The organism is Spirosoma aerolatum (assembly GCF_002056795.1).
In the GTDB taxonomy this organism is placed as follows: Bacteria; Bacteroidota; Bacteroidia; order Cytophagales; family Spirosomataceae; genus Spirosoma; species Spirosoma aerolatum.
In genome coordinates this window covers 5,840,274-6,070,959 of the sequence record NZ_CP020104.1, presented here as the reverse complement: position 1 = coordinate 6,070,959, position 230,686 = coordinate 5,840,274, and the positions used below count along the sequence as shown (strand labels likewise).

Below are 230,686 nucleotides of genomic sequence, written 5' to 3'. Positions count from 1 at the left end.
ATTATCCTGAACCCGGTCCCTAATGTGCTTATTCGCTGTGTGCTGCCTGGCTGTACGATGGCGATGTATAATGAAACCATTTAATTTTTTCGCGCAATGGCTAAAGTTCCTATTTCCGAATTGAAATCCCGCTTTGTGACGGGTCACGTAATTACCCAACAGGATTGGATTGATCTGTTTGATTCATTTGTCCATTTGGATGCCCAGACACAGGTAGATTCCGCTGTCGTTAATACGGCTATATCCAATTACGATGCCTCGATCAACACGCAGAACAACAATGGGCAGGTGGATAGCCTGGGTGATCTGTCGTTTGTGTTTCGCGGGTTTGATGATCGTATCAGTGTCAGTCCTTCAAACCTATTGAAGTATGATAGTGATCGGTCGGCGGCATTAGACACGGCTACGTCCTGGGCACCTGCTACAACCCAGACCAAATGGGCGGTTCAGGATTTATTGGCTGCTCAGATGACGGCTGCTGGGTTGACGCTGAATGCTGAAACGGTCGTCAAGGATATTCAGATCGTACGGACGAAATACACCATTTCGGGGACGACCTTCTACGCTGATGTAATCCAGAATGTTCGGGTTATGGTCAGGCCACAAATCAAAATGCAGGTTTAAGTCAGGCTTAAACGGTGTTTAAGACTATCCTTTCGGTGTAGGTCAACCGAATCCATACCATGCAGAATCCCGCTGTAAAGCCAACCATCGGACGAATTGTCCATTATGTGCCTTTTGAGAAATCTATCGAGGCTAATAATTATGTAAAAGAGGTTCCCGCTATCGTAACCAATGTATTTGGTGAAGGCGCTCTGGTGAATATGAAAGTGTTCACAGACGGAATTTACGATACCTGGCGAACCTCGGTACATTATAGCGAAGGCAAAGAGCCAGGCACTTGGCATTGGCCAGAAAGAGAGTAGTTGTTTTACTGGAGTGTAATGGTAAGAAAAGGCGTCTTGATTCAGGACGCTTTTTTTATTGATTGTTTAGGAAGGGATATTGTATGTAGATGGCCTGGTTGACTCGTTCTTTTAGTCTAGTGTAGGCTTCTGCAATTCCAACCTTACCGGATAGGCGATCTAGTTCTCTTTCGTAACAGGTTAGTTTGTGTCTTAAATAGTTAGTAGTGATTCGATTTAAAAACGGTTTGTCACTTTCAGGTGTGGCCTCGTTCCAGTCACTATATTCACCCCGTTCAAATTCTCGTTGAGCTTGTCTGGCATTGTAATGAGAGCACGCTTTTTTTGTCAGCTCTTGCTGCTCAAAAATGGGAACTTCAATTTTAACAGATTCTACATAATTCATCAACTTAGCCCTTTTGGTATCAGTGGCTTTGCTAGCTATTCCTTTTTTCTTATTTATAAGCATAGCTTGCTGCTGCCAATCAGGCTGCTGTTCAATCGTTTCTATACGGGAAAGTAAATACAGTTTAGATGGTGCCGCTGATCGGTAATATGGATTGACAGCTAAATGGTCAGGCTGTGGGAGGTAGTGATTTATTGTTTTTTGAGACCAACCATTGCGATTCTTTAAAGCGGCTTGGGATATATACTTTGGCTTGTCTTCCATGTTTATTAGTGAAATGATGATGAGATTTTTGGCCAAATTTTAGACCACATTTGGACCTTTCCAATTGATGAGGTTAGGGCCAGCCATAGTAGCTAAGTTAGGATGGTTTTCCCTGGACAGAAGTAAGGGTTCTTTAAGTGAGTAGTCGCTTTCCCATGTCCAGCCCATTTCTCCAAAGCATAAAATAGCATATTTTGACATGGCTTGGTAGACAGCATTGGCATCATAGCCAGGTACGGCAAATCGAGAGCAGTTGTAAGCTAAGTCCATAAGTCTAAATCTGGTTTAAGTGCAATTTAAGGGGTTTGTAAATTTTTACATTTGGAAATGTGAATTTTTACATTTGGTTTTGTGATCTATAAAACTGAGTAAGCCCCAAAACAAAACAGGCTGGGAAGTCGAACCTCCCAGCCTGTTTCTATGATCAAAAATCAACGGTTAACGGGCAACTTCAATGTTTACCCGGCGTCCTTTGATGGTATTACCTTCCATAGCATCCACAACCCGGTTGGCTACATCTTTCGGTACGTCGACATACGTAAATTTATCGAAGATGTCGATGCTGCCGATGCTGTTGCCCGGAATATTGGCTTCGCCTGCGATAGCTCCGACGATGTCGCCCGGACGTACATAATCCCGACGGCCGATGGTTACCATCAGGCGGGTCATATTGGCTTCCCGCTCACGTGGCTGGCGTTTGTCGTCTTTATCAAAATATCCGTTGCGACCTCCGCTATCGCGACCACCATCACGTGGGCCAGACGAACGATCCCGATCGCCAAAGCGTGGACGATCTCCGAAACCACCCCGATCCGATCCATCACCCCGGCGGTCCCTGTCGCCAAAGCGCGAGTTGCCCCGCTCTTCACGGTCGCCGAAGCGGCCCCGGCCCCGGTCATCACGATCGCCAAAACGGCCACCACGACGGTCGTCCCGGTCAAAACGACCACCCTTATCACGATCGCCGAAGCGATCCCGACGACGGTCATCCTCAAGGCCCAGGTTTTGGTCGGCAAATTCGTTTTTCTCGATACCCATGCTGCGTTTTACCAGAGCACCCACGATTTGCTCGGTTGTGAAACCAGCGTGGTGTAATTGAGTCAGCAGGTCATCGTATAGATTGAGGTCGTTGCTTTCGGCAATAGTCTGCTGAAGCTGCTCGATGAAACGGGCTTTCCGAATGCCCACAATATCTTCAAAAGATGGGATAACCCCTTTTTCGACCCGAACTTTGGTATAGTTCTGGATTTCGCGGAACCGGAATTTTTCGTCGCGGCCGACCAGCGAAAACGCCCGGCCCGATTTGCCTGCCCGACCCGTCCGGCCAATCCGGTGTACGTAATATTCTTCATCGAGCGGAATATCGAAGTTGATCACCGCATCCACATCGTCGACGTCGATACCGCGAGCCGCTACGTCGGTAGCCACCAGAATGCTGGTTGTACCCGCCCGGAATTTACTCATAACGTTGTTCCGTTGTGCCTGCCGCAGATCGCCGTGAAGCCCTTCAGCCTGATAGCCACGGATTTGCAGGTCTTCAACGATTTCGTCCACTTTGCGTTTGGTGTTACAGAATACCAGCAGCAGTTTCAGGTCGTACGTGTCAATCAGGCGACACATCACTTCTACTTTTGCTTTGGGCTTCACCTCGAAATAAACCTGTTCAATGTTGGTGTTGGTCAACTCTTTCTTGACCACTTTCACCAGAACGGGGTCCTGCAAAAATTTCTGGGTGATCTGCATAATAGGTTTCGACATGGTAGCCGAGAACAGAATCGTTTGCCGTTCTTCGGGCATGTCGTCCAGAATGCTTTCAATATCTTCACGGAAGCCCATGTCCAGCATTTCGTCGGCCTCGTCGAGAATCATCATCTTGACGTTGTCGAGCTTCAGCGTGTTGCGCTCCATGTGGTCCATCACCCGGCCGGGTGTACCAATTACGATATGGACACCACTCTTGAGGGAGCGAATCTGGCGTTCGATGGAATCACCTCCATAGATGGCTTCTATACGGACACCTCGCTTGTATTTGGCCAGTTTCCGAATTTCGTCGGCTACCTGTAGAGCCAGTTCGCGGGTGGGGCAGAGGATCAACGTTTGAACCGAACGGTCCTGAACATCAATTAGTTCGAGGGCTGGGATACCGAACGCGGCTGTTTTACCTGTCCCTGTCTGCGCCTGACCAATCACATCACGGCCAGCCAGAATCGGCGGAATAGCTTCGGCCTGAATGGGCGATGGACTCACAAAGCCCATGTCGGTAACGGCCTGAAGAATTTCCTCAGAAATGTCTAAACTAGAGAATAAAATCTGGTTAGGATCAGCTTTAGGCGTAGTTTCAGCAGTTGCTTTTGGGGCTTCGGTGGCAGGCGTAGTGGGTTCGTCAGCTACAATGATTACTTTGTCGGCCACTCCTTCCGCTACGGTTTCGATGGCGGTATCAAGGATCAACTCGTCTTCTGGAGTTACTTTCTTTTTGGTAGACTTTACTTTTTTGGGTTCGGCCTGTGCTGCCAGTTCGGTAGCAATTTTTTCAATGTCCAGCAGATCGGCCTGATCAGCGGATTTAGATGTTTTCGTTTTCATTAACCTGGAATATAAGAGTTAAAACTCTCCAAGCGAAGACGAGTGTATGCCGGTGAACGACGCGATACTGCGAGAATTGCCCAACGAAGCTGCCCAACGACCCAACAAAGGCCCCCAACTATCCCCTAACCTCTTCAAAGGGGAGATGACAACAAACCAGTGTGCCGACGCACGACGTACTGATTATGACCGATTCAACGATTAGCCCACGCGCAAAAACTTCACTCAATGAAGCGTCCACCCAGAAACCCATCCTGTACATCCGTACATAAGCTCTGTCAGACCTAACTCAGCGTGTTAAAAAGGAGAGAAACAGAGACGCGACGGATGTCGCTTTAGAAAATCTGGTGCAAAAGTAAGAAAGATTTATTAGAAAAGCAAGTATGAGTTGGTAAATATTGTATTTATCATAGAGGAGGTCGCTTTTCAGACGCTAATGTGCATGCGATTATTGCACATTATTGGGTTATTATACGAATTCACCCATAAAATGGGCCTTATGAGAGGTTGTGGGCGTTAGTGGAGGCAACCTCTAAGGTACTGCCTATTCAGCTCTTACCTTTATTCATTCGGCATTTATCACTACAATATTTAACGTCGTCCCAGACTTTTTCCCACTTTTTACGCCAGGAAAACGGTCGGTTGCAGACAATACAGACTTTGTACGGTAAGTTGTCTTTCTTTGTATTTTTCATGATGGCGACGGCTATTCATGAATGATCTGTTTGTAAAAAGAGCCTATACTTCCAGTAACATAGGCAATTGCCCCTCCAGCTTTTTCCAATAACCAAAGAACGACGGGAAATACCCACGAACAACGGGTGATAACCAGTCCCGCTCATGCTGGATACCTTTGTAATGTCGTGTTGTTGGGTGCTCTTTGTAATGGATTGGTGTTGACCGATTTGCAAATAGTTCATCAAATTCAGCCACTACGATTTGTATAACATCGATGTTTTTCGATAAGTCTGTGAGAAAACTTATTGTCTTATCACAGACAGGATATTTTTTAAAGAAGCTGGGTTCGAGTAGTAAAATTCGATTGGCTTTTACATGTGCATCCCAGGCGGGATCTAAATTGTAAAAGTTATAAACATAAATCGGTAATGTATCATCGATAACAGGTGGTTCGGTAATAGGTAAATTAGTCTGTAGAGCAAATGATTCAGTTGTTGTTAATTCAGCTGGTATGTTGTCTAATGGGAATTCTTCATACCGTTTACTTAAAAACGTTTTTTCCTGATTCGTATAGCAGTAGCGGTTGATATTTTCCTGGTTGGCAAAATATTTTTTATTGCTGTTGCTGCCAGCTACCCATTGCCAGCTAAGCGCGTTGCTTGCCCAGTCGGCATCCAGTAAATAGTAATACATCCATTGGGCCGGATTTTTCCAATGACTTCGGGCGATGTTGCAGGCAATACTGGCCACATACATTCGGCAATGGTTGTGCATATAGCCCGTATCATACAAGTCCCTGATGCCTGTATCAATGGCTTCTATAGTCGTATTGGCCTTGAGAATGGCAGAGGGTATCTGGTGGTGTTCTACGTTTTCCTGTGGCTGCTTAAGGTCATGATCAATGGCATCAATCTGGGCGATCCAGACCTGCTGAAAATAGTCTCTCCAGGCCAGTTCTTTTAAAAATGGGCTTATTTGATCAGGTGTAAACCCTTTGTTAAGAACGCGTTGGGCGATCTGTCGGGTACTGATTACTCCTCTGGAAACATAGGGCGATAGCTTCGTGACAGCGCCATCCACATAGTTCCGTGTCTGGCCATATCGTATGGGGTCTATCTGGTCAATCGAATCTAAAATCTCACGGTATACAGTCGTAAACATCCCCGAATTGAAAAAATGGCGTTATCGAACACTGCTTATTCCACCATCAACAGAAAAAATCTGCCCGGTAATCCAGGTGTTTTCATCGCTCAATAAATAGGCTGCCATAGAGGCAATATCTTCAGGCGTGCCTATTTTTTTCAGAGGGTGTCTTTGGGCATTGGCGTCGATTTTTTCCTGGGTATTTAAAAGGCTGCCTGCCAAAGGTGTATTGGTGATGGATGGCGCAATGCAATTGACTTTTATGGCTGGGGCGAGTTCGGCTGCCAGTGCTCTGGTTAATCCTTCAATAGCGCCTTTGCTCGTACTCACAAGGCTGTGAAAATTAAAGCCCATTTTTACAGCTACGGTACTGAACAATACGATACTGCTGCTTTCAGCTTTTTTCAAGGCTGGCAAACAGTGCTGAATGACTTTAATGGCTCCTGACACCTGTAATTTGAAATCAGCAATAAAGTCATCTTCTTTTAGCCGTGCAAAAGGTTTCAACTGGATGGCCCCAGGGCAATAGGCTAATCCATCCAATGTCTCGGGCAGAAAGCTAAAGTCTAACTGGTCGTCCATTACGTTTAAGTAATGAGAAGAGACGTTTTGAGAAGATAAAACCTCGTTTTTGTAATACGTGCCTATTACCTGGTTGCTTTCGGCCAATTTTTTAGAAAGAGCTTTCCCTATGCCAGAGCTATGGCCAACAACTAAATAGTTTTTCATTAAACGGCTTACTGTTTTTATTGATCCTGGTGGTTAATTCATTTGCCTGTAATGTCGCACACGTTGCCTGTGTAGTGGACGAACGTGCAAAGAACAGTTCGATTTGGCGGATTTTGAAACGGTTCAACAGCTTGTTTAAGCGAAGTGTTTGCCGGTTTTAACGCTCAATCGCTTATTTTCTGATTTGCCGTTTATGTCTCTCCAATTCGGGTTTTCATCCAAGAGCTTAGTAAATCGGAAGGGCTGAGCAAAGGCCGTAGCGAAAAACGGGTCTTGATAGTAGGTTGTCAATGTGTTAAAATTGACAACCTACTATCAAGACCCGTTTAGGGAGGCAGTAACCGGGCTCTGATTAGGCGTTTATGCCCTTTCCGATCAGTGCAGCGCTATCTTCATCTATGTATAACTTGGCGTTAGGATGCGTGCGTAGTGAGGTGGATGGGTATTTTTCGGTAATGGCTTCCACTAGGGTATGTTTAACAGCAGCGGCTTTGTTCGCTCCGGGTACCATGCAGAAAATATACCGCGCCCGAAGCAGAGCGGGTATGGTGAGTGTATAGGCTATGGGCGGCACTTCGCTAACGGATGGGAAACAGCCGTCGTTGACCTGCTGCTGTTTACACGGTTCGTCGAGGTCGATAATTTTGACCAGATACGGGTCGTTGAAGTTCGCTACATGTGGGTCGTTGAAGGCCAGGTGTGTGTTTTCACCAATACCCATACAGGTGATATCCGTCCTGTGGGCTTCCAGCAGAGCACTGTATCGGGCGCATTCGTCCTGATCGTCGGTACTGTTTTCGTTCAGATAAAATACCTGTTTGAACGGAACCCTGCCGAATATCTTTTCATGGAGAAAATTGCCGAACCGTTGCGGGTGATCTTTGGGCAGACCCGTGTATTCGTCCATATGAAATGCATTGATTCGGGTCCAGTCGATCTGAGGAGCCGCCACGAGAGCCGTCAGAAATTCGTTCTGGGAGGCCGCAGCCGCAAAGATGATGTTTACTTCATCCTGCTCTGTAAGCAGTTGACGGATGCAGGCACTGGCATCGTTGGCGGCTGCCTGGCCCATTTGCTGGCGAGTAGGATAAACAGCGACCGTAAGCTGGTCTACAGTAAATTGGTCCATTATAAAAAACGAAAAGAAAAGGGCCGGGCTGTTTGACTATCCGGCCCCCAGGTTGTTAAAAGCGATATTTGAGTCCGGCCCGACCGGTATAATCGTAGAATTGCTTGGTGTATAGACGAGAGCGGATGCCCAGGTAGTCTGTTTGTGGAGCATTCAGCAGGTTGGTCCCTTCGGCATAAATCGTAAGGTTTTTAGTAATCCGGTAGGAGGCATTGGCGTCCAGCTGAACCCGTTCGGCCCGGATCACATCGTTGGCGTCGTTAACCCCGAGCAAGACGGTATAGGCACCATTGTAGTTGACGTTGCCCTGTATAGTAAATCCTTTGTAGGTGTACGACAGGGAGCCGTTGGCGGTATGGTCGGCCTGACCCGGCAACCGAAGTCCTTTGCGCAACTGCGCATCAGCTTTCGAGTACACGTACGTGTAGTTGGCATACAGCGAAAACCCTTTCAGAAAGCCCGGCAGGAACGTCAGGTTCGTCTGGGCGTTTACTTCGAGCCCATATACCGTAGCTACATCACCGTTATAGGTTTTGAAGTACTGGTAGTTGAGGTAATTGTCAGCCCCCGGAAACTCCGTACCTGTTAGGGTAACCACGCTATTGTACTGGAAATTGGTGATATGCTTGTAAAAGCCGCCTACCGAAAGGATACCGAGGTTCTTGAGGTAATGTTCAATAGAAACGTCGTAGTTCGTAGTTCCGGCTGGTTTCAGGTCCGGGTTGCCGTCGGTGAGGGTAGCGTTCAAAATACTCACTACACGGCTCGGAACCAGTTCGTTGAAGTTTGGACGGGAATAGCCGAATGATAGGGCTGCCCGCGCGATGGTGTTGGGTGCCAGATCGAATTTAGTCTGTACGTTGGGTAGGAACTTCGTATAGCTGTAGACGGCATTGGTCGGCACCGATGAGGTCAGATTGCCATTGGCATCCTGATTCACCAGTCGGGCATTGTAGTCTACCCCGGTTCGTTCGACCCGTAGCCCGGCCAGCAGCATGACCTTTCTGAACTGAATCCGGTTCATAACATAACCCGACGTAACGTTCTCTTCAGCATCGTAAAAATAGGTGTCGACGGCTACCTGGTTGCCCAGCGCATTGGCCGGGAAATAGGTAGGATTGTTGTTCAGGAAAGCAATGGTCGCATCGCCATTGACGGCCCGGCCAAAGGTCAGGTTGCCATCCAGCAATTGATCATCCAGTTCGGCTTCGCCCAGGAAGTTGGTCAGATTACCCGCAGCCGCCGGGCCATTGTAGGTAGCCGTACTATAGCTGGGGCGATACCGTTTGTTGTGCATTCGTTTCAGCTTGAAACCCGCCTTAACATACGCATCGTTCGCACCGATCTTGTAGTTGTACGTGCCGTTCAGGCGGGCTACGAAGTTGGTGCCTTCGCTGTTGTAGTTGTTCGCTTCGTAGGTGTTATAGGTGTAGAGCGAGGCATTGTTTTTGGCATCCGTCGACCCTGTCGCCTGAATATAATCCCCGGCTATTTGCGAAATCGTCAGCGGTACGTTTCCGGTGATGTAGTTGTACGAGTTGGCCGTTTGTTCGAGCAACGACTTCGTATAGAACAGGCCCCCGTCCAGTTTGAGTCGGCTAAACTGCTTTTCACCTTCCAGACTCATGTTGACGTTACCGTTGTCGATGCTTCGGTTCAGGTACTCGTTGTAGCCACGACCCCGTGTTGTTGTGTAGACACCATCGGCTGTCCGGGTGGTATTGGCTGTCTGCATCCGCGTTCGTTTCCGATAGCGGTCCGCGTCGTTATCCAGATTGGTATAGGTCGCGTTGAAAACAAGCGAAGCCGTTGGATTGAAGCTGTAGTCGATCGTTGCGGTGAGGCCTTTGCGGGTTCGGAGGTTGTTCAGATGAACAATACGGATGTCGGTCGGGAACAGAATCGAGCCCTGCCCGTCATTGAAATCCTTGGCCTGCCATACCTGTGCATTGATCTCATCGTAGCCGTTGTTGGTGCGGTAGTAGCTCCCGTACAGAGCCAGCCCCAGTTTGCCGTTCGGGCTTTTGTCGGTCTGGAAAAAACGCTGGTTGTAGCTCAGGTTTGCGATACCATTCGCTTTGTCGCGTAACTTGTTATAGCCAGCCGCCAGGTCGATCGAAATCCGGGGTTTCAGGCTAACGGCCGTTGGGGTTTTCATGTTGATTGCTCCAGCAATGGCATCCCCATCCAGGTCGGGCGTCAGGGTCTTCACCACTTCCATCGACGACAGTACGTTGGCCGGAATCAGGTCCAGCTGGGCATTTCGCTGCCCCTGTTCCTGAGTGCCCATAATCTGTTCGCCGTTCATGTTGATGTTTGTGTAGTTGCCTGGTGTACCGCGTAGCTGTACCGTCGACCCTTCGTTCTGCTCCCGGCCAATGGTTACGCCGGGGAGTCGCTGCAGGGATTCGGCCACGTTCAGGTCGGGGAAACGGCCCATCAGGTCGGCCGACACGATCTGCTTGAAGTTGTCGGCATTCCGTTGCTGATTCAGCGCCTTTTGCTGGCCTTCCATAATGCCCGTAACGGTCACCCCTTTCAGCATCGTTGTGGTGCTGGCCAGCGTAATGTTATGCACGGTTGTTTCGCCCGTAGTGACCGAAACGGGTTGGTCGTACGGTTGAAACCCCATGTAAAATACTTCCAGATTGATGGTGCCGGGGGTAATGTCGCTAAGGGTATAATCGCCGGTCAGGTTAGTGACGGTACCTTGTGTAGTGCCTTTGATGCGTACGGATGCGCCCGGTAATGCGCCCCCCAGCTCATCCACAATTTTACCCCGGATAACCCCTTTGGTTTGAGCCTGGGCAGATACTAAACACAGGGCTAGCAGCAGAGCGACCAGGCAGGTGGATCGAAGAAAATGAACAGTACAGCGTTCCATAGTAGATACGATTGGTATAAAGTGGGAAAAGATGTGTAGGGAAAGTTGGCTAGTTGAGCCCCTTAAAATTTAGATAGTCGACCAGGAAGCGGATGGCAAAGCTGGTGCCTATATCCCGATTGACGAGCCAGATTTTGTCCTTCCGGCTACGCATCCGGGTTTCCAGAATGGCACCGCGCAGGTTTTTGTCAGGATGATCCATGCCAAACCGATTCTGAACAACCCAGGTCGCCGATTTATCGATGTAGGGTAGAAATTCCGTATAGCCTGCCTTGGCCAGCTCGATCCAGACGATGCCCGCCATAGCTACCGCCGAGCCTGTAACCGAACTCCGGTCGGGAGCCCGGCCGTCGATGTAGTTCACGTAAAAGATGGTGCCGTCTTTTTGCTGGGCTTTAGCGTAAGTACGACCCGTAGCCGCAGCCGCTTCCAGGTATTTCTTGTCGCCGGTTTTTTTCCAGGTATGGATCAGCGATTCGGCATACCAGAGATTGAAGCGGGGGTGAAAGGATTTTTCTTCGTTGGAGTTCGGCGTAAACTGCATCCACAACCCCTTCTCTTCCAGCTCGACCACCTTGTTCGACAGGTTGATGTGGGCGTCCAGCAGGGCTTTGTTTTTATTGAATTCGTAAGCGTCCAGAAAGAGCCAGCCTTCGGTGTTGGGCCGGGAAACGTCGTAGAGCGATTGCTCTTTTTTGCTCTTCCAGAACTCGCTATGTTCTTTCTCGACCACACCCGTGCCCAGATCGACGGCATCGTAGCAAACGCCTTTTTCGGCGTAGTACATGTTCTTCAGCATCCATTCGGCCGCTGTGGTGGCTACCTGAGCGTACTTTTTGTCGCCTGTCACGCGGGTTAACTCGTAAATGCCCGGTGTGCCGTCAGAAATTGTAGCAAACACGATGGTCGAATCGCCGATGGCGTCGCCATGCACGGCCCCCAGCATACCTTTGAGTTTGGGATGATCGTTGATTTGCAGACTGATCCAGTAGTCGCCTGCTTTTCGGGCCGTGGCTAGCCAGTTGGGGTTCCTGGTTTGCTTATAAGCCGCCAGCATGGCATACACCGCCTGACCTGTATGCCAGGGCACTTCATAAGGATACCACTTGCCTTCGGTCAGGTTGTAATCGCAGCGCGATTTACCCTGTTCGTCGAGCATGGTAGTCGATATGTAGGTTGCCATATCGTTGATGGCCTTTACGGCAACCTCTTTTTTTACCTGTGCATGGGTACCTGGCAGCGATCCCAGGATCATCCAGGCGGCTATGATTAACAATCGGTTAGTCGGCTTCATGAACGGACGTTTTGGCATTTAGGGAATACTTGTGTTTATGATTGGTAATGGGTTTCCGGGTGTCCAGCCGAAAGGCAAAATTCCAGGAAGCCGAGGTCGGTAATTTGAGTAGGATGTGGTTTACCCCTTTGGCCAGGTTGATGGCAAAGGGTGTTTCGTCCTGATCGACGGCGTTGCCGGGCTGTACCTGAGTCCCGTTGACAAACAGCTCTACTGCCTGGGTGCTTATTTGTGCCGTAACAGCCTGAGCACTATCGGCCGTGATCGAACAGTAGGCATAAGCCACGGCTCCGGAAGCGTTTTTGTAGTAGTCGCTTAGGTCGACAATACCGCCTTCCTGCGAGATGTATTTCTGCCAGCGATAGCTCTTGCCCTGAAATTGGGCCATATCGCCGGGCTTGGGCGGGACGTTGTAGGCAGGATCTTCGGAGTATAGAAAACGGGGTGGTGTCGGCGTTTTAAACGGCCCTGTCAGGAGCCAGTTCTGGAAGTAGAAGGCATTACTGGCTTTGATATCCAGCCCGATGGCTGCAATGGCGGGTAGTGGGGCGGATGATGCAATGAGGTTTTGCAGCCGGGTTGTAAGCTGCTGCAACTGGGTAATCTTGGCGTCGAACCCGTTTAGGTTGATGGCCAGGTAGTAGGGTTGATTTTCGGCTTCCCACAGGCTGCGGTATGTTTCTTTCAAGGACTGATACCGGGCCTGCAGGCCCACAATGGCCTGTATTGTGGCCTGTAAAGCTGCGGTATTGTGCTGGCTTTGGGCAGTTCGGTATGTATCGGCAGCCTGGGCGAGCAGCAGCCGGGAGTCCATCAGCAACTGATACTGTTGCAGGGTAAATTGCAGAAACTGTCCATCCGTATGATTTAATTGCGGCTCAGCGGCCCTGACGTAGGTTAGGCCCGTGTTGACGATAGCCTGAATTTTCGGTACATCCTGATTATTGATAATGAGCTTCTTTCCGCTGTCGGGCAGGAGCTTTTGCAGCCAGATCTGCTCGGCCAGGTTATACGTCAGCGGAATGCCGCGAAGCTCCATCAGTGTGAACAGCGCTTTTACGTAGTTTCCATTACCTGTGTTGTAAGCCGTACGCTCGAACCGTTCGTTGAAAGAGCCTGTCTCGCCCTGACTGATGTTCCAGCTTTTTTCGGCGGCTGTATACACGCCATACCAGTCGCTGTGGAAGAAGCACATAGGCCCTTCATCCCAAATGGTTGTCAAAACCCCCGCTGTACCTGCCTGCTTACCCGCTTTAAGAAAACCATTTATGTTGCCTCGGGCCATGACCATATCGGGGAAGAGCCGATTCGAGTTGACGATGCCTGGGCAGACGATGAAGGTGAGCCCCCGTTTCACGAAGGGCTGTATCCAGGTGTCGTAGGATTTTTGATCGCCATACTCCCAGGTGAGGTAGATAATGTCTTTCGGCAGCAGGTCCAGAATCTCTTCGTGTTGCAGGGCAATGTCGCCCCACATCATGAGCTGTTTGTGCTGCTTTTTAAGCACGTCGTACAGAAATTTGATGTGGTCAGCGTAATATTTCGCCACGCCCACACGATCGACGTACGCTTTGGATTTGCCTTTGCCCAGATCAAACGTTTCGTCGCAGTTAACGTTGAAATAGGGTGAGTTGAACGCTCCGCACAACTCCGTGATGACACTCGCCAGAAACGCCCTGGCTTTCGGATCGAGTGGCGAAATCATCGTGGAGGTTTCACCCATCGGCTGATATTTGGGGTGCGACAGAATATTAGCGAAATGGCCGAACGACTGAAAGCTGCCCACCAGTTGCATATGAAATTGAGCCGCATAGGCCGAAAGCTCCCGAATGTCGTCCATCGTCAGCTTGCCATCGGCAGGGGCAAAGTCGGGGTAGGACCGGGGTTGTACCACATGCTCGATGTAAAACGAGAGGGAGTTGATTTTCAACTCCGCCATCCGTTCGATCTGCTTTTTGATTGTGCTGACCTTAGGTGTAGGCCCCCGGCTGATGTCGTCGTAAATCCCCCGATTGGCAAACGAAGGCCAGTCTGTAATCGTTATCTCCTGATTCCAACCTGCGCGGACAAGTTGTTTCAGCGATTGAAGACCGTAGAAAAGGCCGGTTTCGGTATTGGCGGCAATGAATTTGTGTCTGGTATTTAGGACAAGAACGTAGCCTTCGGCCCCCACTTTGCCAGACCAGCCAGCCGTGTAGCCGTCGACCAGGGCATTGGCTTTAGCCGATTTGCCGGATACAATCAACGTGACGGTCTGCTGAGAGGCTTGTGCTGACTGGTTTAGGCCAGCCAGTTGCCAGTTTGCCGCAAGTCGTTTGGTCACGCCCGATTCGAGACCGGAGCCTGTAAAGGCAACAGCCGTACCGATTGGCGGTAATGGCTTGCCTACAATAACCTGCTGCGGATAGGGTAATACCGGAACAGGCGTAGCTGCGGCTGGATTCAGTCCAGAACCGATCAGTACACCCAGCAAAATTGCCTTGATTCGTTTCATTGAACACTCGTTTCGGTGATGCGTATCTGTGGGTGGTCGTTTTCAACCAGTTTTACCTGGGTGTTGGCTCCTGATTTTGCGACAAAGCTTTTGGCAGAGCCGGTAGCTGTACTATGACGGATCAATCCCCGGCTATCGCCTGTCACATACACGACTGCTCCGGCTGTTGCGGTAGTAGGCATGGTTATCCGATCCAGCGCGAAATCGCGAACGTCGTCCAGCGCCAGAGCAGGCCGGTTATCCGGTGCAAGGCAGGTGAAGCGTACGTTGCTGAGCTGGATATTTTCGATGTGGGCCAGGTAAAAACCATAAGCTGGCAGTGTACCGAACATGGTTCCTTCGGGATACTGATCGTCCAGCCTGGGAACCGATTTCATCATGTCGCTGGCAGCGCCCCCGCCCAAAACGTCGATGGAAATGTCGTTCAGGCTGATCTCGTGGAGTTTAGCCGTTTCGATCCCTGTAATGGAGCAGCCCGTCTGGCCACTGCCCGTAGCCGTTATCCCCGACAGCCGGATATTGCGGACGCGCCCGGTACCCGGCGTAGACGCCTGTTCGTCATACTTGCGCGCCCGGTTGCCTAGACGAATGAAAATCGGTACTTCAGGACCCTCCACCACGATATTGCTGATGGATATATTTTCCATAACGCCCCCGTCTACCATTTCGAGGGCAATTCCGCTGATGCCTGCTGGTTTGCCGTAAATGGTGGTTTTCTGGGCTGATGGTCTGATGACGCAGTTGGTAATAGCCACATTCCGAAAGCCCCCCGTCGATTCGGTACCCAGCTTCAGGGCGTTGCAGTGGCTGCTCAGGACGCAATTCATCACCGTAACGTTTTCTGTGATCAGGGGAGAGGTACTTTTCAGGGTCAGCCCATCGTCGTCTGAGTCGCCTTTGACATTCTGGATGGTTACGTTTCGCGAGCCATCGATGTCAATCATGTCGTTGTTTTTGTTGGAGTGGTTCCAGATGCTGATGCCGTTGATGCTCACATCCTCGCAGCCCAGATAGTGCTGCATCCAGAAAGCCGAATTGCGCAAGGTGATCCCGCTGACCCTGACTTTTTTGCACTCGATGAACCAGAGCAGGTAAGGTCGATTTCGGTAACGGTCGGGTTTCTTCAAGGTCGTCGTGACAAAGCTGGCCCCTTGCCCGTCGATGGTTCCATACCCTTCAATGCCTACATCGTCGACCTTATGGGCATAGATTAAGCTCTGCCTGGCCCATTCGGCCCCGTAAAACCTGAACCCATGCTGCTGGTAGGGGTATTTAGCCAGTACGGTTGTGCCCGTAAGCTGACAACCTGCCGACAGGTGAAGCACAACATGGCTTTTGAGCTGGATGGTGCCGGATAGAAAATTACCGGCAGGAAAAACCACCAGGCCCCCTCCCGATGCCGCGCAGGCGTCAACGGTTTTTTGAATGGCTGTGGTGTTGTCGGTTTTGCCATCCCCTTTGGCTCCGAACGTCAACACGTTGAAATCCGTAGCACTGGCTACTGTAGATAGGGCGATGAAGGTACTAACGAGTAACGTTTTCATAAGTTGGCCGGGTTAGAAAAGCGGTAATTCGCCGGCGTCGTACGATGAATTGGTAAATGATCTATAGGCAACTGCGTACTGGCTGTAGATGCGTCTGGCTCTTTAGGGACGTGTTTAGCAGCCCGCTATCGATTAGCGGTAAAATTTACCTGCAAATCCACGATTAACCTGTTGATCACAGATTCCGCCAGCGCTCAGTTGGCGCGTCCAAAGCGGTTAATCCAGAGCGTATAATTCAGTTTTTCGGATGAAATTCACGGTTGAGTGGGGTTAGAGGTTAGGAATAGTTCAGAGGTTTACCGGTTCCATTTTCGGAGTAAGCCAGTGGATGATGAGCCAGGCGATCAGGAACGAACTGCCGCACACCAGGAAGATGATGTTGTAGCCCACAACGATGTTGCCCGATGCTTTGAATATATCCAGAATGTATCCGATGAGGCTTTCGAACAATACCCCACCGACAGCCCCGGCCATACCGCCCAATCCAACCACCGAACTCACGGCTTTTTTGGGAAACATATCGGACACAATGGTGAAAATGTTGGCACTCCAGGCCTGGTTGGCGGCTACAGACAAACTGATCAGCGATACGACCAGCCACATATCGTTTGTATAGCGTGTGATCAGGATAGGGACGACAGCAATAGCTGATACGAGCAGCGCTATTTTACGGGCTTTATAAACGGGCCACCCTTTTTGAATCAGCCACGATGACAGATAACCACCCCCGATGCTGCCAATCATCGTACCCGTATACACGATAACCAGGGGCAGGCTAGGCTTTTTCAGGTCGAGGTGGAACGACGCGTTGAAATAGGCGGGGAGCCAGAACAGGAAAAAATACCAGATGGGGTCGGTAAAAAACTTGCCGACAATAAACGTCCAGGTTTGTCGAAGACCCAGCAGCTTACCCCACGATAGACCTCCTGCCGAAGGCGTTTCAACGTCGTTGTCGCTATGGATGTAGTCGTACTCAGCACGGCTCAGCTTTTTTTGCCGGGCCGGGACTTCATAAACGAAAAGCCAGACCAACAGCCAGATAAAGCCCAGCGAACCAGTAATGATAAACGCTATCTGCCAGCCGTACAGCGCCAGTATGAAAGGAACCAGAATGGGGCCCACGCAAGCGCCAATGTTGGAACCCGAATCAAAAATGCCGACTGCCAGCGCCCGTTCTCTTTTGGGAAACCACTCCGCCACCGTTTTTACCCCGCCCGGATAATTACCCGATTCGCCTATGCCCAGCAATGCCCGTACCAGGCCAAAGCCGACGGTGGTACGGATGAACGCGTGCATAACGGCAGCGATGCTCCAGATACTCACCGAAATAATATAGCCCAGCCGGGTTCCAATGTGGTCGATTACGCGTCCATACAGTAATTGCCCTAGCGCATAGGTTGCTGTAAAGGCCATTACGATATAGCTGTAATCGGATTCCGTCCAACTGAAAATCTTCTCCAGGGTAGGTTTTAACAAGCCCAGAATTTGCCGGTCCAGGTAATTGATGGTGGTAGCGGCAAACAGCATGGCACAGATAAACCAGCGGTAATTTCCAATTCGGCCCTTTGACTGGGTAGTCTGAATCATTCGTGTCAAGTTAAACGGTGTATCGTTTCCTAAGCGAGTTAAAACAGCTGGACAGGGAATCCGGTATTGATTAGGTTAAGTCATTTCGTCGTACTTCTTCGTCTTGTTTGTTCGGGAGGGATCATAGGCTCACATTTCAGTTATTGTAAAAAATAGCGAACCAATCGGCCGACCAATGCAGAAGCATGTAAAGAAATCTTTCAAAAGGTAGAGTCCAGTTTGATAGAAAACCAAAAAAAAAGCCGAAAATAGATGTATTTTTCTACGCAAAGGTTCTCGGGAACCTTTGCGTAAACTTGGTTTTCAGGGGCCTGTTCGGGGCTTTTCAGTAAGCAAAATCAGATTTAGGCAGTGACCGCTTCGTGTAATGACTTTGGGTTGTTTGTTAATAAAATAGGATTATTTTTATAAGTGCTCGTAATGAAACAAGTGACGATTAAAGACATTGCTAAAGAGTTGAACCTGTCAATTTCCACTGTTTCCAGAGCCTTGAGGGATAGTTGGGAGATTAGCGAACCCACTAAGCAACGGGTAATCGAACTGGCGAAACGACTTGAGTACAACCCGAACCCGGCTGCCTTGCATTTGCTGAGCAGTCATAGCAAAGAAATCGGAGTGATTGTTCCCGAAATAGCCAACCCTTTTTTCGCCGTCGTCATTGCGGGTATTGAAGATATTGCCTTTGCGCACGGATACCAGGTGGTTATTTACCAGAGTCATGATAGCTACGAGCGGGAGGTTCTGAATGTAAAGCATATCCTCCAGCAACGGAAAGATGGGTTACTGGTATCAATTGCAACAGGAACCAAAGACGTGGCGCATTTCCAGGCGATGCGTGAACGTGGTTTCCCAATCGTTTTTTTCGACCGGGTTTGTGAAGACATCGATACGCCTAGCGTGTCTGTCGATGATTTTGAAGGTGCGTATATGGCCACGGAACATTTGATTGACCAGGGCTGTCAGCAGATTGCCCTCCTGTCGGGGCCTGAACACCTACTCACGAGTCGACGACGGATTGATGGGTACCGGGTTGCCCTGCAGCGTCATCACCGTCCGGTTGTAGATGAGTGGATTATTCCCTTACCGTTTAGCCCCGAACAATCGTTAGCCGTTACCCGGGAACTGCTAAGTGGGCCCAATCGGCCCGATGGTATTTTTGCCGCCAGCGATGCCATTGCGTTGGGAAGTCATGCTGCCATTAACGAATTAGGTCTGTCTATGCCGCAGGAGATCGCCCTGATTGGGTTCGCCGATTTACCGATTGCCTCCCTGTTAAACCCTCCTTTAAGCTCCGTAGCCGAACCTACCTTTGAGATGGGGCAAACGGCAGCAAATCTGTTAATTAATATGATCAGGAACCCTGGTGGTCAAATGCCCTCGGCAGGCAACGTCTTAAAAACCAAACTCATGGTCAGAAGGTCTTCACAACGGCTTCCATTAAGTTAGGCTTATGACTACGCCCTGTTTATTCGCTGGATGGACTTTATCTTTGAATGAGTAATGATTGATTAAACGTGAGCCTGACGTATGAATCCTACTGTTGGTAAATACATTATTCTAATCGGAGCGGCTATTGTACTGGTGGGCGTAGTGGTTTACCTGTTTGGCGATAAGCTCTACTGGCTGGGTCGTTTGCCGGGCGATATTCGGATAGAAGGGAAAAATGGGGGTGGATTTTATTTTCCCATCGTGACCTGTATTGTGGTCAGCGTAATCCTGAACCTGATTATCGTTCTGATCCGTCGTTTTTTCGGGCCTTAGCGCTGGTCGATTTGGCAGGCTGGGCTGCGTTGTCTTCCGTGTAAGTCAGTTTGTTCAGGTAGAAAACTTCGCGCTGGCTGCCCGATGTTTTGGAAGGGGCTATTTTCTGGAAACCGCAGGCCAGAAAATGCCGGTCATACCAAGCCATCAGGTTATCCTGGGCCGAAAAGGTAACCTTCTCATTTTCGGTAGCCGTTTTCAGTTTAAACTTTTCGGTTTCTTTCAGGACCTTGCTCTCCTGAATCACTTCGGTTGTGATTTCGCCATCGTTCGGGTAAGCCAGTACCATCCGGTCGCCCTGATGCGAGACCTGAACCATTTCCGTTAAGTCCTTACTAAGGAGTTCTTTGATCGGGAAGCAGTTGTCCCACAGGAGGTTACCTTGTTTGTCGAAACCGCAGATAAACGCATGGGTGTACCGATATCCCTCGTAGCGGTCGGAACCCCGAACAATCCCACCATAGGCCAGTGTGCTGCCCCGGTATTGCGGATAATATACCTCGGCCACCAGGGTCAGGCCTGTTGGCGTGGGTTGCAGGTCGTGGACCAGCAGCCGGTAATGAAACTTGTAATCCTTACCTTCCTCCTTCTTTTTATTGGCTTTGGCCAGTAACTTTTGTTGTCGTTGTGGTTTCAGGTAATCGAAAAAATGCTGCAATTGTGAAAACTCAATGTACTGAATCGATTTGCTGGCTTCGTCAGCGTGTTCGCCATGATGGATGCGGGTCACGTAGATGCCCTGTGAGTAGGGCGTACAGTCGGTGGAATAATTACCTACCAAGAGCGATTCGTGTTCATTGACGGGCAGCAGCTTGCCCGAAACCAGACTTTTTTCAGCCCCATCAAAATCGAGCGTGCGAACTAGTTTACAATCGTAATTATAGGTTCGGATCGAGAACTGGCAGTGCCGTTTCAGCGAGTGCACCAGTACGTTAACCTCCCGGCGGGATTCGTCAATTTCCAGCCCACTAAGCTCCATCCGATTCACATACATACCCGGAAGGACTTTAGCCGACTGGTCGAAGAAGGAGAACGCCATCACCACCGGGCGGCCGTGTCGGTATCCACCCACGTAGGCCTGGCTGCCCAATACCTTAAAATACTGGACATCGAACTGATCGATCAGATTTCCTTCGAAGGTTTCAATAACGCCATCGTCGAGGTGGAGCCGGAGAAACTGGAATTTGCCCCGGTCATAATCGCGGAATAGATGATACACGTACTGATCTGTATTACAGTCTAATACAGGGGTGAAATCGTAGCTCTGTTTGAATTGTGCTTTCCAGAGGGGCTTCAGGTTGACGTCATATTTCTGGAAATTCAGGTTGGCAGGCGTATTGTCGTAAAAGGCACCCGTTCGGATGGTTACCAGAAGGCCTTTGTCGTTTAGTGGCGTTACATCGAATGCTTCGGCTTCGTTAGGGTCCGAGGGAATTTCGAGCCGTAGCGACTGGGCCAACTGTGCAAGCACAGGTGTACAGGCAACGGCAAAAAATAGGCAGACTATGTAGAGCGTTCGAAGCATATAATCAAATGTACAAATTATGACGTATAGTTTCTGGTTTTCATATAGGACAAACTATAGCGAAGCCTTCTGGTTTTAACCGCAAGGACGCAATAGGCGCAAAGCGGGTCAAACCAATCGGGTCTTTGCGCCTATTGCGTCCTTGCGGTATAGATTTTTTATTGATGCAACTGCTTGCCCAGAATCGAATACCGAAATCTATCTAGCAATAATCATACTGTTCTAGCGAAATTACTGACTCATTATACCTGCCAACGCTTTTTGAGGAAATCTTTCATGAAGACATTGATGTCCCACTGACTAGCGACAGGCAGGTTGCTATAGGGCAGTGTAGGCAGATAACCCGGTGCTGGGCCAAATTCGCAGGTAACGGTGAGTTGTGAGGCATTGGCCCGCTGGAGTCGATCACGAATGGCATCCCACCATTTGGCGTGTGTTTCGAGCGCATCTTTCCATTCAGGTGCCCTGGGGTCGGTGACTTGTGGGGCTTCGGGCTGGCCCACCCGGCAGTGAATATGATCGCTGACGGCAATGGCGCGCGTTACATTATCCGCCTGATCGGCCAGATACGACTCTGCCACGTTGACCCAGTGCGAATAGTCTGCAGTAAGTCGCAGATCGGGTAGTTTAAGCAGGTAGTACTGAATGGCGGGTGCACTGTACGAAAAACGGCCCCGATGCGTTTCATGCAGAATCCGAACGCCAGTCTGTTTCTGGACATCGGTGGCTGTCTGAATCAATTCAACGTTTTGCTCGAAGGTAAAGTAATCATGGCCCGTATGAGCGTTGATGAACAGCGGTTTATACGCAGCAATGTCGAGCAGGTCGTCGTGGTATTTTTTCTTGTGCTCGGCAAAATTACTCCCTCCACCGAAGCCCATCAAAATCGGTTCGAGACCGTTATCGCGCATGACCTGTGTGGCTTCTTTTCGTTTGCCGGGGCCAGCTGCAATTTCCATGCCGTCGTATCCTGCGGCTTTCACGCGTTTGGCGGCTTCTGAATACGTTAGATTTTCCATGCCCCACATCGGGCAGAAGAAGAGTGTTTTCAAGGAGGCAAAGGCTTAGTTTATCTGCCCAAAGTTGGTGGAAAAAATGAGGTTTACCAGTTCTTTTTTTGGTACGGTTCAGATTGCTCTATTCTGTCTGGCGCTAGTCAATTCTTTATAATCCAAGCGGCACATTTCCACAAATCAACCGTTGCTACTGACATACCGCTGTCAGTGAGAGGGATTTTCTTTGTAGCATACAATTAAAAACCTATCGCTAATGAATTTTTCTTCTGCCCGGATCATTACCGCCGATCTCAACCGTCTTGTTTCGTTTTATGAGCAGGTTACGGGTATGCCCATGACACGGTACACCGATGATTTTGCTGAGTTACGCACACCGTTGGCTACGCTGGCTATCGGAAGCACACGCACAGTACAGCTATTCGGTGGAGACGATGTGGCTAGAGCGGCTACCAATCGGTCAGTTATTATTGAATTGCGAGTTGAGGATGTAGATAATGAATACGAAAAACTGGCGGATTTTTTAGGGGATGCCATCGTTCAGAAGCCTACAACCATGCCCTGGGGCAACCGTTCGCTGTTGTTCCGCGACCCCGACGGAAATCTGATCAACTTTTTTGCGCCAGTTACATCAGCAGCACAGCAACGGTTAGATGGATAACATAAAGGCTATCCGATTCCCAAATGTTCTGGGCAGGTATTTATATCCAGAGTTTCAGAACGTTGAGATTAAAATTTACAACGATTTGAGTAATAAATAGGTCATATGTGTATTTCCACCTTGACCTAATCCGCTGGCTCTATACACTGAAGAGGGCTGCGGATCTGTTTGACTCATCCGTTGTGCACGCCTATGAAATTATGGAATGACTTCTGTCTACGTGTTCGGGCTTTTCTTTTTAATAGCTTCCTGGGTAGTATCCTATTGGTGAATGGCCTTTGGATCGGTTCTGTGAGAGGGCAGGTCCCTGCAAATGCTCGCAACTGGTATTTTGGGAATGGGGCAGGGATTACGTTTAATGGAGGGGCTCTCCAGGCCGTAACGAATGGGCAACTCCGTTCGATGGAAGGGTGCGCTAGCCAGTCAGATGCCAATGGGCAATTGCTGTTTTACACCGATGGCAGCACCATCTGGAATCGAAACCATGAGGTTATGCCTGGAGCCGTTAATCTGGGAGGGGGGAGCCGAAGCACACAGTCGGCCCTGATTGTTCCCTATCAGAATAGTAGCGATCAGTTTTATGTGTTTTCCGTTGCCAGTTCCGATCAACCAGCTGGTATCCAGTATTCGATAGTCAGCATGAATCTGAATAGCGGCTTAGGTGGGCTGACCGTCAGGAATAAACCGCTACTGTCGCCATCGTCGGAAAAAATTACAACCATTTATCATTGCAACAACCTGAATCACTGGATCATTACGCATGAACTGACCACAAATGCTTTTCGGGTGTACTTGCTCAATGATAATGGGCTTATTCTTACGCCTAAAGTGTACAACGTGGGGTCGGTACATCAGTCGCTGTATCGGGCAGGTAGTCCGCACCGGGAGAGCAAGGGATATATGAAACCGTCGCATGATGGGAAATTACTGGCTGTTGCCGTTTCCGATAGTGTAGAGGGCGGTTTTCTGGAATTATTCGATTTCGACAATCAGGCCGGGGCTATCTCAAATGCCCGAAAGCTGGAAGTCCCGGCAACAGTTGGGGCTTATGGACTTGAGTTTTCGCCCGATAATTCACTGATTTATTTGTCAACTTTGTCGAGTAAAAAAATCTATCAGATACGGGTTAGCGATCTGGCTATTACAGCAACCCTGACTGTGCAGGCGCAACGAAACGCGTCGCCCGGTGTAGGGGCATTGCAAATTGGGCCCGATGGTAAACTGTATGGTTCGCAGCCGGGCGAAGACTATCTGATGGCGATTAACCAGCCCAATCAGGTAGGCGCAGGCTGCGACCTCGTTTCACAAGCTATCTATCTTGGAGGTAGAAAAGCCCTGGCCGGGTTACCTTTCAATGTCGATACCATTCCCCGGCTTTTGCCAAAAGTGAATATCGAACTGGCTAAGCTTGGCGGTTGTAACAATTTTCTGCTTTCGTCCAAAACCCAGAATCTGGATGTAAATTACCTGAGTTATCAATGGTATTTGAATGGAACAGCGGTTACGGGAGCAACCTCATCAACCCTGAAGCCCGAAAAATCAGGTACGTATCTGTTGAAAGTTCGAGAAGGTAAATGTGCTGACATTCACATGACGTCTACCGAAGAACTGGCGGTTGTGCTGGTCGAGGTGAACCCAACAGTGACCAGCATACCGGATTCCTGTGGGCAGGTTCGGCTCAATGCACAGGCAACGGGTGGAACGCCCCAATGGACTGGCCCTGGGATTAATGTAGCTAACGAACGACTGGACTCACTGATCGTATCGAACGTGAACGGCGTCCAAACGTATCGGGTGCGGGTTACCAGTGCCGAAGATGCCTCCTGTTTTGCTGAAAAAGACGTAACGGCAAGTTTTACCCGGCCCTCCCCATTTCGGTTTGTTACCTCGACCCAAACCGTTTGCGGAGATACCCTTACCCTCCGGGCCACTCCCAATTCGGATTGGGATGCTTTTAGCTGGCAATTGCCGGATGGCCGTTCACTAGCGGGCGCTACGCTTCTGGCCCGGCAAAATGGGCAATATACCGTTACAGCCCGTAGCACGAAAACGGGTTGTATGAGCCGCGACTCGCAGATGGTGACGCTGAACCCATATCCGAAACTGCAACTGACTATCCATCAGATCGACACCTGTTTTGCCAATGCCAACCCGATTAGTCTGGATGCTGGCGTACTCCCTGATGTTGTGTATAGCTGGTTAAAAGCGGGCCGAATCATCGGTACCGAGCAGGTACTCCGCGTAAACGATTACGGCTGGTATACCATCAACGTACGTTCGTCGGCTGGGTGTCAGGCAAGCGATTCGGTTCGTGTGAGTGCCAACTGCCCGCCAACTCCGCCCGTAGCGTATGTGCCGGATATTTTTACTCCCAATCGGGATGGAACGAACGAAACCCTGATGGTGTATAGTACCGGGGCAGAAAGCATGACGTTGACTATTTTCAATCGCTGGGGAGAGCCTGTTTACGAAGGCATTAGCGAAACAGCCGTTTCGGCAGGCTGGTCGACCTGGGATGGGACCTTTAAAGGGCAACCCGTTGGAACGGGATTATATGTGTATCGGCTCGCCATGAAAAATTCCTTCTACCCGGCTGGATTTACCCGAAAAGGTGTTATCGAAGTAATTCGCTGACAACCATTTGGCTATCCTCAAAATGAATGAATAGTAGCAAAATTCGGCTAATATCCCCAACTTTACCTTTGAAAACCAAATAGGTTAACCGGTCGCACTTTCGGTAAACTATTTCTTGAACGAATCCAAATTTAGACCTAATTATGAGCGAAGTAGCCGCCCGTTTTGCCCCCGGCGTTGTGACCGGCGAAGGTGTCACTGAAATTTTTCGTCATGCGAATGAGAACGACTATGCCTTGCCGGCTGTCAATGTCGTTGGTACTAACTCTGTGAATGCTGTTCTGGAAACAGCCAAAGCTGTTAACTCGCCGGTTATCGTCCAGTTTTCGAACGGTGGTGGAATTTTTTATGGTGGCAAAAGCCTGCCCAACGATAAGCAACAGGCAGCCATTGCAGGCTCCATTTCGGGTGCCCTGCACATTCACCATGTCGCCGAACTGTATGGCGTTCCGGTGATCCTGCATACCGACCACTGCGCCAAGAAACTGCTGCCCTGGATCGACGGGTTGCTGGCGGCTGGTGAAAAACACTTTGACCAAACCGGCAAGCCCCTGTATTCGTCGCACATGCTTGACCTGTCGGAAGAGCCGATTGAAGAAAATATCGAAATCTGCGCCAAATACTTCGAGCGGATGGCCAAAATCGGCATGACGCTGGAGATCGAACTCGGCGTAACGGGTGGTGAAGAAGATGGTGTCGATAACTCCGACGTCGACGATTCCAAACTGTATACTCAGCCTTCGGAAGTGGCTTTTGCCTACGAAGAACTGAGCAAAATCTCACCAAACTTCACCATTGCCGCTGCGTTCGGTAACGTGCATGGCGTGTATAAGCCTGGTAATGTAAAACTGTCGCCGATCATCCTGCACAACTCGCAACAATACATTCAGGAGAAATATGGCACGGGTCCGCTGCCGGTGAATTTCGTATTCCACGGTGGTTCGGGTTCCAGCCGCGAAGAAATCCGCGAAGCTATCCGTTACGGTGCAGTGAAAATGAACATTGATACCGATATGCAATGGTCGATGTGGGAAGGTGTTCTGAACTATTACAAAGCGAAAGAAGGGTACCTTCAGTCGCAGTTAGGCAACCCCGAAGGTCCCGATTCGCCAAACAAGAAGTACTACGATCCTCGTGTATGGCTGCGTAAAGGCGAAGAAAGCATGGTGCAACGCCTGAAAGTAGCATTCGAAGATCTGAACTGCATTAACCGACTGGCCTAATCGTCGGGTAAACGATACAGTAGAGGCAACTGCCGAACTCTCATGAGTTCGGCATTTTTTTTTGCCCGAAAATTAAAAATTTTTAATGTGAGGGGTACCTGCTTCCGGGGTGTCGATTGTCTTATGCGTACTTAACAAAAACCTTATGGATGAGCAAACGATGATGGCAACGCTACTGGAACGGTATCTCGCTAATGAGGCAACGGATGAGGAACTGGAGGTATTTCTGGAACTACTTAGGGAAGGAAAGCTGGACGAACTGGCCAGAACCTATATGGACCGGGAAGCCGACCTCATCCAGAAAACAACCACTGAATCGACATCGGGTACTGGGTTTCGGTCCTGGGGTCAGTGGTTGAAGATAGCCGCTTCCATCACCCTGATACTCTGGTAGATTGTACGGTAACGATCTGTCATTTCTCTATTGCCATGCCTGGATCAAGGGCGTGGTAAACCAAGCTTTTGTCAATTCATACAACCAATAAACTAGAAAAAAAGCAATGGGATTATCACTACAAAGGAGGATACGAACCTTAGGGTGTTTGATGGTCTCCGCTTCGCTGATTACCACAGCGGGTGCCCATACCCGACCAGCGGAAAAAGGAGAGAATGCAGACCAGATCAGGCAGGCAAAACGGATGGATGCGTCAAAAGCAATGCATCGGGCTAACTCAGCCGACCAGGTGGCTATTGTGGTCAAAGGGAAGGTGACAGCTCAGGAAGACCGGATTGCTCTGCCGGGTGTCAATATCGCCATTAAAGGTTCCACGGTCGGCACGACAACCGATGCCGATGGTAATTATTCCATCAGCGTACCTTCGCCCGAGAGCGTGCTGATTTTCTCCTTTCTAGGGTATGTATCGCAGGAGGTTAAGGTAGGTAGTCAGACATCGATCAACGTAGCACTGGCCCCTGATTCCAAAATCCTGAACGAAGTGGTTGTTACGGCACTGGGCTTCAAGGAGGAAAAAGATCGGCTGGGCTCTACTTTATCGGCCGTTAAACCGGAAGACATTAAGCGATCTGGCGAAACGGGTGTTATCAATGGTCTGGCGGGTAAGGCGGCTGGTGTACTGATTTCGCGCTCAACGGGCGATCCGGGCGCGGGTTCGTATATCCAGATTCGGGGCCAGAACACCATTACGGGGTCAAACCAGCCGCTGATCATTATCGACGGCGTACCGATGAGCAACAGCACGACGGGCGATTCGCGGGGTGGCGTTGCGCAACAATCCCGGCTAAACGACATTAACCCAGAAGACATTGCCAGTATGCAAATTCTGAAGGGCGCTTCGGCGGCTGGTTTGTGGGGGTCGCGGGCGGCCAACGGGGTTATTGTTATCACAACCAAGCGGGGCGCTACTGATAATAAGCTGAATGTCAGCTTTAGTTCGACCGTTTCCTTTGATAAAGTCAATGTACTGCATCCACTTCAGGAAGCCTACGGACAGGGAACGGCTGGCGTTTACAACCCAACTACACAGTATTCCTGGGGCGACAAAATTGCCAATCGGGCAGGGGGAGAGGATGCTGTTAATATGAACGGGGCTCGCTTTGAATCGTATCAGGGCAAAACGTTTTACCCCATTATCACGAAAAACTCCAAAGAAACCTTCAACGAAGCGCGTCGGGATGCGGTTTTCCGGACAGGAACCTACCTGGACAACAACATTAGCTTAAGTGGAGGGAACGACAAGGGTAATTTTTACCTAAGTCTGGGTAATCTGGCGCAGAAAGGAATTTTTTCCGGGCAAAGCGACTATAAACGCAACTCAGTTCGGTTCAATGCACTGCGTCAGTTCAACGACATTGTCCGGGCGTCGGCCAATGCCAACTACATTCGGACAACCTCCAATCGGATTCAGAAAGGCGATAACACCAGTGCACTGTATTTGGGGATGCTGCGGTCTGCCCCCGATTTTGACAGTCGCTACTGGAAAGGAACCTATTATGCGTCGCCAACGGCAGCTGGCATTCGGAATCGGCAACGAGCCTATCGCAATTACCTGGGTGCTTCGGCCAACCCAAGCTATAACGATCCGCTCTGGACAATCAACGAGCTGACGAACTTTTCGGAAGTGGATCGCCTGATTATGAACTCCGAAATGGTCATTACACCCAAAGACTGGTTTAGCATCACGGCGCGGGGGGCATCGATATGTTCAGCGACCGTCGGGTAACGAACAACCCGGTGAACTCAGTCGAAAATTCGGGGGCTGGCACCTACGATCAGCGCATCATCTCCGAAAAAGAACTGAACCTGGACGTGATTGGTCGGGCGAGTAAAGATTTTGGGGAACACATCACGAGCACGTTGATTGTAGGTTTCAACATCAACGACCGCACATCCAACCTGTTGGGCGGCACGATGAACAACTTTATTCTGGAAGAAGCTCCCGCCAACTTTGCCAACTCAATTGCCGCCAACAACTATCCGTTCAATACCGAATCGCATCGTCGGACTGCCCGGTTGTATTCCACACTGAATCTGGGCTTCTTTAACCAGTTGTTCGTCAATGGGTCGTTGGCCAGCGAATCGGGGTCAACGTTTGGTAGTGCGTCAAAATCGACCTTTTACTATCCATCGGCGGATGTGGCCTGGCAGTTTAGTCAATTGCCCGTTTTCCGGGGTACACCCGTATCGTTTGGTAAGCTGCGGGCATCGTATGGTATCGTAGGTATCCAGCCCGAACCGTATCGGAACACCACGCCATATATTGCGGCCTCGTTTACCGATTGGGGCACTACACTGACCAGCTCGGGCTATGGGGGTGCTTATGTCGAAAGTGCTACTCAGGGCGACCCGAACCTGTTGCCGGAACGCAAAACGGAATGGGAAATCGGGGCCGACCTTCGGCTTTTCAAAAACAAACTGACCATCGGCTATACGTATTACCAGAATCAGATTCGTGACCTTTTATTGCAGGTTTCGGCAGCCGGTTCAACGGGTTTCAGCCAGAAATACACGAATGCCGGAAGTATGGAAAACAAAGGGATGGAAGTTGATTTCAACCTGAACGTACTCCAGAAGAATGACTTCCAGTGGAATGTGTTTGCGAACTGGAGCCGTAACAAAAACCGTGTAACCAGCCTCGGCGGTACCGAAATTATCACCTTCACGGGTGGGGCACTGAGTACGGTGGCACACGTAGGCGACGCACTGTCGTCTTTCTATGGCGGTGTCTATCAGCGCAATGAAGATGGCTCTATGAATCTGACCGCCAATGGATTTCCGAAACTGGGTACCACGCTGGGCATTGTAGGCGATCCCAACCCCGACTGGCGTGGTGGATTTGGTACGAACCTCTCTTATAAAAAACTGTCGCTGAATGTATTGTTCGAGACCTTCCAGGGTGGCGATTTCTACGAAGGAACCCGTGGCGTATTGGTCAATTTTGGCACCTATGCCGATGTGGGCAATGAAGTGACGCTATCGAAAGACATGTACAACTACGCTGGGACGCTGTTCAAAGCGGGGACAACCCTTCGCGGTAACGTAAAAGATTACGGCGGAGGGCCGGTGCTGCTGGACCAGTCTTTCTACACCTCTATTGGTGGCCACTCGGGGCAGTTGACAGAACAGTTTGTACGCGATGGAAGCTGGACCCGCATTCGGGAAATTACGCTGGGCTATCAACTCAACTCAGCCGGGTTCCGCAAGAAAACCAAACTCGAATCGGTCAGTTTCGCCGTTACGGCCCGGAATCCAGTGCTCTGGACAAAGGTGGTGGGTATTGATCCGGAAACCAACGTATCGGGTGTAGGCAATGCCCGTGGGGTCGATTATTTCAATAATCCCAGTACTAAATCGCTGGTCGTTAGTCTGAAAATCAACTATTAATGGTAACGCGGGTGGAAACCCGCGATAGTTTACTTTATAATCGCGGGTTTCCACCCGCGTTACCTATTACTTCCATGAAACTACGATATAAAGCCATTTTTGCCGTATTGATTGGGCTGACGTCTTCTGCCTGTGAGTCGCTGGTGTCGGATATGAACCAGGACCCCAACAACCCTACCGACGCTTCGGCCGAATATATTTTTACTGGTACACAAGTTGCACACATCGCTTCGCAGGAAGGGATGGCCAGCCGACTCACTATTGTCTGGACAGGCTATGGGTTTGGCGCGTTCCAGCAGTTTGGTACCTGGGGGCAGTATCAGATTACCGCTGCCAATTTCGACGACGACTGGAACCTGTTCTTCACTGGAACCAACAAAAATGCGGTGCGGGCACTGGACAAGGCGAATCAGTTAGGCAACCGGGTCATGGCGGGTATCACTAAAATCATTCAGGCCCATAACATCAGCACGGCTACCGAACTCTGGGGGGATGTGCCCTTTACCGAAACCGCCAATACCACGAAATACCCAAACCCCAGATTTGAGACTCAGGCTGAGCTGATTCCAAAGCTGATTGCTCAGTTGAACGATGGCATCACAGATCTCGAATCAGGTATCGGGACTGTTGGTACAAAGGACCTGTTTTTTGCTGGCGATCTCACAAAGTGGAAACAAGTTGCCAATACCCTGAAAGCTCGGTTATACACCGATCTTAAACAATACAACGAAGCGTATACAGCGGCTCTGGCAGGGGTAAGCACGTATACCAACTCGATGTATTCGACACACGGGACAACGGCCAGCGCCAACGAGAATCAGAATTACAGTTTCCTGACCAACATTCGGGCGGGGAGCATCACGGCCGAAGGGTCCTACAATGCCGAACTGCTCAACCCGGCCAAAACGGCGACGTACCGGGGAAATGCTAAAACCAACGAAACCGCCCGGTTCAAGTTCTATTACCTGGAAAATGGCGTGAATGCACCGGGGGTAATCGAACCCAATACCCTAACGACCACAACAAACCGAGGCTTTTTTGCCCGTGATGCCAGCTTCCCGCTTGTGACCTATCAGGAAAATATCTTGACCCTGGCCGAAATGGCTTTGCGGTCGGGCAAAGGTTTCGATGCGGCACTGGCGCATCTGAATACCTACCGGAGCTTTCTGAATAGTGGGGGCTATCTGCATGCAACGTATAAAGTAGCCGGTACCTACAAATACGACCCCTACGTAGCTGCCGATTTTGCGGCCGGTGGTATCGAGAACAAGGATGGGATTGCTGCCGATAAGGCACTGTTGCGTGAGATTCTGGAAGAGCGGTATGTAACGTTCTACGGCCAGCACATGGGCTGGAACGACGAGCGTCGTACACGCGCTGAAGGCTTGGGTGTCAAGCTGAAACCCAATAACGGTAGTCAGTTGCCTGGTCGGTTCATCTATTCGCAGAATGAACTCAACTCAAATCCAAACAGCCCGCGTTCTGCGCCAAGCCTGTTTGAATCGGTTACCATTTTCAAGTGATTTTTCGACAGGATTTACAGGATTCACAAGAAAGATCAGAAACCAATCTTGTGAATCCTGTAAATCCTGTCGAAAGTTTCTATCAATCATGCGAATAACCAATATCGATCCGTATGCATTCTAAACTATACATAGTTCTTACCACTGTTTGCCTGGGGATTGGTTCTGCCTTGGCTCAGACTCCCTTTTCGGCACAGGAAGTAAAGGCATTGCAAAAGCAGGCGAAGGGCATTGAGATTGTCAAAGATACCTACGGCGTTCCGCACGTATACGCCAAAACCGATGCCGATGCGGTATTTGGCGAAATGTACATTCAGTGCGAGGAGTTTTTCGATAAGGTCGAAACGTCGTTGATTGGGCGGCTGGGCCGGTCGGCTGAACTGGAAGGCGAAGGGGCTATCTACCGGGATCTGTGGACCCGGATGTTTATCGACTCAGTACAGGCCGTTCAGTTGTATCAGAAAACACCCGACTGGCTCAAAAAACTGTGTGATGCCTACGCCGGAGGGATCAATTATTACCTCATCACCCATCCGGCCGTGAAGCCTAAACTGCTTAGTCGTGTTGCTCCGTGGATGATTTTGATGAACAACGTGCCGGCAATGGGGGGCAGTAATGTTACCGAAGCTGATTTTAAAGCATTCTACCTGAAAGATGCCAATCAGCCCGCAACGGGTAGCCGAAGCTTTACCGCCGAACCACCTAAAAACGATGGTTCCAACGGATTCGCTCTGGCACCTTCCCGTACGCAGAGCAAAAAAGCGATGCTCTTCATCAATCCGCACGCAGAATACTACGGCCGTATTGAAATTCATCTGGTTAGCGACGAAGGGCTTAATTCGTATGGGGCACCGTTTCTGGGGCAATTCAACATCTTTCAGGGATTCAACGAATTTTTGGGCTGGATGCACCCGGTTTCGCTATCCGACGCCAAAGATTTATACGCTGAGGATGTGGAATGGAAAAAAGGAAAATGGATGTATCGCTACAACGGGGCCTGGAAGCCAGTCGACAGTACAGCCATTGAACTCCGTTACAAGAAAGGGGATAGCTGGGCAACCAGAAAGTTCGTGACTTACCGCACGCACCATGGCCCGGTTGTGTATGCGACCGCCACCCGCTGGGTTGCGCTCAAAACTTACGAACCGAATATCGAACTGCTGGGGATGCACTGGCTGAAAATGAAGGCCCGGAACATGAAGGAGTTCACCAGTGCCATCAATGCACGGGCAATGGTTGGAAGCAACATCGTCTATGCCGATAAGGAAGGCAACATCGCGTACTGGCACGGCAATTTCGTGCCAAAGAAAAACCCCTTGCTCGACTGGCGTCGTCCCGTCGATGGCACGACTTCGGCTACCGAATGGCAGGGTACTCATGAACTAACCGAGCTTCCGCACTACATCAATCCGGCCAACGGCTGGCTACAGAACTGTAACTCAACGCCTTTGTACGGTGCCGGTGAGCTAAATACAGACATGCTGAACAAGCTACCATCCTACATGCTGCCTGATGGACATACACCCCGCGCTGTTCATGCGGTAAAGGTGTTGACACCACTGAAAAATGCAACGATGGACGATGTGATCAAGGCGTCGTACGATACCTACCTGCCTAGTGGTGAACGCTTCATCCCCGCTCTGATAGCAGCTTACGCGACAGTGGGCGATTCGCTTAAGGCTAAACTGGCTCAACCCATCGAAACGCTGAAAGCCTGGAATTTTCGGACCGATACCAACTCAGTGGCTACTACACTTACGGTGCATTGGCTGGAAAAAATTATTCAACTCGATATGGCGCGACTGGCAAAGCCTGCCACCACCGAAGAACAGTATTCGCTAGCCAACGGGGCCGCCATCACGACCGAATTTCTTTCTCCGAAGGAGCAGGTTACCGCGTTGGCGCAGGTGGTGACTGAACTCGAAAAAGAGTTTGGCACCTGGCAGGTGTCCTGGGGTATGGACAATCGGTTTCAGCGAGTAGCGGATGCCGAACCCAGCGATGATAAACTCAGTTGGGGTGTTCCGGCTACACCGGGTTTTATGGGTTCGCTGAATGCCTATGTGAGCCGGAAAACGGCCAAAACACACAAACGGTACGGCATTACGGGCAATACGTTTGTAGCCGCCGTCGAGTTCGGCGATAAACTTCGGGCCAAAACCATCCTGACGGGTGGAGCTAGTTCTGATCCGGCTTCGCCCCACTACCTCGATCAGGTGAGAGGATACATCGACGGCACCTACAAAGAGATTTATTTCTACAAAGACGACGTGTATAAGCACGCCGAAAAAATCTATCATCCAGGCGATAAGTAATCGTATGAAAAGACGCGAGTTTGTCAAATTATCGGGCATGGGGTTTGGGGCAACCATGCTGCCTGCCGGGTTGATGGCTGGAAACCGAATTTCGGCGGAGGAATTGCTGAATCCAGGTCCAGACGTAGCGTTCAAAAAACGAATGGCCGATGTCGCACTCAACGCTTCGAAAAGCAAGGGAGCTACCTACGCCGATGTACGTATTGGCCGATACTTGCGTCAGTACCTGTTCACGCGCGAAAACAAAGTGCAGAACATCGTCAATTCGGAGTCATACGGGATTGGGATACGCGTCATTGCCAACGGAACCTGGGGGTTTGCATCGACCAACACCATGTCGCCCGAAAGCATTGCCGAATGTGCTGCCATGGCGGTCGATATGGCGAAAGCCAACGCCGAAATTCAGCGGGAGCCCGTCGTGCTGGCTCCGCAGAAAGGGGTAGGGGAAAAGACCTGGAAAACGCCTATAAAGAAGAATGCATTCGAAATTCCGGTTAAGGAAAAGATCGACCTGCTGATGGAGGTGAATGGAGCCGCCCTCAAAAATGGCGCTTCGTTCGTGACATCGAATCTCTTCTTCGTCAATGAACAGAAGTATTTTGCGTCGACCGATGGCTCGTATATCGATCAGGATGTGCATCGGATGTGGCCAACTTTTACCGTATCGGCCGTAAATCGACAGACGGGCCGGTTCAAATCGCGGGATGCGTTGAGTGCTCCAATCGGGATGGGCTATGAGTATTTGTCCGATAATCCAGCCGAAAAAATCGTGATCCCGAACGGGCCAACCGTTTATCGGTATGCCTACAACATGATCGAGGACGCGACGGCAGCGGCTTTGCAGGCCAAGGAGAAACTCTCGGCCAAATCGGTCCCGGCTGGTAAGTACGACATGCTTCTGGACCCGTCCAATCTGGGGCTGACGATTCACGAATCTGTCGGTCATCCACTGGAACTGGATCGGGTGCTGGGTTACGAAGCCAATCTGGCCGGAACCAGCTTTGCGACCATGGAAAAACTGCAATCGAAAAACTTCCAGTATGGCAGCAAAATCGTCAATCTGGTCGCGGATAAAATTCAGCCCAACACCATGGGACTGGTTGGTTACGACGATGAGGGTGTTCCCTGCAAAAAGTGGGATTTAGTGCGGAATGGTATTCTGGTCAATTTTCAGGCTACCCGCGATCAGGTGCATCTGTTGGGTGAAACCGAATCGCAGGGGTGCAGCTTCGCCGAAAGTTGGGATAGTGTTCAGTTTCAGCGTATGCCGAACGTATCTCTCCAGCCATCGGAAGGCAAATACAGCATTCACGATATGATTAAGGATACCGAGAAGGGTATTTATATCCTGGGCCGTGGATCGTCGTCCATCGATCAGCAGCGGTACAATTTTCAGTTCAGCGGTCAGCTTTTCTACGAAATCAAGGACGGTAAGCTAGTGGGTATGCTCGATGATGTAGCGTATCAGTCCAACACGCAGGAGTTCTGGAATTCCTGCGCCCGCATCTGCGATAAGGACGACTACCGCTTATTCGGCACTTTCTTCGACGGGAAAGGACAGCCGGGGCAGGCCAGCGCCGTCTCGCATGGCTGTCCTACCACCCGTTTTAATGGCGTAAACGTAATCAACACCGGACGGAAAATTTAAAACAGTAGTATTAGAGCGAGTAGTGATGCGCGAGAATGCCGACGCCTACTCTCTGGCTTGCGCCAGCATTCTCGCGCATCACTACTCGCTCCTAATACTCCATAAAAATCATGGCTATTTTATCGCAGGAAGAAGCCAAGCGGCTCATTGATAAAGTGTTGAGCTATTCCAGGGCCGACGAGATGAAGGTAGAGCTGAACGGGGGGCGGACCGGAAATATCCGGTTTGCCCGGAACTCTGTTTCTACCGCCGGAGCGACTAACAATCTGACAGTATCGGTAACGGCTGTGTTGGGCAAACGGATCGGAACGTCGGATATCAATGAGTTCGATGAGTCCTCGCTCGAAAAGGCAGTCCGTCGGGCGGAAGAGATGGCCCGGCTGGCACCCGAAAACCCGGAATATATGCCCATGCCGGGCCCACAAACCTACACCAGTCCAAAGGCATTTGTCGAAACAACAGCTAGCATGAAAGCGCCCGATCGGGCTAAGCTGGCCGGGGCCAGTATCAAATCCATTATGGCGAGTCAGTTGAGTGGCGCGGGATTTCTGGAGGACTCGGCTACGTTCAACGCCATCGGCAACAGCAAAGGCTTGTTCGGCTACCATAAAAGTACCAATGCTAATTTCTCGCTGACGATTCGTACGCCCGATGGGACGGGGTCTGGTTATGCTGCAGGGGATTTCAACGACGTTGCTAAACTCAAGACGGGTGCGTTAACCGATATTGCCATTCAGAAAGCCCGCGCTTCACAGAAGGCCGTTGCCCTGGAACCGGGTAAGTATACCGTTATTCTGGAGCCGCTGGCGGCTGGCGAACTGATTCAGTTTATGGTGCGGGCGATGGATGCCCGTACTGCCGACGAAGGCCGAAGTTTCCTGAGCAAGAAAGGGGGAGGGACGCGCCTGGGCGAAAAGCTACTGGACGAACGGGTGACGATCTATTCCGACCCCGCCGATTCGCAGGTCCCTAGTTCACCGTTTTCGGGCGATGGCTATCCGTACGAAAAAGTGATCTGGTTCGACAAAGGGGTGGTTAAAAATATGTCGTACTCGCCCTATTGGGCGAAGCAGAAAGGCGTTAAACCCTTGCCCGAACCGTCTGGCTTTGTCATGGAAGGCGGAACGCAGTCGCTGGCCGATATGATCAAAGGCACCGAGAAAGGAATTCTGGTCACTCGATTCTGGTATACGCGCTGGCTGGACCCGCAAACCCTGCTCTACACCGGCCTTACCCGCGACGGAACATTCTACATTGATAACGGGCAGATTAAGCACCCGATCAAAAATTTCCGCTTCAACGAAAGCCCGGTTATCATGCTCAACAACCTCGAAGCCATCGGTATTCCTGAACGCACGCGGGGCTGCCTGGTGCCACCCTTACGCATTCGCGATTTTACGTTCAGCAGCCTTTCGGATGCCGTATAACTTACTTTTATCTCTTACCTGTTTTTACAACCAATGAAAAAAGTTACCAGAATCGTTCTCTCTCTTTTTGTGGGAATACTGCTTTATGGGCAGGCAAAGGCTCAAAATTCAGAAGGTAATCAGAACCAGGTGGCCGCGCTGCAACGGCAGTTAGCCAGTATGCAACACCAGTTTGATGCCCTGGATAAAACCATCGACGATCTGACCTGGTCGCAGCGGCTGGGCGATGCCGTACTGGTTGATAAGATTATTATTACGGGGCCACCCCCGGCTGTTATCAAAAATCCAACGGGTCAGGGTGCGAAAAATCCCGTTCGTTTTTCGGCCTATGTGTTTATCCCCACCAAAATTGACCCGTCGAAAAAATACCCGTTACTGGTGTTGCCACATGGGGGTGTACATAGTAATTTTAACACAGCCTACGCCCACATCATCAAGGAGCTAACTGCGCAGGAATATGTTGTTATTGCCCCCGATTATCGGGGGAGCACGGGCTATGGGCAGGGCTTTTACCAGCTTATCGATTACGGCGGACTGGAAGTGGAAGACACCAAAGCCTGCCGGGATTACATGCTTGAGAACTACGATTTCATCGACAAAAAACGGGTCGGGATTCTGGGCTGGAGCCATGGCGGCATGATTACGCTGCTCAACCTGTTCAACCATCCTTCTGATTATGCAGTCGGGTATGCGGGTGTTCCTGTAAGCGATCTGATTGCCCGGATGGGCTACAAAAGCCAGAGCTACCGGGATGCGTATTCGGCTGATTATCACCTGGGGAAAACAGCCGACCAGAATGTGGAGGAATACCGCAAACGCTCTCCGGCCTGGCAAGCCCACAAGCTACAGACTCCGCTTCTGATTCATACCAACACCAACGACGAAGATGTAAACGTGCTGGAGGTCGAGCATTTGATCAAATCACTCAAAGCTGAAGGCAAGAAGTTTGAGTACGAAATCTACAAAGAAGCTCCCGGTGGACATACCTTCAACCGGATTGACTCGTACGGGGCGAAGGAAAGCCGGATGAAAATCTACGATTTCCTGGCCCAGTATCTGAAGCCCAATAAGAAATTCAAAGACGTAAAAGAGCTGATCGAAGCGAGCTATTTTCCAAAATCGGGCAAATAGAATCAGTTATTAATTTGTTAATAGACAGCGAGTAGGGGATATGTATGGCCCCGTCAGGGGGATAAATAGCACCGCAAGGACGCGAAGGCGCAAGGAATAGTTCTTAGCGCCTTCGCGTCCTTGCGGTGCTAGTGACCTTTCAGGTATTCTTACTATTGTGACTCTTCGGCAGGTGGAGGAGCGCCAAAGCGTTTATGTGAGCCTTTCAACTCACCGTGCGAATGAATAAGCACACTCGTAAGTAGCGCGAAAAAGACAAGGACAATCCCAAAATTGATCGCCCATTGTTTAGGGGCTAAACGGCTGGGTGTGAAAACGGGATAGGCTTTTCCAATCAGGAAGGCGACCAACAGCCAATTGACGATATACAAGTATTGCTCAATGCGATAGCCGCTCATAAATGCCCCCGTGATGAACAGACTAAACAAAATATACAGGCCCCATAAGCTTAAAAAGAGGACAAAAACTTCATTTTCTGAGTACGAGGCCGGGTTGGCTTTGTTCTGGTAAAATCGAAGCCAGCACCAGCCGGTCATACCGAGAACCATACCCAGCGAAACCAATTGAACCGTACCAATAACCGGACTGTCGGGCGATACGTCGATCTTGCTAAAAATGTCCTGAAGGCGTTCTAGTTCAAACGATTGCTGCCATACAATGTACGGAATCACCAGCATGACCATCAACAACGGAAACCAGATCTGGCGTTTAGGTTGAGTCGGTTCGTTCGACTCCCATTCAGAAGTTAGGGTGCCATAGGCCATACCCAGGCCACCGAAAAAGCCCAGCGAATACTCCATGACATTCCAGAAATTGAATTTGATATCGGTCAGATTGCCGAGTACCTGTAGGAAATTACCGAAAGCAAAACCGAAGCCCCCGCCTAAACCCGCGAACACAGCAACCCGTAAAGCCGAATCGTATCGGTGACGCACCAGATACCAGGTCAGGGCTACAGCAGCCCCAAAGCAAACGGCCCACATTTCGGAACGAGGGGGTGTCATTCGCCAGTCGAATTCTTCGATCAGGAAGAAGTAGAACAACGCCCCGCCAACCACCATTTCGACAATCACCTCGTGCCATTTTACCGGCTTGGTGGGCGAGTCGGTCAGGGCGAGGCCAAACAGGCCACCGCCTATAAATCCATACAAGCCACCAATCACAAATAGCATGCTTAGCCCGTAGAACACATTAATGAATTCGGTATCGCGGCCATAGCCTACCACAATACCATAGCTCGCCAGCCCACCAATCCCCCAGCCAATAGCGCCCGCCAGCGTGACCGCAAAAAAACGGGCGTACCAATCAGTCCGTTTCGCCACCAGCAGAACACTCAGAGAACCAATAGCGCCCGCCCAGGCGGCACCGTATTCATGCCCAAATTGCCCGCGAATGGCCCAGGCGGTTCCGAGCGACAGACCCACCACGAGCATAGCAAAAGAAATAGATTTGTTTCCCATGCGGAGACACAGCTAAGTAAGGATATAGGAATAGTTTCCTGATATACCAGACTTCGCTGCGAACAGGCTATTGCCGGGAACTCTACGGCTGAAGTAATCCCTTAACTTCTACCCTGCTTCGCCGATATGAGGCAACGGCTTAGGCCTCAAGCACAGGCAGCCAATCGCCCGATTGCGCCAGTAGTTGCATAAAAACACTGAAGGCGATACCCATATCTTTTTCAACCGCGAACCTAAGCACTTTCATCGACCGCACCATGTGCTTTTTGATAGCACTACTCGATATGCCTAAAATCTGTGCAGCTTCGTCATAACTCTTTTCCTGTTGCCGGCACAGCTTGAAAACTTCCCGACTCTGCGGGGGCAACGTATCCAGTACCCGCTGCAAAAACTGCTGGTATTCCCTGGCTTGCAGACTTTCTTCCGTATCGTTTTTTGAGACAGTGTAATTCCGTAAAACTTCACCCTTGATCCGATCTTCAACAGCCGCGCGTTTCAGCATGTTGAATGTGTGATTTTTAGTGACTGTAAATAGATACGATTTAAACGAGCTAACTTCCTGTATGGCCCATCTGTCTTCCCAGATTTTCATGAATACTTCCTGGCAGATGTCGTTCGACAGCTCATTGGATTTGATGAACTTAAACACGAAGCGATACAGATCGGGCCGGTAAAAATCGTACAGTTTACGGAATGCTTTTTCATCACCTGTCGACATGCGGTTTAGTAAAAAGTTCTCATTGGGAAACGTCATTACAGTGAGCGAGTTAGTTGTTGGTAAAAACGGTTAGCGCAAGTGTATAGGGAGGTGCAGACCAGCATAAGTCGGGAAGAATGCCAGCAAAAAAAAGCGTCTTGTAGAAGTCCAATAAAATCACCGATGTTTTAAAAATTATATTATGTGATTTAGTCAAATATAGAAATATTATTTGTTTATAGTCTTTTCTGGTAGAATATAAATTTACAGTCAAGGGTATTTTGCAATGGTTTATCGTATAGTGCGAACTGGATTGGTAATTAACCGGGAAGCAACAGACTTTTTAGAAGACCTTTAATATGGAAGCTGTTTAAACTTTTCTGCTCGGGCCAGAAATTGGGGCTTTTTTGTCATGCTAACGAAGGAAGCATCTTCGATAGCTACAAGAATGCTTCTACCGAAGATGCTACCTTCGTCAGCATGACAAAAACACCCAATTTTGATTTTCTTTAAACATTTAAACAGCTTCTTGATGATGATTTTGTCGTTCCTCAAGAGGACAAAAACACAGTTATTGTAGGGAAATTTGTAAACGTTTAAACAGGATTTAAGCCTCTTCGCTAAACATAAAATAAGGCAAGGAGTGTAGGTGTTTTTACTTATGTAGATGCTGTAATTCAGTCTCTTGTGTTCGACATTGTTTTGCAAATGGTTAAAAATGGCGACGTGTCAGATGATTAAATTTCACCCCCAAATTCACTACCTTTAAGAGTACTATTCTTTGTATGGGATAGATCGTGGAAAAAATTGACTTTTAGTCAAATCAGGCAGCAATCGGTTCGTTAGTAAAGTCCAGAATGGTGGATGAAACGAGATGGTGTCTGTATTTAAGAATATTTTAATAGACTATGGATTTAATTCGCGCTGCGTTACGGAAACCGATCTCCATTCTGGTGATTGTTGCCAGTCTGTTTTACTTTGGTATTGGGGCCGTACGTACGATCAAGATTGATATTTTCCCCAATCTGAACCTGCCCGTTATTTACATTTCTCAACCCTTTGGCGGCTACACACCCGACCAGATGGAGTCGTTTTTCGGCAAACAGTACGTCAACCTGCTACTCTATGTATCGGGCGTAAAAAGTATCGAAACCAAAAACATTCAGGGGATTACACTGCTGAAACTGTCCTTCTACGAAGGAACCAACATGGCTCAGGCGGCTGCCGAGGTATCGGCCTATTCGAACCGGGCCCAGTCGAGTTTTCCACCGGGGTCACAACCGCCTTTTATCCTCCGGTTCGATGCCTCTACGCTACCCGTAGGGCAGTTGGTATTAAGTAGCCCCAAACGAACCAACAACGAACTCCAGGATTTGGCCAACGTGTATATCCGGTCGGGGTTTACATCGGTGCCGGGGCTGGTATCGCCTGCGCCCTTTGGCGGAAATGCCCGCTCGATTGTCATCAAAGCCGATCCCGAACTGCTGCGGGCGCATAACCTTACACCCGATCAGTTGGTAGCGGCCCTACGCATCAACAACACGGCTACTCCGGCGGGAAACGTTCGGATTGGCGATTACAACTACTTCACACCAGCTAACACCACGGTTCGGAACATCGAGGATTTTGGTAATATTCCGCTCTATACGGGCACCGTACAAAACCTGTACCTGAAAGACGTAGCCACGATCGAAGATGGGGCCGACATCACGCAGGGCTATGTGCTGGTCAATGGCAAGCGATCGGTTTATCTGCCTATTACCAAATCGGCTGATGCCTCAACCTGGGAAGTGGTTCAGAATCTGAAAGCGGCCCTGCCCCGTTTCCAGGCCTTGCTACCCGAAGATGTGAAATTGACCTATACATTCGATCAGTCAGTCTATGTCATCAACGCGGTCGAGAGTCTTATGACTGAAGGAGCTATTGGGGCTATTCTGACGGGCCTGATGGTACTCCTGTTCCTAGGCGATGTACGGGGGGCGTTAATCGTTATTATCACCATTCCGACCTGTATCATTTCCGGGGTATTGTTCCTGTCGCTATTTGGGCAAACGATCAACATCATGACCCTGAGTGGTCTGTCGCTGGCCATCGGGATTCTGGTCGATGAAAGTACGGTAACCATCGAGAATATTCACCAGCATATGGACATGGGCAAACCGAAAGCCCTGGCGATCTGGGATGCCTGTAAAGAAATTGCCTTCTCGAAACTCCTGATTCTGTTCTGTATTCTGGCCGTATTTGCCCCGGCCTTTACCATGACGGGCATACCCGGCGCGTTGTTCCTACCGTTGGCATTGGCCATTGGTTTTTCAATGATCACATCGTACCTGATGGCCCAAACGCTGGTGCCTGTTCTGGCCAACTGGATGATGAAGGAGCACACGCACGTCAGCAATGGCAAAGCTCCGAAACGAAAAGGCCGGAAACTATTCAAATTTAAACACGCAGTTGTTGCAACAAACGGGAATGGGCACTACGAAAAAGAAGCGCTGTTGCGATCGAAAGAGGCACTGGCCGAACGGGAAGATTTGAATAACGATGGTAAGATCAGCTATTTTGAACGATTACGCAGCCGATTCACCCGATTCATTCGCCGAATTCTACCGTATCGGAAAGTGATTGTAAGCACGTATGTGTTGGGTTCTATGGCCATTGTGGTGCTGCTCATCACGAACATCGGGCGGGATGTATTGCCCAAAGTAGCCGGGCATCAGTTTCAGGTTCGATTGCGGAATCCGGATGGTACGCGGCTCGAAAAAACCGAAGCAACCATGCTGAAAACCATCGATGTATTGAAGAGGATGGTTGGCAAAGACAATATTGAAATCACCTCGGCGATGGTCGGTATGCACGGCGCTCAGTTCTCGACCAGCCCGATTTACCTGTTTATGGCGGGGCCGCAGGAAGGCGTTTTGCAGGTGAGTCTGAACGAAGACTATGATGTCGATCTGGACGAGCTGAAAGATAAATTCCGGGCGAGCATGAAGCAGGCTTTGCCCGATGTCAAGCTGTCGTTCGAGCCAATTGAGTTGACGGATAAGATTCTGAGCCAGGGGTCGCCTACGCCCATCGAGGTCAAGCTGTCGGGCAAAAACAAAAAACAGAATGAAGAGTATGCTAATAAGGTCATTGCGAAGCTGAATAAAATCCGCTACCTCCGGGATGTTCAGATTGGGCAGGCCACCAAATACCCGACTATTAACGTGAATATCGACCGAACACGGGCCGCTCAGCTAGGCACCGATATTTCGGCCATTTCGCGGTCGTTGATTGCCGCTACGTCGTCGTCGCGTTATACCGAGAAAAGTGTCTGGATCGACCCCAAATCCAGCCAGACGTATACTGTACAGGTTCAGGTGCCCGAAAACCGAATGACGAGTGTGAATGACCTGGGCGAAATTCCGGTATTACCGAATGCCAACCGGCCGGTGCTGAGCGATGTAGCTACCTTACAGAAAGGCACTTCGTATGGTGAAAACGATAATATTGGCGCGATTCCGGTGCTGTCGGTCACAGCCAATCTGAATGATATTGACTTAGGAACAGCCGCTCGCGACGTGCAAAAAGCCATCGATTCGCTGGGCGAATTACCGCGTGGCTTAACCATAAAAATGCAGGGGCTGACACAGGTGCTGATCGATACACTCGACAGTCTGCAAACGGGTCTGCTGACAGCCATTGTCGTTATCTTCCTGATGCTGGCGGCCAACTTCCAATCGTTCAAGGTCTCGCTGGTGGTGTTATGTACGGTGCCTGCCGTACTGGTTGGCTCGCTGATTTTGCTGATGCTGACCGGCTCAACGCTCAACCTGCAATCGTACATGGGCATGATTATGTCGGTGGGGGTATCCATTTCCAACGCCGTTCTGATGGTCACCAATGCCGAAGAACTTCGGATGCGGAACGGCAATGCGCTGCTATCGGCGCGGGAAGCAGCTTCGATTCGGATTAGGCCCATTCTGATGACCAGCGTGGCGATGGTGGTCGGTATGATTCCGATGGCGTCCGGCTTAGGCGAGGGTGGTTCACAAGCCGCTCCGCTGGGTCGTGCGGTGATCGGTGGACTGATTGCCTCGACCTTTGCCGCCCTGTTTATTCTGCCGCTGGCCTTTGCCTGGGTACAGGAAAAAACATCCACCGAATCGGTCTCGCTCGATCCAGAAGATAAAGAGAGTAAGTACTATACGAATGCGGATTTACTGAATTAAACCCTTTCGTTCATTCTATCGAAACGGTTTCCCGTTTTGTAACAATTAATTGACATGCACCGTCGAATCTCAGTCCGTAATTTGGTTGCCTTAGCCAGTGGTTTGCTGCTGGTCAGTTTATTCACTCAATGCCATTCGTCCGAAAACAAAGCTGAAAAAGAAGAAGCCGAAGCCGATTCGGTAACCGCTCCGGCGCCCACTGAAGTATTTTCGTTAACCAAAGGCAAACTGGCTTCCTCGCTAAACATTCCGGGCGAACTGATCGCGTATCGGGATGTGGATATCTACGCTAAAGTGAGTGGGTTTATCAAAACGCTTAATGCCGATGTGGGCTCTGAAGTGCGCGAAGGGCAGTTGCTGGCACAGGCCGAAGCGCCTGAACTGAGTGCCCAACTGGCCTCTGCCGACTCGAAACTCAAAGCCCAGGAAGCTCTTTCGATTGCCAGCAAAGCCAATTACGAACGGGTATTGGAAGCTAGTAAGTTTTCAGGCGCCGTCTCGAAAAACGATGTTGATCAGGCACTTGCTAAACGGAATGCCGACCTGGCGCAACTGGAGGCCGCTAAATCTGCCTATCGGGAAGTGGCGACTCTCAAAAACTACCTGGCTATCCGGGCTCCGTTCGATGGCATCATCAGCGCACGTAATGCCAGTACGGGGGCTTACATTGGCCCCGCCGGTAAAGGGTCGGAATTCCCGCTATTTGTACTGACCGAGCAGAAACGCCTTCGTCTGGTCGTGGCTGTGCCCGAGGCCTACACGGGTTATGTGCATGCGGGAAGCGAGGTGAGCTTTACGGTCAAAACGTTTCCGAACCGCACATTTACGGGGAAAATCAAACGGCTATCGGGCGCGTTGGACAAGCGGTTGCGTTCGGAGCGGGTAGAGGTCGATGTGATCAACAACGACAAAAAGCTCTTGCCTGGTATGGTGGCCGAAGTGACGCTTCCCCTACCTACGCAGAGCAATACATTTATTGTTCCGAAAGCCGCGCTGGTCAACTCCACAACGGGTGTCTTTGTGATTCGGGTAAAGGAAGGAAAATCGGAGTGGGTTCCGGTTAAAAAAGGACTTGAGGCCGATAATAAAATCGAAATCTTCGGCGATCTGAACGAAGGCGATCAACTCGTAACGACTGCCAGCGAAGAAATCCGCGATGGCGCACCAGTGAATGTGAAGTAGTACAAGTGTTCAATATAGAGTAGTTTAGATTATTTGGATTCGATTTTTTGTTATCCCGACGCAGGAGGGATCTCGAATTTTCCGACACTTGAGATCCCTCCTGCGTCGGGATGACAAAAATCAACCTAATCTATTTTCAATGATTTGCTTAGCTTCTATCAATCATTAATTGCCTGATAGACCAACGGCTTGAAGGCTTTGTCGGTGTTTGACACGTATGGCCCCCACATTTGTCGGTAGATCAACACCAGCATATCTTCTTTGGGATCGACCCAGTACGATGTTGAAAACACACCACCCCAGGAATACGTACCTACCTGGCTGGGGGTAAACTTGCTTCCATTTTCAGAAATGACCAGAAAACCGAAACCGAATGTATTGTCGCGGGCATGGTCGCCAATGTTGGGGTTTAGGTCACCGATTTGATTCATGGTCATCAGGCGTACCGTATTTCGGGCCAGCAGGCGCACCCCATTGTACTCGCCACCATTCAGCAGCATTTGCAGGAAAATGGCATAATCGTAAACAGTGGACGACAAACCGCCACCTCCCGAAAAGTAATCCGTTTTCTGTAACGGATAATTCATGTCGAGTGCTCCGCCAAAGACCGATGCCTGCTTTTGGATCGTTCCGGTGGAGTCGCCGAGGAAAAAGTTGACCAGTCGCGGGCCTTTTTCGGGCGGTAAATTGAAATAGGTATCTTTCATACCCAGTGGCTGGCAGATTCGTTTCTGGAAAAACGCTTCCAGCGACATACCCGACCACAACTCGACCAGGTAACCTAATACATCCATATTCAGGCCGTATCGCCATTGTTCGCCAGGTTGGAAAAAGAGCGGCAGACTACCCAGACGAGTCATGGCGTCGGAAAGCTTCTGGTCTTTTACGCCCACCCCTCCCGTCATATTACTTTTGGCATAAATGGCATTTTCGGCCGGTGTGCCGATGGCTGGGTAGCCTAAACCCGATGTATGCGTTAGCAGATCACGAATAGTAACGGGCCGTTTCGCTGGCACAGTGGTGTAAGTAGTATCTTTTGGATTGAAGGTCGCCAGCACTTTAGCATTGGCGAAGGACGGAATGAATTTGGAAACCGGATCGTCCAGCGAAAATTTACCTTCTTCCCAAAGCATCATGACCGACACGCAGGTAAGCGCTTTGGTCTGAGAGGCAACCCGGAAAATGCCATTCTTGTCGAGCGGTACTTTTTTAGTTAGATCATTATACCCGTGTGCTTTGTAGAATACGATTTTGCCGTGCCGGGCGATCAGCACCACCGAACCGTTCACCCATTTCTGTTTTACCCAATCGTCCATTCCTGCATCCAGACGGGCCAGTCGATCGGCAGAAAAGCCACCCGCTGTAGGAGCAGCTTCGGTCAAAACGGTAGTTTTGGGCTGGCCCTTCGCCGTGTAGGTATACGAAAGAAGGCAGGATAGCAGCCAGGTAATGGAGATGTAACGCTTCATAGTCAGTTGGTTAAGGAAGAAAGTTCTGGCAGCTTATCGGGATAAATCAGTTGTCAGCTTTTTAGCTGCAATCAAAAAGAGCGTTACTGAGCCAAAGCTTATTAGGATCGTAATCGACATGGCCCAGCGCAGCGATTCGGCACCTAACGACGGAGCCAGCCCATCGCTAAGCATACCGACAACCAGCGGGCCAAACCCCAATCCAATGAAGTTGAGGGCAAAAAACAGAATAGCGGAAGTCAGCGACCGCATCGATGCCGGAACGAGGCTGTGCGAAACAGCTACCGAAGGGCCTAGATAGGTACTCTGAAGCGATGCGGTCAAACCCAGGCAAACAATCGTCGATGCCGTATTTTGTAGAAAAATAGTACCAGCCGCGCACGGAATCGAAAGCATAATGGCATAGGCCGGAATGCTCAGATACCGCCGTTTATCCGTCTTGCCAAAACGATCTGTCAGAAGCCCTCCCGCGAACGAACCAAATGCTCCGCCAAGACCAAAGATGGGACCCAGTAGGGCACCTATTTCTGCGTTTTTCATGCCGTGAAGCCTTGCCAGAAACGACGGTGCCCAATTCGTCAGACCATAGATGCAAAAGACGTGCAAGCCTGTGGCCAACGCCAGGTAAACGAAGGTTTTGGTAGCATACAACTGCTTTAAAACCTCGCGTAACGAAGGCGATTCTTGGGTCTTGGCTGTAACCAAATCCGTAGCCCCGCGTCGAGGCTCTTTCACGGTCACATAAAACAGCAACGAGAAGATAACCCCCGGTATCCCCACCACATAAAATGCGGTGCGCCAGCCAAGATGCTGATTGAGATAGCCGCCCATTAAAAAACCGACCAGTATGCCGAAATAGATGCCGGTTGAGTAAATCGAGAGTGCTGTGGAGCGTTTTTCGGGAGGGAAGTAATCAGAAATCATGGCATGGGCTGGAGGGCTCCCCCCAGCCTCGCCAATGCCCACGCCAATACGAGCTAGCAGTAATTGGATGAAGTTCCGCACCAGACCCGAACAGGCCGTCATGACACTCCATATCGCCAGCGACGCGGCTACCGTGTTTCGACGGTTTGTTTTATCGGCAAAACGAGCGATGGGAATACCCAGGGTAACATAAAACAGCGCAAATGTAAACCCGGAGAGTAGCCCAAGCTGTGTATCGGACAGGTGCAGGTCCCGTTTGATGGATTCCTGAAGAATCACAAGGAGTTGCCGGTCCACAAAGTTGAAGACATAGACCAGTGTCAGCATTACCAGAACATAGTTCCGGTACAGGCTGCTGACTGCCTCAGTATGAACGGCTTCCTTCGTTTGCATAAAGGCGGGCGATGGGAGAGATTATGCAGCCTGAAAAGCTAGTAGAGAGGAAGAATTACTCTTGGTTATTCTTGGTCCTGTAAGAAGCCACTAACGACTTACGTATTGGCGATGGTGGGCATTGCAGTTAGAGTATCACCGGGTATTCATAGTTACCAGCTAAAAGTTATAACCGAAATGTAGCCCTGGTTCAGGCGTGTATTTGGGCCACTTGTCATCTTTTACGGTAAAACCGTCAGGCATTTTAGTGTGGTAAGGACGGCCAGCAATACCAAGTGATGGTTGTATAAACAATCGATCCTTGAAGAGTTTTATGTGATAACCAACTCGATACGAGTTGAAAATATGAAAACCATTATCCACCTTAGCACCGTTGTTATTCAAAAAGGTTTGCCACATAGGCATTACGTGGACTGCTGCGTAAAGACCTTTCCAAAAAAAACGTTGATAAGCAAGACCAATACCATAGTCTCTTATATACCCAGGGAATTTCTCTTCTGGCTTTCCGTATGATTGGTTGAAAAATGGGTTAATGCCAAGTGGCCAGGCATATTTCCAGGTTATTAGTTCAACAGAAAGTACATCCTTTCCTGTAATCCGGTATCCTACATTGAGTTGCGCGAAGTCGGGAGTGTTTGTAGTAGCCAGATTGCCCAATAAAAACAGCGTGCTCCCAACGAACCACCGTTTGTACGTACTGTCTTCTTTGGCATATTGTGCATGCACCCGTAAACTGCCTGCCAACACGAAGGCTAAGCCAATCCATAAAATATACTTTTGCATGTCTGTTTTAATTATAGTAAACGTTCATGCAAAAGTAGATTGACAATAGGCCTAAAATCGTTCACTTAAGTTAAGAAAGGAAGCTGCTGGCAAAGGCAGTTATTTTGACAAGAATTTGGCTATTTTTTGGTATTGCTTTATGGACTTCCTGAAGATGTATTGTTTCAGAAAGTCCATAAGAAGTGAGAAAATAACTGCTTTCAGTAAACGAGTTCATTACTAAAAATTATACCCAATATGAAGCCCTGGCTCCCAGGGGAAGTAGTTAGGCCATTTATTTTCTACGGCTTTAAAGGATTGGGGTACATTGGTTCTTATGGGCCAATAACTTAATCCAATAGATGGCTCAAAAAAGAAACGGTTTTTAAGTAGTTTAATCTGGTAGCCCAAACGAAAGGTCAGATATAGGGTGTATCCATTTCCGATCTTTTTATTAGTCTCATCCAGATATTTTTCAAAAGCATTCAATGCATGGACGGATGTATAGGCTCCTTTCCACCAAAAACGCTGGTAGGCTACTGTAGGGGCAAGTATGCGGGCATGTCCGGAATAGTTTAGCCCTGGTGCATCAAATGAGGGGCCCCAGGGGATACCTAGTGGCCAGGAATAAATGGACCGTTTAAATTCAAAGGAAACGACATCGCGAGGTGTTATCCGATAGCCAACATTTACTTGTATAAACTCAGGGCTGTTTACTTTATCAAAATTACCAAACATCAGGAGCGTACTCCCAACGAACCACCGTTTGTACGTACTGTCTTGTCGGGTATTTTGCGCTTTAACGTGTAAACAGCCTGCTATTAATAAGGTCAACGTGAACGATAAAATTTTCTTTTGCATATCAATTTGTTGTTAAATGATAATGCAAAGGAAGATTGGTGACGTACCATCAGTCGTTCACTTAAGTTAAGAAATGAACTCTATCCCTTACTTTTCTCTACAATTCTGGCTCTCAGCCTGCTCAACGATTGGGGCTTGATACCTAAGTAGCTCGCTAATTGATGCTGTGGAATACGTTGGATAAGGTCTGGTCTGTTTTGTAGTAAGTTCAGGTAGCGTTGTTCAGGGGAAGACGTTTTAAACTCGTCAAAATCAATTCGTTGCTTCGCTAACAGTTCTTCCGACAGGATTCTGCACATGGTATCAAACTTTGGAAATTTGCTGTTCACCTCTGCTTCCATATCCGTATTTGAAATTAGAAGTATGCTGTCTTCTACACAACTTATATAATAGTCGGACGGAGTTTTGCTAATGACACAAGGCGGTGTTAAGGCCTCCATCTCTGTGTAGAAAGCAGTTGTTTTTTCGTCGCCATCCAGTACATAATAGGTTCGAATACAACCTTTCAGGGCAAAGTAGCTATCTTTCGATTTTTGTCCTTCTTTGAGTAAAGTCGTCCCTTTCTTTACCGAGTGAAATAGGTCCAAAGAAAGGATTGCATTCTTCTCCTCTTCTGTTACAGTAATGTATTTTGAAATAAAGTCAAATAATGTGTCTTGCATTGTTTCTATATGTTATTGTCTCTGTTACACTTGCCACCAGCTTGGCGATGTGGCTTGCTGATTCCTGGCTTTTAAGCCTGTTTGTCGCCTTTTATTTCCGTCTTCCAGCCAAGCTTAATTATATTGGATTTTTTAGCGTTATACTTTAGCCGTCTTTGTTCCTTACGGGACCAAACCAGTAAACGTAAGCTATACCATATTGTCTTCCACCAGTGCCCCGTATTCCCCATATTGGCTTATTTTATATATTTAATGTTCTAGCTAATCCACCGGTAGAGTTCTAGCCAAGCCACCCAGGTATCATTCTGTTTCTTGAAAATGACTAATTTCCCCTCTCCACATCGAGAACTACACGTATAACCGGAATAAAAAATGCACAATGAATGGTTGCGAATGAAGATAGGATTTGAAAAGCTGTAGATTCTAAAGCCGGCCTGCAAACTATCGCTACTAGCTTGAGTAATCCTTTTACCATGTTCAAAGAGTTGACTAGACCAAGTTACTTTAGATTGTGATGCTAATTCCTGTTGGATATAGTTACGCTCTGGCCTAGTCAGTACTAAACGATTATTGGGGTCCTTTAAGTTAGTTACAAAAACATCGTATAGAGTATCCTTTGACAAGGCTTTCTCCATACGCTTAACTTCGTATTCACCTAATTTATCCGTGTAGATAAGTTTCGCAGATTGGCCAAAGAGATTTTGAATAAATGCTATTTCCTCAGAGGATTGGCCAAAAACACTTGCTCCCATAAGGCACATAACGAGAAGATTCACAACAAATCTCATAATAAAGGTTAGGGGTATTAGTTATTTTGTTGTATGCACTAATAAGTATAATCAAATTGATTGTTAGTTAATAATGTGTCGTTAAACGATGTATTTCCAACAAACACTCTCTGTTCGACTCGACCAACCTTCTCTACCTCACTTCACATAGCCTAATTTCCTGGGGATGGTATAGATTTCGGTTTGGCGGCCGTCGATGTAACGGAAGGTTTTTCCGTCGAAAAAGCCGTCTTCTTCGAGCATGATGCGTACCACTTTTTTCCATTCAGGAATTTCGACGGCTGCGTTCAGTTCGATGGAATAAGCGGTATTGGCCAATAAGGGATAATCACCGGGGCCAGGAACGCCTTTCTGCTGGTCCCAGAGGCCAATGGTCGGGCCTGCCGCGTGTCCATGAACGCCAATCGGGTGCGTATAGATGGTGCCGTTGATGCCTTCTTTCTTCGATTGCTCCAGCGCTGCCAGTAGCATCTGGTTGCCGGTTTTACCCAGCTTAAACTGCTCAGTCAAAATATCCTGTAGTCGGTTGCCCTGTTTGAATGCGGTTTTGATGGACTCGGGGACGTCGGTTTCGCCGGGGCGTAGTACGTAGGCATGCTGTTGCTGGTCGGTGTTCAGGCGCAGGTAAGTGATGCCAAAATCAACATGAATCAGGTCGCCGGGCATGATTACCTGCTTATCAGGGCGTTTCGAGAAGGTGCGGAGGTGATTGAAGTCCTCAGCATCGGCGCGTTGAATATCGACTGTTGGGTGGAACCACGTATCCAGGCCAAGGTTGGTAATGCGCTGCCGAAACCACCAGACCACGTCTTCGGTAGTGGTTACACCCGGCTGAATCACCTGCTCCGAAAAGCCCTCCTGAATAATCTGGTGCGATAACCGGCAAATGAGCGGATAGATCGCCATTTCTTTTTCGGTACGGGTTTCGAGCCAGCCAACAGCCAGTTTCTCCGCTGATACAACGCGTTTCTGGTAATCGGCGGGAAGCTTTTTCAGAAATTCATCGTGTTCAGTAAATGAAAGACCATCAGCATGAGCGTAGTTGGGCGACATGTTCAAGCCGATCTTTTTGGGTTTCCGTTCTTCAATCACTTTAACCAGCGCTTCCCACTGGTTAGGCCGAACATCAATGTCCCATGCACCTTTGAGCAGGTTTCCTACGTCGTAGCGGGCAATGGCCAGTTTTTCAATCGCATCGGCGGGCCGTTCCTTCCCATTGTCAAAGAAAACCATAATCGTTCGCCGACGGGCCGAGAGCCAGGTGCTGGGTAGCATGGTGCGTAATACCGGGTCTTCGTTGTATTCGCGGGAGATAATGATCCACATATCGATCCCTTCGCGACGCATCAGTTGAGGGAGCAGATTGGCGAAGCGATCGTCCAGAATTTCGTCGACAACCCGCGCCCGTTCGCGTTCGGGCAAAACGGTGGAAGGCTGGGCAATAGCAACCGAGGTAATGAACGTTAGATTAAAGCAGAGTAAGTTGAAGAGGAAGCGTACTGGTTTTGACATATCGTTCAGGTTGATAGCAGTTTACGGGCAAGATACATAAAGAGTTAAAGTTTTTTAACAATCGGATCAGGCAACCCATCGATTTATATCTGCATCTTCAGCATACGATGACAGCCGGTGGACCTGCCAACTTACCTGACTAAAGTTCCCATTCACTAGTTTTAGTATATTCGTTATAGAATACAGCCTTACTTTATGAAATCAGTCATACTCAGTTTACTTTTTCTTATCTATTCGATAGTCGTGCTGGCGCAAGGTAGTACGGGTCTACGGGGGATCGTCAAAAACAAACAGGGTGAAGTTCTTCCCTTTGCGGCTGTGATCGTGAAAGGAACGCCAAACGGGACCATTACGAATGCCGAAGGACGGTACGAAATAGGACTGGCACCGGGTAAGTACGACATCGTATTTCAGTATCTGGGTTTCCAGACTATTCAGAAATCGGTAGAGATAACCACAGGTTTTATTACGCTGGATGCGACTCTCGAAGAACAGGCGTTACGGTTGGCGGAGGTGCAAACCAAAGCGGGTAATGAAGATCCTGCTTATACTATTATGCGTCGGGCCATTGCCAAAAGTCGTTTTCATCAGCTTCAGGTACAGCGATTTAAGGCAAGAGTATACACCAAATCGTCGATCACCGTCACGGATTTGCCGAATCTGGCCGAAATGGCGTTTAAGAAGCAACTGAAGGAAGCCGAACGCGAAGCCAATTTTAAAGTAGGCGTACCCTTACTGAATGAAACGGTTTCGGAAGTGATCTTTACCCAGCCCAATACCTATCGGCAACGCATCATCGCCAATCGAAATTCACAGGGCGATTTCCTGAACCCGAGCCGGTTCTTTAACGCCAGTTTTTACGATCCGGTTATTGCTGAAACGGTATCACCTTTATCGCCCAAAGCCTTTGCCTATTACAAGTTCGAGTACAAGGGCACATTTCGTGAAGTTGGTGCCGGGGGCGTTCCGGTCGAAGTGAGTAAAATTCAGGTCATTCCGCGTCAGTATGGCGAGGGCGTATTTCGGGGGACTATCTATATCCTGGAAAATACCTGGGCCATTCATAGTTTGCAGTTGGAAACGGTCAATAACATTGGCATCTCGTTTACCATTCGGCATATATGCAGCCCCGTACAGGGCGTCTGGATGCCTGTCAATCAACGGTATAGTGGCAAAGGGTCCTATCTGGGCGTAAAGGCTGAAGGGTACTACATCCGAAACCTGACCTTCAGCGAATTTGTGGTGAATCCAGCCTTTGTGGAGGATATTGAAGTGGCCGATGAGAAGAAAGCCCCACCCGCCCAAACGTTGTCGAAAGGAGAAATCAAAGGCGCTCAGTTAGATGATCTGGTGAAAAAGCAGAAGGAATTTTCGACCAAAAACCTGCGGCAAATGGTAAAGGAGTATGAAAAGCAGGAAAAAGAGGCCCGAAAAAAACGTAAAGAAGATGTAGCCGTTGTCCGAAATGATTCGATGGTGGTGGATTCAATGGCGCGTCGTCGTTCCAATACGTTCTGGGATTCGCTTCGGTCGGTTCCACTAACGACGGCCGAAATCAAAAGCTATAACAAAGCCGATAGTCTGGGCCTGATTCGTCAGATCAAAACCAAAGTTGAGCTAAAAGCCGATAGTGCCCGACAGGACAGCCTCAACAAGAAAAAGAAAAAGTTTGGTGTCGACCATTTGCTGTTTGGGCATACCTGGCGTTTGGCGAAACGAACGTCGTTGGCCTATACCAGTCCCATTGAACGGATTGAATACAATACCGTGGAAGGATACACACTCGAAGGAGCGTTGACTCTTCGGTATAGTCCTAAAGTGGATTCCGTGAATCGGTTTGTAAAGATTCCCCTTGGTGAATGGACGGTTGGGGGCACAGGGCGTTACCAATTTGGCCGGAAACAGTTCGTTGGATACGGCCAACTGGGGTATCAGTATAGGAATACGAAACTAGGGATTTCAGGCGGCAGGTATCTGAATCAGTTCAATCCTGATAATCCGATCAGCCCCTTTCTGAACTCGTTGACAACGTTGTTGTTCGAACAGAATTTTATCAAGCTGTATCAGAAAGATTACCTGAATCTGACGGTCAATGCCTCGCCGTTTCACGACCGACTGAAGGTAACGGGAAGTCTGGAATATGCCCGACGTACCGAACTGGCCAACTATCGGGAAGATCTCAAACCGTGGATTGATTGGCGCAACCGGACGTTTACCCCGAATCGGCCCGACAATGCCGAAGTAGCCAGCACAGCCTTCCCAACACATAACGCACTGGTATTTAATTTGTCGGCTTCGGCCCGTTTAGGCTCAACGGAATACATCATTCGGAATGGCCGACGCATTGCCCGTCGCGCCAACGATGCACCTGTATTAACGCTGAATTACCGGAAAGGCATGGCCGACGCTGACTATGATTTCCTACAAGCTACGATTAGCCACTCGTTCGAGACGGGGATTCGGAGTCGGCTGAATTATCAGTTGAGTGCGGGGGCCTTTGTCAACGATCGGCAGGTGTACTTCCCGGATTTCAAGCACTTTGCTGGTAATGAGTTTTTCTTTCAGCAGGGCGATGCTGTTTCTACCTATCGGCTACTGCCTTACTATCAATATAGCACCGGCAAACGGTTTGCCGAAGCCCATGTACTGGCTGAATTCAGAAAGTTCTTCATTACGCAGTTGACCCTGGTGCGACTCATTGGACTGAAAGAGAACCTGTTTGTGCATTACCTCTATACCCCCGCGTCGAAGAATTATACCGAAATAGGGTATGGTCTGGACGGACTGATTCCTCAGGTATTTCCGTTTTTCCGGGTAGAAGTTATCTCACAGTGGCAGGATGCCAAATACCAGGGGTTGGGTTTCCGAATCGGAACGACATTGAAATTTGGTCGGTAATTCGGACCGGGATTTAACGGATTACTGGATTGCCTGGATTTTGCTTCCAGGCAATTTAAGCCCTTGAAAAATTGCAAGAAATAAAACAGATTATGTTTCTGAGCTGTTTTCTGATTAGCGCTTTACAAAATCCCTTTAATCCTTAAATTAGCTAAATCCCGGTGCAGACTATCAAAGACTTACTCAACACCTTTCCCCGTCCGGGACGGTTAGAATGGATTGGCCTTCGACCCGAGCGGGATGCGTTTATGAATGTGGTTGATGCCGTCGAGGTATCCGAAAAAAAAGGCCTGGTGGGCGATCATTACAGCGGTCGCAGTGGCAATCGGCATGTGACCCTTATTCAGGCGGAGTACTTGCCCGTTGTAGCCTCGCTAACGGGGCATGAGCAGGTCGATCCGGCACTTCTGCGTCGAAATCTGGTTATTTCGGGCCTGAATCTGACGGCCCTTAAAGACCATCAGATTCAGATTGGCGATGTTGTCCTGGAGATTACCGGGCAGTGCCATCCTTGTTCGAAAATGGAAACGGCTCTGGGACCTGGGGGCTACAATGCCATGCGCGGTCACGGTGGACTAACCGCCCGCGTGCTGAAAGGCGGAAGCATTCAGATAGGCGATGTTGTAACGGTTTTGACTATGGACGAGGCTTTGGCGCCGACTGATTAGGATCGGGGGCCAGTCGGCTGGGGCGCGTCATTCCCTGGCGGTAACGGCTCCGAAGTTGCTGAATGGTATTGATCAAATCGTAGTCTTCAGATTTGAGCAGGAAATCTTCGTCCAGGTCGCAGAAATCGAAGAAGCGGTCGATCTCGTCGGCTTTCAGGTTGGTCGATTGTTCAACCAATAGCCGGAAGCGTTCGAGGGCTAGTTCATGACGGCGGTCCTGTTGCATGATATAATATGCTTTTCTGTCCGACTTTGGGCGTTTGCCGAACACTTCGTAGAGAAGGGTGACACCTGCACCGTCAGCAATGCGATCGAATGCCTGTTCGCCACTCACTTTCTTGGTGGCCACAGGCTCGTCGAGTAATTCTTTGATTTCCCGCTTTACTTCTTCATAGCGTTTCCCGGTTACCGTTACTTCGTCTAGATCGACCACACGGTAGGGCATAGGAGGGAGGGCTTTGGCAACGATAGTTGGGTTATCGGAACCATCATACCGAATACCGACTCTGTTGTAAAGCTGGCTGGTAAGAATCAGTGAATCACCGGGTTGTACTGTCAAAAAGAATCGTCCTGATGCGTTGGTACGAGCCCGTTGCCGCGTGCGTTGATTCACGACAAAAACCTTGTCGACTGTTTTTTGGGTCGTTTGATCAATGACCGTTCCAATTACGTATTTCCCTTGAGCCCATACGGTGTCTGATTTACTGATCAATACAACCAGACAAAGACAAAAAAGGAGTTGTTTGAGCATCGCGAACCGAATAATACGTGTTTGGTTTTGACTAGGCTAATCAAGTAAGGTTTAATGGTCTGTCTTTCGGGTTACGACTAATTATGGCCACAAATGACAACCCATTTTCTGATGTGGGAATCAGCAAAAATACTGATTCCTCCTGTTCAATGCTGTTAAAAAACTTTAAGTTGTAGTTTCATCCTAGATTGAAACTGTCAGAAGCTTACAGCTTTAATTGAAAGCCGAGATAGATGAATTCGAAAATGCTAAGTAAAATACATATCAGCCATATCAAAATGGGTTTCTTAAATGCCTGCTTTAACGTGAATTATGAGATCTAGGTCTCTATACTTTATTCCACAGAGGTTCGTTCTGCCAATCAGGTTTTAAGCCTAAAGCATTAGGGTCAACGTTTGGGTATTCTACCAGTAGCCCTGCCAATCTTTCCTTAAATTGGTTCTCAGGGTCTATAACATTTAATAGATATTTCATGCAGCATAAATGCACATACAGCATAGGGAATTCATTTTCCTTAGGTATATCCTTAATCCATCGATTGGGAGGATTTGGCAGTAGCTTAGGTTTACCTGGTAGATTTCGGTTCCATAGTCTGCTATGGTGAGCGCAGAAATTCCTTATTTGAGCAATAGACTGGAGCCAGCTAGGTAAAAAAGTATGATTAACTGTACCAAGTTCTTTAGCTATTGTGTCTTTAGCCTTGATGTTATTTTTAAGGTTACCATATAATCTTGATAAACTGCCGAAGCTTGTTAGCTCAAGAGTTTTCCATGCAGGAGGGAATCGTAAGTCATCTTTATGTTTTCTCTTGTGCTCTTTAATAAATATGTCTTTTGAGCGTTCGATCTCTTCGTCTAGTATAAAAAGAGATTTAACCAACTCACTGGTATTTTGAAATAAGCTTGTATTTTGGAACCACCAAGGGTCTTCGTCATTTGATAGATGGTATATTAATTTTGTCCTTAAGCTTATTTCTATCTTTTCGATAATATCGAATAGTAGTATTCTTAATTTCCTATCGAAGTCGTACAGTGCAATTACATCCGAAAAGCGGCTATTAGGCTTAAACGTATGAGTTACTTTATCTTCCTGCATTGGCCACCAGTAGCCAGCTAATCTATAATAACTAATTTGACTAAGGAAATGAGATGCGTTATCCTGTTCAGTGATCTTTAATCCACGCTCTTTTAATTGGTTGATTTGTTGTTCTATTGTAAGAGCCCCTTTATTATACATGTATATAGCTCATAAAATATACTTGAAAAGCAGTGGAGATTGCTTATAAAAGCAAAAGACACGCCCTGGGACGCTGTTCTTATGGGTAGCGTGGCGTGTACTGTTGATACAAATATAATAGACGCTACAGATTTTTCAAAGTTTTTATCGGATATAGCTCTACTAGTAAACCAGATGGAGTTGAAAAACAACTATATCTTTAGAAAACTTATTATGATAATTAAAGTCCTCCTTTTCTAAAAAACTTTAACTAGCCGCTGGATGCGGTCAAGGTTTAATTCGGTAAAATCATGGGCCGTGTCGTCTACGAATGGGCGTAACTCGTCGGGCGTTTGGGTGGTAGCCATGCCAACTACGGTTGCTCCCGACGCCTTAGCCGCCTGAATGCCCGTCATCGAATCCTCAAAAATGACACTTTCGGCAGGTTCAACGCCAAGCATAGCCATGGCTTTCTGGTAAATTTCCGGATCGGGTTTGGGATGGCTGACCATGCTTTCGTTGAGTAAGGCGTCGAAATAGGGCCGAATATTCAGCGTGTCGACGACAAAATCTAAATTTTCAGCAGGGGCCGAGGTCGCTACCGCCATCCGAATACCGGCGGATTGAAGGGCTTGTAAGAATGGGATTAAACCAGCGACGGGTGTAATCACCGGGCTATATAGCTCCCGAAACAGGGCTTCCTTCTCGTTACTCAGCCGGAGGATTTCTTCATGAGTAAGTGGTTGATTGGCAAACAAATGAGCGACTATATCTTTGTTGTGTTTCCCAGAAACATACTGAACAAAGTCGTCATCACTCAGGCTTTTCCCATTTCGTTGATAATATTCGCCCCAGGCAATCCGGTGGTGTGGGTTGGTATCGACCAGCACGCCATCCATATCAAAAATTACAGCTTTCATCGTTTAGGTGCAAGGTTTACGGTATTTGGTATACGGTGGGCTGACGTAAGAGAAAGTCAATTTTAAACCATGAACCAAATACCGTGATCGGTAAATTATTTCATTTTCACAATAGTAACGCCTGCACCACCTCGGTCGGCGTGTTCATCTTCCATTCGGGCTACCTGTTTATAGCCGCGCAGATGATTTCGAACGAGGGTTCGCAGGATACCGTCGCCTTTACCATGTACTATGCGTAATTCGGGGTAGCCGAGCATTAGCGCGTCGTCGAAAAAACGATCGACCTCTCCCAACGCTTCTTCGCCACGTTTGCCCCGAATGTCGAGGTTAAAGCTAAAGTTCTGCATTTTCTCGTTCATATCGACGCCCTGGCTTCGAGGCCGGTCATCACGGACTTCTGTAGCGTCTTTAAACGTTTTTCGGCTGACTTTTTCAAGACGGTTAAGCTTTATAGTCGATTTCAGGTCACCAATGCGAATTTCAGCATCTTTTCCCCGAAGTGATATGACTTCACCAATGGCATTTTGTCCGGTAATCCGAACGTAACTTCCTACGGCGATGGCACCGTTATCTTTCTCGAACTCTTCCTCGAGGGGTTTTGGGGCTTCAGCAAGGATAGGTTCTGGCTTGAGTTCTTTTTGCTCAAAACGCTCTAATTCCTGCCGAACCTGTTTAGTAGCTATGCGTTCAGCCTTGTTCTCTTTGATCTCCCGAATGGTGTTTTCGATGCGCTGATTCGCTTCCTGAACGAGGGTTTTCGCCTTTTGCTTAGCCTCGTTAACGATCTTCTTCTGTTCATTGTCCAGACGGGTTTTCAGGGCTGTGTATTCAGCTAATTGCTGAGCAAGTTTCCGCTGATTAATACTGATTTCCAGGTTCTTTTCGGAGAACACCCGCTTTTCAATATCCAGTTCTTTCAGTAATTTCTCAAAGTTAACCTGCTGAGTCCCCAGTTTTTCTTTCGCCCGGTCAATTACACCTTTCGGTAATCCGATTTTCTGGGCAATCTCAAACGCAAATGATGAGCCTGGACGACCAATTTCTAATTGATAGAGTGGTTCGAGATGTTCACCATCAAATCGCATGGCTCCATTGACCAACCCCGGCGTTTTGTCGGCCATAACTTTCAGGTTGGTGTAGTGCGTATTGATAACGCCGTAGGCCCCTGATTTGGCCAGATCTTCCAGAATAGATTCGGCAATAGCTCCACCCAGGCCAGGTTCGGTACCCGTACCAAATTCGTCGATCAGAAATAAGGTACGTTTATTGGCTCCAATCAGGAACTGCTTCATGGAGGTCAGGTGTGATGAATAGGTACTCAGGTCGTTTTCCAGGGATTGCTCATCGCCAATGTCGATAAATAAATTCTGAAAAACGCCCATTTCCGAGTAATCTTCCATAGGGACTAAGAGCCCACACTGGAGCATATACTGCAGTAGGCCAATCGTTTTGAGAGCAACTGACTTACCTCCAGCGTTCGGCCCGGAAATAATGAGGATTCGGGCCTTTTCATCCAGTCGAACCTGTAGTGGGACTACTGTTTTTCCCTGTTTCATGAACGACAGGTAGAGTAGAGGGTGCCGGGCATTTGTCCAGTTCACAAGGGGCCGCTCCAGTAATTTGGGCATGGAAGCCTCCAACTGAACTGCTAATTTGGCCTTTGCCCGAATGAAATCAATCTGGGCCAGGAAATTAACCGCTTTGCGTAAGTCATCCAGATGTGGGCGGATTTGATCAGTAAGAGCCAATAAAATCCGGTAAATCTCACGTCGCTCTTCGTATTCAAGCTCACGGATTTCGTTGTTGGCATCGAAAACTTCGGCAGGCTCTAGAAAGACAGTCTGACCAGTCTGTGATTCATCATGGACAAACCCTTTAATCTTACGTTTGTGTTCGGCAGCAATTGGAATGACTAAACGTCCACCACGTACGGTTAGGGAAAGGTCGTCGGGTATCCAGCCGTTTTGCCTGGCCTGCCGTAGAATGCTATCAAGTCGTTTTCGAAGATTGGCTTGCTCACCAATTATTCGCCGACGGATACTGGCTAGTTCTGGCGAAGCTGAGTCCCGAACATTACCTCGGTCGTCGATTACCCGCTCAAGTGAATCAGTCAGTTTTTTGTCAAGGCTAACGGGGCCTGCTAATTCTCGTAAAAACGGGAAATTACTGACTTCGTCACGCTTTGAATCACTTTGGTGGGTATCTGCATGCCGGGTTAAAAAGCGTAAACAATCCTGAACCGTTCGAAGAGCTAATTTAAGATCAAAGAATTCGGCTTCTGTTAGGGCGAGTCCTTCTACACGCGCACGGCTTAGATGGGGGCGAACATCAATATAATTACTAGTTGGAAAATCAGGTTCGTACTGAACAATCTGTTTGAATTCAGTAGTCTGACGGAGTAATTTATCAATTAGTTGGGTATTATCCGTGAATCGGATTTTTTCGACATAATCCTGTCCCAGTGGACTCACGCAGGCTTCTTTAAGCCGTTCACGGATAGAATCAAAACCTAGTTTAACCTCTAAGGTATTTGGGTAAAGCATTTAATCAGTTTGTTCAGCAGTAAAAGTGCTATAAGCTTTCGTGTATTACCATATTTACTAAATAGATAACAGAAGAGAATATAAGTGGGTTCAAGGAAGGGGAATGCTGAATGATTTTTGTAGAATCATTCAGCATTCGGCATTACTTACGGCTTCCGTTACGGTTGCCGCTATGACCTGAGTGACCATGGCCACCCCGTTCATCGGCAAGCTCGGCTTTGCTCATCTCCTGATGCATGTGTTCGTTTTCTGGCCCCTGCTTGCTTTTGTTGGCATTTGTCATCGTTTGCTCGGCGTTGGGTCGTTGACCACTTGTGTCGTGTGCCTGTTGGTTGCGTGTTCGTTCCCGATTAGGCTGCATATCATTGGAGCCTGGTTGGTCTGTGGTTTTATGATTAGCCATAACGTTAGTATGTTTTGATGTATAAAAATAACCGGTGCTTCCTAATAATGTTTATATACAAAAAAGCCACCCGGGATTGGGTGGCTTTTTTGTAAAAACTAGTCTTGATTAGCTTAGTAGCCGGGGTTTTGTGCCAGCACATCCTTACCCTGATAGTCGATCTGGGTTTGCGGAATGGGCTGATACTCATCACGTCCTGCCGTGAACTTGCCACCCGAATAAGCCGTCGGCAACAGCTTGCTCTCATAAGCCAGGAAGGCGTTCAGTACCGTGGCCGCTGTGCCCCAACGAACCAGATCATAGAACCGGTGACCTTCTCCCGATAGCTCCAGCTTCCGCTCGAACTGAACAGCGGCACGAGCCGTGGCTTTATCGGCAAACGTTGGATAATTGCTGATCACATAGTTAGCCGCTGGCTTGCCATTCTGGGTTACAAAACCGGCAGGGTTAGCTGCTCGTGTGCGCACCATGTTGACATAGTTGGTGGCGGTTGCTAAACTGCCTACTTCGACTTCACATTCTGCCGCCATCAGCAGCACATCGGCAAACCGGATGATGTTGTAGTTGATGGCCGAGTAACCATCCGTCCACGAGCTACCATCGGTCAGCACCTTATCCTGTGACTTGTAGAAGACGAACTTCTTGGGGGAGTAAGGACCCGCAAAGCTCTGGTCACGAATCCAGTCCAGACCAGGGTGAGGCTGCCAGTCCAGGTATTGGATGCCCCGACGGCCAATTGACCAATCCAGACGAGGATCGACCGGACCCGCATCGGGGGTGAAAGCCGCACTAGAGGCAATCCCCTGGTCGGTTTTCAGCTGATTAGCGCCCGTGTTATAGGAACCATCCAGCAGCGGTAAGCCTTTGGCGTCGACCCGGAACGAGTTAGCTAATTCGAAGCTGGGAGCGAAGAATCCGCAGCACCCAGCCGGACCATTCGAACCCGTGTTGTAAGGGAAGTTCAGCACCAGATCGGGGTTAGCGTTATCCGAGCTACCGGCATTGGCAGCGGCCTGGATGGCAAACACGGACTCCGAACCGTTGTCTTTAGCGGCATTGAAGTTGTCCGAATAGTTATCCAGCAATTTATACTTCAGGCCATTGCTGGTAACCCCACTGGTGATGACCTGATCGAAGAGGGCCTTGGCCTCCGTGTACTTCTTCTCGTAGAGGTAGGTCTTCGCCAGATAGGCCATCGCGGCCCACTTGTTGGCCCGACCCACGGACGACTGGGTAGCGGGCAGGTTATCCTGCGCGAACTTGAAGTCGGCTTCGATCTTGGGCCAGATGTCGGCATTGTTGGCTACTTTCTCGATGCCGGTGCCGTAATCGACGGTTTCGTCGATGAAGGGCACCATGTTGAAGTTCCGTTTCAGTTCGAAATAGTAGTGACCTCGCAGAAAGCGGGCTTCAGCCTGAAGTCCCGTTTTTTGAGCGGCCGTCACATCCGATCCGGCAGAGCCGAGTGAACGGAGTACGGAGTTACAGCGAGCCACCCCTTCATACATGGCATTCCATTTGGCGTTGACTTCACCACTGGAGGGCAGGAGCTGGTAGGTTTCGTAGGGAGTCAGGGCGTTAAAGTCGCCGGAGTTGGAGCCTTTGTTGGCTTCGCCCCCAGATACGCTACCCCGCACCCAGTTGAAAGAGCTGGCTGACTGGGAGAAGCCCCGGGCGTTGAGCTGGGCGTAGGCCCCCATCAGCAGACCATCCAGACCCGCTTTAGTCGTAAGCTGGGCACCGGATAGCTGTCCGGTGGCGGGCACTTCCAGGAATTTGTCGGTACAGGCAAAAGAGACGGCCATCAGCAGAGTGGCGGTCAGCGTGCCTTTGGTAATCAGTGTTTTCATTGTGCTTTTGAGCCTTAAAAAGATATCAAGGTGATTCTTTGAAAGGTTAGTCAGATTATGCAAACAGACTAACCTTTCTTACATAGCCTATTAGAACCCGAAGCTTAAGCCAACGTTGTAGCCACGCTGAACGGGGTAGTTACCCACATCGATACCGAAGTTGGTATCCGCCGAGCCACCTACACCTGGGTCCATACCCGTGTATTTGGTGATGGTGAACAGGTTGGTAGCCGATAACGATATACGCAGCCGATTCATGTTGATCTTGTTGAGGATCGTCGAGGGGAAAGTATACCCCAGGGTCAGGTACTGCATCCGGGCATACGAACCGTTCTCTACGTAGTAGGAGTTGGGCTGGGTGTTGGTGCTGAAGTTCGACGCACTCTCGAAAATGGGCACCGTTGTATTGGTGTGCGTAGGCAACCATGAATCTTTTACCCGAGCTCCCATAGCCGCCCCCGTGAAGGAGGGATAGAAATCGGTGAACCAACGCTGGTTATTGAAGATCTTGTTGCCCAGCGAGGTGTACAGGTTAGTGTTCAGATCGAAGCCTTTGTACTTCAGCGTCAGGGTGATACTACCTGTCATTTTCGGAATCGGGCTGCCCAGATACTGCCGGTCATCAGCCGTGATTTTACCATCCCCGTTGGTGTCGGCATAGCGGAACCGACCTGGACCCGCGCCTTCCTGGGTGGGAGCAGCGGCCACTTCTTCCTTGCTGTTGAACAGACCGATCACTTTGTAGCCGTAGAACGACGACAGATCATGACCTGGCTCGTTGCGTACTACGTTGCCACTCAGACGCGTACCCCCACCGTAGAAGTAAGGCACCAGCGGGTCGATTGCGACGATCTTGTTGTTGAGCAAACCGGCAATGGCCGTCACTTCGTAGCTCAGATCGCTGTTGATGTTGCCCCGGTTGGTGACCAGGATGTCGATCCCTTCGTTACGCATGCTGGCCAGGTTTTTGAATGGGGCCCCTGAACGAACGCCTACTACACCGGGCAGAGCCAGTTGGTAGAGCAGGTCTTTGGTATCCCGGCGCCAGAAGTCAAGCACGACTTCGAGTTTGTTGTTGAAGAAGGCTCCGTCGATACCGATGTTGCTGGTCACGTTGGTTTCCCACTTGGCAGCGGGGTTTCCGATCTGGCTACGATAGAAACCAGCCGCAATCGAGTTGTTGGTTCCACCGATGTCGTATCCCTGACCGGCACCTCCTGCATAGAGGCTGTACTGGTTGGTGGCATTCAGGAAGTTGGAGTTACCCATGGTACCGTATCCACCGCGAATTTTCAGGTCAGATACCCAGGGCAGATTCTTCATGAAGTCTTCGGATGACAAACGCCAGGCGGCCGACACGGCTGGGAAAACCCCGTACCGGCTAGCAGCGGCAAATTGCGATGAACCATCCCGGCGAACAACGCCCGTAATGATATATTTATCATTGAAGGTATAGCGTACCTGACCAAACAGCGAGTAGAACTTGTTTCCCAGGCTGTAACCGCTACCAACGCCACGAGTAGCTCCCGGTGTGGTGGTGCTGATGGTTACATAGTTAGGGTCGGTCGAGAAGGGGTTCTGACCTGAACCGCTGATGTTACGGCCCAAGCCTGTATTGAGGGCTTCGATACCGGCCAGGGCGTCGATGTCATGGATACCAAACTTCTGCTTGAAGTGAGCGGTGTTGGTAAACGTCCAGGCTAAGCCGTAGCCAGCACCTTCGCTGTAGGTATAGGTGGTGTTGTTTTCCGAGTTCTCATACTGCACCCGACCATAGCTATTAAAGTAGTTGGTAAAGTAAGTACCCCCCAAGCTGCTGCGCAGGGTCAGGGATGGAATCACATCATACTCCAGGTAGGCATTACCGAATCCGAAAATCTGGAAGGAAGCATCATTGGCTCGTGCCTGACGGTCAGCAACCGGGTTACGTGGGTTGTTGAAGCCCGGAGCAGCTGTACCGGCATACCCTCCGAAGGAGTTATACACCGGAATGATCGGTGGCATCCGATAAGCGGACAATACTTCGTTTTCGTCGGATGATGAAGACGAGTTGTTGTTGGTCGAGTTACCCAGAATGCTACCAACACCGCCCAAAAGGCCTTTTGTCTTCACATAAGCGAGTTGGAAGTTTTCGCCAAAGCGGAGTTTCTTGGTGATGTCGAACTCAGTGTTGGCCCGTAGCGTGTAGCGCGAGTATTCATTATAAGTAATGATACCGGCCTGTTGCTGCATGCCCAGCGCTACATAGAACCGGCTCGATTCGGTACCGCCCGAAAAACCAATGTTGTGCCGCATCAGCGGAGCCACCCGGGTGATCTCTTTGTACCAGTTGGTACCCGCTTTGTTAGACGGAATGACGTTATAGATCGCCCCGTTGGCTGGGTTGACGTTGTACTTGGCTGCTTCTGCGGTCAGATCCACCTGCGAAGCCGACAAGCCCGAACGGCTACCCACCAGCAGATAATCCGGTAACACCGGCGTAGCCCCTTCCCCATACTGACCTCCGGCTAAGCCTTTGAAGTCGTTGGATGGATAGGTGCCCTGATAAATGTCATTCTTACGAGCCTGCCAGGTCCAGTCAGCCTGCTCCTGGGGGTTGAGGATCGGCAGGCTCTTGCCTGGATCGGTAGCCCCATAAAGACCATCGTAGCTTACGCTCAGCTTTTGGGCCCGACGCTGGCCTTTGCGGGTGGTGATAACGATCACCCCGGAAGCGGCCCGGGCTCCATAGATCGAAGCCGAAGCGGCATCTTTCAGGACGGTGGTCGATTCAATATCATCAGGCGCCAGGAAGGCAATCGTCTGGGTTGGTACGCCATCGACCACATAAAGTGGCTGGTTACCCCCGAACGAACCGAAGCCCCGAACCCGAACCTGGGACGAAGTACCTGGCTGTCCGTTGGTGATGACGGTGACCCCGGCTACCCGACCCTGCAATTGTTGTTCGACGTTGGTGGAAGGAACGACCTTTAACTGAGCGGGTTTAACGGTGGAAACGGCTCCGGTTACATCCCGGCGGTTTTCGGTGGAGTACCCGGTAACGACGACTTCGCTCAGGGCGGTGGCTTCGTCTTCAAGACGGACGTCAAGGTTGCTTTGATTGCCCACATTGACTTCCTGGGTTTTGAAGCCGATGGCCGAGATTACCAGTACGGGACTGCTACCTCGAACATTGATTGAGAAATTACCACTGGCGTCGGAAGAGGTACCAGTTTGGGTCCCTTTCAGGACGATGTTGGCTCCGGGTACGGCTCCATCGGCCCCCGTAATTTTACCCGTCACCCGACGGTCTTGGGCTGAAGCATGGAGGCTCCAAAGCAGTAGGACTGCACCCAGAAAAGCGGTCTGCAGAAACCTGTAGAACGATGCTTTCATGAAGATTAGGTTGGTTTGAAAAATGAGTAAACGCATCAATATTAGGTTAGTTAAATTATATTTCAAAAAGAAATCGTAATAAAAAACCATCCTAAAAAATGCCTGAATTAATTTTTTATTAATAAAATTATATGTTATATTTTATTAATATGCTGATAATCAGCATATTATTTTAAAATAATTATATTGATTATTTATTTTGTTATATAAACGCTCTGTTTTACTGAATTTTTTAAAAAAATCGCTTCATAAAAAACTTGAGTACTTCTGATGTTACTTTTGTAACATTATGCATACAAACTATTACTTTCTGCGGCAACTTACTCAAGCTCTTCAAGTGAGGCTAATAGGTAGTTTTACCCCCTATTTTGATGAGGCACCAGAAAAGAAAATACCGTTGCGATTTATGGAATGTTATAGCCAGGATCGTGATGAAGTCGTACTGGTTTTCGCAGAAGCTAAGGGCAAAGTCAATTACTATAAACCGTTATATATTAAAGCTACCCTCCGACCGGATTTCTCAGGGATGATGTTTCCTGATCGTGTACAGCGAGCTCGTACCAATAGCGTTGATCTGTTTGAAACGGTGATAGGGGGTGAAGGTAGCGAACGGGCTGTTATTGGCGTTCGGTCTTTTTTAAACGAACGGTGTCTGGCCATTGAACTGGAGGATAACTTCACATTGGTGTTCAAATTCTTCGGTAACCGCCCGAACTTACTGGCATTCCATCATGATAAAGTTATAGATCTATTTAACCGCCAATTGTTGACGGATGAGAAGTTGATGCTTTCTGCATTTGAGCGCCCAATTGATCAATCTTATGAAGCGTTTGAGCAGGCTGGATTTGAGTATCGTACATTGTTTCCAACGTTTGGTAAACTGGTAAACCGATGGATTGACGAGCAATGGCAACAGTTGATTCAGGCGACCCCTCAGGATAAGTGGGCTATCATCCAGGATGTGCTTCGGCAGTTGGAAAAACCGCAGTATTATCTTACCCGCTTCGACCATAAACCTGCGCTAAGTCTGTTGCCTTATGGCCATATAGAGCAGGAATTTTCAGACCCAATTGAGGCCGCTAACCGATTTTATAGTCGTTATAATGGCCTGAGTGTATTTGATGCTGAGAAAGCAAACTTACTTCGGCTACTCGAAAAACGTCAAAAAAGGGCTGAAGCGCAATTGGAATCGACGCTTCAACGAATGATTTTGCGGGAAGACGGCATTAGCCATGAACAGATGGGGCATATTCTGATGGCAAATCTGCACGATATTCCGTCAGTTCCGGGAGCACGGTCTCCTGAACGAGTAACCCTATACGATTTCTATCATGATCAGCCTGTTACACTCAAACTCAAGCCGGATTTAAGTCCGCAAAAAAATGCTGAAAACTTTTACCGTAAAGCAAAAAATGAAAAAATAGAGGAACAGTATTTAACGGATTTAATAACGACACGGGAGGCCGATGTGGCCCGGATCAATCTGCAAAAACAGGATATACTGTCTATGCAAACATTAAAAGATCTACGTCGGTACGTGAAGCAGCACGAACTGCTGGCGGATGGATCCGAAAAAGCAGGGATACCGCAAGCTATAGATTCGCTTTTCAAGCAGGTTACAGTCGATACGTTTCGCATTCTGATCGGTCGAAATGCGAAGAATAATGATTTACTAACCCAGCGCTATGCCTATAAAGATGACCTCTGGCTACACGCCCGTGATGTAGCGGGGTCGCACGTAATTATTAAATACCAGGCAGGGAAACCGTTTCCAAAAAATGTAATCGAGCGAGCGGCTGAGTTGGCGGCCTGGTACTCGAAACGACGGACCGACAGCTTATGCCCGGTGACAGTAACCCCAAAAAAGTTTGTGCGAAAACCAAAAGGTCTTGCTGAAGGGCAGGTGATTATCGAAAAAGAAGACGTCGTATTAGTTGTCCCTCGGGGTGATAGTGAGCATTAATGCTTGCTATTACTCATTTACTTAGCCCGAATCGCAATAACAGGGTCCATGCGCGCAGCCGAAAAAGCGGGTATAATCCCCGATAGTATACCAATCACGCTTGATACGCCCAGTCCTAGTGTAATATTGCCGGGGGTGAGCTGAAGATCAAGGCTTCCTAAATCCATAAATGATAGTAGGTATACCAAAAAAATACCTGCTATCCCACCTACTAAACTTAACAGAACAGCTTCGAACAGGAACTGGCACAGGATAAAATAATTTTTGGCTCCCAGCGATTTCTGAATACCGATTATGTTCGTTCGCTCTTTCACACTGACAAACATGATATTGGCGATTCCGAATCCGCCAATCAGAATGGAAAACCCGCCGATTACCCAACCAGCTATGGTCAGAACGGAAAAAATCCCACTGATGGCTTGGGCGGCTGCTTCGGGTCGATTAATCGCAAAATTATCTTCCTGTAATGGGCGCAGACCGCGTCGGGTACGAAGTAAGCCCCGGATTTCGCTTTCCAGTTCTACCAATCCTTCGTCGGTGTCATAGCCTTTGATGGCAATGTCGATGTCGGGTTGAACAGAATGGAACATCTTGGCAAAAGCACCATAAGGGATTAGGCATTTAATATCGGGATTGCCACCCACGTTCAGGATACTCTCTCCTTTTTTTCGTTGTACGCCAATAACGGTGAAGTTATGACCACTTAGTTTGAAGGTCTTGCCAACCGGATCTTGACCAGGAAAGAGATTTTCGGCGACATCGGCTCCGATAATGGCTACGTTACGGGCAACATCGATCTCCTGTTGGGTGAAGTAGCGGCCTTGTTCGATGGGGACTTCTGAAATCTTGTTGTAATCCAGTGTGGTTCCCTGAATAAGCGATGCCATGCTATTATTATCATGCTTAATGGTTACTCGCCCTTTAAAATCCATAGCCACGATGGCTTCTGCACTTTCGAGTCGGTCGCTCAGAAAACGGTATTCAGAATAGGTCGGTACAGGCCGCTGGAAGTATTTCCACCATTGAAACTCCCCACCAAAAATCCAGGGCCATTTTTGCACATACACGACTTTGTCGCCAATGAAGGACAGGCTATCCTTGATGTTTCGTTCGAGCGAATCAACCAGGGTAAACACGGCAATAATGGCGAAAATCCCGACCGTAACGCCCAGTAAGGAGAGCGTGGTACGAAGCAGGTTTGAGCGCAGGGCCTGCCAGGAGAACCGGAAGCTTTCAAATATCTGACGAAGGAATCTCACCCAGTAAAACGTAAAAGTGTGAACGAACAGAAGCGCGTGTTCAGCAACAGGCTATTCCGTTTTGTGAATGTACTCGCCCGGTAGACTTTCGCCAACTTTTTTCGGATAAGGGCCGGGTTATGCAGGATAAGTGGTTGATTTGGTGATCTGCCGTCGTCGGTTATTTTTGTAGTTTACCAGCCGATCACGATTTAACCTGAAACGTATCTATGAACCAACGTATTATCCGATATGCTCTGTGGCTGCTTGTTGCCGGTGGCTTGCCAGCTTGTAAAACCCAGGCCCCATCGACCACTGCGAGCACCAAAGTCAGCCAAAGTCAGGGCGTTTATCAGTACCGCGATGAAGATCCATCCATAAAGCCATTTTTCTCCGATCGTGTGGGGGTTATTGGGCGTAACGGGATGGTCGCGTCGGCACACCCCGAAGCATCGCAGGTGGGGCTGAACATCCTGAAAGCGGGCGGTAATGCAGTCGATGCGGCTGTGGCAGTGCAGTTTGCGCTGGCTGTAGTGTATCCGGGTGCGGGTAATATCGGTGGAGGGGGCTTTATGGTGTATCGCGACCAGACGGGCAAAGCCTATACGCTCGATTATCGTGAAAAAGCCCCTGGCCGCGCTACGCAGAATATGTATCTCGACTCCCTGGGAAATGTAATACCCGGACTGAGTATCAGCGGACACCTGGCCAGTGGTGTTCCTGGATCGGTCGATGGCATGGTCGAAGCGCATAAGCGATTTGGCAAACTAACCTGGGCCCAGGTGTTACAACCTGCTATCGATCTGGCCGCTAAAGGATTTGCCCTGACTGAGCGGGACGCTCTCGGCCTGAACCGCATCAAAACCGATCTACTCAAGATCAATCCGGGTAAAAATTACTTTTTGAAAAGTGCTGTTCCTGCCGATACCGTAAGCTGGCAAAAGGGCGATTTGCTGGTGCAGTCGGATCTGGCGAAAACCTTACAACGGATTCAGGCACAGGGCCGGGCTGGCTTTTATGAAGGCGAAACGGCTAGGTTACTGGCCGAAGAAATGGTGCGGGGAAAAGGGTTTATTACCGAAGAAGATCTTAAAAACTATCATGCCACTTGGCGGGAGCCTATTCAGGCAAAGTATAAGGAATACAATGTGATTACGATGCCGCCAACGTCGAGCGGGGGGGTAGCTCTGTTGCAGATGATGCGCTTTACGGAGCCTTATCCCTTGCGTAAATGGGGCTGGAATCGCGATAGTACGGTACAGGTGATGATCGAAGCTGAACGACGTGTGTATGCCGACCGCGCCAAATTCTTGGGTGATCCCGACTTTGTAAAGGTGCCTGTAAGTCAACTGATCAGCCCCGACTATCTGCGTAATCGATGGACGGATTTTTCGTGGGCCAAAGCGACCGATAGCCGAAATGTAAAAGGTGGAACCATCCCTGGTTACGAAAGTCTAGAAACCACGCACTTCTCTATTGTTGATAAAGAGGGGAATGCAGTCAGTATCACTACAACCCTCAATGGGGGGTATGGTAGCCGAGTGGTGATTGGTGGAGCGGGCTTTTTCATGAACAACGAGATGGACGATTTCAGTGTGAAGCCGGGCGTTCCGAATATGTTCGGTCTGATCGGTAATCAGGCCAATGCCATTGCCCCCGGTAAGCGGATGCTGTCGTCCATGACGCCAACCATTCTGGAAAAAGATGGCAAGCTCTTTATGGTCGTTGGTACGCCCGGTGGCTCAACGATCATCACGTCGGTTTACCAAACCATCCTGAACGTTATTGAGCATGGCATGACGATGCAGCAGGCCGTCAATGCCCTTAAATTCCACCACCAGTGGCTACCCGATAAAACAACGTTCGAAAACGGGGCTTTCTCCGAAGCCACAGTTCAGGCGCTCCAAAACCGAGGGTATATTCTGGAAAAACTGACCAATACGCTCGGACGCATGGACTGCGTACTCATCCGACCCGACGGTTCTTATGAAGGCGCATCCGATCCTAGAGCGGATAATACAGCGCGTGGCTATTAACCCGTTTCAGTTACCCATAACCGCGAGGACGCAACAGGCGCAGAAGTAAACTACTCTTTGCGTCTATTGCGTCCTCACGGTTTGTATAAAAATATTGTTGAGAAGGAGGGCGGTTAAACAACGGCCTGCTCGGCTTCCAGATAGGTTAGTACGCCTTGCATGGTAGCTAGCTTGTGATGGTCTTCGTCAGGGATACGGATGCCAAATTCCTGCTCTAGTTGCATAATCAGATCAACGCTGTCGAGACTATCTAAACCAAGATCACGCGAGAAATGGGTCTGCTCTGTAACCGATGATTCAGAGACGCCAAATTGCTTCAGGATATCAATCACTCGTTCTTTCATAACATGGCTCTTTGTTTAGTTCAACCTACTATACGCTTATAAAATCCTTTTTTGGGGCAGTTTAGTATGTGGATTTATGAAATTTTAATGAAGCCGACAGACTCAAAGCAGGTTCTCGCCCAGGAGTCGTTTTAATTCCAACTGATTGAGCAATAATTGATACTGGAAATTCAGGCGGCCTAATTCGGCTTCTTCTACGCCCGTTTCGGCGCTTTGTAGCTCCACATTGGTGATGACCCCATTTCGTAAACGAGCGTTGGCAATATCGAGCGCTTTTTTCGACTGAATGACCTGCGTCTCCAGATTGGCTAGTCGCGTCAGGTTGCTTCGGATGTCGGCATTGAGCTGGGCAATACTCTGGCGTACCTGGGCATTCGCACTCTCCAGGGCATATCGGCTGGCGTTCAGGTTCAGTTGGGCTGCCTGGTTCTGTAACTTATAACGGTTTCCTGAGTAGATTGGTACAGCCAGTGATACGCCAGCCGCAATATTGAACCGAGGAGTATTTATTTCGGGTAGATAGCCGTTTCGGTAACCCGCTGATCCAGAAAAACTAAGATTCGGTCGGCCCGATAAGTTGTTGACCAGAATATCGGTTTCGGCCTGACGAATCCGGTCCTGCGCTAGTTGTACATCCTTATTGCCTGCCAGTGCCGATTGGGCATCGTTGGCCAGTGTATAGGGCTGTGTGGTTACGTTACTGCCCGCCGTTTCCAGATTGAACTGGTTTACGGCCTGGCTAATATCGGGATTCGGATTGCCGGTTAGGTAAGTTAACAAGGCAAGTTGCCGCTCCAGCTGATTTTGAATTTCAATTTTACGGTTCTGAGCCGTTTTTACCCGAACCTGTTGCGTTAGCACGTCATATTGAAGCGCATCGCCATTTTGCAGGCGGGTAACCAGTAGTTGCACATTCGCACCCGCCGTGCGGATTACTGAATCCTGGACACTTAGGCTCCGTTGCAAGAAGCCTACGCCATAATAGGCAGCGGCAACCTGATAGGCCAGCGATTGCTGGGTAATTTCCATATTTCTACGGAGTACCTGTACATTATCGGCAGCCTGCTGCACCGACGCTTTGGTGCGGCCCCAGTCGTAAATGGTTTGGCCAACACCAACATAGGCATTGACGTTGTGATTCGGCTGAAACTGAATGGTTCGGTTCACCCCATCGACCGGCAACGTGGCCTGTGCCACGGGTGTAAGGTATTGATAGCTCGCGTTACCGGATACGTTTGGTTTCAGGGCCGATCGGGCAATATCAGTCCGTAAATCACCCGCCTGAATTTGCTGTTGTTGCTGTTTCAGCACCGGATAATACGCATTAGCCTGCTGGATTAGGGCTCGTAAGTCGTCGGGAACAGACTGATTCTGTGCCTGAGCCGCTCCGATTGCCAGCAACGAAGTCAGTATTAAAAGTTTAGTGTTCATACTTTGAGAGGTTTACAGTTTACGGTTTATCGCTTTCGGTGCGCTGGAATACCTACGTTAGTTTGGTCCAGCTATAGTATGCCGATAGCTGAAAACCGTAAACCTATTTAGTGTGCTGACTCGGCTACCGCTTTGGCGGCTGCAGCGTCCATTTTTTTCTTTTGTAGTAAAAACAGAAGCGGGAACGAAACCACGAAGAACAATCCCGCGAGCCGGAAGGTGTCGAGGTACGAAATCATCAGTGCCTGTTTGGTGATAATCAGGTCGAGATTTTTGTATGCCCCCGTGACAGCATCCAGTGCATTAACCCCTTTAGCAACCAAAGCTTGTGTCATGGTATTCACACGTTCCGTTGTTAACATCTCGCCCGGTTGCAGATTCGACACCAGATCCCCTCGGTGAACGGCTGTACGTTGCGTAACGTAGGTGTTAGTAATGGCTACCCCGAACGCACCGCCAATTTGCCGCATCATGTTCACAATAGCGATACCGGTAGGCATCTGACGGGGTTCCAGCGACGAAACCGACTGGTTAATGAGCGGTACGTTTACCAAGGCCAGGCCAATACCCCGAATGATTAGTGCCGTAATGAAGTCGCCATTGGAGGCATTCATATTGTAGGTCGACATCAGGAAACAGAAGGAAGCAAAGGCGACATAACCCAGCGTAACAATGAGCCTGGGCGAAACCCCTTTAGCCAGCATACGGCCTGTAATAGCAAACATCGGAAGCGTTACCAGGCCGCCCGGAATGAGCAGTTTGCCCGTTTGCGTAGCTGTTAAGCCAACAATACGTTGTGCAAATAGGGGGTAGAGCAGAACAGATGTAAATAACCCGTAGCCCACCACCACTACCAGAATCGACCCGATAAACAGGTTACGATTTTTCATTACGCGCAGATCCACGACAGGCTCTTTGGTGCCTCGCAACTCCCACCAGATAAAGGCCGGAATCGCAAAGGCCGATATACCCGTTAGCCAACGGATTACACTGTCATCGAACCAGTCGTCGGCTTCACCGCGCTCCAGTACATATTGCAATGCACCAATGCCCACGGCCAGCAGCAAAATGCCGATCTGATCGATTGGAATGGACTTTCGATCGATGTTGAGCTCGTCTTCTTTTTTCTCGATAAAGGTCAGGCTAAGTAGAACGGCAATAATCCCGATCGGAACGTTGATGTAAAACATCCAGCTCCAGTGGTAATTATCGATAATATAGCCTCCCAGTGTTGGCCCGAGTGTTGGCCCCAATACGATTCCCATCCCAAACAACGCTGATGCTACTGCACGTTGCGAAGGTGGGAAAGCATCATACATAAGCCCCTGTGAGGTCGAAAGCAAAGCCCCACCCCCGATCCCCTGTAGGAATCGGAAGAAAACCAGGGTCCATAGATCACTGGCGAAACCGCACCCATAAGAAGCCAGGGTGAATAAAATAATAGAACCGATGTAGTAGTTTTTGCGCCCAAAATACCGTTGCAAAAAGCTCGTCATAGGAATTACGATGACGTTGGCAATGGCATATGACGTTACAACCCAGGCCACATCTTCAATCGTTGCGCCCAGATTACCCGCAATGTCATTGAGGCCGACATTGACAATCGACGTATCGATCAGTTCCATGATCGCTGCGGATACGGCCGTAATGACGACGATCCAGCGACCAAAGCCACTTTGTTGTGCCATAAATTTTTTAAGTATTAGGAGCGAGAAATGAGCAGTGAGAATGCTGATGCGAACTGGCTAAACAGAGTATTCTCTCTACTCGCTTCTCGCTCCTCACGCCTAATACTGATTAATTAGCTACCCGAACTTCAGCGTCTACACTTAAGCCGGCGCGCAGTTGGTTTTTGTACTTTTCGGGGTTGAGGATTTCGATCTTCACCGGTACACGCTGAGTGATTTTGACGAAATTACCCGATGCATTATCGGCAGGAAGCAGGGCAAAGCGTGCGCCAGTGGCTTCGGATAGCGATGAAACACGGCCTTTTATATCAAGTTCAGGATACGCATCCAGTTTGATATCGACCTGCTGACCGACCTGCATCTTCTCCAATTGGGTTTCTTTGAAGTTGGCCACGACCCAGAAAGTAGAGTCGGCTACGATCGTAAACAGGTTTTGTCCTGGTTGTACGTACTGCCCAACGACTACATTTTTCCGGCCGATTTTTCCGGCAATTGGGGCCGTGATGTGTGCATAGCCTACTTTCAGCTTGGCATTATCAATAGCGGCCTGTTTTACTTTCAGCACGGCCTGTATCTTCTGAATGTTTGCCTGGGCTTTAGCGATCCCTGCCTGAGCGACTGACTGCGACGTTTGGGCGAGGGTAATCTGCTCGACATTCGCATTGTACTGCCGACGTTGCACCTCGGCATTGTTTTGAGAGTCTTCTAACTGCTTGCGCGTCAGCGACTGTTCTTTGTAAAGGTTCTGATCACGTTGTAAATCCTGTTGGGCTTTATCCCGACGAGCGGCTTGTACCTGTGCGTTCGACTGCGCTACGCGGGCGTTTTGGGCTACATTACGGGCGTTCGCCTGGGCGTTTTGCAGGTCAGCGCGGGCATTCTCGAGATCCGCCAGCGACTGCTGATAGTCGGCTTCGGCCTGGGCCAGAGCTACGTCATATTCCTGAGGATCAATGGTTATCAATTGTTGGCCCTGCTTAACGTTGGCATAATCATCGACATTAACGGCGGTGACATACCCGGCTACGCGAGCTAGTACGGGGGCTGAGTTGCCTTCAATCTGTGCATTGTCTGTTGTTTCATATTGCTGGCCATGCCGATACGCCTGAAAACCAAAATACCCTCCTACCAATAACACCACACCAATAATGATGCGGGGTAGAAAAGTACGAAGGCCGCTTTTTTCTTCCATTGTTGTTTGTTCGTGAGTTAGAGTTGCCATATATGCTGCGTTCAATAAAGTAATAGGCAATAGAGTTGAGTACGTAACGAAAGTCGAACCATTCACTTAGTCAACTTGTTTGACTATCGAGGCAAAAGTAAACTAGGTTGACTATAAAGTCAAGCAGGTTGACTATATTTGTGCAAAATTTTGTAAAGAATTGTTTCTGATTTTCTTATTTTGCTTTCATGATAGTGGAAACGCATAAGAATTCCTTTGATTTTGACCAATTTCGGCTGATTCGGGAGCGGTCGGTGGGACGGCTGTTCTGGCGACTGAAACGATTTACGTCTAGTTATATAGAACCCCGCTTGCACGCGCTTGGTTACACGGATTTCAAAATGAGCTACCTCATGTTCCTCTCGAACATCGAAGAACAGGGGACTACAAATAATGAATTAGCCAAGCGAGCCTGTGTAACGAAGCAAATGATGAGTAAAATCGTCGGTCTGCTGGAAGAAGAGGGTTATATTTATACACAGAAGAACCCCAACGATTCAAGATCCAGTATTATTTTTCTGAATGCACGAGGAAAAGAGTTGTTCGTTGCACTGGAAGGCTGTATGCAAGAAGCCCGAACAAAATTTGATTCAATTGTTGGCCACGACCGCATGGAGCAGGTAATCGAAACCATGTATACACTGGTTACTGAATTGGAAAAAGCAGACCAGTGACGTATGATGTATGATATAATTGCCTCTGATGAACTACATCATACACCTTACATCCTATATCATACATCCTACGTTCTTACTCAGGAATCTTTTCCGTTTTCTTTTCATTCCGGGCGTTCAGATACCCTTTTACAACGGTAAACGTCGTGATAGCCAGGAAGAAAATGATAATATACTGGACATAATCTACGATCCAGGGAAAACGCTCGCCAAAATAAAATCCGCCCCCGACAAGTGTTAGTACCCAAATAGCTCCACCAATAATGTTATAAAGCATAAAATACTGAACGGGCATGTGGATAAGCCCAGCCAGGAGCGGAGCAAATGTGCGAACTACCGGCAGAAAGCGTGAGATGATTAAGGCACTGTTGCCATACCGCATGAACGCATCTCGCGTATTATCGATGTATTTCTGCTTGAAAAATAGGGAGTCTGCTCGATTCTTGATTCTCGCGCCAAAATAATAGCCCGTCAGATAGCCCGTCGCTGAGCCCAGCACGGCTGCGCCAAAAATGCAGGTAAGCAATAACCAGAGGGGTACATTCAGTAGCTTGGTACCGGCAAATACACCCGACAAAAACAGCAGATAATCGCCGGGAAGGAAGAAGCCGAAAAAAATACCGTTCTCTACAAAAATAATAAGCGTGATCAATACCAGTCCGCCCGTTCGGATAACTTCCTCGGAATTAAGCAGGTAGCGAAAAAACTCAAGAATCTGATTCATGTTTAAAGAGTGAAAGAGTGAAAGAGTGAAAGAGCGAAAAAGTAGTGGGTTAGCTTTTCACCCTTTTCGCTCTTTCGCTCTTTCACTCTTTACATATATTCTGCCAGTTCGAGCCATCGGTCCGATTTTTCGGCGATGCTTCGATCAAGCTGTTCAATTTCAAGAGCCCAGGCCATGAGTTGTTCATGGTGACCACCCGCGTTCAGAAGACCCACTACCTCGTCTTTTCGTTGCTCCAGCGACTCGATTTCTTTTTCAAGAGTTTCGTATTCGCGCATTTCTTTGAACGACAGCTTTTTCTTAACAGTACTGGGCGGAACCGTTGCGGAAGAAACTACAGCCGAAGAAGATTGGTTCTTTGAACTAGCTGAAGCCGGTTTATCATTTTGTAAAGTTGATTTTTTGGGCTGGCTATCCCGCCATTCGCGGTAGTCGGTATAGTTGCCTGGAAAGTCGCGGACTTTACCTTCGCCTTCCAGCACAAACACATGTTCCACGAGCCGATCCATAAAATAGCGGTCGTGGGTTACGATGAGTACACAGCCTGAAAAGCTCTGTAAGAAATCTTCCAGGACGTTCAGCGTTGTGATGTCAAGGTCGTTGGTGGGTTCGTCCAGAATCAGAAAATTGGGGTTCTGCACCAGTACCAGCAACAGTTGCAGCCGTCGTTTTTCACCACCACTCAGTTTTGATACATAATCGTATTGTTTATGACGATCAAATAAAAATCGGCTTAGTAACTGAGAGGCCGTAACGGTATCGCCATTTTCTAATTTCATGACCTCGGCCACTTCCTGTACTACATCAATGACCCGCTGGTTTTCGGGCATGTCTAGCTCCGACTGGGTATAATAGCCAAATTTGACCGTACCTCCCGTTGTAATCTTGCCCGAATCAGGACGAAGTTGGTTGGTAAGCAGGTTAAGTAATGTGGTTTTACCCATTCCGTTTTTGCCAATCAGCCCTGCCCGGTCGAACCGTTTGAATGTGTAATTAAAGTGGTCGAGCAATACCTTATCGCCGAAGCGCTTGCTCAGGTTTTCGACCTCCAGAATTTTACTGCCCAGTCGGGTTGTGCGCAGGTTCAGATCAAGTTCGCCATCGTTGCGCCGTCCGCTTGTTTTTTCTTTCAATTCTTCAAAGGCATCAATTCGATACTGGGCTTTAGTGCCACGCGCTTTCGGTTGCCGACGCATCCATTCCAGCTCACGACGAAAGGTATTCCGGTCTTTAGCCTGTTCGGAGGCCGCTGCGGTTTCACGCTCGTCTTTCTTTTCCAGAAAATAAGCGTAGTTGCCTTTGTAGGTATAGAGCTGCCCGTTGTCCAACTCCGCAATCTGATTACAGACTCGATCCAGAAAATACCGATCGTGCGACACCATCAGGAGCGTACCATTGTTGATATTCAGAAAGTTTTCGAGGTATTCAATAGCTTCCAGGTCGAGGTGGTTGGTGGGCTCGTCCAGGATCAACAGATCGGGGCTCTGGATCAGTACGCGGGCAAGCGCTACCCGTTTGCGTTGACCGCCCGATAGAGAACGGACAGGCTGTTCCACATCATGGATACCCAACTCACCCAGAATTTGCCGGATTTGGGCTTCGTAATCCCAGGCTTCAAGCTTTTCCATATCGACCATTGCCCGTTCCAGTGCTGCATGATCATCGTGGGCAAGGGCAAGTTCGTAGGCACGAACGGCGTCGAGCTGGGCACTTTCGCCAGCCAGTACCACCTCCATAACGGTGAGGGCATTATTCAGATCGGGTTGCTGATCGAGGTACCCGATCGTAATATCTTTCCGGTGGCTCACAATGCCTGAGTCGGGCGGAACGGCCCCGGCCAGAATGGAGAGTAACGTCGTTTTGCCAGAGCCATTAGCGCCTACAATCGCTACTTTATCGCCCCGGTTGATACCGAACGTCAGGTTTTTAAACAGAATACGGTCGCCGTACGACTTCGTTAAATTTTCGGCTGAGAGATAATTCATAACAGATAATAAGGTGCCTGTTGCAGAAAGCGTTAATTGTCTGGGAAAAGTATTTTCTGAAACTGGGCACGCGTTCGCACAGGAATGCGGGGGAACGGAATGGTTTCCAGGATTTTATAATGACTATCTTCAGTAATGAGAAAGTCTGCACCACAGACTACAGCACAATCTACAAACTTGTTGTCGTCAGAATCTTCTGTAATTAATGACCAGAAATAATAGGGTGAAACTTTTAAGCCATTAGGGCGATTAGCTAATGTCTCCAGAACATTTTTTGCCAGTGTTGGTGAATTATAAAATGTACCGATAATTTCCTCATACTCTTCTAAAACATCAGTTGTTACTGCCATTTCGACGATTCCCGCCAATACAGCGTCAAATAACCAGCGACTTTTCGCTATTTTCGGACTACTGACCAGTAAGCAGTTGGTATCGATAACTATCCTCATCGTTTAAGATGATAAGGCGTTCGGCGATGTACGCTTGCTTCTTTTTCTAATTGGTCGGCTGTTATACCTTGTTCAGCCACAATACGATCCATTTCATCGTCAACTAGTTTGGCAAAGTAATTCGATAGCAATAACCGAATTTCAGTTTCCTGTTGGGGCGATAATTCCCGGTCAAACAAATGCAGCATGTACTGTTGCATCGAATTAAGTCGGGTTGGCTGATTGTGCTCCATAACGCATAGGTTATAATGATTGACTTCGCAAAGGTACAAGAAAGAAAATCGTTCGTACTTTTACCGTTCAATGATGGTTTCTTTCTATATAACCAAAAATGTTTCCTAAACATCTCCTGTCCATTCTGGCATTAACAGTTGGGGTAAACAGTCTGACGAGTGCCCAAACCACTACTGAGTTTAAATCATACACCCAAGTCGTTCCTGGAAGTGACCAAACCTATGCGATGGTAGCAATTCCGGGTGGCAAGTTCTTAATGGGTAGCCCCGCTTCCGAAAAAGGACATAAACCCGACGAAAGCCCTCAGCACAGCGTAACAATCGAGCCGTTTTATATGGGTAAATACGAGGTGACATGGGACCTTTACGACCTGTTTGCCTTTACCAATATGGAAAAGGAAATGGCCGCCAAATACCCTCAGGCCGATGCCAATCTGACGAAGACCGATGCGACAACACGGCCTAGCCCGCCCTATGTCGATATGTCGTTTGGTATGGGGAGGGCAGGCTATCCGGCTATCAACATGACTCAGTATGCGGCCATAAAGTTTTGTGCCTGGCTCTATGCCAAAACGGGTATATTCTATCGCCTGCCGACCGAAGCAGAATGGGAATATGCCTGCCGAGCGAATACAACAACGCCCTATTCGTTTGGCGCGGATGTAAAAAAATTAGGCGAGTACGCTGTATTTAATGGCAATAGTGGGGGAGGGTATAAGAAAGTGGGTACCAAAAAGCCAAATCCATTCGGGCTATACGATATGCACGGTAATGTAATGGAGTGGACGAAAGACCAGTACATCGAAGATTATTATAAGCAGGTTGCCAGTGGTAAAGTTAAGGAGCCGTATGCGCCAACAACTACACTGTATCCGAACGCTGTGCGCGGTGGTTCCTGGGACGATGAACCAGACGTGTTACGATCGGCTGCCCGAACGCCATCAGCACCAGCCTGGAAAATCCTTGATCCGCAAAGTCCTAAATCAGATTGGTGGCTCACATCAGCTTCCTTCGTGGGTTTCCGGATTGTGCGGCCAGTTAAAACGCCCAGTGACGATGAAATTAAGGCGTATTATGATATTAAAGTGATTAAGGACTACTGAGAATGTATGCTGTATGATATAGTATGCATTAACGTAGAGACCTTATATCATGCATCTTATATCATGCATCCTAAATGATACTTCTACTTCTCGGGGCCAACCTGGGCGACCGGATAAGAGCCTTGCATCGAGCCAACGAGCTACTTGCCGACCGGGTAGGGGTTGTAGCCCAAAGGTCAGCTATTTATGAAACGGCTCCCTGGGGCGTAACGGATCAGCCGACTTACCTGAATCAGGTTGTAGCGGTGGAAACAACCTTACCACCTGACGAACTTCTGCGGCAAACACAGGCTATTGAGCAGGCCTTAGGCCGGGTTCGGCTGGAGCGATGGGGCGCCCGGCTGATCGACATTGATATGTTGTATTATGGTCAGCTCATTATACAAACTCCGCATCTTACCATTCCTCATCCGTATTTACATCAACGTCGGTTTACGCTCGTGCCACTTGCCGAAATTGCCCCCGACTTTCTCCATCCGATTTTGCAGAAAACAACGCTAGAATTACTGACGGAGTGCACAGATACTAGTGAGGTTAAAATTTTTAATTCTTAAATAATAGAGCCGCTCCAATGAAAACATAGTACCTTTGCTGCCAGTTTGTTATCATTTTATTAAAACTACAACAAATTTATGTCTGCCACGCTTGACACCGTGAGTTTATTAGCCGACCGCATCAACGCGCTGGAAGAATCGTCCACGCTGGCGATGACCAAGAAAGCTCGTGAATTGGCTGCTCAGGGCCACAAAGTAATCAGCCTGAGCGTAGGAGAGCCGGATTTTAAAACCCCACAACACATTTGCGAAGCCGCCAAGAAAGCCATTGACGACGGCTTCCACGGGTATTCGCCAGTTGCGGGCTATCCTGACCTTCGTAAAGCCATTGCTGATAAATTCAAGCGCGACAATAATATAGACTGGAAGCCTGAAAATATCGTTGTGTCGACGGGTGCCAAACACTCGCTGGCCAATGTGATCCAGGTGCTGATCAATCCTGGCGACGAGGTAATTATTTTTTCGCCGTACTGGGTTAGTTATTCCGAAATGGTGAAGCTGGCTGAAGGTAAGGCTGTGGTCGTCGACGGTTCCTTTGAGAACAACTTTAAAGTGACCCCCGAGCAGTTTGAGGCCGCCATTACGGATCGGACTAAAATTGTGATGTACGCGTCGCCCAATAACCCAACTGGCTCTATTTATTCAGAGGCTGAGTTGCGGGCCATTGGTGAGGTAGTGGCCCGTCACGAAAATATTTATGTACTGGCCGACGAAATTTACGAGTATATCAACTTTACTCCTGAAGGTCATTTCAGTATCGGATCGATCCCTGCGATTGCGGATCGGGTTGTTACCGTAAATGGCGTTGCTAAAGGCTTTGCTATGACGGGTTGGCGTATTGGGTATATCGGTGCTGCCAAGTGGATTGCCGAAGGGGTTGAGAAATTGCAGGGTCAGGTTACGTCGGGGACGAATTCTATTGCTCAGAAAGCCACGGTAGCTGCTCTGACGGGCCCGCTGGAGCCATCGATGGAGATGACCAAAGCCTATCATCGTCGTCGTGATCTGGTGGTTAAACTGCTGAAAGAAGTGCCTCATTTCCGTACAAACGTGCCCGAAGGAGCATTCTATGCGTTCCCCGATATTAGCTACTATTATGGTAAATCGGATGGAACAACCACCATTGAAAACTCCGATGATTTTGCTCTATGGTTGCTGAATAAAGCCTATGTTGCTACTGTCGCAGGATCGGGGTTTGGGGCTCCAAATTGCCTACGTATCTCAACGGCTGCATCTGATGAATCGTTGGTCGAAGCAATTCAACGGATTAAAGAAGCGGTGGCAACGCTGAGTTAAGCAAGAAGAACAAATTTGAACCATACAGGAGTTAGCAAAGTGATAATCAATCCGGTTATCACTTTGCTAACTCCTGTAACTGTTTATAGTGATTCTGTATGAATGATCTACTGAATTTATAAAGATGATAGGATAATGCTATGATAGGGTATGGTTAATTAAATAAAGAATGAATAATGAAGTATAAAGAGCCAATGTTAGCTATATATTAATTAAATTAGAAAGAGGATATAATATTGGCATTATAATTGACAAAGGGTAAAGTAGGTTAGGTCAGCAACAGCGTATTAACTAGGAGAAACTATAATCACCTTAATATCATGATAAACTTTTTCAAATTGAGCTTGTTTTTGTATTAAGGCAAGTTTAATTTTGAATAAGAATAGAATGGTAGATTAAACGTTAGTGAATAAGTTGTTGATTTGTCCGTAGCCGTAACTTTAATCGTTAAAATTATTCCTTAAACCAATGAGAAATTTTCGATTGTACATGATTTTTCAATGGGTTTTCTTTCTGCCCATTATATTACCGCTTTGCATCATCTTTGGAGCGTTACGTGGGATCGTGCAGATGATTGAACGTGTAATGGAGCAGATTATCTTGGATGTTGCCCCTACGGAACAGCCAACTACATCAACGGTAACGGAGCCCTGACTTATTGATAGTAGATTGAGGAGCTAGTGTTGTAAGTGCGCACTCGCTTCCAGCAGAAAGGCCGCACCTTCTGGGGATCAGAAGGTGCGGCCTTTCTATTTCAGGACTATTCTGTTGGCGAGTTATTCAAAAATGTAGTCGAGGTTCTTGTCTTTGAAATTCTCATCATCCAATTCCAGAAACTCCTCCCAGAAAGGATCGTTTGGGAGTCCCGCTTTGCAAATGAGAGGCTCTTTCTTAACGGGATGAATGAAATAAAGACGGCGGGCATGTAAATAGATTTTTTTGTCGGCTACGGCCCGATCATACCCATATTTGACATCACCCCGAATTGGGCAACCCATATGCGCCAATTGAGAACGAATCTGGTGAGGGCGACCAGTTATTGGATTTACCTCCAGTAAATAGTGCTCGTTAATTTTGCCCAGTACTCGGTACGATAATTCAGCTTTCTGGGAATTAGATACTTCATAATCATAGACCGTTACCTGGTTTTTCTGTTCATCTTTGACCAACCAGTTGACGAGCTTATCCGCGTTTTTGGGAGGCTTTTGACGGACTACGGCCCAATAGGTTTTCTGTACTTGTCGCTTACGAAAGATTTCGTTCATGCGTTCCAGAGCCTTTGACGTGCGAGCAAATACAACCAGACCGCTAACTGGGCGGTCAAGCCGATGCACAAGCCCCAGAAATACGTCCCCTGGCTTATTATACTTCTCTTTAATATAGTCTTTCAACACGTCCAGCAGGGTAATATCGCCAGTACGGTCTCCCTGTACCAGAATACCCGGCTCTTTATTGACGATTAGCAGGTGATTATCTTCGTAAACTACTTGATATGGTTTTCTTTTCATGTGTAACGTGGGTGGAAACCCGCATTTTTTATTACTACGGGTTTCCACCCGCGTTACATAACTCAATACGCTTCCTTCTCGTTCGGAAAGTCGTTCGCTTTTACATCATCAACATAATGAGCAATGGCCTCAGTCATGATCTGGTGCAGGTTGGCGTATCGACGCAGGAAGCGGGGTTTAAACTCATTATTGATACCCAGCAAATCATGAATGACCAGAATTTGCCCGTCGGCATCGGGACCTGCCCCGATTCCGATAGTTGGTATTGTTAAGCTGGTCGATACGGTTTTGGTGAGCAGAGCGGGAATTTTTTCGAGTACTACGGCAAAGCAACCCAGCTCTTCAAGCATATGAGCATCGGCCATTAATTTCTCCGCTTCGGCCTCCTCTTTAGCCCGAACGGCATAGGTGCCAAATTTATAAATAGACTGCGGAGTTAGCCCCAGGTGCCCCATGACCGGAACCCCAGCGCTTAGAATGCGAATGATCGATTCCTTGATTTCGAGGCCGCCTTCCATTTTAACAGCGTGGGCTCCCGACTCTTTCATGATACGAATAGCGGATTGCAACGCTACTGACGAGTTGCCCTGATAGGAGCCAAAAGGCAGATCGACGACAACCAAGGCCCGCTTGACGGCCCGAACAACAGAACTGGCATGATAAATCATCTGGTCCAGTGTGATCGGCAATGTAGTTTCGTGCCCAGCCATGACATTGGAGGCCGAATCGCCAACCAGAATCAGTTCGACACCAGCCGCATCGACTACCCGCGCCATCGAATAATCGTAGGCAGTCAGCGCCGATATTTTTTCACCTTTATTCTTTAGTTCCTGAATGGTGTGCGTCGTAACGCGCTTGATATCGGGATTATGAACAGACATTTTTAAGTTGTAGAGTTATAACGTTGTAAAGTTATGGACCGGGCCGACAATTCGGTTGTGATCAGCAGAGAACAACCCGCCAGCTCGATGACCCTACAACGATATGCTGTTTACCTCGGAACTAGCCAGGACTCGGGGTTAAGCTTGGTAAATTCTTTCCAGATTTGGAATTGCATCTCCGAGATGCCGTTTTTGTCGGTGGCTACTGTGCCAATGTTTTCCCGAGCTTTTATGCGTTGCCCAGCCCGAACGGATACGCTCTTCAGTTTAGCATAAATGGTGAAGTAATCGCCATGTTGAATAGCCACCACATTGTTCATGCCCGGTATGTTGGTTACATCCTGAACAACTCCATCATAAACGGCACGGACTTCCTCCCCGGCATTGGTTTGAATATCAACGCCTTGGTTTTCAACGTAAATTCCTTTTAGTACAGGATGGGGCTTCCGGCCAAAATGGTCCGAAATAAAGCCTTTAGTTACCGGCCATGGCAAATGTGCCCTGGACGCTGTAAACGAGGAGGCCAGGGCTGTTTCTTCGTCGTTCAGGTTGTTATTCCGTCGCTCGTCAGGCTTTTTAGCAACGGGTTCGGGTTCGGCCGGACGCTCTACTTTGGCTACATCGGCTGGGGCTGGTTTTTCACCGGCTTTTTCGGCGGCTGCTATCGCTTCTTCAGCCCGTTTGCGTTCGGCTGCTTTTCGGGCGGCTTCAACGCGTGCCAGTCGTTCGCGCTCAGCGCGTTCGCGGGCCTCCCGTTCGGCACGCTCACGGGCTTCGCGGGCAATCAGCCGGGTAATCATGGTTTCCAATCGGTTGATGGCCCGTCGACTTTCGGCAAGCTCGGCCTGTAGCTCAGCTTCTTTCTTACTTAGTTCTTTTACAACGACATTTTTCTCGACCTTTAAGGTCTCGAGCTTTTTAGCTTCTTTTACTTTGGCACCCAGGGTGTTTTTTTGCTCGGCTCGTTTGTGCTGCGTAGCTTTTTGTTTGCCCTGCAACATCGTCTGAACATTATTCATCTGCCGAACCTGGCTCTGTCGGGCATCTGAATACTGGCGTAAGTACCGATACCGGGCTACTAACTGATTGAAGTTGTTGGCGGCAAACAAAAAACCAAGTGGGTTGACCTGCTGACGTCGTTTGTCGGCTGCATAGATCATGGAGCCGTATTCAGCTTTTAACTTGTTCAGATCGTTGGTTAACGCCTGACTGGCCTGACGTAATTCGGCAATTTCGGATTCAGTAAGTTTAAGGTCTTTATTCAACAGACCGATTTGTCGCGACTGGGTCTGAATCTGCTGTTCGATGGCTTTTAACTGGCCCAGGCCGACTTGCTTTTCCGATGCGGTTTGTTTCAGAATGGTGCGGATCTGGTTCATTTTTTCCAGGTTCTGCTTTTTCTCACGTTCGAGCACCTGTCGATTCCGCTGCGTTTGCGGAGCCTGTGCTGTAGCAACAAACCAACCCATACTGAACAAGATCAGGTTAAGTACTGACCAGTAGATAGCGCGGGAATGGAATGGAAATTTGGGGTACATGGCTGTTAAGACCAACAAATGTGCAGTGGGTTAAGGTCGACGAGTATACGAAGCCGGGATGGAAAACGGAAATCCCGGACTTTTATCAACCAGTTCAACTTTGTTATGCTTAATACGAAGTAAGGTCTGATAGAATTGCCCGTCCGCTTTCGATTGATAATCGAGGGTTACCAGGCTCGTGTAGGGAAACAGGAAGTTATTGAGCGAGGTAAAATCCTCATAATCCAGTCTCAGTGTGTTTTTGGTTGGCTGCTCGGTAACCATCAGTTTTTTCAGCTTCCGGTCGTTTTCACCAATATAGTTTTCGACCAGTACCTTCCCTTCGCTCTGACGGAGCAGCAGGTAATCCCGCTCGTTTTTGATCTTTTGCGCCGGGCGCTTGGGAAGGGGTAGATTCCCAACAATCAGTGCCTGGAGCAGCTCAAAATTCATATTAAAGTTAAACTGCCGACTCAGTGTCGGGAAGTCATAAACCGAGTATTCTTTATGAATTTTGTCGATTATCGTAATGGAATCCTTTGTAATCTCACCACGAACGGCTTCGATTCCCAGCTTTGAAACGGATACCCAGATCAGGCTGTCTTTCCGAACCCGAATCGTTACGTTGGCATTGTCGATGTCCTGTTGCTGGCTCTTGAATGAAATTCTCGATTTAGCCGTCAGATACCGGAAATCAATTTCGGCTACATTGGCTCTGGCCTCTTCAATACCCGGACGAGTTGGCCGGCTCATCGTTGTTGAATCGGTCAGAGTGCTTGACGAAGGGCGGGTTGCCAGAGTCGAGTCAGGTTTGGATGTAGAAACCGAAGTGGGAGAACTAACCGGATTGGTAGTGCGCGACATATGCTGCCGTCGACAACCTTCCAAAAACAGTACTACGATCAGGGATGCTATAAAGCACAAAAATTTATTCATTGGGGCTAGTTTCGACTTACGGTTTACCGCTTTCAGTTAGGTGGCGCATCAACGCTTCCTGTGTCAACCAACCGAAAGTTGTAAACCGTAAATCGTTTTACAACTTTCCAGTAGCGATCTTTTTATCTAAATCAGGGCTGGCACCACCTTTGGCTTTTGCCTGTTTCCACTGTTCAACGGCTTTATCGTGCTGACCGAGTTGATACAGTACATCGCCATAATGTTCGATGATAGTTCCGCTGACATTAGCCGGATCGGCCAGGGCTTTTTCCAGGTATTGCCGGGCCTTTGCATAGTCTTTCGAAACGTACAAAACCCAGGCATAGGTATCTAAATAGGTGGCGTTGGTTGGGTTCCGTTCAACGAGTTTCTGGGCTAGTTGTAAAGCGCGTGGCAGGTTTGCTTTCCGCAACGACAGAAAATAGCTGTAGTTGTTCAGTACATGATCGTTCAGGGGATCAACTTTCAGAACGGATTCGTAAGCTTCGTCCGATTTGGCATGATCGCCCAGACCGTTGTAAGCGTCGCCCAATTGGGCATCAATGCCACGCTTCAATTCAGTATTTGAGCTGGCGGCCAGTAGTTTCTTGCTTTCTTCAAGCGCATCGACGGCTTGCTGATACTTTCGCTTATATAGATTGGCCGAACCATTGGAATACCAAAATAGGCCTTGCGTAGGGAATACTTCCAGCGCTTGTTCGGAGTGCGTCAGTAAACTATCTACCTGGTTCAGCTCGCCATCCAGTTGAAGTAAAGCCCCCCATACTTCATAAATCGATCCATCCAGCCGGGCGGCTTTAGCATAGGCGTCGCGTGCTTCTGCCTTCTTGCCCTGCTGCATCAATAGGTCGCCCAGCATAACCTGAGTTTTGGGATCATTGGGCGAGCTTTTGGCTAAGTTTTGAGCCATTGACAACGCATCTTTTTGAGCGGTTGGGCTTTCACTGGTCATTCCTACATAGCTCGATAAGACGCGGGCTTTCAAACCCGCTTCCAGATTTGGATTCGACAGGACAAGGTTCAGTTCCTGGCTAACACGAGTCATGTCACCTTTCCTGCGATAAATATCGGCCAGGAGCACATGGGCCTGGGGTAAATCGGCATTGAGTTTAAGGGCTCGTTCAATCCAGCTAATGGCCTGATCGGTGCGGTCGTTGGCAATCAGCAGCTCGGCTCCTTCAAGCAGGTAATCCGGCTCGGTAGGCTCCGAAGCTACCAATTTTTCGGCTTCCTCAACGGCCTTATCAATCTTGTTCTGTTTGAGGTAAATACGCTGTTTCTGTCGGATAATTTCTTCGTTGAGCCCTAGTTCGCGCTCGACGTTGTTATAGGCTTCCAGTGCTTTATCGGGCTTGTCGTTGAATAGATAGATAGCGGCTAATTCAACTCCATATTCGGCATTTTCGGGCCCTTTTTTCAGGAGTTTTTCATATAACTCTTCGGCTTCGCTATACCGTTTCTGTTTGACGTACAACTCAGCCAGCAGCAGGGCATAATATTTATTCTGATTATCCAGCGAGTAGGCTTTTGTTGCGTGGGGCAGAGCTTCAGCGATTTTGCCGGTTTTTTGTAATGCGTTGGCAAGCGAATACTGAGCTGCCGCATTGGCAGGTTCTTTCTGGAGCAATTTGTTGAACTGGGCAATGGCCTTAACGGGCTCATCGGTCATCAAATAGCGAACACCTTCGGTAAACTGCGTTTCGGCCTCAATGCGGGCGGTAGTAGTGGTAGCCGCTTTGGCTAATGTCGTATCCGGGCCTGCTTTTTCTCGTCGTCGTTGAGCAGAGGCTGGTAAGGTGCTAAACCAGAAAAGCAGACTAATACTACCAATGACTAGTCGACTCCAGAAAAATTTATATAACGTGTTCATACTGGTCGCTTATAAGCAAACATACTAACCAAAAACGTGCTCTACCTCGATCTATTGCAGCTTAAGTCTGAGTAAGTTGCTTAGACAAAGGTAGTTCAAAATACGAAATGATTTGCATAGGACAAGGGGGGCGGGGCATTGGGCGAAGGGAAAACCTATCCGATGCTCTAACCCGAGAAATCGTATGCAAATAGTTTGCCCTTCTGTATAAAGATGAGGCAAATAGTGCAAGGTTGCCTATTCAAGCAATGAACAAACATCTAACTTTTCTGTCAGCAGTACGTTTACCTTGACATAGCCTGGTGCTACTTAGTTTAAAACAGATCATTTGTATTCATGGAAACAGTATACACTGCCACCGTCAGCAACGTTGGGGGCCGAGATGGGGATGTAAAATCGCTCGATGGAATTTTGGAACTGGATGTCCGAAAGCCAGTTGAAATGCACGGCGAAGGGAAAGCCGCCAATCCAGAAATGCTCTTTGCTGCTGCGTATAGCTCATGCTACAACAGCGCTCTGATGACGGTAGCTTCCCGTCGAAAAATCATCCTGCCCGAACACGCTGTTGAGGTTAGCATTTCGCTCAATAAAGATGGCAACTCGATGTTCCTGGCGGGCAAAATTGTAGTAAAAGCACCGGGTATGGACCACGACGAATTGCAGCAACTAGCCGAAACGGCCCACACGGTATGCCCTTATTCGAAAGCTGTAAAAGGGAATATGGAGATGAAGATTGAGGTAATGGTGTAAATAGGAGTATTAGGAGCGAGGAGTGAGTATTAGGAAAAGGTATGCGTCAGCTCAGCACCTCCTAATACTCACTCCTCGCTCCTAATACTATTACTCTACCATGTCATAGACCTGCACGCGCTGCCACAGATGGGCACACTGATCGACGAAGGCCAGGTGAATAGGGTGGGTCTGATAGGTATCATGAGCGGCTTTATCAGCAAAGACAAAGGTCAAAGAAAAATCGTAGGTATGGTCAATAACAGGTCGACGGGTTTCAGCAGGCGTGCCAATGTAAGCTGCCGAAATATCGGTAACGGCTTTCAGTGATTCGAGCCCTGCGCGGAGTGCGTCGTGGTCGGCCTGGCTTTCAGGATGGTGAAGCCAGAAAAAGACAGTATGTACAAACATAAGATTGATTGGGAGCAACTGACTAAATGTTCCGTAAAAGTAAGAATACTTTCCGGTAAGCCAGAAAAGTGAGAAAAAGGTCTTAACTCACTCCGCCCCGGTCCATACGTTTCTCTACAAAATGCCCATCGGTCAGTAGCTTTCGAGCAATATCCGGGTCTTTATCATTCAGGAGTTCACCTAGGCGTACCTGAATTCGTGAGATCTTCCTGCCTGTCAACAAGCAAAATCCGCACCTTTCGGGTTCAAATAGCTACCGTAAACCGCTTCTTATGAAATTTTAAGAACAGATACGATTTCTGGCAAACATTTCGCTATCTTCAAAACGTTTAGAAGGTAAACGACACCTGTTAAGTAACAAATAAATGGAGGATCGAGCAAACACTACGGATGATCAGCCTGAACGTCAGCCTTCTGGGGCTGGTAATCGAATACAGAATGATAAGGCAACGGTTCGTTTACCAATGCTGTTGGGCATAACGCTGGCTGGCGGTATGCTCGTAGGGGCTACTTTTTTTGGCGGTACCAAAAGCCTGAATAACATAGGGCGGGGCTACACCAAATACCGGGAAATTCTGCAATTGATCGAAAATAACTACGTCGATACGGTCAATACCGACGATCTCGTCGATTATTCGATCACGAAAATGCTCGAAAAGCTCGATCCGCATACAGCTTATATGAACCCGCAGGATGCTGTTGCTGCCCGTTCGCAACTGGAAGGTGGATTTGATGGCATCGGTGTGGAGTTCAATATTTATAAAGACACCGTATATGTCGTTACTCCGCTGGCAGGTGGCCCCTCTGAAGCTGCCGGGATTATGAGTGGCGATAAGATCATCAAAGTGGATGATAAACCGTTGGCGACGTCAGGTAAAGTCGAAAACAGTTCGGTGTTTAAGGCTCTGCGTGGAAAACGAGGTACGGAGGTTAAACTGACAATTCTACGTAAAGGCGACAAACAGCCGAAAGACTTCATGATTACCCGCGACCGGATACCGACTTACTCGGTCGATGCCGCGTATATGATCGATGGCAAAACGGGCTACATCAAAATCAACCGATTCTCTGAAACCACCTATGACGAGTTCAAAACGGCCCTTGGATCGTTGAAAGCGAAAGGAATGTCGCAGTTGATGCTCGACCTTCGCAACAATCCGGGTGGCTATATGGACCGGGCCACCAATATTGCCGATGAGTTTATTTCGGGCAATAAGTTGCTGGTTTACACCGATGGGAAAGACAACCGCTACGACCGTAAAACCTACGCCCACATTGCTGGCCAGTTTGAAGAAGGGGCGCTGGTTGTGCTGATCGATGAGGGAAGTGCATCGGCCTCGGAAATTGTGTCGGGTGCGTTGCAGGATCACGACCGGGCCTTGATTGCGGGCCGTCGGTCGTTCGGGAAAGGGCTTGTACAGATGCCCGTAACCTTGTCGGATGGCTCGGAGTTGCGGCTAACCATTTCGCGCTATTACACACCAAGTGGCCGTAGTATCCAGAAGCCTTACGTGCCGGGGCAGGAGGGTGATTATGAGAAAGATCTCGAACTACGCTCCAAACGCGGTGAATACTATATTGCCGACTCGATCAAGAATGATCCGAAGCTGAAGTTTAAAACCGATGGTGGCCGGACGGTATACGGTGGTGGTGGTATTACGCCTGACTATTTCATTCCCCGCGATTCGACCTGGCAGACTATGTATCTGGTGCAGCTTTATGGCAAAAATATTATTCGGGAGTACGCGATGGAATACGCCAACGATAATCAGAAGAAGCTGGAAAAGATGCCGTTCGACGAGTTTAACCGTACGGTTACTATCACCGATGAGCAGATGAACCAACTCGTAAAACTAGCCACCAACGAAGGCATTAAGTTCAACGAGAAAGAATATAATCGCTCGAAGGCATACATCCGCAATCAGATTAAAGCCCTGGTGGCTCGCTCAGTCTATCAGAAGGCCAACAAAGCGGGTCAGAATAACGAGTTTTTCAAAATTATCAGTCAATCGGATGATACGTACCAGAAGGCACTCAAGCTATTCGACCGGGCTGATAAACTAGAGCACAATCCAATGTCGTATAATCAGAAGTAAAAACGGAAAGGCTCAGAAAAGCAGTAGGGATGAAAAGGTAGTTCATAAACCGCCTTTTCATCCCTACTGCTTTTCTGAGCCTTTCCGTTAAAGTTTCCTGGCTTTAACTCCTTCGACGGTAATTTTTACAGGTTTAATAGCTCCTTTTTCATCAAAATACATGCGATCGATGCAGGTTTCGCGGTGGTTTCCATCGGTTTCGGTTAGTGGTCGGCGGTGGTAAATAATATACCATTCGTCGGTTCCGGGAATCTGAATAACAGAGTGATGACCTGCACCTCTTGCTACCTGGGGATCTTGCTGTAGAATCTTACCGACTCGTTCAAACGGACCAAACGGCGACGACGATGTGGCGTAGGCAACCGAATAATCTGGCCCTGTCCAGCCTCCTTCCGACCACATAAAGTAGTAGACGCCCTTCCGAACAAACATGATTGGCCCCTCTACATAGTTTTTAGGCGTTATTTCCCGAAACGTTGTTCCGTCGGGGAAAGGAAGGAAACCCGTGAAATCGTTTTTCAATCGAGCAATATTGCAGTGCCCCCAACCGCCATAGATCAGGTAATATTGATTGTCTTTGTCTTTAAAAACAAACTGATCGATGGGTTGGGCACCGTTGTGAATCTGGCCCACCAACGGTTTACCAAGGTAATCCCGAAATGGCCCTGCCGGATTATCGGCTACCGCCACGCCAATCCCTCCAACTTCTTTCTTGTCATCATGAATATCATTAGCCCCAAAGAATAGAAAATACTTTCCACCTTTTTCAACAATAGCGGGGGCCCACATAGCCCGTTTGGCCCATTTTACAGCCGTTGAATCCAGAATCCGGCTGTGCTTCGTCCAGTTCACCAAATCGGGTGAGGAAAAGGCATCGAAAAACACCTGTTGATTATACGGAGCCGAAAAGGTTGGGTAAATCCAGTACTGCTTACCGAAAATAGTGCCTTCGGGATCAGCATACCAGCCCGGAAAAACAGGATTGCCCGATTCGGTTTTGCGGTTCTGTTGGGCCAGACTACTGAAGGAAATTGCGAAGAGAAAAACAACAAATAGGGTAGGGCGTAAAAGCGACATCATGTAAATACAATAAACATACCTTCTACAAAAATAAGCGGAAGCTGTGGATCTCGCTTTATCCTAGCTGGCCTAATTTGCGAAAGGCCAATGGCGAAAGTCCGGTTTGTTGTCTGAACAACCGGTGAAAGTTCGACAGGTTCTGAAAGCCGCTTATGAACCCAATTTCCTGAATACTTAGTGGGCTGTCGGCCAGTAATTTCCGGGCGTGGCTAATCCTGATCTCATTCAGATAGGCGATGTACGTTTTATGGGTGTATTTCTGAAAGTAGCGGCAAAATGACGTAACTGTCAGATGGGCTACATTGGCTACATCGCTCAGAGAAATGTTGTTCTGGAAATTGGCCAGCGTATACTCAATGATGCGCTTCATCCGGTCATTTTCTATTTCTTTCGTGCTTAACGAACTGACTGAGCTATTCAACAGTCGTTTATCGGGGTGGCTGGCCAATGAGTCCAGTAACCCCATAAACGCACAGACTCGCCCAACTCCATTCAAATCGACCAGCTTGGCCAGATCATTGATCAATGACTGGGTTTTCAGGAACTGAATACCGTGTTGGGATTGAGCCAGTAACTGTACCACTGAACGACATTCGGGGAGATGCTTGATCACTTGATCACTAAACGAAAGCGAAAAATGAACTACAATCGCTTCTGACCGAAGGGATGGGTTCTGGTAGTACGCTGAGTCACTGCGCCAGTAGTGTGGCAGGTTAGAACCCAATAGAATCAAATCACCCGCTTCAAAATTATCAATACTTACCCCAACGAATCGTTTGCCCGATCCTTGAACAATATAAGTCAGCTCAAATTCGGGATGGAAATGAAAGGGTGCTAAAAAATAAGGAACGGCGAATCGTTGAGCGGCTACCGACCGTTCGTCCTGAAGCTGTGTTTTCTCTAATTGCGCACGCATGGTATTGCTCTCGATTAGTCAAAGATGCTATTTATTAGCTTGTTGTCAATGAGATAGATTATAGATAGGATAAAATTTTACACTTTATGGATAAATCACAGGACTGGGTTCTGCGGCTGAACGAAGAATTTTGAGGTATCAATTAGAACGCAGATCATGATTACGAACTCGACTGAAAACCGACTGGCTCAACTTGACGAGCCCTATGCACTACCATCGGAGGCTATTACCTTTTACCGGGAGAATGGCTATGTAAAACTAAAACACGTACTCAGCCCGGACCTATTGGCGTATTACGGTGATTTAATTACCGAATGGGTATTTAAGCTCAATACGCTTACCAAACCAATGGAAGAACGCACTACGTATGAGCGGGCGTTTTTGCAGGTAATGAACCTCTGGCGCGAAAATGACGCGATCAAAACGTTTGTTTTCTCTCGACGACTGGCCCGAATCGCGGCTGAACTGATGGGTGTTGAAGGGGTGCGACTGTATCACGACCAGGCGCTGTACAAGGAGCCGTCAGGTGGGATAACACCCTGGCATGCCGATCAATATTACTGGCCGCTTTCGAGCGATAAGACCATTACGGTTTGGATTCCGCTTCAGGATACCCCCTACGAAATGGGGCCACTGGCGTTTGCCGAACGCAGCCAGACGGTGAATATCGGTCGGGATCTCAAAATATCGGATGAGTCGGAGCAGCAGATTGCCGAAGCACTAAAAACCTTTGCCGTCAACGAAACCCCTTTCGAATTGGGTGAAGTGAGCTTTCACGCGGGCTGGACCTTCCACCGGGCGGGCGCAAATAGTTCGTCGCAGGCGCGTCGGGTCATGACCATGATTTATATGGATAAGGATATTCGGGTAACGGAGCCCGATAACGACAATCGGATTGCCGACTGGAAAACCTGGTTGCAGAGTAAAACCGTTGGCACTACGGCCGATAGTGCCCTGAACCCGATTCTTTATGACGCCCGATAGTGCAATATCTATAAGGCAATACCCAAGGTATAGTCGTAACACGGACGGAAACGACTATACCTTGGATGGCTACTGGGTTAGTTTAGGCTTTTTGCTGAACTGGTAAACCAGACCCAGGAACGATTGAAGGTTGCCGGTTTTAAAGTCTTTGCGCGAATATGGAGCCAGCTCAAACGCAACCCGCAAATTGGGGAACATCGGCAGTGGCCGCACACGTACACCAACGTGTAACGAGTAGCCTTCCAGAATATCCCGGTCGTCGAGATTGTTGAGCACGTTGAACCGCACCCCCAGCCCAGTGTAGTAATTGACCTGTGGCTTCCTCGTCACGTTGATCATGGGGCAGATGGTGGTACTGAGCGAGCCGAATACGGTGTTTGTTTGCAGGCGGGCATCGAGCCAAAAAGCCCGGTCGGCGTTGGTACTGACCGTAACCAGACTATTGAATGGGTAATAGGCTACTGAAGCCTGACTAAAAGCCGAGAACGTGATGCCCAGCAGTAAGACCGTGACTATGTGTTTCATACCCACAAAACAACACGTTTATCGGGCATAAAAAAGCCATGTTCCCTAAAAACGACTATCTGGTTTGGGGTTGAATCGGTTGGTTCTGCAACTATTCGAGGGCTGAGTGGTTGACTATAGCCGTAACTTTAAGAGGATGGTCTCGTTTTCTTCGTACCTTTACGACCCTTTCCAGAAAATCGCAAACTGAAAAATGTCTTGGTTCGTCCGAAAAGATAAGGGTATTCAGACCCCAACCGAAATGAAGCGGGAAGCTCCCGACGGGTTGTGGTATCAGTGCCCAAATTGTAAAAAAGCAATGCAAACGCGGGAGCATAAACTCAACGCTTATACCTGCATTCATTGCAATTATCACGAAAAAATTGGCTCAGAAGCCTATTTCGCGCTGCTGTTTGACGATAACGAGTTCACCGAACTCGATGCTGATATGCGCTCAGGCGATCCGCTCAAATTTGTCGATACCAAACCATATCCGGTGCGGATCAAATCGACCATTGAGAAAACAGGGCTCAAAGATGCGGTTCGCACAGCTTATGGCTCCATGAATGGACTGACCGTAACGATGGCCGTTATGGACTTCAATTTTATCGGCGGTTCGATGGGATCGGTTGTTGGTGAAAAAATTGCTCGTGCTATCGATCATGCCATTGCCAATAAGACGCCCTTTCTGATGATCTCACGTTCGGGGGGCGCCCGGATGATGGAAGCTGGTTTTTCGCTCATGCAAATGGCCAAAACATCGGCTAAACTTGCTTTGCTGGATAAAGCCAGATTGCCCTACATCTCGCTCCTGACCGATCCGACAACGGGTGGCGTTACGGCTTCGTATGCTATGCTGGGCGATTTTAACATTGCTGAGCCGAATGCACTGATCGGGTTTGCAGGACCACGCGTTATTCGCGAAACCATCGGCAAAGATCTGCCCAAAGGGTTTCAAAGTGCTGAATTTGTGCTCGAACACGGCTTCCTCGATTTCATTGTCGACCGGAAAGATCTGAAAGACAAAGTTGTGAGCTTGTTTAAGATGCTGGTGTTATAGTATTAGGAGTTAGGAGTGAGAATGGCTGACGCATATTTTTCTTGATGCGTCAGCCATTCTCGCTCCTAACTCCTCGCTCCTTTCTTATGCGCCTTATCTCCCATCCGGTACTTTGCAATTACTACATCACCTACCGCTGCAATGCGACCTGTAGTTTTTGTGATATATGGGAGCGGCCTTCACCCTATGTCACGCTTGAAAATGCCCGGCAAAATCTGGGTGACTTAAAAAAATTAGGGGTTCGGGTTATCGATTTTACGGGTGGGGAACCTTTACTGCACCGCCAACTGCCCGAATTGCTTCAGGAAGCCAAACGACTTGGCTTTATCACGACGGTTACCACCAACGCACTGCTCTATCCGAAGCAGGCTGACAAGCTCCGTGGACTGGTCGATATGCTCCACTTTTCGCTCGATTCGCCCATTGCCGAAGAACACGACCGTTCGCGTGGGGTAAAGTGCTTCGATAAGGTGATGGAATCCATCGCCATTGCCCGGAAACTGGGCGAACAACCAGATATTCTGTTTACTGTATTTGAGCATAATGTTCACCAGATCAGACAACTATACGACGAGATTTGCCAGCCTAATGGCCTGGTACTTATTCTGAATCCCGTGTTCGAATACAACACGGTCGAGACGGGTGAACGCTTTTCAGAAGATGCCCTTCAGCAGATGTCGTGGTGGGGCAAACAACCGAATGTGTACCTGAACGATGGATTTATCCAGCTTCGACGCGATGGTGGTAATCAGGTCGAAGATCCGGTTTGTCGGGCAGGTAGTACCACCCTCGTTATCTCTCCCGAAAACAAGCTGGTGCTACCCTGCTATCATTTAGGGCTGAAAGAGTTTTCCATCGACGGTAAGCTGTTCGACCTGTATCGCTCCGACGACGTACAGGAACTGGTTGCGCTGGAAGGTCGTTTGCCCGGCTGCGAAGGCTGCGCTATCAATTGTTATATGCAGCCTTCGTTTGCCGTTGAAATTAATAAATACTTCTGGCGGGCACTTCCCAGTACGCTCAAATACAACTGGATGAAAGGAACCTGGAAACAGTTGTTTTGAGACTTGTTTTACCCTGATGACGCTAGAAATCTGGCAAAATCACCGCTTTACAATCTTCCTTAGCAAGGACCGGCCATTGATGTCGGCGCGAAGCATATAGATTCCGGGCGTCAGACTATCCATACCAATGACCTGTTCGTGTTGCCGGGCTGCTTTGGCAAAGTTCAATTCGTGTAATTTTCGGCCATTTACATCCGTCAGTTGCAGGGTAGCCGTGGTAGGATTGCTCGTTTGAATCACAACCTGCATCCTACCTTCGACTGGGTTGGGAAAGGTGATAAATACGACATCTGGGTCGGAATACACGACCGTATTGGTAACGATACTGCCAGTTCCCAGAATAGCGGGTTCGTAGGGTGGAATTGGGGTAGGTGTTCCGGGTGAATCGTAAATGGTTACAGTAAGTTCTTCAGTTGTCTGGCTGATAAATGACCCATTCCTGTATTCGTCGATCGTAATAACCAGGCTGTAAAGTCCTGCCTGGGTAGGAGCATCCCAGATCAGTTCACCCGTCTGGCTGTTAAGCTTGAAAATTCCCTGGCGGGTTACATCATTCGGAAACTGATAGGTGGGCGCCTGACGTCTATCGCAGGACTTTTCGTCGGTACTGGTCAGCGCTTTGGCTAATCCGTAAACCAGGCTGTCGCCATCGGCATCGGTTGCTTTTAACGATAGAATAAGCTTTTTATCGACCCCAGCCTGAAAACCCGCCGACGGATAACCAGGGGTTGGCGTCTGATTGACTACATTGGTGTTGATGACGGTGCTCAGGGTAAAAAGCTGGTAGTCGGCCTTTGTGATGTTCTGAACCATTGACCGATTCGAAATGATCGAGGTTAAGGTATAGGTGTTGGGAGCCGGGTACGTGTGATTAATGCGGTAGGTGTTGATACTCATCGTATTGTTTGCTATGAACAATCGGTTTTGCCGGGTTACGTTCTGGCTGGTGCCATCCCCGAAACAGATGATATAACTATCGGCCTGATCGGCTGCCTGTTTGCCCTGTACCTCGTTCATGTATAAAATGAGCGTTACTTCGTAGGTCAGCGATGATGCTGAAACAGATTTTGCCTGAATATAGCCACCAATCATGTGGGTAGCCCGAACGGCTGGAATGCCTAACAGCATCAGGCACAGAAATGTAATGGTTCTCATGGGGAAGTATAGGAAGAAAGCTTTATCATCCAGATAACTCAAAATGGCGATATAACCATATATGAGGTCGGAAAAGATTTTGTAAACGGTATTTCCGTACCTTTCTGCCATGTTGTACACTGCTGAACAAGCCGATTCTTTACCCGCTGGGGGATTTCGTTACCTGCTCACATCGCTCAACGATCATGTGTTTGCCATAACGCTAAACAGACCTCAGAAAAAGAATGCGCTACATCCGTCAATGCTTACCGAACTGGCATTTGCCCTAGCCTATGCGCATTACAAATCAGACGTTTGGCTCGTTGTGCTGGCGGCTGAAGGCGATACGTTTTGTGCCGGTATGGATCTGAAGAGCCTTTCGCAGGGCGATGGTGAAAACACAACCGTACCGGCTCCAACGGGTCCAGTTCGGTTAGGTGAATTGATGACAGAACTTCATAAGCCCTGCATTGCGCGAGTTCAGGGGCCAGTATATGCGGGTGGTTTTTTATTGGTAGGCGGTAGTACCTACGTGGTGGCATCGGAAGTGGCAACCTTTAGTTTGCCCGAAGTAAAACGAGGACTATTTCCGTTTCAGGTGCTGGCTGTTTTACTCGAGATCATGTCTGCCCGAACGGCGCTTGACCTGTGCCTACGGGCGCAGACACTCACCGCAAATGACGCTAAGGCAGTAGGATTGGTTACGCATGTGGTGCCAGTGGGTGAACTGGACAACGCTGTTGCTGATCTGGTGGCTGAGTTAAAACGGTATTCGCCGACGGCTATGCAGTTCGGACTTCGGGCTTTTCAACAGCTAAAAAGCCTGCCATCGAGCGAACAGCAGGCTTTTTTATACGAACAGTTTCAGCAACTTCAGCAAACGCCCGACGCTAAAGAAGGCATGGCCGCTTTTCTGGAAAAACGGCTGCCGAAGTGGGGATGAACGTTTGAGTTATGATTTGGGTAGATCCGGGCAGTTGTCGCGCCGACGGGTGTCAATAATGCTTTGAATCTTCCAGTTGCCATTCACTTTTACCAGCGTAAAGGCATTAACGCCACAGTGGCTTTTTTTGTCGTTCAGATAAAACACATAGGGTGTCCAGGCGGTAGCGAGTTCGGCATCTATTTTTATTTCCATCCCCGATAGACGCTCATCGAGCGCAAAGGCCGGATACTTGACAACAGAGGCTGCAAACTTGCCGATGTCTTCGTTCCGTACCGAAATCTCTCCCTCTTTATTTTTGGCGATAGATTGAAGAGAAGCACCCGGTAGAAATGTATTTTTGATCTGCGTGGAATCGCCTTTGCGCATCCCGTCGAACATCAGTTTAATGGTTGTTTTAACGGCTGCTTCATCCTGCGACTGAGCAAAGGAGGGGATGGCTAAACAGAGCCCAATAAGGCATAGAAATGGTTTCATGAAATACGCTGGTTTCGTCCGATGAAAAAATAGAGCAAAGCACCTATAATGTTAAGGAAAACGATGATAATAACCCATATTAACTTGTCGTTCGATCCACGAAATTCACTGCGCACCACATCGACCAGCGCCATAATGGGCAGACCTAAAATGAAAACTAAGAATAGTAATTCCTGACCTCACAAACAGGGAAGCCCCTTTTAGACTTCGCCACGCACTTTTGCTTTTCCCTGCTCCGAAAGGGCTCCTTTCTCGTTTCGGGTCATTTTTTTGATGTATTCTACTCGCCGGAATCGCAAAGCGCTCCAATCATTATCAATCGCTACCATTCGAACAGGTTCAAACCCTAACAGACCTAGTATAGCCCATCCCGTATCACGGTTGAAATCGCATGTATATTTTTTTGACGAGCCTTTTGGATAAGCCAACCAAAGCAACCCATCACCCTGGATTTTGTTGGCTAGTTGCTGACTAACGGAATCCACTTCCTGCTGCGTTTTGACAAAGGCTATCGCAAACGTACCTGCCTGAATCAGATTCGGTTCAGTAACGATTGTCGTGAGTTCTCGCATATCATTCAGAATGGGCTGAAACTCGTCGGGCGCATTGATAACGGCTATTTCCGATTGTGCTTTATAGTTTAGTTTGGTGAAAATAGGGTTCATTGACGTACGTTGTTTCGAAATGAATTTAGCATTTACTGGGTAGGTAATTGAACGTAGAAGGCATCGGGCTGTTTGAAGACGGCGGGTATATAATAACCTCTTCCATCATAGGTGGTGCTCGTTTGTTGAGTGAGAATCTGATCCCGAGGGAGCACTTTCACGTCCGAAGCCCAGAATTTGGTATCGATCGTAAATTCGGTCTTGAAATCTTTATCGGTCGAAAGTGTCAGGTAATTCCGGAACGTCAACGGCGATTGATCGGCCGAATACGCGTAATTGACAATATCGACTGGTTTTTTCCGGTCAGTCCATTTCGCTTTTTCCTGCTCGATCGTAGATGGCCCCGTCAGGCGAACACTGCCTTGCGGAACGACGACAAACTGCTTCTTTTCGAGCTTGGTTTGGGGCGGAATAAACGCAATAGGTTCCTGTTTCTTGATCGTTCCACCCAGATAGACGGAAGAGGCATACCGACTATAGCGCGACGCCGAACCGCTTAAATGGACATCGGACACATCTGACCAATAATCGACTTTGTCCTGCCCAATAATGAACGACGACCGTTTCCAGTCGACATATAGCGGTTTGTTGAGTTTATTAACTATACTAAGCTGCATCAGGCCCCGCTCACTGGCAAAATTGTAACGAAGCGTGAGCGTATCATTATCCATTGCCAGCCCTTCCTGCGATGGGCTTACGTTTGAGCCCCGCAACGTAACGACCTGAATAGTTGGCATACAACCCACCATTGCTACCCAAACAGATAGAAGTAAGACCAGTTTTTTCATAGCGTTTATAAGTAAATGGACCTGTTTAAAGCGTAGAAAAGAACGTTTAGACAGGTCCAATATATAAAATTGGCTATTGGATTGCGTTAGCGAACGCTTAAATTTTGTTGCCACTTTGCATAAGCATCCCGATAAGCTTCCTGTGCTCGCATATCGGGCTCAATGGTTTTCGTAACGTGTAGGCCAGAGAATGCTTCCTGGGCATTTTTGTAATAGCCAAGTCCCATTCCGGCTCCGCGTGCAGCACCCTGCGCCCCATCGGTATTGTATAGCTCAATGGTGGCTCCGGTAAGGTTGGCGAGGGTATCGCGGAAGAGTGGACTCAGGAACATATTGGCTTCGCCTGCCCGGATAGTTTGCAGTCCGACGCCTACGCTTTCCATGATCTGAATACCGTAGTACAGGGCGAAAACGATACCTTCCTGCGCAGCCCGAATCAGATGCGGTAAGCCATGACGGGTCAGTTGCAGTCCATGGAAGGATGCACCCAGATCAGCATTTTCCAGCATCCGTTCGGCACCATTACCAAAGGGCAGGCAGACTAGCCCATCGGCACCGATCGGCGCTTCATGAGCCAGTACGTTCATGTCGGCATAACTGATTGAGCGGCCCAGTACCTGGTTTCGAAGCCAGCTATTCAGAATACCCGTGCCGTTTACGCACAGCAATACCCCATACCGTGGGGCTTCGGCTGTATGGCTAACGTGCAGAAATGTATTGACCCGTGATTGGGGATCGTATTTCGCCTGATCGCTAACACCATATACAACGCCCGATGTGCCTGCCGTAGCGGCAATCTGTCCGGGTTCCAGCACGTTTAACGACAAAGCATTGTTGGGTTGGTCGCCAGCGCGGTAGGTAACCGGCGTACCCGCAGCAAGACCAAGCTCGGCGGCTGCCGAAGCCAATAGTTCACCCTGCGGAGCAAACGTTGGTTTAATCGTTGGAATCAGCGACGAACTGAAACCGAAATAATCGAGCAGAAACTGGGCAGGTTCATTGGCCTGAAAGTCCCAGAAAGCCCCTTCCGAAAGACCCGATGCGGTGGTCACGATGTCGCCGGTCATACGGGCTGCGAGGTAGTCGCCGGGGAGCATGAAATGAGCCACCTGCGCGTACACATTGGGTTCGTTGGCTTTTACCCAGGCCAGTTTAGCGGCTGTAAAATTGCCCGGTGAGTTGAGCAGATGATGCAGGGTGCGGTCGTGCCCCAGGGCATCAAAAGCAGCATTACCATAGGGAACGGCCCGGCTATCGCACCAGATAATGGAAGGCCGTAAGACGTTAAAGGCTTTGTCGACAACGACCAGCCCGTGCATTTGATACGAAATACCGATGGCTTTTACGTCGCTGGGTTGGATAGCTGCCTGCTGCATAACGGCTTTACTCGCCAGGCAGGCGTTTTGCCACCAGATTTCCGGTTGCTGTTCGGCAAAGCCCGGCTGTGGGGCCTCAATCACCATTTCGGGCTGAGGAAAAAATGCTGACGCTACGGCTTTACCGCTTTCCGCTTCAATCAAACACGCTTTGACAGACGAACTGCCGAGGTCGAATCCAAGAAAATACATTCGGTTATTGCTTTAGGAGTTCCTGCACGAAAGTACAAAGGGAAGGGCATAGTTTAGGAAATCAGATGACAGTCATGAGTAATTTGCTTAGTTTCTCGTGCTATTTAGGTGGGCAGTCAATCAGGTATCGAAGAGCAAAAAAGTGCTGACGATGAATGAGCACAGGACAGCAAAGCATAGAAAAAGGCTTAGGATGTCGTTATTTTGCGACTGCTAAGCCTTTTTCTATGCCTTACCGATTCTTACTCGCTCTGCTCTTTCTGGTTTCGGCTGTCGCTATTGCCCAAACGCCTGCGACGCCCTCACCCTGGACTTCACAATACTGGTCGGCCCGGTGGATTGTTCACCCTACGGCGTCGGCTCGCCAATATGGCATTTATCATTTCCGCAAAGCAATCGATCTGGCCCAAAAACCAGCCCGGTTTGTGGTGCATGTGTCGGCCGATAACCGCTATCGATTTTTCGTTAACGGGAAAGCCGTAGCACTTGGGCCCGCGCGTAGCGATTTGCTGAACTGGAACTACGAAACGCTGGATTTAGCTCCGTATTTGCAGATGGGCCGAAACGTGCTGGCGGCACAGGTCTGGTACATGGGCGAAGGGGCTCCCTTTGCGCAAATGAGCTACCAGCTTGGTTTTATCGTTCAGGGTGATACCGATGCCGAAAAAGCGGCTAATACCGATGCTAGCTGGAAGGTATTTCATAACCTTGCCTATTCCCCCATCAAAAACGATATTCCGAAGCTCCGTACCTACATTGTCATGGGCGATGGCGACCGGGTCGATGCGGCACAGTATCCATGGGGTTGGGAATCGTCAACGTTCGACGATAAAAGCTGGGCGGCCGCGAAAGCGTTTGGGTTTCCGGCAAAACCGCGTGGCCTGGGTACAGATGGGAACTGGGGATTAGTACCTCGCACGATTCCGATGATGGAGGAGAAGCCTATCCGGCTGGCTAGTGTTCGACGGGCCGAAAATGGCAAAATGGACAATGCCTTTTTACAGGGTAATTCGCCAGTGACGGTTTCGAAGAATACAAAAGCGGTGTTTCTGCTCGATCAGGGCCATTTGACGAATGCCTATCCTGAATTGACTGTCAGCAAGGGGAAAGGTGGCGTGGTTACCCTTTCGTATGCCGAAGCCTTGATCGATGCCAAAGGACAAAAAGGCAATCGGAATGAGGTTGAAGGCCGGACTATTCGTGGTTTCGACGATCAGTTTGTGGCCGATGGAACCGATAAACGAACCTTCCGGCCGTTGTGGTTTCGCACCTATCGCTACCTGCAACTGACGGTTGAAACGAAAGAGGAACCGCTTGTGCTGGACAATCTGATCGGGCAGTTTACGGGTTATCCGTTTGACGAAAAAGCGCAGTTTACAGCCAGCGACACTACGTTGAAGCCACTCTGGAATGTGGGTTGGCGAACGGCCCGACTTTGTGCGGGTGAAACCTATTACGATTGCCCGTATTACGAGCAGTTACAGTATACAGGCGATACGCGCATTCAGTCCCTTATTTCGCTGTATGTATCGGGCGATGATCGACTGATGCGCAAAGCAATCATGGATTATGACCATAGCCGATTCAGCGATGGATTAACGCAAAGCCGCTACCCATCGGCCGATTTGCAGGTAATCCCGACATTTTCGCTGTTCTGGGTGTGCATGATTCATGATTACTGGATGCACCGGCAAGACGATGCCTTCGTAAAATCGTTGCTTCCAGGCGTTTTAAGCGTGCTCGACTGGCATGAGCAACGAATTGCCAAAACTGGCCTGAATGGACCAATGGAGTGGTGGAATTTCGTTGACTGGTCGAAGTGGAAGAATGCGAAGGATGAAATTGCAGGTGGGGTTCCGAATGGAGCCAGGAAAGGCGGATCGAGTATTCTGTCGCTGCAACAGGCATATACCTACACGCGGGCAGGCGATTTGCTGGCGCATTACGGCCAGAACGAACGGGCCGAACACTACCGCGAACTGGCCCGGCGGCTCAACAAATCCGTTTATGAACAATGCTGGGATGCGAGTCGTAATCTGTTTGCCGATACCCCGGAGAAAAGCTCATTTAGCCAGCATGCCAACATACTGGCGGTTCTAACCAACGCCGTTTCGGCTGAGCAGCAAAAAGTTTTGTTGCAGAAAACCATGACGGATACCTCGCTGACACAGGCTACGTTTTACTTCAAATTTTACTTGTTCGAGGCACTGAAAAAAACGGGCATGGGCGATCAGTTCGTTGCGCAGCTAAAACCCTGGCGCGATATGCTGGCGATGGGCCTAACCACCTTCGCCGAAAATCCTGAACCAACTCGCTCCGATTGCCACGCCTGGAGTGCTTCACCCCTGTATGAGTTTTTGTCCATGACCTGCGGCATCCGACCGGGCGAACCTGGTTTCCGGGTTGTGCGAATCGAGCCATTCCTGGGCGATCTGACCACAGTGGACGGTAAGATGCCACACCCCTTGGGTGAGATTGCTGTTCAATTTCAGAAAACGCCTACAGGTGGACTAACAGGCAGTGTAACCTTACCGACCAACTTAACGGGTACGTTGCGGTGGAAGGGGAAAACGGTGCCACTGAAAGCTGGAAAACAGACAGTGAGTTTGTGATCTGGCTGATTGTCAAATCACTTATCCTGCGGAAGAACCGTTGGTGTAGTTGAGAAGGAGGGGTTATATTGACTACTGTATATTGCATAGTTCCTTGTAAAACAATGATCACTATGAACAATATACTGTATGGACTCTTTATTGTAGGCATCGTATCGGCCTGCTCCGGGAATGGCGATCTGTCTATTTCGGTATCTGACTCGGATGATGAATATGAATTTGTGGCCAAATACGATAAGGCAAAAACCCAACGTGTTCAGGATTTTATTAATGTCAAGATGGCGCCTGCTACCTCCGTTAAAGGTGACCACATTGACATAACCACCAGGCTTGACGATAATACCGAATTCAAGCTGGAAGAGGATGAAGGCAGGCTACGAATACTGCTTGATAAAGACACTAATACAGATGCTTCCTATCATCGGATCAAATTGATGTGTGAGGGGGTTAAACGGATTATTCAGGAAAAATAAACAGGCTGTTGTTGGTAAAACCAATCTGACTTCATTGTAACAGTTTAGCGCCCACGATTTGCTGATTGTCAGTTCGTTGGACGTACACCAGTACGGCCGTCTGATCGGTTGTCAAATCGCTGGGAATGAGCAGAGTTGCTGTGCCCGATTTGGTCGGATTGTCCTGCGTTTTAAACTGCCGGACCACATTGGTATTCACTAACGTTCGGCCACCATTTTCGCCGTTTTTTACCGCTGTATGCGCTTCTTTCTGCACTAATGCCACATTGATTCGGTAGGGGCCCGTATCGGATAATCCATAGCTGACGTTGATCTGGCTTCCCTGTTTTTTTAGACTGGCCTCGATAGCCACAAAGGAGGAAGCAGATTGCTGTTGAATAGTCTGAATGGCCTGCTGAATACGTCCGCGTTGTCCACCAATTACCTCCTGTTGGCCATTAATGACAAGCTGTGGTGTATACGTCTGCGATTTCAGGAGCCGATCATACTGACGCTGGCGATCAGTGTAGGATTTGGCGCTAAATGGATCGTTCCAGCCCAGCCGATTCCAGTAATCAACATGGAACGATAGGCCGTAAATAGCCTGACCCGACTGGGCTGCCCGCTGCGTTATTTCCTGCAAGAGCTTGTCGGCCGGTGGGCAACTGGAACATCCCTGCGACGTAAATAACTCCAGCACGACAACCGGCTGAGGGGCTGGTTTGACAGATTTATGAGTGGGAAAGAGCCCCACAACGCTAATGAAGAAACTGAGCAAGTGAATCATATAGAATACAGATTTTACAGGCCGACATAATAATCATAGCCACGCTCGGCCCAGAAATCGCGGGGGCGCTCGTCGGCAAAGAACATCCGACCAATTCGTTTCAGATTTTTAACCCCGTATTTGACCGGAATAATAAGCCGAAGCGGAGCGCCGTGTGCTGCCGAAATGGGCTCGCCATTGAGTTCGTAGGCTAGTAGGGTCTGCGGATGCAGCGCACTCTCGATGTCTATACCAACGTAATACCCTTTGTCGGGTGTTTCCAGACCCACATACTTGAACAGATCATCAGTTTTGTCTGGGTCTGGGGCATTGCCGCTATGGGTTCCCAGTTTGTATTTCTCCAGAAAATCGGAAAGCCGTACCCCTCCCCAATGCTGAATCTGACTCCAGCCTTCTACGCACTTGAATTCGTAGACCATCTCGTGCTTAGGCAGGGCTTTCACATCCTCAATGGTTAACATTAGCGGTGAACGGTTCGGGGTTTCGACCTGCAATGTCCAGTCTTCGGGAACGGGTGATTTAATCCCATCGTATCCATTCACACGGGCTTTTTTTGCTGCTTCTCCTACCGAATAGGTCGGAACCAGATGGGTATTGCTAAAATACGTCCGGGCAATGCTTTCGTTGGCATTTAACACATTCCGCAACGGTCGTTTGATTCCCTTGGCTCCCGGACTGTTTTTGATCCATTCGTAAACGCCAACCGGAACGACAGCCGCTAAGGCAAACCAGCCAAACGCTTTGAGCGTTCGCCGACGAGCGGTTGATTCAGGAATTGTATCTTCGGGCAATTGTGGTTCTTTACTCATGATAAAGCTGGGTTACGGGTTGGCTCAATTGGCTCCAGAGGGGTATCGGTAGGGGCATCAGGCTCGCTGCTGGCGGGCTTGTCTAGAATGGGTCGATCAGGATCATTGGCCTTTACAATCTCAAACCCCGTTACCATCGACTGGAAGTTGTTCCAGCCCGCCCGAATTACCTGACCGATATGAATAACGAAGAAAAAAACGTAACCCAGGGTCAGGAGGAAGTGTTCGAGTCGGGCTGCTTTATAACCCCCCAATAAGGACGTTAGCCAAAAGAACTGGGTGGGTTTATAAATAGCGTAGCCCGTCAAAACAGACCCTATTCCCATGAGCATGATGGCGAAATAAGCGATTTTCTGCGCACCGTTGTATTTGATAAACGGTGGCTGGGTTTTTCGCAGCCCCAGATCATACAACGTAACCTGTATGGCTTCGCGAAACGAGTTTCGGTCAGGTACCAGGTGCCGCCATTCGCCCGAAATAAACGTGTACCCTACATATAGTATGCCGTTTAGGATAAACAGCCACATGAACACAAAATGCCAGGCCATGCCTTCAGCTAACCGACGCGATACGCCCAGAAATTTGTAAAAGCCATCCGGGAAAAACGATACAAGGGTATAGTCGCCAATCTGAATTTTGTATGGATCATAGGCCCAGTAAATCAGTAGGCCGCTCCAGATCATGACGAATAGAACTGGGAAGTTAACCCAGTGAAACCACCGGATAGCCAGTGGATGTTTATGAACAATTCGTTTCATACAGAAAAGCGGTAGTATATAGATTTAGACAGTTGTTTGTAAATGGTAGGTTAGGTAGAGACGTGGAAAATCGCTTATAACGTGCAAGATATACGTTCAATAGTATTGAAAAGTTTTGATAATTACACGAGATCGTAAAGGATATTTATAGGCAGAGATTTGTGTTAATGATTGATAGTCAGAAGGTTTCTGTCTGATTTTATGTAACTATTGGGTACTATATACTTAATGAGCCCTTTTGTAGCTGTGCGAAGCGGTATACCCATTATGGCACCGAAACAACTAATTTTGGGGTTTCGGTGCCATAATGGACCATTATTTTTGCGAAATCAATGACAATTATTCAGAATCTGAGTTGCCTATTGACTAAATCTAAAGGGCACCTAGTATGGGGACTGTGCTTTTTTGTGTTAACAATAAATGCCTTGGGGCAAAAGCGGGATGATTGGCACCTGGAGAAGGACAAAAATGGCATTCGGGTATATTCCCGGCATCTGGATGGGAGTCGGTTAAAAGAAATTCGGGTAGATTGTGAACTAGCTGCTTCACTTTCTCAACTGGTCGCTTTTTTATCGGATGTAGATCAGTATAGTCAGGTTGTTTATAAAAATAAATCGGCTCGGTTGCTTCGACGGGTGAGTGAAACGGAATTTTACTATTATTCGGAGAGTGAAATGCCCTGGCCAGCGACCAATCGGGATTTAGTAATTCACCTTCAATTTGCATACGATCCGGCTGCCAAACTGTTGCAAATTAATACTAATTCGGTGCCTGATATGGTGCCTCCGAAGGATGGATTGGTACGAGTAGCGTTTTGGCAGGCCGCCTGGCAAGTGCATGCTTTAGCCGATAATAAAATGCACATCAATTATACGTTCCAGGTTGATCCAGGAGGAACCCTACCGGCCTGGTTAGTCAACGCGACAGCAGCTATTGGCCCTTATCAGTCGTTTTTGAATATGCGGGAGAAAATCCAACTGCCACGTTATCAGAAACGTTCGTTTCATTTTTTAGAGTAATGAAATAGCATTTTTCGCTATACATATTACCTGCCTGGATTCATTCAGGTTTCAACGGACGCGCTGGTGCTTGCTGTTTATTGCCGTTGCCATAGGACTGTGCAGGAATGAGTACTTTGGGATACTCGCTTAAGCTGCTTCCAGTGTATATTTCTTTTTCTTTTTTCGATAATTATTAATTTTTCTCCTAAGTGGATTTTCAATAAATGTATATGTCATAAAAGAAGTAATTATCAGAATTAATAAATACGTATAAAAATGTACTGTATTACCTATTATAAACCTTCCCCTTGCCAGAAATGCGTCATACATGTGCATAATTGGGAACTGTAGAATAAAAATTGAAAAACTGATATCACCTAGCTTTACCAGCATGGGCTTTGATAGTAGTCGGGGAAGGAACCAATTTTTTGGCAGTGCTGACAGACTGATAATAAAAAGTAAAAATACAATAGATAACAACCAGAATCCATCAAACCAGGTATAGTGATAATATAAAATAGAAACGCAGAACAGAATAATAGACGTGACAAAAAGAACAGCCATTATCCTAGCGTGCCTGGAAAATAGTGATTGAAATCGAATAAATATGTTCCCGCCAATTATTCCTAAAGAAAAATTTAATACTGTTTCTATCGGTGTTGGTAAATACTTGGGCAGATAAAATCCATTATAGTTAACCTGTAAAAAATATAGCGCTATACTATTTACAAATAGTGCTGTAATTAAGGCTCGGTTTGTTAGCGTACAGATTATAGGTACGATAAAAGGAAATACTATATAGAAAAATACTTCTGCTGACAAACTCCAGGCTGCGGGATTCAAATTGTTACTGTTCCAAACCCAACCATTTAATAAGGTAGTATTTAAAAAATAATCCCAGGCTGAATAGTTAGTTGAAAAGATTACTGAAAGAATAAACGATATAAAATAGATTGGATAAATTCTGGCAAATCGTTTTCTGTAAAACTCCCGCTTATTAATTTTTTCTTCTGAAGAGGTAGCGCTGATCGTTAATATAAATCCAGATAATACAAAGAAATAAAGTACAGATAAGTTGCCTACCTGTATGAATTCTACAAGGTATCGAAACGATGGTAAATATAAAGGCCAGATTGGGTTGCTGATGGCAAAATGAAAGAAAACAATACTAATTGCAGCAACAAATCGCGTGAAAGTTAACTGGTTTATAACCATACCAAAAGAAGGCTAAAAGAAAATTTTTAGGCTTATTAGTTACAAAAAAGTTAAATTGATATATGTAAAAGCGAGAACTTAGCAAATGTATACTATTTAAATTTGAAATTTTATATCTGAATATTCATTTAATAGTGTTTTATGTGTATATGTATAAACTAAAATATAAAACATACAATCATGTCCTATCTAATAGTTACTGCTTACTTCAAGATAGATAAGCAGTTGGTAACAGATTAGGGGTAAATTATAGTATATGGTTAGTTGAGGTGTGGTCGATCTGATAAAGGTGACAAATCAGGTTTATTTAGGTAGATCGTTGGCAGCTACACATATATCCAGTTGACGAATAGTAGACTTGAAACAGGTAAAAGATTTAACTTGCCAAAAAACCTTCTATGACTCTTCAACCCCTCGATACTGGCTTTTTTAAACTTGATGGAGGAGCAATGTTTGGCGTTGTGCCCAAGCCCCTCTGGCAGAAACTGAACCCTGCCGACGAACTGAATCGCTGCACCTGGGCTATGCGTTGCCTGCTTTATGAACAGGGCAATCGACTCCTGCTCGTCGATACAGGCATTGGTACTAAACAGGATGCTAAGTTCTTCGGACATTACGATCTGCATCCTGGCGATGCTAGTCTGCTTAACTCAATTGCCAAAGCGGGGTATTCGACCGACGATATTACTGATGTACTGCTTACGCATTTACACTTCGACCATGTAGGTGGAGCTGTTGAGCGAAATGGGGATAGCCTAAGGCCTGTGTTTAGCAAGGCAACCTATTGGGTACATCCGTCGCACTGGAACTGGGCCGTTCATCCTAATCCGCGCGAGAAAGCGTCGTTTTTACATGAAAATATTATGCCTTTACAGGAGAGCGGGCAACTGGCTTTTCTAACCGAACAGCGACTCCCTTATACAGATATACAATTGCTATATGTAGATGGACATACTGAAAAAATGACACTACCCATTTTTCAGATCAACGGGAGGACCGTTGCCTATATGGCTGATCTGATTCCCTCGTCGGGTCATATACCGTTGCCCTATGTAATGAGCTATGACGTTCGACCTTTGCTGACGATGGAAGAAAAGACGCATATACTGCAAAAAGCGGCCGCCGAAAACTGGATTCTGGTATTTGAGCATGACCCCGTTACCGAAGCTGCCACGGTCGAAATGACCGAAAAAGGCGTACGGATCAAGGACAAAGGTCGTTTATCGGAGTTATTATAATGCAGACTTCTAGTTCGCATCGTTATAAGATGTTAACTCCATTGCGAACTAGAAGTCTGCGTTACACAACCGGAAAAACATGAAAGTTGGATTAGTTTTATCAGGCGGAGGAGCGCGGGGAATTGCCCATCTGGGTGTGATTAAGGCACTTCGTGAAATGGATATTCCGTTTCATCATATTGCAGGTACCAGCGCTGGTGCCATAACTGGTGCTTTATTCTCACAGGGTTTTTCGCCCGATGAGAGCCTTAAAATAATAGAATCGTCATCGTTCGTGCGGCATCTGCGACCAGCCTGGAATCGCATGGGCTTGCTTCGACTCGATACGGTAGCCGATTTGTATAAAAAATACATTCCTCACGATTCGTTTGAGGGCTTACAAATACCACTACATGTATTAGCTGTTGATCTGAACGAGGGCGAGCAGGTTGTATTCGAAAAGGGTGAGTTGATTCGTCCGGTACTGGCTTCCTGCTGCCTGCCAGGAATTTTTGAACCTATGCTGATCAACAAACGCCAGTACGTAGACGGGGGAGTTCTGAACAATCTGCCGGTCGAAATTATCGAATCGAAAGTGGATTTTCTGATCGGCTCGCACTGCAACATATTAGGGCCACGAAAACCTATACGTTCGATGCGTGGAGTGATTGAACGGAGCCTTGTACTGGCTGTTCAGAGCAAAACCAAAGATCGATTCGCTCGTTGTAACATTCTGATAGAGCCTCCTCAATTGGCGCAGTACAGCACTACCGACCTAAGCAAGTCCCGCGAACTGTTTCGTATAGGGTATCAATACACAAAGTCGCTGGCTGCTGATATTGAACACTACTTTGTAGCAAATAGCTGAGAAATTTAACGACGAAGCGTGTACGATGGCACACAGGAGCAGAAAGAATGCTAGATCCTGTGTGCCATTGCAGCTATATTACAAAAGTAGTACATGAGTTATATGTGTACACATGTATATTAGTCTGTTGCTATATATGTTAAAGTGATTTTTGTAAAGGAAATCTAATATTAAAAAGGCATTAAAATTGGCTATAATTAAGTAATCTTGTTAAACGATTCGTATATAAAAACTACTAAAAATAGAACTATTCTGTGATGAGAGATACTCCGTAAAATTGCTTAGTCCATAAATTATTCCGGCAAATAGCAGGAATTGAAAAAGTTCTATTTGTACGGTTACTAATTTTCTTTGCTGTTGCAGAATATTATTCGGTATTAAATAAAATTAATGCAACAAGTATTGGTTAATATGTAAATAGGTAGACAATTTGCAAGGGTTTTTCCTAATTGATAGATTTGTTAAGCGGAGTATTGTTTCTTAACTTAACACTAATTGACAGAATGGGAAAACGTTTATTTATAAGCATATTTCTACTATGCTTACTTGGGTCTACTGCGTGGGCACAGGATCGAAGAGTAATTGGTAAGGTCACATCAGCCGAAGATGGCTCTCCTCTGCCCGGCGTATCTATCCTTGTAAAGGGAACATCAAAAGGAACTTCGACCGATGGAGGGGGAGTATTTGACCTGATGGTGCCTTCGGCAAAAGGGACTACACTTGTATTTAGCTTTGTTGGAACAACTACCCAGGAGGTTCTGGTTGGTAATCAATCCGAGGTCAATGTAAGCCTGGCATCCGATTCGAAACTGCTTACTGAAGTGGTCGTAACGGGTAGTGGGGTGGCTACCAGCAAAGCCAAACTGGGTATTGCCGTTGAAAGTGTATCGGCTAAAGATCTTCCGCAAACGCCGACCGCTTCCATCGACCAGGCTTTAATTGGTAAAATTCCTGGCGCCCAAATTTCCTCCACCAGTGGTAACCCCGGCGATCCCGTTAATATTCTGCTGCGGGGGATCAACTCGGTTCAGGGTGGTACCAAGCCGCTGATCATGGTGGATGGGATACAGGTTGCCGCGACCGATATCAACTCACTTGATTTAAGCAATGTAGACCGCGTAGAGGTTGTACAGGGCGCTGCTTCTGCCTCGATTTATGGTGCCCAGGGGGCCAATGGGGTCATTCAGATTTTTACGAAAAAAGGCAAAAAAGGTCGTACGGCCATTAACTTCTCAACCAGCTACTCCGCCAACGAATTTCTTAATACGGGTAATGTGCATAAAGCCATGCTGCACCCGTACCTGACCGATGCGAGTAATAACATTGTCGATGCCAAAGGAAATATCCTTGACTATACCCAATACGGTGCCATTACCGGGATTTCGTATAAGTACGGTGGTGCTACCCGCTACGCCATCCAGGATATCCGGAACGACGCCAATACTCCGTATAATGCCAATCTGAAATACTACGATCATTTTAAGCAAGTGCTTGGAACGGGCGCTACCACCAATAACACGATCAGTATTTCGGGAGCATCGGAAAAAAGCGACTTCAACATTGCAGCTGCCAACAACCACACCACGTCGCCCATCCTGACGAAGGAGAACGGCTATATCAATAGAAGTAACCTGTCGGCCAACGTGGGAACAGAGTTGTTTAAAGGGTTTACAATTCGTTCACTCACTCAGTTAGTATATACTAAAAATACGCTGAAGCCAGGCTTAGGGGCTATGTATTCGCCCTTTAATAATGGAAGCGGAAATGTTGGTTCGGTTTATGGGTTCCTGAATACGTCGCCTTTCTTCGATCTGACCCGTAAGCTGGCCGATGGTACGTACCCGGTGTATCCAACCGCTGATTTCCTCAGTATCAACGCAGGTAACCCTTATTATCAGGCGGAGTATACGGATGCGATTAACAACAAAATCGATGTAGTCCAGAATTTCAATGCGAACTACAAGGTCAATAAATTTCTCGAACTGGATGCTAAATACGGTATCAATTATCGGAACGAAACGGCCCGATGGACGTATTACAACCAATCGCAGAATATAAGCACTGAATATTACGAAACCTGGGCCAGCAACTATGCACCGGACGAGAAAGGGGAAATTGATAACTTTCAGTACAACAGCACATTCCAGAATTTCCTGGGGACGGCCTATATTCGTACCGATTTCCAGAACGATTTTCATATAAATCTGCCCATTCAGACCAGTACGCAGGTATCATTCGATTACCGTAAGAACAAGACTACAGAATATGATACCTATGGCGTTGGTTTAGGGACAGCACCACCCTATAACATCAGTTCTACGTCGTCGCAGGCAGTTGCCAACGATATCGTAACGCCGTTTATCACCTATGGGTATTTGGTGAACCAGAAAATTGATTTTGGTGATTTTGGGGGTATTACAGCCGGTTTTAGAACGGACTGGTCATCGGCTTTTGGTGCAGGCTCAACCCCATTTACCTTCCCACACTTCGATGGGCATATAGCTCCCTTGTCGTTCTTTAAAAATAGTGCTATTTCTAATGCCGTAACGTATTTCAAATTAAGGGCGGCTTACGGAGAGGCTGGTATTCAGCCCGGTGCTTTCGACCGGTATCCGGTCCTGAGTCAGCGTAACCTAGGGTCAGGTCTGGTCTACACCATTCCAACGACCACGCAGAATCCTAATCTGAATGTTGAGGTTTCGAAAGAATTCGAAGTGGGTACCGACTTCACCATTGGGGGGAATTCGAACCGTAGCTGGCTGAACTCTATTTCTGGTTCGTTTACGTACTGGAAGCGTTCCAGCGAAAATGTAATTTATACGGTCAGCGTACCTCCTTCGCTGGGTTCGACGGGTCAGTTAACGAACGCCATCAACATGTCGTCCAATGGAGTGCAATTCTCCTTAACACTGCCTGTTTACTCGTCTAAAAATCTGAAGTGGGATTTCACGACCAACTTCGGTCATCAGCTTTCGAAAATCGACGCCATTTCGGGGGGAGCTGATATTATTCTGACAACGGCCGCAGGGAGCACGGCTCTCGTACTGACGCCGGGCCAGCCAATTGGCCAAGTATATGGCTATAAGGCCTTAACCAGTCTGGATTACACTCGTCAGGATGGCAAAACAAAATACATTACGGAAGCCGATAAAGCCAATTATACGATTGTTGATGGACGGGTTGTTAAAAAATCTGATTACCAGATGCAGTTTACGGATGAGACCTATCCGCTGATGAACCCCAACCCGAAGTTTAACATGTCGTTCATTAATGGGGTAAGTTTTAAAAACTTCCTGACGTTGAACTTCCAGTTCGACTGGGTATATGGCAGCCATCTTTACAATCAGACGAAAGAGTGGATGTACCGCGATGGTATTAGTGGAGATTTTGAAAAGCCGGTAACGATTGATGGAAAAACGGGCGCTTATTCGGCTTACTGGTCTAGTGCCTACTACAACCTGTGGGGCAGTACTCGTGGGGCGGGTAATAACGCTACGAAAGATTTCTATGTAGAAGATGCTTCGTTCGTTCGGTTACGGAATGTTTCGCTGGCATTTGACCTGTCTAAACTGGTTAAGTTGCCCTATCTCAATAAAGCCCAGATCGTTTTGACAGGCCGCAACCTGCTGACATTTACCAAATACTCAGGCTATGATCCTGAAATTAGCTCAGGCGCTTCAAACTCGTCGTTTGACCGGGGTGTGGATCACAGCACGCTGCCAAATACGAAGTCGTATCAGGTTGGTCTGAATATCGGGTTCTAATTTTTCAACTGTCATTATCTATGAAACTCATTAATAAACATAAATTTTTTACCACCGCATTTTTAGCAGCACTCATGCTTACAGGGGTTTCCTGTAAGGATCAACTGGATGTGGGTAATCCGAACGCTCCAACGCTATCTGCCAACGTAAACGATGAGGCTGGACTTATCGCCTATGCCCAGGGTGGCGTTTATATAAACGGTTTTCTGAATGGTGATGGCTGGCTGGGAAACAGTTATTTCTCGCTGCCCTGGGGCTATAGTGAACTGATGGCCGATAATGTTGGTGCGGATGCATCGAACAACCAGATTACGACCATTGGGGTACCCGATTATATTATTCTGGATGACGGTACTAAGCAGACCAACCCAGCTCCACAGGTAGGTATCATCCGGTCGTATAATAGCCGTGCTGCTACCGGAGCCGGTAACAACGCGATTTATTACCAGTGGCTGAATATGTATGCCCTGAATAATGTCTGTAACCAAATTCTGGATTTAGCGGCTACCATCAAATTTACGGGCGATGCCTCCAGCCGGGCCAACACCCTGAAAGCATGGGCTTACTGGTGGAAAGGCTATGCGTACGCATCCATTGGCTCAATGTATTATGCCGGCCTTATTGAAGATAAGTCGGGCGTAACCGATGGCAGTTATGTATTGCACGATGCAATTATCAACAAATCGAACGAGTATTTCAATCTGACCACTACAACGCTGGGAGCCATTACCAGTGCGAGTGATTACCAGGCGGTGATGTCGAAGCTGATTCCTTCGTTTTTTCAGGTAGGTAACGGTACGGTGCCAACCATCGATATGTGGAAACGGAATATCAATACCATGCTGGCTCGTAATATTCTGGTTAATAAGCTGGCTCCGTTTGTCAATGGTAATCCTGATGCAAAGATTACTAAATCATCGACAACGGCTATGACTACGGCCGACTGGAATTCGGTACTGACGCTGGCTACCAATGGTATTAAGAAAGGCGATGCTGTTTTCACCGAACGGAGTTCCGCATCCAACTCACCTTTTTCACCAACAGGTGGTACTGTGGCCGCGTTAACCTCAAATGTGAACACAAGCTCGACCTTTAAAATCAGTGAGCGATTCATGCAGTCGTTCAATGCGGGTGACAAGCGGGTAGCCAATAATTTCAATACAGCAACTATGTATAAGAACAACTATACGTTTACAACCCGCTACAGTATGATACCCAATGGTGCTGGGCTGGCTGGTGTATACGTGTATGGTTCTAAAGATGTGGGCGCTCATGAAGTATTTATGGCTGGTAGTTATGAAGAGAATGCGCTGATGCTAGCCGAAGCCAATATCCGCTTAGGTAACATTGAAACAGGCTTAGGGTTTATCGATGCAGTGAGAGCTTACCAGGGCGCTGGTGTAGCACCTGTAGCTGGTACCGGCCTGACACTGGCGAAAGCGCTTACTGAGCTGACCAAAGAACGGAGAGTCTCTTTATTCAACCGTGGTCTCGCTTTCTACGATAGTCGGCGCTGGGGCTGGACCTACGACATCTCAGTGGGGGGCGGCAGCTATGGGAACACACTTATTTCGAATGCCGGTGCAACGATCAATAAAAACGTGACGATCAACTATAATTTCATGGATTATTGGGATGTGCCAGCCGATGAGACCGTATTAAATGCGTCGACATCGGGTGTTGTTACCAAAAACCCCAATTTTTAATTGCAGAGCTAGTGAAGTTCCAACACAAAAAGCATCGCCCAAGCGGTGCTTTTTGTGTTTATGGCGTTTAGTATATGTTGGTTGAGCATATTTACTCAACAGTGGTATGTATAAATAAAAAGGATCAAATTTTTATGGGTGGCTCTATTTCTACTGCCTCTAGATCGCTATTTATGGTTACATATTGGCTAATGGTTTGACGTTCAGCCCGATTTTCGACCGCTTATGGAAAACAAGCAACGTCCATGCAACATGCTGTACAAATATGATGTCTTTATAAAATGTCTTTTGTTAATTGTATTTTTTCTATTTAAATAGATATTAAAGTTAAAATACTTTTTAGGTATATTATTCTGATTTTAATGAATATCTGGTAAATTTTATTATATTATATGTGTATTTTTGCTTTTATATCGGAATAATATTTTGATTTTACTCAGTATTTATCAAATAATATTTTATGTAAGTGGATTTTTAAATTTGTATTATTTCTTTTTGATGTTAGTTTTGTCAACAGTAAAAACTGTTTTCACCTAACATCTAACGTACATGAGTAAATTTCTATCCTTGAGTTTCCTTCTGGTATGCTCGCTCTGGTCCACTGTTTGGGCGCAGGATAGGCGTATTACGGGTAAGGTCACATCGGCCGAAGATAACTTACCCTTGCCAGGAGTTTCGGTTGTGGTAAAGGGCACTACAAAAGGGGCTACTACCGACGCGGGAGGTATGTATAGTCTTGACGTTCCCGGCAACAAGGCGGCAACGCTCGTCTTTAGTTTTGTGGGCGTTACCACACAGGAAATCGCTGTTGGCAACGAGTCGGTCGTCGACGTTAAGCTGGTATCAGACAACCGCCAGTTATCCGAAGTGGTTGTCACCGGGGTCGGGGTAGCCACCGATAAGCGTAAACTGGGTATTTCGGTCGAGTCGATTACCTCCAAGAATCTGCCTCAAACACCAACCGCTTCTATTGATCAGGCATTGGTTGGGAAGATTGCCGGAGCACAGATTTCGAGTGGAAACGGTACACCTGGTGCTCCGGTCAACATTGTACTGCGCGGGATTAACACCATCAACCGGGGTACGGCTCCTATTCTGCTCATCGATGGGGTGCAGGTCGATGCCACGAATTACGATTCGAACGGAAACATCAACAATAACCCGACAGCCCTATTGAGCAGTATCGATCCAAATACCATCGAACGGGTTGAGGTAGTGCAGGGTGCAGCGGCAGCTACACTGTATGGGGCGCAGGGTGCCAACGGGGTTATTCAGGTATTTACCAAAAAAGGGAAATCAGGTAAACTAAATATTGATGTGAGTTCGGGCATTACCCGGAGTGAGTATCTGAATGTAGGAGGAGTGGCTAAGGCGCAATACAATGGATTCATTGTCGATGCCAGCAATAACGTTATTGGTACGTCGGGTAAACCGCTTGAATTCAATCCGAATACATTAGTTTACAGCGAGAATGTGCAGTATAATCCGCTCGATGTGAATAACAAAGCCGATAAGCCTTATACGGCCAATTTGAAGTATCAGGATCATTATGCCTATTTTTTCCGCCCGTCAAATACCTATAACAACAGTATTGCGTTGACAGGTGGAACCGATAAAGTCGACTTTGCCGTATCAGCTTCGAATAACCAGCAGGAGAGTAATGTCATCAACAACGGAAATTATCAACGCAGTAATCTGATGTCGAATATTGGTCTCCAACTAGCCAAAGGCTTGACTTTCAGAACCACTACGCAGCTCGTATACACACGTAGTACAATCAAAACCAACGATCGCCTGATTCTGTATGCGGTGAACAATGCTCGTCCATTTGCTGATTTTTCGGCCCTCGATCCCGACGGTAATCCGGGTATTTACTACGGCGATGCAGTAGGGGTGAACCACAATAACCCCAGCTTCTGGCAGAAATATACCGACAATAAGGACAACAAGGTGGATGTGATTCAGAACTTCAACCTGAATTACAATATCAATAAATTTCTGACGCTGGATGCCAAATATGGTATCAACTACTCGAAGCAGGAAATTCGGACTACTTACGCCAACCAGACGAAAAATCGGAACGTTATTGCGCTGAATAACAACTACTACCAAAACTATTTTGGAACCGACCCTTCGGGTGAGATCGATAATAATAGCCTGACCACTACGTACCAGAACTTCCTGGCCAGCGCCTATATCAATACCGATTTTCAGAACGATTTTGGTTCGAAACTGCCTATCAGAACCTCTACGCAACTCTCGTTCGATTACCGAAACCGGAACTTCAAACAGTTCTATACCTATACACTGGGCCTGCCAACCTACGATCCGTTTACAGCAGCTCAATCGGCAGTATTCCGCGTTCCTGGTGTGAAAGCACCATCGGCTGGACGGGCTGGTTTACCGGCTGGCGGTGATTATAGTGAGCCGTTTATTACCTATGGCTATGTCGTTAACCAGCGGATCGACTTTGGTGATCTGGCAGGTATTTCGGGTGGTTTCCGTACCGACTATTCATCGGCTTTTGGTAGCGGTTCCAAGCCGTTTACCTTCCCGCGTGGCGATGCGTATTTCCGTATTTCGGCGTTGAAGTTCTGGGAAAATAGCCCGGTAGCTGGTTTCTTCCCCGAATTGAAGCTACGGGCCGCTTACGGACAGGCTGGTATTCAGCCGAAGCCATTCGATCGCTACCTGGTTTTAAACACCCAGACCTTAGGCTCATCGAACTCTTTTTATACACCAGCCAGCCAGCCAAATCCGGCTCTGGATGTAGAGGTTTCGTCCGAACTTGAAGTGGGTGCCGATTTAGCCCTTACCCCTTCGAAAACGTCAAACTGGTTGAGCAGTGTTCGGTTGTCGGCCACGTATTGGAATCGGTCTACCGACAATGCCATTTTCGATGTGAGTGGTATTCCATCAGCGGGGATTAACTCGATCAAAGACAACGCGTTCTCGCTGGGCTCCAATGGGTTTCAGGCATCGTTGAATACGACCGTTGTGCGGACGAAAGACTTCACCTGGAATCTGACAACGAATTTTGGGCGACAAACCTCAAAAATTACGGCGGTTAAGAACAATGCCGAAGTGGTCGTATTGTCGAGTGCCGGTAGTTCGAACTACGTCCTGAAAGCAGGTGAAAAAATCGGTCAATTGTATGGCTATATAACGGTTCATTCACTGGATCAGAAGGACCCGGATGGAAATTTGCTTATCCCCGCCGATCAGCAGTCGCAGTATACCGTAGCCAGCAATGGGATTGTGGTCAGTAAGGCAACGAAACAGCCTTTCTTCTCGGCTAATAAGTACAGCTTTGGCGATCCGAACCCGAAGTTCAATATGTCGTTCATCAACGAGTTTACGTTTAAAAACTTCCTGACGTTCGGCTTCCAGTTCGACTGGGTAAATGGCAGCCACATCTATAACCAGACAAAGGAATGGATGTACCGCGATGGTATTCATGCTGACTATGCGAACCCGATTACGATTGATGGAAATACGGGGGCCTGGACAGCTTTCTACCGGGGGGTGTATGCCCAGCGTCAGGCCAATGGCACGAAAGATTATTTCTATGAAGACGCTTCGTTCGTGCGGCTGCGCAACGTACAGGTTGGATTTGACCTGAGCAAAGTAGTTAATGTGCCGGTATTGCGTCGGGCGCAATTGGTGCTGTCGGGCCGGAATTTGCTGACGTTCACCAAGTACACCGGCTTCGATCCCGAAATCAGTTCGGGTACGGGTAGTTCGGCCTGGGATCGTGGTACTGACCACAACACTATGCCAAACCTACGTTCGTACCAGGCTACGCTCAACATCGGGCTTTAATTTCAACCTTCAAGAACTTATCAATGAAAAAGATACATATTCTAGTGGCCGCGCTGGTGCTGAGCTTTGCGACTTCCTGTAAAGATCAACTGGACGTAAAAAACCCGAACCAGCCAACCGTAAGCAGTGCCAATACCGAATCGGGGATTATCAACTTCGCACAAGGGGCCGCTTACATCAATGGATTTAAGGAAATAAAAACCGACCTATACGATGGGGTTCCAGGCTACTTCTGGTCGGGGGCGATGGGCTTTCATGACCTCATGGGCGACATTATCGGCGAAGAAGCGGCCAACCAATTTGGTAATCAGATTGGTGCCCCCGATTATGTCATTCTGGACGATGGCTCTAAAGTTGTAAATCCTAATGCACCAAACACACAGTGGGCGCTGATTCGTCAGGTCAACGTCAATTCCAACCAGGGATCAAATCCATTGTTTCATGAGTGGTGGTATATGTATTCGCTGAATAGCCAGATGAATAAAGTACTGGCGCTGGCCGATCAGGTTTCGTTTACGGGCGATGCCAAAGCCAAGAAAGCGACCGTTCAGGCCTGGGCATACTGGTGGAAAGGCTTTGCGTATTCACACATCGGGTCGATCTACTATGCTGGTATCATCAACAACGACGCGAACGGGACCAATAACAACTATGTGACCAAGGAAAAGCTGATCGAAGAAGCCAACGCTAACCTCGATAAGGCGGCTTCGCTGTTGCCTGCAGCTTCAGCGGATTATACAGCCATCATGTCGCAGTTGATTCCGCCATTCAATCAGGTTGGCAAGGGGGGCGTACTCACACCCGATATGTGGAAGCGCAACATCAATACGCTAAAGGCTCGTAATCTGCTGGTGAATACGACTGTAAAAACCATGACAGCCGCTCAGTGGGGGCAAATCCTGACGCTGGCAACGGATGGTATTACGGCAACGGATAATGTGTTTACGGGTCGTTCGAACCAGAATGGTGATTTCCTGTCGCCAACAGCCGGAACCGTTGCTGCTAAAGCAACGGGTGATCCGTCGGGCGGGGCTACATATAAGATTTCGGAACGACTGATTCAGGATTTCAAAACGGGCGACCAGCGATTGGCAAATAACTTTACCCAACGCGCTACCCCCTGGATTGGCGAAAGTAGCCGGGGGAATGCCTTTAATACGCGTTGGGCACTGCTGGATGGAGGTAAAAAACTGGCGGGAGTATCGACCTTAAGTGATCGTACACCGGGCGCTACGGAATTGTATCTGGCAGGTAGTTACGAAGAAAATGAACTGATGAAAGCCGAAGCGCTAATCAATACCGGCAAAATCGAAGACGGCTTAAAATCAATCGACGCCGTTCGGAAGTATCAGGGAGCCGGATTGGCGGCTGTAGCGGGTACCGGACTCACACTCGATCAGGCAAAAGAAGAACTCCGTCGTGAGCGTCGGGTGGGGCTGGCGTTCCGAAACCTGTCGTTCTACGATGCCCGTCGGTGGGGTGTTATCGATGATGTGTCGCAGGGCGGTGGCCGAAAAGGGGCCGTTGTAGTGGATAAAGCTGGGAAAGTAAGTACCAATGCCACCATCAACTATAACTTCTTGGACTATTGGGATGTACCCGATAATGAGTTGAAGTACAATCCGGCCGCATCGGGCAGTGCGCCTACCTCGAATCCGAAAAAGTAAATTAGGTCAGTTGCCATACTTTGTAAGGCTCTACGTCGTTGATGTAGAGCCTTATTTCTTTCCACCGTTCGCGTATCTGATTAAACTTATATGAAATTGCATCAGATGGCTGTATATTAACGTATAGGAAATGAGTTTGTGAAAAAGAAGACTGAACATTGAATTAAAAACGAAAATAAGGCTGTAGGCTACGCTATCAGTAGATTTATACGATGCCGATAATTTTTTCGTTTAAAAAATTGTAGCTTGATGCGCTCATTAATAAATCCTTTTTCAGATTTAGCGTGTAACCTCCAAAAAAGCATTTACTTGGTATAACCTATACATGAGAAATTTTTATCGTGTTATTAGCTGGTCGGCTTTGCTGATCATGCTGCCGGGCTATCTGCTGGCCCAGGCTCAGCGTATAACAGGGAGAGTAACTTCAGCACAGGATGGACAAACGTTGCCCGGAGTGAACGTAGTTGTGAAAGGAACCACAACGGGAGCCACAACCGATGCCAACGGGAATTACAGCATTACGATTCCCGGTCCGAATGCCGTTTTGGTGCTGACATCCATTGGCTTAAACTCACAGGAAGTCCCGGTAAATAATCGAACGGTTGTCAACGTTGTCATGCAGGAAGCTATTAACGAGCTCACTCAGGTCGTTGTGACCGGTTATAACACGACGCAACGGAAAGATATCACCGGCTCCATTGCCTCAATTACGTCCGATAAGTTTAAAGATATTCCAATTAATAGCCTCGATCAGGCATTACAAGGCCAGGCTGCGGGTGTGCTGGTAACGCAATCGTCCGGTACACCGGGTGGAGGGCTTTCTGTTCGGGTTCGGGGGAACACTTCTATTTCGGCCTCTAACCGTCCCTTGTATATTGTTGATGGGGTGCAGATTCAGGCGGGGGCTTTAACAACGGGCTATGGGGGTCAGAACGACAATGCCCTGGCTTTACTTAATCCGAATGACATTGAATCCTTTCAGATTCTGAAAGATGCTTCGGCTAAAGCTATTTATGGTTCACGAGCCGCCAATGGTGTTGTGCTGATCACGACAAAACGGGGAAAGGCGAATCAGAAAACAACGATTACAGCGGATGCGCAACGGGGCTTTACCGAAATCATCAAGCGGCCTAATCTGCTGAATTCATCACAGTTGCTGGATTTACAACGAGAAGCCGTGATTAATGCAGGTCAGGACCCCGACAAGTTGGGCCTGATTAAAGGGGTAACAGACGGTATCAATACAAACTGGCTGGATATGGTGTTGCGGAAAGGTATTTACCAGCAGTACCAGGTATCGGCTCAGGGTGGTAACGAACGTACGCGGTTTTACCTGAGTGGTAACTATCGCGATGAAGAAGGAGTACTGATCAATAACCGATTCTCCCGGATGAGCGGTACAATGACCATTGATCATAATGCAACCGATAAATTATCCTTTGGCAGTAATATCACCGTAGCCCGAGCCGTAAACAACCGGGTGGCTGGCGATAACTTTCTGGATGGTGTGTATTCGGGAGCAACGCGCAGCCTGCCCTATTATTCACCCTACAACGAACAGGGACAACTCTATGGACCAGGTGATCCCAATTACCCAGACTTTCCAAACTTCAATCCGGTTGGAGAGGCACTCTTACCCCGCCAGCAGGTACTAACAACCAAAATGCTGGGTGGGGTATACGTAGCGTATCAATTTCTGCAGAACCTACGCTTTCAATCGAAAGCCAGTATTGACTACAACAGCATCATTGAGAACTTATACTTTCCCCGATCAACCGCTACAGGGGGATATAGTGCCAGTCTGGGACAGCAGGGGTATGGCGAGTATAATACGAGTTTAGCCGCTACGTTTACAAGCTCTAACACGTTGTCGTACAATACGCTGATCAATGAAAGGCACCGAATTAGCGCACTGGGTGGTATCGAAATCATTAAACGAACCAACCGCGCCAGTTCGGTGAATGGTGAATATTTCCCAAGCGACGATTTTACATATATCTCGTCGGCCGGGGTGGTTAACCAGGGGAGCTCTTCACTGGTTAACAGCGGTTTATTCTCGGGCTTAGGCGAAGTTAAATACGATTATAAAGACAAATATCTGGTATCTGCAACGGGCCGATACGATGGCTCATCGCGGTTTGGCCCCAACCGGAAATTTGGTTTCTTCCCATCGGGATCGTTGGGCTGGCGTATCTCCGAGGAATCATTCATGGAACAATTTAGCTTTCTGAGTGACCTGAAACTGAGAGGGAGTTATGGATTTACGGGGAACGAACAGATTGGTAACTTTCTGTATCTGGGAACCTGGGCAGCTACTACTTACAGTGGTTCGTCCGGGCTTGGACCAGCAGGACTTGCCAACCCCGACCTGCAATGGGAGCGCACACGGGAGGCTAATGTTGGTTTAGATGCGTCGTTCTTTAACGGACGCTTAAATGTTACATTTGATGCTTATAGCAACCTCACGGATAAACTCTTGTTCAGTCAGCCGATTCCGTTGACTTCAGGCTTTGGTTCGGTGCAGGGGAACATTGGAAAAATAAGCAACAAGGGGCTGGAGTTGACCATCAGCACGGTTAACATTGATAAGAAAGGCCTTCGTTGGAATACAGATCTGAATATTTCGACTAACCAGAATAAAGTAGTTGAGTTAGCCACAGATGAACCTTTATTTGCTGGCTATCAGGGAAATGGCGTTGCGGCTACTAACGTTGTTTTGCCAGGGCAACCGCTCGGCACGTTCTGGGGACTGAAATTTTTAGGCGTTGATTCGGGTACAGGCGATGCTATTTACCAGGATAAAAATGGGGATGGGCGGATCACACCCGACGATGGGCAGGTAATTGGCAATGCACAACCTAAATTTTTTGGCGGCCTTACCAACCGACTGTCCTATAAAGGATTCGATCTGAGTGTTTTCTTTCAGTTTTCCTATGGCAATCATGTGTTGAATATGACCAAACAATCGTCAGTCAATACAGGCTCATCGCTTGCTTTTAATCAGAGTGTCGACGCGCTGAAGCGGTGGCAGAAAGAAGGTGATATTACGAGCGTTCCACGCTATGTATATGAGAACACCTATAACAATTATCTCAGCAGCCGTTTTCTGGAAGATGGTTCTTATCTGCGTCTGAAAAATGTGACGCTCGGCTATAACCTGCCTAAAAAATGGGTTGGTTACGTGAAATTGTCGGGTGTTCGGGTCTTTGCTTCGGCTACCAATATCTGGACGTATACAAAATATTCAGGATCAGACCCGGAACTAAGTACACTGGATGGCTCGACAACCGCTCAGGGTATTGACTTAAATACGCTGCCGCAGGTTAAAAACATATCCGGTGGCGTAACAGTGACGTTTTAAGCACTGCTCATTTATTATTTCAGGCAATCACACGTTCTCAATGAAGTCTTACATAACTTGTTTCATACTGACAATTGTCCTGCTGAGTTCCTGCCAGGATGTGCTGGAACCCACACCGTACGATTTGCAGATCGATGAATTAACCCTGAAGCGGGCCGCCGATGTGCCACTGGTACGGATCGGTTTATATAGTTCGTTCCGGGCAATGACTTCCTCGATTGTCATTGCGGGTGACTTCACGGCCGATCATATCAAGCATAACGGCACATTCGCTTCCTATCAGGAATTTGGTACGAAACAGATTACAGCTACCAACTCCGATGTCACTACATTTTGGGGCGCTATTTATGGGTGCGTGTATGTCGCCAATTTTATTCTGGAACGGCTGCCTACTGTGACGGGTGTAACGGATGATGCCAGAAAACAGTTGACTGCCGAAGCCAAGTTTCTGCGGGGACTGGCGAATTTTTACGGTGTCTACACCTTTGGCGATATTCCACTGGTAACGACTACCGACCAGACAACGAACCGAAATATCAGCCGGACGGCTAAAGCTACGGTTCTGGCAGCAGTTTTGGCTGATTATCAGGCTGCCCTGGCCGATTTGCCCGACGACTCATCGACGGGAGTGGCTTATTTGTCGAAGCGGGTAGTACAGGCGGCATTGGCCCGGTTTTATCTGTATCAGAAAAACTACGCCCAGGCAGAAAACTATGCATCGCTGGTGATTAACTCGGGTAAGTTCTCGCTGGTGCCCGATTACAATACCATCGTCAAACAGAACTTTACGGCTGAATCCATCTTCGAAGTGGGATATACGCAAAATGATGATCCGGCTACCCTAAATACCTTATTTGTTACCCGTCGGGAAGTGATTCCATCGGATCAGGTAGTAATTAATCTCAACTCCTTAGAATCAGGCACTCGTGTGGCAACGATTTCCTTCGACGCGACAAAACAGCAGGGGAATGACAATGGCTGGACGGTTCGAAAGTATGGCACAGCTATCGAGAACAACGCCAATATTGTGGTGTTCCGCCTGGCAGAAATGTACCTGATCCGGGCTGAAGCGCGGGCTCAGCAGAATAAGCTAACCGGTACGACAGGTGCCGTTTCAGATATCAATGTGTTGCGTACGCGGGCCAAGGGCACTGCTGTAACAGCCACGGCACAAGCTGATATTCTGCTGACTATAGAGCGGGAGCGTCAGTATGAACTGGCATTCGAGGGGCACCGCTGGTACGATCTGGTTCGGACGGGACGGGCACAGGCTGTGATGTCGGCTTTCTCGCCCAACTGGAATAGTCGATATGAATTATGGCCTATACCACAATCGGAAATTTTACGTAACCCCGGCCTACAGGGAGCCCAGAATCCAGGGTATTAATCATTAACGAATCGAAACGTCATGATAATCAATAAACTACGTGGGTTGTTCGGAGTCGTAATCGTGCTGACGCTGGGTGTATTTGCCTGCGAAACGAGCGATGTTGACCGTATTTTTGAAGGCCCCTACTATGTTCGTTTTACAAAAGATAGTTTGACCTATAAGGAGAGCTACAGTCAGCCGATCAATATAGAGGTACACAATGCCGGGCCGCAATTGGATCAGGCCATTACCATCAATTACACCGTTGGCGGAACGGCACGTGAAGGGAAAGAGTACTTTTTTGCTAGTAAGAAAGGTACCGTGACTATTCCGGCTAAGTCTAGTAAGGCCAATATTGTATTGCAACTGATCAACAACGCCAACAATATCCTGGAGTCATCGACCGTGACGTTTACCATAACCGGCGTACAACCTAGTTCATTGCAGGTGGGTTTTGGGAGTGGCGAAAAGGTGATTGGCAAGCAGTTCACCCTCATCATTCAGGACGATTGCCTGCTGGGTGGGTCCTATACAGGAACGCAGGTATTTAGTACGCAAACCGGACCTCAAACGGCCACTATATCGAACGTACAGATTACTAGTACCGATTGTAAAAACTATGTGCTAAGTAATTGGAATATTGGTCTTCTTAGCTTTGATGCGATCAAGCCAACGCTCACTTTCGTCGATAATGGGGATAACTCGCTTACCATACCGACTCAAAACAATGCTGAACTAGGATCAACCGATACGATTAAGGGTACAGGTGCCTGGAATCCCAAAAACCGGGTGATTACCCTAAACCTTCAGTTTACTATTAAGCAAAGTACAGGTAAAGATACGACACTGAATTACGTACAAACCTATACGCCCCAGTGAGGACCTGTTACAGAACTATTTACAGACTAGTTGACAAGCTTTACCTATGCGACAGTTTATACGCTTCTTATTGATCCCAGGATTTATCGGCTGGATACTGGGAGGCTGTTCGGAAAAAATAGAACCCAAACCACCGACGTATTCGCAACTGCTGACAGGCACCGACAAGAAAACCTGGAAGATGGTCTCCTTTCAGGTGATCGACGCAGGGAATGCATCGGGCGTGATCCCTGTAAATCAAAGTAATATAGCGCCTTGCATTTACGACGATTATCTGACCTTTTATGCCAATGCGGAACGAAAGTTTGAGGCCAGTGAAGGGCCTACTAAATGTAGCGCTTCCGATCCCGATATTTATCTGACTGATTCTTGGACGTTAGTCAATGCCAATGCAACCCTGGAATTCTATATACCTATATTAAATGGTATATATCCCTGGGTAATTAAGAACCTGACCAGTACGTCAATGACCGTTCAGTATTACTTCCCGGATATTGATGCCAGCTACCAGTTTACGTTTACTCCTGTTACGACCAAATAGGCATATGTTTCGATTTATACTTAGCCTAACCTTACTGGGTTTATTCGCAACCAGCCTACGTGCTCAGGCCCCTGAGAAATGCGGAACCATGTATATGGATAGTGTTCGTCGGGCCAAAAATCCGCAACTGGGTTCGCTTGCCGATTTTGAACGGGAGTTGCAGTTGAAAATGATTGCGCTCAAAAAGCAAATGGCCAACAACCGGACGGCAGCCGCTACGGTGATTACGATTCCGGTTATTGTTCACGTAGTGCATAATGGCGAAACTGTTGGGACGGGTCGAAACATCAGTCAGGCGCAGGTGCAATCACAATTGGCCGTACTGAACGAAGATTACCGCCGGAAAGCCGGTACGCGTGGGTTTAATGACAATCCGGTGGGGGCCGATATTGAAATCGAATTTTGTCTGGCCGCTGTAAACCCTCAAGGGCAACCGATGGCTGAGCCAGGTATCGATCGGTACAACGGCAATCGAACCACCTGGGATCAGGCCAGTATCGAAGGTGTATTAAAGCCGAGTACTTACTGGAATCCAGATAAATACTACAACATCTGGGTACTTGATCTGAATGAGCCTTCCGTAAACGGGCAATTGTTGGGATATGCACAGTTCCCTAGTCAGTCGAACCTGCCCGGTATCCCGACCGATTCGCCAGCCAGTACGGATGGAGTTGTAATTTATTACAAAGCCTTCGGAAGTGCCGATAAAGGAACCTTCCCGGTACTTCAGTCGCCCTACAACCTGGGCCGTACCCTGACGCACGAAACAGGCCACTTCTTGGGCTTGCGGCACATTTGGGGCGATGCCGTTTGTGGCGACGACTTTTGCGCCGATACCCCGCCACAGGCTTCGGCCAGTAATGGCTGTCAGGTGGGTCGGGTAAGCTGTGGATCGACAAACATGGTGCAGAACTACATGGATTACTCCAACGATGCCTGCTCCAATATTTTCACGCTGAACCAGAAAGACCGGATTCGGGCGGTTATGGCCCTGAGCCCCCGGCGGTTGTCGCTGTTATCGTCCAACGTATGCGGTACGCAGGTGGCCGCCCGGCCAAAGTCTAATTTCAGGGTCGATAACCAGCAGGTTTTGTTGGGTGGACAGCTTAAGTTTACGGATTTATCGGAAAATTTTCCGACCTCGTGGTTATGGACCTTTGAAGGCGGTACGCCGTCCACATCAACTGACCAGAATCCGACGGTTACCTATACGCAGCCGGGTAAGTTTAAAGTAACACTCGTAACGACGAATGCGCTCGGTCAGTCGGACCCGCTGGTGCGTACCGAATACATCGAAGTACTGAATTCCGGGCTGTGTTCGGATATTACCAACTTCAACGGTACCCCTACCATACTCCGCGAAACGGGTGGAACGGGCTATGTAGCCGGGCAGAATAGTCACAAGAGCCAAGCCGTTTCGGAATTTTTTGCCAATAAGCTGGCTTACAATAACTTGTCAGGAGCTACGCTTAAATTTGGGGTTGCCAAGGCCGCCAAAGGAGCCGCTACCGAATCGGTCGTAACCGTAACCGTTTGGAATGGCCGTGGATTCCAGGGTGGGCCGGGGGCTATTCTGGGGCAGAAAGATGTTCCCTTGCGGGATATTCTGAACGATGTAGCGAATAACCGTGCTACCTCCGTAACTTTTGATAAGAGCCTTCCGTTGAGTGGCTTGCCTTTCCATATCGGTATTCTGCTTCCTTATGCATCGGGTGATACGGTTGCCTTGGTGACAACTAGAAATGGTGAATCGCTGGAAGCAACGTCGTGGCGGCTTAGCCAGCAGGGCAACTGGATTCGGTATGCCGATAGCCTAGGTTTGAACGTCGCACATAATATTGCCGGTCGGGTAGGGCAGAAGCCCTCGGTACAAGTGGCCGCTTCGTCCATCTTTATTGACCCCGGCCAGACCGTTACCCTGAACGCGCGTGGTGCCAGTATTTTCACCTGGAGTGGTCCCGGCCTCAACACAACGCTAGGTGCGCAGGTAGTGGCCAGCCCTACCCAAACCACGTCCTATACGGTTACGGGTTCGGGACTGGATTTGTGTAGCACAAGCGCCGTCGTGACCGTCAATGTCCGGACAGGTACCGTTACCTCGACAACCCCACTGGCTGAGCAGGCCCTACAGATTACGCCTAACCCCAGCGACGGCCAGATGATGGTATCATTCAGCAGCCCGCTGCGAGGAGCCTTGACGCTAGGCGTCCGAAACATAAATGGAGCCGAACTCAGCCACCAGAATTATCAGAAAACCACCGATGTCTTCCAGCAGGAACTTGACTTACGAAGTTCACCCGGCGGAGTTTACTTCGTCGAAATCAGGATGGGTGATGAGGTGTTCCGAAAACGAATTTTGAAGCAGTAAAAATGAGCAGAGCCGGGTCGCAAACCCGGCTCTGTTTAGTTAAACAATTTCAACTTGCGTTATTCCCCACTTTGGGTTATTGAATTCATTGAGTATTACTTTTAATCCTTCGTTTGCTGCTGAACCTAGATCTATTTGAAACACATACTCACCCTCTTCTTCTCGTGCAAGTGATACCGAATGGATGTATCCTTTTTGCCGGGTGGTATCCTGGAGGGCCTGTTCATTCCAGTTCGCTTGTAGGACAGCAAGCTGTTGTTCAAGCGATTTTACGATTGAAGGGTCAGCAAGTTGCAACCGTAATTCGACATCTAAACCGCTTGGGCTATCTTCTTTAAGAATATAGCTTAATGTTAACCCTAAACGCTGACTAATTGAATTAGATGGTTTTGTTGTCAGAAAAGACAGATCGGGACAAACTAATTTTCTCCACTTGAAGGCAATATCAGCTATTTGAATTTCTTCATCAGGAAGGACAAATCTATCTTCAAAATTATGCCTCCATGTAATGATACATTCTCCTGGGTAATTCCCTTTGTACCGTTGACTTGCTTTTAATAAAGCCTCGTTTGGGTCATTAATGTATTGTAAGTCATCCTGAAATTCAATAAATAAGAACTGTACATCGAACGTTTTATTGGTTAGTTGTGTGTATTCGTACCGCAACTGCTGATCCATACAGTTTAGAAAAGAGAGGCTTGGTTTATACCGGTATTCAAAATCCGATAGCCATTTAAGCGGTCGTTGTGCCATTGGTGATTTCATATTAAATGATCTCAACCTGTGTTATTCCCCACTTTGGATTGTTGAGTTCATTGAGTATTACTTTTAATCCTTCAGTAGAAGCCGAACCTAGATCTATCTGAAACACATACTCACCCTCTTCTTCTCGTGCAAGTGATACCGAATGGATGTATCCTTTTTGCCGGGTGGTATCCTGGTCGGCTTGCTCATTCCAGTTCGCTTGTAGGACAGCCAACTGTTGTTCAAGCGATTTTATGATTGAAGGGTCAGCAAGCTGCAGCCAAAGTTCAATATCCAGATCGCTTGGATTGTCTTCTTTAAGAATATAGTTTATTGTTAACCCCAAGCGTTTGGCTAAATCGGATTTAACCGAAGTTGTCTCAGGAATGACTGGTAGCGATAATTCAATCCATTTGAATTCAACTTCACCCTCCTTGATTTCGTCTCCCGGCTTTACAACACGATCCATCAATTTGGGACGCCATCCGATTAGGCAGTTTCCCCAGTAATTACGTTTATAGACTTCGATGCTAGCTTTCAGAACTCCAGCATGTTCAGTGGGCAGGTAAACCAAATCTTCAGGGCGTTCGGCAAATAGGTAAAGAATATCAAATTCCTTCCCTGTAATTTCTGTATATTCTTTCTGTAAAGCATTGTTCATGCAATTAAGAAAAGATTTGCTAGGCTTATAAACAAATCGAAAACCTTTCAGCCATTGTAATGGACGTTTTGCCATAGAGGACAGTTATACTTCTTATCGATACTAATTTATAGGACTTCAGATAACGACTTGATTAAGCATTGAGCAAAAGTGCATTAACTATGAGCGTTCCCGAGTTTAGACGTCATATCCATTAGATAGCCACTCTGGAAGTCAAGAAGTAGCGAAGAAAGTCTTGTTTCAAAATCAGATGGAAAACGAGCTGCTCTTATTTCAATAAATCCACGACCGCTTACATAGAAAATTACTCGTTAAATGTCTGCTTTTGCTTATTTACAATCTATCAGGCGTTGAACTACTGATTGAATCTCAACAAACAAGGACGGGCATGAACGTGGTGAGGCTTCTCTTTTCGTTCGTATGGGTGCTGGTGGCTATTCAAGTTGGGGCGCAAAGTCCGGTGAATGGTTCTGGCAATCTAGTGTCTGGTGGTCGAACTCGGACATTTTCCTTTCATCTTCCTGCAAACATTCCGAAGGATAATCTACCCCTTGTGATTGCCTTTCATGGCGATGGGGGTACAGGCGCTGGCTTTCAATCGTATGCTGGGCTGGATGCAGTAGCCAATACCCAAAATTTTCTGGTTGTCTACCCAGATGCCGTAACGGTGGGAGGGAGTATTCAATTCAACAAATATGCCGATACGGCTCCTGGTTTCGGATCGGCAGGAGATGCCAATGGCCCCAGTCCGGCTGACCCGAATGCGCCGGATGATGTACGATTTACGTCCGATCTAATTGATTACTTCACCCAAACCTACCGCATCAATCGCAACCGGGTGTATGTAACGGGGCATTCGGGTGGGGGATATATGTGCTATTTCCTCAGTATGGCACTGGCGAATAAGATCGCGGCTTTCGCACCTGTAGCCGCTAGTTTGTGGGTTAATAACAGCTATTCAAACACGTATTTTTCGGCAGGTACGTATACGTCCGTTCCTGTACTGCACATCCATAGCGCAGGCGACCCAACCGTAACGCCCCCGATTGTACCCTATCCAAAAACACCAGCTTATGCCTGGCCGCTATCGAACTATGCCGGGATGAACTGCAATAACTGGAGCTCGTACACGACCACGGCTTTTAATCCTACTGTCGATTCGCTGACGTTTTGTGGATCGGGCAAAAAGGTGGTTTTACTGATGACCAAAGATGCTACGCACGGCTGGAGTACGCAGTTCAACGTCGCCCAGACGATCTGGAATTTTGTTAAAAACTATCAGTTGAGCAGCTTCCCGGAAGTCGATTACCACATCAAAGTCGATCAGTTTGGGTATTTGCCACTGGCTAAAAAAGTGGCTGTTATCAGTAAGCCGCAAACAGGTTATAATTCAGGCGAACCGTTTACGCCATCAGGCACGTATCAGATTCGGAACGCAGCTAACGATGCGGTGGTGTTTACGGGAACACCTACCTCGTGGAGTGCAGGCGCTACCCATACGCAGTCGGGCGATAAGGTCTGGTGGTTCGATTTTTCGGCCTTACAGATTCCTGGAACCTATTATGTGTACGATGTAGGGCAGAACAAGCGATCGTATTCATTTGATATTGGCAATTCCGTTTATCAGACTGTATTAAAACAGGCGATGCGTGTCTTTTTTTACCAGCGAAGCGGCTTTGCCAAACAAACGCCCTATGCCCAAAGCCCCTGGACCGATGGTGCGGCTTTTCTGGGAACGCAGCAGGACACCGACTGTCGGCTGGTGAGCAATACGTCGGCAGCTACGTCGAAAGACGTACGGGGTGGCTGGTTCGATGCGGGCGATTATAACAAATACATTCCGTTTACCTACGGCACCCTGGTGGATATGTTGCTAGCCTATCAGGAAAACCCGGCGGTCTGGACCGACGATTTTAACCTGCCAGAATCGGGGAATGGGGTGCCGGATTTGCTTGACGAGGTAAAATGGGAACTCGACTGGCTTCTGCGGATGCAGCAGACCGATGGTTCATTACTGCATAAAGTATCGGTTACGGATTTTAGTGCTACCTCGCCACCCAGTGCCGATATCCATATACGTCGGTACGGAGCTGCCAGTACGGATGCAACGGCCACCGGAGCGGCTGTTTTCGCCCTGGCTGCTATTCAGTTTAAATCACTGGGTAATCCGACCATGCAAAGCTATGGAAGTACGCTTCAGACGGCGGCTATCAATGCGTTCAACTGGGCCAGCAACAACCCATCGGTCTTGTTCAATAATGCTGGTTTTCAGAGTGTGGCGGCCACCTATACTGACAATGATCGATTGGCCCGGCGTGTAGCGGCAGCGGCTTTCCTGTACGTTCTGACCGGCGACAATACCTATAAGACATTCTTCGATGCGAACTACAGTCAGGTGCATTTGATGCAATGGAGTTTTGCCTATCCGTTTGAGGCCACCTACCAGGATGCGCTGCTCTACTACACCCGCGCTGCCGGAGCTACAACCAGTGTTAAAAATGCCATTTTATCGACCTATTCCGGAAGTTTGAAAACAGGTAATTCGGACAATCTGCCTTCGTATCTGAATCAATCGGATGCGTACCGGGCCTTTCTGAAAAATGACAATTATACCTGGGGCAGTAATGAAACTAAGTCGCATCAGGGGAATATGTTCTTCACCATGAATGTCTATAATCAGGATGCGGGCAATAAGACCAATTATCGGGATGCGGGCATGGGATTCATTCATTACCTGCATGGCGTCAATCCGACGGCTTACTGTTACCTGACCAATATGGGCGCCTATGGTGGCGAATTTTCGGCCCCGACTATGTACCATTCGTGGTTTGCCGACGGAACTGTTTTCGACCTGAATCCGCCACCGGGCTATCTGATGGGTGGAGCTAATCCAACCTACGCGCCCGATGCTGCTTATTCGGGACCTGTAATCAGTCCGCCACAAAACCAGCCGATTCAGAAATCCTATAAAGCCTGGAACACAAGTTATCCTGAAAATTCCTGGCAGCTTAACGAACCGGCTATTTATTCGCAGGGGGCTTATATCCGACTGCTGTCGCAGGCCAGTTGCTACACCGATCAGGTAACCAGTGTAAAATCAGGCAATTGGAATGATCCCGCTACCTGGGCTTGCGGCCGTATTCCGACAATCACTGATCAGGCGTTTGTCCAGCCGGGCCACATTGTGACCATCGACGCGACTGTACAGGCTAAAGGGCTCGACCTGAAGGGTAAAGTCAATTATATAAATGGCGGTAAACTGACTATTGGTAACTAAGTAGCTAAGATTCGTGCTAGTATTCGATAGCCTATTGTTGCTTTATAAGGAGGAGACGGTCTAAAAAGGTGTTTTTAAAATAGACCCGTTTAGCCTACGCCACTATGAAGTCGCTTTACTATTGGACAATTTGCTTACAACTGCTTGGGATTTCGGCACTTGGACAATCCTTTACCTCGTCGAATCTGCCCATTGTCATCATTAATACAGGCAATAAAACCATTGTCGATGATCCGAAAATCGTAGCTGATCTGGCGATTATCGACAATGGTTCGGGCAAACGCAACACCTTGACGGATACGCCTACATTTACCAGCAAAATTGGTATCGAACTTCGGGGGTCATCGTCGCAGAGCTTTCCTAAAAAACCGTATGGATTCGAGTTACGGGATGCGTCGGGTGTAAACTCCGTCAATGCGTCGGTTCTGGGTATGCCTTCCGAATCGGATTGGGTGCTCAATGCCATGTATAACGATAAATCGCTGATTCGGGAGCCGCTTACTTACGATCTTAATCGGCAGTTAAGTGCTTATTATACACCTCGTTTTCGCCTGTGTGAAGTGGTATTGAATGGGAGCTACAATGGGGTGTATATGCTGATGGAAAAGATCAAACGGAATAAAAATCGGGTAAATATCACCAGCATTAAAACCTCCGATAACACAGGCGATGCGGTAACGGGTGGATATATTTTCAAAATTGACAAATACACCGGAACCGATTCACGCGACTGGGATTCGCCCTACAAAACCAATGGTATTGCGATTCCAATTCAGATTGACAAACCCAAAATCGATGAGGTGACCGAGCCGCAATACCAGTATGCCAAACAGTTTGTAACCGATTTTGAGAATACACTGGCTGGCGCGAAATACCAGGATTCGGCAGTCGGGTACCGAAAATACATTCATGATGATTCCTTTGTCGACTATATGCTTATGACCGAAGTGGCGCATAATCTGGATGGGTATCGGTTGAGTGCTTATTTCTATAAAGATCGCGATTCAAAAGATGGACGGATGGTGATGGGACCGATCTGGGACTTTAACCTGGCCTACGGTAACGCCAATTACTGCAATGGTAATTCGTATCAGGGCTGGTCGTATACCTATGACAAAATCTGCGGAGACGATCCTTATCCGGTTCCCTTCTGGTGGTATCGACTGCTGAGCGATCCCCGCTTTTCGAAGGCTGTACGGACCAAATACCAGACGCTCCGAAAAGGGTTGCTGAAAACTGAGCGTGTTCAGGCTTATGTCGATTCAGTAGCTAATGTACTGGCTGAGGCCCAGGGGCGTAATTTTCAGCGCTGGCCTATTTTGGGCGTCTATGTCTGGCCCAATAGCTTTGTCGGCAAAACCTATCAGGAAGAAATCAACTTTCTGAAAACCTGGGTCAAAAACCGCCTGGAGTGGATGGATAGCGCCATTCTGACAATGGATGTACAGGTGCTGGGCGTAGAACCAACGCCTGAATTTGAGGTAATCGTTCAGCCCAATCCGTCAGCAAGCGATATTACTGTACGCTATCGATTGCCTAAGCGTGCCAGTGTTTTATTGACGATAACCGATGCCAGCGGGCGAATTATAAAGCGATTTACCCGACCGGATCAATCGATGGGAGAGCATCAGGAAACGTTGCCAGCCCATTCACTACCTTCGTCGCCGGGCGAATATATCCTCCAGTTAACGGCTGATGGTCAGTATAGTAGCCAGAAGCTGATACGTTTTTAATGACTTGCCATTAACAAATCACCAACTCATTTTGATAACTTTCGATTGATTCTATAGTTATACCAGAGAATTAAATACTCAACAAAACAATGGAAACGCAGCAACGATTGGATGGGAAGAAGGTAGCGATTTTGCTGACCGATGGATTTGAACAGGTCGAAATGACAGAGCCCCGCAAAGCCTTACAGGATGCCGGAGCCACTACGCACCTGATTGCTCCGAAAGGGGGCGATGTAAAAGGGTGGGAGCATACAGATTGGGGCGATACGTTTCCGGTTGATCTGCCTTTGGCAGGTGCCGACCCAGCTCAGTATGATGCCCTGCTGCTGCCAGGTGGGGTTATGAACCCGGACAATCTACGAATGGAGCCAAAGGCTGTTCAGTTTGTCCGACATTTTTTTGAAAATCAAAAGCCAGTAGCGGCTATCTGTCATGCACCCATTATGCTCATTGAAGCGGGGGTTGTCAATGGTCGGAAACTTACGTCCTACCCATCGATTCAGACCGACCTGAAAAATGCCGGAGCCAACTGGGTCGATCAGGAAGTTGTGACCGATCAGGGCCTGGTAACAAGTCGGAAACCAGACGATATTCCGGCCTTCAATCGAAAGATGATTGAAGAGATTCGAGAAGGCAAACACGCCCGACAACATGCGTAATGAATAAGGCCGATTCTATGAATCGGCCTTATTTTTTAAGGTCTGTTTCTGGCTTTCCCAGCTTTAAGAAACCACGACAGACGAATACACAATACAGTGCTATTGGTAAAAGAAAGGCAAATTAGGATATATTTTCGGAATGCCGGATTCGATAGGGATCAGGTTTTGCGGTGAGTAAAATTGGTGTTTTCTGTTTCAGCGACCGTTTGATAGCTATTTATCAGATATATATCGTTAAATAGCTATCTAGTAGATTATCGTTGACCAGGCTATACACCCATGTTTTATCAGAAATATTTTCCGGCTCCTCATCTGGCTCCTTTTGTGGAATGTTATTATATCTGGGAAAATAAGCCTGATGCAACTACCTGGGCGTTACCCGTAAGTAAGCCCGCTGTTATAGAATCACCACCGACCGGATTTGGCTCGATTGTCTTTAATCTGGGTGCTCCTTATTCGGTAGGTACTACGCAACGAAATTCGATTCAGGTAGTTCCTACGGCATTTATGACCGGGCAGGCAACTCATCAATACCGACTCTATTTGCCCAACCAAATCCATATGCTTGGGATTGTTTTCCGCCCGGCAGGAATAGGAAGCCTCTTTGGTTTACCGATGGTTGAGTTAACCGATGAGCGCATTGCACTAACAGATGTCCTGAAGCAATCTGTTCATCACGTAACTGAGCAACTAGCCGAAGCCCCCAGCCATTCGGCACAAATTGCCTGTATTGAGCAATTTTTATCTTTTCAGTTGGTAAGACGCAATCTTCAGCCCGACCGCATCGATTATGTGGCTAACCTGATTGTGACGAATCGGGGAAATGTAAGTTTAAGCGGGCTGATCGAAGATGCGTTTCTGTGCCGTCGGCAGTTTGAGCGGAAGTTTCTGCAACGGATTGGTGTGAGTCCTAAATTTTATGCACGCATCCGACGGATTAGCTATATGTGTGCCGAACTGGCCAGCCAACGTTGGCAAATCAATGATTGGCAGGACCTGGTTTACCGATGCGGTTATTACGACCAGTCGCATTTCATTAAAGAGTTTACAGCATTTACGGGTAAGAACCCCTCGCTCTATGTCCGGAATAACCTTGAGTTAACGCAGTATCTGTCGGAGCAATTTTCCCATTGATTGCTTGCTGGATAGAAGCGCTTCGCGGCAGGCAGCAGAATGTCGCAATTTTACAATGAGGCCATGGAATAGCCCTGTAGTTTTGACTCATCAATCACACAGCAATACGATGAAGAACTACTGGACAATGGTACACTTTTTTACCATCCGACAAATCACTTACCTGGGTTGGGTTATAGCGCTGCTCAGCAGCCCATTGCGGGCACAAACTACCACAACGACAAAACTCTGGACTGAGGCCGATCGGCAATATACGGTTGATAACCTCAAACGAACCCGTGATCTGATCATACAGGAAACCGAAAACCTGAGTCCGGCGCAGTGGCGTTTCAAAGAGTCGCCTGATCGGTGGAGTATCGGCGAAATTGTGGAACACCTCGCTTTGTGGGAAATAATCTGGGCTCGGGAAGTGAGTATGGGGAGCCGTAGTAAACCGCAGCCCGAACTAAATCAGACCAGTAAGCCTGATCAGTATTATGCGGACTGGATCATGGAAGATACCCCGCATGTATCGCCCGATTTCTCACGGCCTACAGGTTTTATTGAGGGTAAGAACAATCTAACTTTTTTCCTGAAGCTGCGTAACCAAACGATTTCGTTTGTGGAAAAAACCCAGGCTGATATGCGAGCGCAGTTTGAGTTGACAGGGACCGATAGCCCTCGTAATATGCACCAGGTGTACATTTTCCAGTGGGGCCATGTCGATCGGCATTTACGTCAGATTCGCAAGGTGAAAGCACACGCTAACTACCCGAAAGAAACGGCTGGAAAATAGTTCCGCAAGACTGAAGCCTATCTATTTTTAATTTTAAAACATAACACCTCTCATAATCATGGAAACGCTAAAACAGGAATCTGTAGCTGAATTAACCCGAAAAGGAGCTTGCCTGGCATTTTTCGAGGCTTATAGTGATCTCGATACCGCCCGAATGATTAATCTCGCTACCCCCGATGCAACCGTTCATTTCATACCGCTTGGCAACGATGGGAAAGGAACTTTCTGGGAGTTTGGTAAAAACGTCTGGCAATTGATTATGGATTGCTTCCCAAATATTGATAATACAGTTGATGCCATTACCGCTGAAGGTGATGTGGTTACGTGTCAGGTCACTATTTTTGGTACGCAGGCCAACGAGTTTATGGGTATCCCCAGCAAAGGCCATACGTTCAATAGCGATCACGTCTTTGTTTTTCGTTTCGATCCATCCGACCGTATTACGCATGTCGATATCAACTGGGATAGCGCCCGTTTTGCCAGTCAGCTTTCCTAAGTATGGGGCTAATTAGATACTAGAGATTGCAGAAGTCCGGTATCTGACAAAACAGTCTGTTGTTACGACTCGAAGCTAATTTGAGTCGTTTTTTTATGGAAGTCGCCGGGTTTAGTTTTAGCCGTAATGCCATTTTGTTTGATTACCCGATTGTTGAAGCCATAAAAAATAATGTGACTACTGTTGTGGCTGAATTCTATAACCCTGCTCGCTATCTGCTGACGAATGAACTTATAAATAGCCTGTTTGTGGACATAACTTTTCGCAGGAATGACTGAAGTTTGTTGGTTTTTCGACATAACAGGCTGTTTATTAGCAGCGAAAATCCACTGGTTGGCAACCAGAAACCACTTGTTCCGACGGTATAGCATAATGTAGACGTAAACCGTCTGGAACGGAGCGACAACGTGTGGAAACTTGTGCCTGTTAATGATAAGTTGCCGGTTTTGGGGTAGTTATGGACTGATTATGCGCAAAAGGTACGGACGTTTTGGCATATTGATATGTATGGTATTGCTTGTCGGAAATCTTTGTGCTCAGGTTTCCGTACAGGGTGTAATAGTTAATGGAAAGCCCCTCTCTTATAGACCTAATCAACCCATTCGGCTGGATGCGCTCGCTAACGACGTAACATTTACTTTTCGGGCTAAACCCGGACGGATGTATCAGTATAAACTGGAAGGGTTTGATCGTCAATGGATCTATAGTCAGTATCCTATTGCTCGTTACACGAATTTGGATGGCAATGAATATGTATTGGCGGTGCGAACGCTTCAAGGTAATCAGGTGGTGGGCCAGGTGCGGGTGCGGGTTTCGGTAGAACGTGAGCTAACGGAGGAGTGGTGGTTCGTTCCGGCTATACTTGTGTATGCTGTATTGTTGCTGGGGGCAGCCATGTACTTTTTTATGTTGTATAACTTCCGCCAGAAGCTTAAAGTACAGTCGATACGATACCGAATTGCCGCTGATCTGCACGACGAAGTTGGCGCTACATTGAGTAGCATCGCTATGGCAACCAACATGGTTAAACGAAAAATGAATGTTACTCAGGCCGACGTGGTAGCGTTGCTCGACACAATAAAAACAGATTCGGAAGAAACAATTCATACCATTCGTGATACAGTCTGGACAATTAATCCCGACAACGATTCCCCCGATAAGCTATTCGAAAAAATGCGTTCGTTTGCCTTTCAGGTACTGACTGCCCGGGATATTGCGTTACAGTTCGACAATCAGATACCGTTTGATAAAAGCCTGAAAATTAACATGGAACAGCGCCGGAACCTGTATTTGATTTTTAAAGAGGCCATCAATAATATTGCTAAACATTCGCAGGCAACCAAAGTGCAAGTGCTGATTTCTCGCTCGAGCACCGGGCTTCATTGGTTGATTGCCGATAATGGCATTGGCTTCAATTTGAGCCAACAGACCGATGGCAACGGTCTGATAAATTTTCGGAACCGAGCTGCTGAAAGTTTTATGGAACTGACCATTGACACGTCGTCTGGTAGTGGCTGTCGAATTTCGATAGTGGTGCCCGAGTTATAAGAAACCGCCAGAATTGGTGGGGGTTAAAAACCGAAAACCAGCAGACCTTTGGTCAATAAACGAATGACTCCGAAACGATCATGATTCGTATCGTACTGTTTGAGGATAACAAAAGTTTTCGGCAAAACCTGAGCCTGTTTTTGGCCAGTCAGGACGATGTGTTTCTGGCGGGCTCTTATGGCGACGCTAACGAGGCTGTGGCCAAAATTCGAAAGCATAAACCCGATGTCGTGCTGATGGATATTCAGATGCCGGGTATTTCAGGTATCGAAGCGCTGCAGAATATAAAACTAGCTTATCCCGACACAAAAGTGTTGATGCAGACCGTGTTTGAGGATGAACATAAGGTGTTTGCAGCTATTTGCGGAGGAGCTTCAGGATACGTACTGAAAAGCCCCGATCCTGATGTAATGCTACAGGCCATTCGGGATGTTGCGGGTGGGGGAGCGCATATGTCGCCAACTATTGCTGCCAAAGTACTGACCATGTTTCAGCATCAGTTTGTACAGGCACAGCCTACCTATGTAGCCCTGACCGACCGCGAACGCGATGTGTTGGGCTGCATGGTAAAAGGAATGAGCTATAAAATGATTGCCGATGCCTGCTGTTTGAGTTATCATACAGTACACTGGCATGTGAAAAATATTTACGAAAAATTACACGTCAACTCTGCCCCTGAGGCAGTGGCAAAAGCTATTGAGGGCAAGTTGGTGTGAAGGACTAAAAAATAAAAATAGGTAACAATGAAAGAAAAACTTGAATGTTTGGGCGAGATGTTAGATGAAAACATGCCTAGTTTATGGGAAAATGCCAATAATTTTTTTTCTCCTATAGATACGCTTCGAGGCTATCCTTACTCTCGAGAAGACAGGCACAAGGAATTTATTCGCAATCTTGATGATAACGGTATACTCATAACTCCGCTTATGTTCGATAACCAGGTACATACGCTGGCGTTTAGAATAATAAAGAGTGAGCATTCGGGTACAGAAGTTGCAGATCGATTTAGGCTTGACATAACTCCATTGTCAGGCAATACGGCTATTCCGAATGCACATGAGCATCAGATAGGACCGACGCTACTATTAGGCATGGACAAACCCGTCAATTCGTTTCAAACCAAAGCCCCATTGCTTACTTTCAGGCAGGCGCTCATAGAGATTCAGGAATGTGTTTGTCGGCTGGGGCAATATGACGGTGGGCAATTTGTTGTCTTTCTACACCATAACTCTACAGAAACCCATTTTCCTACGCGTATTCCGGCCAGCTATGAAGCCTAATGAGTTACAAAACATTTGAGCAATGGTATGCTTTACTCGGGTTTCTGGCTATAGTATTCGTCGGACTCATCTACCCCGTTTTAACGTTACGTTCTGAAGGTATAAGTGGCAGGAAGCGTATTGGTCAGCTTGTGCTGGGCCTAATCGTTGTTCTATCGCTGATTGCACCCTATCTGGCGGTTGTAGAAGAAGGTGAACAGGCCAAATTGATTGATCAGTCTGGTTTGCTGACCAGCTTTTATACGTTTGTGCTGTTTTATCTGGCCTATCAGCAGCGGACATACCTACTAGCTGCTACACCTTATTTTTTCTGGTTTGTGTATGCCAGTGCGGTTTTTGTTGCCATAGAACTGCTCGCTCGATTTATATTACTGAGTGGGCAGTATCAGTTCGTGAAGGTTATTTTTCCTTATTTGAGCCGTATTGGTATTCAGGATTTTAATTTTCTTTCACCCATCGATTATGTGCTCAAGTTTGCTGTTCTAAGTTTATTTTTCAGGGATGTACTGAAGCCTGAATCGTTAAAGAAAACCTATCAGTTTCTGGCTTATGGATTGGTGTTGTTTGAGCTGATACAGGTTTTCGTATTTAAAAGCTACCAGGGTTACGATTCGTTGTCGTCAACAGTAAAAAACAGTTTCTTGGTCGCTAGTACCACCCTGTTTCTGTATCGCTTTTACCAGACTACTTCTGTGACAATATCGTTGCAAAGAAATTCATATTTCTGGATTGGTATGGGATTATTAATGCCTGCATTGGCAGAGTTTTTTCTGGAATTTATTTTTGAAAAACTATACCGAACAGATACCACAGAGTTTTATCGGTTGTATTTGCTCCGCAACACGAGCCAGTTAGGGGGAATCGTTTTATTACTACTAGCCACAACACGGGCTTCTTTACTGCGTTTCCTGCCAAACGACTATTGATTTCATGATCTCATCATGTTCTAGGCCACTCCCAACCGAGTGGCTTTTTTTGTGACCTAAAAAAAAATACCACCATATCTGGTGGGTGCGCCGTGATCTAAACGTAGAGAACTTTGATGCAACAATTGGTAGCCAATCTCCTGGTCTATCGACACGACTCTCCATCAATCATTTAAAATTCTCTATATCCATGAACGCAAATCTTATTCGTAAGGCAATCGTTTCCAGCTGGCTTCTGGGTCTGTTCAGTATTGTGTGTTTTGTTAACTGCACCCAGGGCGACAGCGCTGATAGGGGCGAGTTAGTTGTATATGATCGTGAAGCCAGTACCGAATTGGACGTGGTTTCACAATGGCGACGCATCCTTTCGGGTACTCGGCTGAATTATTTTCATACGTATCGGTCCTACAGCGGTGGCTTTACGCGCGTGATAAAAATGGACTTGTGCCCAGGTGGTTATTACAACTACTATGGTCAGGCAAGTTTCGATAATCAGGGCCCTGTCACTGAAACGGGTACCTGGGGTGTGCAGGAAGCGAGCGGTCAGGTGCAACTCGTACTGACGCCAGAAGGTCAGCAAACCACATACTCGAACCTGGCTCTAAACGAGAAGCAGAACGTGTTGCTCTGGAATAAAGAGTTTATTCCAGCTCGAACGGGCAAATACGGACCCAGTTGCCAGTAAGACAATTGGGTAACAGAAGCTCAGGCCTTACATGGGCCCTAATACGAATCTAACGGCAGAAATGTAGAGATTAAAATTGCCTTTTCACATGCTCTTACCATTCATTAGAGACATTATCCGGGCTCTTCTATTGCTGGCAGTCTGTTTTGTGGGGAGTTCCCTATATGTAAAGGGGCAGAACTTGCAAGGGTTACATCAGCAGAAACCCTTTAGTATACGAGGATCCCTATCGGCAGGTCTGACCTTCTATCAGGCGAACGGTATTACGAATAGGCGTCAACCAGTATCTTGGTATTTGTCCGGATCGCCGATCATTACCGTCTATGGGGTTGCTATGCCATTTTCGCTGGTGGTGAGTGAGCAGGAACGCCGGTTTTCTCAACCATTCAATCAGTACGGTGTATCCCCCTATTATAAATGGGCGAAGTTACATCTGGGCTATCGGAATATTCGGTTCTCGAACTACACGCTGGGCGGGGCTAATTTTTGGGGTACAGGCGTAGAGTTAACGCCGGGCCGTTGGCGAATTGGGGCAGTATACGGACGATTCAACCGGGCTGTCAATGAAGATACGGTATCTCTTGAAGGACGTAGCCAGTATGTTCGGCCAACGTACCGAAGAGTAGGGTATGCCCTGAAGCTAGGTTATGGAAAGCCTGGTGACTATGTGGATATGACTTTCTTTAAAGCAACAGACGATGTCAAGTCTATTCAGGCTCCCTCACGTCAATCGTTGGTTACGCCAATGGAAAATATAGCGGCTGGTATCCATAGTCAGTTTGGTTTCTGGAAACATAAACTTACGTTCGACATTGACCTTGGGGCCAGTTTGCTTACCCGTAATCTCCTGCTGAGCCGTGGCAATTCCAGATTTACGATTCAGGGACTTGATAAACTGATATGGATTAATGAATCGACGGCTTTTTTTACAGCTGGGCAGGTTGCTGCCAATTATCAGTTACGACAAGGCGGCATTGGGTTAGTTTATCAGCGTATCGATCCTGACTATCAATCGCTAGGTTCTTATTTCTTTCAGAATGACCTGGAGCAGATTACGATCAATCCTCGCTATTCGTTTTTAGCGGGACGCTTGAATTTGAGTGGTTCGTACGGTGTATCGCGCGATAACCTCAGCGGACTGCGAGGCTTTACAACCCATCGAACCGTTGGAAGTGCTGCTCTAAGTTTTATTCCTGCTCCTGCCCTACAGGTCAATCTAGGTTATTCGAACTTTGGGTTGGGACAGTTTCGAGGATTTGGTGATGCGTTCAACGACTCACTGGCGGTTAGTGTAATTAATGCGTCGTATACGGGTAGTGTTGCTTACCGACTCAGTAGCCGGCAAATGAGTCATGGGCTAACCTTGTCTGGTACGTATCAGAATACGAATGATCAAAATCAATATACGCGGCAATATACGGCGGCATCATCTGATTTGGCCTCTTTAACCTACAATCTTACCTGGCCTGTTCAACATATCAATGCTACTGTTTCGGGTAGTTATGTGGCAATTGAATCGTATGGACGGAACATCGCTAATGTAGGCATAGCACTCAACCTGGGCCGTCAGTGGTTCAATGGTAAGTTACGAACAACACTCAATCATTCTAATCAGAAACGTACCGCCAATGGACAGGCCGATGGACAATTCATCAGTACCGGACTAAGTGTTGCCATTCGACAGGGGAAACAGAACCTGACAGTTAATGGATTTTATGTCTACAACCAGTATGGGTTCCAGGCCGACGGGCTCCAGTTTCGGACTTTCGCCGAATTACGTGGTAATCTGCTTTACGGAATCAGCTTCTAAAACACTTATTCCATGATCCGTCTTTACAAACAGTACCTCATGGGGCTTCTGCTTTGCCTGATTGGTATTTCCGGGCATGCCCAGCAATTGGTTGATGTGAGCGTTAGTCCACCTCCAAGTGCCTATCGGGCGTTGTTGGTAGATGTGCAACGGGCATTCAATGAGGTAACCACTACTATACGAAATCGAACAAATCAACAGATCGACGTAAAGTTTCAGGTTGTATTAAAACATTCGACAAGCTCTTTTTCTATTCGATCCAATCAGGATGTTCTTCCGCTTACACTGTCGCCAAACGAATTTGTGCAGAAAACGGCCGAGGAGTTGGTCGCTCAGTTGTCGGTCAGTCAATTCACGGTTACGCTTCAGGATGGGCAGGAAAAAACGCTGGTTGAGTTTTATGCTAATAACCCTGAAACGATTATACCAGATGGTCGGTATGAACTCTGCGTTACTACCATTCCGGTTAATCTGAACCAGCAATTGATTGATATTCGTACTTGCAATTCCGTATTTCTTGATTTTAATGCCTGGGTGTCTCCCCAATTGAGGTCGATCAATAATGTACCCTGCCCTGATACATTACAACCCTTTGATCCGGCTTTAACTGCCTGGCAATTGCCCATTTCCTGGGACTGGATGGTCCCCCCCGGGCAGGTGGTCAATGGCAATTATAAGTTTACACTCTACGTTGTTGAATTGCTACCAAACGATACGCGTGATGCCAATCAGGTATTACAGGCTTTGCAGGACAACCCCGACGCATCGGATATAGTTGTTCGAAAAGAATTTACGGGAGCTATTGTTGGATATTGGTTTCAGGAAAACTTACTGCCACAACATTTCGCACCACGTCAGGGTATAACGGCAGGGCTACAGCTCGGCTATCGCTATGGGGTTTCAGTGCGGGTCGAAAACCAGATGGGGCAGCAGGTCGATCTTCCCAACAAAGGATTTAGCCCCGTTTGTGTGTTCGTATATGGGCGAGCGTTAGTTGACGATCAGTCTGTCGCAGTAGTTAATCCAGACAATGATTTTGATGCCGTAATCCCCGACTGCGCCTGTTCTACCTCGGCTACAGTAGCCACTACACAGGGAGAAGCATATAGCCAGCCTTTAGCCGACGAAACACGGATCAAGATGGGGTATTTCCGAATTAAGGTAAACGGCAATGTACTCCCCACTGGTGGAAAATACAGCGGGGAGGGAAGTATAAAAATTAGTAATAATGGGCTAATGGGCCGTGTGCGCGTACGCTTTACAAACCTTGAAATTCGTCGAATCAATGGTCTGCTGACGGCTGTTGGTGGGCAGGCCGAAGCTATCGAAGATGCGGGTTTCATTCCTGGGGAGATTCGGGCCTCATTTGGTGATGCAGTGCATGTTCGAATCGATTACAGTACGTTGCCCGTTGTTCGCGATGTGTTCGATGGACTACAAAGTGCCAGTCGGTTTCTGGATCAGCTTACCAGCGATGAGGCTATTAGTCTTCCTTTTGGTATAGCTACCCAGGTTGGCGACGACCCCCTCCGAGTAGGGGTATTCGGTATGACGTTTCTGCCCGACAGAGCCCATATTAATCTGATTCTGCAAACACCGCGTATGGGCGATCTCCAGCCCTTATATTTTGGTGCTAAACAGGTGTGTTTGTCTCCCAAAGGATTATCGGCCGATAGCACTACGTTTTATCTCGGTAGCGATCTGACAATCGAATCGAATGCTAACTATGAGCTGGCCTTTAAGGGTACGGAAACCAGTATGACCTCCAGTAGTGTTTCGAATAGATCAACCAGTATTTCTCTTGGCTGTAACTGGACATTTCAACGCATCAATCTGGTCGGTGAAGTTACCCTCAAGTATGATTTTATTCGTCCGGTTAGCCGTCAAATAGCTAATTCGCCAGCCACATCAGCAGACAATCAGTTTGTAAAAGCTACGTTCGGAGCTTCATTCCGTAATTTTCAGGATGTATTATTGTCGGCAAACGTAACTCCTTTTTTCTTCACGGCCGACTCTTCCTGGACGTTTTCGTTATCCGATGTTGCGCTTGATCTGTCGTCGAGCCGTAATCCTGAAACGATGGTTCTGACTGCTGCCGAACGCCCAGGTAATAGCGCGGCTGAAATTAATACCTGGACGGGGCTATATGCCGGTAACGTAAGCGTGGGTCTTCCGGTAGCCCTGCAATCACTATCCCGCCATTCGCTTACGGCCGGATTCAAAGGGATGAAAATAGGTTTCAATGGGGGTGTATCTTTTACTGCTTACATGGCCAATCTGCTACAACTTGAGGGTGATTCAGCAGGAAGTTTGGCAGGGTGGCAGTTTTCCATCGATACATTGCGGATGAGTATGGAAAATAATCAGTTTCAGCCACCTGCGTTGGTGGGTAAGCTGCGCTTTCCGCTATTTGATGACCCTTTTAGCTATCGGGCCTATTTCCCAACGGTGAGTGCAACCGACCCTACCCGTAAACTTCAGATTGATGTGCTGGTTGATGAGCGGGTATCTATCCGGGCGGCAGCATTCAAATCCAGGTTTTCATTGACAGCGGGCTCTACAATTGAGTGCTCATTTACCCCAAAAAACTACCCCAATACGACACTAAAGGCGAGGTTGGTGGCCAATCTGAATGGAAACTGGACCATCGAAGACCCAGAGAAGGATGTGAGCTTTCAGGCACTGTCATTCACGGGGCTAAAATATGATTCGGACACGGGTTTCGACAAAAGCTCGTTTGTCGTTTCTCTAACGTCTGCTGTGGGTAATACTGCCAATGCCGCCCCCCAGCGAAACGAATGCGGTCATAAATTCAATGGGTTCAATGTTGAAATCAGCCAGATTGCTCCGTTGTTCGATGGGAAATTCGATGCTGTCGGAGGAGCTCGCTGTGGTTTGCAGTTTGCTATTGACGTAATGCTGGTAGGAGGGTGCAATGGACAACAAACAAGCAACGAGAGCTGGGGCTTTGGAGCTGGTACAACGCTTGAACTGACGGGTAAAGTGTCGCTGACCAACGGCTCTCCCCGGATAGATAGTATTCAACTGGCACTCAAAGCGATTCGGATTAACGTTGACGTAAGCGTTTGCCATGTATCGGGCAGTCTGGAATTTATTGAAAATGATGCGACGTATGGCAATGGTTTTCGGGGGTGTGTTGCCTTCAAGCTAGGTGTAGGCCTGAACGTAGAAGGAAGTGTAGGTGCTATTTTTGGCAAAGCCCTTCGGTCCGACGATCCAACCCAACGATATACCTACTTTTCGATAGATGGCTACCTGGGTGGATTACAGCTTATGCTAGGGCAATACCTGAAAATTACGGGTTTTATCGGAGGGCTTTCACTCAATATGGCCTTACGTGCCAACAACCCCAATCTGCCACCAATTGATGCGGTGGTCGACCGTTTTGCTAGTGCAGGGTCTTGTAATTCCAGTAGCCCACTAAGTGCTTTTCCGCTTGTCCCCAGGGAAGGGGCTATGCAGGTAATGTTCGGTTTGACATGCGCAGATGTGGCAGCAGGAGGCTGGGGTTTCAATGGAGGTATGGGAATGTCGGCAAGTATAAATACCCATGGCGGGGTTAACTCTCTGGCTGTAGGTGGGTTTATGGACTTTATTAAACCACCCCAGACCGCCTTTCTTTCGGTAATCAACGATGGGATGATGCTGCGTGGAAAACTGGGGTTGATGTATGACATTGTTAATAAAAAACTGACGGGTACTGCTCGGGTGTACATCAATGTAGCCAATGTACTGGTTGGTTCTGCCAGCACAGTAGCTATAGAAGGGCAACCTGCCGCATCGAATGAGCCTTTTCTGGCCGGTAAGGTAGCGTTATATCTGGGTGCCGACGATTGGTATATTTTCAATGGAAACCCCTGGTCACCAACCAATCATGGTGACCCCGGTGGATTACTCCAGAGTATGCCCCTTTATTCGGAAGTGAGCCTGATGATACCTGGTATCGATGTAGGATTGGGTAGTGCTGGTATGTATTTTGCCATGGGAAGCTACGGCCTATATGGATTGCCTCCGCTACCACCCGATAAAGGCAATTATTTCAAAATACCGCCCGACATTCGGGCCGAGTTGAATCGTACGAGGGGTGGTCGTCCCGACCCTAGTCTGACACACGGAGGCATTGCGTTTGGTGGCTGGATTGGCGGGGGTTTCCAGACCGACTGGTTTTTGGGATTCCGTGCCGGAGTGAACGTAAGTGCAGGCTTTGATGCGGCTTTGTTACGCTATACCGGTGCTGCTTCGTGCGTTGGATCGGGAGGAACTTTTGGAATCAACAACTTCTATGGGCGTGGGCAGGCATTTGCCTATGCTGATGGCTCGCTTCAGTTTAATTTTAATGATAACCTGTATGACATTGTTAGAGTCAATGCGATGTTTATAGCTGACTTTGGTGGGCCTAATCCAAGCTGGATCGATGGTAAAATAGAGCTTACCAATAGCACTATCCAAAACGCAGCTTACGGTATTTTTTGGGGATTGGGCTTAGCCGTTGATGCCGTTTTAGATGATGAAAACAGTGATGGAACACCTGCCGTAACGCAATTCCCTTTTAAGGCAGGAACTCCATGCAGTCCGGGAGCAATCGACGAAAATCGTAGCGCTGGTACTGATCCGATCATTGCGCAGGTTATGCCTGGCGATTCTATCGAAAGTGGCCAACCTATCATTGTTCGGCTCAATAAGCCTATTTACCAATACTTTGAGTGGTACAATCCTCGAAATCAACAGGTTATCAGACGCCGGTGGTTGCTAAAATCCTATACACTTTCTCGTGCTAATGGTTCAGCAATTCCACTTACCGTTACGGAGCGTCTTAGCGAAAATGAATATGTATTTGCGCCCGACGCCAATCAACGTCTGATTGCGGGTGGACTCGTCAGGTTCAAAGTTCGGTTTGTCGTACAGGATAAAACAGGTCCCGGTCGTGACGACTGGCGTGATACCGAATTTTATAATGAACAGATCGTATCGCTCACAATACGCGAAACGGATTACCACATATCGGCTGCGGAGGTACTTTTTAGTTATCCGGCTGCTGGACAACAGTTCTATCTGCCCAACGAGGGTAGTAATGATGAGCGGTTTGTGATGCTGAATCACACCCATTTTGAGATAAGGCAGCTATTTGCCGATCTACATAGCAGTCAATATACAGTAAAAAATGTGGTACGAATTAAGGATGGCGAAACGCTGATAGGTGAGGTTTCTTTCGAAGTACGATCTATGCCCAATAACCGGGGAGCGCTGGTGTTTAAATTACCCCAATTACCCACGAGCCGGGCCTTACGATTGGAGTTCTGGAAAATAGCGACTCCTCGATTGATCGTTCAACGGGCAGGGTTAGTCAACACGGTGCAAGGGCTCGGAGTAAATGGACAGACTGTTACCGGTAACTCGTCTCCAACTTTACAGGAAAAGGCTATACGAATTTACGAATACGGCTTCTGTACCAGTAAATACAGCACGTTTGCCGAGAAAATAGCAGCCACTCGTGTAAGCCCTTTTCGATCAAACGGTGACTGGAGTATGACATCAATTTTTTCATCGGACGAGGGCTGGGATTCCATCGATATCGGGCCTGGTAACCCACTCATAAGCGATGGTCGAGATTGGCTTCAACCGGCTATTGAAGCCAGAGTCCTAATCAATACCCCCTGGTACCAGCAAGTTCGTACGCTGTTTCAACAGAAAAAGGCGCAGCTTGTCAATCAGAGTGGTAGCACTTCCGAAAATCTGTCTCGTAGAGTCATTATCGAAAATAGTTTGCAAATACTGGGCAATGATCCTGCCTTGCTGCCACGGGTTAGTTTCCGGACAAGTAACAATCGCTTGATAGTAGGCTTCGAGTTTAATCAGTATCTACGAGAAGTTGCTCAGGAGGTTGGCATTGAGTTGGTCGACCCGCCTGCCGAAAACTACACGGTTCGACTGACCTATAGTTATCCTAGCCTGGAATATTGGGTTAAGGTTACCGACGGAATCAATGTCTACAATAAACGTGATGGCCTTACCGCAACGCCATTGACCATCAATTACGAAGGTTACGAGAATGCTCAACAGCGCCTTAATCAGGCTATAGTTACTACTCAACAAACGGTTAGTCGGGCAGCTACTACTATAAATCGGGCGGCTACTACCGTAAATACAATCAGATAAAAATCATCAGCATTTATGATGTACGCTCAATATACTTATCGTTTATTGCTCTTTGTATGCCTTTTATCGAAGGGTATTCTTGCTCAGCACAGGCCGACGCAGGCAAGACCATCACAACTGAAACTGCCCGTAGTTCAACTAGCAACCTGGCATCAGTATCGCGCCGATACGGTTCGGCTTTTGTGGATGCCTGTTCGCCCGGCCCGTTGGCAGCTTTATAGCCAGTATGGGTATCGTATCGAACGAGCAGAACGGATTAACAATCAATTAACTCCGTTTACACCCGTAACGGCCAGCCCGCTATTGCCGTCGTCGATCAACCCGACTACCGACGTAGGTGCATTGGCCGCTCAACAGGCTCTTGCCAATGCCAAGCCCACTGGAACGGACAGGACGGGTAGCCAGGATGCCAATCATCAATCATTTCAGCATCTGATGGTTTCATTAGCTGCTTTTCGGTCGCATCAGACTGCCCGAAGCCTTGGGCTTGGTTTAATTGATCCATCGGCCCGACGGAACAAACAGTATGTTTATCGGATATATCCGCTCCTCCCTGTGGCTCAGAAACGTTATGCCGATACCGCCATAGTAACAATTTCTACCTATCGGCCATCTGAACAACCTGTGCCTCCACAGCTTACAGCCGAAGGGCAGGAGCGGACTGTTCTGTTATCCTGGCCAGCTCGACTTATTAGTCGACAGTTTGTACTGTATCATCTTGAGCGCTCGGACGATGGAAAAACGTTTCATCGGCTAACGAAATCACCTTTGCTCTATACTGATGCGTCGGTACCAGTCATGAACTTTCAAGATTCAGTATCGACCAATTACCGGCCCTATTCGTATCGACTGGTTGGTATGAACCCTTTTGGTGAATGGATCACCAGTCCTTATGTGATTTTGGGAATGGGTCGTGATCTGACTCCGCCTGCTGCTCCTCTTGTCGAAACGGCACGTCATATTGGTGGAAAACGTGTACGGCTAAGTTGGAAACAGGAACCTGTCGAAGGCGATCTGCGGGGCTTTTATGTAAGCCGGGCTAATGCATTACGCGGAAGTTACAAACGTCTGTTGATACGGAATGGCCTAACCTTGCTTCCTAAAACAGAGCGTACGTTCACTGATTTCGACGCTGACCCCAACGGAACAAACCACTATATCGTTGTAGCAGTAGATACAGCGGGAAATGAACACCCATCGATACCCGCTTATGTAACCATGGGCGACAGTATTCCGCCTGATCCGCCAACGGGCCTTATTGCCAGGGTTGATACGGTAAAAGGAGTCGGTTATGTTACATTACGCTGGCGCCGGAACGCAGAGCGGGATATACAGGGCTACAAAGTATTTTATGCCCACAATCCCGATCAAGCCTTTTCGCAGCGTACACACTACACCCTGACAGACAGTGTATTCCGGGATACCATTACGCTGCGAACGCTGACCAGGCAAATCTTTTACCGCGTTGTGGCTGTCGATCAACATTATAACCATTCTGCTTTCTCAAAGCCGTTAGTAGTAAATCGGCCAGATGTCGTACGGCCAGTGGCTCCTTTAGTAACCGAGATCGTTAATCGCGAAACCGACGTGCTGGTACGCTGGCAAACCAGCCCAAGTGAGGATGTAGCAGCTTATCGGCTCTACCGACGCGAGATAAATGGGAACTGGGTTTTGGTACAAACGTTTAATCGGAATGCGTTATCGACCCGTGAATACCTCGACAAAAATGTGCAGGAAGGGCGCTCTTATGCGTATTCTGTACAGGTCGTAGACAACAGTGGTCTTGAGTCGGAGCGTTCGCCGAGCCGAACGGGGCGGCCCATGGGGTCGGTTTATCCTGTCGATATGCCTGTGATACAGGCTCGTTACGACGAAGCTCGAAAAGCTACTTACCTGACCTGGACGGTAAAGAGCCCCGCACCCTATCGCATCGTCATTTACCGTAGTCAGAACAACGGTCCACTCGTACAAGTGGGTGCCGCCGAATCGAGCCGGTCGGATATCTACGATACGTCTCTGCCCCAGGGCCGTTATGCCTATGTAGCCAAAACGGTACTGGCATCCGGAAAGCAAAGCCGACTGAGTGAAGGAATAATCGTTCATATCCCTTAACCATCCACAGCCATGCGAAAACTAGTTGCCATTGCCCTGGCTCTTAGCTTGATGGGCCTTCATCAGGAATGTCGGGTTGCGAATCTGGATCCAGAGCCAGTGACCTATCGTAGTCAAGATGCAACCGTAACAATAGTCGGTAATCCGGTACTGAATGATAATGTTTTTGTTATTGATAGTTCGAGTGTAGAGATTCTTTCTGTTACAGAAAATCAAATTGTATTGAAAGGAGATATACGATTTAAAAATCGGGTGGATTTACGAGGTGGGCGGGTGGCTGCCAACGACTGTCCTGGTAATATTCTGACTGCTAATAAGATAGTTGGTTTTTCGGGGTTGACAGGGTTGCCAGCCGTAGCCCTTTCGCAGGATGCAAACTGTATTCGCGACGCAAACAACGGGGTTATTACTACTCTTTATTACAGTTCTAAATTCCCTCCGTTGACAGGGCCGACCGGGCTTTTTAAATACTTAAAATTATTTGTCAAAAGAAATTACATCACTACTAATCAAAAGCAGGACATTGAGATTAATAAATCGGCCATTAAAGTAGTTGATGATAAAGGTATTAAAGTTAATGCTTCCCAGAATGGTAAACTATCGTTCGAAAACCAACTAAAAGCAGAGTTTACATTTGATATTGATTATGGCAATGCGCAAAATCCGGACAACCCTGAATTACAGCGAATGAATTATCTGGGTTTCAGCTTTGCTCTTGAAGATAGCTTTAAGGCGACTACAAAGTTAGAAGGTGAGATCAATGTTGATGTTCCAGTTCCCCTGATACCGCCTTTCGACTTAGGTGAAATAAATATACCAGTAGGTGAAAGTGGCCTGTTTATCAATATTGCCGGTCAGTTTGAGCTCCCTCTCAACTTGTCTGCAAAAGGCACTATAAAAGCTGACGGCAAAATTGCAGACAAAACGATTCGATTTCGATGGGGAAAGGAATATAGGGATGGCGATGCTGCCCCCAGAGATATTGAGCCGCTGCCTTCACAGGAGGGTGAGTGGATCGTCCTCAATCAAGGAACCATTGAACTCGATTTCAAAATCTGCCTAACGCCAACGATCAAAATCAATATTGGGCAGCTTAATTTTTTTGCCATCAAATTATTTTCAGCGCCTACAAATATTGTAATGATTCTGGGTATATGCTACGGGGCTAAATATACCTGCTCGACAAGTGGCAATGGGGTATCTATGTCCAACTACATCGAGCTCGAACCGAAAGCCACGTTTGAAATTACACTGCTCTCCTCGTTAAAAGAGGAAGTCGAGCAGTATATCAAAGAAAATAAGCAGAATCTTTCGCTGGCAACCATACTGCTGCTGAAACGAGTTGACAAAATTCCGAGTAAGTGGTCGCTTCCTGATGATAGCTTTAACAATTCGCTATTTACAGACGGAAAAATTGTGATACCGCAAGGAACGAGTACGGTATTCCAGGGCGTACTTTGTAATGGTGGACAAATTCCGGATTCAACCACTGCGTCAAACGCTCCACCACCTCCCGGAACCTGCATTCCGCAGGTAATTATAGATCAGGTTGCCAAAAAACAATTAAGTGGATTTACTGCACTGGCCGATGGCGACGGAACTAACCCGCCAGGGTTTATCAATGGTAGCGTTTTTGAGTTTACTCCAGTCCTGCATTCATCTAATCGGAGCCAGGATAAAATCTACCTTGATGAGCATTTTGGCAAACTACGGCTTCGGTTCACCTACCCAGACGGGAAGCTAAAAGTGGATATCAAGCAGTATGATGATGCGAGCAACCCGAATTTGATTTTGAGCGGCAACTCGCTCTGGACTGAGGTAAGTGGCCACGATGATGTGTTCAGAATCTGCATGGCCTTAACCGGTACTACCAACAATTTATCTTACACCAATCGGGTGGTTATAATCGGACGGCTTTCTTCCGATAAAAGAACCATCAGGGATGTGCATTATATCATGCTGGTTGAAGGCAAATCCACGACTACGTATTTGCTTAACGGTCAGTCGATACGCGTATTTCGGTCTGATGGGCCGGCCTATTTTTCAAATCAGTTTCGTGTAGCTGCTGCTGTTCAAAGTCAACCGACGAGCGGGTTGAGCTTACTGTCAAAATAAATACGATCCATCATGAAACGCCTGTATCTAACGCTGATGCTGATTGGTGTACTGAGTCTATCTGTCTCTGCCCAGGTAGCACCAACCGCTTTTTCAGCCAAAGCAATTTCGACTAGCCAGATTGACCTAGTCTGGACCCATAATGGGGTTACGGTTGAGAAATTTGTGATTTTGCGATCTACCGACAATAGGTCGTTTAGTAATCTTGCTGAAAAAGAGGCTACAGCTCGGTCGCATAGTGATACAAAGCTACAGCCCGGTACGAAGTATTACTATCGAATTCAGGCCGAATACAAATCGAAACTGTCACCTACCTATGCCAGTGCCGAAGCGACGACCAACTCATTGCCGAAACCAGAAACGCCAACAGGTTTTGAAGCGACGACTACCTCGCCTACCCAGATCAAGTTGAGCTGGAAAAGCGATAAGCCTACAGTACTTGAATACAGCAAAACGGCGAACTTCAGCAATGTAACCCGGAAATCCTTTGAGGCTTCCAGTAACACTAACACGATTGATGCTCTGGACCCCGCTACCCTATATTATTTCCGATTGAAGAAGTCGTATCTGGAGAGTGAAATCTTGCTTGAATCGGATTGGGTGACCGCACAGGCTAAAACACAGGATGCTTCCCCTGATGTGCCAAGTGGTTTGAGCGTAACAGGCAAAACAACCAGTACCATAGGCGTTCGGTGGAATAGTGTTAGTGGCGTGGAAGGGTATCAGATTCGCCAATCGGATGTACAGGATTTCGCAAAGGGAGTCGTATCGGCCGATTTGGGAGCCGATAAAATCACGCATACATTCGATAAACTGCTATCGGGTCATACCTATTATATACAGATACGAGCCAAAAATACGATCAATAAAACCGATTACTGGTCCGATTGGTCGGGAACGGTATTGGCCACAACGGATAACACGCTGCCTGAGGCACCAGCGAATCTGAAAGCTGTGGCAAAAGCACCTACGCAAGTAGAAGTAACATGGGACGACCAATCAACTAATGAAACCAAGTTTACCATCAGCCGTAGTGATCAATCGTCAGATGGTCCATGGGTGGGAGTAGGCGAGGTTGCAGCCAACAGTAAAACGTTTATCGATAATGGGGTATTGGCGGGGAAAACCTATTACTACCAGGTTTGTGCCGTCAATAGTGCAGGTTCGGCCTGTGCACGATTTGGCAAGGTGGCAACACCACTTCCGGTTCCAGAAACTCCAGGAAAACTGCTGGTTACACTTGATGGTACTAACGCGTTGCTTTCGTGGGAGGATAAAACAGCTTATGAAACAGGGTATGAGATTGAGCGTAAGGACAACAATGGGGCATTTTCCCGAATCTATACATCAGGGCCATTTAGTGGAACGGGTACTTTTTTAGATAGTAAGCTGACTAATGGCAGTATGTACTGTTATCGGGTACGGGCTGTTAATTCAGCAGGCAACTCCGGCTATTCAAACGAAGCCTGCCTTACAGTACTACCCAAAGCCCCAAATGCACCTACTAATGTGCAGTTAGCGTTGATTTCGATTAATCAGGTAGATGTCAGTTGGACAGATGGGGGTGGGGCTACGGCTTTCGAAGTGCAACGGGCTGAGGGAACGGGCGGATTTGTTGAACTCGCTAACGTAAACGCTCCCCTGACTACCTATCAGGATCGTACTGTAAAGACCGGTAAAACCTACTCGTATCGGATCAATGCAAGCAACAATGGGGGAAGTACATTATCGGAAAGTAAATCGATTTCCATACCTGCTATACCAGCCGCGCCAACTTACACGCTGACAGTACTATCGAGTGCGCAAATTCGGGTCGATTATCTGAATAATGCGGGTAGTAACGCAACGTTTCTTGAGTTACAATATGCGCTTGATCAGAATTTTACCAATGGATTGAGTGGGCAAACACTACAAGTGACCGGAACAACCGTCACCATCAGCAGTCTACAGGCAAATACTCGTTATTATTTTCGCCTTCGGGCATCGAATAATAGCGTACCCTCGACACCGCTGGCTTCTGACTGGGTCTATCTAGAGGCTACTACACTGCCTGTAAAGCCGACATTACCGATAGCCCCAACCAACCTGAAACTGACTGGAACGCCAGATGGTAAGCAGATAGCCATCAACTGGACGGATATGTCGGAAAACGAAACTGGGTTTATGATTGAGTATGCTGGCAATGCTGGATTCTCCAATCCTACTTCCGTTTCAGTAAGCACCAACACAACGAATTATACAATTACGGATCTGCAATCCTGCCAGACCTATTATGTACGAATAGCAGCCGTTAAGGGGGCTGACTACTCTCCATGGAACACTGGCCAAATCGAGTTGAAGCCTGTTTTACCAACCAAACCAATATCGTTGACCAGTACGGTTGTCAGCTCCTCGCAGATCAACCTTAGCTGGAAATATACTACCAATACCGAAGAGAGTTTTGAGTTGGAATTTGCCAGTAACAGCAGCTATCTCAATAGCACCAAACGCGAACTTCTTAAAACTAGTCGAAGCGAAATGCTGGTTGGTCTAAATTCAGCCACGACCTACTGGTTTCGCCTGAAAGCCAGAAACTGCGCGGGTGACCAGGGATGGGTAAGTGACAGTGCCAAAACAACAGAGCCTTCTGTAATAACGTTGGCTGCCCCTACTGCTCTTACCGCCATGGCTGTCAGCGGTACACAGATTAATGTAGGCTGGCAGGATAATGCGACGAACGAAACAGGTTATGAATTACAGTATAGTACAGAAGCAGTATTTACTACAATTACTCAATCGTATACATTGGCAGCCGGGGTGGTTAGGTACTCATTAATAGGGTTGGAGCCAGGTATAACGTATTATATTCGGGTACGAGCTGTAAACGGAGACGCTAAATCTAGTTGGCTAACAAGTTCGACTACAACGCTGACTGTACCGCTAACCCCAACCAATCTGGTTGCCCGATTAATTTCGGGAAATCAGATTGAATTGACCTGGGATGCCAAAGGATACAGCGAAATTCAACTTACGTTAATCCGAATCCGGCAGAATGACGCCGGAGCTGAAATAGAACGTACAGAGAGTATAGAAACTATTACCGGAACCGATCTGAAACGTTACCTCGATCAGGCTATAACGCCAACTACGAATCGATGTTGTTATTTGATTCGAGCCAAAAATGCAGTCGGTTATTCAAATTGGACTAATGAAGTCTGTGTAAGTTTGCCAGTGTCGCAAACGGGCTTGCCTGCACCCACTAATCTGCAATTTGAAACTGGATCACCTGTCTATAATCAATTAAACTTAAAATGGAATGATGCCTCATCAACTGAAACTGGCTTTGAAGTTTGGCAGTCGATAGATGGGCAGGTAATCTGGAGACGAGTGGCCGAACTGGCTGCAAACACAACAACGTATAGCGATCGAGGCTTACGATCTGGTTTGCTGTATCACTATCGAGTAAGGGCCGTTCAATCGAACCTGACATCTCCCTGGTCAAATACGATTGCATCGCCTGCCCCATTGGTAAATGCATCTTCTTCTCTTCCTGTTGAATGGATTATGTATCCAAATCCAGTAACTGAAGCCCTTTGGTTTAGTCGTTTACCCCTCGAACCCATTACGATGCAAATACGCAATCAAGCTGGTTCTATCGTAATAGAAAAAACGATGTCAAATGCCAGTGTGCAGTCGGTGGATGTACGGTCATTACCAGCAGGCATGTACTTCATTCAGCTAGAAACCAGGAGTCATCAGTATTCAACCCGATTCGTAAAGCAGTAAGATCATGCGACAGAATATAATTGGTTATGTAATTGGACTAGTAATAGTTGTTTGGCTAGCAGGATGTGCTATCAATGATCCTACACTAGTCAGCAAAAAACATCAGATAACAGATGGCATCGCCAATAAACGCTGGAAAGCTTTTCGTGTGGAAGAGGCTGGAGTCTTGGTTTATCAGGAAGGAAAGGCCGACAATCTTTTTCCTGGTTACCGTAATTATGAGTTACAATTCACAGGGTCTCGCATTAAACTAACCGAATTCACGAAGGAGACGTTCGAGGGTGACTGGTCAATCACCCAACAAGGGTCACGGGTCTATTTGATACTGCAAAATCTTACGCCAATCCCTACCGAAACGCAAGGTGAACTGGAATATGAGGTTTATCAGTTTGATGACTCTCAGATGACACTGGTAGCTACGAAAACCAACCGAAAAACAGGCAATACGATTAATACATATACATTAGTTCCCCAATGAAAGGTAAAGTCAGTGATTAGACGACGAATCAAAAACAGCCTATCTTTACGACTTGTAGCCAATTCGAGTCGTTTTTATGAAAGTAGCCGGATTTAGTTTTATCCGTAATGCCATTTTATTCGATTATCCGATTGTGGAAGCCATCACGTCGGTTTTGCCTCTCTGCGATGAATTTGTCATTGCCGTCGGTGAATCGGATGATGATACGTTGGGGCTGATTCAGTCGATCCCTTCCGATAAAATTCGCATTATTCATACGGTCTGGGACGCAAATGCGCGAGCTGGAGGGCGGGTACTGGCGCAGGAAACCGATAAAGCACTGGCGGCAGTCTCGCCCGATGTCGACTGGGCTTTTTACATTCAGGGCGACGAAGTGCTGCATGAAGATTCGATTCCGGCTGTTCGGGAGGCTATGCAGCGTTACCTCAACGACAAAAACGTAGAAGGACTCCTGTTCAAATACGTTCACTTTTTCGGATCGTACAGCTACGTGGGCGACTCCCGGCGGTGGTATCGTCGTGAAATTCGGGTTGTTCGGAATACGGACAATGTGATTTCATACAAGGATGCGCAGGGATTCCGAACGCGCGACAACCGAAAGCTGAAGGTGAAACTGATCGATGCGTATATCTATCACTACGGCTGGGTAAAACCACCCGATTTGCAGAAAAACCGCCTTCGATACGCTAATCATTTCTGGCACACAGACCCCCAGAAAATTGCTGAGGTAGAAGCTGCCCAGGCGAACTTTGACTATAGTGAAATCGACTCGCTGGCGCTGTTCAAAGGGCAGCACCCCACTGTGATGCAGCCCCGCGTTGACCGACTAAACTGGAACTTTACGTTCGATACCAGCCGAAAGCATTACACCTTCCGGGTACGCTTCCTGACCTTTATCGAAAACCTAACCGGTTGGCGAATAGGCGAGTATAAGAATTATGTTCTTCTGAAATAGTAAGGAACGGGGAGTGAGAATGGCTGGCGCATTAATAAATACTGAAACGCCAGCCATTCTCACTCCCCGTTCCTTACTACTTTAAAAACTATACATCACACAGAATAACCGCTTCTTTCAAACTGGTGAGTGGGTCGCGTTTGGGGATGAACTCCTGAGCTACAAAGCCTTTATAACCCGTATCGACAATGGCTTTCATAATGGCCGGGTAGTAGAGTTCCTGCGTTTGGTCGATCTCGTTACGTCCGGGGTTTCCGCCTGTGTGATAATGACCGAAGTACTGGTGATTGTTGCGAATTGTACGGATAATATCACCCTCCATAATCTGCATATGGTAGATGTCGTACAGGAGTTTGAAGTTTTCCGACCCTACTTTTTTGCAAAGTTCTACACCCCAGGCACTGTGGTCGCACATGTAATCCTTGTGGTCCACTTTGCTGTTGAGCAGTTCCATAATCATGGTCACACCGTACTTTTGGGCACTGGGCATCAGCCGTTTCAGCCCCACTGCACAGTTTTCCATCCCTTCGGCATCGCTCATACCCCGTCGGTTGCCTGAGAAACAAATGACCTTATCGAGCCCGGCTTCTTTCAGCTTTGGGAAAATAGCTTCGTAGCTGGCTACCAGTTCGTCGTGGAGTTTGGGATCGTTGAAGCCCTGGGTAATACCTTTGCCTGCTCCCTGCGGCATGGAGCAGGTCAGGCCGTATTTTTTAGCGACAGCCCACTGATCGGGATCGAGCAGGTCAATGCCTTTGATCCCCATTTCCTTGGCGGCCTTGCAAAAATCTTCCAGCGGAATTTTGCCGTAACACCATTTACAAACGGCATGATTGATATTTCCTTTCAACACGGTAGGAGCTTGTTCAGATGGTATCATCGGTTGGGCTAACGAATGGGTCAGGGCAGGAAGCGTCAGAGCTGTGCCCGTTAAGGTTTTGAGGGCCGTTCGGCGTTGCATGAGGGTAGAATGATAGAATGATTGAGTGACAGAATGATTGAATACGGACTGGCCAAGCCATTTTGTATTCAATCATCCTGTCATTCAAAATTACAATTCTCGAATTCGGATGTTGCGATACCAGACCTTATTCCCGTGGTCCTGCAGAGCGATATGGCCGGTCGAATACTTGCCAAAGCCTTCCCAGCCCTTGAATTTACTCTCCGATACCATTTTATCCCACTCAGGACCACTGGTTGGATAATCGGCAATTTTTTTACCGTTCAGGAATTGCTCGGCGTGCCCATCTTTAATCACCAATCGAGCTTTGTTCCACTCGCCAGCGGGTTTGGCCGCATTCGGGGTAATGGGTTTTTGCAAATCATAAAGTGCTCCAGCCGTTCGGTTACCATCGCGGCCTTGTTTGGCATCGGGATGGCGCTCGTTGTCTAAGACCTGCATTTCAGGGCCTGTTTGGTAGGTCGCTTTGTATTTTGGATCTTCATGCACGTGGTAAATAATGCCACTGTTACCGCCTTCCGCAATTCTCCATTCGATTTCCAGCTCAAAATTGCCGTATTCTTTGTCCGTGACCAGATCGCCAGCGCCACCAGCTGTCAGGTGAATAGCTCCATTATCGATCGTCCATTTGTCGGATATAGGTTGACCCGTTTTTAGATAAGTATGCCAGCCTTTCAAGGTTTTTCCATCAAACAGGGTTTCCCAGGGACCTTTTTTGGCAGGTGCTTCATAGGCACCCGCTGAGTTTATCGTTGTGGTGGTGACTGGATTTGCGTTGAAAGTCAGGGTAAGGGCTAACAGGCTGGCCGAAATACCACCTGTTATCGATACATACGTATACATAGTTGAGAAACATTTGGATTTTACGGAGCAATAGTACTAAAAAAGGTTTTACGATGGTAGGTTTCAAGCGTTGGGTTTTATGTTTTAAGGACCAGCTTTGGCAAACGGAAGTTGAAGAACCGATGCCTAAAAATATTTTGTTCGGGGGCTTTTACAACGCAATTTTCACTAGGCGAAATCTGTTGGTTTAAAGCAACGCCCCTATTGATTTAAGTTGTATATTGTACGACTATGGAAACAACAACGCTAGTGCCTTCCGAACAACAACGTTATCAGAAACACTTAAATTTACCCGAACTCGGATCCGCTGGACAGCTAAAGCTTAAGAATGCTCATGTACTTGTGGTTGGGGCTGGAGGCCTTGGATGCCCGGTATTGCTGTATCTGACAGCGGCTGGTGTAGGACGAATTGGGGTGATTGACCCGGATGCCGTGGATCTGAGCAATCTGCAACGGCAGGTGCTCTATACAACCGATGAAATTGGCAAACCGAAAGCCAAAGTGGCCGTAAGTCATTTGAAGCGACTCAATCCCGAGCTTCGGTTCGATACGTATACGATGGCTCTGGATATTAGCAATGCCCGGTCGATTATCGAAGCCTATGACATCGTGGTTGATTGTACGGATAATTTTAAAGTTCGCTACCTGGTCAATGACATCTGCGTGACGTTAGGTAAACCATTTGTCTACGGAGCAATTCACCGTTTTGAAGGACAGGTAGCGGTCCTGAATGCCGATCTTGGCGATGGAAAGCGCGGACCGACGTATCGGTGTTTGTTCCCCGATTATCCTAACGAAATTGAAATACCGAACTGTAATGTAACGGGCGTATTGGGTGTACTGCCGGGGGTAATTGGAACCTACCAGGCTAATGAGGTAATCAAACTGATCACGGGTATCGGTAATGGGCTGACTGAACAACTGCTTATGATTGATTTACTGTCGATGAATCAGCAGAAGATAAAAACCAAACGGCGGGCCGATGCCGACGAACTGGCCCGACAAGGATTGACCTCCGCCAGTACGCGCTCGAATCCTGGCGATCTAGGCCCACAAAAAATGACCGTTCAGGAGTTGTCGGATCGCTTAGCGCTGGGTGAAGCTATGTTTCTACTGGATGTTCGTGAACGGCCCGAATATGACCTTTGCCATCTGGAAGGAGCAGTACTTATTCCCGTCGGTATGATTCCAAACAATCGCAAACGCATCCCAACCGATCGACCTGTGGTTATTTATTGCCATCATGGAATTCGTTCGGCCAATGTAGCTCAGTACCTATATGCGCAGGATGGAATGACCAATCTTTATAATCTTGATGGGGGGATCAACGCCTGGGCACGGGAGATTGAACCCGAAATGGCCGTGTACTAACGCGTGAACGAGGCTTAACCACGCAGCCTTTTGGGGGCTTTGCTTGTTCATTCGCTCACTCTTTCGCTCTTTTACAAGTAAACTCCGTTACTTTGTAGCGGAGTTTTTTATGTAAGGCGGCTGCAAAGCCGCCTGGATCTTCTTTCAATGCGGCTTCGAGCTGCGTTACGTTCGCATGAATCTCAAAAATATACTTAAATACCTGATCTCGCTGGCCATTGCCGGGGGACTGCTCTGGTTTACGTTTCAGCAAAGCCATCTAGACGTCGGGGACCTGATGCATAAAATCAGTGCTGCCGATTACCGGTGGGTACTGCTGTCGGGCTTGTTTACCATTATTGCCCACTGGAGCCGGGCCGAACGCTGGCGGGTATTGCTGGAGCCGGTTGTAACACAACGGCCTACATCGCTGGAGGCTACGGTAAGTGTTTTAACGGGTTATCTGGCCAATATGGCGTTGCCACGGGCTGGTGAAGTTGCCCGTTGTGGAACCTTGTATCGCTTATCGGCAGTGCCTGTCAATGTGAGTTTTGGTACAGTCGTAGCTGAGCGATTGTTCGATCTGCTTATGCTGATCTTACTGCTGGGAGCCACATTTGTATTGGAGTTCGACCGACTGAGCCAGTTTTTTATGGAATTTCTGGGAGGAAAGCTTCCCAAAGGATCAAGTGGGTCGAGTCTGTTGTTGCTGGCAGGAGCGGTAGTGCTGGGTGGGGCGTTGTTGGCTTGGTTCTTATTCAACCGTTACCGTGAAGCGTTAGGCAAGCATCCCTTGTATCAGAAAGTCAGTGGATTTTTGAAAGGTCTCCTGGATGGTTTGTTGAGCGTTCGGAAGTTACGTCGGCCTGGCCTGTTTGTGGCCCATACCCTCCTTATCTGGACAATGTATTACCTGATGTCATATACCTTGTTCTTTGCTATGCCCGCTACGGCTGGGTTAGGTATGCTGGCCGGGCTAACGATTCTGGTGGTTGGCTCGCTGGGCATGGCGGCTCCTACACCGGGCGGTATTGGGTCTTTCCATTTGCTGGTTGGGCAGGTAGCGTTGTTATACGGATTAACGAGTCAGGATGGGCAGATACTGGCTACGTTTATTCACGGCGTGTCGGCTGTGATGATCATCATTCTGGGTATTCTGGCCTTGCTGGTTGTATTGCTTCGCCGGAACAAAACAACCAATTTGTCCGACGTACTCGACGATCCCAAAGCCATCAAGCTGGAGCGATAACTTACTTATGACTGAATCTAAAATTCTTACGCGTGAAGAAGCTATTCGGCAGGCCGACCAGTGGCGAGCCGAAGGGCAGCAGATTGTGTTTACCAATGGCTGTTTCGACATTGTTCATTTAGGGCATATCGACTATCTGGAAAAAGCCCGGAGTCTGGGCGATAAGCTGATTTTAGGGCTGAATACCGATGCGTCGGTAAGTTGTATTAAAGGCCCACTTCGTCCAGTTGTGAATGAGTATGCCCGCGCCCGGCTGATGGCTGCACTCGAATTTGTTGATGCCGTAACGTTGTTTGGTGAAGATACTCCTCTCCAACTAATCGAAGCCGTGAAGCCTGATGTTCTGGTCAAAGGCAACGATTACTCTGTAGCGACCATCGTAGGGGCTGATTTTGTATTGGGGCATGGTGGCCGTGTCGAAACTATAGAACTGGTTCCCGGCTATTCTACGACCAAGCTCATCGAACGGATTAAGCAGAGCTATTAGCATAATGAACAATGTAATATGAATAATGGATAATGCCCGTTTCCAGCGATTGTTCAGTACCACGAATGGCCCTATACTCTGATAAATGGTAAAGGAACGGGATACTTTTTCGATAAAACTGTTGTTTTACTATTGACAGGCAAGTAAGTTGGCTGTCAGAATAAACCATAAACCTGACTAACTATCGATGATCTGGTTAATAATGATTCTCATTTTCGGCGCTAGCGCATTTGTGAGCTGGCGTTTACGAAGCAAATTCAATGAATATTCACAAATTGGTCTGAGCAACGGCCTGAGCGGAGCCGAAGTGGCTCAAAAAATGCTCAACGAGAATGGCATCTATGATGTCCGGGTCGTTTCGGTCGAAGGTATGCTGACTGACCACTATAACCCGCAGGAGAAAACGGTTAACCTCAGCGCCGACGTGTATTACGGACGAAGCGTAGCGGCTGCGGCTGTTGCGGCTCACGAATGTGGGCACGCTGTTCAGCATAAACTGGCCTATGGACCGTTGCAATTCCGTTCAGCTATGGTGCCAGTGCTAACTGTATCCTCTCAGTATATGCAGTGGGTACTGCTGGCAGGGGTTTTACTGTTGCGCACCACACCTATCCCGCTGGCGATTGGGGTGGCGATGTTTGCCCTGACCACCCTGTTTAGCTTTATCACGTTGCCCGTAGAGTTCGATGCCAGCCGTCGGGCTTTGGCCTGGATTCAGAATCGGGGAGTTGTTAATCAGCGTGAATACGGATTCGCCAAAGATGCGCTCTGGTGGGCTGCTATGACCTACGTAGTGGCTGCTCTGGGCTCACTAGCTACGCTGCTCTATTATGCAAGTTTATTGCTGGGCGGCCGTCGTAGTGACTAATTTTTTAGGACATACATCAAAAAGCCACGTCATTGCTGACGTGGCTTTTTGATTAAGAACGGTTCATTCAGAAATTATGAGCAGAAATCGTTCAACCCTGAAACGTGCTAGCCTACCCGAAGAGTCGACAATACCGAAACCACATAACCTGAATTTACCATTTCGGGCGTTGGAGCCGACCGGTCGATAAGCGTACCGGCAACAGCAACGGCTAGGGCAATGACCAAGGCAGGCCAGAATCCGACAATGGTGAAACTATCCATAAAATTATCGATCAGTTTGAGTAGTAACGCTGTCACAACAATCCGAACGATACCCGTAAGTAGAAAAAACGTAACCAGATTGAGCGGAAACCGGATAATCCACCCGATAAAGAAATTTAGCAAACCCAGGATCAGCGCAATCAATATGGCTGTGCCGAAGTTTTTAACATCAACCTGGGGCATTAAATAAGCTAAGCCGAAAATAACAGCTGCATCGAGTAGTAAGTGAAGAATGAGATTCATAAATAGGTGTATTTGATTCAGAGGAACAACCGTTTCGACATACAGATAGTTTAACGGCAATAGTATTCGATCTTATGCAGCAGATAGGCCTTTTACTCGTTATTTCATTAGTCGCCTGTGGTCAGCAGTCGGCCCAACAGCAAACAACTACGACCAGACAGGCTGATACGACGTCGGTTTATCAGTTTCGCACGCCCAGCCGCGATGGTATCGGGAAGGTCTATCAGGGCCGCGAAATTGCGCAGGTGATGGGTCATCTGGGAGCCGCCTGGCTCGAACGCCCGGAGCGCGAACAGGAAGAACGAACCGACTTGCTTCTGAAATCGCTTGAGCTGAAACCGACCGATGTCGTTGCCGACATTGGTGCTGGAACCGGTTTTTTTACCTTTCAGATGGCCCCTAAGCTTCCCAACGGGAAGGTGATCGCCGTTGACATTCAGCCCGAAATGATTGCCTATCTGAATCAGGGAAAAGACAAACGCAAACTCACTAACGTGGAGCCTGTGCTGGGCACCGAATCAGATCCGAAACTAAAGCCCAGCAGCATCGATCTAGCTATCCTGATTGATGCCTACCACGAGTTTTCGTTCCCACGCGAAATGATTTCCCATATCGCAACGGCTCTAAAGCCTGGTGGCCGCCTGGTACTGGTTGAGTACCGGGCCGAAGACCCTGCTGTGCCTATCAAAGAACTGCATAAACTAAGCATCGCTCAGGCTACGAAGGAAATGAAAGCAGCCGGATTGCGATTGCTGAAAAGCGATGATCGCCTTCCGCAGCAGCATATCATGTTCTTTGGCCGCTAAGACTCATTAGACCACCAATTCCTTCTGAGCTAACTTGCTCTTCCGAAATCCGTACGAAAAGTATATAACCAGCCCAATTACCAGCCAGACCACGAAAATCGCCCAGTTCGTAACACCTAGTTCGGTCATCAGGTAGAGGTTCGTCAGAATGCCCAGTATGGGCAATAGAGAGAAGTTTTTCTGAAAAGCGAGTACCGACATGACTGCCCAGGTAAGCCAGAAAACAGCTATAAGTGGTTTTTCGGCAATGCTTGACATCAAGCCTCCAGAGTAGACTACGTATCCGAACAGCAGCAGGAAACCAAGTCCAATGATGTATTTCCCATTTACGTAAGGAACCCGGAATTTCGACTGGGCGGAAATTCCTTTAGCATCCAGAAACAAAATGCCGCCACATACCAGAATGAACGCAAAGAAGGTACCCACGCTGGTTAGGTCGATGAAAAACTGCATATCCAGAAACAGCGACGGAACGGCTACCAGAACGCCGGTAATAATGGTTGCAAAGGAGGGAGTGCGGAATTTTGGATGAATTTCAGAGAATTTTGGCCATAGAAGCCCATCACGGCTCATGGTCATCCAGATGCGTGGTTGCCCTAGCTGATAAGCCAACAGGGCGCTCGTAATCGCTACGACAGCACTGACCGAAATAATGCCTGCCATGAAGTTGAGGTTCAGTTTCTGGAAAACATAGGCCAGCGGATCATCGACACCCAATTCTTTAAAATTCACCATACCCGTTAAAACCAGCGTGATCAGAACATACAGAATGGTACAGATCACCAGGCAGTATATCATGGCGCGGGGCAGGTCCCGTTGCGGATTGCGGCACTCTTCGGCCGTAGTCGAGATGGAGTCGAACCCGATAAACGCAAAGAATACCGAAGCTACACCACTCAATACCCCTTTCACCCCATTCGGAGCAAAAGGCGACCAGTTGGCTGGTTTTACATAAAACACGCCGACGCCAATTACCAGCCCAATCACGCAGAGTTTCAGCAATACTAACAGATTACTGGCATTTCTCGATTCTTTGATGCCAATGTACACCAGGGCTGTAATCAATACCGTGATGAGTCCAGCCGGTAAATCCATGATGATTTTTAACCCACCCAGCGAAGGCGCCTGATCGTAGGCAGTTGCCAGTGCCAGTACATTGGCAGGAAGGACTGTAGCTGCTGGACGAGCTGCCTGCACTTCTTCGAAAGCTCGGTGAGCTGATCCATAATCAGTAGCGAGCCAACCAGGGAAGTTGACCCCAAATCCTGACAGCATGGATGTAAAGTACTCCGACCAGGAAATCGCCACCACCATGTTCGATACGGCATATTCGAGGATGAGCGCCCAGCCGATGATCCAGGCAAAAATTTCACCGAACGATACATAAGCATAAGTGTATGCGCTACCACTCACCGGCACTGTACTGGCAAACTGCGCATAGCTCAGCGCCGTAAATACGCAGGCAATAGCGGTAAAAACGAATAGCATCGATACGGCTGGTCCCCCGTTGAAACTAGCCCGGCCAATGGTGCTGAAAATGCCAGCTCCTATAATAGCGGCAATACCCAGTGAGGTTAAGTCACGAACCCCAAGCACTTTCATCAGGTGGCTGGAGTCGCCTGAACCGGCATCGCCGATGGCTTGTGTGACGGTTTTTTTTCGAAAAATCGACATGTATAGACGGAGAGAAAACGCGTTCTATGGACGTTAAACCCTAAAAATAGAAATTCTTTCCGGTTTTTAACTAGTTCCCTGTACATTCGCCTTATGCCAATTCGCTATCGGCTTTCGTTGATGAGATAGTCGCGCAGTTAACTATGTCTATTCAGGTTCAGAATCTTACAAAACAATACAATCAGCAACGGGCTGTCAATCAGATTTCCTTTTCCGTACAGCCGGGCGAAATCGTCGGTTTTCTGGGGCCAAATGGGGCTGGGAAATCTACCACCATGAAAATCGCTACGGGGTATATTCAACCAACAGAAGGAACTGTAGAAGTTAATGGCTTCGATGTGCGTACACAGCCAATGGATGTTCGCCGAAGCGTTGGGTATTTGCCTGAACATAACCCGCTTTATCTTGATTTGTATGTAAAGGAATACCTGCGGTTTGCGGGGTCGTTACATGAGTTACGGGGGGGAGATTTAAACCGTCGGATTTCCGATATGATCGAGCTGGTTGGTCTTGGTCGGGAGCAGCACAAACGCATTGGGCAACTGTCGAAAGGATACCGTCAGCGGGTTGGTCTCGCCCAGGCGTTACTACACAATCCTCCCGTTTTGATACTGGATGAGCCGACAACAGGCCTTGATCCGAACCAGTTAGCCGAAATTCGGCAGGTGATTCGCGACGCCGGACGCGACAAAACGGTTCTGTTTTCGACCCATATCATGCAGGAGGTCGAAGCAATCTGCGACCGGGTGATTATCATTAATCGCGGAAAACTGGTGGCTGATGGGCCATTAAGCCAGCTCAGAAGTGCCTCGGGTGGCGACCATGTGGTGGTTGTGGCTGAGTTTGAAGGTGAGCTGGAAAATCCAGCCGTGCTAACTACCCTTGTTGGTGTGGAGCAGGTAGAGCCTTTAGGTGCGGGTCAATACCGAATCTCAGCTCGGCCCAATACTGATTTACGAGCTACCATTTTTCGACTCGCTGCCGACCAAAATCTGACCCTCGTCGGTCTCCGTCAGCAGGAAAATTCGCTGGAAGGAATTTTTAAGGAATTGACGAAGTAACGCGTAACGCGGGTGGGAACCCGCGCTTTGTTTATAAACAAGTTAGCTTCTGTACAAAGCGCGGGTTCCCACCCGCGTTACTCAAAGTCGTATTTGCAGTAGCTGTGAGCCCAGTCCTGCCAACGTGAAGCCAACCCTGCTTTGACTGGATTCGTCATAATATAGGCAACGATTCGGTCGAACGATTTACTGTTTCTTACGACATGATCGTAGCTTTCCGAATGCCAGAATGGGCGACCTTTACGGTTAAGATGGGCGTTTATTTTTTGGCAGAATTCGCCTTCATACTACCTATAACGCCATAAAATGGTCTATTCTGCTGATTATTAGTAACCAACAGATGGACATGATTAGGCATAATGCAATAAGCATGAAGGTCAAACTGTTCCCCATCTCTGAAATGGATAGATTCTTTAATAATATCAGCGGTCGGCTCATTAATAAGAGAATAGGTTTCTTGCCCAACTTTATCCAGATACGAGTCTATTGATAAAAAATACCGGCCTTTCCAGCGTTTTCTAATAGAATCGACAGGGACATCAGGCGATTGCTCAATCTGTCGGGCTAAAAAATGTTCGTGATTGGCCAGAAGCTCGGTTAAAATGTGATAAGGCAGGGTGCCATGAAGGCGATAGGTAATAAACAACGTTTCGCCCGGAGGCATAATATGAGGTAAACGTCGGCGATAGGGTTCGTGCATGAACACTATACGTAGATGCTGTTAAAAAGTAACGCGGGTGGAAACCCGCGCTCTATAGATTCAAACTTGTCTATAACAGAGCGCGGGTTTCCACCCGCGTTACTTTTTAGTTGCGTTACTTTGCGGCTGCCATGAGGGGGTATTGGTCGAAAATGGACCGGACGATGCCTTTGAAATAATTGTTCTTAAAGTTCTGATTGCGCATCATTTTGGAGGCATAACCTTTCCAGATCACCTGATACGATTCGGCGTCGATCAGCGAAATCATTAGCGTGCCTTCGTCCAGGTTGTAGTCGATGCGCTTATAGGTAGCGTCGTCGTCTTCGCGAACTACCCAGTCTTTAATAACGGGCTGCTGATAGCCCCGGAAACGCAGATCGGAACGGAAAATGTTGTACGAGATTAAGAGGTTTGGGCTACGGTTGCTGACTCGGTAGCCACGGGCTTCCATCTGGTGCCGGATCGCATCCTGAATATCGGAGCAGAGTAGGGTCGAATCGACGAATTCGCACTCCAGGAAATTGAATGATTCGTAATTTTTAAAATGACCTTCGTAGCTATAATCATGCTCCACAAACAGTCTACTCGATGAGCACCCCGCCATAGCTATTGCGGCCACTGCAAACAGAATTCCGATGTACGTTTTCATACGGGCATTTGTAAAAGTTTCAATCAATAAGCTTTATAAACTAGATTAACTCAGTTGCGTTATTCTGACCGAACTCAAATATAATCGTAAATGTTTGGCAAACAATAGTATAAGGCCAATTTTTAATTCTTGTTTATCCCCCGGTAAAAATCCAGTCCACGGCGCATTTCAGCACTCGTTACCGATACATCAAAGGCACAACTACCGGGTCCATCGAGTAAGGCCATTCGAACATCGCGCCCCCGGTTTTTCTTGTCCTGTAACGTCAGCGCCAAAATCGGATCAATATCTTCGTCGTTCAGTTTAACATTACCATATACGGAAAATATGTACTCTTCGGTTGCGGTCAATAGCGATTGATCGATCATTTTTTTCTGAAAAGCGATAAAAGCCTCTGTAATCATGCCTACAGCGATGGCTTCGCCGTGTAATAATCGCTTGCGGGGCTGCGTCAGAAAGTAGGTTTCGACAGCGTGGCCGATGGTATGCCCAAAGTTCAGAATCTTACGCAGGCCTTTTTCGGTCGGGTCCTGTTCAACGACGCGTTGTTTTACGGCTACCGAATGAGCAACCAATCGGGGCCAGTCCTGCTCGTCCAGGTCGCGTCGGCGGATTTCTTCCCACATCGCGGCATCGGCAATCAGGCAGTGTTTGATAATTTCGGCAAAGCCCGAACGAAGCTCCCGCTCAGGTAAGGTCGTTAGGAAATGGGGTTCGATAAGTACGGCATCGGGTAATTTGAATACACCAATATGATTTTTAAAGCCGTTGAAATCAATGCCGAGTTTGCCACCTACGCTGGCGTCGACCTGTGCCAGTAGGGTAGTGGGTATCTGGGCAAAGGCAATGCCCCGCTTGTAGGTAGCCGCACAAAACCCACCCATATCGCCAATAACGCCCCCACCGAGGTTTAGCACCAGCGCATGACGATCGAAATTGGCACGGGTCAGAGCGTCCCAGATCAGTTCGCAGGTGGCAATGTGTTTTTGTTCCTCTCCGGCTTTGATCCGAACCAGCGTGTGCTTGGGTAGCAGAGCTTTCAGCTCGGGGTAGCAGAAACGAAAGGTGTGGTTATCGACAATGACGGCAATGGCCGAAAAATTGTGTGCGTCGAGGAAAGCAGGCAGGCTTTCGGCGATTGGGGCAATGGTTACGGTTGACATGCTGTAAAAGTACATTAGTCTTTGATTGGGATAAAGTCCAGTCTGTAAGTATTTTTGGCTTTCTCTCCCTACTTCTTTCCTCTAAGCCCTATGAAGGTTCGTTACCGTGTGCTGGCTGGTTTATTTCTGCTCTCCACCATCACCTACCTCGACCGCGTTTGCATGAACGTGGTCAGTAAATATGTTAAAGATGATCTGGGTCTCGATAATGAACAGTTTGGCTGGATTCTGGGTGCTTTCTCGTTATCGTACGCGCTGTTTGAAATTCCAACGGGTACACTTGGCGATAAAACCGGACCTCGGCGGGTACTGACGCGTGTGGTGTTGTGGTGGTCTGGGTTCACAGCCCTTACAGGAACGGCGTTTAATTTTATGTATCTGCTGATTGTTCGATTCCTGTTTGGGGCTGGCGAAGCAGGGGCTTATCCAAATGCGTCGATTGTAATTGCCCGCTGGTTTCCGGCAGTTGAAGTAGGTCGGGCGCAGTCGGTGATTTGGGCGGCTGGTCGCCTGGGGGGGGCGCTGACGCCACTGCTGGTTATTCCGTTGGTGCATTACGCGGGCTGGCGCTGGGCGTTTGCGGTGCTGGGTATTGTGGGTGTACTTTGGGCCATTGGCTGGTATGCCTTGTTTCGGGATGATCCGACTGAACAGAAAGGTATCAGCGAAGCTGAAGTTGCAGAAATTGAATCGGGGCGTCGGATCAAGCATACCGATCACCGCATTCCCTGGACAACCATTATCCGCAACCCTGATTTGTGGGCGCTGATGCTCATGTGTCACCTGTTCTTCTACGGTTCATATTTCTTCACTAACTGGTCGTCGGTATATTTTCAGGAAGGGCGGGGCTTATCGGAAGACCAGACCAAGAATTTTATTTCACTTTCCTATTTTCTGGGCGCTGTTGGTTGCTTGGTAGGTGGTGGATTAAGCGATGTATTGACCAAGCGCTATGGGCTTAAAATTGGCCGAAGAGCCGTTGGTCTGGGTGGGTTAGGCCTTTCCAGTCTTTTCTTTCTGCTGGCCGGACTAACCACCGATAACGAGTTGGCTGGTTATTTACTGGCTACCTGCGTATTGATGAAAGACCTGGCCTTACCCGTAGCCTTTGCTGTTTGTGTCGACATTGGCCAGCGTAATTCGGGAACAGTAACGGGGGCAATGAATTTTGCCGGACAGTTGGGTGGGTTTTTTATAACCATTCTGTTTGGGATCATTGTTAAGCAAACGCACAATTTCAATTATCCGCTGTTTATGATTGCGGGTTGTTTACTGGTCAGCGCTCTACTCTGGCTCCGTATCGACCCAACAAAACCTGTGGCTATAAAGTAATTAGTAATAAAGATTCGCGCTGTTCGTGTTCACGATAAATAGATACTATGCGTAGTCTGACCATTCATATTCCAAAACCCTGCCACGAGCGCTGGGAGGGAATGCAGCCAACCGAACAGGGCCGTTTTTGTGCCAGTTGCCAGAAAACGGTAGTTGACTATTCGGCCTTGTCAGACCAGGAATTGGTCCAGTTGTTGAGGAATACTTCAGGACAGATTTGTGGCCGTTTTCGTGATGATCAACTAAACCGGGCTCTGTCTTTAACGCGTCCGAGCCAGCCGTTTAGCTGGCGTCGCTGGGTAGGTGTACTGGCAACGGCTTTGCTGAGTTGGAAAACGAGCCTTGCCCAATACAACTCTTTAGGTAGACCGGTCTCTTCCCGGCCTGAGATTGCTTTATCGCCGATTTCTGCTCATGGCATCGGCGCCATGACGGAGTGGACAGTTTCGGGCCGTGTCATGCTACAGGATTCAACGGGGCAGGTATTTCCGGCTGTTGGGGCGTATGTCAGTATTGGCGGGACCGCAAAAGGAGCCTGCATCCAAACGGATAGTGCTGGTAAGTACACGGCGACTATTTCTGGGGAGACTCAAAATACGAAACTGACCCTCGTGGTGAATGGAACCTATCGAAGCCGTGAGGTGACTACGTTGGAGGTTAACCCTTCTACACGGGCAGTAATGGTAAATGATATTGTTATTGTGTTGCAACAGCAGCCGCGTATGGTGAATATTGTCGGTGGTGGGCTTACCCTTGTGCGTGCCCCTTCACGCTGGCAGAAGATTAAACGGAAGCTATTTCGGTGAGAAAACCGTCAAATTGGGAAACAATCCATAGCCTCCAGATAGAAGCTAAGTTTGTTCGATTAGTCGGCTATATACAAAAAAGCCCGGCTACTTTTCAGGGGCCGGGCGTGTGGGCTTTAGCCCGGTATCAGTTACAATTCAATTTCATCAGTAGGATGAACTTTTTTGACATAGAAATACGGTGAGCGGGCGAAGTAGAAGAAGCTAACGATATAATTCCAGACAGCCCTGTTCCTCTTTTGACTGAATAAAATCCTTAATTTTATCGAAGTGAGTGATTAGCAGATTGGCTAGTTCATCAGTTATGATGTTGCCAGTTCGCAGCCAGATAACCTTAGGTGGAGTACCGCGTAAGGCGCTTAGTTCGTCATAATCTTCATCATGCGTGACAATGACGAAGTTATTACGTTTTGCATAGTCCCAAATCAGCCCATCTTTACGGCTAAGTAAGCCCAGGCGTTTCACCTGTTCACTACCTAAATATAAGTGAGCTAATTTCCTGACAATTCGGTAGGATATGTTTTCATCAAACAACAGCTTGAGCATCAAATCACTCATACAATCACCCGTACTTTTCGTTCACGGTCGGCTGCGTAGAGCAGACAGGCCCGAATTTGCTCTTCGTTCAGTTCAGGGAAGTCTTCGATAATATCGACAAAGCTCATTCCCAAGCCTAGCCAGCCCAGTACGTCGTATACACTGATGCGCGTACCCGTAATGCAAGGCCGTCCAAACCGAATTTCGGGATCGATGGAAATATAATTTTGATACGTCATGGTTAGATATGGGTGACTATCTATAAAGAGAAACTAAGCAATTTCACTACGTAATTATTTACCATTGAAATCAATTCTTTCCCGTCGATCAGCTTTAGATAATGTTGATAAGCTTTAGTAGCATATTTTCTAATAACATCAGCTGAGAACCTTAAATTAGTAATCATAACCCCAGTACTGGCTTTGAATCATCTACTTGAATATTAAGTTTTCCATCCCCAATTCGGAATAAGAAACGTTCTAATATTGATACTATAGGATCAGAAGCAACAACGCTATTAATGTGCTGTAGATTTTTTAGCAGTACTGAGGATGATACAATAAACTTCATGAGTCTGAAAAGTTATCTGCATAAATATACAAAAAGCCCGGCTACTTTTCAGCGGCCGGGCGTGTATCTACGGGCTTTAGCCCGGTATCAGTTATAACTCAATTTCAGCGTCCAGATTGTTGAAAGCAATTTCACCATCAGGATTCAACTCCATCAACACGACCGAATCTTTCTTCACTTCACCCGATAGGATGCTCTTCGACAGTTCGTTCAATACCCGGCGTTGCAAGACACGTTTCAACGGGCGGGCGCCAAACTGTGGATCGAATCCTTCTTCGCCTAGTTTGGTCAGGGCTTCGTCGGTCGCATCAAGTTGGATACCGTTTTCGGCCAGCCGTTTTTTGATTTCGTTGAACTGAATGTCTACGATCTTGCGAATGTTAGCCTGCGTGAGTGGCTCGAACATCACAATTTCGTCGATCCGGTTCAGGAATTCAGGCCGGATGGTTTGTTTCAGTAACTCCAGCACCGCCCGTTTAGCTTCGTCTAGCACCAGCGAGTGGTTCCAGCCCTCATCTTCGGCAAACTTCTCCTGAATCAGATGGCTACCGATGTTCGACGTCATGATGATGATCGTATTCTTGAAGTTTGCCGTACGTCCTTTGTTGTCGGTCAGACGACCTTCATCGAGTACCTGCAACAGAATGTTCCATACGTCGGGGTGCGCTTTTTCAATCTCATCGAGTAGCACAACTGAGTAAGGTTTCCGACGGACGGCTTCGGTCAACTGACCGCCTTCGTCGTAGCCAACATATCCCGGAGGGGCACCAATCAGTCGGCTAACAGCATGACGCTCCTGATACTCCGACATATCGATCCGCACCATCGCGTTCTCATCATTGAACAGGTATTCGGCCAGCGTCCGGGCTACTTCAGTTTTACCAACCCCCGTGGTGCCCAGGAAGATAAACGAACCAATAGGCCGTTTGGGGTCTTGCATACCGGCTCGGCTTCGACGTACGGCATCCGAAACCACTTCAATAGCCTCCTGTTGGCCCGCTACGCGCTTACCGAGTTCTTTTTCCAGATTGAGCAGTTTTTCGCGATCACTTTGCAGCATCTTCGATACCGGAATTCCCGTCCATTTGGCAACCACTTCGGCAATGTCTTCAGCCGTAACTTCCTCCTGCATCATTCGATCCGAGGAGTTCTTGCTCTGCTCCGCGCCCCCTGCTCCCTGCAATTGGTTCAGCTTGGTTTCGATCTCAGGAATTCGACCATAACGAATTTCGGCTACTTTGCCATAATCACCCGAGCGTTCAGCCTGTTCGGCTTCCAGACGAAGTTTGTCGAGCTGTTCTTTCAGGGTCCGGCCTTCGTTGACCGACGCTTTTTCAGTTTCCCACTTGGCTTGCAGGCTATTACGTTGCTCGGTTAGGTCAGCAATCTGTTTATTCAGAACCGTTTCTTTCTCTTTATCCTGTTCCCGACGAATGGCTTCGCGCTCGATTTCAAGCTGCATGATGCGCCTATTCAGCTCGTCCAGTTCTTCAGGGACCGAGTCCATTTCCAGACGGAGCTTGGCTGCGGCTTCATCCATCAGGTCGATGGCTTTGTCGGGCAGGAAACGGTCGGTAATGTAGCGGGTCGAGAGTTCAACGGCAGCAATAACGGCGTCGTCTTTAATCCGAACCCCGTGGTGTAATTCATATTTTTCCTTGATACCGCGCAGGATCGAAATGGCATCGGCCATGTCCGGCTCATCAACCATAACGGCCTGGAACCGACGTTCAAGCGCTTTATCTTTCTCGATGTACTTCTGATACTCTTTCAGCGTTGTGGCACCGATGGTATGTAGTTCACCCCGCGACAACGCTGGTTTGAGCAGATTGGCCGCATCCATAGCGCCTTCACCACCGGCTCCTGCGCCAATCAGTGTATGGATTTCGTCGATAAACAGGATAATCTGGCCGTCGGAGTCCGTCACCTCTTTGATAACGGCTTTCAGACGCTCTTCGAACTCGCCTTTGTACTTGGCACCCGCAATGAGCAGTCCCATATCGAGCGAGACGATGGTTTTGGTTTTCAGATTTTCGGGTACGTCGCCCGATACGATGCGCTGGGCCAGCCCTTCGACAATAGCCGTTTTACCAACACCCGGCTCACCGAGCAGAATCGGATTATTTTTGGTACGGCGGCTCAGAATTTGGAGTACCCGACGAATTTCTTCGTCACGACCGATTACGGGGTCGATTTTACCCGTACGTGCCCGTTCGTTAAGGTTGATGCTGTACCGTTCTAATGATTGATATTTTGCTTCAGCGTTCTGGTCTTTCACTGAGTTTCCTTTTCTAAGTTCGTTGATGGCCGCTTTCACTTGTTTTTCGTTGAAACCGGCATCTTTCAATAACGTTGCAATTTGGTCTTTACCTGCCATAAGTCCCAGCAACATCAGTTCGACGCTGACAAATTCGTCGCCAAATTCTTTGGTAATGGTGCTGGCTTTGGCTAAAGCTGCGGCTGTATCGTTGCTTAGGTATACGCTTCCATTCCCGCCCGACACCTTCGGATAGGTAGTCAGGATGGCCTGTAAAGCGCTGGTCGTATTCTGTAGATTGATTCCCAATTTCTTGGTGACAAATCCAATCACGTTTTCATCTTCCGACAGGATCGCCTGGAGCAGGTGACCTGTTTCAATGGCTTGCTGGCCGTTGCCGAGGGCAATTTCCGATGCCTTCTGTACGACCTCCTGTGCTTTGATGGTGTAATTCTTAAAGTCCATGAGTCTTAGGAATGAATAATGGATAAGCAAAAATGGATAATGGGATCTGAGAACCATCCAGCATCATTCATTCTACATAATTTAGTAACAAATCATGGGCCGTACTAGTTTTTCGGACATTTTGGCTTGATTTGCTTGATTTTCTGGTGAAATTCGGTCAAAATGGCAATGGTTGTATAGGCTAAACAACTAAAAAAGCCGCCCTTATTTCTAAGAGCGGCTTCTGCTGGATAAGCGTTAATATTAATCAAAATTCTCTATTTCAATTGGTTTAGTACGCTCGCGAGCGATTGCTGCCTGAACAGGTTCCGCAGTTTCGACGGGACCTGCCAGTACTTCGGCTTCGGTATCGTGAACCACGATTCGGTTGTAGTCATGAAATTTGCCTTTGGGAAGCCAATAAGCCAGGAAACCGACATAAGCAGCCGCCAGCGTAGCCGCTGTCCAGCCAACCAGTGGGTGCTTATTCCACTGGCGATTGGCAATACCTGAAAAGCCAGCTACAAACGGTAGCATATACCAAGGATCGTTTAGCCGACGACCAATCAAATAACCTGCCCCGGCTGTCGCACTCAGAATACCCGATGCAATAGCTTCATCCCGTTTTTTGTCAGAATGCCAAAGACCGAGCGTTAGTAGGGTGTTGGGTGTACCGACAACTGTAGCTGCCGTGAGCCAACCCGCATACAGACTGACAGGAATACGCAGGTATTTTTCGGGCGATGGAACATCCGTCTTTCCTATTTCCAGACTATGATGCAACGCCAAAGCGGCAGGTAGATTGAATTTGGTCGTTAGATCGGAGATGACAATGCTCTGCGGATCGTTTTGGGAGAAAAACCGTCCAAATAGCGCATTGAGTGCCCAACTAGTCCACCACCAGGGTAATGCCTGTATATAACGCGGGTTTCGCTCCTGACTTGGCAGGGCCTGGTGAACGGAGAGCGCTGTTAAGCCTGTGTAAATCGTTGACCAGACCACACCGAACGCCCACCCGGCAGGAACCAGGCTGTTTTTCTCAAAAACATGCTGGTATTCAGGTGGTACATCATACTCGTATTCGGAGCCGCTGGGTTCGTCGTCATCTTCGTCGTTAGTATTGGCCTGTGATCCTGAACTATTGCTAAGAACGGTTGTGTAGAGAATACTGCCTACCGCAATAACGGCTGTGGCAATTCGCCAGAATGATGAGTTTTTCATGACTTATGTAGTGGCTGGGTGTTTTGCGTAATTATGCGCCTACTTCGTCTTCGACCATTTCGGTTTCCCGAGCAACGACCTTTTCAGCCTTGTTCTTGGTGGATTTATAAGCGTCCACCAGCGAGTCGACTACATTGTCGGTCACAGACGAGAGCGCGTCTGAAATCGTGTCGCCCCAGGATTTCGCTTTATAGCGATACTTGGCCCGGTCAATGGCATTCGAGTTGGCGTAAGCTACGCCTAATGCGATACCCGCTAGAACAGCAATGCCGAAGCCGATCCCCCAGGTAGCAGCTGACGATGACTTTTCGGTTTCTTGTGGTTCGGGCTTTTGTGCCATTTTGTTCCGCATCACGGCCGCCAGGGTTTCCTGAGGGGCTACATAGGCAAGAATTTCGTACGACTTATTTTTCAAACCACCCGGAATTACCTTGTGCTTGCCAGCCATTAAGGCATCATAGCCAGCCTTAGCTACCATGAGCGGGTCTTGTACGTCGTCGGTAACTTTGGTGTTATCGGCTCCCGCTTTATGGAAGAAATCAGTATCGGTTGCATTGGGCAGGAGCGCTGTAACCGTCACATTCGTATCCTTCAGCTCGTTGATAAGCGATTGGGTGAAATTGTATACGTACGCTTTCGTTCCGGCATATACGGCCATCATGGGGTTGGGCGTAATGGAGACGATCGAGGCCAGGTTCAGAATCTTACCATCATTCCGTGACAGCATATCATACAAAAACAACTTGGTCATCTGGGTGAGGGTGAGCACATTGAGGTGGATCATGGCTTTTTCGCGCTCCCAATCAGTATCAGTCGCAAACATACCATAGAGACCGACACCGGCATCGTTGACCAACACATCGACGGTTAGACCTTTTGCCTTCACCTGATCATATACATTTTGTGCGGCATCTTCTGTCGCTAGGTCTTTGCCAATTACGGTTATTTGCTGAGTACCATAGTTATTTTTGAAAACCTCTGCCAGTCGATCCAGTTTCTCGTCGCTACGGCCCACCAACACTAAATTATAGCCATCCTGAGCAAACAGTTTGGCAATTTCCTGACCGATACCACTGGAGGCACCTGTAATCAGGGCGGTTTTTCCTGTTTGTGTGTTCATAACAGTTTATTAGTTAGTCACTATGGGTTATGAACTGTAGCTGAGTAAAGTTGTTTAGAGAAAACGGAGAGAAATTCGTTATGGATATAGAAATTATAAGTAAATGAAAACGCCTTCCCATGTGTGCAGGAAGGCGTTTTGCTATCGGTGATCTGGTTAAACAGCACTGTTATTTGACCACCACTTTCAAGTCAATTTTGCGTAGGGTGGGTTTGGGTATACCTGAAGTATCGGCTTTGGAAACACCTGTTCCTCGCCCAATGGCGTCGAGTCGCATATAGTCGATCCCTGCCGCCATCAATCGGTGCTTGATTTCAACTACTCGTTTGAACGACAGGCTTTTATTCGTCATATCGCCTTTGGCATCGTTGGCATAGCCTACCAGTTGAACCTGCAGACGAGGATAGGTTTTTAGAAGCGTCGTTAACTCAGCAATACCAGCCTCTGAGCCTGGAGTCATTGAAAATGAACCCGGTGGGAATGTGATTGAGGTAAGCGGAAAAACACGCCCTTTGGGTAAAGCGGCATTGCCCAGGTAAGGCGCTATTTTGTTGGTCAGATCGCCAGCGGCTGCTACCGTTGTGGAAGGGGCAGCTGTAGTGATGGCGGCTACCGAGGTTGATTTGGGTGGCGTTTTGGCAGATGAGTCGATAGGAACGGCCAGCGACCGGGCTACGGTATCAGTCTGAACAGTGTCGCTGGTGATAGTTGTCACATCTTTTACTTCTTCCTGACCATCTGAATAGCGCTGCGTGTTTTGATAGAGATAATAGCCACCAACACCGAGTGCTACGGCGATGAGTGCCCCAACTCCCCATTTCGTTAAGGTTTCATTGTCTCCATCGGATTCATCGACAGGCTCATAGCTGACGGCTGGTCGTGTAGCCGTTGCGGTTGATCGGCCCGACGACTCTGCTGCCCGTCGGGCGGGCATGGCCAGACCTGCTACAACCTGATGTAAGCCTACTTTCTCCACTAGTTGCGGCATAAAATCCTCTGGCACCGCATTGACTAATGTTTCGCGTTCAGTAAATAGGGAAGCGGCCAGTCCATCTGCATCCAACTTCTGATCTTTAACCTGTTTACCCAGTACATGAAGAACAAGCGACGTGATTAAGCCTAACAGCGCAATAGCCGACGAATTACGGATTCCGGCATAACCCGAAATCATGTTACCAATCGAACTTTTCATAGCAGGTAGTAAGTGACTGATCACGTCGTTACCCTGCATGATAAGCGTATTCGTTAAAGTTGGCTCGCGAAGAACGGTAGCCATATTTTCGGTTAGCGACCCATCAAACCGACCTTTTTGAATATGATTATAAAGCTGATTAACACCTATTTCGCTGGTGGTCCGTTTCATTAAGCCCCCAACAATCGTATAGACAAGACCGTTGACGGCTTTGGTAGTTTTAGCAGGTGGTTCGTCGATGTACGTTGCTATGCGCGACAGAACATCTGAACTTAATACATTCGTTATATTGGCGAATAAATTCATATTTTCAACAGACTCAATCAGGCGGTAAGTGGGCACTTCTTCATTCATCACAACCGATCGCTGGCACAAAGTACCCCTTTATTTTCACAGGGGATAAAATTAGGCAAGGTTTAGCAAAGGTTAGATACGACCTTATAATAAAAATCCTAATTTATCGCTTTGGCAGTTTTTCGATAACTTCCTGGTACTCCGTTTCCACTGCCCGAAGCCGTTCCTGGCAGAATGTAATGAGCTCGGTAGCCAGCCGGATTTTGGCAGGTAGTTCATCCAGAGGGACTTGCTCGTTTTCAATTTCGTCGACCAAGGTTGTCAGTTGGTCGTAGGCTTCCTGATACGTCATTTTCATAGAGGTGAAAGTTATCGACTCGTAAATTAGTAGAGTGCATGTAGCCCGGCACCGTCTACTTTCTGACCGTTACGACTCTAAAACAGTAATAGTGATCGTTCCGTCGCGCATCTGTACCTGAAGTGTTTCGGCTGGTTGTACGTTAGCAGCCTGGGTAATGATTCGCCCATTACGAAGCAGGAGTGCATAACCACGGCGTAATACATTCGATGGGTCGAGGTGGCGTAGGGTAACGGCTTTTTCGGTAAGATCGGTATGGCGTTCGCGGAAGTACGTCTGGCTCACAAACCGTAGCCGTTCGGTTTCCCGATCCAGATTTTCCCGAGCTGTCAGCATAGCCTCCCGAGCCACAACTCGGAGCCGTTCGCGAAGTTGCAGGCAGCTTTCTTCAAATTGTCGATTGTGTTCAATCAGGAAAGCAGCCGCTTTGGTTGGGGTTTTCACACTCTGATGACAGAGTAGATCGGTGATACTCACATTGCGCTCATGCCCGATTCCGGCCAGAATGGGAATACCGAAACCCGCTACCGTATGGCCCATCAGATAAGTGTCGAACGAACCAAAATCAAGCTGCGAACCTCCTCCCCGCACCATCACAACAGCATCGTATGAAATACTACTGAGCCGGATACGTTCCAGTTGTCCACATATGGCTCGCTCGGCACCCTGTCCCTGTACCTGCGTCAGGTATTCATCGACCACAAAATCGTATCCAAGCGGATTCTGGGCCAGTTCGTGCCGGAAGTCCCGCCATCCATCTGAATTGGGAGCCGTAATTAGGGCTATTCGCTGGATAACAGCAGGGCGTGGCAAAAGCTGGTTAGCAGTGATGTAATGTCCTGCTTCGAGCCAGACCAGATCCGGGTGATTTTTGACGAGTGAGTCTAGTACGGCCTGTCGCTCCCGTTCGAGGTTACCAAGTGTGTACGACGGGTCTATTTTCAGAATTTCCAGGCGTAAGCCGTACACCGGATTAAACGCAACGGATACTAGCAGTAGCAACTGAATATTTCGCGCGAAGGCTACTCCCGTTTCCCGTTCAAAATCACCAATGGTATGGTAATTCCGTCGCCAGATGCAGGCTTCCAGTTTGGCCACCGTCTCGCGACTGGCGGAGTCACGCTCAACCAGCGTCAGAAAGCAATAGCCCCGATCTGGATAATTCTTGATATCGCTCGTTTCGGCGACTACCCACATCGCTTTCTGCCCAAAAGCTTCATCCAGAACAGCTTCAAGGGTAAAGGCCAGATCAGAAAGACGGATGGGAGACATATAATAATGATTGAATTGTTGAATGACAGAATGATTGAATGAATAAAAGACCTGCGCCTGTCGATTCAATCATTCAATCATTCTGTCATTCAATCATTGTAGTTAGAGTCCTTCAAATTGACGGAGGAAACGGACGTCGTTTTCGGTGTAGAGTCGTAAATCGTTCACGACGTATTTTAACTGAGTAATGCGTTCGATCCCCATACCGAAAGCAAAGCCTGTATATTCTTCGGGGTCGATTCCACAGTTGGCAATCACCTGAGGATCAACCATTCCCGAGCCAGCAATTTCTACCCACCCCGAATGCTTACAGATGTTACAGCCTTTGCCTCCGCAGATCTGGCATGAAATGTCGATTTCGGCACTCGGTTCCGTAAAGGGGAAGTAGGATGGCCGGAACCGAATCTGCGTACCCGGCTCGAACATCTCTTTTACGAAGTGGTAGAGTGTATCTTTCAGGTCTTTGAAACCAACATTACGGTCAATGTAAATTCCTTCCACCTGGTGGAACATACAGTGCGCCCGGGCTGAAATGGTTTCGTTCCGATAAACGCGGCCAGGCATAATAGACCGAATGGGCCGAAATTCGGTACCGAATTTCTGTCGTTCCATCAGACGAATCTGAACATTAGAGGTATGCGTACGTAGCAAAACGTCAGCAGAAGGGGACCCGCTTTCTGACTTCTCGATGAAGAACGTGTCCTGCATGTCGCGGGCAGGGTGGTTATCGGGGAAGTTCAACGCGCCAAAGTTGTACCAGTCGGTTTCGATTTCAGGCCCATCAGCTACGTTGAAGCCAATTCGCTCAAAAATTTGAATGATACGTTGCCGAACCAGCGTGAGCGGATGTTGAGTGCCGGTCAGATTCGGGATGGTTGGTAACGTCAGATCGACTGGGGGAGCACTATTGGCAGCAGCCCGTTGCTCTTCTATAAGCTGACTGAATGAATCAAAACGCTCCTGAGCTAGATTTTTTAACCCATTCAATTCCTGTCCAACTGCCCGGCGATCGGCTTGAGGAACGGTTTTCAAGTGTTCAAACAGCTCCGTTATAACGCCTTTGCGGCTGATGAACCGCATCCGAAACTGTTCTAATTGCTCGGGTGAGCTAATCGTATAGTGGTCAATCTCCTGGTAGAGGTCTTTTACTTTATCCAGCATAGGTTACTCATTTAGCCATTCGCTAGTGCAAAGGTAGGGAAAACATAAGAAGAGCAGCCCAATCTGTGAAATAAGGTCGGTGTAGAATGGGGCTATCGATGGCTGAATTTGGGCGTTATCAAGATGGGAATAGAAATCATATTATTGATGTATTGTTGAGTTAATGGCTATAATTATTGATTGACAGCTAGTTACAGGATTATTTTATGAATATACGTTTATTTTAGTAAGTAGGACTGATTCTTGTAGACTGATTCGACAGAGAAGGCAGGTTACCCAGTGGCGCCGATATGGACATAAAATTGGTAAGTTTCTGAATGTCAGCCTCTATATAACCATTATTAAACACCCGATCAAACAGCTATGAATGCATTCGCGAATGATTCTCTTTTCGACACAGTGTCCAGAGGTTTCCACAATAGTGTGGAAAAAATTGCCGATTCAAATTGTCTGCAGAAATTACTCATTCCATTTTATGATCGGAAACGTACGGTCTCTACTGACGAAATAGTTAGACTCGAAGGGTGTGGAAACTATACCAAGTTCTTCCTGAAAGATGGTACTAAAATGCTGGTATCGCGTACATTAAAGGAATACGAAATTATGCTCGAAGGCCAGTCCTTTGTCCGGGTGCACAAATCCTGCATTGTCAACCTCGGTTTTGTTCGTAAGTTCTTTGTTAAAAAAGAAGGGGAGCTGGAACTGACAGACGGACAGCAGGTAAAAATCTCTCGTCGGCGGGCACAAATGTTTATGGATCGGATTCGGGATTTTCAGCCTGTTGCCTTGGTTTAAGCAGGTAAGTATGGGATTTCCCGATCAATTATAGGGCTATATACATAGTGCCCAAGTGCGTAGTTTTACGCAATGCTCTGAGTACATTCACTTGAATAAAATACGAGATTGACTCGTAATAGCCTGATCTACAACTGGTTGACTCTTTGTGAGGCCCTTGTAGATCAGGCTATTTCTTTCCCGGATAGTAGCCATCAGGTAGTTTTGCTTCGTCAGTAATCACTTAGAACACGAACCAAAACACTCTCTATCATGGAAGCTAACGTATTCTCGTCCGTCCAACCGATCCCCGTTGTCCCCCATTTTCCGGCTTCATATCAGCGTAGCACACAACGTATCGCGTTGCCATATCTGAATCGTACCATTTTTATTTCGGTCGATGATATTCTGTGCCTCCAGGGAGAAGGTAACTATACGTTTCTCCACACGCGTGATCGGAAGCGGTTTTTAGTGTCAAAAACACTCAAAGAGTTCGAGAAAACCTTAGACGCTTCCATGTTTCTTCGTATTCATAAATCATATATCGTTAATCTCGCTTATGTGCAACGGAACATCTTCAACCGGGATCGGCAGGTTCGTCTGGCCGACGGGCGCGAAGTAGCCATTTCACGTCGGCGCATGAAAGACATTTCGCAGCAACTGGCCCAGTACTGGCACCGGCTGTATAATTAAAAAGTCGAACACCATTGATAGATAGCCGTTCATGATGCGCTCCATCAAACGGACAATATCAATGAGGGTGTTCGACTAAAGACTGTACGTATTTAGTGGGTTAATTGAAAAAACAACCGTTGCTGCAAACCCAATCGGGCGGACAGCAACGGTTTGTTTTTATGTACTCTATTAATCTTTTAGATTATTTTGAATGCTAGGGTGATTTGCCAGGTTTTCATGCCCTGACTGAACTGAGATGAATTGTCTTTGATTTGGGCTATGTCGGTGATATTGCCCTGGTAGCGAACATCAAGCCCGAAGGAACCAATATCGAGGCCACCACCCACCTGATAGCCATAATACGCCTGCGACCAGGCATCATTCAGGGTTCCGTTGGTATATTGCTTTACTGCCTGGCCTAATGACTGGTTGTCATTTACGCGGAACGAAGCCACGGGGCCGGCTACCACCCGGATAGGGCCGCCTTTAATACCTAATAGAACAGGCACATCGAATGTGGTTGTTTTCACGGTAACGGTTTCCGTCTGGCCATTCCGAATTACGTCGAACGAACCAGCCCGGGTTGAATACAAAAGTTCGGGCTGGATAAAGAGATTATTACCGATGCGGGCATACACGCCGAAAGATGTGCCGGTTCGACTGTCCAGACTCGCATTTAGATTGTTGCGGAAGGTTTGGCCATCCACACTTACGCTGGGCGATCCATTCGAGTTGGTTCCGGTCGATACAAAGTTACCAAAGCTAAGTTTGGACAGGTTTACCCCCCCCTTAATACCAAATTGAAAGCCCTGAGCAAACACACATGCGGGCAGTAGAGTCAGTGAAACGAAAAGCAGGATTTTGTTCATAGCTGGTTGTAAAATGATTGTACTGTCTGATTAACGGAAATCGGTTTATTCCGGTACAAAAGCCAACTAATTTTGAGTGAATGGCGTTGATATTAGTAAGCAGTTATCCCTAAAATTTCCCGGTGCAGGTTGGATAACTTGTTGCCGAAAAGGTTTAATCAGTTTCCGTTACCCAACCGCTGATTAGGTCATATTGTTTACTGTTTCCCCAAAAGATGGCCAAGTTAAAAACTACCTATTTCTGTCAGAGTTGTGGCCTTCAGTCAGCCAAGTGGCTTGGACGCTGCCCGTCCTGTGGCGAATGGAATACCTTTGTTGAAGAACTCGTACAGAAAGACGAACCTGAGAAAGGCAATTGGCGGAGCCCATCATCGGGGCCGGGCAATATAAAAGTGGCTGCTAAGCCCAAAGCGATTCACGCCATTAACTACGAAGAGCAACCGCGTGTTCGTACAACCGATGACGAACTAAATCGGGTATTGGGCGGTGGCATCGTACCGGGTTCGCTGGTACTGATCGGCGGTGAGCCAGGTATTGGCAAATCGACACTCCTATTGCAAATCGCCCTGAGTCTGACGGGAATGCGCGTGTTGTATGTATCCGGCGAAGAAAGTGAACAGCAGATAAAAATGCGGGCAGAGCGCCTGGACGCTCCCACCAGCGACTGCCATGTCATGTCGGAAACGTCTACTCAGAACATCTTTCGGGTGGTGGAACATTTTGAGCCGGATGTCCTGATTATCGATTCCATTCAGACGATGCAGTCGTCGTTGGTTGAGTCGGGGGCAGGTAGTGTTTCGCAGGTGCGCGAATGCACGGCCGAATTAATGAAGTACGCCAAAGAAAGTGCTGTGCCGGTGTTTATGATTGGCCACATTACTAAGGAAGGTTCGCTGGCTGGACCAAAAGTACTGGAGCACATGGTCGATACAGTACTGACGTTTGAAGGGGACCGCCATACAACGTATCGAATTTTGCGAACTACTAAAAACCGATTTGGCAGCACCGATGAACTGGGTATTTACGAAATGCTCGGTACGGGACTTCGGCAGGTAACTAACCCCTCCGAAATTCTGATTTCACAACGTGATGAAGCCCTGAGTGGTGTGACCATCGGCTCCATGCTGGAGGGAAACCGGCCACTAATGATTGAAACCCAGGCATTGGTGAGTGTAGCAACCTATGGTACTCCGCAACGGAGTAGTACAGGCTTCGATGCCAAACGACTGAATATGCTCCTGGCCGTTCTGGAAAAGCGCGGAGGTTTCCGGCTGGGCCAGCAGGATGTATTTTTGAATATTGCGGGTGGATTGCGCGTCGAAGATCCAGCCATTGATTTAGCAGTTTGCGCAGCGGTTGTGTCAAGCTACGAAGATATTGCTATCTCCCCATCGATTGCGTTTGCGGCTGAAGTCGGCCTGGGTGGCGAAGTCCGGGCGGTCAGCCGGATTGAATCGCGCATTGCCGAAGCCGAGAAGCTGGGTTTCAAGAAAATATTCATTTCCAAATACAACATGAAAGGGCTCGATACAAAAGACTATAAAATCAACGTGAAGTCTGTTTCACGGCTCGATGAGGTTTTTCAGAGCGTACTGTTGTAAGTCTGTTCGCGTACCTGTAGGGATAGGTTCATAGCCACTGGATAAGGTGTTGCTGAAAATCGATTGAACAAAAATCCAGGACAAACTATTCTTCGTAGCTGTAGTTAGTTCTCTAGTTAATTAATCGATAAACTCAACAAATTCGATCACGTTATGAGCTACATCAAAGCAGGTACGGATTCATCCGGCAATGACGTAAAACTTTTCTATCAGGATTTAGGGGCTGGAACTCCAGTTGTCTTGATCCACGGCTGGCCATTAGGCCACGAAATGTGGGATTATCAGTTGGCCGAGCTGCCTGCTCATGGCATACGGGTGGTAACTTACGACCGTCGTGGCTTTGGTAAATCGTCGCAACCCTGGGATGGCTATGATTATGATACGATGGCCGACGATCTGAAGGCGGTTCTCGATGAATTAGATCTGAAAAATGTGACCCTCGTCGGCTTTTCGATGGGTGGGGGAGAAGTGGCTCGCTATATGAGTCGGCATGGTGGAGCACGCGTGGCAAAAGTTGCTTTTGTAAGTGCCGTAACACCTTATCTGCTGAAAACAGATGACAATCCGGATGGAGTAGATCAGAGTGTATTTGACGAAATTCTGGATGGCCTTCAGAAAGACCGGGCCGATTTCCTGCAAACCTTTGGCAAACAGTTTTACGGGGTCAACCTGATCAGTAAACCCGTTAGTCAGGCTCATCTGGATGGCGATTTTGCCAGAGCCTATGTTGCCTCACATCGGGCTACGGTCGAATGCGCAAAGGCGTTTGCCATGACTGATTTCCGGGATGATCTGGCTCAGATTCAAGTACCGGCTCTGGTTATTCATGGCGATTCGGATAAGACGGTGCCCATTGAAGCCTCGGGCGAGCGAACAGCGAATGCACTGCCTACGGCTCAGTATATTGTCTATGACGGCGCCCCACACGGCTTATTCATGACGGAAAAAGATCGGTTGAATGAAGATTTGATTTCCTTTATTCTGGAAGGCGTCAATGTAAGGCAATCAGTTGGTGCTTCGACTGCCTATTAAGCTTTATAAATCATATATCAAATGGGTGCATCCTACAGGTTATGCACCCATTTCTTTTTTTATCTTTTCTACGAAGGAGCTGGAAGTATCGGTCAACTGGGCGATTTCAGCTACCGAGAATTGGGTTTGAGCGAGCAGATTTAAAATAATTAGCCGCTTTCCCTGCTTTTTACCTTCTTCTAACCCTGCTTTTTTACCTTCTTCCAGCCCTGCTTTTTTACCTTCCTCCAACCCTGCCTTTTTGCCACTTTCAAGACCGAGTGTAAAGCCCAGTCGCTGGCCTTTCTGGAAAAATGGATCCTCTTGTTCTTTAAAATACTGTGTTAACTTTTCCATGACTAGCTCTAAATTGGGTTGTAATTTACGAAGTTGCACTAAAACCCGCAATTGACTTATGTATCGCTCAAATGCAAGCGATCCAGTTGTCGTTTCGTAAATTCGATTGACCATCTGTTCCAGAATAACCTGAGGTGATTGCGCATCGAAATCGGCTAATAATGCAAATAGAATCTCTTCTGGTTTATCAGAATTCAGAAACAGTTTATACGAATACTGCTGGAACGAGAGTAAATGATACCGAAAAACTGAGTCTCCGGTGTTTAGTTCTGAGGCCATTTTAGGTAGCTTATTGCCCATATATAGTACATACTGTCGAATGGGAAGCCGATAAGCACGCGCCAGCATAACACAATAGTCGCCCATGCGGTAGATCATATCCGGGTCATCCGCTACCTGAAACTCCAGGTGAAGTACGAATGTGTTTCCAGTATGGTCGCGAATGCGCTTGAGCGCATCAGGCTTACGTTCTTTGGTATGTTGTAGATCGTCAGGTAATTCGACGGATTCAATGGGGTGAATATCTAATAGCCTTTCAATCAGCGCTGGGATCGCTGCTTCTAAATTTTCCTTCACAATTTTGTCGTATTGACTGATGGAAGGCGATTTGTAGCGAGACTTCATAGTCTCGCAAAGTAGCAAAAAAAGATATAATGGCTACTAATTATAGATCCCGGTATGTCTTCACATACGACGAAGGGGTTTGACCAGTAATAAATTTGAATTGTCGGTTGAAATTAGAGAGGGTTCTAAATCCACTCTCGAAGCTTATTTGCGTAATATTTAGCTTCCCTGCCATAAGCAATTTACAGGCATGACCAATCCGAACCTCGGAGACGAATTCTGAAAAGGTTTTGTTGGCACGGGCTTTAAAATAACGACAGAACGCTGGAGGGGTCATACCAGCCAGATCGGATACGGTATCCAGACTGATTTCGTCGGGGAAATGGTCCAGAACATAGTCGTGTACTAGCTGCATTCGGTCGGTTTCGGATGGCTTTACGGTATTGGTATAGCCTGAGCTTGTCAGAAATCGGTGGTCAGTAGCCTGCGACAATCGATTGAGCAACGTCAACAGACTTAATATACGCTCAAAGCCTACAGCCTGTGTTGCCAGATTACGAAGTGCCTTTTCGGCATATGAGCGGGTTGGGCCTGTCCACTCAAGACCCTGCCGGGCATTGTTGAGTAACTGACGAAGCAGATTCATCTCCTGCTTTTTTAAAAAATCACTTCCGAGGAAATCATCGGCAAAATAGACAACAATTCCTTTTGTGATCAGGTCCGATTGTTTGCTGAAATAAACCTGATCGCTGCGCCAGAGGTGCGGTAAATTAGGCCCCAGGAAAACCAGATCGCCAGGGCCAAATGGTTTAATCGAATCGCCTATAAATCGGGTGCCTGTGCCCTCCTCGACCAGAAATAACTGATAATGTGGATGAAAATGCCAGTTCGGGTCGAAATGAGCTTCGACCAGTTCTTTGACGATGAATGAAGCCGCAACGGGTTCCAGGTCTTTGCGTAGGGGCTGTTTCATGGCATTGTTCCTTTTTTAACACAAATGTTGCCTATTTTTTCTGATTTATGTAAAAATAAAGTCATAATTGGCTAATAAAAGCGGAGATAAACGGTCCAGTACTAAATAGATTTGTGTAAATTTTTACAGACCAAATATGAATAAGCTAGGAATGAACTTGTTTGTCTGGACAATGACCATGGACGAAGATTTGTCCGATACGCTGTCATTCCTGAAAACGAGTGGGTTTGATTTTGTCGAGATTCCGATCAATGATGTCAACCTGGAAAAGTGGCAGCGTTTAGGGAAGCAACTAACCGAGTTGGGCCTAGGGGTGCAGGCTTGCACACTTTGTAGTTCAGAATTTAGCCTCATCAGCCCTAATGATGCTGTACGGCAGGCTGGGGTTGCATACTTAAAGCAAATTGTTGATTGTGCAGCCGCTGCAGGAGCTACCATTTTGATGGGGCCATTTTATGCTGGCTTTAAAACATTTACGGGTAAGCCCGCGACCCAGCAAGAATGGAACTGGTCGGTAGAAGGTATGCGTGAGGTGGCCAAGTATGCGCAAACCAAAAGGGTAATGCTGGCAATGGAATACCTCAATCGCTTTGAAACCTACCTACTTACCTGTGCCGACGAACTTGTTCGTTACGTTGAAGATGTCAATCATCCGAATTGTAAGGCGGCTTTCGATACATTCCATGCCAACATGGAGGAGAAAAACATTGCCGATGCCTTACGTAAATGCGCTCCTTATCTGGTGCATATCCAGATTTCGGAAAACGACCGCTCTACACCGGGGCGGGGCCATATTAATTTCGCTGACGTATTTAATGTGCTTGACGAAGTGGGGTACGAAGGGCCAATTGCCATCGAAGCCTTCGGTCCGAACCCGCCCGAACTCGCAGCCGCCACGCATATTTTCCGGCCCATGTTCGATTCACCTGAGCAATTGGCCGTTGATGGACTAAAATTTTTAAAGAGCGAAAGAATGAAAGAGCAAAAGAGCGTTCCTGTCTGAACGGCCTTTTACTCCGAATTCTTTACTTCGCTCTTTCACTCTTTCATTCTTTCGCTCTTTAAAATGATTAATATCGCCATTGTAGGCCTTGGATTTGGGGCCGAGTTTATTCCAATCTATCAGCGGCATCCGAACGCCAACATGTACGCTATCTGCCAACGTAACGTCGACAACCTGAACAAGATTGGCGACGCGTATGGCATCGAGAAACGTTATAGCAGTTACGATGAGCTACTGGCCGATCCGACTGTCGATGCTGTACACATCAACTCACCCATTCCAAATCATGCCGAACAAAGTCTGAAAGCCTTACGCGCGGGTAAGCACGTTGCCTGTACCGTGCCAATGGCGACGAGCGTAGAGGACTGTATGGAGATCGTGAAGGCTACCAAAGAGTCGGGCAAGAAATACATGATGATGGAGACCGTTGTGTATAGTCGCGAGTTTCTGTTTGTCAGGGAGTTGTATGAAAAAGGCGAGCTGGGTAAAGTGCAGTTTTTGAAAGCTAGTCACCAGCAGGACATGGACGGTTGGCCGGATTACTGGCCTGGTTTGCCGCCGATGCACTATGCTACGCACTGTGTAGGGCCTGTGGCTGGTTTGCTTAAGCTGGAGGCTGAATATGTTTCCTGTTTTGGATCGGGCACGATTCGGGAAGAGCTGGCCAAAATTCATAACTCGCCCTTTGCGGTTGAATCGGCACATATTAAGTTTAAAGACAGCGACTTATCAGCTTATGTCTATCGATCGTTATTTGATGTAGCACGGCAATACCGGGAGAGCTTTGAAGTGTACGGGGATAAAAAGTCGTTTGAATGGCAGTTGATCGAGGAAGAGCTTCCCGTAATTCATACCGCTAAAAAACCGGAGCCGGAGATTCCCGAGAAAGTAACGGTGCCCGATTATGCACATTATTTGCCCGAACCCATCCAGCGATTTACGACCAAAGGCGTTTATGATGCCGATGAGCAGCAACACCTGTCGTTTACGCAGGGGGGCGGTCATGGCGGGTCGCACCCGCATATGGTGCATGAGTTTATATCGGCCATTATTGAAGACCGCGATCCATTCCCCAACGCGGCTCAGTCGGCTAACTGGACCAGCGTGGGAATTTTGGCGCATGAGTCGGCGCTACAGGGTGGTAAGCTCATTCAATTGCCTGATTTCAACTAAATGAATAATGGATAATGGACAATGGATAATGAACAATGTGTAAAGTAGCACCTTCCATTATCCATTTTGCATTATCCATTGTCCATTACCTTTTCCTTTGGTTAACATGAAAAAACTACTCATCGCTGTTGGGGTCGTAGTCGCACTTGCCCAGTGTGCTCGCCAATCGTCCTCACAAACTTCTGTTCGACAGACCGGCGGAGCATCGGGTAACGACCGTCCGCGTCGGACCGAAATTCTATTTCTGGGTGATAATGGCCACCACCGACCGAGCGAGCGCGTGCCGCAACTGATGGCGGCTCTCGGCGACAAGGGTATCAACATTACCTATACCGATAAACTCGAAGACCTCAATACCGAGAATCTGAACAAGTACGACGGCCTGTTGATTTTTGCCAATTGGGATAGTATTCCCAAACCCCAGGAGCAGGCATTATTATCGTATGTATCGTCGGGGCACGGACTGATTCCGGTGCACTGTGCATCCTATTGTTTTCGAAATTCGCCCGAGTACGTCGATAAGGTAGTCGGAGGTCAGTTCTGGCGGCATCGGATGGATACTATTCAGACGCGTTTTACGCAGCCAAACAATCCGATTGTAGCGGGCCTATCGTCGTTCAAAGCCTATGACGAAACTTATCTGCATAGTCATTTGCAGCCCGATAATAATGTGCTGGCCGTACGGGATATTAAAGCCGATCAGGCTAAGGATAAGCCAGGCCAAACCGAAGAGCCCTACACATGGACGCGGCAGTACGGTAAGGGCCGGGTATTTTACACCGCCTATGGACATGACGAACGTACCTGGAGCCAACCCGGTTTTCAGCAGTTATTGGAACGGGGGATTCTCTGGGCTGTAGGCGATAAGGTAAAGAAACTGCACGATGACCTGAAACCGCAGCCGTTTGCCTATCACGAAGCGAACCTGCCGAACTACGAAAAACGGCCAGGTACCCAGTTGGAACAGGAACCCCTCTCGCCCGAAGAGTCGATGAAGCATATTCAGGTGCCGGTCGACTTTACGCTCGAACTGTTTGCCCATGAGCCTAACGTAATGCATCCGATTGCCATGAGTTGGGACGAACGCGGTCGATTGTTCGTACTGATTACCAAAGATTATCCGAACGAGCGCAAGCCCGAAGGCGGTTCGGATTATATCGTCATCTGCGAGGATACCGATAAAGATGGTAAGGCCGATAAGTTCACCAATTTTGCTGAAGGACTCAGTATCCCGACCGGAATGGTATTTGCCAACGGTGGTCTGTACGTGTCGCAGGCGCCACACATGCTGTTTTTGCAGGATACCAACGGCGACGATAAAGCCGATGTGAAGAAAATTCTTTTTACGGGCTTCGGTACGTTCGATACACACGCTGGTCCTAGCAACCTGCATTATGGTTTTGATAACTGGATTTGGGGAAGTGTTGGGTATTCGGGCTTTAAAGGCAAGTTCGGGGCCGACAGTGTCAAGTTTAGCCAAGGTTTCTTCCGGTTTAAACCCGATGGATCGAAACTCGAATATGTGACGGCTACCTCCAACAATACCTGGGGATTAGGCTTTACCGAAACCGGCGATATTTTCGGATCGACAGCCAATAACTCGCACGGTTGGTATATGGCCATTCCGAATCAGTATTTTCATGGAGCACCGCATCTGCGCGAAAATGGAAGCCGCAGTACCGATACCCATAAAGACATGAAACCCATTACCCCAAAGGTAAGACAGGTGGACGTATTCGGTGGGTTTACGGCGGCTGCGGGTCATAATTTCTATACGGCCCGTGCGTTCCCACAGCAGTATTGGAATAAGGTTGCATTTGTATCGGAGCCAACGGGGCATATTCTGCACCAGAATGTGATGAAAAAGTCGGGCACCGACTACGAAGATGTTGACGGATTTAACCTCATGGCAGGTGCCGATGAGTGGTTTGCACCGGTTTTTGCCGAAGTAGGGCCTGATGGAGCCGTTTGGGTAGTTGATTGGTATAGCTTCATTATTCAGCATAACCCGACGCCTAAAGGAGCTGCCAACGGTTCTGGCAATGCCTACGAAACGCCACTACGTGATTTTACGCATGGTCGGATTTACCGGGTTGCCTACAAAAATGCACCCGCCTATATACCAATGGCGTTGAGCAAAGATCGGCCCGACGAGCTGATGGCTGCGCTGAAAAACACCAATATGTTCTGGCGGATGACGGCTCAGCGGTTGCTGATTGAGCGGGCAAACAAAGATGTTGTCCCGAAGCTCATTGCGTTGGTAAACGATCAGTCGCTGGACGAAATTGGCAATAATCCCGCAGCGATTCATGCCCTGTGGACATTGCAGGGGCTTGGTGCGGCCACTCAACCCGATGTGATGCAGGCCATAACCGGAGCCCTGAAGCATCCTGCTTCGGCTGTGCGTAAAGCCGCCATTCAGGTGATGCCTGCTTCTGAGGCAGCTCAGGCCATTTTGCGAAATAACCTTCTGCAGGATAAAGAGCCACTGGTAGTACTAAATTCCTTGTTAGCGTTGTCGAAGGCACCGTCTTCCTCCGAAGTAGATAATGCTATTCTGACCCGTCTAGCGAAAGCTACCGAAACGAATGATCGCTGGTTACCCGATGCGTTTGCCTGTGCGTTGACAGCGAATGATGGCCGATTGCTGAAAACATACCTGGCTCAATTAGCCACTTCTGAGGCCGGACATAGCCAGCAGGCACATGATATGAGCCAGCATGACCACACAGCGGCAACCGCTCCGAAGCAATCGGTTCCGATTACAGCCTCGGCCAGTGATAAACCCGATCTGGTGGTTAAGGCCATTCGTACCACGCCCGAATCGCCTTCGGTTCGGGAACGGGCCTTAGTGTTTGTCGATGTGATGAATGCGGGAGGAGTAGCCGTTCCAGAGGGAACCCCAATTCCTTTGTCGGTTCGGATTGAAGGACCCAAAGGGGCGTTGGATGGACCAAAAATTGATTTTGTCAGCGTGACGCACAACACGGGTATCAAGCCCGGTGAAACTGTCACCATCAGCAAATCGAACAATGGACCCTGGGTGGGCGACATGGGCGTTCAATTCGAGCGGGCGGGGCAGTATGCGATCACCGCCATGCTTGATCGGGAGAATGTTATTCCTGAAAGCAATGAGCAGAACAATAATGCTACGGTTACCCTGACCTATCGTGCTCCCCAGAGTCTGAGTGCCTATGCGCTTGAACGGGCCATCCGTAGCTATGCATCCGTTGCGCCTATCGACGAAGTAGTTGCTTTGCTGAAGCAGACGCAAAAGCTGGATGTTACCCAAAAAGAGGCCATTGTGAAAGGCGTTGCCGAAGGCTGGAATCCCCGCCAGAAAGCCACAGTTCAGGAAGCCGATAAGTCGTTCCTGGCCAGTCTAAACAATTCGGTATCTGCCGATAATAGCAGTCGCTTGAATCGCCTGTACGAATTGTGGGGAATTACCAAAGCTGAACCTGTTGATCCGAATATAGAGATCGTACGACTCAAAACGGTGCGCGAGGAGATGCGGTATGATAAGAAGGAGTTTACGGTTACGGCGGGTAAACAGGTCGAAATCGTTCTGGAAAATCCCGATGCCATGCAGCATAACCTGGTGATTGGTAGGCCTAAAAGTATGGAGGTTATTGGGGCTGCTGCCGACAAGCTTATTACGGCAAAAGATGGGGCTGAAAAGAATTACGTGCCCTCAATTCCGCAGGTCATTGTGGCTACCCCGCTGGTGAATCCAGACCAAACATACCGTCTGAAATTCACCGCTCCGGCTGTTCCCGGCGATTATCCGTTTGTGTGCACATTCCCCGGACATTGGCGTATTATGAACGGTGTAATGAAAGTAACGAAGGCTGCCCAGGCTGTAAACGCCAAATAGCTTTTTTAGATGTCAGGTGGGCTGATGCCTATTGCTTTTGCATTGGCCCGCCTGACAAAGTAATCCTGAACCTGTACGATTAACTTGCCTTTCTGGAACCCATTATCTGCCCTTGCTCTGTCGTGGGCAGAATTGATTTTGGGGGTACCTGAATCATAAATTCGCTTCCCTGGCCAACGGCACTTTTTACCCAGATGCTCCAGTTGTGGGCCTGTACAATTCGCTGTACATAGCTCAAGCCCAGGCCAAACCCTTTTACACTAGGTTGATTACGATCATGAACCCGAAAAAAAGGCTGGAAGATCTGGGCCACCAACTTGGGAGGAATCCCTACCCCCTTATCTCTGACTGTAATCGTGAGTCCATCCGTATCAACTTTAGTGAGCAAGGTAATAGCTGGGTCGTCAGCACTGTACTTGATCGCGTTATCTAGCAGATTGTAAAGTACATTGGTCAAATGGAGCCGATCCGCTAAAATGTACGTGTCTTTAGGGGCCAATTGTAGTGTTAAATAGTCGCCATGTCGCTCGGCGACCGACTGAAGGAGGTGCTGTATATGAACGGGTTCAGGATTTAGCACCAATGTATTTCGGTCTGCCCGTGCCAGCGTCAGCATGGTTTCGACCTGGTGTTGCAGTCGCTCTGTTTCTTCCCGTATTATTCGTACGTATTTTTCTGTCCGTTCAGGATGATTTCGGGCAATGGGCGAATCCAGAATATCGACCGCCATGCGAATCGCCGAAATAGGCGTTTGAAACTCATGGACAATCGAATGTAAAACCTCGGTCTGAGCTGGGGGCTGTTGCCGCTGTCGTAAAAACCACCAGATTGTAAAGCCAATGAGTCCCTGCAATGCCAGAAACAGGGTAACAAGAGTCACTCCCTCTAAAACTGAGTTCATAGTTTGCGGGTTTTCATAGGCTACTGACCAACTACCACATATCAGGCCCACTACAATAAGTAACAGCAGAATGACTAGCGCGATCACCAGATAAGAAGTTGAACGTGGTGGCATACTGCTGCATTCCTTTCATGAATTAATAAAAGGTGAAGCCCACTAGTGGTACATGGACGACGCAGTTCTGTAAATGTCACAATAAAATACCCTAAAAAGCAATAATTTTTAACATAAAAAGCCCACATTAGATGGGCTTTTAAGAAACAGTATAAAATAGCGAAATTAATTAGGCATTGTCAGCGACTGGTTCGGCTGGTGCTGGTGTGCTGGTAGTGGCCGGTTTTGCTTGGGTAGTTCGTGGACTACGGGCAGGAGTAGTTTTGGCCGTAGCTGGCTTTGGAGTAGGTTTCGTTGCTTTTGCCGCTGCGGTCGTAGCTGTTTTGGCTACGGTTTCAACGGCTTTCGCTGCGGTTTGTTCAACTTTTTGTTCTGCTTTTACAAGTTTCTTTTTCGCCTTTGTTGCCGTCTTCTTCGCTTTTTTGGTTGGCTTAGCCGCTTTCTTTTCCGCTTTATGCATCAATTTGGCGAGCTTCTTAGCCAGTTTGTCCGCCGATTTCTCGATGGACTTCTTCATCTTCTTGGTGGCTTCGCCAGCTTCACTCAGTTTGGTTTCAATCGTACTAACGATCTCGGAAGCCAGCGACTTCTGTTTGGTTTTTAGGGTTTTGTTTGCCATATGACCTGGTAGAGTAAAAATGTACAAATAAATACGGAATTCTCGGGACAGTCAAAAAACCTATATTAAGTTTTTACCGACTTTTTTGCAGGAAATCCCAGCAGATAATTCCTGTGGTCACGGCAATATTGAGCGAGTGTTTCGTACCAAATTGTGGAATCTCCAATACGATATCGGCCAGTTGCACCACGTCGTCCCGAACGCCCGTAACCTCATTACCCAACACAAAAGCGTATGGTTTGTTTTTACTTGGGGAAAAATTGGTCAATAATACACTTTCTTCGGCTTGTTCGACAGCAACAATCAGCCAGCCATCTGTTCGTAATTGCCTGATTAGGCTAACGATATCGGCTGTATAATGCCAGTCTACCGATTCCGTAGCCCCCAAAGCGGTTTTGGTTATGTCACGGTGGGGAGGGCGCCCCGTTATGCCACATAGATAGAGTTTTTCGGCTCGAAAAGCATCGGCCGTTCTAAAAACCGAGCCTACATTGTTGAGGCTGCGTATATCATCCAGAATGAGGCAATACGGAAACTTTTCGGCTTGTTTAAAATCATCGACCGACAGGCGGTTCAATTCATCGAGCGAGAGTTTACGAGGGGGCATAAAGCGTCTTTAAAATAAATGTTAAACCGCAAAATTAAGCCCTTAGTAAGCATTTGTTTGCCTGTTAAGTAGTATAAATGTCACCAGATTTTTGTAGATTTGTTTAGTACAATCCAACAGAGATCAGTGAAAACCGCTAGTGCTGCAAAGCCACAAACGAAGAAGAACGAAACCCCTCTTAACCGCCAATACAATCAGATTAAAGCCAAATATCCCGGTGCATTATTACTCTTTCGGGTCGGTGATTTCTATGAGACCTTCGGCGAAGATGCAGTAAAAACCAGTAAGATTCTGGGTATTACGCTCACTAAACGTAACAATGGTGGTTCCAACGAAGAACTGGCGGGCTTCCCTCATCATTCGCTGGATACTCACTTGCCTAAGCTGGTTCGGGCGGGCGAACGTGTGGCAATCTGCGACCAATTGGAAGATCCTGCGCTCGCTAAAGGGATTGTACGGCGCGGGGTTACGGAACTGGTGACTCCTGGCGTTTCCTTCAACGATAATGTGCTCGATACCCGGCGCAATAACTACCTCGCTGCTGTTCATTTTGGGAAGGGCGGGGCGGGCCATACAGACGATCAGTTTGGGGTGTCATTTCTGGATATTTCGACGGGGGAGTTTCTGGCTTCGCAGGGTAATGCGGCTTATGTCGATAAATTACTTCAAAGTTTCAATCCGTCGGAAGTACTGTACTGCAAGCGTAATCGGCAGGAGTTCGGTGCATTATTTGGCGATAAGTTTCACACCTTTACCCTCGAAGACTGGGCTTTCACCTATGATTTTGGTTACAATTTCCTAAAACAGCATTTTCAGACTACCTCGCTGAAGGGTTTTGGCATTGAAGGGTTGCCCGACGGGATTATAGCGGCCGGGGTGATTCTCCACTACCTGAACGAAACGGAGCACAAAGACCTTCAGCATATTACTCGCGTAACCCGGCTCGAAGAAGACCGCTATGTCTGGCTTGACCGATTCACCATTCGCAACCTTGAACTGACAGCAGCGCAACAGGAAGGGGGCGTTCCGCTTATCCAGATTCTCGATCAGACCGTAACCCCAATGGGGGCTCGTTTGCTGCGTAAGTGGCTAAGCTTACCCCTAAAAGAAAAAGCGTTGATTGACGAGCGGCTCAGTATGGTTGAACTGCTGGTGAATGAACTCGATCTGACCGATACACTGGTGAACCATTTGCGGCAGATTGGCGATCTGGAGCGGTTGGTCTCGAAAGTGGCCGTTCGACGGATCAACCCAAGAGAGCTATTGCAACTGAAACGGTCGCTGCAACACGTTTTGCCGATCAAAGAATTGCTGATTACTGCCTTAAGTCAGACGGAGTCACCTTCGTTGAAAAAATACGCGGATCAACTCAATCCCGTAGCGTTTCTGCTTGACCGGATTGAGGCCGAACTGCGTGAAGATCCACCAACGCTTTCGAACCAGGGAGGCATGATTAAACCTGGTATAAACCCTGAGCTGGACGAGTTAACTGCGATAGCCTATTCGGGGAAGGATTACCTGTTGCAACTTCAGGAACGTGAGGTAGAGCGAACAGGTATAAGTTCGCTCAAGGTCGCCTACAACAAAGTATTTGGCTATTACCTCGAAGTAACCCATGCCCACAAGAACCGGGTGCCCGATGATTGGATTCGGAAACAGACACTGGTAAATGCCGAACGATACATCACCCCCGAACTAAAGGAATACGAAGACAAAATCCTGAATGCCGAGGAGCAGATTTTTCAGATCGAAGCCCGGATGTTCAACGAAATGGTCATGGCGGCTGGCGAGTATGTGGGGGCCATTCAGCAAAACGCCCGCGTACTGTCGGTGCTGGATGTACTGTCGTCGTTTGCCCGGATTGCAGTGAAAAATAAATACGTTCGTCCGCAGATCAACGAAAGTAAGGTGTTGAACATCAGAGATGGTCGACACCCAGTTGTGGAGCAGCAATTACCTCCCGGCGAACCGTACATTCCGAATGATATTTATCTGGATGATGAAACCCAGCAAATCATCATCATCACAGGGCCGAATATGGCTGGTAAATCAGCGTTGCTGCGGCAAACAGCCCTGATTGTGCTAATGGCGCAGTCAGGAAGTTTTGTGCCAGCGTCCTTGGCCGAGATAGGAATCATCGACAAGATTTTTACGCGGGTAGGCGCCAGTGATAACCTGTCGAGGGGCGAAAGCACGTTCATGGTCGAGATGACCGAAACGGCTAGTATTTTGAACAACCTGAGCGAACGGAGTCTAGTGCTAATGGATGAGATTGGGCGTGGTACGAGCACCTACGATGGCGTATCGATAGCCTGGGCCATCACCGAATATCTGCATAACAAAACCGATTGCCGACCCAAGACCCTATTCGCCACACACTATCACGAGCTGAATGATCTGGCTACGGATAACCACCGGATCAAAAACTATAACGTGGCGGTGAAGGAGATGGGGAACAAGGTTATTTTTCTGCGTAAACTGAAAGAGGGCGGATCGGAGCACAGTTTCGGGATTCATGTAGCACAGATGGCCGGTATGCCCGCACAGGTAGTTAGTCGGGCCAATGAGATTTTGAAGCAACTGGAATCCTCGCATGGGCGCGAAACGAACCGTGAGAAAATTCGGGAAGCCGTACCCCAGGAACGCGAACTGGCCTTGCGGATCATCGAATCGGGCGATCCGAGGTCAGAAGCTATTAAAGAAAAACTTCGGGCGATCGACGTTAACCGACTTACGCCTATCGAAGCGCTATTAAAGCTTAACGAATTGCTGAAGTTGGTGGAATGATGGAAGAGGAGTTATTGAAATTTGATCGAAATGGCTATCTACAACCTTATGATGTTGTTTCGGTGAGTTGGCTAATGTTTGCACAAACGTTTGGGCAAGGTGTTCACCGAGGTCAATTATTGACTGACTACGAACTTTTTCTGAGTACGTTACGCAATGTTTTACAAGTTAATCATCGGCAATGGGTTGATGGTAGTTTTATTAGTGAACAAGAGCAGCCAGGCGATATCGATGTAATTATTTTTGTGCCTTATACTGAGTTTGGTGGGGTCTTAGATCGACTAAAGCGGCTAAAAGAAGAATGGATAGGTAGGATAGATTGTTATTTTGTAGAAGCATTTCCGGCTGACCACAAGAAGTATGAAATTAGTCGGGCAGATGAGTTAGATTGGTATCACTTTCTGCGGACTGATCGAAAAAAACGGCCCAAGGGAATTATAGAATTGCAATTTGACTATGGAGATCAATGATGAATTGGAAATACAGTTGTTTCATACGCTTGAGCAGATAAAGCGTATGAATGAGGCTATTCGTAGGCACCAGAGAGTCGAAGATGGCAATCCCTTTATGATCGAACAGTTTCAGGAGGTTAGGCAACGACTTCATGCGGACTTGCAGGATTTACTATCGCAAGTGACGGAAGTCCGTTGGCAGTTAGCGGCTTAAATTGCTCTGCCTCTATTAAAGCTTAACGAGTTGCTGAAGTTGGTGGAGTAAGTGAAAAGTAAACAACAATCAAATGGATTTAAGCGTATTAAATGCCCCACTGACGGTGCAGGAAATTGAATGGCGTGTGCAGAGCCAGACGAAAGACGGTCAGAAAATCGTTGTCGTGCCATATATTACCAACCGTTGTGTCATGCAGCGGTTCGACGAGCAATTTGGCTGGGCGGGTTGGCAGAACGAAATCAAGGAAATCGACGGTGGTTTCCTGTGTACTATCACGGTTGTTTTGCCCGGCGGTGAAATCGTCCGAAAAACTGACGGAGCTAGCCGCACAGTAGTTGAACCTGTTAAAGGAGGTATCAGCGATGCTATGAAACGCTGCGCTGTTCAGTTCGGACTAGGCCGATCACTGTATGATTTTCCAAAGGTACTTATTCAAACGACCGACAAGTACATTCCTGAGTGGGCAGGGCCTTTACTGGATAAAATGGTCGATAAGATAAACTCGGGTGGCACAGTGCGCGATGTGGTAGTACTGAAGCCTGAGCATGCTAAACCGGCAGTTAAACCGGTTTAAAGAGCCTTCCGTGCCAGTCAATCATGTTAAATGAACTTCCCGAAAAGTCTGACCTTTCGGGAAGTTGGTTAATTCAAGTATCATTCCTTGCCACTGCCGATGCTAGCGGGAGCGCCCATCCCTTGTGAAAGCACTAACAGTTTATCGCTTAGCGTTTGAATCGCTTTTTTATAGCGAGTTTCCAGATCGGGTAAATTAGCTGTAGACTTCAACGACGCTTCATACAGCAGCCCTGGCAACATCCAAGAAGCATAACCACTATAGGGATCGGAAGAAGCATACAACGACCGATACCAGCCACCAAATGCGTTACCTTTTGGATCGATAAACGACCGTTCCAGCATACGTAACTCTTTGTTTAGCTCTATTAGCTTATCAGTCCGCCCTGATTTTAGGTAGGTTTGCCGAGCTATTTCGCAGGCGTCTGCATTCTTTTTCAGCTCAGCAACGGCATTCAGTAAAGGGGCGATTGAATACGTTGGCGCATAGGCTTGAATAGCTTTTTCAGCCGCTTTTAAATGGACTTCCAGATCAGCCGGATACCGGGCCAGATCGTAGGGGACCAGGTCGGCATTGGCAAGGCGAAGGGTCATGGTGCCAACAACCTGCTCCATCATCGGCCCCATTTTGTAGGTCGGATCGGCAAATTTGTCGTAGAAATACAGATCGTCGTATTGAGAGTGATAAAGTGTTGGACCTTCTGTACCGGCGCTGAGTGCCGGAATGCCAATATGCATATAGGGCGCAATATGATCGGAGCCGCCACCCAGATTACCAATCGTTGGCTCACCTGCCAGCGTAGCCGGTGCCGAAGAGCCTGTAACACGTGTTGGATTGCCAGCCGCTGTATGGCTTAGCCAGTGCTGATAAACGGTTTTGTTCGAATCGGGGTATTGTACCGATTGAGTAGCTTCAATAATCAGTTTCTTCATGGAGGGCGACGCACTGGCCCCAAATCGGCGACCCGAAACAGCCGCGTCGTAGTTCATGTAGGCAACGGCTTTCTGGGTCAGCTCATCTCGAAACTGCTCGCTCCATTCGGCAGACCCAATTACGCCCGGTTCTTCGGCATCCCAATGACAGACCTTGATTGTTCGTCGTGGACGTTGCCCGGCCTTTGCCAGCTTTCCCAGGGATTCAGTCATGCTGAGCAGCATAGCTGTGCCCGAATTGGGGTCTGTGGCCCCATACGACCAGGCGTCATAATGGCAACCGGCAATAATCCATTCGTCGGGGAATTCGGCTCCGGTCAATGTACCAACGACTTGATAAATTCGCTGGATAGTTTTTTCCTGTTTGACCATCAATCGGACTTTCAGACTATTGCCCCCTTCGAGCCGATAGGTGTAGGGGAGGCCGCCCTGCCAACCTGCCGGAACAGGCTGCGTTCCTGTCATTCGTTTCAGAATTTCAGTGGCCGAGCCATAGGGCAGGGGCGTAACGGGGATTTTGTGGAAAGCAACGTCTTTCTGGTCGAGCCGTTTGGGGGTGTTTTTAGCATCCATCGGCAGGGATGGTTCACCAGGGGTTAGCGGATCGCCTGTGTAGGGGGTAGTCAATAATGAGCCCCGCTGAATCACGCTTTCGCTGTAATAAGGGCCTTCGGGAAAGGTCAGCCCACGCATATAGCCTGAGTCGGCGGGGTCGGTGAAAATGATAACGCCAACGGCCCCGGCAGCCTGCGCCCATTGGGCCTTATACCCCCTAAAATTTCCACCATAACGAGCCAGTACGATTTTACCAGCCACCGAAATGCCCATTGCTTTCAGTTGCTCAAAATCTTCCTTCCGGCCGTAATTGGCATACACAATTTCGGCAGTCACATCGCCTGAGCCCGACCAGGCATTGTAACCGGGCGTCAGACGCGGGTCGGTACTGTATTTATCTTCTTTGAACAGGTATTCCCGGATGTTCAATGGTTGCCGAATCGGTTCTACCAGTTCAACGGCTATTTCTCCGGGGCCTTTGGGTAATAGTACATCGTGGGGGTAAATATCAACCTGCCAGCCTGCTTTGCGCATGGTTTCGGCAATGTAATCGCGTACCTGCTCGTTCTCCTTCGTGCCCGTGATGTGCGGAACGCTGCTTAGTTTTTCAAGATGGGCTTTAAAAGCTGCCGACGATTGTTTGGTCTTAAAGTCTGATTCGAGCTTGATTTGAGTTGCCTGTCGGGTAGGAGTAAAACCCGAAAGAGTCTGGGCTAGTACAGTTGTACCGCTGATTAGTAATGCAAAAGCTCGACCAGTTATAGTAAATAATGTTGTTTGTTTCATGAGAATCAGGTTGATGATTCTCAAATATCGACATTAACTATGGTAAAGAAGAATAATTGCCGATGAATATTTGGCTAAATAAAAAGGAGACGCATTGGGTACGTCTCCTTTTTGTCGGCTATAACCGGGCTTGCTTTACTTAGGCATAGCAAAGATCGTTGGATCGATGGTTGGATTGAAAGCAATATTGGATACCGTTATCGTGATCGGTCCAGGGGCTCCTGGGGTTTCCATATCGATGGTGGTTGGAATGGTAAGCCCCTCGATTGTTTTGTACCCGCCGTATTTAAGTTTTATATCACCCGACTGACCTTGTACATTGACGGTGGCTTTCATGCCGGTAATTTGGTAGTTCGATGCATCGACGTAGTAATTGGCAACACCTTCAGGCCGAGTTACTTTCAGATTATATACATCCTTGTCGCCCTGCTTTTCCTTGCCGACAAATTCAACCGGGTATTTTTGTGTTTTAGCCGTCAATAGGTCAGCACCCATCACATTGGTATTTCCTTTCTGCATTTTTACCTGATCGTCGGGAAGCGCCGTTGGGGTTGTGCCCCCCTGCATAGGGTTAATAGTCCAGCCTTTATCGCCATCGACAACGGTGGTAATTTGCTGACCCATCACTGAAATGTCCTGCCGCATTGACTTGCCCACCACAATGGAGGCTTTACCCGACAGGTCCATACCCATGATGCTCATGCTTTGATCGTATTGCAGCGTCTTGACGGCAGCTACTTTGTCGGCTCCGCCTAAAGCCGCAATGTTTTTATCGATAACTTCATCGGCTGTCTGGGCGAAAGTTAAGGCCGGAAATGCCACCAGGGCAATAAGGGTTTTCAGTTGTGTTTTCATGTACTAGTTTAGTCAGGAATTACGCCAAAGATAGACCTCTGGTGCAGAAAGTATGTACGAGTTTCGTTATAACGAAAGAGAAACGGATACATTATTGCACAGTCGGCAACTTTCGCGGTCTATCGGCTTGCAGGGCTGACGGCTGTTGGCTACCTTCATCGGTTGAAACCTTAAATTTTAACTACGTACAATGTCGCCTACGACCCGCGTCAAACTTTCCGTCATGATGTTCCTCCAGTTTTTTGTATGGGGAGCCTGGTACGGTCAGATGAGTAAATACCTTTTAACCGAATTACATGCCTCTGGCGATCAGGTGGGTAATGCGTATGCCGCCTTTTCATTGGCTATGATCATTGCGCCTTTCTTTATCGGGATGATTGCCGACCGCTATTTTGCGGCTCAGAAAGTGCTGGGTGTGCTAAATCTGCTTGGCGCTGTCGTCTTATATTTTATTACACAGAACACCGATCCGGGGCAGTTTTTTTACCTGATTCTGGCTTACTGCCTCACGTTTGCCCCCACACTGGCGTTGACTTCGTCTATTGCCATGCAGCAAATGAGCAGTCCCGAAAAAGAATTCCCTGGTATACGGGTACTGGGCACTGTTGCCTGGATTATCGTAACCAACATTGTAGGCTACTATGGCTTTGGTGATAAGGTGACGATTTTCCAACTGTCGATGTATTCAGCCGTTGTACTGGGTGTATTGGCATTCTTCCTGCCCGATACCCCCCCCAAAGCTACCACATCCACCTCGTTCTCACAGATACTGGGGCTGGACGCGTTCAAGCTCTTTAAAGACCGTTCGTTTGCGATTTTCTTTCTGTCGTCGGTGTTGATCTGTATACCGCTTTCGTTCTACTACGCGATGGCCAACCCTTCCCTGACAGATGGTGGTATGCATAATGTTGAGAACAAGATGTCGCTGGGGCAGGCATCGGAAGTGATCTTTATGCTACTTATCCCGCTGGCCTATAGCCGCTTGGGGGTAAAGAAAATGCTGATTGTCGGGCTAATTGCCTGGATCATCCGCTTCATCTGTTTTGGATACGGTGATGTTTCGTCGGAGTGGATGCTCTACCTGGCGATTGTGTTACATGGTGTATGTTATGATTTCTTCTTCGTAACCGGCCAGATTTACACTGATAATAAGGCGGGTGAAAAAATCAAGTCGTCGGCTCAGGGATTGATCTCGATTGCCACCTATGGTATCGGCATGGGTATTGGTTCCAAGATTTCGGGTATTGTTCTGGACATGTACACCCGACCCGATGGCTCCAAAGACTGGCTAAGCGTATGGCTCGTTCCGGCAGGTATTGCGGCTGTGGTGTTGATCCTGTTTGTGCTCTTGTTTACAGATAAACAAAAGACACAAGCGAAGGAAGGTGAGTTGGTTACTGGGAATTTATGAGTACTTCCGGTCAGCAACTGCCCTAAGCCAATAAATGGGATGAAATGTTCTCCCAGCGAATACTGGCTATTCGTGAGGAATGGAATACCATGTCGGTTTATGAACGATATTGGCGTGTTTTTAATTGGATGAAAGAATATAAATCTGTCTCACCAGGTACTTCCAAACGGCGTTTGCTTTTTAGTAAGCCGTATTGGCAAGCCTCCTGTGAAGGATAGATTTAACCCGTATAATGCAACTTATATCCTATAACCTAAACGGTATCCGTGCGGCTATGCGCAATGGGCTGATCGACTGGCTGGCTCATCAATCATTCGATATTCTATGTTTTCAGGAAGTGAAAGCCACTGCCGATGTGGTCGACCTGAAGCCGTTTGAAGAACTGGGTTATCAATACCACTGGCATGCCGCCGAAAAGAAAGGCTACTCTGGTGTGGCGACCTTCTCGAAAATTGCGCCTACTAACGTTGTGCTGGGTTGTGGGTTACCCGTGTACGACTGCGAAGGCCGAATCCTGCGCACCGACTTTGGCGATCTGACCTTGTTGAATTGCTACTTTCCTTCGGGCACATCGGGTGAGGTTCGCCAGGGCGTGAAGATGGAGTTTCTGGCCGATTTCTATACCTATATCGATAACCTGCGGAAAACACGCTCGAAGTTGATTGTGGTGGGTGATTATAATATTGCACATACTGCCATCGACATTCATGACCCGGTTCGGAATAAAAATACGACTGGATTCCTGCCCGAAGAGCGGGCCTGGATGGATAGCTGGTTTGGCTCAGGCATGACCGACGGGTTCCGCTTTAAAAACCCTGACAAGGTTGCCTACAGTTGGTGGAGTTATCGAGCAGGGGCGCGGGGCAACAACAAGGGCTGGCGTATCGATTACGCATCGTTAACTGACAATCTCCGCGATCAGATTCTCGACTGTCAGATGCTCCCCGACGCCGTCCATGCCGATCACTGCCCGGTGTGGTTGTCAATGTTGAATGATCGAGTGATTGAATAGAAAGGCTTACGCCAGCCTATTCAATCATTCAATCACTCGATCATTCAACATTCAACCATGTATTACCTCATTTATAAGCCTTACCTCATGCTCTCGCAGTTTTCGCGGGAGGGTGACAAGCCGACGCTGGCTGATCTGGATTTTGATTTTCCGAAAGATGTGTACCCGGTTGGTCGGCTCGATGCGGATAGCGAAGGTTTACTGCTGCTAACCAGCGATAAACAACTGAACCATCGGCTATTAAATCCCAAGTTTCGGCATCATCGGACCTATTATGTGCAGGTAGAGGGTGCATTGACCGAACAGGCCTGTTCGCAACTGGCGAAAGGCGTGACGATTTCCGTCGATGGAAAACCGTATCATACCTTACCAGCCACTGCCCAGATTATCCCCGAACCGGCCTTGCCCGAACGAAATCCACCCATTCGCTATCGGGCCAGCATCCCTACATCCTGGCTATCTATTTCGCTGCATGAAGGTAAAAATCGGCAGGTTCGGAAAATGACCGCATCGGTAGGTTTTCCAACGCTTCGACTGGCACGCTGGGCTATTGAAAGCCTTACTGCCGATGGTATGAAATCCGGTGAGGTGCGTGAGTTGAGCCGAGTGGAGGTGATGAAGGGATTGAATTTGTAGTCATTAATCGCTTTTGCTCACGATCAATGACTACCAAATGACAATTTATAATATCCCTTCGTCGGCGAAGCTGAAATAGGCTTTATCCGTAAATATCAGATGGTCGAGTACCGGAATGTCCAGAATTCGTCCGGCATCTTTTAGCTTTCGGGTCAGGTCTTTATCGGCCTGAGAGGGCGTGAGGTTGCCCGATGGATGGTTATGAAACAGAATGATCGAGGACGCCAGATGTTCAAGCGCCTGTTTAAAAATGATTTTCGGATCGGCAACTGTACCGGATATACCACCCGAGCTGATTTGCACCGGGCGGAGAATCTCGTTAGCACGGTTCATTAGGAGGATCCAGAACTCTTCGTGCGGCTTGTCGATCAGGTGCGGAATCATTTCGTTATACGCATCGCGTGAGCAGGTCACGCGGGCTCGTTGCGGCCGATCCTGTTCTTTACGCCGACGCCCCAATTCAAGGGCAGCTACAATACTAATAGCTTTCGCTTCCCCGATCCCTCGAAATTTAGAGAGATCTTTTATGCTTAGTTTGGCTAAGTCGTTGAGGTTGTTATTGACGCTTTTCAGGATGATTTTGGCTACATCCACGGCCGTCAAATCAACTGTACCTGAATTAATCAGAATGGCAATTAGTTCGGCTTCTGATAAGGCCGCTTTACCTTTTAGCATCAGCTTTTCGCGGGGCCTGTCTTCTTCGGCCCAGCTTTGAATGGTGCCAGAGTTTTCGTACGCCATGAGTGCAAGTAAGTTACGGAGCATTTTTCGTTGACAAAATGCACAAAAAAACCTTACCCGCAAATAGGTAAGGTTTTTAATACGATATACGGACGATTGGATAGGTCCTCTGGATTCTCTACTCTATCAATGGCATAAATGAATCGATAGAACCCAGAGAATCTGGATGAGTCCGGCAGAATTAAGCGTTAGCAGCTTTCAGGCTATTAACCAAACGAGCCAGTTTCGACTTATTGTTGGCTGCTTTATTCTTGTGGATGATGTTCCGTTTGGCGAGTTTGTCCAACGCCGACGAAACCGATTTGAACAGCTCAACGGCCATTGCGTGGTCGGTAGTAGCACGGAGTTTTTTCACCATGTTCCGGGTGGTTACATGCTGATAACGGTTCTGGAGCCGCTTCTTGGCACTCGACCGGATTGCTTTTTTTGATGACTTATGGTTTGCCATTGGTATATAAATGAGATCGTTGTCGCGATATGAGGGCGCAAAAATAAGAAATTCGGCCGGAACAACCAAAGGCTCCAGCCGAATTTCTTTACTTAATCCAATTTTTATGGGCGAATGTCAGCATTGACAATCAACGTTTTTTCCCAGACTCCCTGGTTCTTCGCTACAAATTCTTTGTAGGCTTCACTCTTCTCAAACAATTTTATATCTCCTTCCGATTGAAACGTAAGATAATGTACTACGTCATAATCAGAAACCGCCTGATTGGGCATAATTGTCTTGCCTGATGTGTAATTGACGATCTGTGGAATTTCATGCTTTAGAGCCGCAAAACCGTTCATATGCTGTTCAACAGCTTGAGTTTCGACCCCTTTTTTAAATTTTATGCACACAATCTGCTGTTTCTGGGCTTTTCGTGCAGGTGAATAAGCACCGTAGATTGTTAAAGCAAACGCGCACATCAACACAACGACAAGGGCGTACCCTTTTGATTTAGCATTCATGATTATTCGATATTTTTCTGTTTTTCGAAATTTTGTTCTGAATAACATGGAGCTTTAATTGAATAGTTACTATTTTTCGCTGTAAAGTACCATGTTTGATCAAATCTACAATAGATTTATTTGGTTGTACGTCTCGGCCAACATTTTTTTTGGGAGTTTAGTAAATGGTACGCCCATCGTACTGAGAAAACCTGCTCAAAACCGTCCTGCATGGGGCTTTTATGCCCATCAGCAGATCAATCGACTGGCTGTTTTTACCTTACCTGTGGAGATGATGCCATTCTTTAAAAAGTACATAACCTATCTGAGCGACAATGCAGTAAATCCAGATAAGCGTAGATATGCTGTGGTTGGTGAAGCCCCTCGTCATTTTATTGATCTGGATGCGTATTCAGATACAACAAGTGCTACACTACCTCGCTATTATAAAGAAGCTACGGAACGATATGGAGCCGATACGCTGGCTTTACATGGCATTGTTCCCTGGCAGATTCAGCTCACTAAATACCAGTTAACAGAAGCTTTTAAGGAGCGGAATGTTCGTCGGATTTTACGGGTTGCGGCCGATTTAGGCCATTATATTGCCGATGCGAATGTTCCATTACATACAACGCGTAATTATAACGGTCAGCTAACGAACCAGCAGGGGATTCATGGATTCTGGGAATCCCGATTACCAGAGTTATTCAGCGTCGATTATGATTTTCTGACGGGGCAGGCAGAATACGTTTATTCGCCACAAAAAGCCGCCTGGCGGGCAGTTTTTAGGGCTAATGCGGCTCTGGATTCTGTACTGCGTTTTGAACAGCAGCTAACCGATGAAGTAGGGGAAACGCAAAAGTATGGTTTTGAAGAACGGAATGGGATAACTACCAAAGTGTATTCGGCCGATTTCTCCAGACGTTATCACGAACACTTAAAGGGACAGGTAGAGCGACAGATGCGGGCTTCTGTAAAGATGGTTGGCGATTTCTGGTACACTTGTTGGGTCGATGCGGGCCAACCTGATTTACGTGTACTGGCAAACTATCAGTTTACCGATGATGAGAAGAAAGAAGAAGGCGAGGAGAAGAAGAGTTGGCTCAAACGGTTGTTTTCGGCCAGGGAGGAGAATTAATGGTTGATTTGGCTAAAATCAGTAAAATTACTTCTATAGTGGGTAAAGTCTTTTTGGCGGCAGATTATCTTGTCACCAATGAATCTTATATGCAGAGTGGGCTTTTTGTTTTCAAGGATTGGGTCATTATTCTGGCCAAACGCAAGTTCATTTTCAAGCAGTTCCCGACTAATGATTAGTACATCTTTCCAGTGTTTGTCATGCCTAACAAGTAAGAAAAAGTGAATGTCTGGAGTTAATGCAGTTACAATCTGGCGGTATGGAATATTGAATTCAGCATAATATCCTTTTTGTAACGGTATTGCTTGAGATGACTTAACCTGAACTCTACGTAGTGTTTCATCACTATCCTGAACGACACAAATATCTTCACCCCGGTCGACTTCAGGAATTGCTACATTCCATCCTCGCATCAGAAATTCGGACATTGCAAATAATTGCCCAGCTTTTCCAATGTAATTATTAAACATTTTACTCATGAGGGTATTTATAAATCGTCTGATTAGTTACCGGATTGACGAAAAGTATAGTTTTAATTTTTTGTAAATTTGTCTGAGTAAGCCCAAGCATAACTGGGAAGATTTGAGGTTCTATGGTTCCATGATAGAACTCAAAATTATGCCTAACATCATAAGCGACGAATAAACTACTTACTGGATGAGCATTCGGGAATTCTTGGAGTAAAGATTGGCGAGTAGCTAATGGTAAACTAAATGTTATGCCATCGCTTTGTTGATTAACATGAATTCGCACTGTTTCCATAAGGGTACTATTTTTTATGAATGTATAAAAGAGGGCTGCTTTTCACAACCCTCTCTGAGTGCTTATACGGACAACTGCTTCATGTACTCCGCGTCGTTTTTCATACTGATGATAGACGATTCAGGATATTGCTCCTGCTCAACCAGGAAATACTTGATACCGCTGTTCATGGCAATGCGAAGCGTCTTTTTGAAGTCTACATTGCCTTTGCCAAGATCGTTCTGGACGGGCTTACCATCCTGAACTTTGTAGTCTTTTACATGGCAGAGTTCGTAGCGTTTGCCGTATTTTTTGAGATGTTCTTCGGTATTTACACCCGCTACATCGATCCAGCACAAATCCAGTTCGAACATCACGTAGTTGGGATCAGTATTGGCCAGCAGGAATTCCTGGGGAAGCTTACCGTCGAGTGGGCGGAACGAATAGTCGTGGTTGTGATAACCGAATTTCAATCCTGCTTTCTTCACCTCTTCGCCAACGGTGTTGAACTGATCGGCTACTTTTTTCCACTCATCCCAGGTTTTTTGCGGACCATAAAATGGGCAAAGCAGGTAGGTCAATCCGGCATCGTGCGCCATTTCAATACTTTTCTTGAGCTGGTCCGGCTTATCGACTTCTGCCCGGTAGTTGAAATGAGTACTCACCATCTTTACACCCAGCCCGTCGAGGAACGATTTGATTTCTTTAGGTTGCATACCCCACAAAAATCCTTGTGGACCACTGTAGCTTTCGAATTGTTTATAGCCCATCTGCGCCAGTTGCGTCATAACACCTTTCGGGTCTTTGGGCATCATATCACGAACACTATACAGTTGGGCTCCAAATGGATTGATGGTCTTGGCAGGGGCGTTGGCGAATAAATCGGTTTGGCTAAGGGTTAAAGCACCCGCCGTGAGCAGGCCGGATTGCTTAAGGAAACTACGTCGTTGCATAGGTTGAAAGTTTACAAAGCGAAAGTGTAAAGATGGGGAAAAAGTAAAGAGTGAAAGAGCGAAAGAGCGAAAGAGCGAAAAAATTGTTGACAGTTTCACTCTTTCACTCTTTCACTCTTTCACTCTTTATCTTTGTGCATGAATTTTTCCAAAATTTATTTGCAGCCTGGGCGCGATGAAGCGGTTCGTCGGTTTCACCCCTGGGTGTTTTCGCGGGCCATTAGCCGGTATGAAGGCCATGTGGCAGATGGAGATGTCGTTGAAGTATTTGACAATAAGCAGCGCTATCTGGCTACGGGGCATTATCATGATGGCAGTATTGCAGTGCGTTTGTTTTCGTTTGGGGCCACGGCGGGTGGGCCTGTAGTACCCGATGTGGCCTATTGGACAAAGAAACTAAGCCATATTCGAAGTATTCGCCAAACGATTGTGACAGGCGAAACAAACTGTTATCGGCTCGTTCATGGCGAAGGGGATGGCTGTACAGGTCTAATCTTGGACATGTATAATGGTGTGGTTGTGTTGCAGGCACACTCGATTGGCATGCACCGCGAACGCGAGTTGATTACCGAAGCCTTAAAAGCTGTTTTTGGCGATGAGCTAAAGGCAGTCTATGATAAAAGTGCCGACACCTTGCCCGACGAATACGGAGCTACCGTTACCAACGGGTATTTGTATGGCCGAACGCCCGTGCCGCATCCGGTTCAGGAGAATGGCAATACGTTCCTTGTCGACTGGATAACGGGCCAGAAAACCGGATTTTTTCTGGATCAACGCGATAACCGGGCCTTGCTGGCGCAGTATGCACAGGGAAAAAACGTGTTGAATGCGTTCTGTTATTCGGGCGGCTTTTCGGTATATGGTCTCAAAGCAGGGGCAAACCTGGTGCATTCGGTCGATGTATCGCAGAAAGCGATTGATCTGACGAACCGAAACGTAGTGGCGAATTTTGGCGAAGACAGCCATCATGAAGCCTTTGCGGAGGATGTGATGCATTATCTGAAGACGCACGACCGTCAGTACGATGTGGTGGTGCTTGATCCTCCGGCGTTTGCCAAAAGTTTGTCGGCCCGCCACCGCGCCGTTCAGGGCTATAAACGATTGAATGCAGAAGGGTTCCGACGAGTGGCCCCTGGGGGTATCTTATTTACCTTTTCCTGTTCGCAGGTGGTTGACCGCGAACTGTTTTATAATACGATTGTAGCAGCTGCCATCGAAGCGGGTCGGCAGGTGCGTGTGCTACACCATCTGAGTCAGCCCGCCGATCATCCGGTTAGTTTATTTCATCCCGAAGGGGGGTATTTGAAGGGGTTGGTGTTGTGGGTAGAATAGAAGAAAAGGATGAAGCATATAGAATATGGAATAAAAGATTGGAAACTATTCTTTACTCTACACACTTCATTCTTCACTATTAATTTCCTTTCTCTTAATTTTGACCCTTAACTGGGGCGCAGAACGTACTCTCCAGCCCGGCCGATCGTTTCGTATAACCCGATATACACATAGCTAAATTATGGCTGAATTAATTCGAATGCCCAAAATGAGCGACACCATGACCGAAGGCGTCATTGCGGAGTGGCACAAGAAAGTGGGCGATAAAGTAAAGTCCGGCGATATACTGGCCGAAGTCGAAACTGATAAGGCAACGATGGACCTCGAATCGTATGAGGAAGGTACCTTGCTCTATATCGGTGTTGAAAAAGGTGCTTCTGTGCCCGTCGATGGCGTATTGGCCGTTATCGGTGCAGAAGGCGAAGATTATAAAGCATTACTCAACGGTTCCAGTGGGGGAAGCCAGCAGGCTGCTCCTGCACCCAGCCCGGCCCCAGCGCCTGCTCCGGCCAATAGTGCCAGCGCCGAGGCTACTACCAATCTGCCTGATCAGAAAGCGGTTTCAGCAGCCCCAGCCGAAAAAGTAAATGCGTCGGTTATTCGGATGCCGAAAATGAGTGATACGATGACCGAAGGAACCATTGTTGCCTGGCATAAAAAAGAAGGTGATACGGTGAAATCGGGCGATGTACTGGCCGAAGTCGAGACCGATAAGGCAACGATGGACCTCGAAGCCTACGAGGAAGGTACGTTGCTGTATATTGGAGTAAAAGAAGGCTCTTCGGTTGCCGTTGATGATATCATCGCTGTTGTCGGTGAAAAAGGAGCCAACTTTAAAGTTCTCCTGGAGGGAGGAGCTTCTACACCGCCAGCCGCAACGGGCGAAGGCGGTAGTGCTACAGTCCAGCAGAACCCACAGGCAAATCTACCTGCCAATGCTGATACGGATTTATCAGATGCCGGGGCTGCTGGAGATGTGGCTGGCTCGAATGGCCGAATTAAAGCGTCGCCTTTGGCAAAAGCCATTGCCGCCGATAAAGGAATCAATCTGGCACAGGTACATGGTACAGGCCCCGAAGGCCGCATTGTGAAAAGCGATGTAGAGTCCTTTACGCCTGGTGCTGCTCCGGCTGCTAAACCGGCCGCATCACAACCTGCTGCACAGCCATCGCCGACACCTGCCCCAGTGCCAGCCGCTCCATCGGTACCGACACCGGCTGGGGATTACGAAGATATTCCGGTCAGCCAGATGCGGAAAACGATTGCCCGCCGTCTGAGCGAAAGTCTGTTCACGGCCCCTCACTTCTACCTGACCATGGAAATCAACATGGACAAGGCGATGGAGTTACGTGGTACCGTCAATACTGTTAGCCCGGTAAAAGTATCATTCAACGATTTCGTGATCAAAGCGGCTGCACTGGCCTTGAAACAGCATCCGAACGTAAACTCGTCGTGGCTGGGCGATAAAATCCGTAAATACAAATACGTCAATATTGGGGTAGCGGTAGCTGTCGATGAAGGGCTGCTGGTGCCGGTTATTCGCAATGCCGATCAGAAAACCCTGTCGACCATTTCGGGCGAAGTGAAAGACCTGGCGGGTAAGGCGAAGGATAAAAAACTACAGCCGAAAGATTGGGAAGGTAGCACGTTCTCGATCTCGAACCTGGGTATGTTTGGCATCGACGAATTTACGGCGATCATCAACCCCCCTGATTCCTGCATTCTGGCGATAGGTACAATCAAACAGACTGTGAAGTTCGAGGGTGATGTGGCTAAACCAACTAATGTGATGAAAGTGACGCTTTCCTGCGACCACCGCGTGGTAGATGGCGCTACAGGGGCTGCTTTCCTGCAAACGGTGAAGCAACTCCTCGAAGATCCAATGCGGATGCTGGTCTAAAAGGTGATAAAAAAGAGAAAGGGGTTTGCTGTTGCAAACCCCTTTCTCTTTTTTATCACCTTTTAGAAATTTATATCGCTGCGGGTTCAAGAGCGCCCTGTAGCTTTTGCTCCAGTACGTTCTTGGGAACGGCACCAATTACTTTATCGACTAACTGACCGTTTTTGAAGATCATCAGGGTTGGGATGCTGCGGATACCAAATTTGGCTGGAACCTGCGAATGCTGGTCAACGTCCATTTTGGCGACAACGGCTTTTCCTTCGTATTCGCCAGCAAGTTGTTCAACAACCGGGCCTACCATCCGACAGGGACCGCACCATTCAGCCCAGAAGTCTACTAAAACAGGTTTATCAGAATTTATGAGTTCGTCGAAGTTTGCATCGGTTGCTTCTACGGCAAGTGATCCTGCTGCCATGAGTGAAAATAGTTTATTAGTTTAACTTGTTTCTCCCACATAAACCGTTTTCAGTCCGATTAGTTCCGAATCCTACGCCACCTTGCAGGTGACCCCGTCCATGGCTTCCAGCGCCCGGATAAATGTATTGGCTGGGAACACTTTTAGCGTCCGTGCCTGTAGACTCACTTCGATCCGTTCGACCGGGTCAACTACGTTCAGTGACAATGAACAAGTGCCTGGGTGAGCATTGACCAGGTCATTGATCTGACTGATCAACTGGGCGTTTACCGCGTCCAGCGTTAGCGATACGCGGACTTCTTTGCAGAATTTCTCTCGCATCTCGGTCAGCAGCCGGATGTTGGTGGCTTTGAATTCCAGGTTTTCGGAGTTCCAGCGATTCTGCGTTTTTCCGGTGATGTGCAGAAAACGGCCCACATCTACATATTGCCCCATACGCACGTAATCGTCGCCGAAAAGAGCCAGTTCGACGGAGGTACTGTAATCTTCGATCTTGAAAATACAGAACGGATTGCCGTTTTTGGCGATCTTCGTCTGCATCGACGATACAATGCCGGCTACCTTGATTTCGGGCGACTTAATCTCGAAAATCTTGTCCAGCGTACAATTACAAAAACCTTCTAGTTCGAGTTTGAATTCATCGAGCGGGTGGCCAGTGATATAAAAACCAACCACGTCTTTCTCGAATTTCAGCTTTTCAATCTGGTTCCATTCAGGTACTGTTGGGGCTTTGGGGCGGGGCAACATCGGTTCTCCACCCGTCAATGCCCCAAATAACGATTGCTGGGCAGCCGCTTTCTCGGCGTGGTAGTTGTTGGCATACCGGATGATTTTTTCCAGGAAAGGGCTGGTTTCGGTAGGGGGTACCTCGAAATATTGCGCCCGGTGGTATTCGTCCAGGGCATCGAAAGCACCGGCGTAGGCCAGCGATTCAAGGGTTTTCTTGTTGACGGTACGTAAGTTGACCCGGATCGCGAAGTCGAAAATATCTTTGAAAGGACCACCCGCCTGGCGCTCTTCTATAATGGCCTCAACGGCGGCATCACCCGCCCCTTTGATACCGCCCAGCCCAAACCGAATTTCACCTTTCTGGTTCACGCCAAATACGCGCTCCGATTCGTTGACGTCGGGGCCAAGTACGGGAATACCGATGTTTTTACACTCTTCGAGGAAGAACGTAATCTTTTCGATGTTGCCCAGGCAGCTTGTCAGGACGGCCGCCATGTACTCGGATTTATAGTAGGTTTTGAGGTATGCCGTCTGGTAGGCAACGAACGCGTAGCAAGTCGAGTGCGATTTGTTGAACGCGTACGACGCAAACGCTTCCCAGTCGGTCCAGACCTTCTCGCAGGTCTTCAGGTTCAGTTTGTTGGCCGCGCAGCCCTCCATGAACTTGCCCTTCATCTTGTCGAGCGTTGCGCGGTCTTTCTTACCCATCGCTTTCCGCAGTACGTCGGCATCGCCCTTGGTAAAATTACCCAGCTTCTGCGACAGCAGCATCAATTGCTCCTGATAGACCGTAATGCCGTACGTATCCGCCAGATATTCCGCCATTTCGGGGAGGTCGTATTTGACTTCCTCCCGGCCATGTTTGCGGTTGATGTAGTTCGGAATGTACTGAATGGGACCAGGCCGATAGAGCGCGTTCATGGCAATGAGGTCCTCGAAGCGGTCGGGCTTCAGGTCCTTCATGTGCTTCTTCATCCCGTCGGATTCGAACTGGAAAATGGCGTTGGTTTCGCCCCGCTGGAACAGTTCGTACGCTTTCGGATCATCCAGTGGAATATCATCAATGCCGGTTTCGACGCCGTTGACGAACAGCCCACCGTGATTTTGCTTGATGAGTCGCAGGCATTCCTTAATGATCGTCAGGTTGCGCAGCCCCAGAAAGTCCATCTTGATAACGCCCGCGTCCTCAATAACTTTCCCCTCATATTGGGTGATAATCAGGTTGGTATCTTTCGATGTCGAGACGGGAACGATGTTTGACAGATCATCAGGCGCGATGATGATACCAGCCGCGTGAACACCCGTGTTCCGAACCGTTCCTTCCAGGCGACGCGCCTGTTGCAGTACGTTCTGGACCTTCTCGGTGTCGATCAGTTTCATGGCTCGCCCTACCGACTGATCGCCAGATTCGAGCGCCCGCATGCGCTTTACATTCTCCACCTCGTCGGGCTGAATCACACCCGCCAGACCACCCGGCCCATCGATCGGATCTTCGAAAATCCGTCGGAGGGTCATGTTATACGTTGGCTTATCGGGAACGAGTTTTGCCAGCGCGTTGGCATCGGATAAAGGCAAATCCATGACCCGACTCACGTCTTTGATCGCCGACTTGGCCGCCATGGTACCGTACGTAACGATAGCGGCCACCTGCTGCTTGCCGTATTTATCCACTACGTAGTCGATTACCCGTTGACGACCCTCATCGTCAAAGTCGGTATCGATATCGGGCATAGATTTCCGGTCAGGGTTCAGGAATCGCTCGAACAGCAGGTCGTATTTAATCGGGTCGATATTGGTAATGCCGATGCAATAGGCTACGGCACTTCCGGCCGCACTACCCCGTCCTGGTCCGACCATCACGCCCAGATCACGCCCGGCTTTGATGAAGTCGGCCACGATGAGGAAGTAGCCCGCGAAACCCATTGTCTTGATCGTAAACAATTCGAAGTCAAGGCGTTCTTGCGCTTTCTGGTCAATTTCGCCCCAGCGCTCTTTCGCGCCGGTAAAGGTCAGGTGCTTGAGGTATTCCCACTGGTTCGCTACGTCGTCGGTATGGATCTGGAACTCCTGAGGAATCGGGAAGTTGGGCAGCAGAATATCCCGCTTGAGCTTCAGCACTTCCACCTTATCGACAATTTCGTTGGTGTTGTCGATGGCTTCGGGCAGGTCGTGAAACAACGTGCTCATCTCCTGCGTGTTCTTGAAATAGAACTGATCGGAGAAGAACGCAAAGCGGGTATTTTTGGGTATCGCTTCATCGTCGTTGAATTCCTTCATCGACGGCGTACTCTGTTTTTCGCCCGTGTTTACGCAAAGTAAAATATCGTGAGCAACCCAGTCGTCGCGGTCTACGTAGTGCGAATCGTTCGACGCAATGATTTTTACATTGTACTTCCGGGCCAACTTCACTAGTACCTCATTGGCCTTAATCTGGTCGGGAATCTCGTGTCGCTGTAGCTCAACGTAGTAGTCTTCGCCAAAGCGGTCGAGCCACCATTTGAATTCGGCTTCGCCCGCTTCTTCGCCTTTTTTCAGGATAGTCTTGGGCACGATAGCCCCAATGCAACACGTAGTAGCAATGAGCCCTTCCTTGTATTTATCGATCAGTTCCTTCGTTACGCGCGGGTATTTACCGTAGAGTCCCTCCATGTAACCCAGCGAGCAAAGTTTAGCCAGGTTTTTGTAGCCCTGCGGGTTTTTAGCCAGTAGCAACTGGTGGTAACGAATGTCCTTCTGCTCTTTGGTAAACTGTTTCCGCGTATGGTCGTCTACCACATAAAATTCACACCCAACAATAGGCTTAATGCCCTGCTTGCTGGCTTCCGCAACGAATTCGAATACCCCAAACATATTGCCGTGGTCGGTAATCGCCACAGCAGGCATATTATCAGCTTTTGCCTTCTTAATCAGCTTTTTAATGTCGGCCTGCCCATCGAGCAGGGAGTATTGGGTATGGCAGTGGAGATGTGAGAATTGCATAGGTCTGAACCCGGATTTATCAGATTTATGGATTGAACCTGATTTTGTTCCTTTGGTAAAAATAGGCAATCCGGCGGGGAGAGTGGTAAATAAGCTTAGGGATTTTTGAGGATTTGTGGTAATCGGCTGATTATGAAAAACCTTTCAATAACTATATCAACTCTCTGACAGCTTTCAAGACTTGCCGTTTAACCTGGGGCCAGGTGATGGCTTTTAGGGTTACTGGGTCTGTTTGCATTTCTGCATCATCAAAATAGGTCAATGAACGAATAACATAGCCAGGATCGCTATTTGGATATTTAGCAGCAAAAAGCTCAAGCATATCCGTCATTGAGAAGTGGTTAAGCAGTTCAGCTATATCCCAAAAATCCTTTTTTGCTCCTCGTCCACTAACGGCCCCTAACTTCATGGCAATAACATCTTCAACCGACCATAGCCGTATTCCGGTATCGAATGTGAAAGGCTTAAGTAGTGGATAACGATGCGCCAGAAGATCAACTTTAACGCCTTCTATAAACAAACTGAGCGTATTACGGGCTTCATCTGTTTTAATTAAGGTTGGGAATGTAGCTAATAGATCGCCAAAAATATCTTGTTCCGAGAACGATTGATTTGTAAATAAGTCGAAGTCGATAGACTGACGGTGGCCGAATCGTAAAGCTAAATTTGTGCCACCGGCCAAGGCAAACTGTTCAAGAAAGGGCTGAGTCATGAGCCGCTTTAATAATTCCAGGGTAGCTGGTTCGACTGTTGACGGGTGTAGCATCGGAACTGTTGGGGGCTGAGATCAAAAATAGCGCAACAAAAAGATAAGGTTTTCTTCTTTAAATAAGCCGCTTGTATGACTTCAGTTTTGATCCGATCACGACCGTAATAGCGCAGGATTTCAAGGATATCTGCCCAGAGTCCGTAATTCATTACCTTCTCAATAATAAACCGGGCGTTGGTTTCATAATCCAGCTTCTGCATATCCACATCCCAAAAAGCGGTGGGAGAGAGGTTAGGGTAGTTAGTCATAGGCAATGGCATGTACTGATTTTGTTGCGTTGGTAAAAATAGAAAATATGGCGGGTTCCATGGAGCGCGCATTTATAAGATTCATTGAGCCATGTTACGATAAGACACCTGAAGGAGCAGGATGGATGAGTCAGTAAAGCTTTGCAACTTGCCAGTTGATTAGCCGTAAAACTTTCGACCCGAACGGATTTACCATGAAACGATTACTTATTGCACTTGCTTTTACGATTATAGGCGTTAGGCAGGCTGTTGCCCAGGCGCCAGGAAAAGAGATTTTTCCGGATGGGACAGTCATTAATGACTGGTTCAGAACGGTAAAAAAAGTGACCCTGGCTCAACTTGGGAAAGTGTATGTTATTACAGATTATGGGGTAAAACAAGATAGTACACTGGTTCAAACGGTAGCAATTCAGAAGGCCATTGATGCGGCCGCTCAGCGGGGAGGGGGCGTCGTGATGATACCGAAAGGGACATTTATGAGCGGGGCACTGTTCTTCAAGCCCAAAACTCATTTGTACCTATCCGACGGGGCAGTACTGAAAGGCTCCGACAACATTGCCGATTACCCTAAGCTACCGTCCCGGATGGAAGGGCAAAGTCTGGATTACTTTGCCGCTCTGGTCAATGCCTATCAGGTGAATGGCTTTACTATTTCAGGAAAAGGGAAGATCGATGGTAATGGATTGCATTTCTGGGAAGCTTTCTGGGCCCGGCGTAAAGAAAATCCGAATTGTACCAATCTGGAGGTGTCGCGTCCTCGGCTGGTATTTATCTGGAAATGCAATAACGTTCAGATACAGGATGTCAAACTGCATAATGCGGGTTTCTGGACGAGTCATTACTACCAGTGTCAGAACGTGAAAGTACTGGATGTACACATTTTTTCGCCCTACAAACCTGTAAAAGCCCCCAGTACTGATGCCATTGATCTTGATGTTTGCAGCAATGTGCTCATCAAAGGATGCTATATGTCGGTAAATGATGATGCGATTGCGCTCAAGGGCGGCAAAGGTCCCTGGGCCGATCGGGTACCGAACAACGGGGCTAATACCAATATTATCATAGAAGACTGTGAGTTTGGCTTTTGCCATTCGGCCCTTACCTGCGGC

The 230,686-nt window shown here is 48.0% G+C and carries 187 protein-coding genes (2 of these 187 only partly in view); 92 read left to right on the top strand and 95 right to left on the bottom strand.

From position 1 onward, the window contains the following. The 3 genes in view from B5M13_RS25110 to B5M13_RS25100 are tightly spaced (at most 59 nt apart) and all read left to right on the top strand, a layout consistent with a single transcriptional unit that may run on beyond the window. Positions 1 to 84 carry the 3' portion of a hypothetical protein gene (locus tag B5M13_RS25110; protein ID WP_080058284.1) on the top strand. Its footprint begins 1,323 nt before the window's first position, so only the last 84 of its 1,407 coding nucleotides appear in the window; the start codon falls outside the window, past its left edge; the stop codon is at positions 82 to 84. 12 nt (positions 85 to 96) lie between these two features. Beyond that, a complete protein-coding gene (locus B5M13_RS25105) occupies positions 97 to 624 on the top strand; it encodes a hypothetical protein (protein ID WP_080058283.1) in 528 nt (175 codons plus the stop codon). 59 nt (positions 625 to 683) lie between these two features. Further along, positions 684 to 926, top strand: a complete 243-nt coding sequence (locus B5M13_RS25100) for a hypothetical protein (RefSeq protein ID WP_080058282.1) — start codon at positions 684 to 686, stop codon at positions 924 to 926. Between the two features lie 55 nt (positions 927 to 981). Here the strand turns inward: B5M13_RS25100 and B5M13_RS25095 are convergent, their stop codons facing one another. The 3 genes from B5M13_RS25095 to B5M13_RS25085 all read right to left on the bottom strand — a co-directional run bounded on the left by B5M13_RS25095 (position 982) and on the right by B5M13_RS25085 (position 4,161). After that, entirely contained in the window at positions 982 to 1,575 is a 594-nt protein-coding gene (locus tag B5M13_RS25095) for a hypothetical protein (RefSeq protein ID WP_080058281.1), read from the bottom strand. A 39-nt stretch (positions 1,576 to 1,614) separates the two neighbouring features. Further along, the gene (locus tag B5M13_RS25090; protein WP_080058280.1) at positions 1,615 to 1,845 is read right to left on the bottom strand and encodes a hypothetical protein; all 231 of its coding nucleotides are present in this window, start codon (positions 1,843 to 1,845) and stop codon (positions 1,615 to 1,617) included. A gap of 168 nt (positions 1,846 to 2,013) precedes the next feature. Then, the gene (locus B5M13_RS25085) at positions 2,014 to 4,161 is read right to left on the bottom strand and encodes a DEAD/DEAH box helicase (RefSeq protein WP_080058279.1); all 2,148 of its coding nucleotides are present in this window, start codon (positions 4,159 to 4,161) and stop codon (positions 2,014 to 2,016) included. Positions 4,162 to 4,207: 46 nt separating this feature from the next. Between B5M13_RS25085 and B5M13_RS33580 the strand changes: the two genes are divergently transcribed. Next, positions 4,208 to 4,366 carry a hypothetical protein gene (locus B5M13_RS33580; protein WP_155297327.1) on the top strand — a complete coding sequence of 53 codons (159 nt, stop codon included), beginning with the start codon at positions 4,208 to 4,210 and terminating at the stop codon, positions 4,364 to 4,366. A 343-nt stretch (positions 4,367 to 4,709) separates the two neighbouring features. Here B5M13_RS33580 and B5M13_RS25080 read toward each other — a convergent pair whose 3' ends face one another. The 9 genes from B5M13_RS25080 to B5M13_RS25040 form a co-directional block, all read right to left on the bottom strand. Beyond that, positions 4,710 to 4,856, bottom strand: a complete 147-nt coding sequence (locus B5M13_RS25080; protein ID WP_080058278.1) for a DUF2256 domain-containing protein — start codon at positions 4,854 to 4,856, stop codon at positions 4,710 to 4,712. A gap of 43 nt (positions 4,857 to 4,899) precedes the next feature. Continuing rightward, positions 4,900 to 6,000 (bottom strand): FAD-binding domain-containing protein, encoded by a 1,101-nt coding sequence (locus B5M13_RS25075; protein WP_080058277.1) that lies wholly within the window; start codon positions 5,998 to 6,000, stop codon positions 4,900 to 4,902. 21 nt (positions 6,001 to 6,021) lie between these two features. Then, positions 6,022 to 6,711 (bottom strand): SDR family NAD(P)-dependent oxidoreductase, encoded by a 690-nt coding sequence (locus B5M13_RS25070; RefSeq protein ID WP_080058276.1) that lies wholly within the window; start codon positions 6,709 to 6,711, stop codon positions 6,022 to 6,024. Between the two features lie 352 nt (positions 6,712 to 7,063). Then, positions 7,064 to 7,840, bottom strand: coding sequence for a glucosamine-6-phosphate deaminase (locus B5M13_RS25065; protein WP_245859490.1), 777 nt, complete (start codon positions 7,838 to 7,840; stop codon positions 7,064 to 7,066). Positions 7,841 to 7,895: 55 nt separating this feature from the next. Beyond that, complete coding sequence (locus tag B5M13_RS25060) at positions 7,896 to 10,724, bottom strand: TonB-dependent receptor (RefSeq protein ID WP_080058275.1); 2,829 nt, start codon at positions 10,722 to 10,724, stop codon at positions 7,896 to 7,898. Between the two features lie 49 nt (positions 10,725 to 10,773). After that, positions 10,774 to 12,018: a hypothetical protein gene (locus B5M13_RS25055; protein ID WP_080058274.1), complete on the bottom strand. Its 1,245-nt coding sequence runs from the start codon at positions 12,016 to 12,018 to the stop codon at positions 10,774 to 10,776. After that, complete coding sequence (locus tag B5M13_RS25050; RefSeq protein ID WP_080058273.1) at positions 12,005 to 14,512, bottom strand: family 20 glycosylhydrolase; 2,508 nt, start codon at positions 14,510 to 14,512, stop codon at positions 12,005 to 12,007. The genes B5M13_RS25055 and B5M13_RS25050 overlap by 14 nt, the downstream gene beginning before the upstream one ends. Further along, positions 14,509 to 16,056: a glycoside hydrolase family 28 protein gene (locus B5M13_RS25045; RefSeq protein WP_080058272.1), complete on the bottom strand. Its 1,548-nt coding sequence runs from the start codon at positions 16,054 to 16,056 to the stop codon at positions 14,509 to 14,511. The genes B5M13_RS25050 and B5M13_RS25045 overlap by 4 nt, the downstream gene beginning before the upstream one ends. 288 nt (positions 16,057 to 16,344) lie before the next feature. Beyond that, the gene (locus tag B5M13_RS25040; protein WP_080058271.1) at positions 16,345 to 17,643 is read right to left on the bottom strand and encodes an MFS transporter; all 1,299 of its coding nucleotides are present in this window, start codon (positions 17,641 to 17,643) and stop codon (positions 16,345 to 16,347) included. A gap of 420 nt (positions 17,644 to 18,063) precedes the next feature. Here B5M13_RS25040 and B5M13_RS25035 point away from each other — a divergent pair, with 420 nt between their 5' ends. Next, complete coding sequence (locus tag B5M13_RS25035) at positions 18,064 to 19,089, top strand: LacI family DNA-binding transcriptional regulator (protein ID WP_080058270.1); 1,026 nt, start codon at positions 18,064 to 18,066, stop codon at positions 19,087 to 19,089. A gap of 81 nt (positions 19,090 to 19,170) precedes the next feature. Further along, complete coding sequence (locus tag B5M13_RS25030) at positions 19,171 to 19,404, top strand: DUF2905 domain-containing protein (RefSeq protein WP_080058269.1); 234 nt, start codon at positions 19,171 to 19,173, stop codon at positions 19,402 to 19,404. Here the strand turns inward: B5M13_RS25030 and B5M13_RS25025 are convergent. Both B5M13_RS25025 and B5M13_RS25020 read right to left on the bottom strand, forming a co-directional pair. After that, a complete protein-coding gene (locus B5M13_RS25025) occupies positions 19,370 to 20,929 on the bottom strand; it encodes a hypothetical protein (protein WP_080058268.1) in 1,560 nt (519 codons plus the stop codon). The two genes, B5M13_RS25030 and B5M13_RS25025, sit on opposite strands and share 35 nt — an antisense overlap. Positions 20,930 to 21,171: 242 nt before the next feature. Then, positions 21,172 to 21,981, bottom strand: a complete 810-nt coding sequence (locus B5M13_RS25020; protein WP_245859488.1) for a sugar phosphate isomerase/epimerase family protein — start codon at positions 21,979 to 21,981, stop codon at positions 21,172 to 21,174. A gap of 217 nt (positions 21,982 to 22,198) precedes the next feature. On the opposite strand from B5M13_RS25020, the gene B5M13_RS25015 reads away from it, so the two are divergent. From B5M13_RS25015 to B5M13_RS24970, 11 genes are all read left to right on the top strand, one after another. Next, a complete protein-coding gene (locus B5M13_RS25015; RefSeq protein WP_080058266.1) occupies positions 22,199 to 22,603 on the top strand; it encodes a VOC family protein in 405 nt (134 codons plus the stop codon). A gap of 192 nt (positions 22,604 to 22,795) precedes the next feature. Further along, complete coding sequence (locus B5M13_RS25010) at positions 22,796 to 25,237, top strand: T9SS type B sorting domain-containing protein (protein ID WP_080058265.1); 2,442 nt, start codon at positions 22,796 to 22,798, stop codon at positions 25,235 to 25,237. 143 nt (positions 25,238 to 25,380) lie between these two features. Further along, positions 25,381 to 26,460, top strand: a complete 1,080-nt coding sequence (gene fbaA, locus B5M13_RS25005) for a class II fructose-bisphosphate aldolase (protein ID WP_080058264.1) — start codon at positions 25,381 to 25,383, stop codon at positions 26,458 to 26,460. 145 nt (positions 26,461 to 26,605) lie between these two features. Beyond that, positions 26,606 to 26,854: a hypothetical protein gene (locus B5M13_RS25000; protein WP_080058263.1), complete on the top strand. Its 249-nt coding sequence runs from the start codon at positions 26,606 to 26,608 to the stop codon at positions 26,852 to 26,854. Between the two features lie 151 nt (positions 26,855 to 27,005). Further along, positions 27,006 to 28,640 (top strand): carboxypeptidase-like regulatory domain-containing protein, encoded by a 1,635-nt coding sequence (locus B5M13_RS34270; protein WP_245860098.1) that lies wholly within the window; start codon positions 27,006 to 27,008, stop codon positions 28,638 to 28,640. A gap of 11 nt (positions 28,641 to 28,651) precedes the next feature. Beyond that, positions 28,652 to 30,301 carry an outer membrane beta-barrel protein gene (locus tag B5M13_RS34265; RefSeq protein ID WP_245859486.1) on the top strand — a complete coding sequence of 550 codons (1,650 nt, stop codon included), beginning with the start codon at positions 28,652 to 28,654 and terminating at the stop codon, positions 30,299 to 30,301. 74 nt (positions 30,302 to 30,375) lie between these two features. Beyond that, entirely contained in the window at positions 30,376 to 31,824 is a 1,449-nt protein-coding gene (locus B5M13_RS24990) for a SusD/RagB family nutrient-binding outer membrane lipoprotein (RefSeq protein WP_080060074.1), read from the top strand. A gap of 113 nt (positions 31,825 to 31,937) precedes the next feature. Further along, complete coding sequence (locus B5M13_RS24985; protein ID WP_080058262.1) at positions 31,938 to 34,139, top strand: penicillin acylase family protein; 2,202 nt, start codon at positions 31,938 to 31,940, stop codon at positions 34,137 to 34,139. A 4-nt stretch (positions 34,140 to 34,143) separates the two neighbouring features. Continuing rightward, a complete protein-coding gene (locus B5M13_RS24980) occupies positions 34,144 to 35,787 on the top strand; it encodes a TldD/PmbA family protein (RefSeq protein WP_080058261.1) in 1,644 nt (547 codons plus the stop codon). A 110-nt stretch (positions 35,788 to 35,897) separates the two neighbouring features. After that, complete coding sequence (locus tag B5M13_RS24975) at positions 35,898 to 37,214, top strand: TldD/PmbA family protein (RefSeq protein WP_080058260.1); 1,317 nt, start codon at positions 35,898 to 35,900, stop codon at positions 37,212 to 37,214. 33 nt (positions 37,215 to 37,247) lie between these two features. Continuing rightward, positions 37,248 to 38,345 carry an alpha/beta fold hydrolase gene (locus tag B5M13_RS24970; RefSeq protein WP_080058259.1) on the top strand — a complete coding sequence of 366 codons (1,098 nt, stop codon included), beginning with the start codon at positions 37,248 to 37,250 and terminating at the stop codon, positions 38,343 to 38,345. 152 nt (positions 38,346 to 38,497) lie between these two features. Here B5M13_RS24970 and B5M13_RS24965 read toward each other — a convergent pair whose 3' ends face one another. Next, entirely contained in the window at positions 38,498 to 39,805 is a 1,308-nt protein-coding gene (locus tag B5M13_RS24965; protein WP_245859484.1) for a photosystem II biosynthesis protein, read from the bottom strand. 139 nt (positions 39,806 to 39,944) lie between these two features. Then, positions 39,945 to 40,559 carry an RNA polymerase sigma factor gene (locus B5M13_RS24960; protein WP_080058257.1) on the bottom strand — a complete coding sequence of 205 codons (615 nt, stop codon included), beginning with the start codon at positions 40,557 to 40,559 and terminating at the stop codon, positions 39,945 to 39,947. 851 nt (positions 40,560 to 41,410) lie between these two features. Between B5M13_RS24960 and B5M13_RS24950 the strand changes: the two genes are divergently transcribed. Then, a complete protein-coding gene (locus tag B5M13_RS24950) occupies positions 41,411 to 44,713 on the top strand; it encodes an efflux RND transporter permease subunit (protein ID WP_080058255.1) in 3,303 nt (1,100 codons plus the stop codon). Between the two features lie 54 nt (positions 44,714 to 44,767). Next, positions 44,768 to 45,895 (top strand): efflux RND transporter periplasmic adaptor subunit, encoded by a 1,128-nt coding sequence (locus B5M13_RS24945; protein ID WP_080058254.1) that lies wholly within the window; start codon positions 44,768 to 44,770, stop codon positions 45,893 to 45,895. Between the two features lie 158 nt (positions 45,896 to 46,053). Here B5M13_RS24945 and B5M13_RS24940 read toward each other — a convergent pair whose 3' ends face one another. The 7 genes from B5M13_RS24940 to B5M13_RS24910 form a co-directional block, all read right to left on the bottom strand. Continuing rightward, positions 46,054 to 47,364 (bottom strand): serine hydrolase domain-containing protein, encoded by a 1,311-nt coding sequence (locus B5M13_RS24940; RefSeq protein ID WP_080058253.1) that lies wholly within the window; start codon positions 47,362 to 47,364, stop codon positions 46,054 to 46,056. A 33-nt stretch (positions 47,365 to 47,397) separates the two neighbouring features. Further along, positions 47,398 to 48,681, bottom strand: a complete 1,284-nt coding sequence (locus B5M13_RS24935; protein ID WP_080058252.1) for a spinster family MFS transporter — start codon at positions 48,679 to 48,681, stop codon at positions 47,398 to 47,400. Between the two features lie 159 nt (positions 48,682 to 48,840). After that, positions 48,841 to 49,464: a hypothetical protein gene (locus tag B5M13_RS24930; RefSeq protein WP_080058251.1), complete on the bottom strand. Its 624-nt coding sequence runs from the start codon at positions 49,462 to 49,464 to the stop codon at positions 48,841 to 48,843. Between the two features lie 219 nt (positions 49,465 to 49,683). After that, positions 49,684 to 50,304 carry a hypothetical protein gene (locus B5M13_RS24925; RefSeq protein ID WP_080058250.1) on the bottom strand — a complete coding sequence of 207 codons (621 nt, stop codon included), beginning with the start codon at positions 50,302 to 50,304 and terminating at the stop codon, positions 49,684 to 49,686. A gap of 80 nt (positions 50,305 to 50,384) precedes the next feature. Continuing rightward, positions 50,385 to 50,966, bottom strand: coding sequence for a Crp/Fnr family transcriptional regulator (locus B5M13_RS24920; RefSeq protein ID WP_080058249.1), 582 nt, complete (start codon positions 50,964 to 50,966; stop codon positions 50,385 to 50,387). Between the two features lie 257 nt (positions 50,967 to 51,223). After that, a complete protein-coding gene (locus B5M13_RS24915; RefSeq protein ID WP_080058248.1) occupies positions 51,224 to 51,754 on the bottom strand; it encodes a hypothetical protein in 531 nt (176 codons plus the stop codon). Between the two features lie 138 nt (positions 51,755 to 51,892). After that, positions 51,893 to 53,266, bottom strand: coding sequence for a M24 family metallopeptidase (locus tag B5M13_RS24910; RefSeq protein ID WP_080058247.1), 1,374 nt, complete (start codon positions 53,264 to 53,266; stop codon positions 51,893 to 51,895). A gap of 195 nt (positions 53,267 to 53,461) precedes the next feature. Between B5M13_RS24910 and B5M13_RS24905 the strand changes: the two genes are divergently transcribed. Both B5M13_RS24905 and B5M13_RS24900 read left to right on the top strand, forming a co-directional pair. Then, a complete protein-coding gene (locus B5M13_RS24905; protein ID WP_080058246.1) occupies positions 53,462 to 56,164 on the top strand; it encodes a DUF5686 and carboxypeptidase regulatory-like domain-containing protein in 2,703 nt (900 codons plus the stop codon). 161 nt (positions 56,165 to 56,325) lie between these two features. After that, positions 56,326 to 56,832 (top strand): MOSC domain-containing protein, encoded by a 507-nt coding sequence (locus B5M13_RS24900; protein WP_080058245.1) that lies wholly within the window; start codon positions 56,326 to 56,328, stop codon positions 56,830 to 56,832. On the opposite strand, the gene B5M13_RS24895 is transcribed toward B5M13_RS24900, so the two are convergent. From B5M13_RS24895 to B5M13_RS24860, 7 genes are all read right to left on the bottom strand, one after another. After that, positions 56,801 to 57,445 (bottom strand): hypothetical protein, encoded by a 645-nt coding sequence (locus tag B5M13_RS24895; RefSeq protein ID WP_245859482.1) that lies wholly within the window; start codon positions 57,443 to 57,445, stop codon positions 56,801 to 56,803. The genes B5M13_RS24900 and B5M13_RS24895 overlap by 32 nt on opposite strands. A 465-nt stretch (positions 57,446 to 57,910) precedes the next feature. Then, the gene (locus B5M13_RS24890) at positions 57,911 to 58,819 is read right to left on the bottom strand and encodes an Abi family protein (protein WP_080058243.1); all 909 of its coding nucleotides are present in this window, start codon (positions 58,817 to 58,819) and stop codon (positions 57,911 to 57,913) included. A gap of 236 nt (positions 58,820 to 59,055) precedes the next feature. Continuing rightward, positions 59,056 to 59,718, bottom strand: a complete 663-nt coding sequence (locus B5M13_RS24880; RefSeq protein WP_080058241.1) for an HAD family hydrolase — start codon at positions 59,716 to 59,718, stop codon at positions 59,056 to 59,058. Positions 59,719 to 59,813: 95 nt separating this feature from the next. Then, positions 59,814 to 62,261 carry an endonuclease MutS2 gene (locus B5M13_RS24875; protein WP_080058240.1) on the bottom strand — a complete coding sequence of 816 codons (2,448 nt, stop codon included), beginning with the start codon at positions 62,259 to 62,261 and terminating at the stop codon, positions 59,814 to 59,816. A gap of 142 nt (positions 62,262 to 62,403) precedes the next feature. Beyond that, positions 62,404 to 62,664 (bottom strand): hypothetical protein, encoded by a 261-nt coding sequence (locus B5M13_RS24870; RefSeq protein WP_080058239.1) that lies wholly within the window; start codon positions 62,662 to 62,664, stop codon positions 62,404 to 62,406. A 113-nt stretch (positions 62,665 to 62,777) separates the two neighbouring features. Further along, entirely contained in the window at positions 62,778 to 64,514 is a 1,737-nt protein-coding gene (locus B5M13_RS24865; RefSeq protein ID WP_080058238.1) for a RagB/SusD family nutrient uptake outer membrane protein, read from the bottom strand. A gap of 90 nt (positions 64,515 to 64,604) precedes the next feature. After that, positions 64,605 to 67,889, bottom strand: a complete 3,285-nt coding sequence (locus B5M13_RS24860) for a SusC/RagA family TonB-linked outer membrane protein (RefSeq protein WP_080060073.1) — start codon at positions 67,887 to 67,889, stop codon at positions 64,605 to 64,607. A gap of 289 nt (positions 67,890 to 68,178) precedes the next feature. Here B5M13_RS24860 and B5M13_RS24855 point away from each other — a divergent pair, with 289 nt between their 5' ends. After that, positions 68,179 to 69,852 carry an NFACT RNA binding domain-containing protein gene (locus B5M13_RS24855; RefSeq protein ID WP_080058237.1) on the top strand — a complete coding sequence of 558 codons (1,674 nt, stop codon included), beginning with the start codon at positions 68,179 to 68,181 and terminating at the stop codon, positions 69,850 to 69,852. A gap of 17 nt (positions 69,853 to 69,869) precedes the next feature. On the opposite strand, the gene B5M13_RS24850 is transcribed toward B5M13_RS24855, so the two are convergent. Continuing rightward, the gene (locus B5M13_RS24850; RefSeq protein ID WP_080058236.1) at positions 69,870 to 71,111 is read right to left on the bottom strand and encodes an ABC transporter permease; all 1,242 of its coding nucleotides are present in this window, start codon (positions 71,109 to 71,111) and stop codon (positions 69,870 to 69,872) included. Between the two features lie 209 nt (positions 71,112 to 71,320). Here B5M13_RS24850 and ggt point away from each other — a divergent pair, with 209 nt between their 5' ends. After that, on the top strand, positions 71,321 to 73,126 hold the full coding sequence (ggt, locus tag B5M13_RS24845; protein ID WP_080058235.1) for a gamma-glutamyltransferase: 1,806 nt from the start codon (positions 71,321 to 71,323) through the stop codon (positions 73,124 to 73,126). 113 nt (positions 73,127 to 73,239) lie between these two features. On the opposite strand, the gene acpP is transcribed toward ggt, so the two are convergent. The 4 genes from acpP to B5M13_RS24825 all read right to left on the bottom strand — a co-directional run bounded on the left by acpP (position 73,240) and on the right by B5M13_RS24825 (position 77,811). Beyond that, positions 73,240 to 73,470, bottom strand: coding sequence for an acyl carrier protein (acpP, locus tag B5M13_RS24840; RefSeq protein ID WP_080058234.1), 231 nt, complete (start codon positions 73,468 to 73,470; stop codon positions 73,240 to 73,242). Positions 73,471 to 73,572: 102 nt separating this feature from the next. Further along, entirely contained in the window at positions 73,573 to 74,901 is a 1,329-nt protein-coding gene (locus tag B5M13_RS24835; RefSeq protein ID WP_080058233.1) for a TolC family protein, read from the bottom strand. 107 nt (positions 74,902 to 75,008) lie between these two features. Beyond that, complete coding sequence (locus tag B5M13_RS24830; RefSeq protein ID WP_080058232.1) at positions 75,009 to 76,589, bottom strand: DHA2 family efflux MFS transporter permease subunit; 1,581 nt, start codon at positions 76,587 to 76,589, stop codon at positions 75,009 to 75,011. Between the two features lie 109 nt (positions 76,590 to 76,698). Then, positions 76,699 to 77,811, bottom strand: a complete 1,113-nt coding sequence (locus B5M13_RS24825; protein ID WP_080058231.1) for an HlyD family secretion protein — start codon at positions 77,809 to 77,811, stop codon at positions 76,699 to 76,701. A 188-nt stretch (positions 77,812 to 77,999) separates the two neighbouring features. Between B5M13_RS24825 and B5M13_RS24820 the strand changes: the two genes are divergently transcribed. Continuing rightward, the gene (locus tag B5M13_RS24820; protein ID WP_080058230.1) at positions 78,000 to 78,485 is read left to right on the top strand and encodes a MarR family winged helix-turn-helix transcriptional regulator; all 486 of its coding nucleotides are present in this window, start codon (positions 78,000 to 78,002) and stop codon (positions 78,483 to 78,485) included. A 76-nt stretch (positions 78,486 to 78,561) separates the two neighbouring features. Here the strand turns inward: B5M13_RS24820 and B5M13_RS24815 are convergent, their stop codons facing one another. The 4 genes from B5M13_RS24815 to B5M13_RS24800 form a co-directional block, all read right to left on the bottom strand. Beyond that, positions 78,562 to 79,209, bottom strand: a complete 648-nt coding sequence (locus B5M13_RS24815) for a DedA family protein (protein ID WP_080058229.1) — start codon at positions 79,207 to 79,209, stop codon at positions 78,562 to 78,564. Between the two features lie 89 nt (positions 79,210 to 79,298). After that, positions 79,299 to 81,194 carry an ABC-F family ATP-binding cassette domain-containing protein gene (locus B5M13_RS24810; RefSeq protein WP_080058228.1) on the bottom strand — a complete coding sequence of 632 codons (1,896 nt, stop codon included), beginning with the start codon at positions 81,192 to 81,194 and terminating at the stop codon, positions 79,299 to 79,301. A gap of 32 nt (positions 81,195 to 81,226) precedes the next feature. Further along, on the bottom strand, positions 81,227 to 81,643 hold the full coding sequence (locus tag B5M13_RS24805) for a PIN domain-containing protein (RefSeq protein ID WP_080058227.1): 417 nt from the start codon (positions 81,641 to 81,643) through the stop codon (positions 81,227 to 81,229). After that, positions 81,640 to 81,876 carry a hypothetical protein gene (locus B5M13_RS24800; protein ID WP_080058226.1) on the bottom strand — a complete coding sequence of 79 codons (237 nt, stop codon included), beginning with the start codon at positions 81,874 to 81,876 and terminating at the stop codon, positions 81,640 to 81,642. The genes B5M13_RS24805 and B5M13_RS24800 overlap by 4 nt, the downstream gene beginning before the upstream one ends. A 98-nt stretch (positions 81,877 to 81,974) precedes the next feature. On the opposite strand from B5M13_RS24800, the gene B5M13_RS24795 reads away from it, so the two are divergent. The 4 genes from B5M13_RS24795 (at position 81,975) to B5M13_RS33575 (ending at position 85,483) form a co-directional block, all read left to right on the top strand. Next, a complete protein-coding gene (locus B5M13_RS24795; RefSeq protein ID WP_080058225.1) occupies positions 81,975 to 82,979 on the top strand; it encodes a formylglycine-generating enzyme family protein in 1,005 nt (334 codons plus the stop codon). Positions 82,980 to 83,053: 74 nt separating this feature from the next. Further along, positions 83,054 to 83,533 (top strand): 2-amino-4-hydroxy-6-hydroxymethyldihydropteridine diphosphokinase, encoded by a 480-nt coding sequence (folK, locus tag B5M13_RS24790; protein ID WP_080058224.1) that lies wholly within the window; start codon positions 83,054 to 83,056, stop codon positions 83,531 to 83,533. Between the two features lie 78 nt (positions 83,534 to 83,611). Continuing rightward, on the top strand, positions 83,612 to 84,829 hold the full coding sequence (locus B5M13_RS24785) for a pyridoxal phosphate-dependent aminotransferase (RefSeq protein WP_080058223.1): 1,218 nt from the start codon (positions 83,612 to 83,614) through the stop codon (positions 84,827 to 84,829). Positions 84,830 to 85,297: 468 nt separating this feature from the next. After that, positions 85,298 to 85,483, top strand: coding sequence for a hypothetical protein (locus tag B5M13_RS33575; RefSeq protein ID WP_026261842.1), 186 nt, complete (start codon positions 85,298 to 85,300; stop codon positions 85,481 to 85,483). 122 nt (positions 85,484 to 85,605) lie between these two features. On the opposite strand, the gene B5M13_RS24780 is transcribed toward B5M13_RS33575, so the two are convergent. The 5 genes from B5M13_RS24780 to B5M13_RS24760 form a co-directional block, all read right to left on the bottom strand. Then, positions 85,606 to 86,337 carry an RluA family pseudouridine synthase gene (locus B5M13_RS24780; protein WP_080058222.1) on the bottom strand — a complete coding sequence of 244 codons (732 nt, stop codon included), beginning with the start codon at positions 86,335 to 86,337 and terminating at the stop codon, positions 85,606 to 85,608. Between the two features lie 62 nt (positions 86,338 to 86,399). Continuing rightward, complete coding sequence (panB, locus tag B5M13_RS24775) at positions 86,400 to 87,218, bottom strand: 3-methyl-2-oxobutanoate hydroxymethyltransferase (protein ID WP_080058221.1); 819 nt, start codon at positions 87,216 to 87,218, stop codon at positions 86,400 to 86,402. 110 nt (positions 87,219 to 87,328) lie between these two features. Beyond that, entirely contained in the window at positions 87,329 to 88,756 is a 1,428-nt protein-coding gene (locus B5M13_RS24770) for a murein hydrolase activator EnvC family protein (protein WP_080058220.1), read from the bottom strand. A 30-nt stretch (positions 88,757 to 88,786) separates the two neighbouring features. After that, positions 88,787 to 89,488, bottom strand: coding sequence for a DUF4292 domain-containing protein (locus B5M13_RS24765; protein ID WP_245859478.1), 702 nt, complete (start codon positions 89,486 to 89,488; stop codon positions 88,787 to 88,789). A 280-nt stretch (positions 89,489 to 89,768) separates the two neighbouring features. Further along, positions 89,769 to 91,541 carry a tetratricopeptide repeat protein gene (locus B5M13_RS24760; RefSeq protein WP_080058218.1) on the bottom strand — a complete coding sequence of 591 codons (1,773 nt, stop codon included), beginning with the start codon at positions 91,539 to 91,541 and terminating at the stop codon, positions 89,769 to 89,771. 336 nt (positions 91,542 to 91,877) lie between these two features. Between B5M13_RS24760 and B5M13_RS24755 the strand changes: the two genes are divergently transcribed. After that, positions 91,878 to 92,291: an Ohr family peroxiredoxin gene (locus tag B5M13_RS24755; RefSeq protein ID WP_080058217.1), complete on the top strand. Its 414-nt coding sequence runs from the start codon at positions 91,878 to 91,880 to the stop codon at positions 92,289 to 92,291. 90 nt (positions 92,292 to 92,381) lie between these two features. Here B5M13_RS24755 and B5M13_RS24750 read toward each other — a convergent pair whose 3' ends face one another. Beyond that, entirely contained in the window at positions 92,382 to 92,681 is a 300-nt protein-coding gene (locus B5M13_RS24750) for a Dabb family protein (RefSeq protein WP_080058216.1), read from the bottom strand. A 365-nt stretch (positions 92,682 to 93,046) separates the two neighbouring features. Here B5M13_RS24750 and B5M13_RS24740 point away from each other — a divergent pair, with 365 nt between their 5' ends. Continuing rightward, entirely contained in the window at positions 93,047 to 94,777 is a 1,731-nt protein-coding gene (locus B5M13_RS24740) for a S41 family peptidase (protein ID WP_080058215.1), read from the top strand. A gap of 87 nt (positions 94,778 to 94,864) precedes the next feature. On the opposite strand, the gene B5M13_RS24735 is transcribed toward B5M13_RS24740, so the two are convergent. After that, positions 94,865 to 95,854 (bottom strand): glycoside hydrolase family 43 protein, encoded by a 990-nt coding sequence (locus tag B5M13_RS24735; protein ID WP_080060072.1) that lies wholly within the window; start codon positions 95,852 to 95,854, stop codon positions 94,865 to 94,867. A gap of 58 nt (positions 95,855 to 95,912) precedes the next feature. Next, positions 95,913 to 96,773: an AraC family transcriptional regulator gene (locus B5M13_RS24730; protein ID WP_080058214.1), complete on the bottom strand. Its 861-nt coding sequence runs from the start codon at positions 96,771 to 96,773 to the stop codon at positions 95,913 to 95,915. A 156-nt stretch (positions 96,774 to 96,929) separates the two neighbouring features. Here B5M13_RS24730 and B5M13_RS24725 point away from each other — a divergent pair, with 156 nt between their 5' ends. Continuing rightward, positions 96,930 to 97,757 (top strand): phytanoyl-CoA dioxygenase family protein, encoded by an 828-nt coding sequence (locus tag B5M13_RS24725; protein ID WP_080058213.1) that lies wholly within the window; start codon positions 96,930 to 96,932, stop codon positions 97,755 to 97,757. Positions 97,758 to 97,826: 69 nt separating this feature from the next. On the opposite strand, the gene B5M13_RS24720 is transcribed toward B5M13_RS24725, so the two are convergent. Continuing rightward, the gene (locus tag B5M13_RS24720) at positions 97,827 to 98,282 is read right to left on the bottom strand and encodes a hypothetical protein (protein WP_080058212.1); all 456 of its coding nucleotides are present in this window, start codon (positions 98,280 to 98,282) and stop codon (positions 97,827 to 97,829) included. A gap of 193 nt (positions 98,283 to 98,475) precedes the next feature. On the opposite strand from B5M13_RS24720, the gene accD reads away from it, so the two are divergent. Beyond that, entirely contained in the window at positions 98,476 to 99,321 is an 846-nt protein-coding gene (accD, locus tag B5M13_RS24715; RefSeq protein WP_080058211.1) for an acetyl-CoA carboxylase, carboxyltransferase subunit beta, read from the top strand. Positions 99,322 to 99,407: 86 nt separating this feature from the next. Then, positions 99,408 to 100,385 carry a radical SAM protein gene (locus B5M13_RS24710; protein WP_080058210.1) on the top strand — a complete coding sequence of 326 codons (978 nt, stop codon included), beginning with the start codon at positions 99,408 to 99,410 and terminating at the stop codon, positions 100,383 to 100,385. Between the two features lie 39 nt (positions 100,386 to 100,424). On the opposite strand, the gene B5M13_RS24705 is transcribed toward B5M13_RS24710, so the two are convergent. Then, positions 100,425 to 101,540: a T9SS type A sorting domain-containing protein gene (locus B5M13_RS24705; protein ID WP_245859477.1), complete on the bottom strand. Its 1,116-nt coding sequence runs from the start codon at positions 101,538 to 101,540 to the stop codon at positions 100,425 to 100,427. A gap of 109 nt (positions 101,541 to 101,649) precedes the next feature. On the opposite strand from B5M13_RS24705, the gene B5M13_RS24700 reads away from it, so the two are divergent. After that, entirely contained in the window at positions 101,650 to 102,462 is an 813-nt protein-coding gene (locus tag B5M13_RS24700) for an enoyl-CoA hydratase/isomerase family protein (RefSeq protein ID WP_080058208.1), read from the top strand. A 9-nt stretch (positions 102,463 to 102,471) separates the two neighbouring features. Here B5M13_RS24700 and B5M13_RS24695 read toward each other — a convergent pair whose 3' ends face one another. The 5 genes from B5M13_RS24695 to B5M13_RS24675 form a co-directional block, all read right to left on the bottom strand. Then, positions 102,472 to 102,939, bottom strand: a complete 468-nt coding sequence (locus B5M13_RS24695; protein WP_080058207.1) for a nuclear transport factor 2 family protein — start codon at positions 102,937 to 102,939, stop codon at positions 102,472 to 102,474. After that, on the bottom strand, positions 102,936 to 103,073 hold the full coding sequence (locus B5M13_RS24690; RefSeq protein ID WP_080058206.1) for a PLDc N-terminal domain-containing protein: 138 nt from the start codon (positions 103,071 to 103,073) through the stop codon (positions 102,936 to 102,938). Before B5M13_RS24690 ends, B5M13_RS24695 begins: the two co-directional genes overlap by 4 nt. Positions 103,074 to 103,139: 66 nt before the next feature. Then, positions 103,140 to 103,604 (bottom strand): hypothetical protein, encoded by a 465-nt coding sequence (locus tag B5M13_RS24685; protein ID WP_080058205.1) that lies wholly within the window; start codon positions 103,602 to 103,604, stop codon positions 103,140 to 103,142. Positions 103,605 to 103,636: 32 nt separating this feature from the next. Then, on the bottom strand, positions 103,637 to 104,392 hold the full coding sequence (locus B5M13_RS24680) for a hypothetical protein (protein WP_245859469.1): 756 nt from the start codon (positions 104,390 to 104,392) through the stop codon (positions 103,637 to 103,639). A gap of 86 nt (positions 104,393 to 104,478) precedes the next feature. Beyond that, the gene (locus B5M13_RS24675; protein WP_080058204.1) at positions 104,479 to 105,960 is read right to left on the bottom strand and encodes a xylulokinase; all 1,482 of its coding nucleotides are present in this window, start codon (positions 105,958 to 105,960) and stop codon (positions 104,479 to 104,481) included. A 227-nt stretch (positions 105,961 to 106,187) separates the two neighbouring features. On the opposite strand from B5M13_RS24675, the gene B5M13_RS24670 reads away from it, so the two are divergent. Both B5M13_RS24670 and B5M13_RS24665 read left to right on the top strand, forming a co-directional pair. After that, positions 106,188 to 108,572, top strand: a complete 2,385-nt coding sequence (locus B5M13_RS24670) for a family 78 glycoside hydrolase catalytic domain (RefSeq protein WP_080060070.1) — start codon at positions 106,188 to 106,190, stop codon at positions 108,570 to 108,572. 113 nt (positions 108,573 to 108,685) lie between these two features. Next, entirely contained in the window at positions 108,686 to 109,045 is a 360-nt protein-coding gene (locus tag B5M13_RS24665; protein WP_080058203.1) for a hypothetical protein, read from the top strand. A gap of 31 nt (positions 109,046 to 109,076) precedes the next feature. Here B5M13_RS24665 and B5M13_RS24660 read toward each other — a convergent pair whose 3' ends face one another. Genes B5M13_RS24660 through B5M13_RS24650 form a run of 3 tightly spaced genes read right to left on the bottom strand, consistent with a single transcriptional unit; the run spans position 109,077 to position 111,378 of the window. Continuing rightward, entirely contained in the window at positions 109,077 to 109,811 is a 735-nt protein-coding gene (locus B5M13_RS24660) for a DUF1223 domain-containing protein (RefSeq protein ID WP_080058202.1), read from the bottom strand. Positions 109,812 to 109,825: 14 nt separating this feature from the next. Next, positions 109,826 to 110,620 (bottom strand): molybdopterin-dependent oxidoreductase, encoded by a 795-nt coding sequence (locus tag B5M13_RS24655; protein ID WP_080058201.1) that lies wholly within the window; start codon positions 110,618 to 110,620, stop codon positions 109,826 to 109,828. Continuing rightward, positions 110,617 to 111,378, bottom strand: a complete 762-nt coding sequence (locus tag B5M13_RS24650; protein ID WP_080058200.1) for a cytochrome b/b6 domain-containing protein — start codon at positions 111,376 to 111,378, stop codon at positions 110,617 to 110,619. Before B5M13_RS24650 ends, B5M13_RS24655 begins: the two co-directional genes overlap by 4 nt. A 332-nt stretch (positions 111,379 to 111,710) precedes the next feature. Here B5M13_RS24650 and B5M13_RS24645 point away from each other — a divergent pair, with 332 nt between their 5' ends. Then, positions 111,711 to 112,397 (top strand): SRPBCC family protein, encoded by a 687-nt coding sequence (locus B5M13_RS24645; RefSeq protein WP_080058199.1) that lies wholly within the window; start codon positions 111,711 to 111,713, stop codon positions 112,395 to 112,397. Positions 112,398 to 112,526: 129 nt separating this feature from the next. Here the strand turns inward: B5M13_RS24645 and B5M13_RS24640 are convergent, their stop codons facing one another. Continuing rightward, complete coding sequence (locus B5M13_RS24640; RefSeq protein ID WP_080058198.1) at positions 112,527 to 113,594, bottom strand: acyltransferase family protein; 1,068 nt, start codon at positions 113,592 to 113,594, stop codon at positions 112,527 to 112,529. A gap of 398 nt (positions 113,595 to 113,992) precedes the next feature. Here B5M13_RS24640 and B5M13_RS24635 point away from each other — a divergent pair, with 398 nt between their 5' ends. From B5M13_RS24635 to B5M13_RS24585, 11 genes are all read left to right on the top strand, one after another. Continuing rightward, positions 113,993 to 114,832, top strand: a complete 840-nt coding sequence (locus B5M13_RS24635; protein WP_080058197.1) for an MBL fold metallo-hydrolase — start codon at positions 113,993 to 113,995, stop codon at positions 114,830 to 114,832. A 79-nt stretch (positions 114,833 to 114,911) separates the two neighbouring features. Continuing rightward, on the top strand, positions 114,912 to 115,679 hold the full coding sequence (locus B5M13_RS24630; RefSeq protein WP_080058196.1) for a patatin-like phospholipase family protein: 768 nt from the start codon (positions 114,912 to 114,914) through the stop codon (positions 115,677 to 115,679). A 503-nt stretch (positions 115,680 to 116,182) separates the two neighbouring features. Further along, positions 116,183 to 119,443, top strand: coding sequence for a SusC/RagA family TonB-linked outer membrane protein (locus B5M13_RS24625; RefSeq protein WP_080058195.1), 3,261 nt, complete (start codon positions 116,183 to 116,185; stop codon positions 119,441 to 119,443). 20 nt (positions 119,444 to 119,463) lie between these two features. Further along, positions 119,464 to 121,149, top strand: coding sequence for a RagB/SusD family nutrient uptake outer membrane protein (locus B5M13_RS24620; RefSeq protein WP_080058194.1), 1,686 nt, complete (start codon positions 119,464 to 119,466; stop codon positions 121,147 to 121,149). Positions 121,150 to 121,698: 549 nt separating this feature from the next. Then, entirely contained in the window at positions 121,699 to 124,971 is a 3,273-nt protein-coding gene (locus B5M13_RS24615; RefSeq protein WP_080058193.1) for a SusC/RagA family TonB-linked outer membrane protein, read from the top strand. A 23-nt stretch (positions 124,972 to 124,994) separates the two neighbouring features. Next, complete coding sequence (locus B5M13_RS24610) at positions 124,995 to 126,638, top strand: RagB/SusD family nutrient uptake outer membrane protein (protein ID WP_080058192.1); 1,644 nt, start codon at positions 124,995 to 124,997, stop codon at positions 126,636 to 126,638. Between the two features lie 325 nt (positions 126,639 to 126,963). Then, positions 126,964 to 129,999: a SusC/RagA family TonB-linked outer membrane protein gene (locus B5M13_RS24605; RefSeq protein WP_080058191.1), complete on the top strand. Its 3,036-nt coding sequence runs from the start codon at positions 126,964 to 126,966 to the stop codon at positions 129,997 to 129,999. Between the two features lie 40 nt (positions 130,000 to 130,039). Beyond that, on the top strand, positions 130,040 to 131,386 hold the full coding sequence (locus B5M13_RS24600; protein ID WP_080058190.1) for a RagB/SusD family nutrient uptake outer membrane protein: 1,347 nt from the start codon (positions 130,040 to 130,042) through the stop codon (positions 131,384 to 131,386). A 21-nt stretch (positions 131,387 to 131,407) separates the two neighbouring features. Continuing rightward, positions 131,408 to 132,247 carry a hypothetical protein gene (locus tag B5M13_RS24595; protein WP_080058189.1) on the top strand — a complete coding sequence of 280 codons (840 nt, stop codon included), beginning with the start codon at positions 131,408 to 131,410 and terminating at the stop codon, positions 132,245 to 132,247. A gap of 46 nt (positions 132,248 to 132,293) precedes the next feature. Continuing rightward, positions 132,294 to 132,788, top strand: coding sequence for a hypothetical protein (locus B5M13_RS24590; RefSeq protein ID WP_080058188.1), 495 nt, complete (start codon positions 132,294 to 132,296; stop codon positions 132,786 to 132,788). Positions 132,789 to 132,792: 4 nt separating this feature from the next. Then, positions 132,793 to 135,156, top strand: coding sequence for a M43 family zinc metalloprotease (locus B5M13_RS24585; protein WP_080058187.1), 2,364 nt, complete (start codon positions 132,793 to 132,795; stop codon positions 135,154 to 135,156). A gap of 39 nt (positions 135,157 to 135,195) precedes the next feature. Here the strand turns inward: B5M13_RS24585 and B5M13_RS24580 are convergent, their stop codons facing one another. Both B5M13_RS24580 and B5M13_RS24575 read right to left on the bottom strand, forming a co-directional pair. Beyond that, positions 135,196 to 135,909: a hypothetical protein gene (locus B5M13_RS24580; RefSeq protein WP_170061189.1), complete on the bottom strand. Its 714-nt coding sequence runs from the start codon at positions 135,907 to 135,909 to the stop codon at positions 135,196 to 135,198. Positions 135,910 to 135,922: 13 nt separating this feature from the next. After that, entirely contained in the window at positions 135,923 to 136,636 is a 714-nt protein-coding gene (locus B5M13_RS24575) for a hypothetical protein (protein ID WP_155297325.1), read from the bottom strand. A 313-nt stretch (positions 136,637 to 136,949) separates the two neighbouring features. Between B5M13_RS24575 and B5M13_RS24570 the strand changes: the two genes are divergently transcribed. The 6 genes from B5M13_RS24570 to B5M13_RS24545 all read left to right on the top strand — a co-directional run bounded on the left by B5M13_RS24570 (position 136,950) and on the right by B5M13_RS24545 (position 144,635). Further along, the gene (locus B5M13_RS24570; protein WP_080058184.1) at positions 136,950 to 139,838 is read left to right on the top strand and encodes a glycoside hydrolase family 9 protein; all 2,889 of its coding nucleotides are present in this window, start codon (positions 136,950 to 136,952) and stop codon (positions 139,836 to 139,838) included. Between the two features lie 104 nt (positions 139,839 to 139,942). Further along, a complete protein-coding gene (locus B5M13_RS24565; RefSeq protein WP_080058183.1) occupies positions 139,943 to 141,571 on the top strand; it encodes a CotH kinase family protein in 1,629 nt (542 codons plus the stop codon). A gap of 89 nt (positions 141,572 to 141,660) precedes the next feature. After that, complete coding sequence (locus B5M13_RS24560) at positions 141,661 to 142,230, top strand: type 1 glutamine amidotransferase domain-containing protein (protein WP_080058182.1); 570 nt, start codon at positions 141,661 to 141,663, stop codon at positions 142,228 to 142,230. Between the two features lie 279 nt (positions 142,231 to 142,509). Then, complete coding sequence (locus B5M13_RS24555) at positions 142,510 to 143,364, top strand: DUF6597 domain-containing transcriptional factor (protein WP_080058181.1); 855 nt, start codon at positions 142,510 to 142,512, stop codon at positions 143,362 to 143,364. A 109-nt stretch (positions 143,365 to 143,473) separates the two neighbouring features. Continuing rightward, entirely contained in the window at positions 143,474 to 144,139 is a 666-nt protein-coding gene (locus tag B5M13_RS24550; RefSeq protein ID WP_080058180.1) for a DinB family protein, read from the top strand. Between the two features lie 58 nt (positions 144,140 to 144,197). Next, the gene (locus B5M13_RS24545) at positions 144,198 to 144,635 is read left to right on the top strand and encodes an ester cyclase (protein ID WP_080058179.1); all 438 of its coding nucleotides are present in this window, start codon (positions 144,198 to 144,200) and stop codon (positions 144,633 to 144,635) included. Between the two features lie 62 nt (positions 144,636 to 144,697). Here the strand turns inward: B5M13_RS24545 and B5M13_RS24540 are convergent, their stop codons facing one another. Beyond that, positions 144,698 to 145,006 (bottom strand): hypothetical protein, encoded by a 309-nt coding sequence (locus B5M13_RS24540; RefSeq protein ID WP_080058178.1) that lies wholly within the window; start codon positions 145,004 to 145,006, stop codon positions 144,698 to 144,700. 136 nt (positions 145,007 to 145,142) lie between these two features. Here B5M13_RS24540 and B5M13_RS24535 point away from each other — a divergent pair, with 136 nt between their 5' ends. The 12 genes from B5M13_RS24535 (at position 145,143) to B5M13_RS24480 (ending at position 166,486) form a co-directional block, all read left to right on the top strand. Further along, on the top strand, positions 145,143 to 146,183 hold the full coding sequence (locus tag B5M13_RS24535; protein WP_170061188.1) for an ATP-binding protein: 1,041 nt from the start codon (positions 145,143 to 145,145) through the stop codon (positions 146,181 to 146,183). A gap of 80 nt (positions 146,184 to 146,263) precedes the next feature. Next, positions 146,264 to 146,899 carry a response regulator transcription factor gene (locus tag B5M13_RS24530; RefSeq protein ID WP_080058176.1) on the top strand — a complete coding sequence of 212 codons (636 nt, stop codon included), beginning with the start codon at positions 146,264 to 146,266 and terminating at the stop codon, positions 146,897 to 146,899. Between the two features lie 27 nt (positions 146,900 to 146,926). Then, a complete protein-coding gene (locus B5M13_RS24525) occupies positions 146,927 to 147,463 on the top strand; it encodes a hypothetical protein (RefSeq protein WP_080058175.1) in 537 nt (178 codons plus the stop codon). Continuing rightward, the gene (locus tag B5M13_RS24520; protein WP_080058174.1) at positions 147,463 to 148,389 is read left to right on the top strand and encodes a hypothetical protein; all 927 of its coding nucleotides are present in this window, start codon (positions 147,463 to 147,465) and stop codon (positions 148,387 to 148,389) included. Before B5M13_RS24525 ends, B5M13_RS24520 begins: the two co-directional genes overlap by 1 nt. A gap of 190 nt (positions 148,390 to 148,579) precedes the next feature. Continuing rightward, positions 148,580 to 149,074 carry a hypothetical protein gene (locus B5M13_RS24515; RefSeq protein WP_080058173.1) on the top strand — a complete coding sequence of 165 codons (495 nt, stop codon included), beginning with the start codon at positions 148,580 to 148,582 and terminating at the stop codon, positions 149,072 to 149,074. 295 nt (positions 149,075 to 149,369) lie between these two features. After that, the gene (locus B5M13_RS24510; RefSeq protein ID WP_080058172.1) at positions 149,370 to 150,884 is read left to right on the top strand and encodes a hypothetical protein; all 1,515 of its coding nucleotides are present in this window, start codon (positions 149,370 to 149,372) and stop codon (positions 150,882 to 150,884) included. A gap of 12 nt (positions 150,885 to 150,896) precedes the next feature. Further along, complete coding sequence (locus B5M13_RS24505; protein WP_080058171.1) at positions 150,897 to 157,061, top strand: hypothetical protein; 6,165 nt, start codon at positions 150,897 to 150,899, stop codon at positions 157,059 to 157,061. Positions 157,062 to 157,076: 15 nt separating this feature from the next. Continuing rightward, on the top strand, positions 157,077 to 159,173 hold the full coding sequence (locus B5M13_RS24500; RefSeq protein WP_080058170.1) for a fibronectin type III domain-containing protein: 2,097 nt from the start codon (positions 157,077 to 157,079) through the stop codon (positions 159,171 to 159,173). Between the two features lie 12 nt (positions 159,174 to 159,185). Beyond that, positions 159,186 to 161,288, top strand: coding sequence for a hypothetical protein (locus B5M13_RS24495; protein WP_080058169.1), 2,103 nt, complete (start codon positions 159,186 to 159,188; stop codon positions 161,286 to 161,288). Between the two features lie 12 nt (positions 161,289 to 161,300). Continuing rightward, a complete protein-coding gene (locus B5M13_RS24490; protein WP_080058168.1) occupies positions 161,301 to 165,053 on the top strand; it encodes a fibronectin type III domain-containing protein in 3,753 nt (1,250 codons plus the stop codon). Between the two features lie 4 nt (positions 165,054 to 165,057). Continuing rightward, entirely contained in the window at positions 165,058 to 165,531 is a 474-nt protein-coding gene (locus tag B5M13_RS24485; protein ID WP_080058167.1) for a hypothetical protein, read from the top strand. A gap of 76 nt (positions 165,532 to 165,607) precedes the next feature. After that, positions 165,608 to 166,486, top strand: coding sequence for a glycosyltransferase family protein (locus B5M13_RS24480; RefSeq protein ID WP_080058166.1), 879 nt, complete (start codon positions 165,608 to 165,610; stop codon positions 166,484 to 166,486). A gap of 88 nt (positions 166,487 to 166,574) precedes the next feature. Here the strand turns inward: B5M13_RS24480 and B5M13_RS24475 are convergent, their stop codons facing one another. Both B5M13_RS24475 and B5M13_RS24470 read right to left on the bottom strand, forming a co-directional pair. Continuing rightward, the gene (locus tag B5M13_RS24475; RefSeq protein WP_080058165.1) at positions 166,575 to 167,447 is read right to left on the bottom strand and encodes a hydroxypyruvate isomerase family protein; all 873 of its coding nucleotides are present in this window, start codon (positions 167,445 to 167,447) and stop codon (positions 166,575 to 166,577) included. A 90-nt stretch (positions 167,448 to 167,537) separates the two neighbouring features. Further along, entirely contained in the window at positions 167,538 to 168,290 is a 753-nt protein-coding gene (locus B5M13_RS24470) for a 3-keto-disaccharide hydrolase (RefSeq protein WP_080058164.1), read from the bottom strand. A 231-nt stretch (positions 168,291 to 168,521) separates the two neighbouring features. Here B5M13_RS24470 and moeB point away from each other — a divergent pair, with 231 nt between their 5' ends. From moeB to B5M13_RS24450, 4 genes are all read left to right on the top strand, one after another. Then, positions 168,522 to 169,661, top strand: a complete 1,140-nt coding sequence (moeB, locus tag B5M13_RS24465) for a molybdopterin-synthase adenylyltransferase MoeB (RefSeq protein WP_080058163.1) — start codon at positions 168,522 to 168,524, stop codon at positions 169,659 to 169,661. 175 nt (positions 169,662 to 169,836) lie between these two features. Then, the gene (locus B5M13_RS24460; protein WP_080058162.1) at positions 169,837 to 170,889 is read left to right on the top strand and encodes a lysylphosphatidylglycerol synthase transmembrane domain-containing protein; all 1,053 of its coding nucleotides are present in this window, start codon (positions 169,837 to 169,839) and stop codon (positions 170,887 to 170,889) included. 7 nt (positions 170,890 to 170,896) lie between these two features. Further along, positions 170,897 to 171,376 carry a D-glycero-beta-D-manno-heptose 1-phosphate adenylyltransferase gene (gene rfaE2 / locus B5M13_RS24455; RefSeq protein WP_080058161.1) on the top strand — a complete coding sequence of 160 codons (480 nt, stop codon included), beginning with the start codon at positions 170,897 to 170,899 and terminating at the stop codon, positions 171,374 to 171,376. Between the two features lie 202 nt (positions 171,377 to 171,578). Next, positions 171,579 to 172,244, top strand: a complete 666-nt coding sequence (locus B5M13_RS24450) for a zinc metallopeptidase (RefSeq protein WP_080058160.1) — start codon at positions 171,579 to 171,581, stop codon at positions 172,242 to 172,244. Between the two features lie 107 nt (positions 172,245 to 172,351). On the opposite strand, the gene B5M13_RS24445 is transcribed toward B5M13_RS24450, so the two are convergent. Beyond that, a complete protein-coding gene (locus B5M13_RS24445; RefSeq protein ID WP_080060069.1) occupies positions 172,352 to 172,750 on the bottom strand; it encodes a phage holin family protein in 399 nt (132 codons plus the stop codon). 74 nt (positions 172,751 to 172,824) lie between these two features. Here B5M13_RS24445 and B5M13_RS24440 point away from each other — a divergent pair, with 74 nt between their 5' ends. Next, positions 172,825 to 173,556: a class I SAM-dependent methyltransferase gene (locus B5M13_RS24440; RefSeq protein ID WP_080058159.1), complete on the top strand. Its 732-nt coding sequence runs from the start codon at positions 172,825 to 172,827 to the stop codon at positions 173,554 to 173,556. A 6-nt stretch (positions 173,557 to 173,562) separates the two neighbouring features. Here B5M13_RS24440 and B5M13_RS24435 read toward each other — a convergent pair whose 3' ends face one another. Then, a complete protein-coding gene (locus B5M13_RS24435; protein ID WP_080058158.1) occupies positions 173,563 to 175,230 on the bottom strand; it encodes an amino acid permease in 1,668 nt (555 codons plus the stop codon). A gap of 143 nt (positions 175,231 to 175,373) precedes the next feature. Here B5M13_RS24435 and gldA point away from each other — a divergent pair, with 143 nt between their 5' ends. Then, positions 175,374 to 176,291, top strand: a complete 918-nt coding sequence (gene gldA / locus B5M13_RS24430) for a gliding motility-associated ABC transporter ATP-binding subunit GldA (RefSeq protein WP_080058157.1) — start codon at positions 175,374 to 175,376, stop codon at positions 176,289 to 176,291. 259 nt (positions 176,292 to 176,550) lie between these two features. Here gldA and B5M13_RS24425 read toward each other — a convergent pair whose 3' ends face one another. The 3 genes from B5M13_RS24425 to aroB form a co-directional block, all read right to left on the bottom strand. Further along, positions 176,551 to 176,991, bottom strand: coding sequence for a transposase (locus B5M13_RS24425; protein ID WP_080058156.1), 441 nt, complete (start codon positions 176,989 to 176,991; stop codon positions 176,551 to 176,553). A gap of 115 nt (positions 176,992 to 177,106) precedes the next feature. Further along, complete coding sequence (locus B5M13_RS24420; RefSeq protein WP_080060068.1) at positions 177,107 to 177,640, bottom strand: DUF4136 domain-containing protein; 534 nt, start codon at positions 177,638 to 177,640, stop codon at positions 177,107 to 177,109. 122 nt (positions 177,641 to 177,762) lie between these two features. After that, positions 177,763 to 178,803, bottom strand: a complete 1,041-nt coding sequence (aroB, locus tag B5M13_RS24415; protein WP_080060067.1) for a 3-dehydroquinate synthase — start codon at positions 178,801 to 178,803, stop codon at positions 177,763 to 177,765. 90 nt (positions 178,804 to 178,893) lie between these two features. Here aroB and B5M13_RS24410 point away from each other — a divergent pair, with 90 nt between their 5' ends. Both B5M13_RS24410 and B5M13_RS24405 read left to right on the top strand, forming a co-directional pair. Beyond that, on the top strand, positions 178,894 to 180,135 hold the full coding sequence (locus B5M13_RS24410) for an MFS transporter (protein ID WP_080058155.1): 1,242 nt from the start codon (positions 178,894 to 178,896) through the stop codon (positions 180,133 to 180,135). Between the two features lie 47 nt (positions 180,136 to 180,182). Then, complete coding sequence (locus B5M13_RS24405; RefSeq protein ID WP_080058154.1) at positions 180,183 to 180,941, top strand: hypothetical protein; 759 nt, start codon at positions 180,183 to 180,185, stop codon at positions 180,939 to 180,941. Positions 180,942 to 181,145: 204 nt separating this feature from the next. On the opposite strand, the gene B5M13_RS24395 is transcribed toward B5M13_RS24405, so the two are convergent. The 9 genes from B5M13_RS24395 to pheS form a co-directional block, all read right to left on the bottom strand. Further along, positions 181,146 to 181,499, bottom strand: coding sequence for a DUF5615 family PIN-like protein (locus tag B5M13_RS24395; RefSeq protein WP_080058152.1), 354 nt, complete (start codon positions 181,497 to 181,499; stop codon positions 181,146 to 181,148). After that, on the bottom strand, positions 181,496 to 181,717 hold the full coding sequence (locus B5M13_RS24390) for a DUF433 domain-containing protein (RefSeq protein WP_080058151.1): 222 nt from the start codon (positions 181,715 to 181,717) through the stop codon (positions 181,496 to 181,498). The genes B5M13_RS24395 and B5M13_RS24390 overlap by 4 nt, the downstream gene beginning before the upstream one ends. Before the next feature lie 422 nt (positions 181,718 to 182,139). Further along, positions 182,140 to 184,770 (bottom strand): ATP-dependent chaperone ClpB, encoded by a 2,631-nt coding sequence (gene clpB, locus B5M13_RS24385; RefSeq protein WP_080058150.1) that lies wholly within the window; start codon positions 184,768 to 184,770, stop codon positions 182,140 to 182,142. Positions 184,771 to 185,013: 243 nt separating this feature from the next. After that, positions 185,014 to 185,970 carry a TspO/MBR family protein gene (locus B5M13_RS24380; RefSeq protein ID WP_080058149.1) on the bottom strand — a complete coding sequence of 319 codons (957 nt, stop codon included), beginning with the start codon at positions 185,968 to 185,970 and terminating at the stop codon, positions 185,014 to 185,016. A 31-nt stretch (positions 185,971 to 186,001) separates the two neighbouring features. Beyond that, positions 186,002 to 187,090, bottom strand: coding sequence for an SDR family NAD(P)-dependent oxidoreductase (locus tag B5M13_RS24375; RefSeq protein ID WP_080058148.1), 1,089 nt, complete (start codon positions 187,088 to 187,090; stop codon positions 186,002 to 186,004). A gap of 169 nt (positions 187,091 to 187,259) precedes the next feature. Continuing rightward, positions 187,260 to 188,636 (bottom strand): DUF937 domain-containing protein, encoded by a 1,377-nt coding sequence (locus tag B5M13_RS24370; RefSeq protein ID WP_080058147.1) that lies wholly within the window; start codon positions 188,634 to 188,636, stop codon positions 187,260 to 187,262. Between the two features lie 103 nt (positions 188,637 to 188,739). Continuing rightward, positions 188,740 to 188,934, bottom strand: coding sequence for an exodeoxyribonuclease VII small subunit (gene xseB / locus B5M13_RS24365; protein ID WP_245859467.1), 195 nt, complete (start codon positions 188,932 to 188,934; stop codon positions 188,740 to 188,742). Between the two features lie 69 nt (positions 188,935 to 189,003). Continuing rightward, entirely contained in the window at positions 189,004 to 190,206 is a 1,203-nt protein-coding gene (locus B5M13_RS24360) for an exodeoxyribonuclease VII large subunit (RefSeq protein ID WP_080058146.1), read from the bottom strand. A 102-nt stretch (positions 190,207 to 190,308) separates the two neighbouring features. After that, complete coding sequence (gene pheS / locus B5M13_RS24355; RefSeq protein ID WP_080058145.1) at positions 190,309 to 191,367, bottom strand: phenylalanine--tRNA ligase subunit alpha; 1,059 nt, start codon at positions 191,365 to 191,367, stop codon at positions 190,309 to 190,311. Between the two features lie 363 nt (positions 191,368 to 191,730). Here pheS and B5M13_RS24350 point away from each other — a divergent pair, with 363 nt between their 5' ends. Both B5M13_RS24350 and B5M13_RS24345 read left to right on the top strand, forming a co-directional pair. Beyond that, positions 191,731 to 192,162, top strand: a complete 432-nt coding sequence (locus tag B5M13_RS24350) for a LytR/AlgR family response regulator transcription factor (protein WP_080058144.1) — start codon at positions 191,731 to 191,733, stop codon at positions 192,160 to 192,162. A 252-nt stretch (positions 192,163 to 192,414) separates the two neighbouring features. After that, on the top strand, positions 192,415 to 192,834 hold the full coding sequence (locus tag B5M13_RS24345) for a LytR/AlgR family response regulator transcription factor (RefSeq protein WP_080058143.1): 420 nt from the start codon (positions 192,415 to 192,417) through the stop codon (positions 192,832 to 192,834). 179 nt (positions 192,835 to 193,013) lie between these two features. Here the strand turns inward: B5M13_RS24345 and B5M13_RS24340 are convergent, their stop codons facing one another. Beyond that, a complete protein-coding gene (locus tag B5M13_RS24340; protein WP_080058142.1) occupies positions 193,014 to 193,685 on the bottom strand; it encodes an outer membrane beta-barrel protein in 672 nt (223 codons plus the stop codon). Positions 193,686 to 193,900: 215 nt separating this feature from the next. Between B5M13_RS24340 and radA the strand changes: the two genes are divergently transcribed. Both radA and B5M13_RS24330 read left to right on the top strand, forming a co-directional pair. Further along, positions 193,901 to 195,286: a DNA repair protein RadA gene (radA, locus tag B5M13_RS24335; protein WP_080058141.1), complete on the top strand. Its 1,386-nt coding sequence runs from the start codon at positions 193,901 to 193,903 to the stop codon at positions 195,284 to 195,286. 153 nt (positions 195,287 to 195,439) lie between these two features. Beyond that, the gene (locus B5M13_RS24330) at positions 195,440 to 196,318 is read left to right on the top strand and encodes an alpha/beta fold hydrolase (RefSeq protein ID WP_080058140.1); all 879 of its coding nucleotides are present in this window, start codon (positions 195,440 to 195,442) and stop codon (positions 196,316 to 196,318) included. A gap of 39 nt (positions 196,319 to 196,357) precedes the next feature. Here the strand turns inward: B5M13_RS24330 and B5M13_RS24325 are convergent, their stop codons facing one another. Continuing rightward, positions 196,358 to 197,278: an RpnC/YadD family protein gene (locus B5M13_RS24325; protein WP_080058139.1), complete on the bottom strand. Its 921-nt coding sequence runs from the start codon at positions 197,276 to 197,278 to the stop codon at positions 196,358 to 196,360. 40 nt (positions 197,279 to 197,318) lie between these two features. After that, on the bottom strand, positions 197,319 to 198,191 hold the full coding sequence (locus B5M13_RS24320) for an AraC family transcriptional regulator (protein ID WP_080058138.1): 873 nt from the start codon (positions 198,189 to 198,191) through the stop codon (positions 197,319 to 197,321). A gap of 136 nt (positions 198,192 to 198,327) precedes the next feature. On the opposite strand from B5M13_RS24320, the gene B5M13_RS24315 reads away from it, so the two are divergent. The 3 genes from B5M13_RS24315 (at position 198,328) to B5M13_RS24305 (ending at position 204,244) form a co-directional block, all read left to right on the top strand. Beyond that, positions 198,328 to 199,194: a sugar phosphate isomerase/epimerase family protein gene (locus tag B5M13_RS24315; protein WP_170061187.1), complete on the top strand. Its 867-nt coding sequence runs from the start codon at positions 198,328 to 198,330 to the stop codon at positions 199,192 to 199,194. 63 nt (positions 199,195 to 199,257) lie between these two features. Further along, positions 199,258 to 200,367, top strand: a complete 1,110-nt coding sequence (locus tag B5M13_RS24310; protein ID WP_080058137.1) for a Gfo/Idh/MocA family protein — start codon at positions 199,258 to 199,260, stop codon at positions 200,365 to 200,367. Between the two features lie 106 nt (positions 200,368 to 200,473). After that, positions 200,474 to 204,244 (top strand): PVC-type heme-binding CxxCH protein, encoded by a 3,771-nt coding sequence (locus tag B5M13_RS24305; RefSeq protein WP_080058136.1) that lies wholly within the window; start codon positions 200,474 to 200,476, stop codon positions 204,242 to 204,244. Positions 204,245 to 204,323: 79 nt separating this feature from the next. Here B5M13_RS24305 and B5M13_RS24300 read toward each other — a convergent pair whose 3' ends face one another. The 3 genes from B5M13_RS24300 to B5M13_RS24290 all read right to left on the bottom strand — a co-directional run bounded on the left by B5M13_RS24300 (position 204,324) and on the right by B5M13_RS24290 (position 206,485). Next, the gene (locus B5M13_RS24300; RefSeq protein WP_245859466.1) at positions 204,324 to 205,145 is read right to left on the bottom strand and encodes a sensor histidine kinase; all 822 of its coding nucleotides are present in this window, start codon (positions 205,143 to 205,145) and stop codon (positions 204,324 to 204,326) included. A gap of 283 nt (positions 205,146 to 205,428) precedes the next feature. Continuing rightward, entirely contained in the window at positions 205,429 to 205,878 is a 450-nt protein-coding gene (locus B5M13_RS24295) for a hypothetical protein (protein WP_080058134.1), read from the bottom strand. A 73-nt stretch (positions 205,879 to 205,951) separates the two neighbouring features. After that, positions 205,952 to 206,485, bottom strand: coding sequence for an RNA methyltransferase (locus B5M13_RS24290; protein ID WP_080058133.1), 534 nt, complete (start codon positions 206,483 to 206,485; stop codon positions 205,952 to 205,954). 126 nt (positions 206,486 to 206,611) lie between these two features. Here B5M13_RS24290 and mutS point away from each other — a divergent pair, with 126 nt between their 5' ends. The 4 genes from mutS to B5M13_RS24270 all read left to right on the top strand — a co-directional run bounded on the left by mutS (position 206,612) and on the right by B5M13_RS24270 (position 210,515). Further along, positions 206,612 to 209,272 (top strand): DNA mismatch repair protein MutS, encoded by a 2,661-nt coding sequence (mutS, locus tag B5M13_RS24285; RefSeq protein ID WP_080058132.1) that lies wholly within the window; start codon positions 206,612 to 206,614, stop codon positions 209,270 to 209,272. After that, complete coding sequence (locus B5M13_RS24280) at positions 209,269 to 209,742, top strand: DUF6932 family protein (protein ID WP_080058131.1); 474 nt, start codon at positions 209,269 to 209,271, stop codon at positions 209,740 to 209,742. Before mutS ends, B5M13_RS24280 begins: the two co-directional genes overlap by 4 nt. Continuing rightward, positions 209,729 to 209,938, top strand: coding sequence for a hypothetical protein (locus B5M13_RS24275; protein WP_080058130.1), 210 nt, complete (start codon positions 209,729 to 209,731; stop codon positions 209,936 to 209,938). Before B5M13_RS24280 ends, B5M13_RS24275 begins: the two co-directional genes overlap by 14 nt. 73 nt (positions 209,939 to 210,011) lie before the next feature. Beyond that, entirely contained in the window at positions 210,012 to 210,515 is a 504-nt protein-coding gene (locus B5M13_RS24270; protein WP_080058129.1) for a Rad52/Rad22 family DNA repair protein, read from the top strand. Positions 210,516 to 210,595: 80 nt separating this feature from the next. Here the strand turns inward: B5M13_RS24270 and B5M13_RS24265 are convergent, their stop codons facing one another. Next, positions 210,596 to 212,788, bottom strand: a complete 2,193-nt coding sequence (locus B5M13_RS24265; RefSeq protein ID WP_080058128.1) for a M28 family peptidase — start codon at positions 212,786 to 212,788, stop codon at positions 210,596 to 210,598. A gap of 135 nt (positions 212,789 to 212,923) precedes the next feature. Beyond that, complete coding sequence (locus B5M13_RS24260; RefSeq protein WP_080058127.1) at positions 212,924 to 213,643, bottom strand: LolA-like protein; 720 nt, start codon at positions 213,641 to 213,643, stop codon at positions 212,924 to 212,926. Between the two features lie 190 nt (positions 213,644 to 213,833). Here B5M13_RS24260 and B5M13_RS24255 point away from each other — a divergent pair, with 190 nt between their 5' ends. From B5M13_RS24255 to B5M13_RS24245, 3 genes are all read left to right on the top strand, one after another. Next, positions 213,834 to 215,054 (top strand): nucleoside permease, encoded by a 1,221-nt coding sequence (locus tag B5M13_RS24255; RefSeq protein ID WP_080058126.1) that lies wholly within the window; start codon positions 213,834 to 213,836, stop codon positions 215,052 to 215,054. Positions 215,055 to 215,286: 232 nt separating this feature from the next. Further along, positions 215,287 to 216,066 carry an exodeoxyribonuclease III gene (locus tag B5M13_RS24250; protein ID WP_080058125.1) on the top strand — a complete coding sequence of 260 codons (780 nt, stop codon included), beginning with the start codon at positions 215,287 to 215,289 and terminating at the stop codon, positions 216,064 to 216,066. A 57-nt stretch (positions 216,067 to 216,123) separates the two neighbouring features. After that, positions 216,124 to 216,702 (top strand): pseudouridine synthase, encoded by a 579-nt coding sequence (locus B5M13_RS24245; protein ID WP_080058124.1) that lies wholly within the window; start codon positions 216,124 to 216,126, stop codon positions 216,700 to 216,702. A gap of 45 nt (positions 216,703 to 216,747) precedes the next feature. Here the strand turns inward: B5M13_RS24245 and radC are convergent, their stop codons facing one another. From radC to B5M13_RS24230, 3 genes are all read right to left on the bottom strand, one after another. Then, positions 216,748 to 217,443: a RadC family protein gene (gene radC, locus B5M13_RS24240; protein WP_080058123.1), complete on the bottom strand. Its 696-nt coding sequence runs from the start codon at positions 217,441 to 217,443 to the stop codon at positions 216,748 to 216,750. A gap of 181 nt (positions 217,444 to 217,624) precedes the next feature. Beyond that, positions 217,625 to 217,891, bottom strand: a complete 267-nt coding sequence (gene rpsT / locus B5M13_RS24235; RefSeq protein ID WP_080060064.1) for a 30S ribosomal protein S20 — start codon at positions 217,889 to 217,891, stop codon at positions 217,625 to 217,627. 104 nt (positions 217,892 to 217,995) lie between these two features. Further along, complete coding sequence (locus tag B5M13_RS24230) at positions 217,996 to 218,394, bottom strand: Dabb family protein (RefSeq protein WP_080058122.1); 399 nt, start codon at positions 218,392 to 218,394, stop codon at positions 217,996 to 217,998. Positions 218,395 to 218,485: 91 nt separating this feature from the next. On the opposite strand from B5M13_RS24230, the gene B5M13_RS24225 reads away from it, so the two are divergent. Beyond that, on the top strand, positions 218,486 to 219,511 hold the full coding sequence (locus tag B5M13_RS24225) for a zinc dependent phospholipase C family protein (protein WP_080058121.1): 1,026 nt from the start codon (positions 218,486 to 218,488) through the stop codon (positions 219,509 to 219,511). On the opposite strand, the gene B5M13_RS24220 is transcribed toward B5M13_RS24225, so the two are convergent. From B5M13_RS24220 to B5M13_RS24210, 3 genes are all read right to left on the bottom strand, one after another. After that, positions 219,508 to 219,990: a PDDEXK-like family protein gene (locus B5M13_RS24220; RefSeq protein WP_080058120.1), complete on the bottom strand. Its 483-nt coding sequence runs from the start codon at positions 219,988 to 219,990 to the stop codon at positions 219,508 to 219,510. The two genes, B5M13_RS24225 and B5M13_RS24220, sit on opposite strands and share 4 nt — an antisense overlap. Beyond that, entirely contained in the window at positions 219,983 to 220,273 is a 291-nt protein-coding gene (locus B5M13_RS24215; protein WP_080058119.1) for a hypothetical protein, read from the bottom strand. Before B5M13_RS24215 ends, B5M13_RS24220 begins: the two co-directional genes overlap by 8 nt. A 62-nt stretch (positions 220,274 to 220,335) precedes the next feature. Then, the gene (locus B5M13_RS24210; protein ID WP_080058118.1) at positions 220,336 to 221,205 is read right to left on the bottom strand and encodes a sugar phosphate isomerase/epimerase family protein; all 870 of its coding nucleotides are present in this window, start codon (positions 221,203 to 221,205) and stop codon (positions 220,336 to 220,338) included. A 138-nt stretch (positions 221,206 to 221,343) separates the two neighbouring features. Between B5M13_RS24210 and B5M13_RS24205 the strand changes: the two genes are divergently transcribed. Beyond that, positions 221,344 to 222,537: a class I SAM-dependent rRNA methyltransferase gene (locus B5M13_RS24205; RefSeq protein WP_080058117.1), complete on the top strand. Its 1,194-nt coding sequence runs from the start codon at positions 221,344 to 221,346 to the stop codon at positions 222,535 to 222,537. A gap of 181 nt (positions 222,538 to 222,718) precedes the next feature. Then, positions 222,719 to 224,437, top strand: coding sequence for a pyruvate dehydrogenase complex dihydrolipoamide acetyltransferase (locus B5M13_RS24200; protein ID WP_080058116.1), 1,719 nt, complete (start codon positions 222,719 to 222,721; stop codon positions 224,435 to 224,437). Positions 224,438 to 224,507: 70 nt separating this feature from the next. Here the strand turns inward: B5M13_RS24200 and trxA are convergent, their stop codons facing one another. The 4 genes from trxA to B5M13_RS24180 all read right to left on the bottom strand — a co-directional run bounded on the left by trxA (position 224,508) and on the right by B5M13_RS24180 (position 229,577). After that, positions 224,508 to 224,852 carry a thioredoxin gene (trxA, locus tag B5M13_RS24195; RefSeq protein WP_080058115.1) on the bottom strand — a complete coding sequence of 115 codons (345 nt, stop codon included), beginning with the start codon at positions 224,850 to 224,852 and terminating at the stop codon, positions 224,508 to 224,510. 72 nt (positions 224,853 to 224,924) lie between these two features. Beyond that, complete coding sequence (dnaE, locus tag B5M13_RS24190) at positions 224,925 to 228,560, bottom strand: DNA polymerase III subunit alpha (RefSeq protein WP_080058114.1); 3,636 nt, start codon at positions 228,558 to 228,560, stop codon at positions 224,925 to 224,927. Between the two features lie 151 nt (positions 228,561 to 228,711). Beyond that, on the bottom strand, positions 228,712 to 229,272 hold the full coding sequence (locus B5M13_RS24185; RefSeq protein WP_080058113.1) for a nucleotidyl transferase AbiEii/AbiGii toxin family protein: 561 nt from the start codon (positions 229,270 to 229,272) through the stop codon (positions 228,712 to 228,714). 8 nt (positions 229,273 to 229,280) lie between these two features. After that, the gene (locus tag B5M13_RS24180) at positions 229,281 to 229,577 is read right to left on the bottom strand and encodes a DUF6922 domain-containing protein (protein ID WP_080058112.1); all 297 of its coding nucleotides are present in this window, start codon (positions 229,575 to 229,577) and stop codon (positions 229,281 to 229,283) included. 194 nt (positions 229,578 to 229,771) lie between these two features. On the opposite strand from B5M13_RS24180, the gene B5M13_RS24175 reads away from it, so the two are divergent. Continuing rightward, positions 229,772 to 230,686: the 5' portion of a rhamnogalacturonidase gene (locus B5M13_RS24175; RefSeq protein ID WP_080058111.1), read on the top strand. Its footprint extends 414 nt past the window's final position; 915 of the gene's 1,329 nt are visible here — the first part of the coding sequence; its start codon is at positions 229,772 to 229,774; the stop codon falls past the right edge of the window.

Bases quoted from the DNA above. Each gene is read 5' to 3' on its own strand.
- B5M13_RS25105 (WP_080058283.1), top strand. From the start codon at position 97: ATGGCTAAAGTTCCTATTTCCGAATTGAAATCCCGCTTTGTGACGGGT.
- B5M13_RS25100 (WP_080058282.1), top strand. From the start codon at position 684: ATGCAGAATCCCGCTGTAAAGCCAACCATCGGACGAATTGTCCATTAT.
- B5M13_RS25095 (WP_080058281.1), bottom strand. From the start codon at position 1,575: ATGGAAGACAAGCCAAAGTATATATCCCAAGCCGCTTTAAAGAATCGC.
- B5M13_RS25090 (WP_080058280.1), bottom strand. From the start codon at position 1,845: ATGGACTTAGCTTACAACTGCTCTCGATTTGCCGTACCTGGCTATGAT.
- B5M13_RS25085 (WP_080058279.1), bottom strand. From the start codon at position 4,161: ATGAAAACGAAAACATCTAAATCCGCTGATCAGGCCGATCTGCTGGAC.
- B5M13_RS33580 (WP_155297327.1), top strand. From the start codon at position 4,208: ATGCCGGTGAACGACGCGATACTGCGAGAATTGCCCAACGAAGCTGCC.
- B5M13_RS25080 (WP_080058278.1), bottom strand. From the start codon at position 4,856: ATGAAAAATACAAAGAAAGACAACTTACCGTACAAAGTCTGTATTGTC.
- B5M13_RS25075 (WP_080058277.1), bottom strand. From the start codon at position 6,000: ATGTTTACGACTGTATACCGTGAGATTTTAGATTCGATTGACCAGATA.
- B5M13_RS25070 (WP_080058276.1), bottom strand. From the start codon at position 6,711: ATGAAAAACTATTTAGTTGTTGGCCATAGCTCTGGCATAGGGAAAGCT.
- B5M13_RS25065 (WP_245859490.1), bottom strand. From the start codon at position 7,840: ATGGACCAATTTACTGTAGACCAGCTTACGGTCGCTGTTTATCCTACT.
- B5M13_RS25060 (WP_080058275.1), bottom strand. From the start codon at position 10,724: ATGGAACGCTGTACTGTTCATTTTCTTCGATCCACCTGCCTGGTCGCT.
- B5M13_RS25055 (WP_080058274.1), bottom strand. From the start codon at position 12,018: ATGAAGCCGACTAACCGATTGTTAATCATAGCCGCCTGGATGATCCTG.
- B5M13_RS25050 (WP_080058273.1), bottom strand. From the start codon at position 14,512: ATGAAACGAATCAAGGCAATTTTGCTGGGTGTACTGATCGGTTCTGGA.
- B5M13_RS25045 (WP_080058272.1), bottom strand. From the start codon at position 16,056: ATGAAAACGTTACTCGTTAGTACCTTCATCGCCCTATCTACAGTAGCC.
- B5M13_RS25040 (WP_080058271.1), bottom strand. From the start codon at position 17,643: ATGATTCAGACTACCCAGTCAAAGGGCCGAATTGGAAATTACCGCTGG.
- B5M13_RS25035 (WP_080058270.1), top strand. From the start codon at position 18,064: ATGAAACAAGTGACGATTAAAGACATTGCTAAAGAGTTGAACCTGTCA.
- B5M13_RS25030 (WP_080058269.1), top strand. From the start codon at position 19,171: ATGAATCCTACTGTTGGTAAATACATTATTCTAATCGGAGCGGCTATT.
- B5M13_RS25025 (WP_080058268.1), bottom strand. From the start codon at position 20,929: ATGCTTCGAACGCTCTACATAGTCTGCCTATTTTTTGCCGTTGCCTGT.
- B5M13_RS25015 (WP_080058266.1), top strand. From the start codon at position 22,199: ATGAATTTTTCTTCTGCCCGGATCATTACCGCCGATCTCAACCGTCTT.
- B5M13_RS25010 (WP_080058265.1), top strand. From the start codon at position 22,796: ATGAAATTATGGAATGACTTCTGTCTACGTGTTCGGGCTTTTCTTTTT.
- fbaA (WP_080058264.1), top strand. From the start codon at position 25,381: ATGAGCGAAGTAGCCGCCCGTTTTGCCCCCGGCGTTGTGACCGGCGAA.
- B5M13_RS25000 (WP_080058263.1), top strand. From the start codon at position 26,606: ATGGATGAGCAAACGATGATGGCAACGCTACTGGAACGGTATCTCGCT.
- B5M13_RS34270 (WP_245860098.1), top strand. From the start codon at position 27,006: ATGGTCTCCGCTTCGCTGATTACCACAGCGGGTGCCCATACCCGACCA.
- B5M13_RS24990 (WP_080060074.1), top strand. From the start codon at position 30,376: ATGAAACTACGATATAAAGCCATTTTTGCCGTATTGATTGGGCTGACG.
- B5M13_RS24985 (WP_080058262.1), top strand. From the start codon at position 31,938: ATGCATTCTAAACTATACATAGTTCTTACCACTGTTTGCCTGGGGATT.
- B5M13_RS24980 (WP_080058261.1), top strand. From the start codon at position 34,144: ATGAAAAGACGCGAGTTTGTCAAATTATCGGGCATGGGGTTTGGGGCA.
- B5M13_RS24975 (WP_080058260.1), top strand. From the start codon at position 35,898: ATGGCTATTTTATCGCAGGAAGAAGCCAAGCGGCTCATTGATAAAGTG.
- B5M13_RS24970 (WP_080058259.1), top strand. From the start codon at position 37,248: ATGAAAAAAGTTACCAGAATCGTTCTCTCTCTTTTTGTGGGAATACTG.
- B5M13_RS24965 (WP_245859484.1), bottom strand. From the start codon at position 39,805: ATGGGAAACAAATCTATTTCTTTTGCTATGCTCGTGGTGGGTCTGTCG.
- B5M13_RS24960 (WP_080058257.1), bottom strand. From the start codon at position 40,559: ATGACGTTTCCCAATGAGAACTTTTTACTAAACCGCATGTCGACAGGT.
- B5M13_RS24950 (WP_080058255.1), top strand. From the start codon at position 41,411: ATGGATTTAATTCGCGCTGCGTTACGGAAACCGATCTCCATTCTGGTG.
- B5M13_RS24945 (WP_080058254.1), top strand. From the start codon at position 44,768: ATGCACCGTCGAATCTCAGTCCGTAATTTGGTTGCCTTAGCCAGTGGT.
- B5M13_RS24940 (WP_080058253.1), bottom strand. From the start codon at position 47,364: ATGAAGCGTTACATCTCCATTACCTGGCTGCTATCCTGCCTTCTTTCG.
- B5M13_RS24935 (WP_080058252.1), bottom strand. From the start codon at position 48,681: ATGCAAACGAAGGAAGCCGTTCATACTGAGGCAGTCAGCAGCCTGTAC.
- B5M13_RS24930 (WP_080058251.1), bottom strand. From the start codon at position 49,464: ATGCAAAAGTATATTTTATGGATTGGCTTAGCCTTCGTGTTGGCAGGC.
- B5M13_RS24925 (WP_080058250.1), bottom strand. From the start codon at position 50,304: ATGCAAAAGAAAATTTTATCGTTCACGTTGACCTTATTAATAGCAGGC.
- B5M13_RS24920 (WP_080058249.1), bottom strand. From the start codon at position 50,966: ATGCAAGACACATTATTTGACTTTATTTCAAAATACATTACTGTAACA.
- B5M13_RS24915 (WP_080058248.1), bottom strand. From the start codon at position 51,754: ATGAGATTTGTTGTGAATCTTCTCGTTATGTGCCTTATGGGAGCAAGT.
- B5M13_RS24910 (WP_080058247.1), bottom strand. From the start codon at position 53,266: ATGTCAAAACCAGTACGCTTCCTCTTCAACTTACTCTGCTTTAATCTA.
- B5M13_RS24905 (WP_080058246.1), top strand. From the start codon at position 53,462: ATGAAATCAGTCATACTCAGTTTACTTTTTCTTATCTATTCGATAGTC.
- B5M13_RS24890 (WP_080058243.1), bottom strand. From the start codon at position 58,819: ATGTATAATAAAGGGGCTCTTACAATAGAACAACAAATCAACCAATTA.
- B5M13_RS24880 (WP_080058241.1), bottom strand. From the start codon at position 59,718: ATGAAAGCTGTAATTTTTGATATGGATGGCGTGCTGGTCGATACCAAC.
- B5M13_RS24875 (WP_080058240.1), bottom strand. From the start codon at position 62,261: ATGCTTTACCCAAATACCTTAGAGGTTAAACTAGGTTTTGATTCTATC.
- B5M13_RS24870 (WP_080058239.1), bottom strand. From the start codon at position 62,664: ATGGCTAATCATAAAACCACAGACCAACCAGGCTCCAATGATATGCAG.
- B5M13_RS24865 (WP_080058238.1), bottom strand. From the start codon at position 64,514: ATGAAAACACTGATTACCAAAGGCACGCTGACCGCCACTCTGCTGATG.
- B5M13_RS24860 (WP_080060073.1), bottom strand. From the start codon at position 67,889: ATGAAAGCATCGTTCTACAGGTTTCTGCAGACCGCTTTTCTGGGTGCA.
- B5M13_RS24855 (WP_080058237.1), top strand. From the start codon at position 68,179: ATGCATACAAACTATTACTTTCTGCGGCAACTTACTCAAGCTCTTCAA.
- ggt (WP_080058235.1), top strand. From the start codon at position 71,321: ATGAACCAACGTATTATCCGATATGCTCTGTGGCTGCTTGTTGCCGGT.
- acpP (WP_080058234.1), bottom strand. From the start codon at position 73,470: ATGAAAGAACGAGTGATTGATATCCTGAAGCAATTTGGCGTCTCTGAA.
- B5M13_RS24835 (WP_080058233.1), bottom strand. From the start codon at position 74,901: ATGAACACTAAACTTTTAATACTGACTTCGTTGCTGGCAATCGGAGCG.
- B5M13_RS24830 (WP_080058232.1), bottom strand. From the start codon at position 76,589: ATGGCACAACAAAGTGGCTTTGGTCGCTGGATCGTCGTCATTACGGCC.
- B5M13_RS24825 (WP_080058231.1), bottom strand. From the start codon at position 77,811: ATGGCAACTCTAACTCACGAACAAACAACAATGGAAGAAAAAAGCGGC.
- B5M13_RS24820 (WP_080058230.1), top strand. From the start codon at position 78,000: ATGATAGTGGAAACGCATAAGAATTCCTTTGATTTTGACCAATTTCGG.
- B5M13_RS24815 (WP_080058229.1), bottom strand. From the start codon at position 79,209: ATGAATCAGATTCTTGAGTTTTTTCGCTACCTGCTTAATTCCGAGGAA.
- B5M13_RS24810 (WP_080058228.1), bottom strand. From the start codon at position 81,194: ATGAATTATCTCTCAGCCGAAAATTTAACGAAGTCGTACGGCGACCGT.
- B5M13_RS24805 (WP_080058227.1), bottom strand. From the start codon at position 81,643: ATGAGGATAGTTATCGATACCAACTGCTTACTGGTCAGTAGTCCGAAA.
- B5M13_RS24800 (WP_080058226.1), bottom strand. From the start codon at position 81,876: ATGGAGCACAATCAGCCAACCCGACTTAATTCGATGCAACAGTACATG.
- B5M13_RS24795 (WP_080058225.1), top strand. From the start codon at position 81,975: ATGTTTCCTAAACATCTCCTGTCCATTCTGGCATTAACAGTTGGGGTA.
- folK (WP_080058224.1), top strand. From the start codon at position 83,054: ATGATACTTCTACTTCTCGGGGCCAACCTGGGCGACCGGATAAGAGCC.
- B5M13_RS24785 (WP_080058223.1), top strand. From the start codon at position 83,612: ATGTCTGCCACGCTTGACACCGTGAGTTTATTAGCCGACCGCATCAAC.
- B5M13_RS33575 (WP_026261842.1), top strand. From the start codon at position 85,298: ATGAGAAATTTTCGATTGTACATGATTTTTCAATGGGTTTTCTTTCTG.
- B5M13_RS24780 (WP_080058222.1), bottom strand. From the start codon at position 86,337: ATGAAAAGAAAACCATATCAAGTAGTTTACGAAGATAATCACCTGCTA.
- panB (WP_080058221.1), bottom strand. From the start codon at position 87,218: ATGTCTGTTCATAATCCCGATATCAAGCGCGTTACGACGCACACCATT.
- B5M13_RS24770 (WP_080058220.1), bottom strand. From the start codon at position 88,756: ATGTACCCCAAATTTCCATTCCATTCCCGCGCTATCTACTGGTCAGTA.
- B5M13_RS24765 (WP_245859478.1), bottom strand. From the start codon at position 89,488: ATGAGCCGGCCAACTCGTCCGGGTATTGAAGAGGCCAGAGCCAATGTA.
- B5M13_RS24760 (WP_080058218.1), bottom strand. From the start codon at position 91,541: ATGAACACGTTATATAAATTTTTCTGGAGTCGACTAGTCATTGGTAGT.
- B5M13_RS24755 (WP_080058217.1), top strand. From the start codon at position 91,878: ATGGAAACAGTATACACTGCCACCGTCAGCAACGTTGGGGGCCGAGAT.
- B5M13_RS24750 (WP_080058216.1), bottom strand. From the start codon at position 92,681: ATGTTTGTACATACTGTCTTTTTCTGGCTTCACCATCCTGAAAGCCAG.
- B5M13_RS24740 (WP_080058215.1), top strand. From the start codon at position 93,047: ATGGAGGATCGAGCAAACACTACGGATGATCAGCCTGAACGTCAGCCT.
- B5M13_RS24735 (WP_080060072.1), bottom strand. From the start codon at position 95,854: ATGTCGCTTTTACGCCCTACCCTATTTGTTGTTTTTCTCTTCGCAATT.
- B5M13_RS24730 (WP_080058214.1), bottom strand. From the start codon at position 96,773: ATGCGTGCGCAATTAGAGAAAACACAGCTTCAGGACGAACGGTCGGTA.
- B5M13_RS24725 (WP_080058213.1), top strand. From the start codon at position 96,930: ATGATTACGAACTCGACTGAAAACCGACTGGCTCAACTTGACGAGCCC.
- B5M13_RS24720 (WP_080058212.1), bottom strand. From the start codon at position 98,282: ATGAAACACATAGTCACGGTCTTACTGCTGGGCATCACGTTCTCGGCT.
- accD (WP_080058211.1), top strand. From the start codon at position 98,476: ATGTCTTGGTTCGTCCGAAAAGATAAGGGTATTCAGACCCCAACCGAA.
- B5M13_RS24710 (WP_080058210.1), top strand. From the start codon at position 99,408: ATGCGCCTTATCTCCCATCCGGTACTTTGCAATTACTACATCACCTAC.
- B5M13_RS24705 (WP_245859477.1), bottom strand. From the start codon at position 101,540: ATGAGAACCATTACATTTCTGTGCCTGATGCTGTTAGGCATTCCAGCC.
- B5M13_RS24700 (WP_080058208.1), top strand. From the start codon at position 101,650: ATGTTGTACACTGCTGAACAAGCCGATTCTTTACCCGCTGGGGGATTT.
- B5M13_RS24695 (WP_080058207.1), bottom strand. From the start codon at position 102,939: ATGAAACCATTTCTATGCCTTATTGGGCTCTGTTTAGCCATCCCCTCC.
- B5M13_RS24690 (WP_080058206.1), bottom strand. From the start codon at position 103,073: ATGGCGCTGGTCGATGTGGTGCGCAGTGAATTTCGTGGATCGAACGAC.
- B5M13_RS24685 (WP_080058205.1), bottom strand. From the start codon at position 103,604: ATGAACCCTATTTTCACCAAACTAAACTATAAAGCACAATCGGAAATA.
- B5M13_RS24680 (WP_245859469.1), bottom strand. From the start codon at position 104,392: ATGAAAAAACTGGTCTTACTTCTATCTGTTTGGGTAGCAATGGTGGGT.
- B5M13_RS24675 (WP_080058204.1), bottom strand. From the start codon at position 105,960: ATGTATTTTCTTGGATTCGACCTCGGCAGTTCGTCTGTCAAAGCGTGT.
- B5M13_RS24670 (WP_080060070.1), top strand. From the start codon at position 106,188: ATGCCTTACCGATTCTTACTCGCTCTGCTCTTTCTGGTTTCGGCTGTC.
- B5M13_RS24665 (WP_080058203.1), top strand. From the start codon at position 108,686: ATGAACAATATACTGTATGGACTCTTTATTGTAGGCATCGTATCGGCC.
- B5M13_RS24660 (WP_080058202.1), bottom strand. From the start codon at position 109,811: ATGATTCACTTGCTCAGTTTCTTCATTAGCGTTGTGGGGCTCTTTCCC.
- B5M13_RS24655 (WP_080058201.1), bottom strand. From the start codon at position 110,620: ATGAGTAAAGAACCACAATTGCCCGAAGATACAATTCCTGAATCAACC.
- B5M13_RS24650 (WP_080058200.1), bottom strand. From the start codon at position 111,378: ATGAAACGAATTGTTCATAAACATCCACTGGCTATCCGGTGGTTTCAC.
- B5M13_RS24645 (WP_080058199.1), top strand. From the start codon at position 111,711: ATGACAATTATTCAGAATCTGAGTTGCCTATTGACTAAATCTAAAGGG.
- B5M13_RS24640 (WP_080058198.1), bottom strand. From the start codon at position 113,594: ATGGTTATAAACCAGTTAACTTTCACGCGATTTGTTGCTGCAATTAGT.
- B5M13_RS24635 (WP_080058197.1), top strand. From the start codon at position 113,993: ATGACTCTTCAACCCCTCGATACTGGCTTTTTTAAACTTGATGGAGGA.
- B5M13_RS24630 (WP_080058196.1), top strand. From the start codon at position 114,912: ATGAAAGTTGGATTAGTTTTATCAGGCGGAGGAGCGCGGGGAATTGCC.
- B5M13_RS24625 (WP_080058195.1), top strand. From the start codon at position 116,183: ATGGGAAAACGTTTATTTATAAGCATATTTCTACTATGCTTACTTGGG.
- B5M13_RS24620 (WP_080058194.1), top strand. From the start codon at position 119,464: ATGAAACTCATTAATAAACATAAATTTTTTACCACCGCATTTTTAGCA.
- B5M13_RS24615 (WP_080058193.1), top strand. From the start codon at position 121,699: ATGAGTAAATTTCTATCCTTGAGTTTCCTTCTGGTATGCTCGCTCTGG.
- B5M13_RS24610 (WP_080058192.1), top strand. From the start codon at position 124,995: ATGAAAAAGATACATATTCTAGTGGCCGCGCTGGTGCTGAGCTTTGCG.
- B5M13_RS24605 (WP_080058191.1), top strand. From the start codon at position 126,964: ATGAGAAATTTTTATCGTGTTATTAGCTGGTCGGCTTTGCTGATCATG.
- B5M13_RS24600 (WP_080058190.1), top strand. From the start codon at position 130,040: ATGAAGTCTTACATAACTTGTTTCATACTGACAATTGTCCTGCTGAGT.
- B5M13_RS24595 (WP_080058189.1), top strand. From the start codon at position 131,408: ATGATAATCAATAAACTACGTGGGTTGTTCGGAGTCGTAATCGTGCTG.
- B5M13_RS24590 (WP_080058188.1), top strand. From the start codon at position 132,294: ATGCGACAGTTTATACGCTTCTTATTGATCCCAGGATTTATCGGCTGG.
- B5M13_RS24585 (WP_080058187.1), top strand. From the start codon at position 132,793: ATGTTTCGATTTATACTTAGCCTAACCTTACTGGGTTTATTCGCAACC.
- B5M13_RS24580 (WP_170061189.1), bottom strand. From the start codon at position 135,909: ATGGCACAACGACCGCTTAAATGGCTATCGGATTTTGAATACCGGTAT.
- B5M13_RS24575 (WP_155297325.1), bottom strand. From the start codon at position 136,636: ATGGCAAAACGTCCATTACAATGGCTGAAAGGTTTTCGATTTGTTTAT.
- B5M13_RS24570 (WP_080058184.1), top strand. From the start codon at position 136,950: ATGAACGTGGTGAGGCTTCTCTTTTCGTTCGTATGGGTGCTGGTGGCT.
- B5M13_RS24565 (WP_080058183.1), top strand. From the start codon at position 139,943: ATGAAGTCGCTTTACTATTGGACAATTTGCTTACAACTGCTTGGGATT.
- B5M13_RS24560 (WP_080058182.1), top strand. From the start codon at position 141,661: ATGGAAACGCAGCAACGATTGGATGGGAAGAAGGTAGCGATTTTGCTG.
- B5M13_RS24555 (WP_080058181.1), top strand. From the start codon at position 142,510: ATGTTTTATCAGAAATATTTTCCGGCTCCTCATCTGGCTCCTTTTGTG.
- B5M13_RS24550 (WP_080058180.1), top strand. From the start codon at position 143,474: ATGAAGAACTACTGGACAATGGTACACTTTTTTACCATCCGACAAATC.
- B5M13_RS24545 (WP_080058179.1), top strand. From the start codon at position 144,198: ATGGAAACGCTAAAACAGGAATCTGTAGCTGAATTAACCCGAAAAGGA.
- B5M13_RS24540 (WP_080058178.1), bottom strand. From the start codon at position 145,006: ATGCTATACCGTCGGAACAAGTGGTTTCTGGTTGCCAACCAGTGGATT.
- B5M13_RS24535 (WP_170061188.1), top strand. From the start codon at position 145,143: ATGGTATTGCTTGTCGGAAATCTTTGTGCTCAGGTTTCCGTACAGGGT.
- B5M13_RS24530 (WP_080058176.1), top strand. From the start codon at position 146,264: ATGATTCGTATCGTACTGTTTGAGGATAACAAAAGTTTTCGGCAAAAC.
- B5M13_RS24525 (WP_080058175.1), top strand. From the start codon at position 146,927: ATGAAAGAAAAACTTGAATGTTTGGGCGAGATGTTAGATGAAAACATG.
- B5M13_RS24520 (WP_080058174.1), top strand. From the start codon at position 147,463: ATGAGTTACAAAACATTTGAGCAATGGTATGCTTTACTCGGGTTTCTG.
- B5M13_RS24515 (WP_080058173.1), top strand. From the start codon at position 148,580: ATGAACGCAAATCTTATTCGTAAGGCAATCGTTTCCAGCTGGCTTCTG.
- B5M13_RS24505 (WP_080058171.1), top strand. From the start codon at position 150,897: ATGATCCGTCTTTACAAACAGTACCTCATGGGGCTTCTGCTTTGCCTG.
- B5M13_RS24500 (WP_080058170.1), top strand. From the start codon at position 157,077: ATGATGTACGCTCAATATACTTATCGTTTATTGCTCTTTGTATGCCTT.
- B5M13_RS24495 (WP_080058169.1), top strand. From the start codon at position 159,186: ATGCGAAAACTAGTTGCCATTGCCCTGGCTCTTAGCTTGATGGGCCTT.
- B5M13_RS24490 (WP_080058168.1), top strand. From the start codon at position 161,301: ATGAAACGCCTGTATCTAACGCTGATGCTGATTGGTGTACTGAGTCTA.
- B5M13_RS24485 (WP_080058167.1), top strand. From the start codon at position 165,058: ATGCGACAGAATATAATTGGTTATGTAATTGGACTAGTAATAGTTGTT.
- B5M13_RS24480 (WP_080058166.1), top strand. From the start codon at position 165,608: ATGAAAGTAGCCGGATTTAGTTTTATCCGTAATGCCATTTTATTCGAT.
- B5M13_RS24475 (WP_080058165.1), bottom strand. From the start codon at position 167,447: ATGCAACGCCGAACGGCCCTCAAAACCTTAACGGGCACAGCTCTGACG.
- B5M13_RS24470 (WP_080058164.1), bottom strand. From the start codon at position 168,290: ATGTATACGTATGTATCGATAACAGGTGGTATTTCGGCCAGCCTGTTA.
- moeB (WP_080058163.1), top strand. From the start codon at position 168,522: ATGGAAACAACAACGCTAGTGCCTTCCGAACAACAACGTTATCAGAAA.
- B5M13_RS24460 (WP_080058162.1), top strand. From the start codon at position 169,837: ATGAATCTCAAAAATATACTTAAATACCTGATCTCGCTGGCCATTGCC.
- rfaE2 (WP_080058161.1), top strand. From the start codon at position 170,897: ATGACTGAATCTAAAATTCTTACGCGTGAAGAAGCTATTCGGCAGGCC.
- B5M13_RS24450 (WP_080058160.1), top strand. From the start codon at position 171,579: ATGATTCTCATTTTCGGCGCTAGCGCATTTGTGAGCTGGCGTTTACGA.
- B5M13_RS24445 (WP_080060069.1), bottom strand. From the start codon at position 172,750: ATGAATCTCATTCTTCACTTACTACTCGATGCAGCTGTTATTTTCGGC.
- B5M13_RS24440 (WP_080058159.1), top strand. From the start codon at position 172,825: ATGCAGCAGATAGGCCTTTTACTCGTTATTTCATTAGTCGCCTGTGGT.
- B5M13_RS24435 (WP_080058158.1), bottom strand. From the start codon at position 175,230: ATGTCGATTTTTCGAAAAAAAACCGTCACACAAGCCATCGGCGATGCC.
- gldA (WP_080058157.1), top strand. From the start codon at position 175,374: ATGTCTATTCAGGTTCAGAATCTTACAAAACAATACAATCAGCAACGG.
- B5M13_RS24425 (WP_080058156.1), bottom strand. From the start codon at position 176,991: ATGCACGAACCCTATCGCCGACGTTTACCTCATATTATGCCTCCGGGC.
- B5M13_RS24420 (WP_080060068.1), bottom strand. From the start codon at position 177,640: ATGAAAACGTACATCGGAATTCTGTTTGCAGTGGCCGCAATAGCTATG.
- aroB (WP_080060067.1), bottom strand. From the start codon at position 178,803: ATGTCAACCGTAACCATTGCCCCAATCGCCGAAAGCCTGCCTGCTTTC.
- B5M13_RS24410 (WP_080058155.1), top strand. From the start codon at position 178,894: ATGAAGGTTCGTTACCGTGTGCTGGCTGGTTTATTTCTGCTCTCCACC.
- B5M13_RS24405 (WP_080058154.1), top strand. From the start codon at position 180,183: ATGCGTAGTCTGACCATTCATATTCCAAAACCCTGCCACGAGCGCTGG.
- B5M13_RS24395 (WP_080058152.1), bottom strand. From the start codon at position 181,499: ATGAGTGATTTGATGCTCAAGCTGTTGTTTGATGAAAACATATCCTAC.
- B5M13_RS24390 (WP_080058151.1), bottom strand. From the start codon at position 181,717: ATGACGTATCAAAATTATATTTCCATCGATCCCGAAATTCGGTTTGGA.
- clpB (WP_080058150.1), bottom strand. From the start codon at position 184,770: ATGGACTTTAAGAATTACACCATCAAAGCACAGGAGGTCGTACAGAAG.
- B5M13_RS24380 (WP_080058149.1), bottom strand. From the start codon at position 185,970: ATGAAAAACTCATCATTCTGGCGAATTGCCACAGCCGTTATTGCGGTA.
- B5M13_RS24375 (WP_080058148.1), bottom strand. From the start codon at position 187,090: ATGAACACACAAACAGGAAAAACCGCCCTGATTACAGGTGCCTCCAGT.
- B5M13_RS24370 (WP_080058147.1), bottom strand. From the start codon at position 188,636: ATGAATGAAGAAGTGCCCACTTACCGCCTGATTGAGTCTGTTGAAAAT.
- xseB (WP_245859467.1), bottom strand. From the start codon at position 188,934: ATGAAAATGACGTATCAGGAAGCCTACGACCAACTGACAACCTTGGTC.
- B5M13_RS24360 (WP_080058146.1), bottom strand. From the start codon at position 190,206: ATGTCTCCCATCCGTCTTTCTGATCTGGCCTTTACCCTTGAAGCTGTT.
- pheS (WP_080058145.1), bottom strand. From the start codon at position 191,367: ATGCTGGATAAAGTAAAAGACCTCTACCAGGAGATTGACCACTATACG.
- B5M13_RS24350 (WP_080058144.1), top strand. From the start codon at position 191,731: ATGAATGCATTCGCGAATGATTCTCTTTTCGACACAGTGTCCAGAGGT.
- B5M13_RS24345 (WP_080058143.1), top strand. From the start codon at position 192,415: ATGGAAGCTAACGTATTCTCGTCCGTCCAACCGATCCCCGTTGTCCCC.
- B5M13_RS24340 (WP_080058142.1), bottom strand. From the start codon at position 193,685: ATGAACAAAATCCTGCTTTTCGTTTCACTGACTCTACTGCCCGCATGT.
- radA (WP_080058141.1), top strand. From the start codon at position 193,901: ATGGCCAAGTTAAAAACTACCTATTTCTGTCAGAGTTGTGGCCTTCAG.
- B5M13_RS24330 (WP_080058140.1), top strand. From the start codon at position 195,440: ATGAGCTACATCAAAGCAGGTACGGATTCATCCGGCAATGACGTAAAA.
- B5M13_RS24325 (WP_080058139.1), bottom strand. From the start codon at position 197,278: ATGAAGTCTCGCTACAAATCGCCTTCCATCAGTCAATACGACAAAATT.
- B5M13_RS24320 (WP_080058138.1), bottom strand. From the start codon at position 198,191: ATGAAACAGCCCCTACGCAAAGACCTGGAACCCGTTGCGGCTTCATTC.
- B5M13_RS24315 (WP_170061187.1), top strand. From the start codon at position 198,328: ATGAATAAGCTAGGAATGAACTTGTTTGTCTGGACAATGACCATGGAC.
- B5M13_RS24310 (WP_080058137.1), top strand. From the start codon at position 199,258: ATGATTAATATCGCCATTGTAGGCCTTGGATTTGGGGCCGAGTTTATT.
- B5M13_RS24305 (WP_080058136.1), top strand. From the start codon at position 200,474: ATGAAAAAACTACTCATCGCTGTTGGGGTCGTAGTCGCACTTGCCCAG.
- B5M13_RS24300 (WP_245859466.1), bottom strand. From the start codon at position 205,145: ATGAACTCAGTTTTAGAGGGAGTGACTCTTGTTACCCTGTTTCTGGCA.
- B5M13_RS24295 (WP_080058134.1), bottom strand. From the start codon at position 205,878: ATGGCAAACAAAACCCTAAAAACCAAACAGAAGTCGCTGGCTTCCGAG.
- B5M13_RS24290 (WP_080058133.1), bottom strand. From the start codon at position 206,485: ATGCCCCCTCGTAAACTCTCGCTCGATGAATTGAACCGCCTGTCGGTC.
- B5M13_RS24280 (WP_080058131.1), top strand. From the start codon at position 209,269: ATGATGGAAGAGGAGTTATTGAAATTTGATCGAAATGGCTATCTACAA.
- B5M13_RS24275 (WP_080058130.1), top strand. From the start codon at position 209,729: ATGGAGATCAATGATGAATTGGAAATACAGTTGTTTCATACGCTTGAG.
- B5M13_RS24270 (WP_080058129.1), top strand. From the start codon at position 210,012: ATGGATTTAAGCGTATTAAATGCCCCACTGACGGTGCAGGAAATTGAA.
- B5M13_RS24265 (WP_080058128.1), bottom strand. From the start codon at position 212,788: ATGAAACAAACAACATTATTTACTATAACTGGTCGAGCTTTTGCATTA.
- B5M13_RS24260 (WP_080058127.1), bottom strand. From the start codon at position 213,643: ATGAAAACACAACTGAAAACCCTTATTGCCCTGGTGGCATTTCCGGCC.
- B5M13_RS24255 (WP_080058126.1), top strand. From the start codon at position 213,834: ATGTCGCCTACGACCCGCGTCAAACTTTCCGTCATGATGTTCCTCCAG.
- B5M13_RS24250 (WP_080058125.1), top strand. From the start codon at position 215,287: ATGCAACTTATATCCTATAACCTAAACGGTATCCGTGCGGCTATGCGC.
- B5M13_RS24245 (WP_080058124.1), top strand. From the start codon at position 216,124: ATGTATTACCTCATTTATAAGCCTTACCTCATGCTCTCGCAGTTTTCG.
- radC (WP_080058123.1), bottom strand. From the start codon at position 217,443: ATGGCGTACGAAAACTCTGGCACCATTCAAAGCTGGGCCGAAGAAGAC.
- rpsT (WP_080060064.1), bottom strand. From the start codon at position 217,891: ATGGCAAACCATAAGTCATCAAAAAAAGCAATCCGGTCGAGTGCCAAG.
- B5M13_RS24230 (WP_080058122.1), bottom strand. From the start codon at position 218,394: ATGAATGCTAAATCAAAAGGGTACGCCCTTGTCGTTGTGTTGATGTGC.
- B5M13_RS24225 (WP_080058121.1), top strand. From the start codon at position 218,486: ATGTTTGATCAAATCTACAATAGATTTATTTGGTTGTACGTCTCGGCC.
- B5M13_RS24220 (WP_080058120.1), bottom strand. From the start codon at position 219,990: ATGAGTAAAATGTTTAATAATTACATTGGAAAAGCTGGGCAATTATTT.
- B5M13_RS24215 (WP_080058119.1), bottom strand. From the start codon at position 220,273: ATGGAAACAGTGCGAATTCATGTTAATCAACAAAGCGATGGCATAACA.
- B5M13_RS24210 (WP_080058118.1), bottom strand. From the start codon at position 221,205: ATGCAACGACGTAGTTTCCTTAAGCAATCCGGCCTGCTCACGGCGGGT.
- B5M13_RS24205 (WP_080058117.1), top strand. From the start codon at position 221,344: ATGAATTTTTCCAAAATTTATTTGCAGCCTGGGCGCGATGAAGCGGTT.
- B5M13_RS24200 (WP_080058116.1), top strand. From the start codon at position 222,719: ATGGCTGAATTAATTCGAATGCCCAAAATGAGCGACACCATGACCGAA.
- trxA (WP_080058115.1), bottom strand. From the start codon at position 224,852: ATGGCAGCAGGATCACTTGCCGTAGAAGCAACCGATGCAAACTTCGAC.
- dnaE (WP_080058114.1), bottom strand. From the start codon at position 228,560: ATGCAATTCTCACATCTCCACTGCCATACCCAATACTCCCTGCTCGAT.
- B5M13_RS24185 (WP_080058113.1), bottom strand. From the start codon at position 229,272: ATGACTCAGCCCTTTCTTGAACAGTTTGCCTTGGCCGGTGGCACAAAT.
- B5M13_RS24180 (WP_080058112.1), bottom strand. From the start codon at position 229,577: ATGACTAACTACCCTAACCTCTCTCCCACCGCTTTTTGGGATGTGGAT.